The sequence below is a fragment of the Nocardia australiensis genome, assembly GCF_020733705.1.
In the GTDB taxonomy this organism is placed as follows: Bacteria; Actinomycetota; Actinomycetes; order Mycobacteriales; family Mycobacteriaceae; genus Nocardia; species Nocardia australiensis.
On the sequence record NZ_JAJFZM010000001.1, the window covers coordinates 228,052 to 458,737 of the forward strand.

General features: G+C 65.8%; 208 protein-coding genes and 2 pseudogenes (2 of these 210 running past the window's edge). 119 read left to right on the plus strand and 91 right to left on the minus strand.

Translation table 11 applies throughout. The features are described 5' to 3' along the window. The 4 genes in view from LKE06_RS01115 to LKE06_RS01130 are tightly spaced (at most 57 nt apart) and all read left to right on the plus strand, a layout consistent with a single transcriptional unit that may run on beyond the window. Positions 1 to 2,499, plus strand: partial view of a DUF5691 domain-containing protein gene (locus LKE06_RS01115; protein WP_227996378.1) — the 3' portion only. 399 nt of this gene lie to the left of the window's left edge; the window shows 2,499 of its 2,898 coding nt (coding positions 400–2,898); its start codon lies beyond the left edge, outside the window; it ends in the stop codon at positions 2,497 to 2,499. Beyond that, positions 2,496 to 3,605 (plus strand): ATP-binding protein, encoded by a 1,110-nt coding sequence (locus LKE06_RS01120; protein ID WP_372477269.1) that lies wholly within the window; start codon positions 2,496 to 2,498, stop codon positions 3,603 to 3,605. The genes LKE06_RS01115 and LKE06_RS01120 overlap by 4 nt, the downstream gene beginning before the upstream one ends. A 35-nt stretch (positions 3,606 to 3,640) precedes the next feature. Continuing rightward, positions 3,641 to 5,935, plus strand: coding sequence for a DUF5682 family protein (locus LKE06_RS01125; RefSeq protein WP_227999227.1), 2,295 nt, complete (start codon positions 3,641 to 3,643; stop codon positions 5,933 to 5,935). Between the two features lie 57 nt (positions 5,936 to 5,992). Continuing rightward, positions 5,993 to 7,156 (plus strand): VWA domain-containing protein, encoded by a 1,164-nt coding sequence (locus LKE06_RS01130; protein ID WP_227996381.1) that lies wholly within the window; start codon positions 5,993 to 5,995, stop codon positions 7,154 to 7,156. Between the two features lie 76 nt (positions 7,157 to 7,232). Here the strand turns inward: LKE06_RS01130 and LKE06_RS01135 are convergent, their stop codons facing one another. From LKE06_RS01135 to LKE06_RS01150, 4 genes are all read right to left on the minus strand, one after another. Continuing rightward, on the minus strand, positions 7,233 to 8,123 hold the full coding sequence (locus LKE06_RS01135) for an endonuclease/exonuclease/phosphatase family protein (RefSeq protein WP_227996384.1): 891 nt from the start codon (positions 8,121 to 8,123) through the stop codon (positions 7,233 to 7,235). A gap of 305 nt (positions 8,124 to 8,428) precedes the next feature. Continuing rightward, positions 8,429 to 10,966 carry an ABC transporter permease gene (locus tag LKE06_RS01140; protein WP_227996386.1) on the minus strand — a complete coding sequence of 846 codons (2,538 nt, stop codon included), beginning with the start codon at positions 10,964 to 10,966 and terminating at the stop codon, positions 8,429 to 8,431. Beyond that, positions 10,966 to 11,742 carry an ABC transporter ATP-binding protein gene (locus tag LKE06_RS01145; RefSeq protein ID WP_227996389.1) on the minus strand — a complete coding sequence of 259 codons (777 nt, stop codon included), beginning with the start codon at positions 11,740 to 11,742 and terminating at the stop codon, positions 10,966 to 10,968. The genes LKE06_RS01140 and LKE06_RS01145 overlap by 1 nt, the downstream gene beginning before the upstream one ends. Before the next feature lie 164 nt (positions 11,743 to 11,906). Further along, entirely contained in the window at positions 11,907 to 13,373 is a 1,467-nt protein-coding gene (locus LKE06_RS01150; RefSeq protein ID WP_227996391.1) for an FAD-dependent oxidoreductase, read from the minus strand. A gap of 92 nt (positions 13,374 to 13,465) precedes the next feature. Between LKE06_RS01150 and LKE06_RS01155 the strand changes: the two genes are divergently transcribed. Beyond that, positions 13,466 to 13,615, plus strand: a complete 150-nt coding sequence (locus LKE06_RS01155; protein WP_227996394.1) for a hypothetical protein — start codon at positions 13,466 to 13,468, stop codon at positions 13,613 to 13,615. Beyond that, positions 13,612 to 14,097 carry a glutathione peroxidase gene (locus LKE06_RS01160; RefSeq protein WP_227996397.1) on the plus strand — a complete coding sequence of 162 codons (486 nt, stop codon included), beginning with the start codon at positions 13,612 to 13,614 and terminating at the stop codon, positions 14,095 to 14,097. Before LKE06_RS01155 ends, LKE06_RS01160 begins: the two co-directional genes overlap by 4 nt. Before the next feature lie 57 nt (positions 14,098 to 14,154). Here LKE06_RS01160 and LKE06_RS01165 read toward each other — a convergent pair whose 3' ends face one another. The 4 genes from LKE06_RS01165 to LKE06_RS01180 form a co-directional block, all read right to left on the minus strand. After that, the gene (locus LKE06_RS01165) at positions 14,155 to 14,736 is read right to left on the minus strand and encodes a TerD family protein (protein WP_227996399.1); all 582 of its coding nucleotides are present in this window, start codon (positions 14,734 to 14,736) and stop codon (positions 14,155 to 14,157) included. A gap of 134 nt (positions 14,737 to 14,870) precedes the next feature. Next, positions 14,871 to 15,791 (minus strand): hydroxymethylglutaryl-CoA lyase, encoded by a 921-nt coding sequence (locus LKE06_RS01170; RefSeq protein WP_227996402.1) that lies wholly within the window; start codon positions 15,789 to 15,791, stop codon positions 14,871 to 14,873. A 288-nt stretch (positions 15,792 to 16,079) separates the two neighbouring features. Continuing rightward, a complete protein-coding gene (locus LKE06_RS01175) occupies positions 16,080 to 17,291 on the minus strand; it encodes a CaiB/BaiF CoA transferase family protein (RefSeq protein ID WP_227996404.1) in 1,212 nt (403 codons plus the stop codon). Positions 17,292 to 17,560: 269 nt separating this feature from the next. Next, the gene (locus LKE06_RS01180) at positions 17,561 to 18,331 is read right to left on the minus strand and encodes a deoxyribonuclease IV (RefSeq protein ID WP_227996407.1); all 771 of its coding nucleotides are present in this window, start codon (positions 18,329 to 18,331) and stop codon (positions 17,561 to 17,563) included. Between the two features lie 118 nt (positions 18,332 to 18,449). Here LKE06_RS01180 and LKE06_RS01185 point away from each other — a divergent pair, with 118 nt between their 5' ends. Together LKE06_RS01185 and LKE06_RS01190 are read left to right on the plus strand one after the other, a co-directional pair. Continuing rightward, complete coding sequence (locus LKE06_RS01185; RefSeq protein WP_227996409.1) at positions 18,450 to 19,883, plus strand: serine/threonine-protein kinase; 1,434 nt, start codon at positions 18,450 to 18,452, stop codon at positions 19,881 to 19,883. A gap of 119 nt (positions 19,884 to 20,002) precedes the next feature. Further along, positions 20,003 to 21,775, plus strand: a complete 1,773-nt coding sequence (locus tag LKE06_RS01190; RefSeq protein ID WP_227996412.1) for a serine/threonine-protein kinase — start codon at positions 20,003 to 20,005, stop codon at positions 21,773 to 21,775. Positions 21,776 to 21,848: 73 nt separating this feature from the next. On the opposite strand, the gene LKE06_RS01195 is transcribed toward LKE06_RS01190, so the two are convergent. Together LKE06_RS01195 and LKE06_RS01200 are read right to left on the minus strand one after the other, a co-directional pair. After that, positions 21,849 to 22,679: a GNAT family N-acetyltransferase gene (locus tag LKE06_RS01195; RefSeq protein WP_227996416.1), complete on the minus strand. Its 831-nt coding sequence runs from the start codon at positions 22,677 to 22,679 to the stop codon at positions 21,849 to 21,851. A gap of 85 nt (positions 22,680 to 22,764) precedes the next feature. Next, positions 22,765 to 23,046: a hypothetical protein gene (locus LKE06_RS01200; protein ID WP_227996418.1), complete on the minus strand. Its 282-nt coding sequence runs from the start codon at positions 23,044 to 23,046 to the stop codon at positions 22,765 to 22,767. Between the two features lie 292 nt (positions 23,047 to 23,338). Between LKE06_RS01200 and LKE06_RS01205 the strand changes: the two genes are divergently transcribed. After that, positions 23,339 to 23,806, plus strand: coding sequence for a hypothetical protein (locus LKE06_RS01205; RefSeq protein ID WP_227996419.1), 468 nt, complete (start codon positions 23,339 to 23,341; stop codon positions 23,804 to 23,806). A 50-nt stretch (positions 23,807 to 23,856) separates the two neighbouring features. On the opposite strand, the gene LKE06_RS01210 is transcribed toward LKE06_RS01205, so the two are convergent. Together LKE06_RS01210 and LKE06_RS01215 are read right to left on the minus strand one after the other, a co-directional pair. Next, complete coding sequence (locus LKE06_RS01210; protein ID WP_227996421.1) at positions 23,857 to 24,984, minus strand: acyl-CoA dehydrogenase family protein; 1,128 nt, start codon at positions 24,982 to 24,984, stop codon at positions 23,857 to 23,859. A 9-nt stretch (positions 24,985 to 24,993) separates the two neighbouring features. Continuing rightward, complete coding sequence (locus LKE06_RS01215; protein WP_227996423.1) at positions 24,994 to 26,166, minus strand: acyl-CoA dehydrogenase family protein; 1,173 nt, start codon at positions 26,164 to 26,166, stop codon at positions 24,994 to 24,996. Between the two features lie 197 nt (positions 26,167 to 26,363). Here LKE06_RS01215 and LKE06_RS01220 point away from each other — a divergent pair, with 197 nt between their 5' ends. Beyond that, positions 26,364 to 27,149, plus strand: coding sequence for a hypothetical protein (locus LKE06_RS01220; RefSeq protein ID WP_227996425.1), 786 nt, complete (start codon positions 26,364 to 26,366; stop codon positions 27,147 to 27,149). A 59-nt stretch (positions 27,150 to 27,208) separates the two neighbouring features. On the opposite strand, the gene LKE06_RS01225 is transcribed toward LKE06_RS01220, so the two are convergent. Beyond that, on the minus strand, positions 27,209 to 28,357 hold the full coding sequence (locus LKE06_RS01225; RefSeq protein ID WP_227996427.1) for an epoxide hydrolase family protein: 1,149 nt from the start codon (positions 28,355 to 28,357) through the stop codon (positions 27,209 to 27,211). 96 nt (positions 28,358 to 28,453) lie between these two features. Between LKE06_RS01225 and LKE06_RS01230 the strand changes: the two genes are divergently transcribed. Next, positions 28,454 to 29,419, plus strand: a complete 966-nt coding sequence (locus tag LKE06_RS01230; protein ID WP_227996428.1) for a helix-turn-helix transcriptional regulator — start codon at positions 28,454 to 28,456, stop codon at positions 29,417 to 29,419. 28 nt (positions 29,420 to 29,447) lie between these two features. Here LKE06_RS01230 and LKE06_RS01235 read toward each other — a convergent pair whose 3' ends face one another. Beyond that, positions 29,448 to 30,353 carry an SMP-30/gluconolactonase/LRE family protein gene (locus LKE06_RS01235; protein WP_227996430.1) on the minus strand — a complete coding sequence of 302 codons (906 nt, stop codon included), beginning with the start codon at positions 30,351 to 30,353 and terminating at the stop codon, positions 29,448 to 29,450. 105 nt (positions 30,354 to 30,458) lie between these two features. Here LKE06_RS01235 and LKE06_RS01240 point away from each other — a divergent pair, with 105 nt between their 5' ends. From LKE06_RS01240 to LKE06_RS01260, 5 genes are read left to right on the plus strand one after another with little or no spacing between them, the layout of a single operon-like run. Further along, positions 30,459 to 31,175, plus strand: a complete 717-nt coding sequence (locus LKE06_RS01240) for an alpha/beta hydrolase (RefSeq protein ID WP_227996432.1) — start codon at positions 30,459 to 30,461, stop codon at positions 31,173 to 31,175. Positions 31,176 to 31,210: 35 nt separating this feature from the next. Continuing rightward, positions 31,211 to 31,591, plus strand: a complete 381-nt coding sequence (locus LKE06_RS01245; protein ID WP_227996434.1) for a hypothetical protein — start codon at positions 31,211 to 31,213, stop codon at positions 31,589 to 31,591. Further along, the gene (locus LKE06_RS01250) at positions 31,584 to 32,861 is read left to right on the plus strand and encodes a PPE domain-containing protein (RefSeq protein ID WP_227996436.1); all 1,278 of its coding nucleotides are present in this window, start codon (positions 31,584 to 31,586) and stop codon (positions 32,859 to 32,861) included. The genes LKE06_RS01245 and LKE06_RS01250 overlap by 8 nt, the downstream gene beginning before the upstream one ends. Continuing rightward, complete coding sequence (locus tag LKE06_RS01255) at positions 32,858 to 33,616, plus strand: ESX secretion-associated protein EspG (RefSeq protein WP_227996438.1); 759 nt, start codon at positions 32,858 to 32,860, stop codon at positions 33,614 to 33,616. Before LKE06_RS01250 ends, LKE06_RS01255 begins: the two co-directional genes overlap by 4 nt. Positions 33,617 to 33,655: 39 nt before the next feature. Then, a complete protein-coding gene (locus LKE06_RS01260; RefSeq protein WP_227996440.1) occupies positions 33,656 to 34,180 on the plus strand; it encodes a gamma carbonic anhydrase family protein in 525 nt (174 codons plus the stop codon). A 26-nt stretch (positions 34,181 to 34,206) separates the two neighbouring features. Here LKE06_RS01260 and LKE06_RS01265 read toward each other — a convergent pair whose 3' ends face one another. Beyond that, positions 34,207 to 34,830, minus strand: a complete 624-nt coding sequence (locus tag LKE06_RS01265; protein WP_227996442.1) for a phosphoribosyltransferase — start codon at positions 34,828 to 34,830, stop codon at positions 34,207 to 34,209. Positions 34,831 to 34,841: 11 nt separating this feature from the next. After that, positions 34,842 to 35,696, minus strand: coding sequence for a carbon-nitrogen hydrolase family protein (locus tag LKE06_RS01270; protein WP_227996444.1), 855 nt, complete (start codon positions 35,694 to 35,696; stop codon positions 34,842 to 34,844). A gap of 62 nt (positions 35,697 to 35,758) precedes the next feature. On the opposite strand from LKE06_RS01270, the gene LKE06_RS01275 reads away from it, so the two are divergent. Together LKE06_RS01275 and LKE06_RS01280 are read left to right on the plus strand one after the other, a co-directional pair. Continuing rightward, the gene (locus LKE06_RS01275; RefSeq protein ID WP_227996446.1) at positions 35,759 to 37,549 is read left to right on the plus strand and encodes a DEAD/DEAH box helicase; all 1,791 of its coding nucleotides are present in this window, start codon (positions 35,759 to 35,761) and stop codon (positions 37,547 to 37,549) included. Between the two features lie 140 nt (positions 37,550 to 37,689). Next, positions 37,690 to 41,085, plus strand: coding sequence for an AAA domain-containing protein (locus tag LKE06_RS01280; protein WP_227999228.1), 3,396 nt, complete (start codon positions 37,690 to 37,692; stop codon positions 41,083 to 41,085). On the opposite strand, the gene LKE06_RS01285 is transcribed toward LKE06_RS01280, so the two are convergent. Together LKE06_RS01285 and LKE06_RS01290 are read right to left on the minus strand one after the other, a co-directional pair. Then, positions 41,082 to 42,260 (minus strand): amino acid deaminase/aldolase, encoded by a 1,179-nt coding sequence (locus LKE06_RS01285; RefSeq protein WP_227996448.1) that lies wholly within the window; start codon positions 42,258 to 42,260, stop codon positions 41,082 to 41,084. The two genes, LKE06_RS01280 and LKE06_RS01285, sit on opposite strands and share 4 nt — an antisense overlap. Before the next feature lie 60 nt (positions 42,261 to 42,320). After that, on the minus strand, positions 42,321 to 42,800 hold the full coding sequence (locus LKE06_RS01290; protein WP_227996450.1) for a TetR family transcriptional regulator: 480 nt from the start codon (positions 42,798 to 42,800) through the stop codon (positions 42,321 to 42,323). Positions 42,801 to 43,225: 425 nt separating this feature from the next. On the opposite strand from LKE06_RS01290, the gene LKE06_RS01295 reads away from it, so the two are divergent. Next, positions 43,226 to 43,972: a tyrosine-protein phosphatase gene (locus tag LKE06_RS01295; protein WP_227996452.1), complete on the plus strand. Its 747-nt coding sequence runs from the start codon at positions 43,226 to 43,228 to the stop codon at positions 43,970 to 43,972. 29 nt (positions 43,973 to 44,001) lie between these two features. Here LKE06_RS01295 and LKE06_RS01300 read toward each other — a convergent pair whose 3' ends face one another. Both LKE06_RS01300 and LKE06_RS01305 read right to left on the minus strand, forming a co-directional pair. Continuing rightward, positions 44,002 to 45,234 (minus strand): class I adenylate-forming enzyme family protein, encoded by a 1,233-nt coding sequence (locus LKE06_RS01300; protein WP_227996454.1) that lies wholly within the window; start codon positions 45,232 to 45,234, stop codon positions 44,002 to 44,004. A 98-nt stretch (positions 45,235 to 45,332) separates the two neighbouring features. Beyond that, entirely contained in the window at positions 45,333 to 46,127 is a 795-nt protein-coding gene (locus tag LKE06_RS01305) for an enoyl-CoA hydratase/isomerase family protein (RefSeq protein WP_227996456.1), read from the minus strand. A 37-nt stretch (positions 46,128 to 46,164) separates the two neighbouring features. Between LKE06_RS01305 and LKE06_RS01310 the strand changes: the two genes are divergently transcribed. The 6 genes from LKE06_RS01310 (at position 46,165) to LKE06_RS01335 (ending at position 57,604) form a co-directional block, all read left to right on the plus strand. Continuing rightward, positions 46,165 to 47,190: a glutathione S-transferase family protein gene (locus LKE06_RS01310; RefSeq protein ID WP_227996458.1), complete on the plus strand. Its 1,026-nt coding sequence runs from the start codon at positions 46,165 to 46,167 to the stop codon at positions 47,188 to 47,190. A 118-nt stretch (positions 47,191 to 47,308) separates the two neighbouring features. Beyond that, entirely contained in the window at positions 47,309 to 48,040 is a 732-nt protein-coding gene (locus LKE06_RS01315; protein ID WP_227996460.1) for a hypothetical protein, read from the plus strand. Beyond that, the gene (locus LKE06_RS01320) at positions 48,037 to 49,011 is read left to right on the plus strand and encodes an ABC transporter ATP-binding protein (RefSeq protein WP_227996462.1); all 975 of its coding nucleotides are present in this window, start codon (positions 48,037 to 48,039) and stop codon (positions 49,009 to 49,011) included. Before LKE06_RS01315 ends, LKE06_RS01320 begins: the two co-directional genes overlap by 4 nt. Beyond that, positions 49,008 to 49,790, plus strand: a complete 783-nt coding sequence (locus LKE06_RS01325; protein ID WP_227996464.1) for an ABC transporter permease — start codon at positions 49,008 to 49,010, stop codon at positions 49,788 to 49,790. The genes LKE06_RS01320 and LKE06_RS01325 overlap by 4 nt, the downstream gene beginning before the upstream one ends. Before the next feature lie 110 nt (positions 49,791 to 49,900). Beyond that, positions 49,901 to 53,701 (plus strand): ABC transporter transmembrane domain-containing protein, encoded by a 3,801-nt coding sequence (locus LKE06_RS01330; protein WP_372477270.1) that lies wholly within the window; start codon positions 49,901 to 49,903, stop codon positions 53,699 to 53,701. A gap of 105 nt (positions 53,702 to 53,806) precedes the next feature. Then, the gene (locus LKE06_RS01335; protein WP_227996466.1) at positions 53,807 to 57,604 is read left to right on the plus strand and encodes a multifunctional oxoglutarate decarboxylase/oxoglutarate dehydrogenase thiamine pyrophosphate-binding subunit/dihydrolipoyllysine-residue succinyltransferase subunit; all 3,798 of its coding nucleotides are present in this window, start codon (positions 53,807 to 53,809) and stop codon (positions 57,602 to 57,604) included. A gap of 99 nt (positions 57,605 to 57,703) precedes the next feature. Here LKE06_RS01335 and LKE06_RS01340 read toward each other — a convergent pair whose 3' ends face one another. Further along, the gene (locus LKE06_RS01340) at positions 57,704 to 58,045 is read right to left on the minus strand and encodes a hypothetical protein (protein WP_227996468.1); all 342 of its coding nucleotides are present in this window, start codon (positions 58,043 to 58,045) and stop codon (positions 57,704 to 57,706) included. Positions 58,046 to 58,154: 109 nt separating this feature from the next. Continuing rightward, entirely contained in the window at positions 58,155 to 58,790 is a 636-nt protein-coding gene (locus LKE06_RS01345) for a TetR/AcrR family transcriptional regulator (RefSeq protein ID WP_227996470.1), read from the minus strand. A 69-nt stretch (positions 58,791 to 58,859) separates the two neighbouring features. On the opposite strand from LKE06_RS01345, the gene LKE06_RS01350 reads away from it, so the two are divergent. The 5 genes from LKE06_RS01350 to LKE06_RS01370 all read left to right on the plus strand — a co-directional run bounded on the left by LKE06_RS01350 (position 58,860) and on the right by LKE06_RS01370 (position 65,329). Continuing rightward, complete coding sequence (locus LKE06_RS01350; RefSeq protein ID WP_227996471.1) at positions 58,860 to 60,398, plus strand: flavin-containing monooxygenase; 1,539 nt, start codon at positions 58,860 to 58,862, stop codon at positions 60,396 to 60,398. Between the two features lie 23 nt (positions 60,399 to 60,421). Next, the gene (locus tag LKE06_RS01355; protein ID WP_227999230.1) at positions 60,422 to 61,279 is read left to right on the plus strand and encodes an SDR family NAD(P)-dependent oxidoreductase; all 858 of its coding nucleotides are present in this window, start codon (positions 60,422 to 60,424) and stop codon (positions 61,277 to 61,279) included. Between the two features lie 18 nt (positions 61,280 to 61,297). After that, on the plus strand, positions 61,298 to 61,666 hold the full coding sequence (locus LKE06_RS01360) for an alpha/beta hydrolase (protein ID WP_227996473.1): 369 nt from the start codon (positions 61,298 to 61,300) through the stop codon (positions 61,664 to 61,666). Positions 61,667 to 61,847: 181 nt separating this feature from the next. Next, positions 61,848 to 63,641, plus strand: a complete 1,794-nt coding sequence (locus LKE06_RS01365; protein ID WP_227996474.1) for an AMP-dependent synthetase/ligase — start codon at positions 61,848 to 61,850, stop codon at positions 63,639 to 63,641. Between the two features lie 74 nt (positions 63,642 to 63,715). Further along, complete coding sequence (locus LKE06_RS01370; RefSeq protein ID WP_227996476.1) at positions 63,716 to 65,329, plus strand: molybdopterin-dependent oxidoreductase; 1,614 nt, start codon at positions 63,716 to 63,718, stop codon at positions 65,327 to 65,329. A gap of 59 nt (positions 65,330 to 65,388) precedes the next feature. Here the strand turns inward: LKE06_RS01370 and LKE06_RS01375 are convergent, their stop codons facing one another. The 3 genes from LKE06_RS01375 to LKE06_RS01385 form a co-directional block, all read right to left on the minus strand. Beyond that, positions 65,389 to 66,864 carry a DHA2 family efflux MFS transporter permease subunit gene (locus LKE06_RS01375; protein WP_227996477.1) on the minus strand — a complete coding sequence of 492 codons (1,476 nt, stop codon included), beginning with the start codon at positions 66,862 to 66,864 and terminating at the stop codon, positions 65,389 to 65,391. A gap of 12 nt (positions 66,865 to 66,876) precedes the next feature. Beyond that, positions 66,877 to 67,536, minus strand: a complete 660-nt coding sequence (locus tag LKE06_RS01380; protein ID WP_227996479.1) for a PadR family transcriptional regulator — start codon at positions 67,534 to 67,536, stop codon at positions 66,877 to 66,879. A 189-nt stretch (positions 67,537 to 67,725) separates the two neighbouring features. Further along, positions 67,726 to 68,658 carry a glycine betaine ABC transporter substrate-binding protein gene (locus LKE06_RS01385; protein ID WP_227996481.1) on the minus strand — a complete coding sequence of 311 codons (933 nt, stop codon included), beginning with the start codon at positions 68,656 to 68,658 and terminating at the stop codon, positions 67,726 to 67,728. Positions 68,659 to 68,841: 183 nt separating this feature from the next. On the opposite strand from LKE06_RS01385, the gene LKE06_RS01390 reads away from it, so the two are divergent. The 4 genes from LKE06_RS01390 to LKE06_RS01405 all read left to right on the plus strand — a co-directional run bounded on the left by LKE06_RS01390 (position 68,842) and on the right by LKE06_RS01405 (position 72,380). Continuing rightward, a complete protein-coding gene (locus tag LKE06_RS01390) occupies positions 68,842 to 69,777 on the plus strand; it encodes an ABC transporter substrate-binding protein (RefSeq protein ID WP_305082800.1) in 936 nt (311 codons plus the stop codon). Positions 69,778 to 69,788: 11 nt separating this feature from the next. Beyond that, positions 69,789 to 70,937 carry an ABC transporter ATP-binding protein gene (locus LKE06_RS01395; RefSeq protein WP_227996483.1) on the plus strand — a complete coding sequence of 383 codons (1,149 nt, stop codon included), beginning with the start codon at positions 69,789 to 69,791 and terminating at the stop codon, positions 70,935 to 70,937. A gap of 64 nt (positions 70,938 to 71,001) precedes the next feature. Next, positions 71,002 to 71,670 carry an ABC transporter permease gene (locus LKE06_RS01400; protein WP_308188276.1) on the plus strand — a complete coding sequence of 223 codons (669 nt, stop codon included), beginning with the start codon at positions 71,002 to 71,004 and terminating at the stop codon, positions 71,668 to 71,670. Next, positions 71,667 to 72,380: an ABC transporter permease gene (locus LKE06_RS01405; RefSeq protein ID WP_227996485.1), complete on the plus strand. Its 714-nt coding sequence runs from the start codon at positions 71,667 to 71,669 to the stop codon at positions 72,378 to 72,380. Before LKE06_RS01400 ends, LKE06_RS01405 begins: the two co-directional genes overlap by 4 nt. 69 nt (positions 72,381 to 72,449) lie before the next feature. Here LKE06_RS01405 and LKE06_RS01410 read toward each other — a convergent pair whose 3' ends face one another. The 4 genes from LKE06_RS01410 to LKE06_RS01425 form a co-directional block, all read right to left on the minus strand. Then, positions 72,450 to 73,646, minus strand: a complete 1,197-nt coding sequence (locus LKE06_RS01410; RefSeq protein ID WP_372477271.1) for an NAD(P)-dependent malic enzyme — start codon at positions 73,644 to 73,646, stop codon at positions 72,450 to 72,452. Positions 73,647 to 74,106: 460 nt separating this feature from the next. Continuing rightward, entirely contained in the window at positions 74,107 to 75,720 is a 1,614-nt protein-coding gene (locus LKE06_RS01415) for an FAD-dependent oxidoreductase (RefSeq protein WP_227996488.1), read from the minus strand. A gap of 51 nt (positions 75,721 to 75,771) precedes the next feature. Continuing rightward, positions 75,772 to 75,984: a hypothetical protein gene (locus LKE06_RS01420; protein ID WP_227996490.1), complete on the minus strand. Its 213-nt coding sequence runs from the start codon at positions 75,982 to 75,984 to the stop codon at positions 75,772 to 75,774. A 50-nt stretch (positions 75,985 to 76,034) separates the two neighbouring features. Further along, positions 76,035 to 76,889 carry a PHP domain-containing protein gene (locus tag LKE06_RS01425; RefSeq protein WP_227996491.1) on the minus strand — a complete coding sequence of 285 codons (855 nt, stop codon included), beginning with the start codon at positions 76,887 to 76,889 and terminating at the stop codon, positions 76,035 to 76,037. 57 nt (positions 76,890 to 76,946) lie between these two features. Between LKE06_RS01425 and LKE06_RS01430 the strand changes: the two genes are divergently transcribed. Continuing rightward, positions 76,947 to 78,023 (plus strand): magnesium and cobalt transport protein CorA, encoded by a 1,077-nt coding sequence (locus LKE06_RS01430; RefSeq protein WP_227996492.1) that lies wholly within the window; start codon positions 76,947 to 76,949, stop codon positions 78,021 to 78,023. Between the two features lie 23 nt (positions 78,024 to 78,046). Here LKE06_RS01430 and LKE06_RS01435 read toward each other — a convergent pair whose 3' ends face one another. Genes LKE06_RS01435 through LKE06_RS01445 form a run of 3 tightly spaced genes read right to left on the minus strand, consistent with a single transcriptional unit; the run spans position 78,047 to position 80,093 of the window. Next, on the minus strand, positions 78,047 to 78,628 hold the full coding sequence (locus LKE06_RS01435; RefSeq protein WP_227996493.1) for a suppressor of fused domain protein: 582 nt from the start codon (positions 78,626 to 78,628) through the stop codon (positions 78,047 to 78,049). Positions 78,629 to 78,632: 4 nt separating this feature from the next. Beyond that, positions 78,633 to 79,124 (minus strand): YflT domain-containing protein, encoded by a 492-nt coding sequence (locus tag LKE06_RS01440; protein WP_227996494.1) that lies wholly within the window; start codon positions 79,122 to 79,124, stop codon positions 78,633 to 78,635. 12 nt (positions 79,125 to 79,136) lie between these two features. Then, positions 79,137 to 80,093, minus strand: coding sequence for an HpcH/HpaI aldolase/citrate lyase family protein (locus tag LKE06_RS01445; RefSeq protein WP_227996495.1), 957 nt, complete (start codon positions 80,091 to 80,093; stop codon positions 79,137 to 79,139). A 108-nt stretch (positions 80,094 to 80,201) separates the two neighbouring features. Between LKE06_RS01445 and LKE06_RS01450 the strand changes: the two genes are divergently transcribed. The 9 genes from LKE06_RS01450 (at position 80,202) to LKE06_RS01490 (ending at position 88,105) form a co-directional block, all read left to right on the plus strand. After that, positions 80,202 to 81,488: a magnesium transporter MgtE N-terminal domain-containing protein gene (locus LKE06_RS01450; protein ID WP_227996497.1), complete on the plus strand. Its 1,287-nt coding sequence runs from the start codon at positions 80,202 to 80,204 to the stop codon at positions 81,486 to 81,488. Then, the gene (locus LKE06_RS01455; protein ID WP_227996499.1) at positions 81,481 to 82,098 is read left to right on the plus strand and encodes a DUF1003 domain-containing protein; all 618 of its coding nucleotides are present in this window, start codon (positions 81,481 to 81,483) and stop codon (positions 82,096 to 82,098) included. Before LKE06_RS01450 ends, LKE06_RS01455 begins: the two co-directional genes overlap by 8 nt. 360 nt (positions 82,099 to 82,458) lie before the next feature. Continuing rightward, on the plus strand, positions 82,459 to 83,655 hold the full coding sequence (locus LKE06_RS01460; protein ID WP_227996501.1) for a lytic transglycosylase domain-containing protein: 1,197 nt from the start codon (positions 82,459 to 82,461) through the stop codon (positions 83,653 to 83,655). Positions 83,656 to 83,774: 119 nt separating this feature from the next. After that, the gene (locus LKE06_RS01465) at positions 83,775 to 84,653 is read left to right on the plus strand and encodes a lytic transglycosylase domain-containing protein (protein WP_227996503.1); all 879 of its coding nucleotides are present in this window, start codon (positions 83,775 to 83,777) and stop codon (positions 84,651 to 84,653) included. Positions 84,654 to 84,673: 20 nt separating this feature from the next. Beyond that, positions 84,674 to 85,810 carry an Mrp/NBP35 family ATP-binding protein gene (locus LKE06_RS01470; protein WP_227996505.1) on the plus strand — a complete coding sequence of 379 codons (1,137 nt, stop codon included), beginning with the start codon at positions 84,674 to 84,676 and terminating at the stop codon, positions 85,808 to 85,810. Between the two features lie 148 nt (positions 85,811 to 85,958). Beyond that, a complete protein-coding gene (locus LKE06_RS01475) occupies positions 85,959 to 86,279 on the plus strand; it encodes a DivIVA domain-containing protein (RefSeq protein ID WP_227996507.1) in 321 nt (106 codons plus the stop codon). Continuing rightward, positions 86,276 to 86,842, plus strand: a complete 567-nt coding sequence (locus LKE06_RS01480; RefSeq protein WP_227996509.1) for a DNA-3-methyladenine glycosylase I — start codon at positions 86,276 to 86,278, stop codon at positions 86,840 to 86,842. The genes LKE06_RS01475 and LKE06_RS01480 overlap by 4 nt, the downstream gene beginning before the upstream one ends. Positions 86,843 to 87,022: 180 nt before the next feature. Then, positions 87,023 to 87,190, plus strand: a complete 168-nt coding sequence (locus LKE06_RS01485) for a DUF3117 domain-containing protein (RefSeq protein ID WP_011211259.1) — start codon at positions 87,023 to 87,025, stop codon at positions 87,188 to 87,190. A 72-nt stretch (positions 87,191 to 87,262) separates the two neighbouring features. Beyond that, the gene (locus tag LKE06_RS01490) at positions 87,263 to 88,105 is read left to right on the plus strand and encodes a putative RNA methyltransferase (protein ID WP_227996511.1); all 843 of its coding nucleotides are present in this window, start codon (positions 87,263 to 87,265) and stop codon (positions 88,103 to 88,105) included. A gap of 1 nt (position 88,106) precedes the next feature. Here the strand turns inward: LKE06_RS01490 and glgA are convergent, their stop codons facing one another. Beyond that, positions 88,107 to 89,276 carry a glycogen synthase gene (gene glgA / locus LKE06_RS01495; protein ID WP_227999233.1) on the minus strand — a complete coding sequence of 390 codons (1,170 nt, stop codon included), beginning with the start codon at positions 89,274 to 89,276 and terminating at the stop codon, positions 88,107 to 88,109. Between the two features lie 82 nt (positions 89,277 to 89,358). Here glgA and glgC point away from each other — a divergent pair, with 82 nt between their 5' ends. Continuing rightward, the gene (gene glgC, locus LKE06_RS01500) at positions 89,359 to 90,573 is read left to right on the plus strand and encodes a glucose-1-phosphate adenylyltransferase (protein ID WP_227996513.1); all 1,215 of its coding nucleotides are present in this window, start codon (positions 89,359 to 89,361) and stop codon (positions 90,571 to 90,573) included. Here glgC and LKE06_RS01505 read toward each other — a convergent pair. Continuing rightward, entirely contained in the window at positions 90,570 to 91,214 is a 645-nt protein-coding gene (locus tag LKE06_RS01505; RefSeq protein WP_227996515.1) for an O-methyltransferase, read from the minus strand. The two genes, glgC and LKE06_RS01505, sit on opposite strands and share 4 nt — an antisense overlap. Before the next feature lie 294 nt (positions 91,215 to 91,508). On the opposite strand from LKE06_RS01505, the gene sigE reads away from it, so the two are divergent. The 7 genes from sigE to LKE06_RS01540 all read left to right on the plus strand — a co-directional run bounded on the left by sigE (position 91,509) and on the right by LKE06_RS01540 (position 97,473). Beyond that, positions 91,509 to 92,171 (plus strand): RNA polymerase sigma factor SigE, encoded by a 663-nt coding sequence (sigE, locus tag LKE06_RS01510; protein ID WP_227996516.1) that lies wholly within the window; start codon positions 91,509 to 91,511, stop codon positions 92,169 to 92,171. Positions 92,172 to 92,233: 62 nt separating this feature from the next. Continuing rightward, positions 92,234 to 92,659, plus strand: coding sequence for a zf-HC2 domain-containing protein (locus tag LKE06_RS01515; protein ID WP_227996518.1), 426 nt, complete (start codon positions 92,234 to 92,236; stop codon positions 92,657 to 92,659). 10 nt (positions 92,660 to 92,669) lie between these two features. Then, complete coding sequence (locus LKE06_RS01520; RefSeq protein WP_308188277.1) at positions 92,670 to 94,202, plus strand: S1C family serine protease; 1,533 nt, start codon at positions 92,670 to 92,672, stop codon at positions 94,200 to 94,202. A gap of 33 nt (positions 94,203 to 94,235) precedes the next feature. After that, positions 94,236 to 94,652: a Sec-independent protein translocase protein TatB gene (gene tatB / locus LKE06_RS01525; protein WP_227996520.1), complete on the plus strand. Its 417-nt coding sequence runs from the start codon at positions 94,236 to 94,238 to the stop codon at positions 94,650 to 94,652. Positions 94,653 to 94,726: 74 nt separating this feature from the next. Beyond that, a complete protein-coding gene (locus LKE06_RS01530) occupies positions 94,727 to 95,584 on the plus strand; it encodes a hypothetical protein (RefSeq protein ID WP_227996522.1) in 858 nt (285 codons plus the stop codon). A gap of 124 nt (positions 95,585 to 95,708) precedes the next feature. Further along, a complete protein-coding gene (locus LKE06_RS01535; protein ID WP_227996523.1) occupies positions 95,709 to 96,266 on the plus strand; it encodes a hypothetical protein in 558 nt (185 codons plus the stop codon). Positions 96,267 to 96,399: 133 nt separating this feature from the next. Beyond that, on the plus strand, positions 96,400 to 97,473 hold the full coding sequence (locus LKE06_RS01540) for an XdhC family protein (RefSeq protein ID WP_227996525.1): 1,074 nt from the start codon (positions 96,400 to 96,402) through the stop codon (positions 97,471 to 97,473). A gap of 64 nt (positions 97,474 to 97,537) precedes the next feature. Here the strand turns inward: LKE06_RS01540 and LKE06_RS01545 are convergent, their stop codons facing one another. The 6 genes from LKE06_RS01545 to dapE all read right to left on the minus strand — a co-directional run bounded on the left by LKE06_RS01545 (position 97,538) and on the right by dapE (position 103,734). Further along, the gene (locus tag LKE06_RS01545; protein WP_227996526.1) at positions 97,538 to 98,476 is read right to left on the minus strand and encodes a glucosyl-3-phosphoglycerate synthase; all 939 of its coding nucleotides are present in this window, start codon (positions 98,474 to 98,476) and stop codon (positions 97,538 to 97,540) included. Then, positions 98,473 to 99,357, minus strand: coding sequence for a dihydropteroate synthase (gene folP / locus LKE06_RS01550; RefSeq protein ID WP_227996528.1), 885 nt, complete (start codon positions 99,355 to 99,357; stop codon positions 98,473 to 98,475). The genes LKE06_RS01545 and folP overlap by 4 nt, the downstream gene beginning before the upstream one ends. A gap of 98 nt (positions 99,358 to 99,455) precedes the next feature. Continuing rightward, positions 99,456 to 101,258, minus strand: coding sequence for a long-chain-acyl-CoA synthetase (locus LKE06_RS01555; RefSeq protein WP_227996530.1), 1,803 nt, complete (start codon positions 101,256 to 101,258; stop codon positions 99,456 to 99,458). Continuing rightward, the gene (locus LKE06_RS01560; protein ID WP_227996532.1) at positions 101,227 to 101,805 is read right to left on the minus strand and encodes an LOG family protein; all 579 of its coding nucleotides are present in this window, start codon (positions 101,803 to 101,805) and stop codon (positions 101,227 to 101,229) included. The genes LKE06_RS01555 and LKE06_RS01560 overlap by 32 nt, the downstream gene beginning before the upstream one ends. Next, complete coding sequence (locus tag LKE06_RS01565) at positions 101,799 to 102,605, minus strand: LOG family protein (RefSeq protein ID WP_227996534.1); 807 nt, start codon at positions 102,603 to 102,605, stop codon at positions 101,799 to 101,801. The genes LKE06_RS01560 and LKE06_RS01565 overlap by 7 nt, the downstream gene beginning before the upstream one ends. Positions 102,606 to 102,615: 10 nt before the next feature. Continuing rightward, positions 102,616 to 103,734, minus strand: a complete 1,119-nt coding sequence (gene dapE / locus LKE06_RS01570) for a succinyl-diaminopimelate desuccinylase (RefSeq protein ID WP_227999235.1) — start codon at positions 103,732 to 103,734, stop codon at positions 102,616 to 102,618. A gap of 152 nt (positions 103,735 to 103,886) precedes the next feature. Between dapE and dapD the strand changes: the two genes are divergently transcribed. Continuing rightward, positions 103,887 to 104,834: a 2,3,4,5-tetrahydropyridine-2,6-dicarboxylate N-succinyltransferase gene (gene dapD / locus LKE06_RS01575; protein WP_227996536.1), complete on the plus strand. Its 948-nt coding sequence runs from the start codon at positions 103,887 to 103,889 to the stop codon at positions 104,832 to 104,834. Positions 104,835 to 104,923: 89 nt separating this feature from the next. On the opposite strand, the gene LKE06_RS01580 is transcribed toward dapD, so the two are convergent. Next, positions 104,924 to 106,351: an acyl-CoA synthetase gene (locus tag LKE06_RS01580; protein ID WP_227996538.1), complete on the minus strand. Its 1,428-nt coding sequence runs from the start codon at positions 106,349 to 106,351 to the stop codon at positions 104,924 to 104,926. Positions 106,352 to 106,456: 105 nt separating this feature from the next. After that, positions 106,457 to 107,089, minus strand: a complete 633-nt coding sequence (locus LKE06_RS01585) for a TetR/AcrR family transcriptional regulator (RefSeq protein ID WP_227996540.1) — start codon at positions 107,087 to 107,089, stop codon at positions 106,457 to 106,459. A gap of 202 nt (positions 107,090 to 107,291) precedes the next feature. On the opposite strand from LKE06_RS01585, the gene LKE06_RS01590 reads away from it, so the two are divergent. Continuing rightward, positions 107,292 to 108,161, plus strand: coding sequence for an oxygenase MpaB family protein (locus LKE06_RS01590; protein ID WP_227996541.1), 870 nt, complete (start codon positions 107,292 to 107,294; stop codon positions 108,159 to 108,161). A gap of 46 nt (positions 108,162 to 108,207) precedes the next feature. Here LKE06_RS01590 and pruA read toward each other — a convergent pair whose 3' ends face one another. From pruA to LKE06_RS01610, 4 genes are all read right to left on the minus strand, one after another. Then, the gene (gene pruA / locus LKE06_RS01595; protein ID WP_227996542.1) at positions 108,208 to 109,845 is read right to left on the minus strand and encodes an L-glutamate gamma-semialdehyde dehydrogenase; all 1,638 of its coding nucleotides are present in this window, start codon (positions 109,843 to 109,845) and stop codon (positions 108,208 to 108,210) included. 93 nt (positions 109,846 to 109,938) lie between these two features. After that, the gene (dapC, locus tag LKE06_RS01600) at positions 109,939 to 111,060 is read right to left on the minus strand and encodes a succinyldiaminopimelate transaminase (RefSeq protein WP_227996543.1); all 1,122 of its coding nucleotides are present in this window, start codon (positions 111,058 to 111,060) and stop codon (positions 109,939 to 109,941) included. Further along, positions 111,057 to 111,380 (minus strand): ferredoxin, encoded by a 324-nt coding sequence (gene fdxA / locus LKE06_RS01605; protein WP_227996544.1) that lies wholly within the window; start codon positions 111,378 to 111,380, stop codon positions 111,057 to 111,059. Before fdxA ends, dapC begins: the two co-directional genes overlap by 4 nt. A gap of 177 nt (positions 111,381 to 111,557) precedes the next feature. Continuing rightward, positions 111,558 to 114,158 carry a bifunctional FO biosynthesis protein CofGH gene (locus tag LKE06_RS01610; protein ID WP_227996545.1) on the minus strand — a complete coding sequence of 867 codons (2,601 nt, stop codon included), beginning with the start codon at positions 114,156 to 114,158 and terminating at the stop codon, positions 111,558 to 111,560. 379 nt (positions 114,159 to 114,537) lie between these two features. Here LKE06_RS01610 and LKE06_RS01615 point away from each other — a divergent pair, with 379 nt between their 5' ends. Both LKE06_RS01615 and LKE06_RS01620 read left to right on the plus strand, forming a co-directional pair. Further along, the gene (locus LKE06_RS01615; RefSeq protein ID WP_227996547.1) at positions 114,538 to 115,035 is read left to right on the plus strand and encodes a PH domain-containing protein; all 498 of its coding nucleotides are present in this window, start codon (positions 114,538 to 114,540) and stop codon (positions 115,033 to 115,035) included. Then, complete coding sequence (locus LKE06_RS01620) at positions 115,032 to 116,696, plus strand: PH domain-containing protein (protein WP_227996549.1); 1,665 nt, start codon at positions 115,032 to 115,034, stop codon at positions 116,694 to 116,696. Before LKE06_RS01615 ends, LKE06_RS01620 begins: the two co-directional genes overlap by 4 nt. Positions 116,697 to 116,705: 9 nt before the next feature. Here the strand turns inward: LKE06_RS01620 and LKE06_RS01625 are convergent, their stop codons facing one another. From LKE06_RS01625 to typA, 6 genes are all read right to left on the minus strand, one after another. Beyond that, on the minus strand, positions 116,706 to 117,149 hold the full coding sequence (locus tag LKE06_RS01625) for a hypothetical protein (RefSeq protein ID WP_227996551.1): 444 nt from the start codon (positions 117,147 to 117,149) through the stop codon (positions 116,706 to 116,708). Next, positions 117,146 to 117,310 (minus strand): hypothetical protein, encoded by a 165-nt coding sequence (locus LKE06_RS01630; RefSeq protein ID WP_227999447.1) that lies wholly within the window; start codon positions 117,308 to 117,310, stop codon positions 117,146 to 117,148. The genes LKE06_RS01625 and LKE06_RS01630 overlap by 4 nt, the downstream gene beginning before the upstream one ends. A gap of 46 nt (positions 117,311 to 117,356) precedes the next feature. Then, complete coding sequence (locus tag LKE06_RS01635; RefSeq protein ID WP_227996553.1) at positions 117,357 to 118,823, minus strand: amino acid permease; 1,467 nt, start codon at positions 118,821 to 118,823, stop codon at positions 117,357 to 117,359. A gap of 78 nt (positions 118,824 to 118,901) precedes the next feature. Further along, positions 118,902 to 119,792: an N-acetyl-1-D-myo-inositol-2-amino-2-deoxy-alpha-D-glucopyranoside deacetylase gene (mshB, locus tag LKE06_RS01640; RefSeq protein ID WP_227996555.1), complete on the minus strand. Its 891-nt coding sequence runs from the start codon at positions 119,790 to 119,792 to the stop codon at positions 118,902 to 118,904. Then, positions 119,774 to 121,546, minus strand: coding sequence for an ABC transporter family substrate-binding protein (locus LKE06_RS01645; protein ID WP_372477272.1), 1,773 nt, complete (start codon positions 121,544 to 121,546; stop codon positions 119,774 to 119,776). Before LKE06_RS01645 ends, mshB begins: the two co-directional genes overlap by 19 nt. Positions 121,547 to 121,567: 21 nt before the next feature. Beyond that, a complete protein-coding gene (gene typA / locus LKE06_RS01650) occupies positions 121,568 to 123,466 on the minus strand; it encodes a translational GTPase TypA (RefSeq protein WP_227996558.1) in 1,899 nt (632 codons plus the stop codon). Positions 123,467 to 123,618: 152 nt separating this feature from the next. Between typA and LKE06_RS01655 the strand changes: the two genes are divergently transcribed. Together LKE06_RS01655 and LKE06_RS01660 are read left to right on the plus strand one after the other, a co-directional pair. Continuing rightward, positions 123,619 to 123,795, plus strand: coding sequence for a hypothetical protein (locus tag LKE06_RS01655; RefSeq protein ID WP_227996560.1), 177 nt, complete (start codon positions 123,619 to 123,621; stop codon positions 123,793 to 123,795). Positions 123,796 to 123,815: 20 nt separating this feature from the next. After that, positions 123,816 to 124,106, plus strand: coding sequence for a 4a-hydroxytetrahydrobiopterin dehydratase (locus tag LKE06_RS01660; protein WP_227996562.1), 291 nt, complete (start codon positions 123,816 to 123,818; stop codon positions 124,104 to 124,106). 11 nt (positions 124,107 to 124,117) lie between these two features. Here LKE06_RS01660 and LKE06_RS01665 read toward each other — a convergent pair whose 3' ends face one another. After that, positions 124,118 to 125,446: a mannosyltransferase gene (locus LKE06_RS01665; protein ID WP_372477340.1), complete on the minus strand. Its 1,329-nt coding sequence runs from the start codon at positions 125,444 to 125,446 to the stop codon at positions 124,118 to 124,120. 274 nt (positions 125,447 to 125,720) lie between these two features. Between LKE06_RS01665 and LKE06_RS01670 the strand changes: the two genes are divergently transcribed. Together LKE06_RS01670 and LKE06_RS01675 are read left to right on the plus strand one after the other, a co-directional pair. Next, positions 125,721 to 126,524, plus strand: a complete 804-nt coding sequence (locus LKE06_RS01670; RefSeq protein ID WP_227996566.1) for an Rv1157c family protein — start codon at positions 125,721 to 125,723, stop codon at positions 126,522 to 126,524. A 118-nt stretch (positions 126,525 to 126,642) separates the two neighbouring features. Continuing rightward, positions 126,643 to 127,038, plus strand: a complete 396-nt coding sequence (locus LKE06_RS01675; RefSeq protein WP_227996568.1) for a hypothetical protein — start codon at positions 126,643 to 126,645, stop codon at positions 127,036 to 127,038. Between the two features lie 19 nt (positions 127,039 to 127,057). Here the strand turns inward: LKE06_RS01675 and LKE06_RS01680 are convergent, their stop codons facing one another. Both LKE06_RS01680 and LKE06_RS01685 read right to left on the minus strand, forming a co-directional pair. Further along, positions 127,058 to 127,771, minus strand: coding sequence for a DUF1906 domain-containing protein (locus LKE06_RS01680; protein WP_227996570.1), 714 nt, complete (start codon positions 127,769 to 127,771; stop codon positions 127,058 to 127,060). A 171-nt stretch (positions 127,772 to 127,942) separates the two neighbouring features. Continuing rightward, positions 127,943 to 129,070, minus strand: coding sequence for a hypothetical protein (locus tag LKE06_RS01685; protein WP_227996572.1), 1,128 nt, complete (start codon positions 129,068 to 129,070; stop codon positions 127,943 to 127,945). Positions 129,071 to 129,590: 520 nt separating this feature from the next. Between LKE06_RS01685 and LKE06_RS01690 the strand changes: the two genes are divergently transcribed. The 4 genes from LKE06_RS01690 to LKE06_RS01705 are packed head-to-tail and all read left to right on the plus strand — an operon-like array spanning position 129,591 to position 133,210. Then, the gene (locus tag LKE06_RS01690; RefSeq protein WP_227999236.1) at positions 129,591 to 130,241 is read left to right on the plus strand and encodes an ABC transporter permease; all 651 of its coding nucleotides are present in this window, start codon (positions 129,591 to 129,593) and stop codon (positions 130,239 to 130,241) included. Beyond that, positions 130,234 to 131,433 (plus strand): ABC transporter ATP-binding protein, encoded by a 1,200-nt coding sequence (locus LKE06_RS01695; RefSeq protein ID WP_227996573.1) that lies wholly within the window; start codon positions 130,234 to 130,236, stop codon positions 131,431 to 131,433. The genes LKE06_RS01690 and LKE06_RS01695 overlap by 8 nt, the downstream gene beginning before the upstream one ends. Further along, on the plus strand, positions 131,430 to 132,227 hold the full coding sequence (locus LKE06_RS01700) for an ABC transporter permease (RefSeq protein WP_227996575.1): 798 nt from the start codon (positions 131,430 to 131,432) through the stop codon (positions 132,225 to 132,227). Before LKE06_RS01695 ends, LKE06_RS01700 begins: the two co-directional genes overlap by 4 nt. Before the next feature lie 50 nt (positions 132,228 to 132,277). Further along, positions 132,278 to 133,210: a glycine betaine ABC transporter substrate-binding protein gene (locus tag LKE06_RS01705; protein ID WP_372477341.1), complete on the plus strand. Its 933-nt coding sequence runs from the start codon at positions 132,278 to 132,280 to the stop codon at positions 133,208 to 133,210. 125 nt (positions 133,211 to 133,335) lie between these two features. Here LKE06_RS01705 and LKE06_RS01710 read toward each other — a convergent pair whose 3' ends face one another. Then, on the minus strand, positions 133,336 to 134,778 hold the full coding sequence (locus LKE06_RS01710; RefSeq protein WP_227996578.1) for an MFS transporter: 1,443 nt from the start codon (positions 134,776 to 134,778) through the stop codon (positions 133,336 to 133,338). Between the two features lie 72 nt (positions 134,779 to 134,850). Between LKE06_RS01710 and LKE06_RS01715 the strand changes: the two genes are divergently transcribed. After that, positions 134,851 to 135,333 carry a MarR family winged helix-turn-helix transcriptional regulator gene (locus tag LKE06_RS01715; RefSeq protein WP_227996580.1) on the plus strand — a complete coding sequence of 161 codons (483 nt, stop codon included), beginning with the start codon at positions 134,851 to 134,853 and terminating at the stop codon, positions 135,331 to 135,333. 43 nt (positions 135,334 to 135,376) lie between these two features. Here the strand turns inward: LKE06_RS01715 and LKE06_RS01720 are convergent, their stop codons facing one another. Then, the gene (locus LKE06_RS01720; protein WP_255648692.1) at positions 135,377 to 136,105 is read right to left on the minus strand and encodes an ABC transporter permease; all 729 of its coding nucleotides are present in this window, start codon (positions 136,103 to 136,105) and stop codon (positions 135,377 to 135,379) included. Positions 136,106 to 136,134: 29 nt separating this feature from the next. After that, the gene (locus LKE06_RS01725; RefSeq protein ID WP_227996584.1) at positions 136,135 to 137,412 is read right to left on the minus strand and encodes a glycosyltransferase; all 1,278 of its coding nucleotides are present in this window, start codon (positions 137,410 to 137,412) and stop codon (positions 136,135 to 136,137) included. A 115-nt stretch (positions 137,413 to 137,527) separates the two neighbouring features. Here LKE06_RS01725 and LKE06_RS01730 point away from each other — a divergent pair, with 115 nt between their 5' ends. Beyond that, a complete protein-coding gene (locus LKE06_RS01730) occupies positions 137,528 to 140,086 on the plus strand; it encodes a cytochrome P450 (protein WP_227996585.1) in 2,559 nt (852 codons plus the stop codon). A gap of 167 nt (positions 140,087 to 140,253) precedes the next feature. Here LKE06_RS01730 and ychF read toward each other — a convergent pair whose 3' ends face one another. After that, complete coding sequence (gene ychF, locus LKE06_RS01735; RefSeq protein WP_227996587.1) at positions 140,254 to 141,333, minus strand: redox-regulated ATPase YchF; 1,080 nt, start codon at positions 141,331 to 141,333, stop codon at positions 140,254 to 140,256. A 60-nt stretch (positions 141,334 to 141,393) separates the two neighbouring features. Next, positions 141,394 to 142,317, minus strand: a complete 924-nt coding sequence (locus LKE06_RS01740; protein WP_227996589.1) for a quinone oxidoreductase family protein — start codon at positions 142,315 to 142,317, stop codon at positions 141,394 to 141,396. A 173-nt stretch (positions 142,318 to 142,490) separates the two neighbouring features. Here LKE06_RS01740 and LKE06_RS01745 point away from each other — a divergent pair, with 173 nt between their 5' ends. Continuing rightward, positions 142,491 to 143,327, plus strand: coding sequence for a helix-turn-helix domain-containing protein (locus LKE06_RS01745; protein WP_227996591.1), 837 nt, complete (start codon positions 142,491 to 142,493; stop codon positions 143,325 to 143,327). A gap of 10 nt (positions 143,328 to 143,337) precedes the next feature. Then, a complete protein-coding gene (locus LKE06_RS01750) occupies positions 143,338 to 143,763 on the plus strand; it encodes a VOC family protein (RefSeq protein WP_227996593.1) in 426 nt (141 codons plus the stop codon). A 33-nt stretch (positions 143,764 to 143,796) separates the two neighbouring features. On the opposite strand, the gene LKE06_RS01755 is transcribed toward LKE06_RS01750, so the two are convergent. The 3 genes from LKE06_RS01755 to LKE06_RS01765 form a co-directional block, all read right to left on the minus strand. Then, a complete protein-coding gene (locus LKE06_RS01755; RefSeq protein WP_227999237.1) occupies positions 143,797 to 144,597 on the minus strand; it encodes a carbohydrate ABC transporter permease in 801 nt (266 codons plus the stop codon). Positions 144,598 to 144,716: 119 nt separating this feature from the next. Continuing rightward, positions 144,717 to 145,595: a carbohydrate ABC transporter permease gene (locus tag LKE06_RS01760; protein ID WP_255648695.1), complete on the minus strand. Its 879-nt coding sequence runs from the start codon at positions 145,593 to 145,595 to the stop codon at positions 144,717 to 144,719. A 95-nt stretch (positions 145,596 to 145,690) separates the two neighbouring features. Beyond that, positions 145,691 to 146,953 carry an ABC transporter substrate-binding protein gene (locus LKE06_RS01765; RefSeq protein WP_227999238.1) on the minus strand — a complete coding sequence of 421 codons (1,263 nt, stop codon included), beginning with the start codon at positions 146,951 to 146,953 and terminating at the stop codon, positions 145,691 to 145,693. A 293-nt stretch (positions 146,954 to 147,246) separates the two neighbouring features. Here LKE06_RS01765 and LKE06_RS01770 point away from each other — a divergent pair, with 293 nt between their 5' ends. The 4 genes from LKE06_RS01770 to LKE06_RS01785 all read left to right on the plus strand — a co-directional run bounded on the left by LKE06_RS01770 (position 147,247) and on the right by LKE06_RS01785 (position 152,101). Continuing rightward, the gene (locus LKE06_RS01770) at positions 147,247 to 149,580 is read left to right on the plus strand and encodes a carbon starvation CstA family protein (protein ID WP_227996597.1); all 2,334 of its coding nucleotides are present in this window, start codon (positions 147,247 to 147,249) and stop codon (positions 149,578 to 149,580) included. Positions 149,581 to 149,666: 86 nt separating this feature from the next. Then, positions 149,667 to 149,837, plus strand: a complete 171-nt coding sequence (locus LKE06_RS01775; RefSeq protein ID WP_227999239.1) for a YbdD/YjiX family protein — start codon at positions 149,667 to 149,669, stop codon at positions 149,835 to 149,837. Positions 149,838 to 149,909: 72 nt separating this feature from the next. Then, on the plus strand, positions 149,910 to 151,586 hold the full coding sequence (locus LKE06_RS01780) for a DNA-3-methyladenine glycosylase 2 family protein (protein WP_372477273.1): 1,677 nt from the start codon (positions 149,910 to 149,912) through the stop codon (positions 151,584 to 151,586). Beyond that, positions 151,583 to 152,101 carry a methylated-DNA--[protein]-cysteine S-methyltransferase gene (locus LKE06_RS01785; RefSeq protein WP_227996599.1) on the plus strand — a complete coding sequence of 173 codons (519 nt, stop codon included), beginning with the start codon at positions 151,583 to 151,585 and terminating at the stop codon, positions 152,099 to 152,101. Before LKE06_RS01780 ends, LKE06_RS01785 begins: the two co-directional genes overlap by 4 nt. A gap of 173 nt (positions 152,102 to 152,274) precedes the next feature. Here the strand turns inward: LKE06_RS01785 and LKE06_RS01790 are convergent, their stop codons facing one another. Next, positions 152,275 to 155,436, minus strand: coding sequence for an AAA family ATPase (locus LKE06_RS01790; RefSeq protein WP_227996601.1), 3,162 nt, complete (start codon positions 155,434 to 155,436; stop codon positions 152,275 to 152,277). Then, positions 155,433 to 156,608 (minus strand): exonuclease SbcCD subunit D, encoded by a 1,176-nt coding sequence (locus tag LKE06_RS01795; protein ID WP_227996607.1) that lies wholly within the window; start codon positions 156,606 to 156,608, stop codon positions 155,433 to 155,435. The genes LKE06_RS01790 and LKE06_RS01795 overlap by 4 nt, the downstream gene beginning before the upstream one ends. A gap of 403 nt (positions 156,609 to 157,011) precedes the next feature. Here LKE06_RS01795 and LKE06_RS01800 point away from each other — a divergent pair, with 403 nt between their 5' ends. Together LKE06_RS01800 and LKE06_RS01805 are read left to right on the plus strand one after the other, a co-directional pair. Next, positions 157,012 to 158,169, plus strand: coding sequence for a DNA recombination protein RmuC (locus LKE06_RS01800; RefSeq protein WP_227996608.1), 1,158 nt, complete (start codon positions 157,012 to 157,014; stop codon positions 158,167 to 158,169). 58 nt (positions 158,170 to 158,227) lie between these two features. After that, positions 158,228 to 159,130, plus strand: coding sequence for a DUF6542 domain-containing protein (locus tag LKE06_RS01805; protein WP_227996609.1), 903 nt, complete (start codon positions 158,228 to 158,230; stop codon positions 159,128 to 159,130). Positions 159,131 to 159,143: 13 nt separating this feature from the next. On the opposite strand, the gene LKE06_RS01810 is transcribed toward LKE06_RS01805, so the two are convergent. Continuing rightward, a complete protein-coding gene (locus LKE06_RS01810) occupies positions 159,144 to 160,154 on the minus strand; it encodes a 4-hydroxy-3-methylbut-2-enyl diphosphate reductase (protein ID WP_227996610.1) in 1,011 nt (336 codons plus the stop codon). A gap of 112 nt (positions 160,155 to 160,266) precedes the next feature. Between LKE06_RS01810 and LKE06_RS01815 the strand changes: the two genes are divergently transcribed. Genes LKE06_RS01815 through LKE06_RS01825 form a run of 3 tightly spaced genes read left to right on the plus strand, consistent with a single transcriptional unit; the run spans position 160,267 to position 162,501 of the window. Further along, positions 160,267 to 160,911, plus strand: a complete 645-nt coding sequence (locus tag LKE06_RS01815; RefSeq protein ID WP_227996611.1) for a lipid droplet-associated protein — start codon at positions 160,267 to 160,269, stop codon at positions 160,909 to 160,911. 49 nt (positions 160,912 to 160,960) lie between these two features. After that, positions 160,961 to 162,253 carry an exodeoxyribonuclease VII large subunit gene (gene xseA, locus LKE06_RS01820; protein WP_227996612.1) on the plus strand — a complete coding sequence of 431 codons (1,293 nt, stop codon included), beginning with the start codon at positions 160,961 to 160,963 and terminating at the stop codon, positions 162,251 to 162,253. Between the two features lie 2 nt (positions 162,254 to 162,255). Then, positions 162,256 to 162,501: an exodeoxyribonuclease VII small subunit gene (locus tag LKE06_RS01825; protein WP_227996614.1), complete on the plus strand. Its 246-nt coding sequence runs from the start codon at positions 162,256 to 162,258 to the stop codon at positions 162,499 to 162,501. Between the two features lie 69 nt (positions 162,502 to 162,570). Here the strand turns inward: LKE06_RS01825 and LKE06_RS01830 are convergent, their stop codons facing one another. After that, positions 162,571 to 163,137 carry a DUF4245 domain-containing protein gene (locus LKE06_RS01830; protein ID WP_227996616.1) on the minus strand — a complete coding sequence of 189 codons (567 nt, stop codon included), beginning with the start codon at positions 163,135 to 163,137 and terminating at the stop codon, positions 162,571 to 162,573. A gap of 151 nt (positions 163,138 to 163,288) precedes the next feature. Between LKE06_RS01830 and glpX the strand changes: the two genes are divergently transcribed. Both glpX and LKE06_RS01840 read left to right on the plus strand, forming a co-directional pair. Then, positions 163,289 to 164,332, plus strand: coding sequence for a class II fructose-bisphosphatase (glpX, locus tag LKE06_RS01835; RefSeq protein WP_227996617.1), 1,044 nt, complete (start codon positions 163,289 to 163,291; stop codon positions 164,330 to 164,332). A gap of 224 nt (positions 164,333 to 164,556) precedes the next feature. Next, positions 164,557 to 165,966 (plus strand): class II fumarate hydratase, encoded by a 1,410-nt coding sequence (locus LKE06_RS01840; protein WP_227996619.1) that lies wholly within the window; start codon positions 164,557 to 164,559, stop codon positions 165,964 to 165,966. Positions 165,967 to 166,084: 118 nt separating this feature from the next. On the opposite strand, the gene LKE06_RS01845 is transcribed toward LKE06_RS01840, so the two are convergent. The 3 genes from LKE06_RS01845 to phoH2 form a co-directional block, all read right to left on the minus strand. After that, positions 166,085 to 166,942: an acyl-ACP desaturase gene (locus LKE06_RS01845; protein ID WP_227996621.1), complete on the minus strand. Its 858-nt coding sequence runs from the start codon at positions 166,940 to 166,942 to the stop codon at positions 166,085 to 166,087. Positions 166,943 to 167,053: 111 nt separating this feature from the next. Next, a complete protein-coding gene (locus tag LKE06_RS01850; protein ID WP_227996623.1) occupies positions 167,054 to 167,611 on the minus strand; it encodes an LGFP repeat-containing protein in 558 nt (185 codons plus the stop codon). Between the two features lie 196 nt (positions 167,612 to 167,807). Further along, the gene (phoH2, locus tag LKE06_RS01855; RefSeq protein ID WP_227996625.1) at positions 167,808 to 169,220 is read right to left on the minus strand and encodes an RNA 5'-3' helicase PhoH2; all 1,413 of its coding nucleotides are present in this window, start codon (positions 169,218 to 169,220) and stop codon (positions 167,808 to 167,810) included. 310 nt (positions 169,221 to 169,530) lie between these two features. On the opposite strand from phoH2, the gene LKE06_RS01860 reads away from it, so the two are divergent. Then, positions 169,531 to 169,803, plus strand: a complete 273-nt coding sequence (locus LKE06_RS01860; RefSeq protein WP_227996626.1) for a hypothetical protein — start codon at positions 169,531 to 169,533, stop codon at positions 169,801 to 169,803. Between the two features lie 13 nt (positions 169,804 to 169,816). Here the strand turns inward: LKE06_RS01860 and LKE06_RS01865 are convergent, their stop codons facing one another. Both LKE06_RS01865 and LKE06_RS01870 read right to left on the minus strand, forming a co-directional pair. Continuing rightward, the gene (locus LKE06_RS01865; protein ID WP_227996628.1) at positions 169,817 to 170,239 is read right to left on the minus strand and encodes a limonene-1,2-epoxide hydrolase family protein; all 423 of its coding nucleotides are present in this window, start codon (positions 170,237 to 170,239) and stop codon (positions 169,817 to 169,819) included. A 19-nt stretch (positions 170,240 to 170,258) separates the two neighbouring features. Beyond that, a complete protein-coding gene (locus LKE06_RS01870; RefSeq protein WP_227996630.1) occupies positions 170,259 to 170,999 on the minus strand; it encodes a TetR/AcrR family transcriptional regulator in 741 nt (246 codons plus the stop codon). A gap of 108 nt (positions 171,000 to 171,107) precedes the next feature. Between LKE06_RS01870 and LKE06_RS01875 the strand changes: the two genes are divergently transcribed. From LKE06_RS01875 to LKE06_RS01890, 4 genes are all read left to right on the plus strand, one after another. Continuing rightward, positions 171,108 to 172,298 (plus strand): FAD-dependent monooxygenase, encoded by a 1,191-nt coding sequence (locus tag LKE06_RS01875; protein ID WP_227996632.1) that lies wholly within the window; start codon positions 171,108 to 171,110, stop codon positions 172,296 to 172,298. A gap of 113 nt (positions 172,299 to 172,411) precedes the next feature. Beyond that, positions 172,412 to 174,127: a PPE domain-containing protein gene (locus LKE06_RS01880; RefSeq protein ID WP_227996634.1), complete on the plus strand. Its 1,716-nt coding sequence runs from the start codon at positions 172,412 to 172,414 to the stop codon at positions 174,125 to 174,127. Beyond that, on the plus strand, positions 174,124 to 174,864 hold the full coding sequence (locus tag LKE06_RS01885; RefSeq protein WP_227996636.1) for an ESX secretion-associated protein EspG: 741 nt from the start codon (positions 174,124 to 174,126) through the stop codon (positions 174,862 to 174,864). The genes LKE06_RS01880 and LKE06_RS01885 overlap by 4 nt, the downstream gene beginning before the upstream one ends. Before the next feature lie 38 nt (positions 174,865 to 174,902). Then, positions 174,903 to 175,598, plus strand: a complete 696-nt coding sequence (locus LKE06_RS01890) for an HNH endonuclease family protein (protein ID WP_227996638.1) — start codon at positions 174,903 to 174,905, stop codon at positions 175,596 to 175,598. A 128-nt stretch (positions 175,599 to 175,726) separates the two neighbouring features. Here the strand turns inward: LKE06_RS01890 and glyA are convergent, their stop codons facing one another. Further along, the gene (gene glyA / locus LKE06_RS01895; RefSeq protein ID WP_227996640.1) at positions 175,727 to 177,022 is read right to left on the minus strand and encodes a serine hydroxymethyltransferase; all 1,296 of its coding nucleotides are present in this window, start codon (positions 177,020 to 177,022) and stop codon (positions 175,727 to 175,729) included. Positions 177,023 to 177,491: 469 nt separating this feature from the next. Here glyA and coaA point away from each other — a divergent pair, with 469 nt between their 5' ends. Next, complete coding sequence (gene coaA, locus LKE06_RS01900; protein WP_227996642.1) at positions 177,492 to 178,424, plus strand: type I pantothenate kinase; 933 nt, start codon at positions 177,492 to 177,494, stop codon at positions 178,422 to 178,424. 141 nt (positions 178,425 to 178,565) lie between these two features. Here the strand turns inward: coaA and LKE06_RS01905 are convergent, their stop codons facing one another. Beyond that, positions 178,566 to 179,354 (minus strand): isoprenyl transferase, encoded by a 789-nt coding sequence (locus LKE06_RS01905; protein ID WP_255648372.1) that lies wholly within the window; start codon positions 179,352 to 179,354, stop codon positions 178,566 to 178,568. A gap of 173 nt (positions 179,355 to 179,527) precedes the next feature. Here LKE06_RS01905 and trhA point away from each other — a divergent pair, with 173 nt between their 5' ends. From trhA to LKE06_RS01920, 3 genes are all read left to right on the plus strand, one after another. After that, positions 179,528 to 180,181 (plus strand): PAQR family membrane homeostasis protein TrhA, encoded by a 654-nt coding sequence (gene trhA / locus LKE06_RS01910; protein ID WP_227999241.1) that lies wholly within the window; start codon positions 179,528 to 179,530, stop codon positions 180,179 to 180,181. 75 nt (positions 180,182 to 180,256) lie between these two features. Then, on the plus strand, positions 180,257 to 180,430 hold the full coding sequence (locus LKE06_RS01915) for a hypothetical protein (RefSeq protein ID WP_227996646.1): 174 nt from the start codon (positions 180,257 to 180,259) through the stop codon (positions 180,428 to 180,430). Next, positions 180,427 to 182,040 carry an adenylate/guanylate cyclase domain-containing protein gene (locus LKE06_RS01920; RefSeq protein WP_227996648.1) on the plus strand — a complete coding sequence of 538 codons (1,614 nt, stop codon included), beginning with the start codon at positions 180,427 to 180,429 and terminating at the stop codon, positions 182,038 to 182,040. Before LKE06_RS01915 ends, LKE06_RS01920 begins: the two co-directional genes overlap by 4 nt. A gap of 41 nt (positions 182,041 to 182,081) precedes the next feature. On the opposite strand, the gene LKE06_RS01925 is transcribed toward LKE06_RS01920, so the two are convergent. Beyond that, positions 182,082 to 184,184: a thioredoxin domain-containing protein gene (locus LKE06_RS01925; protein WP_227996650.1), complete on the minus strand. Its 2,103-nt coding sequence runs from the start codon at positions 184,182 to 184,184 to the stop codon at positions 182,082 to 182,084. Between the two features lie 85 nt (positions 184,185 to 184,269). On the opposite strand from LKE06_RS01925, the gene LKE06_RS01930 reads away from it, so the two are divergent. From LKE06_RS01930 to LKE06_RS01940, 3 genes are read left to right on the plus strand one after another with little or no spacing between them, the layout of a single operon-like run. Beyond that, positions 184,270 to 185,142, plus strand: coding sequence for a helix-turn-helix domain-containing protein (locus LKE06_RS01930; protein ID WP_227996652.1), 873 nt, complete (start codon positions 184,270 to 184,272; stop codon positions 185,140 to 185,142). Between the two features lie 7 nt (positions 185,143 to 185,149). After that, positions 185,150 to 186,124 carry a serine hydrolase domain-containing protein gene (locus LKE06_RS01935; RefSeq protein ID WP_227996653.1) on the plus strand — a complete coding sequence of 325 codons (975 nt, stop codon included), beginning with the start codon at positions 185,150 to 185,152 and terminating at the stop codon, positions 186,122 to 186,124. Continuing rightward, positions 186,115 to 186,264 carry a hypothetical protein gene (locus tag LKE06_RS01940; RefSeq protein WP_227996655.1) on the plus strand — a complete coding sequence of 50 codons (150 nt, stop codon included), beginning with the start codon at positions 186,115 to 186,117 and terminating at the stop codon, positions 186,262 to 186,264. The genes LKE06_RS01935 and LKE06_RS01940 overlap by 10 nt, the downstream gene beginning before the upstream one ends. A 299-nt stretch (positions 186,265 to 186,563) precedes the next feature. Here LKE06_RS01940 and LKE06_RS01945 read toward each other — a convergent pair whose 3' ends face one another. From LKE06_RS01945 to LKE06_RS33060, 3 genes and pseudogenes are all read right to left on the minus strand, one after another. Further along, a complete protein-coding gene (locus LKE06_RS01945; protein ID WP_227996657.1) occupies positions 186,564 to 186,980 on the minus strand; it encodes a PIN domain-containing protein in 417 nt (138 codons plus the stop codon). Continuing rightward, complete coding sequence (locus LKE06_RS01950; protein ID WP_227996658.1) at positions 186,956 to 187,267, minus strand: hypothetical protein; 312 nt, start codon at positions 187,265 to 187,267, stop codon at positions 186,956 to 186,958. Before LKE06_RS01950 ends, LKE06_RS01945 begins: the two co-directional genes overlap by 25 nt. A 47-nt stretch (positions 187,268 to 187,314) precedes the next feature. Next, a pseudogene (locus LKE06_RS33060) lies at positions 187,315 to 187,398 on the minus strand (DUF255 domain-containing protein); the annotation flags it as partial. A gap of 517 nt (positions 187,399 to 187,915) precedes the next feature. Here LKE06_RS33060 and LKE06_RS01960 point away from each other — a divergent pair. Further along, complete coding sequence (locus LKE06_RS01960; protein ID WP_227996662.1) at positions 187,916 to 188,794, plus strand: hypothetical protein; 879 nt, start codon at positions 187,916 to 187,918, stop codon at positions 188,792 to 188,794. Between the two features lie 198 nt (positions 188,795 to 188,992). Here the strand turns inward: LKE06_RS01960 and LKE06_RS01965 are convergent, their stop codons facing one another. Further along, positions 188,993 to 189,268: a hypothetical protein gene (locus tag LKE06_RS01965; RefSeq protein WP_227996664.1), complete on the minus strand. Its 276-nt coding sequence runs from the start codon at positions 189,266 to 189,268 to the stop codon at positions 188,993 to 188,995. Next, the gene (mca, locus tag LKE06_RS01970) at positions 189,268 to 190,152 is read right to left on the minus strand and encodes a mycothiol conjugate amidase Mca (protein ID WP_227996666.1); all 885 of its coding nucleotides are present in this window, start codon (positions 190,150 to 190,152) and stop codon (positions 189,268 to 189,270) included. Before mca ends, LKE06_RS01965 begins: the two co-directional genes overlap by 1 nt. 105 nt (positions 190,153 to 190,257) lie before the next feature. Here mca and LKE06_RS01975 point away from each other — a divergent pair, with 105 nt between their 5' ends. Further along, positions 190,258 to 190,713 carry a DUF4307 domain-containing protein gene (locus LKE06_RS01975; protein WP_227996668.1) on the plus strand — a complete coding sequence of 152 codons (456 nt, stop codon included), beginning with the start codon at positions 190,258 to 190,260 and terminating at the stop codon, positions 190,711 to 190,713. Between the two features lie 317 nt (positions 190,714 to 191,030). Next, positions 191,031 to 191,525, plus strand: a complete 495-nt coding sequence (greA, locus tag LKE06_RS01980; protein WP_227996670.1) for a transcription elongation factor GreA — start codon at positions 191,031 to 191,033, stop codon at positions 191,523 to 191,525. A gap of 111 nt (positions 191,526 to 191,636) precedes the next feature. On the opposite strand, the gene LKE06_RS01985 is transcribed toward greA, so the two are convergent. Then, entirely contained in the window at positions 191,637 to 192,782 is a 1,146-nt protein-coding gene (locus tag LKE06_RS01985; RefSeq protein ID WP_227996672.1) for a cystathionine gamma-synthase, read from the minus strand. A 98-nt stretch (positions 192,783 to 192,880) separates the two neighbouring features. On the opposite strand from LKE06_RS01985, the gene LKE06_RS01990 reads away from it, so the two are divergent. Beyond that, positions 192,881 to 194,056: an acyl-CoA dehydrogenase family protein gene (locus tag LKE06_RS01990; RefSeq protein WP_227996674.1), complete on the plus strand. Its 1,176-nt coding sequence runs from the start codon at positions 192,881 to 192,883 to the stop codon at positions 194,054 to 194,056. A gap of 119 nt (positions 194,057 to 194,175) precedes the next feature. On the opposite strand, the gene LKE06_RS01995 is transcribed toward LKE06_RS01990, so the two are convergent. Continuing rightward, complete coding sequence (locus LKE06_RS01995) at positions 194,176 to 195,567, minus strand: cystathionine beta-synthase (RefSeq protein ID WP_227996676.1); 1,392 nt, start codon at positions 195,565 to 195,567, stop codon at positions 194,176 to 194,178. A 103-nt stretch (positions 195,568 to 195,670) separates the two neighbouring features. Between LKE06_RS01995 and LKE06_RS02000 the strand changes: the two genes are divergently transcribed. The 3 genes from LKE06_RS02000 to LKE06_RS02010 are packed head-to-tail and all read left to right on the plus strand — an operon-like array spanning position 195,671 to position 198,419. Then, positions 195,671 to 196,132 carry a hypothetical protein gene (locus LKE06_RS02000; RefSeq protein ID WP_227996678.1) on the plus strand — a complete coding sequence of 154 codons (462 nt, stop codon included), beginning with the start codon at positions 195,671 to 195,673 and terminating at the stop codon, positions 196,130 to 196,132. A gap of 39 nt (positions 196,133 to 196,171) precedes the next feature. Beyond that, positions 196,172 to 197,176 (plus strand): SGNH/GDSL hydrolase family protein, encoded by a 1,005-nt coding sequence (locus tag LKE06_RS02005; RefSeq protein ID WP_227996680.1) that lies wholly within the window; start codon positions 196,172 to 196,174, stop codon positions 197,174 to 197,176. Between the two features lie 22 nt (positions 197,177 to 197,198). After that, entirely contained in the window at positions 197,199 to 198,419 is a 1,221-nt protein-coding gene (locus LKE06_RS02010; protein WP_227996682.1) for an acetyl-CoA C-acetyltransferase, read from the plus strand. 148 nt (positions 198,420 to 198,567) lie between these two features. Here LKE06_RS02010 and LKE06_RS02015 read toward each other — a convergent pair whose 3' ends face one another. Further along, positions 198,568 to 199,449: a Bax inhibitor-1/YccA family protein gene (locus LKE06_RS02015; protein WP_227996684.1), complete on the minus strand. Its 882-nt coding sequence runs from the start codon at positions 199,447 to 199,449 to the stop codon at positions 198,568 to 198,570. Between the two features lie 144 nt (positions 199,450 to 199,593). Beyond that, positions 199,594 to 200,742, minus strand: a complete 1,149-nt coding sequence (locus LKE06_RS02020; protein WP_227996686.1) for a class I SAM-dependent methyltransferase — start codon at positions 200,740 to 200,742, stop codon at positions 199,594 to 199,596. Positions 200,743 to 200,828: 86 nt separating this feature from the next. Here LKE06_RS02020 and LKE06_RS02025 point away from each other — a divergent pair, with 86 nt between their 5' ends. From LKE06_RS02025 to LKE06_RS02045, 5 genes are all read left to right on the plus strand, one after another. After that, positions 200,829 to 201,407: an AMIN-like domain-containing (lipo)protein gene (locus tag LKE06_RS02025; RefSeq protein WP_227996688.1), complete on the plus strand. Its 579-nt coding sequence runs from the start codon at positions 200,829 to 200,831 to the stop codon at positions 201,405 to 201,407. A 53-nt stretch (positions 201,408 to 201,460) separates the two neighbouring features. After that, on the plus strand, positions 201,461 to 201,865 hold the full coding sequence (locus tag LKE06_RS02030) for a DUF6153 family protein (RefSeq protein WP_227996690.1): 405 nt from the start codon (positions 201,461 to 201,463) through the stop codon (positions 201,863 to 201,865). 87 nt (positions 201,866 to 201,952) lie between these two features. Next, complete coding sequence (locus LKE06_RS02035; protein ID WP_227996692.1) at positions 201,953 to 202,591, plus strand: DUF305 domain-containing protein; 639 nt, start codon at positions 201,953 to 201,955, stop codon at positions 202,589 to 202,591. 223 nt (positions 202,592 to 202,814) lie between these two features. Then, positions 202,815 to 203,333 carry an Rv2240c family protein gene (locus LKE06_RS02040; protein WP_227996694.1) on the plus strand — a complete coding sequence of 173 codons (519 nt, stop codon included), beginning with the start codon at positions 202,815 to 202,817 and terminating at the stop codon, positions 203,331 to 203,333. A 113-nt stretch (positions 203,334 to 203,446) separates the two neighbouring features. After that, a complete protein-coding gene (locus LKE06_RS02045) occupies positions 203,447 to 204,049 on the plus strand; it encodes a helix-turn-helix domain-containing protein (protein ID WP_227996696.1) in 603 nt (200 codons plus the stop codon). Between the two features lie 31 nt (positions 204,050 to 204,080). Here the strand turns inward: LKE06_RS02045 and LKE06_RS02050 are convergent, their stop codons facing one another. Together LKE06_RS02050 and LKE06_RS02055 are read right to left on the minus strand one after the other, a co-directional pair. Then, positions 204,081 to 205,457 (minus strand): MFS transporter, encoded by a 1,377-nt coding sequence (locus tag LKE06_RS02050; RefSeq protein WP_227999242.1) that lies wholly within the window; start codon positions 205,455 to 205,457, stop codon positions 204,081 to 204,083. A 170-nt stretch (positions 205,458 to 205,627) separates the two neighbouring features. Continuing rightward, positions 205,628 to 206,557 carry a LysR family transcriptional regulator gene (locus tag LKE06_RS02055; RefSeq protein ID WP_227996702.1) on the minus strand — a complete coding sequence of 310 codons (930 nt, stop codon included), beginning with the start codon at positions 206,555 to 206,557 and terminating at the stop codon, positions 205,628 to 205,630. 106 nt (positions 206,558 to 206,663) lie between these two features. Between LKE06_RS02055 and mmsB the strand changes: the two are divergent. The 13 genes and pseudogenes from mmsB to LKE06_RS02120 form a co-directional block, all read left to right on the plus strand. Further along, a pseudogene (gene mmsB, locus LKE06_RS02060) lies at positions 206,664 to 207,581 on the plus strand (3-hydroxyisobutyrate dehydrogenase); the annotation flags it as partial. A 22-nt stretch (positions 207,582 to 207,603) separates the two neighbouring features. Next, the gene (locus tag LKE06_RS02065; RefSeq protein ID WP_227996706.1) at positions 207,604 to 209,088 is read left to right on the plus strand and encodes a CoA-acylating methylmalonate-semialdehyde dehydrogenase; all 1,485 of its coding nucleotides are present in this window, start codon (positions 207,604 to 207,606) and stop codon (positions 209,086 to 209,088) included. A 274-nt stretch (positions 209,089 to 209,362) separates the two neighbouring features. Continuing rightward, a complete protein-coding gene (locus LKE06_RS02070; protein WP_227996708.1) occupies positions 209,363 to 211,066 on the plus strand; it encodes a hydrogenase maturation protein in 1,704 nt (567 codons plus the stop codon). 118 nt (positions 211,067 to 211,184) lie between these two features. Continuing rightward, positions 211,185 to 212,153: an MHYT domain-containing protein gene (locus LKE06_RS02075; RefSeq protein ID WP_308188280.1), complete on the plus strand. Its 969-nt coding sequence runs from the start codon at positions 211,185 to 211,187 to the stop codon at positions 212,151 to 212,153. Between the two features lie 590 nt (positions 212,154 to 212,743). Next, a complete protein-coding gene (locus tag LKE06_RS02080) occupies positions 212,744 to 213,367 on the plus strand; it encodes a TetR/AcrR family transcriptional regulator (protein ID WP_227996710.1) in 624 nt (207 codons plus the stop codon). Between the two features lie 25 nt (positions 213,368 to 213,392). Next, on the plus strand, positions 213,393 to 215,132 hold the full coding sequence (locus LKE06_RS02085) for an AMP-binding protein (protein WP_227996712.1): 1,740 nt from the start codon (positions 213,393 to 213,395) through the stop codon (positions 215,130 to 215,132). Next, complete coding sequence (locus LKE06_RS02090; RefSeq protein ID WP_227996713.1) at positions 215,129 to 218,368, plus strand: acetyl-CoA carboxylase family protein; 3,240 nt, start codon at positions 215,129 to 215,131, stop codon at positions 218,366 to 218,368. The genes LKE06_RS02085 and LKE06_RS02090 overlap by 4 nt, the downstream gene beginning before the upstream one ends. A gap of 189 nt (positions 218,369 to 218,557) precedes the next feature. Continuing rightward, the gene (locus tag LKE06_RS02095) at positions 218,558 to 219,379 is read left to right on the plus strand and encodes an SDR family oxidoreductase (RefSeq protein ID WP_227996715.1); all 822 of its coding nucleotides are present in this window, start codon (positions 218,558 to 218,560) and stop codon (positions 219,377 to 219,379) included. 27 nt (positions 219,380 to 219,406) lie between these two features. Continuing rightward, positions 219,407 to 220,627: an acyl-CoA dehydrogenase family protein gene (locus LKE06_RS02100; protein ID WP_227996716.1), complete on the plus strand. Its 1,221-nt coding sequence runs from the start codon at positions 219,407 to 219,409 to the stop codon at positions 220,625 to 220,627. A gap of 1 nt (position 220,628) precedes the next feature. Continuing rightward, complete coding sequence (locus tag LKE06_RS02105; RefSeq protein ID WP_227996718.1) at positions 220,629 to 221,411, plus strand: SDR family oxidoreductase; 783 nt, start codon at positions 220,629 to 220,631, stop codon at positions 221,409 to 221,411. Then, entirely contained in the window at positions 221,404 to 222,441 is a 1,038-nt protein-coding gene (locus LKE06_RS02110; protein ID WP_227996720.1) for a phosphotransferase family protein, read from the plus strand. Before LKE06_RS02105 ends, LKE06_RS02110 begins: the two co-directional genes overlap by 8 nt. A 12-nt stretch (positions 222,442 to 222,453) precedes the next feature. After that, the gene (locus LKE06_RS02115; RefSeq protein WP_227996721.1) at positions 222,454 to 223,206 is read left to right on the plus strand and encodes an SDR family oxidoreductase; all 753 of its coding nucleotides are present in this window, start codon (positions 222,454 to 222,456) and stop codon (positions 223,204 to 223,206) included. A gap of 56 nt (positions 223,207 to 223,262) precedes the next feature. Next, a complete protein-coding gene (locus LKE06_RS02120; RefSeq protein ID WP_227996723.1) occupies positions 223,263 to 223,952 on the plus strand; it encodes a TetR/AcrR family transcriptional regulator in 690 nt (229 codons plus the stop codon). A 94-nt stretch (positions 223,953 to 224,046) separates the two neighbouring features. Here the strand turns inward: LKE06_RS02120 and LKE06_RS02125 are convergent, their stop codons facing one another. Next, positions 224,047 to 224,427: a winged helix-turn-helix transcriptional regulator gene (locus LKE06_RS02125; RefSeq protein WP_227996725.1), complete on the minus strand. Its 381-nt coding sequence runs from the start codon at positions 224,425 to 224,427 to the stop codon at positions 224,047 to 224,049. 97 nt (positions 224,428 to 224,524) lie between these two features. Here LKE06_RS02125 and LKE06_RS02130 point away from each other — a divergent pair, with 97 nt between their 5' ends. Beyond that, positions 224,525 to 224,932 carry a RidA family protein gene (locus tag LKE06_RS02130; RefSeq protein WP_227996727.1) on the plus strand — a complete coding sequence of 136 codons (408 nt, stop codon included), beginning with the start codon at positions 224,525 to 224,527 and terminating at the stop codon, positions 224,930 to 224,932. 104 nt (positions 224,933 to 225,036) lie between these two features. Here LKE06_RS02130 and LKE06_RS02135 read toward each other — a convergent pair whose 3' ends face one another. Then, entirely contained in the window at positions 225,037 to 226,419 is a 1,383-nt protein-coding gene (locus LKE06_RS02135) for a phenylacetate--CoA ligase family protein (RefSeq protein ID WP_227996728.1), read from the minus strand. A gap of 134 nt (positions 226,420 to 226,553) precedes the next feature. On the opposite strand from LKE06_RS02135, the gene LKE06_RS02140 reads away from it, so the two are divergent. Beyond that, positions 226,554 to 226,742 carry a ferredoxin gene (locus LKE06_RS02140; protein ID WP_227996730.1) on the plus strand — a complete coding sequence of 63 codons (189 nt, stop codon included), beginning with the start codon at positions 226,554 to 226,556 and terminating at the stop codon, positions 226,740 to 226,742. A gap of 8 nt (positions 226,743 to 226,750) precedes the next feature. Continuing rightward, positions 226,751 to 227,929, plus strand: coding sequence for an NAD(P)/FAD-dependent oxidoreductase (locus LKE06_RS02145; RefSeq protein ID WP_227996737.1), 1,179 nt, complete (start codon positions 226,751 to 226,753; stop codon positions 227,927 to 227,929). 10 nt (positions 227,930 to 227,939) lie between these two features. Here the strand turns inward: LKE06_RS02145 and LKE06_RS02150 are convergent, their stop codons facing one another. From LKE06_RS02150 to LKE06_RS02160, 3 genes are all read right to left on the minus strand, one after another. Beyond that, positions 227,940 to 228,647, minus strand: a complete 708-nt coding sequence (locus LKE06_RS02150; protein ID WP_227996739.1) for a TetR/AcrR family transcriptional regulator — start codon at positions 228,645 to 228,647, stop codon at positions 227,940 to 227,942. Positions 228,648 to 229,021: 374 nt separating this feature from the next. After that, positions 229,022 to 230,227, minus strand: a complete 1,206-nt coding sequence (locus LKE06_RS02155; RefSeq protein WP_227996740.1) for a cytochrome P450 — start codon at positions 230,225 to 230,227, stop codon at positions 229,022 to 229,024. Between the two features lie 7 nt (positions 230,228 to 230,234). After that, positions 230,235 to 230,686 carry the final stretch of a thiolase family protein gene (locus tag LKE06_RS02160; protein WP_227996741.1) on the minus strand. 670 nt of this gene lie beyond the right edge of the window, so 452 of the gene's 1,122 nt are visible here — the last part of the coding sequence; the start codon falls outside the window, past its right edge; it ends in the stop codon at positions 230,235 to 230,237.

Below are 230,686 nucleotides of genomic sequence, written 5' to 3' on the forward strand. Positions count from 1 at the left end.
GTGACCGCGGGGTTGGAGGAACTCGACGTCTGGCTCGGCGATCAGGTTCGCACCGGCCTCGCGCAGAGCGATCGGTCGTTCGGGGCATTCGAGGCGATCGCCGCGCGAATGGTCGACGCGCAAGCGCCCGGTATCGCATCCGCATTGCGACAGTTGCCCATTGCGGTAGCGGCAAGCACGGACTGGCCCGCGCTGGTTCTGGGTGAATACGCCCGGTTGCATCTGCTCGTCGCCGCGCACCGCCGACTCGACGACATGACACCCGCGCTCGCGGCAAGTGTCCGCGCCCACATCGGCTACCCCGCACCGGCCGAGTCGGTGCGGACCGAGCCAGCCGTGCGCGACCGCTGGATGGTGCTCGGCATGCGGACCAGCGAGGAAGACCGGCTGTATACGAGGCGAACCTGGTTGCACGGGCGCGAAAGCAGGCGCTGGGCCATGCTGGTCGAGCATTCGTTCGGTTCACCGAGCTTCTCCGGCGAGGTGCCCGCGCCCGGCATGATGGCCGACGCGCAACTGCACTACTACCCAGGCGCGGCGCCGCTGCGGGCGCTGTGGGGTGAGCGGCACGGCGCACCGGAGCCGTTCACCACGTTGCCGGTCGCCGATGGAACCATCGCAGCCGCGATCGATGCACACGCGCATGCCGTCGGCGCCGACCCGTGGCTGCGCTCGTGGCCGGTGCTGCTAGCCGATGCAACGCCGGTATTGACCAAAAAGGGTTGGTACATAGCTGAATCCGACGGATCGGCACTACCGCTTGCCCGGGTAGAAGAGCCATGGCGGTTACTCGGCGTCTCCGGCGGGCATTCGGTGACGCTGGCCGCCGAGTGGACGGCAGGTGGCCTGGTGCCGATCTCGGCGTTCGTAGCGGGCGAGGTGGTCGACGTCAGCAATAACTGGCCCGCTGTCGGACGAATACTGAATTCTGTTGCCGCATCGGCAACTGACGCCGCCGACCTCGCCTCGGTCGCACTGCTCGGCACCGCGCGGCGCGCGGCGGACCCCGCCCGCCTCGATGCGCCGGTCGCGGCCGCCGCCACCAGACTTCGCACGGACCCGGCGCTGCTACTCCTCGAGTCGGCGGCGCTGCGTGACGCTTTCGCACGCGGCGGTGTGGTCACCGATACCGCGACTATATCGGCACCGGCCGAGGACGATCCCCGGCCAGAGCTGCCACGCGCCGCCGCGGCCAAGCTGGCAAGGATGCTGCAGGACCGATCGGCCTTCCTACCCGAATGGTTCGCGGCGGCACAACCACACGGCTACCGCGCGCCGGACGGATTGTGCGGACTGTTACTCGAACAGGCCCGGACGAATTCCGAACTGCGCGAGCCGCTGTTGCGGCTGGCCGGCACGCGGGGACGCTGGCTGGCCACCCTGCATCCGGCGTGGCGAAAACTCGTGCGGCACGGCAGCGAAACGCCTGCCGCGCAGGTCTGGCAGTTCGGCAAGCCGCCCGAACGCCGGGAGTGGCTCACCGAACTGCGCGGCCGGGATGCCACCGCGGCCCGCGAGGCGCTGTCGGCGACGTGGCCGAAGGAATCGGGTCCGCTCAAAGCGGAACTGCTCGCCGTGCTGTCGGCCGGGATTTCCCCGGCCGACGAGCCGCTACTGGAAACCGCACTCGACGATCGACGTGCCGATGTCCGGCGGACCGCAGCCGGATTGCTCACCCTGCTACCGGATTCGGCGTTCACCGATCGGATGCGGCGGCGTGCCACCCAGTGGATCACGACCGCATGGGATTGCGCCGATCCGAACGAGCCGCGTGCGCAGCTCTACGTCGAAATACCCGAATCCCTCGAAGCAACAGACCGCAGGGACGGAATTTCGGATCGCACCGCCGAATTCAGCTATCGCTGGGGTGGCGCACCCGACGCGACCGCAGGCAGGCTGCGGCAATTGGTAGCCGCGACACCGCTGGCCCACTGGACAACCGCGCTGGGTACCCCCGGTGAACCGAGTACCCCGCAGCAGGCGGCCAAGGCTGCCATCGACGATCGGTTCCGGCAGCCACTGTTCGACGGGTGGGTGGATGCCGCACTCGCACAACGGAATCCGGTATGGGCGCGAGCACTCTTCGATGCCGGCGTGCCGTCCGACCTCGCCATGCTGCGGCGGCGCGAACTGTTCGCCCTACTGCCGCTGGCCGATCGGACCGAGCACCTGGTACACCTGGACGGCTCCTGGCTCTCGGAGATCGAGGCGCTGCTGCCCGCGATGGGGCATCCGTGGCCGCAATCGCTGGCGGCGCACCTGATTCTGCTGTTGTTCGAACGTGCGCGCGCCGCGCAACAGCGTCCTGGGGCGCACGGCGCCACACCGAGCGCGCATCGTTCCCTGCTGGCAGCGGCGTCCGCACATCTCCCGCTCAGCGCTGCCGATGCGGTCGACGCCGTGATCCTCCGCTGTACGGAACCCAGCTGGGAGCAGGCATTCAATCGACTCGCCCATGACCTCAACCACCGCTCGATAATGCTTCAGGAGCTGCAGTGACCACAGTGACCACCGAAGAAACGACGCCGGAGCTGTTGCGGCCGCATGCCGAACAGGCATACGCGGACGAACTGCGGGCACTTGCCGCGATCGACGACCGGCCTCGCCCGCCCTCCTGGCAGCTGTCGCCGTGGGCGGTGGTGACGTATCTGCTCGGTGGCGCGCTGGCGGACGGCACCGTGATCACGCCGAAGTATGTCGGGCCGCGCCGGCTCATGGAAGTGGCGGTGGCAACGCTGGCCACGGATCGGGCGCTGCTGCTGCTAGGCGTCCCGGGAACCGCGAAAACCTGGGTGTCCGAACATCTTTCGGCTGCGATCTGCGGCGGGTCGACGCTGCTCGTACAGGGCACCTCCGGCACGGCCGAAGAGGCGATCCGCTACGGCTGGAATTACGCGCGACTACTCGCCGAGGGCCCGAGTGAGGGCGCGCTGGTGGCTTCGCCGGTGATGACCGCGATGCGCCGCGGTGCGATCGCCCGCATCGAGGAACTCACCCGCATTCCGTCGGACGTGCAGGACGCGCTGATCACCGTGCTGTCCGAAAAGACCCTGCCGGTACCGGAACTCGGCATGGAGGTACAGGCCACCAAGGGCTTCAATGTGATCGCGACGGCCAACGATCGCGATCGCGGCGTGAACGACCTGTCCTCGGCGCTGCGCCGCCGCTTCAACACCGTGGTGCTGCCGCTGCCCGCCAGCGAGGACGACGAGGTCGCCATCGTCACGCGCCGGGTGGAACAGCTCGGCTCGGCGCTCGAACTGCCGACCGTTCCCGCCGCCGCCGAAGAGGTACGTCGCGTGGTCCGGATCTTCCGCGAACTGCGCACCGGTATCACCGCCGACGGGCGCACCAAACTCAAGTCGCCGTCGGGAACCCTGTCCACCGCCGAAGCGATCTCGGTGATCACCAATGGCATCGCACTCTCCGCCCACTTCGGCGATGGTGTCCTACGCGCCTCCGATATCGCGGGCGCGGTGCTCGGCTCGGTCATCAAGGACCCGGTCGCCGACGCCGTCATCTGGACCGAGTATCTGGAAGCCGTTGTCCGCGAACGCACCGATTGGTCGGACTTCTACCGTGCGTGTCGTGAGGTGAGCGGGTGAGCGCGAGCGCTGCGGCGACAGAGCGAGCCACCGGGATGACAGGGGCTGAACCGGCGACGCGAGTATTCGGCATTCGCCATCACGGCCCGGGTTCCGCCAGATCGCTGCGTTCGGCGCTGGAGGCGTTTCGACCGGACGCGATCCTGATCGAGGGACCGGCGGATGCCGATCCGCTGGTCGGGTATGTCGCTGCCGAGGGGATGGCGCCGCCCGTCGCGCTGCTGGCCTACGTACCGGACGCACCGGCGAAGGCGGCATTCTGGCCGTATGCGGTGTTCTCACCGGAGTGGCAGGCGCTGCGCTATGCGACTGAACACGATGTGCCCGTTCGATTTTGCGATCTCCCTGCCACCACGGTGCTCGCCGCCGCCGATGAGCCGGGCGATCGTATCGATCCGCTCGGCGAGCTCGCCGCCGCCGCCGGCTATGACGACGCGGAGCGCTGGTGGGACGCCGTGGTCGAATCCGCTGCGGACGCAGACGCTTTCGACGCCATCACCGAAGCCATGGGGGCGCTGCGCGAGGCCGCCGAACGTGGCGAGTTCGGTATCGCGATCACCGAGTCCGAATCCGAAAATGAGGTAGCCGAGGCTGATTCGGCTGACGCGCGGATTCTTCGCCGCACGCCGACGGGGATCGACGCACACACCCTGCGTCGCGAGGCATACATGCGCCAAACCATGCGCAAGGCACTCAAGGAGGGTGCGCAACGGCTCGCGGTGGTGTGTGGGGCGTGGCACGCGCCCGCCTTGACCGGCAAGCTCGGGCCCGCGGCCGCCGACACCAGGTTGCTGAAGGGGCTGCCGAGGGTGAAGGCGACGGTGACGTGGGTGCCGTGGACACATTCCCGGCTGGCATCGGCATCCGGTTACGGCGCGGGGATCGCCTCGCCGGGCTGGTATCACCATCTGTTCACCGAGACCGAGCAGCCCATCGCCCGGTGGCTCACCCGCGTGGCCGGTGTCCTGCGGGCGAATGATCTGCCGGTGTCGAGCGCCCACATCATCGAGGCCGTGCGGCTTGCCGACACGCTCGCGGTATTGCGCGAGCGTCCGCTGGCCGGGCTATCGGAGGTTACCGAGGCGGTGCGTTCGGTGATGTGCGCGGGCGACGAGACCATGGTCGGCTTGATCGCCAACGAGCTCGTGGTCGGCGAGGCGCTGGGCGCGGTGCCCGAGGGGACGCCAACCGTACCGCTCGATGCCGATCTACGAGCGCGGATCCGGACCTTGCGTATGAAGCAGGACGCGCTTTCGCGCACGCTCGATCTGGATCTGCGCAAGGAACGTGAGGTCGAACGGTCCCGGCTGCTGCACCGACTGCGACTGCTCGGCATCGACTGGGGCACGCGCACTGTCGGCGAGGTCCGCAGCACCGGCACCTTCCGCGAAACCTGGACGCTGGAATGGCGACCGGAATTCGCGGTCTCGATTATCGAGGCGTCGCGCTGGGGCACCACCATCCGCACCGCCGCCGAGGCGAAAATTCTCGATACCGCGAATCGCGAAGGCAGCACGGTCGGTGATCTCACCACCGCATTGGAGACAGCGTTACTCGCCGACCTCGGCGACGCCACCGATGGACTGATCGCGCGACTGGAATCGGTTGCTGCCCTTGATCACGACGTGAGTCACCTGCTCGCCGCACTGCCCGGGCTGGTCCGCTCGCTGCGTTACGGCGATGTTCGCGGCACCGACACCGGGGCGCTCGCGCACGTGGCCGACGGCTTGATCGTTCGCATCTGCGCCGGCCTGCCCAGCGCGGTCACCGGCTTGGATGCCGACGCCGCTGGACAACTCCGCGATCTGATCGACAACGCCCACACCGCCATCCACACCAGGGATGACGAGTGGGCGACCAAGGAATGGCTGACCGCGCTCGGCCGGATCGCCGACCGCGACGACGTGCACGGCAGCATCGTCGGCCGCGCGGTCCGGCTGCTCTGCGATGCGGGCATCATCGACGAAACCGATTCCGCACGCAGGCTTTCCGCCGCGCTGTCGATCGGCAATACCGCTGCGGCCAAAGCCGCGTGGATCGACGGGTTCGTCGGCGAACGCGGTCTGCTGCTCGTACACGATCGAGAGTTGTTGCGCCTCATCGACGATTGGCTCCGCTCGCTACACGATGACCAGTTCGTGGAGATCCTCCCGCTGCTGCGCCGCACCTTCGGCGCCTTCGAATCGGGCGAACGCCGCGCCATCGGCCAGGCGGTCCGCGACGGCGGTGTCGCCCCTCGCGGCGACACGGCAGGCGGCACCGCCATCGACGTGGAGCTCGGCCTGACCGCGATGCGCGCTGTCGTCGAAATCCTGTGTGTAACAGGATGATGCCGCCACTTCGCGGCACACGATATCTCCGTCCATCGACTACTCGGGAGCAGCGCAATGACCGCCACCGATGAGACCCATTCCAGACGTTGGCGGTTGGTGCTCGGTACCGCCGCCGAGCCGAGTCTCGGCGGGCTCGGTACCGCGGACGACCAGGCCATGGACGCGGCACTGTCGGCCCTGTACAACACCGAGGAGAACACGGCGTCGGGTAAACGCGCGGGCGGCCTCGGCGCTTCAGCGCCCAAGATGGCGCGCTGGCTCGGCGACATCCGCAACTACTTCCCGTCGACCGTCGTCGAGGTGATGCAGCGCGACGCGGTCGACCGGCTGAACCTGACACAGTTGCTGCTGGAGCCGGAATTACTCGAGGCGGTGGAACCCGACGTGCACCTGGTCGGCACCCTGCTGAGCCTCAACGGGGTGATGCCGGAAACCACCAAGGCGACCGCGCGCATGGTCGTGGAAAAGGTGGTGCGAGAGATCGAACAGCGCATCGCCGCACAGACTCTCGCGGCCGTTACCGGTGCCTTGAACCGCGCCACCCGGGTCAACCGGCCCCGCCTGCGCGACATCGACTGGGACCGCACCATCCGCAAGAATCTCGCCAACTATCTGCCCGAGCATCGCACCGTGGTACCGGAACGCCTGGTCGGCTACGGCCGCAAAGCCCAGGCGGTCCGCAGAGACGTCGTACTCGCCATCGACCAGTCCGGCTCGATGGCGTCGAGTGTGGTCTATGCGTCGGTGTTCGGTGCCGTCCTCGCCTCGATGCGCGCTCTGAAAACGTCCCTGGTCGTCTTCGACACCGAGGTAGTCGACCTCACCGAGCACCTCACCGACCCCGTCGAGGTCCTCTTCGGCACCCAACTCGGCGGCGGCACCGACATCAATCGCGCCATCGCCTACTCGCAATCACTCGTCACCCGGCCCGCCGACACCCTTTTCGTCCTTATCTCCGACCTCTACGAGGGCGGGATCAGGGCAGAAATGCTGCGCCGCGTCAACGCCATGAAGGAGTCCGGCGTCCAGGTGGTGGTCCTGCTGGCCCTATCCGACGACGGCGCCCCCGCCTTCGACCACGAAAACGCCGCCGCACTCGCCGCACTCGGCGTCCCAGCCTTCGCGTGCACCCCCGACAAATTCCCCGACCTGCTCGCCCTGGCCCTCGACCGCGGCGACATCCAGACCTGGGCCAACAACAACGCCGGGAAACCGTGACCCGAACCCGCCGTCGACGTATCCGCATGGCCCACAGCAGCATTACCCGCACCGGCACCAACGATTCCCCGGCTATTCATTTCCGCTGACGATCCAGATCCAGCCGCGCCACCAGCGCGCGGTGATCCGCGCCCGTTAGGCCGACAGTGTCCGCCGCGCGGGCGTGCCCTCCGGCGATGAGTATGTGGTCGATGCCGACGAGCGGCGGCCAAGGCTTGTCGGTCGGATAGGTGACCAGGTGTCCGGCACCCGCCTGTTCGACAGCGTCGCCGAAACGCCCCGACAGCATCGTACGGAACTGCGCATGGTCGTAGGTCGCGTTGAAGTCGCCGCCGACGATCGCCGGTCGGCTCGCGGGCGACCGCTCGAGAATCTCACGCAGACGGGACAATTCGTCGGCCCAAACCCGCGTGCCATATACCGGCGGCACCGGATGGAAGGCATACACCGTGACCGGTCCGATATCCGGGATGGTTGCCGTCGCCGAAAGCTGGTTCAGCACGAACCCGTCGTACTCGACGGTTTCCGACAGTGGGTAACTGCTCCAGATTCCCGTTCCGGTCGCGGTCCTGCCTGGTGACAGATGCCGGTACGGCAATACCTGGTCCAGACCCGCCCGGCGGAGCCCCTCGACCGCGACAGGTGTGAGTTCATTGACGGTGAGCACCGCGACCTTCCGCACGCGAACCTCATCGACCAGCACCTGGGGATCGGCCCCGTCGAACAGCAGATTGGCCTGCATCACCATCACCTCGTGGCCGCCGTCGTCGCCCGAGCGACCGACATACAGCGGAGCCTGCGCCCACACTGCGGCGGCAACGACAACGATCGCCACTCCCGCCCCGATCCAGCGCCGCATGGCGGCAAACGCCACCGCCCCAACGAGCGCACAGCACATCAGGTACGGCGCACCCGAAGCCGCCAATACCAACACCCGAGCCGACGACCGACTGAAATACAATGCCACCCCAGCCGCTCCCACCAGCGTCGCAGCCCACGCGAGCACATTGACACCGGCCCGAACCGACTTCCGCATCACACCGGACAGCAAAGCACGAACTGCGAGGTGCGCCCAGCCCGCGGTGCGACGATCCCGAACTGTCGCGCTAACCGCATGACGTCGGCCCGATGACCGAGCGACACCTCGGATCATGGTGTGGAGCAGCCCGCCTAGCACAGCGATCAACGCAAACGCACAGCCACAGCAGCACATAACCCGGCCACCCCAGGCCGGTGCCTCTTACAAATGGCACCGGCCTCGAAACGAGGAACCTACAGATCCGCGATGGCCGCCAACGGTGGCGTCCGCGCGGCGCGAATACCTGGCCACAATGCCGCGAGAACACCGACGATCGCCGAGGACACCAGCATCAGCACCAACTGATTCCACGGCACCGTGATCTGCTCCAACCCCAGGTCACGCAGGGTTCGCAGGAAGCCGACGCCGAGGCCGAGGCCCAATGCCATGCCGACGATCGCACCGAACACCGCGATCAACATCGACTCCAGATAGATGGTCCGCCGGACCTGTGGGCGTTGCATGCCGACCGCGCGCAGCATGCCGATCTCACGTCGGCGCTCCACCACCGACAGGGCCAGGGTATTGACTATGCCGAGTATCGCGATCACCACGGCGAGCGCGAGCAGACCGTACAGGATCGCCAGCAGGGTATTGATCTGCTTGCCCTGTGCGCCCTTGAATTCCTCCCGGTCCTGTATCTGGACCACCGCGAAGTCCTTATCGTCGGTGATCTGTTCCAGATTCGCGCGCATCTCGGTGAGATCGGCACCGGACTGGGCCTTGATCAGCATCAGGTAGTTGGTGCGGAACTTGACGGGAGTGACCTCGTCGTACATCTTCGGCGACACTACGATCGAGCCCAGCATTGGTGTCTTCTTGTAGATGCCCGTTATGGTGACCGGAATCTTCTTGAAATCCACGCTGGTCACGGTGGTCGACTGGCCGACCTTCCAGCCGTGCTTGTCTGCCTCCTCGTCGGAGACGAGCACTTCATGGTCGCCGATTGTGCTGCTGCCGCTGCGGAGGTCGTAGTTCAGTACGGCGTCGAGCGACCCGTCCGGCGAAATGCCGCCAATATCGGTGCCATCGACCTTGAAGGCGACAGGTCGGATACCGACCGCATCCGATACCTGCGGCACCGTCTTGCGCACCGCGTCACCGGCACCGAGCGGGACCCCGATCATCGGCGGCCCAGCGAGCACATAGTCCGCCTTCACCCCCTTGTCGACGAAGACACCCACGCTCGCCTTCGCCGACGCACCGAGCATGGCGATCGCGGTCACCAGCATCAAACCGAGGGTTAACGCGAAAGCCGTTGCGGCAGTGCGGCGCGGGTTGCGTCCGGCATTGTTGCGCGCCATCCGACCGATCGGGCCGAACGGCCGAATCAGCACGCCCAGTGCCGCCACCACCGGCCGCGATACCGCTGGGGCGGCCAGCAGGACGGCCAAGATCAGCGCCAGCGCACCGATCCCCACCGTCAGGGCCGCATTGCCGCCGGTGGACTGCGCACCGATCACCACGAGCAGCACGCCGATCACGGCGAGTACCGCACCGACCACAGTACGTAGGCGCAATGACTCACCGGCAGAAGCGAATTCCTCGCGCATCGCCTCAACAGGCGGAATCTTCGCGGCTCGCCGGGCGGGCGCGTATGCGCTGACCATGGTGACAAGCAGACCGACGAGCAGACCGACCGCCACCGTGCGCGGCAGCACCGTCATCGTGCCGGTGGGCAGCCCGAGATCGAATGCGTTGAGCACCGCGGAGAGCCCGAACGCGAGTCCGACGCCGCCCGCCAATCCCAGTGCGCTGCCGATCAATCCGATGATGAACGCCTCCGCCACCACCGACCGCCCCACCTGTTGTCTGCTGGCGCCGACGGCGCGCAGCAGCGCCAATTCGCGCAAGCGCTGGGCGACGATCATCGAGAAGGTGTTGTAGATGATGAACGTGCCGACGATCAACGCGATCGCGCCGAAGGCGAGCAGGAAGTAGTTGATGAAGTTCAGCGCGTTGGAGACTTCCTTCTTCAGATCGGCACGAACCTGATCGCCGTTCTGAACCTTGTAGTCCTTCAACGTCTCCGACAACTCGTCACGCAGTTGATCGCCGGGGATACCTGCGGTGGCGATATCGACGTAGGCGACGTGAGCGTCGTCGGTGAACAGCTGACGGGCCTGGGTGTCGTCGAAGACCAGTCCGATGAATCCACCGGTATCGGAAGGCGCCTGATAGATGCCGGTAACCGTGACGTCGATCGGTGGGCCGTGCTGTGACGGGATGAGTACCTTGGTCTTATCGCCGACCTTCAACCCGGCCCGCTCGGCGCCACTGGTATTGATGGCCATCTCACCCTCATGCGCGGGTGGGGCGCCTTGCACGAACTTGTCCGGTTCGGCGACCGACTTGTCCGGCGGCAGATACGACTGGCCGAAGGTGGGTGCGCCCCCGGTCTGCACGGCCTTCTTGCCATCCGGATACAGCAGCACCACCGGGCCGTTGACGCTCGGCGCGACGGTACGGACCCCATCCATCTTCGAGATCTGATCCACCACACTGAGCGGGACGCCGAGCGACTGCTGCGACTTGGGGCTCACCCTTACATCGACACCCTTGGCCTGATTGCCGAAAATGCCGTCGAAGGTGCGCTGCAGGGTATCGGTGAACACGAACGAGCCCGCGATGAACGCAGTGCCGAGGACGACCGACAGCAGCGTCAGCGCGAGGCGCACCTTGTGCGCGGCGAGGTTGCGCAAGGCCACCTTGCGCATGGGATTGCCGCTCATCATGCCTGCTCCAGTGCCTTCATCCGGTCGAGCACCGATTCTGAGGTGGGGTCGCGCAGTTCGTTCACAATGCGGCCGTCGGCGAGGAAAATCACCCGGTCGGCATATCCGGCGGCGTGCGGCTCATGCGTGACGATCACAACCGTCTGACCGAATTCGTCCACTGCGGCGCGCAGAATATTCAGCACCTCCTCGGAGGCACGCGAATCGAGATTGCCGGTCGGCTCGTCACCGAAGATGATTTCCGGCTTGCCCGCCAGCGCCCGCGCGCACGCCACTCGCTGCTGCTGACCGCCGGAAAGTTCACTCGGCCGGTGGGTGAGCCGATCGGTCAGGCCGAGTCGCTTCAGCACGGTGTCGAGCCAGTCCTGGTCGGGTTTGCGTCCGGCGATGTCCAGCGGCAGCGTGATGTTTTCCAGTGCCGTCAGCGTCGGTACCAGGTTGAACGCCTGGAATACGAACCCGATCCGGTCGCGCCGCAGTCGCGTCATCTGCTTATCCGAGAGCGCCGACAAATCGGTCTCCCCGATCCGCACACTTCCCGAACTGGCGCTGTCGAGTCCGGCTAGGCAATGCATCAGCGTCGATTTACCCGAACCCGACGGCCCCATGATCGCTGTGAACTCGCCCTTGGCGAACTCGACAGACACCCCATCTAGCGCCTTGACCTGCGTATCCCCCGACCCATAGACCTTCGTTAGGTCGATAGCACGGGCCGCGACATCGGTCGGAGCCGTCGATTCGGCGGTGTCGGTATCCAAAGCGTGCGATGTCATGCGTACCAGTCTGTATGTCATCACACCCCGGCGCCATCCGGGGTTCCCCCGATGCCCTGGGTATCGATACAGGTCATCCGCGAGGCTGGTCCCGGGTAGGCCGGCTCATACAGTTCGGGTCGCCTCCAGGATGATGGACTCACCTTCGGACATGTGTCTAGAAGCTACTTCGCTGCCGCGAGACCGGCGCGACGGCCATAGAAGCTGCCGTCGCCGAGCGATGCGCCACTGACATAACCGCCCGCGCACAGCCCTGAGGTGCATCGCCCCGCCGCGAACAGGCCGGGGATCGGCTCCCCCGACACGTGCAGTACCCGGGAGTCGAGGTCGGTGCGCAGGCCACCGAGGGTGAATCCCGCGGTGAAACCACGCATATCGAACGCGGCGAGCGGCGTCCCGATCGGCTTGACCCACTCGGGTTTCTTGCCGAGCAGCGGATCCACGCCGTCGGCGGCGTGCAGGTTGTACGCGTCCACCGTGCCCTGTAGCGCCAGTGTCGGCAGACCCATATCCGCTTCCAGTTCGGCAACCGTTTCGGCCACCCAGGTCGGCGGTTGTCGGAAGAACGGAGTGGAGGTCTCGGTGGCCAGCGCGACCTCCAGGGACGCTTCATCGATGATCAGATAAGCCTGATTCTCCTGCTGAATCAGCGTCGCCTGGCCGATGCGCCCCGGATAGGTGTCCTCGGGTATGTACCGCTGCCCACGACCGTTGACGAGGATGCCACGCGACATCATCTGCGGATCACCGAAGAACGCGACCTCGGTGGCGTCCATATGCGCGAGCTCGGCCCCGAGTGCCTGTGCGACCAGGATGCCGATGCCGTCGTGCTCCTCGATCGCGGCGGCGGGGCGGCCGATCAATCGCGGCGCGTAGCCTTCGATCATCTTCTGGTGGTAGGCGAAACTGCCCGTGGCCAATATGACCCCGCGTTCGGCGCGGATCGCGACCGGCTTACCGAATTGGGTGGCGAGCACGCCGACAACGCGGTCGGTCTCATCGACGATGAGACGCCGAATCCTGGTGTCGAATTCGACGCCGACACCGAGACTTTCGGCGGTTTCCGCGAGTGGCTTCATGAGCATGTAGCCGCCGCTGCGCTGACCGGTCCGCTTATCGGCCATCTGCGGAACATGGCCGCGCGGAGCGGGTTTCGCGATCGCGTTGAACGGTGCGGCATTCTCGCCGCCGGAATACATCAGTCCCTCGTCGTGCGGCGGCTCCCATCCGGGCTGACCCCAGAATGTCTCCCGGAACTGAACGCCACACGAGACGAGCCAGTTGTAGTGCTCGACGCTGCCCTGGCAGTAATCGGTGATCTTCGCCTTGTCGACACCCGGACCGAGCGCGGCCAGCAGAAACGTCTCCATATTCTCCGGCGTGTCCTCGAAACCGAGTGCCTGCTGAAGCGGCGTGCCACCACCGAGATAGATGAACCCGCCCGCCATCGCGGCCGCGCCACCCCAACCACCGGTGCGCTCCAGGATCAGCACCTGTGCGCCTGCCCGTGCGGACTCGATGGCGGCACATACTCCCGCGATGCCGTAACCGGCGACGACGACGTCGGCCTCCTTATCCCACGCCGAGATTTCGCTGGCGCGCAGCGGCCGAATTGTCGCGGCTTCAGTCATGTTTCGTATTCCTTACTGCTCTGCTGGATCGGACTGTTGCCAGTTTTCCGGCTGCGCCGCGATTATCGCTGCGCTTTCGAGCTAATGGTCCGGTGTCGGCGAACCTGGCACGGCTCGAGATCGACCTGATGCTCAACGCCATCGCCGATCCGACGGGCGAACATCAGCGAGGTGTCAGATCCGGTACGGTTGCCTTCCGGTCGATCAATGGATTCAAGAACTGGCAGGTGCGATACGAATGAACATTCGCGACATTCCCCTCCGTACTCTTTCCGGTGACGCGGCCACCCTGGGTGAGCTCGTCGGCGACAAAGCGGTACTGCTGGTCAATGTGGCCTCGAAATGCGGTCTGACCCCGCAGTACACCGGGCTGGTCGAACTGCAGAAGAGTTTCGGGCCACGCGGTTTCACTGTGGTCGGGGTGCCGTGTAACCAGTTCATGGGCCAGGAACCCGGGACGGCCGAAGAGATCCAGGAGTTCTGCTCCACCACCTACGGGGTGGACTTTCCGCTGTTGGAGAAGACCGATGTCAACGGCGAGGACCGACACCCGCTTTACGGCGCGCTGGTCGAGACACCGGATGCCGAGGGTGCCGCCGACGACATCCAGTGGAACTTCGAGAAGTTCCTGATCGCGCGCGACGGCGCCGTAGTCGGCCGGTTCCGTCCGAGGACCGCCCCCGACGACGCGGCAGTCGTCGCCGCCATCGAATCCGTTCTGTAACAACAACAGTCTCCCGCCAAGACACGATGGCGGGAGACTCTGCGGTTCGATACGTCCTTACCCGATGGCGAAATGCAGCAGCGCCTGCTTGTCACCCTGCTTGATCTTGCCCTTCCGGTTGATGACCTCGAGCTGCCAGTTCGGGCCGGTGCGGAAGGTCCTCGCGACGGCGACGGCGTTGTCCGCACCGAGCAGCGACGGCCAGATATCGGCGACCTGCTCGGAGGTGCCGCCAGTAGCGTCATAGACCTTGAACGAGACGTTATTGGCCTTGTCGAACGAACTGCCCTTCTTGAAGGCAGTCGCCACGAACACAATGGCGTCGATACCATCGGGCACATTGGCGAAGGTGACGTGCACCGACTCGTCATCGCCGGTGGCGGCGCCGGTCTGCTCATCACCGGTGTGCTGAACCGAGCCGTTACCCAGCGGGTCGAGCGAGTCGAGTCCGGCGAAACGAACCGGCTCCGGGCCTTGCATGAGAATGGCGATCAAATCCAAATCCACACCGCGCTTGCGGCGCGCCCACCCGAGTGCACCGCCGCTGGTGCCCGACGACGGGTCCCAGCTGACCCCGACGGTCAGTTTGGTGATGCCGTTGAGATCCGCGGCGCCATCTTCCTTTTTGAGCGTGATCATGCCATCGACAGTACAAGCGATTCGGGATCACTGTGCGATGCAAGTGTCTCTACTCACGCCTGCCGAACAGATATTTGTTCACTGGGCATTTCGCCGCCTGCGGTAGTGCACCGTGCACGGCCGCGGTAGTAGCGTCAGATGACCCATTCGAAGGCGTTCGCCTTCGAACGGGCACCTTCGACGGTGCGGGAACGGTTCGGTTCGCCGAGATCGATCAGGAGTTCTTCGGACAGCTCCACCATGGCCGCCAAGACCGCCGGGGTGAACCATGCGGCGCGGGTAGCGAAAAGGATGTCCTCGGTGGAGGTGTTGCCGCTGGCGCCGGGGGCGAAGGGGCAGCCACCGAGGCCACCGAGGGAGCCGTCGATCATGGTCGCACCCGCCTCGATCGCGGCCAGCGTGTTGGCAACCCCCATGCCCCACGTGTCGTGACCATGAAAAACGATGCGGCGGTGCGGGGTTCGGTCACGCACGGCCGAGATGAGACCGGCCACCTGAGCGGGGTCGGCTTGACCGAGGGTATCGGCGATGACGATATCGCTCGCGCCCGCCGTGCGCGGATCGTTGGCGATATCGAGCACCCGCCGCGGGTCCACCGGACCGTCGAAGGGACAGGTGAAGCTGGTGGCCAGACACAACTGGATCTCGCCGTCCGCCTCGCGCGCCAGACGCACGGCCTCGGGCATGGCGGCGACACTGGCCTCGGTGCTGCGCCCGATATTGGCCTGATTGTGGGCGTCCGAGACGGAGAAGCAGTACTGGAAGTTGCGCACACCGGCCGCGGCGGCCTTCTCGATATGCCGTGGTGTGGCGACCCACACCCAACAGCGTTGCAGCTCTTCGGAACTCAACTCCGCGATGAGCTCCATGGTGTTGGCCATCGGCGGCACCAAGTCGGGACGGGCCATGGAGCCGATCTCCAGCGCGGGCACACCGAGGGCGAGCAGGCGGCGAACGATATCCACCTTGCGCTGCACCGGGAGGACCTTCCCGCTCAGCTGGAGTCCGTCGCGCAGGGTCACATCGCGTAACACCGACTCGGTCAGCACGGTCATTTCTTGTCCCGCGCCTCTTGCGGCACGCACATCACACCGCCGTACGGCTTCCCGTTGCCGACAGCCGGATTGGGGTGCAGCGTAGGTCGGCGCGGACTCGGCGACCGGAGTTCATAGGCACTCCGCCCCGGTGGTCGCCTGCGGCCATAAACTCGCCGAGTCATAAAACCTCCAGCATTTCGCGGGAGTTCCCGCACCCCATCGGCGACATGAACGGTCTCATGGCGCCCAGTAATTCGCGGGAATTCCCGCACCCCACCGGCGACATGAACGCTGCGCGATTGTGTCTCATGGCGCCTCCAGGGCATCAATATCTTTGTCGCTCATCCCGAGTAGCCCCGACAGCACCTCGTGTGTGTGCTCCCCCAGATCGGGACCGATGTTGCGGATGGGCAGCGACCGGTCGCCGATCACCGGGACAATGCCAGGAAAACCGACCGTCTTCGGTTGCGGCTCACCGACATCCACCGGGAACGGCTGGATCATATTGCGCGCCTTGTACTGTTCGTCGTCGACGATGTCTGCGGCAGTATAGATCGGACCGCACGGGATGGCGGCGCGCTCGAGAATCTTCAATGCCTCGTCGCGGGAGTATTGGATCGTCCACTCACCGATCGCCGCGTCGAGACGCTCACGATTGCGCCAGCGACCCGCATTGTCCCGCAGCTCGGGGTCGGCGGCCAGGTCTTGGCGACCGATCACCTCCATATAGCGCTGGAAAATGGCGTCGCCATTGCCACCGATGATGATGCTGGCGCCATCGCCGCACGGGTAGGCGTTGCTCGGTGCTATGCCCTCCATCCGGCCGCCGACGCGTTCGCGGTTGATGCCGTAGGCGAGGTAGTCCGGTACCAGTGATTCCATGACCGACAGGATCGCCTCGTTGAGCGCGACATCGATGATCCGCTCCCCCAAGGGAATCGACTCGGTCTGCTGTGTCCGCTGGAACAGCGCCATCACAGTGCCGAATGCGGCGTAGATACCCGCGATGGAGTCCCCGATCGACACCCCGACTCGCACCGGCGGCCGATCCGGATCGCCGACGAGCGCACGCAATCCGCCGACCGCCTCCGCGACCGCGGCGAACCCGGGCCGCGATGCCAGCGGCCCCGTCTGCCCGTATGCGGAAATACGGGTGATGACCAGCTGCGGATTGACCCCGTTCAATACCTCGGGGCCCAGGCCCCACTTCTCCAGCATGCCGGGCCGGAAGTTCTCCAACAGCACGTCACACCGCCGGATCAGGTCGAGCACGATGCCCCGACCCGCTTCCGTGCGCAAATCCAGGGTGATCGACTTCTTATTGCGATTGACGGTGCGATATAGCATCGAGGTGTCGCCGCCGTAGAGCCGCCAATTGCGCAGCTCATCACCTGCTTTGGGACGCTCCACCTTGATCACCTCGGCGCCGAAATCACCGAGAATACGTCCTGCGGTCGGTGCGGCGATGTAATTGCCGAGTTCCAGGACGCGCACCCCGTCCAGCGGCCTAATACTCATAGCCACCAGTGTGGACTATGCCCATCGCTCCCGGCCCACGCACCCGGTGCGGTCCGCGTGCCGCCCGCGCGACACCGGGCCGGTGCGAGCGTCGAGTGACCCCCTGTATAGCTGTGCCGCTCGACGCTGCGCCATAGACCTTGGAGGCGAGGCGAACCGGCTCGTCGAGGACTGAGTAGTGCTCGGCGTTCAGCACATCACCCGCACTGCCCGGTCAACCAGTGTTCCCCTCGCTGTGATCACCACCGCGATCGCCACGCGAAGCGGTTTCAGCCCACGTGTTCGCGCAGGTACACGAGGTCCTCGGCCACGCCATCGGCGGGGGTTTCGAGAATCACCGGAGCGTCCGCGGTACGGCATACCTCCGCGAGCAGCTGGGGATCGATGGTGCCGTCGGCGAAGTTGGCATGCCGATCGGCGCCCGAATCGAACTCGTCGCGTGAGGAATTCAGATGCACCAGATCGATTCGACCCGTGATCGCCTTGATTCGTTCGACAACACCGACGAGCTCCTCGCCGCCCGCCCAGGCATGACAGGTGTCGAGGCAGAAACCCGCGCCGTAGTCGCCGACCGCATCCCACAGCCGCGCGATCGAATCGAAATGCCGTGCCATGGCATGGTTTCCGCCTGCGGTGTTCTCGATCAGGACAGGCACCGCGAAACCGCCTTTGTCCTGCTGGCGTTCGAACAGCTTGCGCCAGTTATCGATTCCGGTGTCGATCTCCGCGTCGGATCGCACGTGCCCGCCGTGTACAACAAGACCGAACGCACCGAGATCGGCGGCGGCCTTCGCCTGCTGTGCCACCGCATTGCGCGAGGGCATGCGCAGCCGGTTGTTCAGGCTGGCCACATTGATCTGATACGACGAGTGCACCACCACATCGATCGGACTGGCGAGTATCTCCTCGGTCCGTGGATGCGGCGCCGGTTTGTCCCAGCTCTGCGGGTCGACGACGAATAGCTGGATGACATCGGCGCCGAGGTTCTCACCGAATCCGATGGGATCGCTGTCGAGCCGGACGTGTGCTCCAATGCGCATGGGTCTCATGCTAGTGGGGGCCACCGACAGGCTACGAGTCTGTTGCATCCGAGAGGCCGGTTGAGATACATCGGTAGGATCCAGGTGCTCGACCCGATGTGAGGGGGGTGAATTCACCATGCTGAAAAAAGGCGATGTCTTCGCGGGCTATGCCATCCAACGGGTTCTCGGCCACGGCGGTATGGGCACCGTCTACCTGGCCAGGCATCCGCGCCTGCCACGGCTGACCGCGCTGAAACTGCTCAACCCGCAGCTGTACTCCGATGACGAGATCCGGGGCCGCTTCGAACGCGAGGCCGATCTGGTCGCCCAGCTCGACCATCCCAATATCGTCACCGTGTACGACCGTGGCACCGAGGACCAACAGCTGTGGATCTCCATGCAATTCGTCCCGGGCGCTGATGCCTCCAGCGCGGATGTCAATGTGCTCGCGCCGGGACGCGCCGTGCAGATCATCGGCGAAACCGCGGCGGCACTGGATTTCGCGCACGCCAACAGCGTGCTGCACCGTGACGTGAAACCGGCGAACATCCTGCTGGCCAAGGCACCGATCGGACAGCCGGAACGGGTGCTGCTCACCGATTTCGGCATCGCCGGCGTACGCGACAGCGACACCACGCTCGGCTCGGCGGGCTCGATCACCGCGACCCTCGCCTACGCGGCACCTGAACAACTGCTCGGCCTGACACTGGATGACCGCGCCGACCAGTATTCGCTGGCGTGCACGCTGTTCTGGATGCTCACCGGAATGAGTCCCTACCCTGGCACCAACCCGATGGCTGTCATCAATGGCCACCTGCACAGACAGGTGCCCGCACTGAGCCGGACCCACCCCGGCCTGCCGCCCGCGTTGGACGGGGTACTCGCCCGCGCGATGGCCAAGCGGCCCACGGACCGATTCGATAGCTGCGCGGCATTCGCGGCCGCGGCACGCCGGGCACTGACGATGAGCGGGCCACCGCGCACCGATCACCCGAACACACCGACGCGATTCGGCCACCTCGCTCCCGGCCGGCCGGCCGCGACGCCGACCGGCAACGTTCCTACCTACAACGGCACGGCGTACAACGGACCCGCGCGCAACATGCCGCCGACGAACTGGTCGCCGCAGGCGGCGCCACCGAGCAGACCGCCGTACTCACCACCCGCGCGACCGGCACGCTTCACGCCCAACGAGGACCTGCCGACACACGCGGGTCCGCCGCCGCACCCCGCCCCTCCTGACACCGGCATACCGCATCGGCCATCGCCCGAAACCAGAGTGGCACACGGCAATTTGTCGCCCACCGAGGCTTCGAGACCGTCAGGAAGACCGGTGCCACCGGCACCGCCGCGTCGTGGTCTCACCCCGCCCGAGACATCGATGCGACCCGAGACGCGCGATGCGGGAAACCCCAGCAGGCCCGCCGGAACACCCGAGAACGACACCACCCCCCGCCCGCCAACGCCGCCGCGCCGGACGCCTCGACGTGGCACCATCGCATTGCCCGATATGCCGGTGCGACGCCCGCGCCCAGCTGTGCCGAACCCCGAACAACGCCCACCGCCCTAGCCCCCTGATGCTGCTAAGGTTCGATGATTTCCGCGCGCGGGTTGGGCTGGATCGCGCATTCTTATGCTGTACGTCTGTTCGCCGGTGGGTCCCGGTGAGCGACGGGAAGTGGAGCAGACATGCTGGCCAGCGGTGACGTTTTCGCCGGTTATGTCATCGATCGACAATTGGGTCGCGGTGGCATGGGTTCGGTCTACCTGGCGAAACATCCTCGGCTGCCGCGGATGACGGCGCTCAAGTTGTTGAACAGAGAGATGTTCTTCGATAAGGAGGTGCGGGCGCGATTCGAACGGGAGGCGGATCTGGTCGCCCAGCTCGATCACCCCAGTATCGTCACGGTGTACGACCGCGGCCTCGACGACGAGCAGCTGTGGATATCGATGCAGTACATCGACGGCGTGGACGCCGCGTCGGTCGATCCCGAGTCGCTGCCGCCGGAGCGGGCAGTGCAGATCATCAAGGAAACCGCGGACGCACTCGATTACGCGCACGGAATGGGTGTATTGCACCGCGATGTCAAACCGGCGAATATCCTGCTGGCCCGGTCCGGCAGCGGCCGGGGCGAACGGGTCTACCTGACCGATTTCGGCATCGCCCGGCTGCGTGACGACACCGGCCATCTCACCCAGACCGGCACCTTCACCGCGACACTCGCGTATGCCTCGCCGGAACAGCTCACCGGCGCGACGCTCGATAATCGGTCGGACCAATATTCGCTGGCATGTTCACTGTTCTGGCTGTTCACCGGCACCGGGCCGTTCGCGGCGACCAACCCGGCTGCGGTCATCCAGAGCCACCTACAGTCGGCGCCGCCCGCGCTCAGCTCCGCGCGACCGGGCATGCCCTACATCCTCGACGGCGTGCTCGCCCGCGCGATGGCGAAGCGACCCGAAGACAGGTACCCCACCTGTTCGGATTTCGCCGCCGCCGCGCGCCAGGCGCTGCTCAATCCGAGTACGCCATCCATGCCGGTGGTCGGCGTGCCGCGCCCACAGACCGGACCACCGATCCCGGTGACCGGCTCGCCCTATTGGGTGGCCAATCGGCCCGCACCGCAGACGAGCGGGGCAGCGCCGCTTACCGGGCCGCCGATGACGAACCCGCCCTCGCTCACCTCGATGCCGCAGCAGCCGGTGCAGCAACCGCAGAGGCAGACCGGCCCGCCCCAGCAACAGCAGCCGATCGCGAATCATCCGTACAACCCACAGCAGGGATACGGATTCAACGCACCGCCACCACATCTCGGTGGTGGTCAGCGGCCGGGGCAACCGCCACGCCCCAAGTCGAACACCGGACTCATCATCGGTATCTGTGTCGGTGCGGTGGTGCTGATCCTGGTGGTGCTCTTGGTAATCGGCATCGTCGCGGGCAGCGATTCGACATCGAACAGCGGCGCGGCCAGCACCTCGACCTCCGGCAGCGCCGGATCGATCACCCCCAACGGCGATGCCATCAGCGCCGCCTTCCCGCGCATGGTGCCCGCCTCCGAGTCCGCCGACACCGGCTACAACGGCTCACACTGCATCGCGGCCGATTCGACCTCCCCGTCGCCGCCGACCACCGGCTCACCGGATTTCGGCAAGTGGGTGTTCGAATGGGATTGCTACGGCGGCGGGGAATCCTCGAAGCCGGACCCGTTCTACACGATCTTCGTGTTCGACTCGGCCGCGGACATCCAGGCGGTGATCAACGCCCTGCCGACCAATACCAAGTCGACAGACACCAATGGCGGAAAGACGTATACGAACTACAAATACGACAATGACGGTCCCAAGATCCTCACGGTCTTCACCGGCGACCCGAGCCGCGCCCAGTTCCTGATGTACACCGACGGGCTCGCGGGCAGTATCGACAAGGCCATGCGCTGGTGGCGCAGCGCGCCGTTGAACTGACCTCCTCCGCACGCCTCGCTCGGCCGTACGCGCCCATCGACAAACCGGGTCACACCAACTTCGACGTCGCCCGTCACCCGAATTCGTAATGCACGAATTCGCGGACAGCCTCGAAGCCGATGGCACGGTAGATCTTATTCGACGTGGGGTTGGCGGTTTCGGCGAACAGGCACGCATCGATGCCATCGGCGCGCAGGGTGCGGGCCACATGAGCGGTGAGCATGCTGGCGTAGCCATGGCCGCGCTCTGCGGGCGGCGTGTAGACGGGACCGATTCTGGCCCAGCCGAGGGCGGGGACGTGATGGGCGGCAACACATACCGGCCTGCCGTCGCGTTCCCAGAGCCACCACCGCCCGGCCGCAACGCGTTTGGCGACAACCTCGCGCGTCCAGCCCTGCGGCCGCATCCCCGATTCGGCGCGCATGGCGTCCGACCATCGCGCACACAGTTCGACATCGGATCCGGCTGCGCGGCGCGGTGATCCGGCCGCATCGGGCGTCCGTAACGTGCCGAGGCGATACAGACGAGTGGCATAGGTCGGGTGAAAGCCACCGCCACGTAGCGCGCACCAGCGCTCGCCGAACCCGAGGACATCATCGATTGCACCCTCGACCCCACCGGCATCCGGTATCAGCTCGGCCAGCGCCTCGGCAACGAGACCCACACTGCCGCCGGCGAGTTCGCCAAGATACATGTCCCGGCCACCACCGCGCATGGCGACACCGACCACGGCGTCGCCATCGTGCACGGACAGGAAATGCGTCGGTTCGTCTCCGCTGTCGAAGTCGCCGAGCGTGTTGGCGATACCGGTGGTGATCACGGTGTGCCGCAAGGGGTCACGCCCCAGGAAGGCATCGGTACGTGATCGGAACTCCGCGGCGTCCGTGGTGGTCTCGACCTTCATGACGATCACGCTATTCCCCGAAGGTGCTGCGCGCTCACATTTTTCGCCGATACCACCGTGCGCCACGGCGCAAATATCGGTCGGGTCAGTCGCTTTCGCCGCCAGTGGTTCGTAGCCGGAGCAGAACCAGACCTGCCGTACAGGCGAGAATCAGTCCGGCAACGGCGATTAAGACACGCAGGTCCGCGATGCCGAGGATGGCCCCGGCGACGCCGCCGAGGAATATCAGCCATGCCAGCGCCCGCGACAGAATCGCGGACAGGGAACGGACGGGTGGTTTGGACTCCATGCGCTGCGATGTTGCCGTAGCCGCCGCTGTGGCGTCCGAGGCGGTGTCTCGCAGTCTGGTTGTCGAGTAAGCTGCCATCATTCACTCCTCGATGACGCCGATTAGAGAATTGCCATCGCGCAAGCTGCTCAGCGCGTCTCTCATCTGGGTACAGGCGTCTCACACGTAACTTTGCCCACACGCTACGACTCCGAGACGCACCAGGGCTGCGACACGTGCCGACGACACGCCGAAGAGATCAATTCGATATCTGAATTACCGATGTTTTACATGTATCGTGTCGGCACATCCCCAGCGACTTCCCACCTGGCCTCGGCGACCCGTCTCGGTTAATGTGAGCCAACTCGAAAGACAACGAGGAGTGTCACCGATGGAGAGCAGCAGGGCCAAGATCGCCGGTCCGGCCATTGCCGTAGGCGCGGTCTCCCTCGGGCTCGTTCTGATCGGCGCCTGCGGAATCGGCAAGCACGACACCTATGTGGCACCCCCGCCGATCAAATCCGTATCCGACGCCGCCCCCGAACCGGTCCGGGAAGACACCACAACCAAATCCGTTGTGAAGGTACCCATCCCACCCTCTCCATCATGGCGCGTCGCCCCGGACGGGCCGCGCGTGCAGGTCGGATTCACCGTCCCCGAGACAGCCACCGCGACCGCGGAGTCCACCTCGAGCGAAACCACGACCCGGCCGAGCCGGACGACAACGCCGCACAGCACCTATTCGCCGTCGCGCCCGCACGCGACCACCACCGAATCCGACGACGAAGCGCTCGACGAAACGCCGACCACAACGCTGCACGCCGACGAACCGGCGGATCTGCAGAACGACGGCGAGTAATACCGTCGGCGGCGGTGCGCGAGCCGGGACTCACGCACCGCCGTCGAGGTTTACAGCTCGGCCAGGTCGTACCCGCCAACACGGTCGCTGAGCACCCGCAGATGCTCGAAACCACCGCCGAGGGTGCGCTCGATCGCGGTGAGCCGGGCGACGTAGTGGCCGACCGGATATTCCGCGGTGACGCCGATACCGCCGTGCATCTGAATCGCTTCCTGCCCAACGTGCCTGGCAGCGCGACCGACCTGTAGGCGGGCCCGCGACGCGACGACGGGATCCTCGGCACCGTCGGCCAGTGACGCGGTCGCGTACAGGCTCATGCTGCGCGCGAGTTCCAGCGAGACATACATATTCGCGGCCCGCTGGGTCAGCGTCTGGAACTTCGACAGGGTGACACCGAACTGCTTGCGCGTCCGCAGATACTCGGCGGTCAGCCGCAGCGCTTCGTCCATCGCCCCGATGGACTCCGCACAGAGCCCCGCCTGGGCGTGGCCGATCGTCGAGGCGATCGCGGTGCTCGCATCGAGGGTGTCGCCCAGCAATTCGGCCTCGGCCTTGTCGAATTCGATCTGCGCGCCGCGCTGTCCGTCGACGGTCCGATACGACTTGCGGACCACGCCCGCACCGTCCAGACCTACCAGGAACAGCCCGACCCCGCCGCCCGGCAGCACCGCGCTGACCACCAGCTCCTCGGCGCAGTCACCGTGTGGAACGGGGTTCTTCACTCCGGTCAGCACGTACGAATCACCGTGCGCCACAGCGAGTGTGGTGAGCTCGGTGGACGGCCAGCGCACGCCCGGCTCGTTATGGGCGAAGGCGAGCAGCTTATTGCCCTCGACAACCTCGGGCAGGATTCGTTGCCGTTGTTGCGGGCTGCCGACCCGGGCGACCAGCCCACCGGGCACCAGCACCGCGTCCAGGATCGGTTCCGGCGCGAGCCTGCGGCCGACCTCCTCCAGCACGAGGTTCGTCTCTACCGGCCCGGCACCCACGCCGCCGTCCTCCTCGGTGAAGCTCAGGCCGAGCACGCCGAGTTCGGCCAGCTGACGCCATACGTCACGGCTCCAGCCGAGTTCGGTGTCGGTCACTTTCAGCCGGGACTCGGGGTCGTAATTGCGGGCCAGCAGCTCGCGAACGGTGTCGCGGAGCATGATCTGTTCATCGGTGAGCTCGAAATCCATGGTGGCGCCTCACAATCCGAGGATCGTGGAGGCGATGATGGTGCGCTGCACCTCGCTCGAGCCTCCGTAGATGGTTGTCTTGCGATAGTTCAGGTAGCCGGGGCCGCTGCGCTGCGCCCAGCCGGGCGAGGTGATGTCGCCGGAATCGACGGGCAACGCGTCCGCACCGGCGATATCGAGCAACAGCTCGGTTGCCGCCTGCTGCAACTCCGACCCTCGCAGCTTCAGCACCGAGGACGCCGGATTCGGCTTGCCCTCGACGGAATTCGAGACCACCCGCAACTGGGTGATCTCCAGCGCCAGCAGTTCGTTCTCCAGTTCGGCCACCCTGGCCGCGAAGACCGGGTCCTCGAGCAGGGTGCCGGAACCCGACCTGACCTGGCGCGCATAATCTTTCGCGACACCGATCTTGACCTTGGTGCGACCGACAGCGGTGATACCGGTGCGCTCATTGCCGAGTAGGAATTTGGCGTAGGTCCAGCCCATGTTCTCGGCGCCGACCAGTTGATCGGCGGGCACCCGGACGTTTTCGAAGAAGACCTCGTTCACCTCGTAACCGCCGTCGATCAGCTTGATCGGGCGAATGGTGACACCGGGCGACTTCACATCGAACAGCAAGAAGGAAATGCCCGCCTGCTTCTTCGGCGCGTTCGGATCGGTGCGTACAAGACAGAAGATCCAGTCGGCATACTGCGCCAGCGTGGTCCAGATCTTCTGGCCGTTGACGATGTAGGAGTCGCCGTCACGCACCGCGGTGGTGCGCAGCGAGGCCAGATCCGACCCGGCATCGGGTTCCGAAAAGCCCTGGCACCACCAGATATCCAGCGCGGCGGTCGGCGGGAGGAACCGCTCCTTGATTTCCTGCGAGCCGAAGTGCGCGATCACGGGGCCGACCATCTGCGCATTGAACGTCAGCGGCTCGGGTACCGAAGCGAGCTGCATCTCGTCCTGCCAGATGTGGCGCTGCATCGGCGTCCAGTCCTTGCCACCCCACTCCACCGGCCAGTTGGGCACGGCGAGACCGTGATCATTCAGGATCTTGTGTGTGGTGACGACATCGTCGCGAGACAGCTCGCGGCCATATTTCGCGCGCTCGCGGATGGCCTCGGGGATCTCGGTCCGATAGAACTTTCGCAGCTCGTCGCGGAAGGCGACTTCGTCGGGGGAAAGGGATATTTTCATACGCAACTCCCGTTGTGTCTCGTACGTCCGAGTCGAACCTACCCTTCGGTAATCTCTCACTGCCGATGGGATCACGACAGTGGGACACGCGTAGCCACTCGTCCGCGCCGATCTCCGTCGGCGTCACCGCCGACGGGCTGGTACCTTGCTGGCGTGGGTTAGGGAACCCTGCGGATCGGTATCTAGGAGTAGAACGAGTGAACGGCAGATCTATCGCACGCGCCGCGGCGGCAGTCACCTCCCTCGGCATCGGTGCGGTTCTGACCTTCGCCACGACGGCGGTTGCCGATCCCGTCGCACCAGCGCCGGTAGATACCGGGCCGGTAGCCGCCGGCCTGGCCGGACTCACCGATACCGCCGGATCCGACCCGACCGCGCAGGCAGGCGTCGCCGCGCTACGGCAATACAGCGACCTCGTCAATACGCCCGAGTTGCGCCATAAGGCCGGCACTTTCATCCCGTTCGCGTATGCCGCACCGACCTTCGGCTGCGGCAGCAATGGCCCGATCACCACCATCATCGCCGCGGCCACCACCAATGGCCCCACCCGGGATGAGGGCGCCAACCCCGACCCAGGCACGCTGCGATTCAGCGCCAGCCCCGCGCATTCCGGCGCCCCCCTGGCCTCCGGGTTGACGGTCGCCTGGATCAACATCAACACCGGGGCCAGCGGCTTCGACCAGCTCGACGACCGGACCGAAGTCGGCCTGCCGACGCTGTCGAAGACCGTCAAGAGCGGCCCCGGCCTGGTTCTGGCCTCGATGTGGGGAATCATCGACTACCCGTTCGCGCACTGCGTGATGACGCCGACCGTAGGCACCTTCTCGGTCCCGAACGCACCGACACCGACACCGACTCCCGACGCGCCCGCATCCGCGCCACCCGCCCCGACGGAAACCCCCGGCGGCCCGCAACAGGCTCCCGGCGGCTCCCCCGCCCCCGAGGCGACTGCGGCCCCGGCTACTCCGGCGCCACCCGCCTGATGAGCGCGGTCGCCGGGTCAGTAGCGGCCCGGATTCGACTGCACTGAAAGTGCTTGTGGTCAGAGCAGTTTCGTAAAGAAGGCACGAATGTCGGCGACGTGCATATCCGGCAATTCCATGGCGATGAAATGATTACCGGTATTACCGTCTGGCCAGTGGGCGATGATGTTGTCCCGCTCGGCCAGGCGTCGCATGAGGCCGGAGCCACCCGCGTAAACACCGGTGGGAACCAGCTTTTGACCGTTGGGCCAAGCGAATCCACTGTCGCCGAGTCCGTCGTACATCGGCCAGGATGAGGTGGCGGCGGTGTTGGTGAACCAGTAAAGGGTGATATTGGTCAGCAGGTGGTCGCGGTCTATCACGTCCTCGGCGAGGCCGGCGAGCGGAGTGAAATCGTTGAACTTCTGCATCAGCCAGGCCAGTAGTCCGACCGGCGAATCGGTCCAGGCGTGCGCGAAGGTTTGCGGAGCCGCGCGCAGTAGGATGTGGTGGTTCACGCCGCCGGTCATCCACTGCTGCATGAGATCCCATTCGGCGCGCTCATCCGGACTCATCGTGGGAACGTCGGCCGCGGTCGGCATGCCGATACCACCGTCGATGTGCACGCCGATCACTCGGTCGGGCGCAATGATCGCCATTTCGGGCGCAACGTAGGCACCGAGATCGCCACCCTGGGCGCCGTAGCGGTCGTAGCCGAGCCGTTGCATCAGGGCCACCCACATCTCGGCCACCCGGCGCACGGTCATACCGGTTTCGCCGGGAGCCTCGGAGAACGCGAAGCCGGGCACCGAGGGGATCACCACATGGAACGCTTGCTTCGGATCGAGGCCATGGGCGCGCGGATCGGTCAGTAACCCAATGGTTTTGGTGAACTCGACGAACGAATTCGGCCAGCCGTGCGTGAGGATCAGCGCCACGGCATCCGGTTCGGGCGAGCGCACATGCACGAAATGCACGTCTAGGCCGTCGATTTCGGTAATGAATTGGGCAAACGTGTTCAACGCCGCTTCCTGTGCCCGCCAGTCATAACCCGTGCGCCAGTATTCGGCCAGGTCCTTCAGATATTCGACCGGAACGCCGCGATCCCAGCCCGTGCCGGGCAGTTGCGCCGACCAGCGGGCGCGGGCCAGCCGATCGGTCAGATCGTCGAGGTCCGATTGCGGAATATCGATGTGGAAGGGGCGAATGGCGTTGTGATCGGCGCTCATCGGTACGGCTCCTTGACTGTCGGTCATTGGTTCGTCATCGACGCTAGACGCCATCTAGGACTGAATACGTCCTAGATGTGTGGAATTCTGGCATCCATGAACGACACCCCCGCCCGACTGCTGCGACTGCTGTCGCTGTTGCAGACACCGCGCGAATGGCCGGGCAGCGAACTCGCCGATCGGCTCGGCGTCACCGATCGCACGGTGCGCCGCGATGTCGACCGGCTGCGCGAACTCGGATACCCGGTGGAGGCGACGATGGGCGCGCTGGGCGGCTATCGATTGGTCGCGGGGTCGGCAATGCCACCGCTGCTGGTGGATGATGACGAGGCGGTCGCCATCGCGGTTGGATTGCGTGCCGCCGCCGGGGCGGCCGTCGCGGGTATCGAAGAGGCGTCGGTGCGCGCACTGGCAAAGGTGGAGCAGGTGCTGCCCGCCAAACTGCGCAGGCGCGTGCGCGTGCTCGGCGCGGCCCTGGTGACGCCCACCGAGACCGGCCCTACCGTAGATCCAGAAACGCTCGCGGCCCTGGCGACGGCCGTAACCAACAGGGAGCGAGTACGTTTCGCCTATCGCAGCGGCGACGGCGGCGAAACCGCGCGGCATGTCGAGCCCGCCGGGCTCGTCACCTCCCGCCGCCGCTGGTATCTCGTCGGCTACGACATCGAACGTGACAGCTGGCGCGTCTTCCGGCTCGACCGTGTCGAGCATCCACGCGCCACCGGCGCCCGCAGCACGCCGCGCGACCTTCCCGCCGCAGATCCCGCCGCCTATGTCGCAGGACGCCGAACCAACTGGGGCACACCAACTTTTCACGCGAAGGTGTCGATTCAGGCACCCGCCGCGCGGATCATCGGCCGCTTGGGCGACGACCCCGGTGAGGTGATAGCGACAGGCGACACTTCGTGTCGCCTCGACTCCACCCGTGACGATTCACCGGAGTGGTTGGCACACCGCCTGATCGGGCTCGGCGTCGACTTCCGCGTACATGAGCCACCCGCATTGATCGCTGAGCTCCGCACCCTCACCGCACGGCTCGATCGTGCGATCGGCACGCCGTGAACCGCACAGTCGGCCGCATGGCAAAACATCAGTCGGACAAGCGGATACGAAGTACTGTGCCGCTCTCGGTTCCGGCGAGGAGTTCGCCGCCGTTATCTGGGTCCGCGACGACCGAGGTCATCGGCTGGTCGTTCAGCACGGCACAGGCGGTGCCGCCGGCCGGGTCGATGCGGACCAGCCGGCCGGAGAGGGTGGCTACGTAGAGGATGCCGTCGTGGTCGATCAGGTCGTCCGCGAAATCGGGGATGCCAGGCAGCGTCGAGGACAGCTCGGCGACGACCGATCGCACCGCGGGGTCGTCGATCGACATGCGCAGCACCCGGCCGAGCGAGCTGCCATTCGCGGTCAGATAGATCGAACGATCACGCACGACAATGCCATTGGCCCCGGGCACGGCCGCTCGCGCGGTCCAGTCCCGGTCGACGGCGCCGTCCGGGAGTATCCGCATCACACCGGCCAGCGATGCGACGTAGAGATTGCCCGCCGCATCGAAGGCAGCACCATTGGGCATGGCGCTGAAGCCGGAGGCGAACGGCTGAGACTGCGGGGCGGCGGCTGTCGGATCGAAACGGACGATCCCACCCGGGCTGATCGCGCTGGTCGGCGAGTTACCGTAGACGGTGTAGAGCATTCCGTCGGGCCCGAGGCGGATGGCGCCGGGGAAGTCGACATGCACTCGCGCGGTAAGCGTTCCCGCGCTGTCATAACGCTGCACCTCGTTGCGATAGACGCGCGAAACCCACAGGTTTCCCTGTTTGTCGTAGGTGACGTTCTCCGACCAGTCGAGCACCGGAATTCCCGCCGGTACGGCGGTGGCAGCCCGCGCGGGCGCACATCCGGTGACCGGGTCGGCGATGGCGGACGGTGCGCCGACCCCGCCGCAGGCCAGGGCGACCAGCGCGATAACCAGCCAGGAAAGATGGAGTTTGCTCAACTGGCACCTCGGCTCCGGAACGAACTGGTTGTCCGGCAGTCTAGCCGTTTTGCCGATTCGGTCACGAAGTCGACTGATACGCGGAAGTTTTGACACTATCGACGAATGCCATTTTTCGACGGCGCTCGCGGCCGTATGCATTATCGGCGCTGGCCGACCGATGGGATGGGCGTGATCGTCCTGCTGCCGGGGATCGGGCAGCACAGCGGGCACTATCACCGCTTCGCCCGGACACCGCGCGCCATGGGGATCGAGGTGTGGGCGCTGGACACCTCCGGACACGGGTTGAGCGAGGGCGATGCGAACAATCCTGGCACCCTCACCGAGTTGGTGGCGGACGCGACGATGCTGGTCGAGCTGGTGCGGTCGGAGCTGCCCGAAGTGCCGTTGATCCTGATGGGCCATTCCCTTGGGGCGGTTACGGCCCTGGGCACGCTCGGCGCCGCGATACCGGATCCCGGCTCGACCACTGAGGGGGCGGTGGCGGCGGATTACCCACGCGCCCAGAGTCTTTCACCGGGCACACTGGCCGGGATGGTGCTGTCCGGGGTGCCGAAGCGAGCACTCGGGGGCGGTACGCCGGGCGCCGCGGGTTCACCACTGCCCGAGACGCTTCCGGTGCTGGCACTGCACGGCGTCGACGACCGTCGCGCGCCCATAGACGCGATGAGGGTCTGGACTGGACGCCACGAATCGGTAGATTTACGGGAGTACTCAGGCGCCGGGCACGATCTGCTCCATGAACCGGTGCATGCGCGGGTCGCCGCCGACATCGTGGAATGGGTGCGGGGTGTGGTCGTGGGGTTGGCACGGCATCGGTAACCGAATGCAGCATGATGAGGAAGGGGGACTGCGATATGTCATCGGATGTGACAGCCTTGAATACCGCGGTCGACGAGGGGCAACTGTGGATCGACGGCCTGCTGGTCGCCGAGGGCGCGCCCGAACGATGCGCCCGCCACTACGAACAACTCGCCGATCGAGTCGAAGCGCAGATCCAGGTGCTCAGTGCGGCGGCCTCGCTCCCCGGGTTCGGTGGGTTCGGCTCCGGTGAGTCGCTGCGCCGTGGGTTCGAGAACAAGGCAGGCAGTGCCATGACCGAGCTACAGAGCTACGCCGCCTCCGCCAGAGAACTCGCGCAAACCTTCCGCGCCGCCGCGGCGGCGTATGCGCAGGCCGACATCGACTCGGCGGCAGCGGTCGGTCGGATCGAGACGGCGGGGGTCACGCATGCGTAAGATGCCGCGCGGCTACGAACGGGGTGCCCACCGGACCGATCCGGACTACGCACCGAGCGTGGAAATCTTCGACAACCTGACCCATCAGGAAATCCACACCGGCGTACAGCAACTCGATCCGGCGGCGCTCTCGACGGGCAGGCAGGCCTGGCAGGGATCGGCCACCGGGGTTGCCGAAGCCGTCGAGCAGGCGCATTCGGAGATCCGGTCCGCTATCGCGGATGGCTGGCGTGGTGGCGCGGCGCAACAGGCGGCCGATGCGGTGCGTTCGTTCGAGCAAACCGGGCAGCAGCTCGCGGACGTGATGGCGACCGTCGCACAGCGGCTCGGTCAGGCAGGCGACGCCGCGGAGGCATTGCGCGCCGCCGTCGCCGAACCCTCCAGCACCACACCGGATCTCGCGGCGGCGCTACTGGACCCGAGCCAAGCCACCAACAACGCCACCATGCAGAAGGCCACCGAGCACTCGCGCCAGGATGTGGTGGCGGCGATGGACAGCATCTACACAAATGCGTTTATCCCCAGCGGATCCGGCATTCCAGCCTTCCCCGGCTCCGAGGTGTCCACCGCCCCCGAGCCGACAGACAGCACACCAGCCGCGATCGTCGCGCCGGTGCCGATCAGCGCGGACAGTGCGGGAATCTTTGTCGCACAGCCGGTTTCCGCATCGATGTCGGTGACCGGTCCGGTCGTGACGCCGGACCAGCAGACCACACCCGCCACGACCGCCACCGAACCGGCACCGGCGGCGACACCGACGACGAGTCCGCTCGCCACCCCCGCCGCCACCGGCCCGGCACCCGTCGCGCCCCCGACGGTTCCGGCCGCCGCGCAGGCTCCGACGCCGGTCGCGGCAGCAATCGCAGCACAGGACACCGCGCGTATCGGCCCAGGCACACCTGTTACCGCCGCCTCGGCGTCCCCTCAGGTCACCGTCCCGACCATGCCGGGCACCGCCACCGGCCCAGCGCACGACGAGCGCAAACGTGAAGAACGCAAAAGCGATTCCAACGGCGACGCGGTCACCGGCGTCGGCGCGGGCGCGATGGGTGGTCTCATGGGCGGCGCGCTGGCCGCGACCGAGACCCCGAGGCAGGGCGGTTCGAGCACGGTGGCTCGGCCCACGCCCCCGGAAGACGAGGACGACGACCTGCATTTCATCGATGACGAGCTGACCTTCCTCGAACCGGCCGACGAGTCGGGTGAGCTGATCGGCGCGATGGACCCGACAACACCGGCGGTACTCGGCGAGTGGAGCGAACTGGAGTGAGCTGGACGCTCACGCCGGACCAGTTCGCGCTGGCCTGGGCGCGCACGGATGGTGATCGAATCCCCTATCCCCTCGCGGTGCGTCTATCGGCGCGCGACAGCGTGGAACGGGCCGCGCAGCTGCCCACCCTGGAGCAGTGGTGCGACCGGACGCTCGATGCCGACCTCGAGGCGGCGCTGCGGCTGCTTGGCAGTTCGACGGTGCTGATCGAAATCTTCGGACGGGCGCCCGACGCCAGCGCCGTTCGCCTGGTGCGGGTGCTCGGCGCGAGTTCGGGGAACATATCGGTCGTCGCCGCACAGCGGGCAGGCGCGACGCCCGAGCGTGGCGGCGATATCCGATTGTTCGTCGGAGGCGCGAAAAGCCTGTCCGCCAGGATGGTTTCGATGTTGCCGGAGAACACTCCCGGCACCACGCCGCGCCTGACCGCGCCGCAGGACCGAGTCAAGGAAGACAGCCGTGACCTGGTGACCGTGCCGGTCTCCGGCCCGACGGTATCGGCACGTATCCGCAGAATGCTGAGCCGGCCGCGTGCGGGCATCGGCCAGATCGTGGTCTCGGTACGGCGCGCCAACGGCGAACTACGCCCGTTCGGGGTGCTGTGCTGGATCGACGTAGCGGGCGACGGCCGGTACGTGGTGCGCACCGGTGCTGATGTCGACATCGTGCCGGTCACCGCGGAACTCTTTGCCGCCCAGCTCAGTCCGATGGTGACCGCGGCCGAACGCGCCGTCGCCCACGCCGAACGCTGGTGAGGCGCAACCACTGTGCGCGGCGACGTTTACGGTGTGGGAGTGCCCCTCTACGAATTCGAAGGCAAGCGGCCACAGGTCGATCCGACCGCGTTTGTCGCGGCCACTGCCACACTGATCGGTGACGTGCGGGTGGAGGCAGGTGCCTCCATCTGGTACGGCGCGGTACTGCGTGCGGATCTCGCGCCGATCACCATCCGGGAACGCGCCAATGTGCAGGACAACGCGGTGCTGCACGTTCCGCCGGACGTGCCGATGGAGATCGGCCCCGGCGCGACGATCGCGCACAGTGTGGTTTTCCACGGCGCCTCGGTCGGCGCGGAATCCATCGTCGGCAACAGCAGTACGGTGCTCGACATGGCCGAGATCGGCGCGGGCACCATGATCGCCGCGCACTCGCTGGTCGCGCCGTACGCGAAAATCCCTGACGGCGTACTGGCCGCGGGCGCACCCGCCGAAATCAAGAAGCCGATCGCGGGCACCCAGGCCGAAGGCTGGGTGAAACTCAATCCGGGCTTCTACGCGGAGCTTGCGCAACGCCACCGCAACGGCATCACCGAGGTCTGACCGGGACAACGCCTCGGCGCGGCGATTCACCGCAACAGCGCGGTGACTTCGGCGTCCCCGAGTTGATGGAAATCCCGATACGCGGCGCCGACACCGCCGAGGATGCGCGGCACCAGCGGACAGATCACCTCGTCGGCCTCCGCTTCGACGCGGTCCAGTGCCTCGGCGGAGGACACCGGCACCGCGACCACAATGCGCGCGGGCTGCTGTCGTCGCACCACGCGGCAGGCGACCATGACGGTCGCTCCGGTGGCCATACCGTCGTCGACGATCACGACGGTGCGCCCGCTCGGCGTAATGGGTTTCGCGTCACCGCGCAATACGAGCCTGCGGCGCTCCAACTCGATGCGCTCCGCTTCCTCGACCTCTGCGCACTGATGCGGCGTGATTCCGGTGTGCGCCAGCACATCCGGATTCAGGACCCGAACGCCGCCCTCACCGATAGCGCCCATCGCCAGCTCCGGCTGCCACGGCACACCGAGCTTGCGGACCAGCAGAATATCGAGATCACCGCCGATAACCTCACGCACCGCGGCCGCCACCGGAATGCCGCCCCGAGGCAACCCGAGCACCAGCGGTTGCGACGCACGCAAGTACTCCAGTTCGATACCCAGCGCGCGACCGGCCGATGCCCGATCGGTGTAGACCATCCAGGCCGACGCTACTCCGCTACGCGCTCGCTAATCGCGAATCGCCGCAATGCCAGGCTGGGGTTGGTGGTGCGTACCGCGGCCAGGTACTCCAGGTCGATTCCGGCGGTCAGTACGCCTGGCTCGTCACCGAGTTCGGCGAGCACACCGCCTGCCGGATCGATGATCATCGACGCGCCCGCGCCACGCGGCGCGCACTGATCGGCGGCGGCGACGTACACGGTGTTCTCGATCGCGCGGGCGCGCAATAGCGTCGTCCACTGATCTACCTTCGCCGGACCCGGAATCCACTGCGCGGGCAGCACCAATACCTGGGCGCCCGCCGCGGCGAGGCGACGGAAGCCCTCGGGGAACCGTAGGTCGAAACAGGTCTGCATGCCGAAGCTCACACTGTCGATCGTGAATGTGGCGGGTGTCTCGATTTCACCCGCCTCGACGACATCGGATTCGAGATGCCCGAACGCGTCGTAGAGGTGCACCTTCCGGTAGCGCGTGATCAGCGCGCCGCCGGGGTCGAGCGCGACGAGGGTGTTGCGAATCCGGTGCGCTTCCGGTGCCACCCGCTCGACTATTCCGGCGATCAGATACACCCCGAATTCACGCGCGATGGCGCCGAGACCGGCGACGAATGGGCCGGTCAGCGGTTCGGCGACGGCCACGACGCGCTCGTCGAGCCGGGACACGGCAAACATCGAGTATTCGGGTGCGACGACCACTTTCGCACCGCGCTGCGCGGCCACCCGGACATGCTCGCGCAAGGTCGTCAGATTGGCCGACGGGTCTTTCGCCGGCGCGAACTGAACCACCGCCACATCCAGCGCGGACGTCGCGGGGGCCTGATGTGTGGAGGCGCTATCGGGTCGCATACGTCTCACGGTATTGGCCCGGTGGCTGGGAGGGCCACCATGAGGCAGTAAACTCCTGGTCAATGAGTACCAATCAGGTCGACAGCGTTCCTGGCGACAACGACAGGGACAATGACGGCCCGACTTTCGCCGATCTCGGGATCAATGACCGCATCCTCGCGGCGATCTCCGATGTCGGCTACGAGTCGCCGTCGCCGATTCAGGCCGCGACGATTCCGCCGTTGCTGTCCGGCGCCGATGTGGTCGGCCTCGCCCAGACCGGCACCGGTAAGACCGCGGCGTTCGCGATCCCGATCCTGATGGGTCTCGAAACCTCCGGCAAACTGCCCCGCGCCCTGGTGCTCGCGCCGACCCGCGAACTCGCGATCCAGGTGGCGGAGGCATTCGGTCGCTACGCCACCCACATACCCGGGTTGCACGTGCTGCCGATCTACGGCGGCCAGGCATACGGCGTCCAGCTGTCGGGGCTGCGCCGTGGCGCGCATGTGGTCGTCGGTACGCCCGGCCGCGTGATCGACCATCTGGAAAAGGGCACCCTCGACCTGTCCGAGCTTCAGTATCTGGTGCTGGACGAGGCCGACGAGATGCTCAAGATGGGCTTCCAGGAGGACGTCGAGCGGATTCTCGCCGACACCCCGGCCGAGAAACAGGTCGCGCTGTTCTCCGCGACGATGCCCTCGGCCATCCGCAGCATCTCCAAGAAGTACCTGCGCGACCCGGTCGAGATCACGGTGAAGTCGAAGTCCTCGACCAACACCAACATCACCCAGCGCTGGGTACAGGTATCGCATCAGCGCAAGCTGGACGCGCTCACCCGGATTCTCGAGGTCGAGTCGTTCGAGGCGATGATCATCTTCGTCCGCACCAAGCAGGCCACCGAGGAGCTCGCCGAAAAACTGCGCTCCCGTGGCTTTTCCGCGGCGGCGATCAACGGCGATATCGCACAGAACCAGCGCGAACGCACCATCGGCCAGCTCAAGTCGGGTGCGCTGGACATTCTGGTCGCCACCGATGTGGCCGCCCGTGGTCTGGATGTGGACCGCATCTCGCACGTGGTCAACTACGACATCCCGCACGACACCGAGTCCTATGTGCACCGCATCGGCCGCACCGGGCGTGCCGGGCGCAGCGGTGAGGCACTGCTTTTCGTCGCGCCGCGCGAACGGCACCTGCTCAAGTCGATCGAGCGGGCCACCAGGCATCCACTGACCGAGATGCAGCTGCCGAGCGTGGACGACGTCAACGCACAGCGCGTCGCCAAGTTCGGTGACGACATCACCGAAAACCTGACCTCCTCGAACGTCGCGCTGTTCCGTCGGCTCATCGAGGATTACGAACGCGAGCACGACATTCCGCTCGTCGATATCGCGGCGGCACTCGCGGTGCTCTCCCGCGACGGCGACAACTTCCTGATGCAGCCCGAACCGCCGGAGCCGGAACGTCCGCGCCGGGAACCCCGCGAGCGCGCACCGCGTCGATTCGACGACGAGGACGGCCCGCGCGGCGGTTCCCATCATCGGGCTACGGGCGCAGAGTTGGTTACCTACCGGATCAGCGTCGGCAAGCGCCATCGGGTCGTGCCCGGCGCGATCGTCGGCGCGATCGCCAACGAGGGCGGGCTGCGGCGCAGCGACTTCGGGCATATCAGTATCCGCCCGGATCACAGCCTGGTCGAGCTGCCAGCCAACCTGCCCGCCGAAACGCTGGAAGCCTTGCGGCGCACCAGGATCAGTGGCCAGCTCATTCAGCTGACGCCCGATTACGGCCCGCCGGGACAGCGCCCGTTCAACCGTGGACCGCGCCGCGAGAGCGCCACCGGAAAGCGACCGGAACGGCGCAAGCCACGCTCCTGAACCGGGGAGGGTTCATCGAGGTCAGGCGCGCTAGCTACAGTGTTGCCGTCCGGCGTGTATTGCAGCGCTAGTCGGTAGCGGGCGTCCCGCGAAGACCGGGGGCGGGTGTCCCGCAAAGACACAGGAGGGCCGCGTTGTTCGTGTTCGGTGATCGTGTCGTCTGCACCGCCGTCGACCTCGTGCGCGCGGCGCGTTGTGAGTTTGCGTTGCTGCGTGCCCTCGATACCGAACTGGGCATGATCGCGCCAATGGCGGACGCGCGATCCGGGCCGGTGTCGCGACCGGGCGTGAGACACGATGATTCCCGCGAACGCAGGCTCGCGGACCTGCGGGCCCGCTTCGGCGCCGCGATGGTGGAAATCCATTGCGACGCGCGCGAGTCCGACGAGCCCTCGACCCGTATCGCCGCATTGCACGCCGCGCACGCCGAAACCGTCGCCGCGTTACGATCCGGCGTGCAGGTGGTCGGCGGGGCCACTTTCTTCGACGGACGATTCGCCTGCTCCGCCGATTTTCTGGTGCGGGCGGGTCATCGGGTCCGCTACACCGTGCACGGCACCGCGTCGGGCCCGGATGATCACGTGGGTGCGGCGCTGGAATTGGCCGCGTGCGCCGAGGCGTTGGACGCCGACGGCGCCTTGACAGCACCGACCGTCCGGCTACATCACGGTGCGCGAGGCACCGCGCACGCGCTCACAAATCTGCTGCCGGTCTATCTCGCGCGCCGTAGCCGGGTGGAAAGCATGCTGGACGACAAGTTGAGCGAGCTGCTGCCGGTGCAGTGGGGCGATCCGCGTTATCTCGCCTGCGGGCATTGCGCCACCTGCACCGATGCGATCGCGACGGCACGCGATCTGCTGCTGGTCGCCGGGATGCCTCGCACCGCCCGAGCACGGTTGCGCGAGGCGGGTGTCGCCACTATCGACCGGCTGGCGACCACCGCGTCCACGGTGCCCGGCCTACCGCCGCGAACCTTCGACGTGCTTCGGAAACAGGCCGAAATCCAGCTGCGCCGCGAGGATTCCGGGCAACCGGCACATCATCTCGTCGACGCGATCGCGCTCGGCGCGCTACCACCACCCTCTCCTGGCGACCTCTCGCTCACCTTCGACGCGGGTCAGGCTGGCAGGCCAGTCGGCATCGAGATCGGCGGGCCCGGCACCGTGCACTTGTCCCTACGACTGGAACCCGGTGACGATGCCGGTCAGCGGCACGCGCTCGAGCAGGTGCTCGGCTATTTCCAGCAGCGCCGCCGGATGTATCCGGAGATGCACATCTACCACTATTCGTCCGGGGTCCGGTCGGCATTGCTGCGCTGGACCGGCGCGCACGGTATCGGTGAGGAGGCCGCCGACGCGCTGCTACACGCGGGCGTGCTGGTCGACCTGTATCCGACCGTGCGTAACGCGCTGCTCATCGGGGAGCAGTCCTACCGGCTCGACATGCTGGCACGGTTGCTACCCGGTGCGGCGCATTCGTCGACAACCGAACGTGATTGTGTCACGGTGCTGCGGCTGCGGGACTGGCTGGTGGACCGGGCCGCCGAACAACGGATCGACCCGCAGGCCGTAACGCTGGAGCGAGCCAGCTCGTGGTGCCTGGTGACCGGCCCCGGCGAACTGGACGCGGGTCCGCAGGCCCGGCCCTCCTCGATCGAAGCGGCGCTCGCGGAATACGCGGCGGCACACGATGAACCGCATCATCCGGCCGCCCTGATGGCCGCGGCGCTCGGCTACCACCGGCGCGAACGCCAGCCGCTGTGGTGGGCGCACGCCGACCGGCTCAGTCATCCGGTCGACGAATGGCCCGACGCCCCCGGTGTGCTCGTCGCCGACTGGGGCACGGTGGACACCAAATGGCATCGCAGCCCGGACCGGGCGACGATGCGCCGGTATCTCACGTTGACCGGCCGGATCGGTGTCGGCTGGGGCACCGAGGCAGGTGTGCGAACGGCTGGTGGGGCGGGCCCGAATACGGCGGGCGCGGTGGCGGCGAAAACCGTACTCGCGCCGGGCACCACTGTGTACACCTTTTACGACCGCCCGGTCGCCGCGGGCATGGTGACCGCGGTCGGCAGGCGGGCCACCGCCGTCGCCACCGTGCTCGGTTGTTCGGTCGATGCCGATTTCGACGACGCCGTGCGACTGGAAGAACTGCTGTCGGATGGCTGCGAACCCTATGACGAGTTACCGACCGCGATCGCGCCCGGTCTCCCTGCCTGGGACGAAACCACCGAGACCGCAGTCGAATTCGTCGCCCAAGAGCTGCTGATGGCGCTACCGGAGATTCCCTCCGGCGCCGCGTTCGACATCCTGGCCCGCCGCAGGCCACGGCTGCTGCGATCGGGCACGCTCCCCGAGGTGCACGGCGATCACGCGGCGGCCATCACCAAGGCCGTGCGCGAGCTGGATCACTCCTACCTCGCGGTGCAGGGCCCGTCGGGCACCGGAAAGCTCTCCACCGCCGCACGCGCGATCGAGCGGCTGGTCACCCGACACAAATGGCGCATAGGCATTGTCGCGCAGGCACATTCGACCGTAGAGAACCTGCTCGACCTGATCGTCGAGATCGGGGTTCTACCGGAGTTGGTGGCGAAGAAGGACGTCGCGGCCGTGGCGCCCGAGTGGGCCGTCATCGACGGCTCCCGGTATGCGCGGTTCCTGGACAATGCCGTCAACGGGTGTGTAATCGGTGGCGCCCCGGCGGATTTCGCAAATGACGAGCTGATATCGCACGAGCGGCTCGACCTGCTGGTCATTGCCGACGCGGGTTCTTTTCCGCTGGCCGAGACCGTCGCGGTCGCGGTCAGTGCGCGAAACCTGTTGCTGTTGGGCGATCCAGCGCCGCCGACCACGCGCAGCGCCCATCCGGAACCGGTCGGTGAATCGGTGCTCGGCTGGCTCACCGAGGGGCGCAATACCCTGCCCACGGAGCGCGGCTACTTCCTGGACCGAACTTGGCGGATGCATCCACGGGTCTGCGAACCGATTTCCCGCCTGTACTACGACAGCAGGCTGCGGGCCAACGAAACCGTCACACTCGCACGACAACTCGACGGCGTGCCGCCGGGGGTGGACACCGTCCTGGTGAGCCACACCGGTAACTCGCTCGAGTCGCCGGCCGAGGCGCGCGAGGTGGTCCGCCGGGTACGCGCACTACTCGGCCTGCCCTGGACCATCGGCGCGCTCACGCGGCGGCTGCATCCGCACGATATCTTCGTCGTCGCGCCCTACAGCGCCCAGGTCGGTTTGATCCGAACCCTGTTGGCACGCGCGAAGATCGAGGATGTGCTGGTCGGCACGGCCGACCGTTTCCGGGGCCGCGAGGCCGCCGTGGTGTTGCTCTCGATGACCACGTCCAGCCCGGCCGACGCACCATATGGGATGCCGTTCCTGCTGTCGCGCAGCCTGATTCAGGCCACCCTGTGCCGGGCGATGTGGAAGGCGATCATCATTCGCTCGCCGCTGCTCACCGAATATCTGCCCGCCGCGCCGGAGGATCTACCAGACCTGGCGCGCTTCCTGCGTCTGGGTTAGCCGAAGCAGTTGCCCTCGCCCCGATAGGTGGGCACCGTGGTGCGGCCGCCGTCGCCATCGACCAGGTGGATACGGTCGAAACGCTCACAGAGTTCGCCCGCCTTCGCGTGCCGGAACCACACCCGGTCACCGATCTCCACTTCCCCAGCGCCGGACAGCGGGGTCTGCACCTCTCCGGCGCCTTCGGTGCCGATCAGCCGTAAGCCCGTTGGCCACACCGGTTTCGGCACCCGCGCCGGACCGGCTGGTCCCGAGGCGATGTAGCCGCCCGCGAAAACCGTGGCAATCGACGGCGTGGGTTTGCGCAACACGGACGTCGCGAAGAACAGCGCGGGGCGCGGAGTGAAGGAACGGTAGTGATCGAACAGCGTTGGAACATAGAGCCCGGAGCCTGCGGTCACCTCGGTGACATCGGGATCGCCGATGCTCACCTCGATCGACCCGGTGCCGCCGCTATTGACGATCTCCAACTTGCCGACTACCGATCGGACGGCCTCCAGCACTCGCCCACGGCGCTTGGCGATTTCGGCCGCTGATGCCTTCTTCACAAGTCGCACAGCAATATTCGAGTCTGGCAGCCCGGCGATCTGCGCCTCATAGGTCATAACGCCGACGACCTCGAAGCCGCGCCGCACCGCCGCACGAGCCAGCGTGGCGGCCTGCTCCGGGCTGCGCACCGGCGAGCGACGCACACCCAGGTGCACCGGCCCGATACGCAGCGACGCATCCACGTCCAGGCACACCCGAGGGCGCACCAGGTCGCTGCCGAGCGCGGTGCGCATGAGTTCCAGCTGCGCCTGGTCGTCGATCATGAGCGTGATGGACTCGCGCAGGGTGTCGTCACCGGCGAGTTCGGCCAGCGCGGCACGGTCCACGGTCGGATAGCCGAGCAGGACATCGCGCGCGCCGTGGCGAACCAGCCAGATGGCTTCGGCGAGTGAATAGGACATGATGCCCGCGAATCCGCCGTCCGCGGTCAAGTCGGTGCCGAGCACCTGCTCGAGTACAGCACGGCAGCGGACCGACTTACTGGCCACGCGGACCGGCACACCGCCCGCGCGGCGCACCATGTCGGCGGCGTTCGCGCGCAACGCGGTCAGGTCGAGGGCGGCCAGCGGCGGGTCGAGCTCAACCGTGGCCGCGTGGAGTGTGGCAATCGGCGACGTTTCGGTCACCAGAACAACTCAACCATCAAACTGGTCATTCGTCCAGTATTGACGGGGTGGTCCCTCCGATCACACTTCGACGGCCCGGGTCGCCAGGCTGCTGACCAGATCGTCGAGTACCACCAACGTGGTCTCGTCATCGCAATCGGAGAGCCAACGCAATACCGTCCCCTGCAGTACCGACACCGCGTACGCGGCTATGGCGTCCACCGGCTCGAGCCACTGCGCACCCGAACGCGCGGCACAGAGGTCGAGAAATGCCGCGACCTCGGTATCCATCTTCCGCAACACGTCCGCCGCGGACGGATCGGCAACACAGCCCGACTCCTCGTCCCAGCGTTGACGCAGCGACTGCACCGTCTCCTCGTAGGCACGGACCTGCTTGACCGGGGCAGCCTTGACCAGGGGCCAATACGCACTGACCCCGGCGTGCAGCAGCACCCGCAAGGCTCGAACTCCGGCGATATCGAGCGAAGCCGCCGCCTTTTCGACTGCCTCGCAGATGGTCGGCCGCAACTGGCCAACCACTACTTCTCCACGAACGCTCAACGACGACTCCCTCGGCGAAAAACTCGCACCCTGGACGGCGCGACTCGCTGAACATGGCGGGCCGCTTTCGGGAATCCCCAGCTGGGGAACAGCCTGGCGGCCCACGTACAACATTCGTCAATGGTAGAGGCTTTTCGGGGTTTAAGAACGGATTCAGTGGGTATTTCCAGACTGGAAGAATGTTTTGTTACCCAACCGGAATGCCATGATGACTACCGGCGTGCCCTGGAATCGCCGCTCTAGGCGTCGCTTTCGGCCATCCCACCGGAAAACATACCGTTGTCCACTCTACGTTCACCCTCGCCGGATCTTTCGCATCGTGTGGGCGAACACACACCAAATCCTCGCAATTCGGTCACCTCGTCGTTCGCCGTTCGATCCGATAACACATCACGGTGACACCGCCGGGCCGATAGCCTGGATCGGTGACTCTCTCGCCCCCCGCCGATCAGTTCCATATCTCCGGCACGTTCAACTTCCGAGATGTCGGCGGTTTGCGCGCCCTCGACGGCGCGAAGGTCCGCCCCGGCGTGCTGCTGCGCTCGGCTCAACTCAGCGGTCTGGACCCGGCCGGACACATCATCCTGCGCGAACTCGGCATTACCGACGTGCACGACCTGCGCGGCCTGCGCGAGATCGACCACATCGGCCACGACAATCTGCCCGACGGGATACGTCTGAACATCACGCCCTTCGATTTACGGATGGGCGAGGCACCGCCGCACGATGCGCGGACCGGCTCCACGCTGGCGCACATGCTCGAGGTCTATCGGGTGTTTCCCGAACTACCGGAAGCGCACCGCGCGATCGTCGCCATCGCGGAGTCGATCGCGCGCGGCGATGGCGCGGTGCTCGTGCACTGCGCCGCGGGCAAGGACCGTACCGGATGGGCGGTCGCCACGCTGCTGCGCGCTGTCGAGGTCACCGAGGACGACGTACTGGCCGACTTCCTGCTGAGTAACGGCGCGGTGGCGTCGCTGCGCGCCATGTTGTCGACGAAATTGGTTGCGGGCGAAGAACTCTCCGACGACCTACTCGGCGTACGGGAGGAATACCTCGCCGCCGCGCTGACATCGGTGCGCGAGCGGCACGGTGAATTCGACACCTATCTCACCGCGATCGGCCTCACGCCACGGTTGCGCGGGCGACTGCGGGAACGACTTTTGGAGTAAGCGGCCCGCTCGCCTTCGCCGCGCGACTGTCAGTGGCCCGTCCCACGTCGAACCAGGCCATCGGCGGCAATCGTCACCTGATCGCCGGTGTGGAACCAGCTACCGGTGAAACGATCCGCGGTGGATTTCGGGTCGTTCCAATAGCGGTGGGTGACATTCGGTCCGCGACAGAGCAATTCGCCCTGACCGGCCCCGGCCCGAGGGCCCCACAATGCCAATTCCGTACCGCCGAAAGGGAACCCGAGCACGGTATCGGCGGCGGCATAGACATCATCGACGACGAGGCCGATGCCGCTGGTCTCGGTCGCACCCCAGACCGACCACTGCCTGGCCGCCGGGAACGCGTCGCGAAGCGCCGCGGCGAGCTCAGGAGGTGAACACGATCGTTCGGCGCGATGGCCGGCATTGCTGATTCGCGAAATGGATTCGGCGCCAAGACCATCCGTGCGAGAAGCCGCGAGCTTCGGTAGCAGGCGGCCGAAGATGCGCGGCGTCGCCGACACCATGTCGATCCGCTCGGCCACCAGCATCTGCGCGAGCCCACGGGAATCGGGCGCGAGCACCACCGTCCCGCCCACCGCAAACGTCGGCAGCAACTGGTCCACGCATCCGCTGGCGTGCGCCAGCGGCAAAAGCACGAGATTGCGCAGACCATCGGTCGGCAGATCCAGCGCCGCGACCACCGAACGGATCGCGGACAACAGATTCTCGTTGGTCAATTCGACACCCATCGGCACCCGGCCACCGCTGGTGTAACACAGCAGCGCCAGATCACCCAGTGCCGCACCGTCATCGATGAACGCGGCGCCGTCGGGTAGCACCGGCTCGCCTCCACCGGCACCCGAGCCGAGTACGAAATCGGTGTTGCTGTCGGCGATCACACGCTCGGCGACCTCGGTGGGCAGCCCATCGTGCACCAGCACCGGCACCGCGCCGCTGAGCAGCGCGCCGAGGAACGCCTGCACCCACCGCACGCCCGCGGGCATGTGGATCGCGACCCGATCACCGAATCCGATGCCGTGCTCCTGCAAACCACCCGCGATACGCGAGGCGGAATGCCACAGCTGCCGATAGGTGAGCCGGGGTCCGCCGATCTCGACGACGGCTTCCCGGTTCGCGAACGCGTGCACCCGTAGGTCGAGCAGTTCGGTGAGCGCGGGCGTCAGATTTCCGTAGCGCAGCACCCCGTCGGCACCACGGGCCAGCGGGTTGTCGCAGATAGGTGGACGGGTCAGTGGGTATTCGACCAAGAGCTGTGACATGGGTCCTCCGCACACGCGCCTCGAGCCGGCAGGCTCTTGCGACTATATGACCCGAGTCACATTTTTGGGGTGATTAGGCGGCGAAGATGTCCGACTCGTCATTTACCGGTGTAGGTGGCCTTACCCGGCCCCACATCGAGGAAGCTACGCACCGCGCCGCATAGATCGGCGGTATCGAACAACGCGCCCGACACCTCCGGGGTCACCGAATCGGCATGTGCCACACCGCCGGAACGCCACGCCTCGATGATCTGCTTGGTCGCGGCGTGCGCCTTGGTCGGCCCGTCGGCGAGACGATGGGTGAGTTCGACGGCGGCAGTATCGACGTCGTCGTGCAGAGCGTTCACCACGCCCCAGTCGGCCATTGTCGCCGCGTCGTAGAGTTCGCCCGTCATCACGAATTCCCTGGCCCGTCCCGATCCGGCCCGCTCGGCCAGACGCTGCGGGCCGCCCATCGACGGCGTCAGCCCGACCACCGTTTCCACCAGACCGAACTTCGCTTTCGGCGCGGCCAGGATCAGGTCACAGGCCAGCGCCATTTCGAACGCCGCGGTCAGGGTGAGCCCGTGCGCGGCGAACACCACCGGGCACGGCAGCGCCTCCAGCGGATGGATGATCTGAGCGAAAAGAGTCCGCCATAGTTCGGCGCCCTGTTCGCTGGACAGGCCGTCGAAAACGTGCACATCGACACCGCCGGAGACCAGCTTGCCCTCGGCGCGCAGCAGAAGCGCGCGCGGCGGGTTCGCCGACAACTCGGCGAGGTCGGCGATCAGCGCGTCGAGCATGGCCTGATCGAAGAGGTTCAGCGGCGGGCTCGCCAGTGTCAGGGTGGCCACCTCCGCGCCACTGTCGGTGCTGGTGCGGACCAGGCGGGTTGCCTTCGTTTCACTCATCGGGTCAGCCTAGGCATGCGTCTGCGAGACTGTCAGGGTGACCAAGTCGGCATCCGAGAGTGGTTCCTACGTCGAGCCCGGCGAGTTCAAGCGCGACACCAATTACATCCAGACCCGGATCACCGCCGACGGACGCGACGGCTATCCGGTGGCCGCCGGTCGTTATCGACTGGTCGCGGCGCGGGCCTGTCCATGGGCCAACCGCACGCTGATCGTGCGCAGGCTGCTCGGCCTGGAGGACGCGCTGTCCCTCGGCCTGTGCGGGCCGACGCACGACAAACTCAGCTGGACTTTCGATCTCGATCCCGGCGGGGTCGATCCCGTGCTCGGTATACCCCGGTTGCGCGATGCGTATCTGGCCCGCTTCCCCGACTATCCGCGTGGCATTACCGTGCCCGCCATCGTGGATGTTCCCACTGGTCAGGTGGTCACCAACGACTACGCCCAGATGACCCTCGACTTCTCCGGCGAATGGACCGAATTTCATCGTCCCGGCGCACCCCAGCTCTACCCGGAGGCGTTGCGGGCCGAGATCGATGAGGTGAATCTCGCGGTCTTCCGCGACGTCAACAATGGCGTGTATCGGTGCGGATTCGCAGGCGCCCAGGACGCGTATGACGCGGCCTATGATCGTCTCTTCGCCCGGCTCGACTGGCTCTCAGAGCGCCTGACCAGGCAGCGATATCTGGTGGGTGACACCATCACCGAGGCCGATGTGCGACTGTTCACCACGCTGGTCCGATTCGATCCGGTCTATCACGGGCATTTCAAATGCAACCGCAGCGAGCTGAGCGAGATGCCGGTGCTGTGGGCATACGCGCGCGACCTCTACCAGACCCCTGGCTTCGGCGACACCATCGATTTCGGGCAGATCAAGACCCACTACTACGTCGTACACACCGACATCAACCCGACTCGCATCGTGCCCAAGGGCCCTGATCTGACCAACTGGCTTACCCCGCACGGCCGGGAAGCGCTGGGCGGCAGGCCGTTCGGTGACGGCACCCCACCACCTCCGCCGCCGCTGAGCGAGCGGGTGCCCGCACTGCACTCCCCCGCGTAGCCATCGACGATCGCGGCCTTGGAACCCGAACGATCGGGTACTTCGTTATCAGGAGGAGCTGACGGCCGTCGGTGCCATACAGTTCAACCAGTAGAGGCGGAAAAGGGAGGATGTCGCCGTGTTCAAGGGCACGTTCGAGAAGACGGTGATCCAGCTACTCGATACCGGGTCGCGGTTGCAGGCGCCCGCCGTCGCCAGGTACGTCGACCGGATCAGGCGCTCCCATCCGGACGAGAAGCCGGCGCAGGTCATCGCGCGGCTGGAAAACCAATATCTGCTCGCGGTAACAGGCAGCGGTAGCGCGGTCGGCGCCACGGCCGCGGTGCCCGGGGTCGGTACCGTCGCGGCCGTCGCCGCGGTCAGCGCCGAGACAACTTTTTTCATGGAGGCCTCGGCCGTCTTCACCCTCGCGGTGGCGGCCGTGCACGGCGTCTCCCCCGACGACAAGGCGCAGCGCCGAGCCCTGGTGCTCGCGGTGGTACTCGGCGACACCGGGATGGAGATCGTCGAGAAGACGGTCGGCCATTCGGCGAAGAACTGGGGCACGGTATTCGCCAACCGCATTCCTGGATTGTCGGGCATGAACGATTCGCTGCTCAAACGGTTCATCATCCGTTTCATCACCAAACGCGCTGCGCTGATGGCTGGCAAGGTGGTCCCGGCCGGCATCGGCGCGGTGATCGGCGGTTTCGGTAATCGTGCCCTCGGAAAGGCCACAATCATTAACGCGCGCAAGGCTTTCGGGCCCGCACCGACCATATGGCCACCGGATCGCCATCTCATCGTGGACGCCGATCCGCTGACCGCGCTCGACGCCGTGCGGCCACAACCCCCGGCCACCCAGCGATGAGCACGGCCAAACCGCCCGCCTTCGCCGTCCGTGACCTGAGCAAGCGCTACGACCTCGTCGCGGCTATCGAGAATGTGAGCTTCACCGTCCCGCTCGGTACGGCCGCCGCCCTGGTCGGGCCACCTGGCGCGGGCAAGACGACGATTCTGCGGATCCTGCTCGGTCTGCTCGCGCCGACCACCGGCTCGGTCGAGGTCGGTGGATCGGGCTCGGTCCGGCCCACGGGAGCCGTCGGCGGCATGCTCGACTCGCGTGGACTGCATCCGTTGCGCTCGGCGCGCGATCATCTGCGGGTATACGCGGCGGCGATCGGTGTCACCGACGAACGGGTCGAGCAGGTGATCGATCTGGTCGGTCTCGGCGACGCGGCCGATGTGCGCGCAGCGGCACTGTCGACCGGGCAGCAGACCCAGGCGGCGCTGGCGACCGCGCTGCTCGGCGATCCGCCGCTGCTGGTGCTCGACGAACCCATGGCCGGGCTGGTCGGCGCGGAACGTGTTTGGCTACAAGAGTTCCTGCGCGGACACACCCACCGCGGCGGCACGGTATTGCTGTCGAGCGAGAGCCTCGCCGCGGTGATCCCGATCGCGGACAGCCTGATCGTGGTGAGCGAAGGCTCGATTACCTATCAGGGCACCCCCGCCAAGCTGCGCCGTAGCCACCCCGATCGTCTAGTGGTCGCCGCGTCCACCCCGATCGCGCTCGCAACGACGCTGGCCGCCAATGGCTTCACCGACGCGGTGATCCGCCCGGACGGACGACTCGCGGTGGCCGAGGCGACCGCGGGGCAGATCCACGATGCCGCGAGGGCCGCGGGTGTGCGACTCGACAGCGTCACCCCCGACCCGATCCATCCCGACCGGGTCCTCGCCGCACTGACCAGACCGACACGTCCCCAGCAAACGCTCGCCCCGTATCCAGGGGTGGCCGCCCAACATCCGACGCCGACGCCCTACGGGATTCCACGATGATCGACACCCTGCCCGCGGACCTGGTCCCGACGGTCAACTCCGAGGTCCGCAAGGTCACCACGCTGCGTCCGAGCCAGATCCTCGGTGTCGCGGTGCCCGCCATCGCGATCGTCGCGAGCGCGGTCACAGCCGTCCTCTCCGGACCCGCCGACCCCAAATCGAATCCGGCCACCGGCGCCGCGACCATCGGCCTATACCTGGGCCTCGCGGTGGCGATCCTGGTCGCGGGCGCGTTCGGGGCGGCGGGCAGCGGCGGCGAATACCGCTACGCCACCATGCCGATCACGATGCTCTTCAGTCCGCACCGGGATCGCCTTGTGGCCGCGAAACTCCTGGTCACCGCCGGTTTCGCGCTGGCGGCGGCGCTCGTGGTCGAACTGGTGTCCATGGCCTGTCTGATCGGGTTCGGGCACGACAAATTCGATATCGGCCTGCGGCTGTTCGCGGTGCTCGGCGGTGGACTGCTGGCCACGGTGTGCTGGTCGCTGATCGGCGCGGGCCTGGGACTGCTGCTGCGCACCGCGACGGGCTCGATCGTGGTGCTGCTCGGTTGGCTCATTATCGTCGAACCGCTGGTCTGGCTGGTCGTCAAGGCAATGGGCATAGCCGGATTCGCCACCCTGCTGCCCGGCGCGGCGACCGTGAGCACCGTCGCGGTCGAGTCGTTCCCCGATACGGACCTGCTCGCCCCGACGCCGGCCGCCATCGTGGTGCTGCTGTTGTGGACCATCGGCGTAGCCGGTGCGGGCTGGTGGTCGGTCCGTCAGCGGGAGTTCTGAGGTTCGCCCCAGCAGCGGCCGGTGCCCGCGCACCGGGAACAACAGCGTGTCGGTGTGCGTCGTTACAGTCCACGGGCAACAGCGGGCAGGCGAGACGGGGACATCCTGAGTTGAGTGAGATCGACGTGCATCGACGCGGCTGGATACGCAGGCTGTGGGCCGAAAGCCGGTCATACGGCGGCGTACTCGCCTTGCTCGTTGCCGCGGTGGTGGCAGGTGCCCTGGTGGAGATCGCCGCGCCGCTGCTCACCAAGCGGGCACTCGACGCGGCCGGTGCCGGCGATACCGCGGTTATCGGGACCGTCGCCGGGTTACTCGCGCTGCTGGCGGTGGGGCGATTCTGTGCGGCGTTCGGCCGCCGGGCGCTGGCGGGACGACTGTCGCTGGATGTGCAGCACCGTCTTCGGCTCCAACTGCTCGGCTCGCTGCAGCGGCTGGACGGGGCGGGGCAGGACGCGATACGCACAGGTCAGGTGGTGTCGCGGTCGATCACCGATCTACAACTGGTGCAGGGCCTATTGGCACTCGCGCCGCTGTCGAGCATGGCGCTACTCGAGTTTCTGCTGGCCGCCGGTGTGATGGTGTGGTTGTCCGCGCCGCTGGCGGCCGTCGCATTGCTCGTGGTCCCCGCGATCACGCTGGTGGTGTACCGAATGCGGCCCCGGCTGTACGCGGCGACCTGGTCGGCGCAGCAGCGCGCGGCCGATGTCGCCCAGCATGTCGAGGAGACGGTCACCGGGGTCCGGGTGGTCAAGGGGTTCGGGCAGGAAGCCCGCATGGTGAACGTGCTGGAGCGGCACGGCCGGACGCTGTATGCCGAACGGATGCGCGCGGCCGGGATCAACGCACGGTTCACGCCGTCCGTCTCGGCTATCCCGCAAATCGGGCTGGTCGCGGTGATCGCCTTCGGCGGCACGCTCGCGCTGCACGGCGCGATCGGCATCGGCACCTTCCTCGCCTTCGCCGCCTATGTCGCCACCATGACCTCGACCGCACGCACCATGACCTCGGTGGTGATCATGGCGCAACTGACCCGCGCGGCGGCCGAACGCGTCTACCAGGTGATCGACACCGCGCCGACAATCGCCGACCCGGCCACGCCCAGCACGCTGCCCGACGGTCCGCTCGGCATCGAAATCGACTCGCTCACTTTCGGCTTCGACACCGAACGCCCGGTATTACGTGATCTGGACCTGACGGTACGGCCCGGCGAAACGGTCGCCATCATCGGTCCAGCGGGCTCCGGCAAGACGACCCTCTCGCTGCTGCTGCCACGCTTCTACACACCCGATTCCGGCAGCATTCGATTGTTCGGCACCGAAACCGACACGGCTGCTGCACAATTCGCACACCCGGAGCTATCGGACACGCGACTCTCCCGCGTCGAACACCCCACCGACGGGCTCGCCGCAGCGGCCGAAGAGCGCACCGACGCAGGCCATGCGCAGCCCGCGATCGATATCGCTGACGTCCGCGCCGCCGATCTTCGAAGCGCCATCGGCGTTGTCTTCGACGACCCCTTCCTCTTCTCGGACACTATCGCCGCGAATATCGCCCTCGGCGAACCCGACGCCACCGACGCCGATATCCGCCACGCCGCGAAGTTGGCGGCGGCCGACGAATTCATCACCGAACTATCCGACGGCTACGACACCGTCGTCGGTGAGCGCGGGCTGACGCTCTCTGGTGGCCAGCGCCAGCGAATCGCGCTGGCCAGGGCGTTGCTGGCACGGCCGCGCATTCTGGTGCTCGACGACGCGACTTCCGCGGTGGACGCCGTCACCGAGGCCGCGATCTTCGGCACCCTGTCCGACCAGGGCGGACGCACCACGCTCATCCTCGCCCACCGTGAGTCCACCCTCGCGCACGCCGACCGGGTGATCCGCCTGCCCGCACCGGCCGGACACCATACCGTCGAGCACCTCGACACCGCCGCGCTCCCGACACCTATCGCACGCGGCCCCAGGGCGGGCGGCGGGTCGAGGTCGATGATGGGCGCGGTGGCCGACCTCAGCGAGACACCGGAACTGCGCCGCGATATCGAGCGCCTGCCACCAGCCACCGAGCAGCCTGGCCTTGACGACGAGCGGTTGCGCCGACCTGATCCCGGGTTCCGGCTTGCTCGGCTGCTGCGGCCGGTCCGCTGGCTGGTGCTCGGCGTGATCAGCCTGCTGGCCATGGACGCGGTGCTCGGCATCGCGTTCCCGCCGCTGGTGCGATACGCGATCGATACCGGTATCGGCCATGACAATTCCGGTGCGCTCGCCACCGCGGCGATAGTCGGCCTCGCACTGGTGGCGGCGGGCTGGGTGGTCGGCGCCGCAGCGACCGTGTTCACCGCACGCACCGGTGAACGCGTGCTGTACGGCCTGCGCGTGCGCAGCTACGCCCACCTGCAGCGGTTGGGCCTGGACTACTACGAGCGGGAACTGTCCGGGCGCATCATGACCCGGATGACCACCGACGTCGACGCCCTGTCGACATTCCTGCAAACCGGCGTCGCGACCGCGCTGATCGGCGGCCTGACGCTCATCGGAATCGCGGTCGCACTGCTGGTCATCGATGCCGCCCTCGCGACCACCGTGCTCGTGGCGTTGCCCCCGCTGCTGGTGGCGACCATGCTGTTTCGCCGCGTCTCGTCCACCGCGTATACCGTGTCGCGTGAACACATTTCGGTAGTGAACGCCGACTTCCAGGAAAATGTCAGCGGACTACGAGCGGTCCAGGCCAACCGGCACGAGCCGCGCGCCGCGCACCGATTCGCCCAGTACTCGCAGCGCTATCGCAACAGCCGAATGCGAGCCCAACGCGCCATCGCCCTGTATTTCGCGTTCGTCATCGCCTGGGCCGATCTGGCACTGGCCGCAGTGGTGTTCGTCGGCGCCCGCGACGTCGCGAACGGCACGACGAGCCCGGGTACCCTGATCGCCTTCGTGCTGTATCTGGAACTGCTGTTCGGGCCGATCTTGCAACTCTCGCAGGTGTTCGACGGATATCAGCAGGCGCGGGTCGGGCTGCGCCGCATAGGCGAGCTCCTGCGCACGCCGTCATCGATCGCCGCCGACCCGCCCGACGCCGTCGCGATCACGGACGGACTGCGCGGCGAGGTCGGCGTCGATGACATTCGATTCCACTATCCGGGCACCACGACTCCGGCCCTTGACGATGTGACACTCCGCATTCCCGCAGGCTCCACCCTCGCACTTGTCGGCCCGACCGGCGCAGGCAAATCCACGATCGTCAAACTCCTCGCCCGCCTCTACGATCTCCCCGCCGACGATGACGTGACGACCGGCGCGATCCGAGTCGACGGCGTCGACCTTCGCGACTACCGCCTCGCCGACTATCGGTCCAGGCTCGGCATCGTCCCGCAGGAAGCTCACCTGTTCACCGGTGACGTCGCGAGCAACATCGCATTCGGGAAACCATCGGCGACCGTGTCGGAGATCACTGCCGCCGCGAGATCGGTTGGTGCCGCCGACATGATCGCCGCGCTGCCGCTCGGCATGCGTCAGCCGATCGGCGAACGCGGTCGCGGACTGTCGGCGGGACAACGTCAGCTCGTCGCGCTGGCACGGGCCGAGCTGGTCGATCCGGATCTGCTACTGCTGGACGAGGCCACCGCGACGCTCGACCCGGATGCCGAGGCCGCGGTGCTGGTAGCGAGCCGATCGCTGGCTCGCGGCCGGACCACCGTGGTCGTCGCGCACCGGCTCGGCACCGCCGCGCGGGCGGACCGGATCGCTGTCGTCGATCATGGAAAGATCGCGGAAATCGGCACGCACGACGAACTGCTGGCCGCCGCCGGACCGTATTCCCGGCTATGGGCGGCGGCCCGGGGAACGGAGGGAATATCCTCGGTCACGGACGAGTCGTCATCTAAGGGATGGGGTCCGTCGGGTGGTCAGTAGATCCGCCGGTTTGCTGCTGGGCCTATCCTCAGATAGGGCGCATCGGCGCGCATCAGCTGATCCCCGTGCCGGGCACGTCACAAACGTCGCAGCGCGAAGAACGAAATGAGGCGAACACCTGCTGTGAGCAGCTCAACTTCCCAGTTCGGACAGAACCAGTGGCTAGTCGATGAGATGTATCAGAAGTTCAAACAGGATCCATCTTCGGTAGATGAGAGTTGGCATGAGTTCCTCGCTGATTACACGCCCGAAGTCACTGGTGATTCCGGTAACAGCCAGCCCGCCGCAGCCGCGCCGGTCGTCGCGGCACCCAGCCCCGCGCCGGCTCCCGCCGCAGTAGCTCCCGCCGCACCGGCTCCCACCCCGGCCCCGGCTCCCACCCCGGCCCCGGCTCCTACTCCGGCTCCAGCCGTAGCGCGGCCCACCGTCGCGGCCAAGGCCACCACGCGCACCCCACAGACCACCCCGGCGCCCATCTCGAACGCGGCGCCCACCTCCGGCGGCCCCAAGCCCGCCGGACCCGCCTCAGACGAGACGAAGGTGCTGCGCGGCGCGGCCGCCGCGATCGTGAAGAACATGTCCGCCTCGCTGACCATCCCCACCGCGACGAGCGTGCGTGCCATCCCGGCGAAGCTGATGATCGACAACCGGCTGGTTATCAACAACCACCTCGCCCGCACCCGGGGCGGCAAGATCTCCTTCACCCACCTGCTCGGCTACGCGATCGTGCAGGGGGTCAAGGCATTCCCCAATATGAACCGGCACTTCACCGAGGTCGACGGCAAGCCGAACGCGGTCACTCCCGCGCACACCAACCTCGGCCTGGCCATCGACCTGCGGGGCAAGGACGGCAGCCGCACGCTGGCCGTGGCCGCCATCAAGGGCTGCGAAGAGATGTCGTTCGGGCAGTTCCACACTGCCTACGAGGACATCGTGCGCCGGGCTCGTGACGGCAAGCTGACCACCGAGGACTTCACCGGCGTCACCGTCTCGCTGACCAACCCGGGCACCATCGGCACCGTGCACTCGGTGCCCAGGCTGATGCCGGGTCAGGGTGCGATCGTCGGCGCGGGGGCCATGGAGTACCCGGCCGAGTTCCAGGGCATGAGTGAGGAGCGCATCGCCGATATCGGTATCGGCAAGCTGATGACGCTGACCTCCACCTACGATCACCGCATCATCCAGGGCGCGGAGTCCGGCGACTTCCTGCGCACCATCCACCAGCTGCTGATCAGCGACGAGTTCTACGACGAGATCTTCCACGGTCTCGGGGTGCCCTACGAACCGGTCCGCTGGCGCAAGGACATCCGCGAGCGCGGCGTCGACAAGAGCTCCCGGGTGCTGGAAATGATTGCGGCCTACCGTAATCGCGGTCACCTGATGGCCGACACCGATCCGCTGCGGCTGGTGAAGGACAAGTTCCGCAGCCACCCCGACCTCGATGTCACCCAGCACGGCCTGACCCTGTGGGATCTGGACCGCGAGTTCAACGTCGGCGGCTTCCACGGACAGGAGCGGATGAAGCTGCGCGACGTGCTCTCGGTGCTGCGCGACGCGTACTGCCGCCACGTCGGCGTGGAGTACACCCACATCCTCGAGACCGAGCAGCTGCAGTGGATCCAGGAGCGGGTCGAGCAGAAGCACGCGAAACCGACTGTCGCGCAACAGAAGTACATCCTGAACCGGTTGAACGCGGCGGAGGCGTTCGAGACCTTCCTGCAGACCAAGTACGTCGGCCAGAAGCGCTTCTCGCTCGAGGGCGCCGAGACCGTCATCCCGATGATGGACGCGGTCATCGACCAGTGCGCCGAGCACTCGCTCGACGAGGTCATCATCGGTATGCCGCACCGCGGTCGCCTCAATGTGCTGGCCAATATCGTCGGCAAGCCGTACTCGAAGATCTTCACCGAGTTCGAGGGCAACATGAACCCGGCGGGCGCGCACGGCTCGGGCGACGTGAAGTACCACCTCGGCGCACACGGCACCTACCTGCAGATGTTCGGCGACAACGAGATCGACGTCTCGCTGACCGCCAACCCGTCGCACCTCGAGGCGGTCGACCCGGTGCTAGAGGGTCTGGCCCGCGCCAAGCAGGACATCCTCGACAAGGGCGACGGCCCCGAGGGCTACTCCGTTGTCCCGTTGATGCTCCACGGTGACGCGGCGTTCGCCGGTCAGGGCGTGGTCGCCGAAACGCTGAACCTGTCGGGTCTGCGCGGCTACCGCGTCGGCGGCACCATCCACATCGTGGTGAACAACCAGATCGGTTTCACCACGGCACCGGAGAACAGCCGTACCACCGAATACTCGACGGACATCGCGAAGTTCATCGGTGCGCCGATCTTCCACGTCAACGGCGACGACCCGGAATCGTGTGACTGGGTGGCACGCCTCGCGGTGGACTTCAAGCAGAAGTTCCGCAAGGACGTCGTGATCGACATGATCTGCTACCGGCGCCGTGGCCACAACGAGGGCGACGACCCGTCGATGACCCAGCCGTACATGTACGACGTCATCGATACCAAGCGTTCGGTCCGCAAGGCGTACACCGAGAGCCTGATCGGCCGTGGCGACATCTCCATGAAAGAGGCCGAGGACGCCCTGCGCGACTACCAGGGTCAGCTGGAGCGGGTCTTCAACGAGGTCCGTGAGCTGGAGAAGTACACCCCGGAGCCGAGCGAATCCGTCGAGGGCGACCAGCAGGTGCCGACCACCGTCGTGACGGCCGTCGATAAGACGGTGCTGCAGCGCATCGGCGACGCGTTCCTCAATGTGCCCGACGGGTTCAGTGTGCACCCGCGCGTCAAGCCGGTGCTCGAGAAACGTCGCGAGATGGCCTACGAGGGCAAGGTCGACTGGGCCTTCGCCGAACTCATGGCCTTCGGCACGCTGATCGATGAGGGCACGGCCGTGCGGCTCACCGGCCAGGACTCGCGTCGTGGCACGTTCACTCAGCGGCATTCGGTGATCATCGACCGCAAGACCGCCGAGGAGTACACCCCGCTGCACAACATCGGCAGCTCCAACCCCGGTTGGTTCGCGGTGCACGACTCGGCGCTGAGTGAATACGCGGCGGTCGGCTTCGAGTACGGCTACTCACTCGGTAACCCCGGCGCACTCGTGTTGTGGGAGGCGCAGTTCGGTGACTTCGTCAACGGCGCGCAGTCGATCATCGACGAGTTCATCTCCTCCGGTGAGGCCAAGTGGGGCCAGCTCTCGAATGTCGCGCTGCTGCTGCCGCACGGCCACGAAGGCCAGGGTCCCGACCACACCTCCGGTCGTATCGAGCGATTCCTGCAGCTGTGCGCCGAGGGCTCGATGACCGTCGCGGTGCCGTCCACGCCGGCGAACTACTTCCACCTGCTGCGGCGTCACGCGCTCGATGGCATCCGTCGCCCGCTGATCGTCTTCACCCCGAAGTCGATGCTGCGCAACAAGGCCGTGGTGTCGGACCTGAAGGACTTCACCGAATCGAAGTTCCACTCGGTGTTCAACGAGCCCACCTACGAGCAGGGCATCGGTGACGGCAGCAAGGTCAAGCGGGTCCTGATGACCAGCGGCAAGCTCTACTACGAGTTGGTCGCGGCGAAGGCCAAGGACAACCGCGAGGACGTCGCGATCGTGCGGATCGAGCAGCTCTACCCGCTGCCCAAGTTCCGCCTCAACGAGGCCCTTGCCAGCTACCCCAAGGCCACCGACATCGCCTGGGTCCAGGAGGAACCGGCCAACCAGGGCGCCTGGCCGTTCTTCGGCCTCAACCTCCCCGAGATCCTCCCGGAGCGCTTCACCAAGCTCCGCCGCATCTCGCGGCGCGCAATGTCGGCCCCCTCTTCGGGCTCCAGCAAGGTGCACGCGGTGGAACAGCAAGAAATCATCGACGAAGCCTTCGAGCCCACCAGCTAGTCGGCTAACCCGTCAACCCAACGCCGGACCGGATCTGCTCCACACCAGAGCAATTCGGCCCGGCGTTGCTGTTTTCACCCGCGGGGCGCGGGGTATCGATCAGCCGCCGTTGAGGCCGGTGGAGAATTTGACGACCACCTTCTCATCGGTGACATCCTGGACCGTGATGGCGATGCCCTCGGCGGATTGGCTGTGGCCGACGGGGACGGTGACCTCCTGGCCACCCACCTTAAGAGTGGTCTGATTACCGTCCACGGCGACGAGTTCCGCGTCCACACCGAGGACGCTCACCTTCGCGTTCACACCACGATTGAAGGTGACCGTGCAGCCGCTGGTATCGCATTCGGACTTCGCGCCCGAGCCTTCGATGGTGCAGGCGGCCACCGCGAACGGGGCGAGCAGGGTGAGCAGACACAGGACGATCAGCCGTCGAACAGACATGCCGCCGAGTGTAGGGCGAATCCTCGCGATCGCATCCGGACGGCGATCCCCACCAGCGGGCTCCGGCGAGAATGATTGTGGCGGGTTCGAACCGCCGCAGGCACCGAGCCTATTCACGCAAGGCGGCAGCGAGCGTGGGGCTGAGCGAAAGAGCGAGTGCCAGTAGGGATTCCACGAGTAGGTCGACCAATTGTTCGCGGGTGATCGGTTCGTCGCGCAGCCAGCTCAGCGTGGTTTCCTCGACGAACGCGATCCAGCCTCGGACGGCGAGGGTGAGGCGGGGGCGGTCGGTGTCATCCATCGGAATGGGGGCTTCGGTGAGAATGATCGCGACAATGGCGTCGCGGGTTTGGTCGACCAGCGGGACCACATCGGGGCTGGCGCTGGTAGGACCGCGCAGCAGCGACTGATACGACGTGCGGTTCTCGCTGACGTAGCCGATGTAGCGCTCGATGCAATCGCGCAGCATATCGAAGACGCCGAGATTGCGGTCGGGGGTGACGGTTTCCAGCAGTTCGGCGTTGGCGTGGCGGACGATCGCGAGCTGGAAGTCCTGTTTGGTCGGGAAGTAGTGGAACAGCAGGCCACGGGAGATGCCCGCCTGTTCGGCGATCTCGGTGATGGAGATGTCTTCGACGGCACGTTCGCCGAGCATCTCGGCGCCCAGGGTGATCAACTGCGTGCGGCGCTCGCCCGGGCTGAGCCGGGTGCGCTTTACGGTTTCGCCGATGCCTTTGGTACTCACGCCGACTATCTTACTGAACGCGAGTCAATACCGTTGACTCGCACTCAATAAGCCCGTAGGGTTTCTTACATGAGTCGCAAGGTTACAGACAAAGCTGTCGCCAACCTCCCCGTCCGCCATGTGAAGACCGTCATCATCGGCAGCGGGTTCGCCGGGCTCGGCCTGGCCATCAGGTTGACCCAGCAGGGCCGCAACGATTTCCTGGTCCTGGAGCGCGGCAGCGATGTCGGTGGCACCTGGCGCGACAACACTTACCCCGGCGCGGCCTGCGACGTGCCCTCACACCTGTACTCGTACTCCTTCGCACTGAACCCGGACTGGTCGCGCTCGTTCTCCAAGCAGGGCGAAATCCAGCAGTACATCCAGGGCGTCGCCAAGAAGTACAACGTGCTCGACAAGCACATTTTCGACTGCGACGTGACCAGCGCCCGCTGGAACAGCGACACTTCCCAGTGGGAGGTCGAGTCGACCAAGGGCAGCTTCACCGCCGACACCGTGGTCTCGGCGGTCGGCGCGCTGTGCGAGCCCGCACTACCGGATATCAAGGGCATCACCGGTTTCGAGGGTGCGGTCTTCCACTCGGCCCGCTGGAACCACGACGCCGACCTGACCGGCAAGCGCGTCGCCGTAATCGGCACCGGCGCCTCGGCCATCCAGATCGTGCCGTCCATCGCACCGATGGTCGCCCATCTCGACGTGTACCAGCGCACCGCGCCGTGGCTGCTGCCCCGTATGGACCGGCCGTACACGCGACCCGAGCGCCTGGCCTTCAAACACATCCCCGGCTTCCAGCGCCTTTCGCGCGCCGCCATCTACGCCGCACGCGAAACCCAGGTCGTCGGTCTGGCCAAGGTTCCCGCGCTCATGCAGGCATTCGAGCTGATCGCCAAGGCCAAACTGCGCTACGAGGTCCGCGATCGCGAACTGCGCGCCAAGGTGACCCCGAATTTCCGGATCGGCTGCAAGCGCATGCTGATCTCCAACGATTACTACCCGGCGCTGAGCCGCGACAACGTGGACGTGGTCACCGACGGCGTCGCCGAGGTGCGCAAGAACTCGATCGTCACCAGGGACGGCACCGAGCGCGAGATCGACGCACTGGTCGTGGCCACCGGCTTCCACGTCACCGACTCCCCCGCGTACAACACCATCACCGGCAAGGACGGCCGCACGCTATCGGAGGTTTTCGACGATCTCGGGCAGCAGGGCTACAAGGGCTCGTCCATCGCCAACTTCCCCAATATGTTCTTCCTACTCGGACCGAACGTCGGCCTCGGCCACACCTCGATGGTGTACATGATCGAATCGCAGATCAACTACATCGCCGACGCGCTGGCCACCGTGGACCGGCTCGGCCTGAACACCGTCGAGGTGCGCCGCGACATCCAGGACGCCTACAACGCGAGCCTGCGGAGCAAACTGGAAGGTAGCGTCTGGAACAACGGCGGCTGCGCCAGTTGGTACCTCGATAAGCACGGCAACAACACCACGCTGTGGCCGGACTTCACCTTCGAATTCCGCCGGTTGACCAAGTCATTCGATGTGGCCGCCTACGAGACCAGTAGCGACAACTCCCGAAACAACCTGAAAGTGGTGACAGCACAGTGAATGCAGCATCGCGTAGCGATTCCATGAGGGGCGGCGGTCGGGAGAAGGGTGGGCGCGATGATGCTTACTTTACGGACAAGGTCTGTGTGATTACGGGTGCGGGCTCCGGCATCGGCCGAGCGCTCGCCGAGAATCTGGCCAAGCGCGGCGCCAAGCTCGCGCTATCGGATATCGACGCCGAGGGGCTGGCCGAGACCGCGCGCCGCTGTGCGGCGCTCGGCGCCGAGGTCAAGTCCGATCCGCTCAATGTGGCCGAGCGCAAAGCGGTTCTGCTGTACGCCGAGGCCGTGCAGGCGCATTTCGGCACGGTGCACCAGATCTACAACAACGCAGGTATCGCATACCACGGCGAAGTGATCAAGTGCGAGTTCAAGGACATCGAGCGGATCATGGACGTCGACTTCTGGGGCGTCGTCAACGGCACCAAGGCGTTCCTGCCGCTGCTCATGGAGTCCGGCGCCGGTCACGTCGTCAATATCTCCAGCCTGTTCGGCCTGATCGCCGTGCCCGGCCAAAGTGCTTACAACTCCGCCAAGTTCGCGGTGCGCGGATTCACCGAGTCGCTGCGTCAGGAAATGCTGGTCGGCAGGCATCCGGTGAAGGTGACCTGTGTGCATCCCGGCGGCATCAAGACCGCTGTCGCCCGCAACGCCACCTACGCCGATGGCATCGACGGCAAGAACGCGGCGTCGATGTTCGACGCGAAGCTGGCCATCCACACCCCGGAAATGGCCGCGCAGACCATCACCGAGGGCGTCCGCAAAGGTCACGGGCGGGTGCTGATCGGCTGGGAGGCGAAGCTGCTCGACGTGTTCGTCCGCGTCACCGCTTCCGGCTACCAGCGAATCGCGTCCGTCGTGAACCGCCGGTTCCTACCCTGAGCACTGTCGAGGGATCCCATGCGTACGTTGAATATTCCGCGCGATCTGGTGGTCAGCAAGCCGTGGTCGCGTGCCTGCGCCGCCGCCTACCTCGGTGACGGTGACGGGCAGGATACCGGCTACGCGCCGCTGCACGGCACACTGACCGGGCTCCCGCCGACCTACGTCCAGGTCGACGTCAGCGAGCTGCTGCACACGCAATGCGTGGATTTGGTTGCCGCGTTGCGGGCAGCGGGCGTGCACGCCAGATTCACCGAGAGTCGTGGGCTATGGCACGTTTCGCAATTGCAGGCGGCGCTCATCGCACCGGCCGCGGCGGTGCTGACGGAAATGTCCGGTTTCCTGCGCGAAGCCATCCAACCGGTCTCCGTTCGCGATTTAGGATAAAGCGGCAGCCGTGCCTTCGCTCGGCCGGACGCAGGACTATCGACGGACTGTGTCCGACCGCGCGGGTGCGGCGGCAACTCGGCGGAGATATTCGATTCGAACCGGTTTCCGGCGGTCGAACAGACGCAATGGTCGCAGGTGTCGTAGATTACTGGCGATTAACCCACGTGGAAGGGCACTGATGCAAGAGTTCGAAGTTCCGGCTTCCTATACCATTCCCGAAGACGCGAACAACTCCGATAACGTCTTTCGGTATGCCGAGCAGTCGCCCAGCACGGTGCTGTTCAACATTCCAGACGGCAGCGGCAGCCTCGCCGATGTGACGGCCGCGGAATTCGCGAAGACGGTCACCGGGGTGGCCAAGGGAATCATCGCCTCGGGCATCGCACTCGGCGACCGCGTCGCCATCATGGCCCCGACCCGCTACGAGTGGGTCGTGCTCGACTTCGCCGTCTGGGCCGCCGGTGGCTGCACCGTCGCCATCTACGACAGCTCCGCCGCCGAGCAGGCCAAGTGGATCCTGCAGGACTCCGCGACCAAGCTACTGGTGGTCGACAGCGACAAACACCGGAAGATCATCGGGGAGATCGACGCGGGCGCACTGACCGAGCTGAAGGAAACCCTCCAGTTCGACAAGGGTGCTATCGATGAGCTCATCGCTCGCGGTGCCGAACTCGACGACGAGGCCGTGCATACGCGCCGCGCGCAGGTCAACGCGGCCTCACCCGCGACCCTGATCTACACCTCCGGCACCACCGGCCGCCCCAAGGGCGTCATGCTTTCGCACTCGAACCTCTACGCCGAGTCGAAGTCCGATCGCATCGCGCTGGGCAAATACGTCACCGCGGGCAAGAAGACACTGATGTTCCTGCCGCTCGCGCACGTGTTCGCGCGCGCGGTGTCGCTGGCCGCCTTCGACGCCAAGGTGGTTCTCGCGTTCAGCTCCGATTGGTCCACGCTCGTCGACCAATTCGGAAGCTACCGCCCGCATTTCATCCTCGCGGTGCCGCGCGTCTTCGAGAAGGTCTTCAACGGCGCCAAACAGAAGGCGCACGACGGCGGCAAGGGCAAGATCTTCGACGCCGCCGCCGACACCGCCATCGCCTGGAGTGAGTCGCTCGACAACGGTGGGCCCGGCCTGGTGCTCAAGCTCAAGCACACGCTGTTCGACAAGCTCGTCTTCAGCAAGCTGCGCGAAGCGCTCGGCGGGCAGTGCGAGGCGGCGGTGTCCGGTGGCGGACCGCTCGGCGCACGGCTCGGCCACTTCTTCCGTGGCGTCGGCGTCACCATCTTCGAGGGCTACGGGCTCACCGAGACCACTGCGGCCGTCATCGCGAACACCCCGGAGAACATCCGGGTCGGCACCGTCGGCCGCCCGATCGAGGGTCACGGGGTCAAGATCGCCGAGGATGGCGAGTTGCTGCTGCGCGGATCGGTCGTGTTCCATGGCTACTGGGGCAATGCCGAAGCCACCGAGGACGCCTTCACGGACGGCTGGTTCAAAACCGGCGACCTCGGTGCCATCGACGCCGAAGGGTACGTCACCATCACCGGCCGCAAGAAGGAAATCATCGTTACCGCGGGCGGTAAGAACGTCTCCCCCGCGCTGATGGAGGATTCACTGCGGGCCCATCCGCTGATCAGCCAGGTGATGGTCGTCGGCGACGGCCAGCCGTTCGTCGGTGCGTTGATCACCCTCGATCCCGAGGCGCTGCCGGGCTGGAAGGAACGCCACAACCTGCCCGCCGATACCCCGATCGAGAAGCTGATCGAGAACGCGGGGCTGGTAGCCGAGATCGACGCGGCCGTAGCCGACACCAACAAGAAGGTCTCGCGCGCCGAGGCGATCAAGAAGATCCGCATCCTGCCTGTCGATTGGACCCAGGAAACCGGCGAGCTGACCCCGAAGATGTCGCTGAAGCGTGCGGTGGTCATGAAGCAGTACGCCTCCGAGGTCGAGAAGATCTACAGCTGAACCCGATCCACCGAAGGCGCCGTCCGCGAACGAATCGCGGGCGGCGTCTTTGTGGACGGCAGTAGGCTCGGTTCATGGCCGATCTGCGTGGGCTACGCGTGCTGGCGGGGATCGTTTCGGTCGGGCTTGCGCTCGGTGTCGCCGAAGTGATCGCCGCCTTCGCGGGATCCGATAGTGCCCCGCTGGCCGCTATCGGCAACACCGTCGTCGACCACACACCTGACGGAGTGCGCGAATGGGTCATCTCCACCTTCGGCACCAATGACAAGTCCGTGCTGTACGTCGGCATGGCGGTGGTCGCGATCGTGGTCGCGGGACTGGTGGGTGTCATCGAACGCACGACTCGTCCCGCCGGCTCGGTGCTACTAGCGCTGTTCGGTGTCATCGCGGCAGTTATCGCCGCCAACCGGACCGGTGTCGCGGGCGCGCTACCCACCGTAATCGGTGTGGCCGCAGGCATTTTCGCGCTCCGAGTGCTGACCCACCGCATCGACGCGGCCGTCGGATCTACCGAATCCGCCGACGCGCGCGATATGAGCGCACGGGCGGCGCCGACACAATCGGAGGCGACAGCCGACCGCGCCGACGACAGCCGTGACGGCGTCGTCGCGGCGGCTACACCACAGCGACGGCTAGTACTGCGCGGGCTCGCGATCACCGGCGGGCTGGCGGTAATCGCGGGAGCCGGCGGGCGGCTGATCGGAGCGCAGCGGCACAACGTTTCGGGCGAGCGGGCGGCCGTACGGTTGCCCGAGCCGGTCGCACCGCCGACACCGCTCGCACCCGACGTGGATCTGCGATTGCCGGGTCTGACACCGTATTTGACGTCGAACTCCGACTTCTACCGAATCGACACCGCGCTGGTCGTGCCGCAGGTGTCCATCGATGACTGGTCGCTGCGCATCCACGGCATGGTCGATCGCGAAATCACCATCAGCTGGGCCGATCTCGCGAATCGCACCGCCGTCGAAAGCCTGGTGACCCTGGCTTGCGTGTCGAATCCGGTGGGCGGCGATCTGATCGGTAATGCCCGCTGGCGCGGCTACCGCCTCGACGCCCTGCTCGCTGAGGCGGGCCCGCACCCGGACGCCGATATGGTGCTCTCGCACAGCATCGACGGATTCACCGCGGGCAGCCCGCTCGCCATTCTGACCGACGGACGCGACGCCATGCTTGCGGTAGGTATGAACGGCGAACCGCTACCTGTCGCGCACGGTTATCCGGCCCGGCTCGTGGTGCCCGGCCTCTACGGCTATGTCTCGGCCACCAAATGGGTGACCGAACTCGAGGTCACCCGGTTCGACCGCGCCACCGCCTACTGGACCCGCCGCGGCTGGTCCGCCGAAGGTCCCATCAAAACCGAGGCCCGCATCGACACACCGCGCGCCCGGGCCCGGATCGCGGCCGGCCCTACCTCCATCGCAGGCATCGCCTGGGCCCAGCACCGTGGTATCAAATCGGTCGAGGTCCAGATCGACAACGGCGACTGGCAACCGGCCCGGCTGTCCACCGAACAATCCATCGACACCTGGCGCCAATGGGTCTATGACTGGAACGCCACCCCCGGCCCGCACACCATCCGCGCCCGCGCCACCGACAACACCGGCGAAACCCAAACTTCCGACCGCCGCGACGTAGTCCCCGACGGCGCCACCGGCTACCCGTCGGCCACAGTCCAGGTGAGCTGAGCGCGGGACCCGATCAGACCAGGTAATCAGCGCAGCCCGCGTGGCCTGGGTGTGCCGGCTCACGCGGCGACGGTGTCGGCCTTCGTCGGTTCGCCCTGGAGGCCTGCCACCTTGGACTGGCCGTGGCGGACGAACAGGGCCGAGGCTATGACGCCGATGAGCAGGATGCCCGCGGGCAGCAGGATGGCTTGGCTCAGGGCGGTACTGAAGGCGTCCTCGAGGAATTCGGGAACGGGTCCGGCGCCGCCTTCGGAAACCTTGCCACCGGACAGTCCGTTAGCGGTCATGCGGGCCGCGATCAAGGCGCTGATAGCGGCGCTGCCGAGCACCGAACCCACCTGGCGGGTGGTGTTGTAGACGCCCGCGCCCGCGCCCGCGAGCTGTACCGGCAGGTTATGCGTGGCGGTCGAGGCCAGCGGCGCCCAGATGCAGGCGTTCGCGACACCGGCCAGCGCGGCCGAAAGCAGGAACCACACGATCGACGAATCCGGTGTCATCAACGCCGCGAACCAGAAAACCGAAGCCGCGAAGCCGGTGAAGCCGATGGTCGGCACGAGGCGCGGGTGCAACCGGTCGGCGAACTTGCCGATGACCGGCGCGAAGATGCCCGTGACGATCGCCATCGGCGCGAAGACCAACGCGGACCTGGTCGGTGACATCTCGCGCACGGCCTGCAGATAGAAGTACGACGGCAACATCATCGACGTGGCCGCCGCGCCCATCGACGCGATGGCCACGTTCGACAATCCGAAGTTGCGGTCTCGGAACAGGCTCAGGGGCAGCAAGGGTTCGCCGGTATTGCGGGCCTGATTCACCACGAATACCACAAGCATGAGCGCACCCGCACCGATCATCAGCCAGATGCGCGGCGACCAGTCGTAGGAATTGCCCTCCTGGATACCGAACACCAGCAGGAACAGACCGACTCCGCTCAACACGACGCCCGGGATGTCGAACTTGTGCTCATGGGTCGGCAGCGATGGAACCAGCCAGACCGCGAGCGCGAAGGCGACAATGCCGACCGGGACGTTGACGATGAAGATCCACTCCCAGCCGAGCCCGTCGACCAGCACACCACCGAGAATCGGGCCGACCAGGGTGGCGAGACCGGCCACGCCGCCCCACAGACCCATGGCCGCGCCACGCTTGTCCGGTGGGAAGGTCCTGGTGATAACGGCCATGGTCTGCGGCGTCATCAACGCGGCACCGAGGCCCTGCGCCGCGCGCGCGGCGATCAGCATGGTGATCGATCCCGACAGTCCGCACCACAGCGACGCGGCAGTGAAGATGGCCAGACCGACGAGGTAGACGTTCTTGGGGCCGTACCTATCACCGAGCCTGCCGGTAACCAGCAGCGGTACCGCGTAGGTGAGCAGGTAGGCGCTGGTCACCCAGATCACCCGGGAGATATCGGCGCCGAGGTCGCGCATGATCGCCGGGTTGGCGACCGCGACGATCGTCATGTCCAGCAGGATCATGAAGAAGCCGACGACAAGCGCGAATAGCGCTAGCCACGGGTTACGTTGGGAGGACATGGGGTTTCGTTCCTATCTCGGATTCAGCTCCGATGACGAAAAGTCGGCGGACCGGGCGTGCTTGCGCTCGGAGATCCGGGCACCGGTCTCCGCATCGAACTCGTCCCACTCCATCTCGCCGCTATCGATTTCGGTAATGAGGTCGCCGACCCACGTGACTTCGGTGCTCAGGGTGGCGCGCAGGTACGGCAGCACAACCCAGTAGCGTCGCGGCACCGCGTTCGCACCGGCCAGTGTCACCATCGTTTCCACGTCGGCGAGGTCGCGTTGTAGGTGTTCGAGGCGCTCCCGCAGCAGGGCGAGCACGTCGGGCTTGGGCAGGTTGTGCGCTTCGGCGAGCCCGACAGGGAAGACCGGATACTCCGGCGCGGGTTTGCGCAGGACTTCGGCGACCCTGGCTCGCAATGCCGCCCGGCCGCTCTCCGAAATCCGGTAGGTCGTTCGCTCGGGCCTGTTTCCCTCGCGGCCGATGCCTTCGGCAGACACCAATTCTTGACCGGCCAGCCGCGCGACCGTGTGATATAGCGAGCCCGGTCGCACCTTCACCAGCACATCTTCGTGCCGGGCAATAAGTAGTTGATACATCTCATAGGGGTGCATGGGCCGCTCTTCGAGCAGCGCGAGCACGGCGATCGCCAATGGCGTCACTGTGGTTCGCCCCTGCTGACCCATAACGGTTACCTCCAGAGTCCCGAGACCACCCACGGTAGTCGCGTCGCCCGACATATTCGGCGACTAAATATTCCACATGGAATATACGGCCCGGAATAAACGGATAGCAAGACGTTTCGACCGGTCAGAAATGTGAGAGGTGACATAGAAAACGACGCGAAAGCGCGCGTCGTATGGGAACGGATGGAGCTACAGGGCGTGCGTATCCAGCCAGTCACGTGCCACGTCCGCAGCCGCCGCACCGTCGCGAATCCGGCGGATCATGTCGGCCAGGTCATCGGTCGTCAACTCGCCCGCGACGTAGTTCAACTTCCGGATCTGACGATCATCGAGCTGGCCCTTGCGGTATACCGACAGAACGTTTTCGGCGCGCACCGCGTAGTCGTTGTCGGACAGGATGGTCAGTCCGTCGGTCGCGCCGGGGACAAGGGCCGGTGGACCGGTCAGGATCCCGGCCTGGATTTCACCGTCCAGCAGGGCTTTTCGCAGTGCCCCCGCATCGGGGTATGGCCTCGTCACCGCGAAGGCACAACCGGCCACCGGTTCGGGCGTAGCAGGCGCGCGCAGTACGCCGGGTACCGGCGCGACTCCTGCCTCGAGTCCGCCGCAGCGTGGTGCGAGATCGCCGATCGATCGAACCCCGTCGCGCTGTGCGGTGACCTCGTCGAGGAGCAGCCGCGGGCGCAGATCGGTGCCATCGGCGGGGTCGGAGACCGCCAGCCCCTCGGGCAGCGACCGGTTTACCGCATCGGTTACCGACAGCTGCGCGAGTGCCGATGAATTCACGACCTCGGCGGCCACCTCAGACTTGCGCGCCGACGAATTGGCGTCCAGGAATTCGAGCAATTCACCGGTGTGTTCACCGACCACCGTGACGGTGCCCGCATCCAACGCGGCCAGATAGTTGCCACGATCACCGAGATTCGCGGTGACGGACGTGCGGGCACCGGTGTGAGACAGCGCACCCGAATAGATGTGCGCCAGCAGATTCGATTCCACCGAATCCCCCGCGCCGACGGAGATAATCGGACCGGAATCGTCGTTTCCACAGGACACGGCCAGGCCGACGGCCGCGACGACCATGGTCCGAGCCAATATCCGCCTCGACGCGGCCAGCAACATCCGGCGACACCATCTCTCCGTAGCTCACGCGAACACCACGCAACGGGCAGTATGAACAACCAGAATGTACCGGTGGCCGTGCAGGCACCGCCCGTCGCACCGCTCGCCCTTGCCGGAAGGACCCCAGTGAAAACCACGATTTCCCCTGATGCCGCGCGGCACAGGCGGTTGGCGCTGCGTGTAATGCTGCGCGCGAGCCGGTTCCTTGTCGCCGCCGCGGCCCTGGCCGCTGCCATGATCCTGTCCGCCTGTGGGAATTCCGACCCGCTCGCGGCCTCGGGCAGCTGCGAGGGTGACACGCTGACAGTCGGCTCGGCAAACTTCCCGGAATCCGAGACCGTTGCCAATGTGTACGCGGAAGTGTTGCGCGTCAATGGGCTCGAGGTCGACACCCGCTTCAATATCGGTAGCCGCGAAGCCTATGTCCCCGCATTGCGCCAATGCGCAATCTCGGTGATTCCGGAATACACCGGCAACCTGCTGCAGTACCTGGACAAGAACGCGACCGCGACGAGTTCCACCGACATCGACACCGCGCTCCCCGCCGCACTCGGCTCCGACCTTGTCATCGGCACGCCCGCGCCCGGCCAGAATTCCGACGCGGTAGTTGTCACCAAGGAAACCGCCGATCGCTGGAACCTGCACTCGATCGCGGATCTGGCCGCGCATTCGGCCGAGGTCAAGTTCGGTGCGCCCGCCGAATTCCAGGAACGCGCAGGCGGGCTGCCCGGTCTGAAGAAGACCTACAACCTCGATATCGCCGCGGAAAATTTCGTCCCGATCGCCGACGGCGGCGGCCCCGCCACCGTCCGCGCACTTGTCGAAGGTCAGGTGACCGCAGCCGATATCTTCACCACCTCGCCCGCCATCGCGCAGAACAACCTTGTAGTACTGGAGGATCCGAAGCACAACTTCGCGGCCCAGAATGTGGTGCCGCTATTCAACGCCGCCAAGCAGTCGGACAGGGCACTCGCCGCGCTGAACGCCGTTTCCGCGAAGCTGACCACCGACGAGCTGATCAAGCTCAACGACGCGGTCTCCGGCAGCAGCAAGACCGAGCCCAAGGCCGCGGCCGTGGCCTGGGTTGCCGCCCAAGGGCTGAACACGCCCGCCGGATAAGGGAGCCCAGCGTGTCCGATATCGAATTCCGCGATATCAGCAAGACCTATCCCGACGGCACCCACGCCGTCACCGATCTCGACCTACGTATCGAATCGGGATCGTTCACCGTATTCGTCGGCCCATCCGGCTGCGGCAAGACCACCTCGATGCGGATGATCAACCGGATGACCCTCCCGACGTCGGGCACGATCACCATTGCCGAACAAGATATTTCGGCGATCGATCCGGTCAAGCTTCGCCTCGGTATCGGATACGTGATCCAGAGCGGCGGACTGCTGCCGCACCGCACCGTCGTCGACAATGTCGCGACGGTGCCGGTGCTACGGGGAGATTCGCGGCGGGCCGCGCGTACCGCGGCACTCGACGTACTGGATCGCGTCGGCCTGGATCGTTCGCTCGCCGGGCGTTATCCCGCGCAATTGTCGGGCGGTCAGCAGCAACGCGTCGGCGTCGCGAGGGCTTTGGCGGCCGATCCGCCGGTGCTGCTGATGGACGAACCGTTCAGCGCCGTCGATCCGGTGGTGCGAGCCGAACTACAGATCGAAATGCAAAGGCTGCAGGCGGAATTGCACAAGACCATCGTTTTCGTCACCCACGACATCGACGAAGCGATCACCCTCGGCGACCGGCTCGCGGTGTTCGGGCGTGGCGGCGTACTGCAGCAGTTCGATCCGCCGCAGCGCGTACTGTCGCAACCCGCAACAGATTTCGTCGCCGATTTCGTCGGCCGCGATCGCGGCTATCGTGGCCTGTCGTTCCGCAGCGCGAATAACATTCCGCTGCACGACATTCAGACCGCCGTCGCCGACGATGTGTCCGGGCTGCGATTGGATCGCGGGGATTGGGTACTGGTGGTCGACGCGGCCGCACGACCGACCGGCTGGGTCGATGTCACCGGCGTCGAGGCGGTCCGAGCCGGACAGCCGTTGCGCGACAGTATGTCCGCGGGTGGCTCACTGTTCACACCAACAGGTGATCTGCGGCAGGCGCTGGATGCCGCGATCTCCTCTCCTTCGGGAATCGGTGTGGCCGTGGATGACTCGGGCGCGGTGCGCGGCGGCGTGCTGGCCACCGAAATCCTCGCCCAGCTCGCCGAGCAACGCGCCACCGAGGATGCCGAACGCAACCGGCATTACTTCGAGCAGGAAGTCCGATGAGCTGCCCCCGCCGTCCGGCCGACCGGCGCCGGGCGAACCGCGTTTACATGGCACGGTGCGGCGCGTGAAGTACCTGATCGACAACTTCTCCGAGATCATGGGCTTCTCCAGAACCCACCTCTACCTGGCGCTGACGCCGCTGGCGCTCGGGCTGATCATCGCAATTCCGTTGGGGGCGTTGGTCCGTCGCGTGTCCTGGCTGCGGCGGGTCACGGTGACGGTGTCCAGCCTCGCCTACACGGTGCCTTCGCTCGCACTGTTCGTGATCATTCCGCCACTGGTCGGAATCTCGGCCATCGATCCGCTGAATGTGATCATCGCGCTCACCATGTACTCGACCGCGCTGCTGGTCATCGCGGTGCCGACGGCTCTGGATTCGGTGCCCGCCGACGTGATCGACGCCGCGGACGCGGTCGGCTTCGGCCCGCTGCGGCGCACACTCACCGTCGACATGCCCCTTGCCGTACCGGTTTTCGTGTCCAGCCTGCGGGTGGTGGTCGTCACCAATATCGCGATGGTTTCGGTCGGTGCGCTGATCGGTGTCGGCGGCCTCGGCAAACTGTTCACCCAGGGCTATCAGCGCGACTATCCGGACGAGATCGTCGCTGGCATCATCGTGACGCTGGCGCTGGCGCTGATATTCGACCGGTTGGTGTATGCCATCGGCCGCTGGTCGACGCCGTGGGCACGCGCCGACGGTACCGCCGTGAAGGCGAAAGGTGCTGCAACGTGAACCTTTTCATCGATGCATGGCACTATCTCACCGACGGCGCGAATTGGAATGGGCCTGCGGGCATCGAACACCGTATCGCCGAGCACCTCTACTACAGCTTCCTGACCATCGTGGTGTCCGCCGCCATCGCCGTTCCGCTCGGTCTGGTGATCGGCCACACGCGGCGCGGCGCGGCGGTGCTCGTCGGTTTCGCCAATGCCATGCGCGCGCTGCCCACCCTCGGCCTGCTCACCTTCCTCGTACTGCTGCTCGGTCTCGGCCTGATTCCGCCGCTGCTCGCCCTGGTGACGGTGGGCATTCCGCCTCTGCTCGCGGGCGCCTACGCCGGAATCGCCAACGTCGCGGCCGATGTCGTCGACGCGTCGCGTGCCATGGGCATGACCGAAACCCAGATCCTGTTCCGCGTCGAAATCCCCAACGCCCTGCCGATCATGCTCACCGGCCTGCGCGCGGCCACCCTTCAGGTCATCGCCACCGCGACCATCGCCGCGTTCGTCAACGTGGGTGGCCTCGGTCGCTACATCTTCGACGGCATCGCCGTCTACCGCTACGACCGAGTTCTCGTCGGCGCCATCCTGGTGGCCCTTCTCGCGATGATCCTCGACGGGCTACTCGCGTTCACGGTCTGGGCCAGCGCACCGGGCTCGGGCCGACTTCGTCGTTCGAACCCGACGGCCACGCCTGCCGCCATCGTGCGGACCGCCGACTGACCATTCCGGATACAGCGAAGGGCGTCTCGTTCGTCGAACGAGACGCCCTTCGCTGTAGAAAACCCGTGGTTACGCGACACCCTCGGCGCGCGCGGCAGCGGCGACCGCCTCGGCGACCGCCGGGGCGACGCGCGGGTCGAGCGGGCTCGGGACGATCTTCTCCGGACCGAGTTCGTCGGCGACCACACCGAGGATGGCGTTGGCGGCGGCGATCTTCATGCCCTCGGTAATACGGCGTGCGCCCGCGTCGAGAGCACCCTTGAACACGCCGGGGAAGGCCAGCACATTGTTGATCTGGTTCGGGAAGTCGCTACGGCCGGTGGCCACGATCGCGGCGTACTTGCCAGCCACCTCGGGGTGAATCTCCGGGTCCGGGTTGGACATGGCGAACACGATCGCCTCGGGCGCCATCGAGGCGATGAGCTCCTCGGCGATGAGACCGGCGGACAGGCCGAGGAACACGTCGGCTCCGGCCAGCGCCTCGGCGGCGCTGCCGGTCAGCCCGCGCGGGTTGGTGCGCTGCGCCAGATCGGCCTTCACCTCATTGAGGTCGGTGCGCTCGCGGTTGACGACGCCCTTGGAGTCGAGCACCGTCACATCCTGAACACCTGCGGCGAGCAGGATGTTCGTGCAGGCCACACCGGCGGCACCGGCACCGGAGACCACAACCTTCAGTCCATTGATGTCACGGCCCTGCACCTTCGCCGCGCCGTTGAGAGCGGCGAGCACCACGATGGCGGTGCCGTGCTGGTCGTCGTGCATGACCGGGCAGTCCAGCGCCTCGATGAGTCGCTTCTCGATCTCGAAGCAACGCGGGGCGGAGATGTCTTCCAGGTTCACCGCGCCGAAGCTCGGACGCAGCCGGATGATCGTCTCGACGATTTCGTCGGAATCCTTGGTGTCCAGCACAATCGGGATCGAGTTCAGGCCGGCGAACTTCTTGAACAGCGCCGCCTTGCCCTCCATCACCGGCAGCGAAGCGCGCGCGCCGATGTCACCGAGCCCGAGCACCGCGGTGCCGTCGCTGACCACGACCACTAGCCGGTCGGTCCAGGTGTAGCGCTTGCTCAGCGCCTCGTCGGTGGCGATGGCGCGGCTGACCTGGGCGACGCCAGGGGTGTACGCGATGGACAGATCGCGCTGGGTTTCCAACGGTGCGGCAAGTTCGACCGAGAGCTTGCCACCGAGATGGCCAGCGAAAATCTCGTCATGGGTGATCTCGGAGAGACTAGCAGTGGCATTCGGTGCTTCAGTCACAGGTGACACGATTTCACTCCTGCTCGGGTCGGGCACAACCGGGGAACGGTTACCGCCGGGTATCTAGGTATCGGGTGACTCATACCGCTCATCGAGTGCGCTGACGGGTACGTATCGAGGCAATTTTGCGGTCGGAACGACGTAGGAGATTTCTCGAACACGCGGCGCGGCACTGATCCGCAGAGCGGGAGCCGGACAGGTGGGTCCGGACGGAACATGCGGAGAGACCTTCGGGTCGCGACGGTGCGTCGGGAGGCGGCGATCTCGATAGTTCCCGAACCCGGCGGTAGCGAGGGCGGGGAATCCGGAACATTCTGCCAGCCGGGCGACGACTTGCCAAACCGGCGTGCCGGATCCCGGTCGCCGGTGTGCCGGATCCCGGGTCATGCACCATTCTCCGAGCGTAAATCGCAGGAATTACCCACAGGTAAGCGGAAACTCGCACCTCGCGGCGGTGGCAGGCGAACTGTCACAACGGCAGTGGATCGGCCGCGGTGAGGTCGGCCGCGGCGGGGGCACGCTGTACCGTTGCCGGCTCTTCGACCTCGGGCCGTCGCACGTCCGGCCGGACCCACACCGTCTCCAGCCCGCCCGACATCAGCCGCACCCGCCAATCGGCAGCGGCGGCCGGATGATCGGTCCGCCGGTGCATGCCGCGACTCTCGGTACGCGCCAGCGCGCTGTATTTAGTCCACCGCGCCACCGCCAACAGTGCGGCGGCCTGCCTGGCCCGCAGTCGATCCGGCCCGCTCCCGCCGAGACCGAATTCGGCGCCAGGCCACATGCTGTCGAGTTCACCGATGCTGTCGCGCAGGCTTCCGGCGCTGCGCCAGTAGCTGCGCCGCAGCGGCAGCGTGTGTTCCTGGACCAATCCGACCACCGCACGCGGATCTATGCGCGCGTCCGGATTGAGGCCCGCGCCGGGCACCGCACCGACCGGACCGCGTCTGCCCCTGCGGCACGCGAAACCGGCGGCGCCCGCGCCGGCCCATACCCCCGAGGCGATGGCCCACGAGCCACCGTGTCCACCGAATCCGCTGACTGCTCCGGTGATCGCCTCCCGGGTGGTGACGTCGCCCGCGCCGTAGAGTCCGGCCACCGTTGTCGCGCAGTCCGACCCAGATACCGACAGACCGCCGGTGCCGCGCACTGTGCCCTCCAGCACCGCCCGTACCGGCACCCGCCCGATCTGATCGGGCACGCCTCGGCCGGCCAACCAGCACCGCATGGCATAGGGGAGGTCCTCCAGTGCCGCATACACCCGGCGCCCATCGGCGATCGCGGCGAAGGCCGCCGAGCGATGGCCGATGATGACGGCGCCGGATTCGTCGTAAAGAGTCGCGGCGCGCAGGGCGAAGCCTGGAATCATCCTCGAATTCAGCATCGGCTCCAGCCCATAGGCGTTGGAGAATTCCATGCCCGACAGCTCAGCGCCCGCCTCGGCGGCCAGCAGTAGCCCGTCGCCGGTGTCCACGTTGGTGCCCGCGCCACCGGACAGGAACGCGCAACCGCCGGTTGCCACCACAACGGCGCCGGCACGCACGGTCCAGCTTCGAAACCTGTTGTGCTGCTGCACTCCCGTGGCGCCGGCGACCACACCATCACGGTCGACGAGCAGTTGCAACGCGGGGTGATGATCAAGAACGCGCACGCCGGCGTCGAGCACACTGCGGCGCATCCGCCGCAGATAACTCGCGCCGTCGAGGCGCACGCACGGTGTCGTTCGACCGGCCGCCGAGGGCTTCGCCGACCCGGCGCCACGACGGCCTGTGCCAGGAAACCGGAATCCCCAGCGCACCAACTGTTCGACACGCAGGTGCGTTTCCTCGAGCACTCGCAGCATCCGATCGGGATCGCCGAGGCCGCCGCCGTGCGCATAGGCGTGCCGCACCGCGTCGTCCCTGGCCGGTCCTGGCGAGATATTCCACAGCGAGGTGGTCCCGAAGGCCGTCGGCCCGCTGCTGCCACAACGTCCCTTGTCGACCAAGACCACCGCGGCTCCCGAGGCGGCGGCGGAGACGGCGGCCCAGGCCCCGGCAGGGCCGCCACCCAGGACCAGTACATCCGTCTCTATTTCGGTCACAAAGAGAAATGTTCGACCACAATTCACCCGCCCGCAACCATTACCGGAATATCAGCTCCACCACTGCGTCCAGAGCAATAATCCGGCAGTCAAGAAAACAACCACGGATCCAGAAATGGCCGCAAAACCCCGATGCCTATCCGAAAAAATCTGTACCGTAATGGCAATCGCGGCGGCAGCCACATGCCATGTCACCGAGGTCGCGCCCGGCCCGGGAAAATCCCGTCTATCAGCAATGATAGCGGCGCCGACAACAACGAGCATGAGCACGAACACCCCGGCGGCAACGATCCCACTCAGCCCACGCGCCACTCTCACGAGGCGATCACCGGCACTCCCGAGGATTTGCCGACAAGTTCCTCGAATTGCGCGGGGTCGGTAGTGAATTCACCGAGCCGGATAGTTTTGTTCGCGCCGTGATAATCCGACGAACCGGTGGTGAGCAGACCCAGCTCGGCCGCCAGCTCGCCCAGCACCGCGCGATCGGACGCGGAATGGTCAGGATGGTCGATCTCGAGCCCAACGAGGCCGAGCGCGGCCAGATCGCGAATATCGTCCACCGCGAGTAGGCGGCCCCTCTTACGTGCCCTGGTGTGCGCGAGCACGCTGACACCGCCCGCGGCGGCGATCATTTCGACGGCCTTACGCAGCGGGGTATCTGCTTTCTCGGCGTAGTACGGCCCGTGCGGCGCCAATAATTCGGCGAAAGCCGCGTCCACGCTCGGCACCACGCCCGCCTGCACGAGTGCACGCGCCAGGTGCGGGCGACCTGCCGACGGCCCCGCCGACGCGAGTACCGCGTCGGGATCGATCGGCAGCCCGTCGGCGCGCATCCGTCCTGCCATCGCCCGCAGCCGTTCGACCCGTTCGGCCAGTAGTCGCTCGCGTTCGTCGGCGAAGCACTGATCGGAAGGATCGAACAGATACGCGAGCAGATGCACCGGAACCGGCCAGCCGTCCTCACCCAACCCGATACAGGACATCTCCATCCCGCGCACCAGCGTGAGTCCCTTCGGCAGTGCGTCGACCGCCTCCGACCAGCCCGCAGTGGTGTCGTGATCGGTGATCGCGACGACGTCCAAGCCCGCGGCGGCCGCGTTACGAACCAGCTCGGACGGGCTGTCGGTACCGTCGGACGCGGTGGAGTGAGTATGCAGATCAATGCGCACGTCTTCCAGTCTTACAGTGCGTGATCACGGGGCCGCAGGCGACGTAGCATCGACCGGGTGCCATCCATTCCGCCGCTACCATCGTTTCGCGGCCAAACCCGCGCGGCGACGCCACTGCCGCACATCCCGGTTCCGACCGCACGCGCGGTGATCGATTGCGCGGTCTATGTCGACGGTAGGCGGTTGCCCGGCCGGTTCAGCCATTCGGACGCGCTGGCCGATGTCAACAATCGCGGAAACGGATTCGTGTGGGTCGGGTTGCATCAACCCGACGAATACCAGATGGCCGATGTCGCCAAGGTATTCGATCTGCACCCACTCGCCGTCGAAGACGCGGTCAAGGCGCATCAGCGGCCGAAATTGGAACGCTACGACGACACCCTGTTTCTCGTGCTGCGCACCGTCAGCTATGTCGAACACGAAATGCACAGCGTCAGTGAGATCGTCGAGACCGGCGACATCATGGTTTTCACCGGACCCGAATTCGTCGTCACCGTGCGACACGGCGAGCACACCGGACTCGCCGGTGTCCGTAAGGAATTGGAGAACCATCCCGAGCAGCTCATGCTCGGTCCCGGTGCGGTACTACACGCCGTCGCCGACCATGTCGTGGATTCCTACATCGACGTCGTCCAGGCGGTGGAGAACGATATCGATGAGATGGAGGAGGAGGTCTTCACCCCACGCAACACCGTCACCATCGAGTCGATCTACCAGCTCAAGCGTGAGGTCGTCGAATTGCGGCGCGCGGTCAATCCGCTACAGGTTCCGCTGCAACTACTCGGCCACAAACCGGATCTGCCACTGCCGAAGGAGATTCGGCGCTATCTGCGTGACGTCGCCGATCATCACACTGCGGTGGCCGAGCGCATCACCGACTTCGACGAGTCGCTGAGCGAGCTGGTGAGCGCCGCGCTCGCCAAGATCAGCGTGCAACAGAACACCGATATGCGAAAGATCTCGGCCTGGGTCGCGATCGCGGCGGTACCGACGATGGTCGCGGGCATCTACGGTATGAATTTCACGCATATGCCCGCGCTCGAGGCGAACTGGGGATTCTGGGTGGTACTCGTGGTCACCCTCGGTATTTGCGTCGGACTGTTCGTCAACTTCCATCGCAACGACTGGCTCTGAGCAACCCCTGCGGCGACCCGAACCTACAGCGACGCGGCGCCTCTCGCCGGATCTCGCACATCGATCCCCGCTTCCGACCAAGCGTCGCGCAATGCCTTTGCGCCACGCACCCGCACCCACGCCGCCTCGGTCGCGGTCACCGGAACAACGGTCAGATATCGCACCGGCTCGGCAGGCTCGGGCAGCACCACCTCGGGAATATCGCTCGCACCCAACAGTACTGCGGTGAACGGCGCGTCCCGCCACATCGGCTCACCCAGGTCCAGCAGCGCGTCCGCTTGCAGCACAACACCTTCCACGGCAGGCGCGGCCACGAGCACACCGAGCGTCTTGGCCAGGCCCGCACTCGGGCCGACCCCGGTCCGCATCGCGAGCACCAACTCGGCGCGCGGCCCGCGCAGCGGATCGGCGTGCAGGTCACCGGGATCACCCATCGGATGACGCGACCCGCCCAGCGTCACGTAATGCACCAGCTCCTCGCCGGGGATGCGAAGTATTTCGATGGGCTCCAGCCCGAGGAACGTCACCGACGCCGAATCGACACCTTTCGAATCCACACCGAAATGGTCCAGCACCACGGTGCGAACCTTGTCTACAACCTCCATGCGCTCAGATCGCCAACCGCGCCAGCATGTCACGCGCCTGTTCGGCCGACTTCGGATCACACAACACGTCGTAGCGACCCGCCACCAACTGCATGGTGGAGGCGAAGTCGCGCTGTCCCTTGGTCGCCGCGTACGGGATCGTGGTGGAGATGACGCCGAAGATAATGCCGCCGACCAAGCCGACCAACAGCGGTCCGAGTGCTCCGCTGGTGGTGAACAGACCGAGCAGCAGGCCGAGGAACAGGCCGAGCCAAGCACCCGACGCCACACCACCGCCGATTACCTTTCCCCAGGTCAACCGGTAGAGGACGCGCTCGACCTGCATCAGGTCGACACCGACGATGGTCACGTCCTGCACCGGGAACTGGCCGTCTGCGAGAAAGTCGACCGCCTTCTGGGCCTCTGCGTAGGTGGGGTAGGAGCCCACCGGCCAGCCCGACGGCGGTGTCGGCAGACCCTGCCGGGCGCGGTTCGCGTTCCCCATGGGATTCGTCATATCTCTATTCTGCTATTCCGAGCGAGCGTTCGGTGGTGTGAAACGCGTGGTCCGCGTCATTCCGGCGGCCCGACCCTTATCGGCGATCACCTGGGCCATTTTCGCGCTCGCCTCGTCGATCATCTCATCGCCCAGCATCACCGCCCCGCGCGCGCCACCGTGCTCGGAGGTGTGGAAGGCGTAGGCGTCCAGAATCAGTTCGGCCCGGTCGTAATCGGCCTGACGCGGACTGAAAATCTCGTTGGCGGCATCGATCTGGCCGGGATGCAGCACCCACTTGCCGTCAAAGCCGAGCGCGGCGGTGCGCGCGGCCGCCCGCCGGAAACCGTCGACATCACGAATCTGCAGGTAGGGGCCGTCGATTGCCTGCAGGCCGTGGGCACGGGCGGTGAGCAGGATGGTCATCAGAATGTGGTGGTAGGCGTCTCCGGTGTCGTAGCCTTCCGGCTGTTCGCCGACCACAAGGGTGCGCATATTGATGCTGGCCATGAAGTCGGCGGGCCCGAAGACCAGCGCCTGCACGCGCGGGCTCGCCGTGGCGATCTCGTCGATATTGCGCAACCCGAGCGCATTTTCGAGCTGCGGTTCGATGCCGATCCGCCCGACCTCGAGTCCATGCGCCTTCTCCAGCTGGGTAAGCAGCAGGTCCAGCGCCCGCACCTGACCGGCGTCGGTGACCTTCGGTAGCAGGATCGCATCCAGCGCCACGCCCGCGCCCTCGACCACCGTGATGACATCGGCGTAGGTCCATTCGGTGGTCCAGTCATTGACGCGCACCACCCGCAGCTGGTTACCCCAGCCGGAATCATTCAGCGCTGCAACGATATTCGCGCGCGCCTGCACTTTGGCGGCGGGCGCCACCGCGTCCTCGAGATCGAGGAAGACCTCGTCGACGGGTAAGCCCTTGGCCTTCTCGATCATCTTCGGGTTGCTGCCCGGACAGGCGAGCACCGAACGGCGCGGCTTCATGGTCACTCCTTCGCACTCGGCGAGTGCCGCGGGATTCGTGTCTCACCGCACCCGCACCGATCGGGGCGTAGTGCCTGCACCCGCCCGCTAACCTCTAGCCTGGCAGCCATGGCAGCAACCAGGGTTTACGTCGCCAGGCTGGCCGGCCTGGCGGTACTTGGACCGGACGGTGAGTCTATCGGCCGTGTCCGCGACGTTGTTGTGGCCATCCGCTACAACGGCCAACAGCCCCGCATCCACGGTCTGGTCGTGGAGCTACCCACCAGGCGGCGGATTTTCGTGCCGATGCTGCGGGTGACTGCCGTCGAGCCCGGTGTGGTGACGCTGAATACCGGCACGGTGAGCCTGCGCCGTTTCGCGCAACGGCCCGGCGAACTTCTCGCACTCGCGCAGATCGTCGATTCCTCGGTACGCGTGCACGATCCGGATCTGCCCGACCTCGCCGACGTCGATGTGTTCGTGGTCGATCTCGGTATCGAGAAGGCCAGGACCAGAGACTGGGTGGTGACCAGGGTCGCGGTGCGCGGGCACCGGCGCATCGGCCGCCGCCGCACCGTGCACGTCGTGGACTGGACACAGGTCAGCGGGCTGACACCGTACGAGGTCGGCCGGCCCGGCCAGGACGTCACCCAGCTGTTGTCGCAGTTCGAGGGCCTGCGCGCGCCCGACGTCGCGCATCTGTTGCGCGAGCTGCCGGAGAAGCGGCGCATGGAGGTCGCCGAGGCACTCGACGATGAACGGCTGGCCGACGTCGTCCAGGAGTTGCCCGACGACGATCAGGTCGAGCTGCTCGGACACCTGGAGGTGCGCCGCGCCGCCGACGTCCTCGAGGCCATGGACCCCGACGACGCCGCCGACCTGCTCGGCGAACTATCCAAGGGCGAGCGGGAATCGCTGCTCGCGCTGATGGATCCGCAGGAGTCCGAACCGGTCCGCAGGCTGCTGGAGCACTCCCCCGATACCGCGGGCGGCCTGATGACCCCGAAGCCGGTGATCCTCACCCCGGCGACCACGATCGCCGAAGCATTGGCGCGGGTTCGCAATCCGGATCTCACGCCCGCACTGGCGTCCATGGTGTTCGTGGTGCGCCCACCGACGGCCACCCCGACCGGTCGATACCTGGGCTGCGTACATATTCAGCAGCTGCTACGCGAACCGCCTGCCCACCTGGTCGGCGGTGTGATCGATAGCGACCTGAGTCCACTGCGCGCCGATGCCCCGCTCGCCGCGGTCACCCGCTACTTCGCCACCTACAACCTGGTCTGCGGGCCAGTGGTGGACGAGCAGAACCATTTGCTCGGCGCCGTGAGTGTCGATGACGTTCTCGACCATCTGCTGCCGGAGGATTGGCGTGAGCAGGAAGAGCTACACGAGGGGCTGGCGGTACATGAATGACAAACCAGCAAGCACCAAATCCGGATTGAGCACGGCGCGCCAACGTCTGGAGACGCCGGTCGAAACGCGCTTTCGGATCGATTGGGACGCCGAGGCTGTCGCGCGTTCCAGCGAGAGGGTCGCCCGGTTCCTCGGCACCGGACGATATCTGGCGATCCAGACCATCATCGTCATCGTCTGGATCATCCTGAACGTGACCGTAGTCGCGCTGCGCTGGGATCCCTACCCGTTCATTCTGCTCAATCTGGCCTTCTCGACGCAGGCCGCCTATGCGGCACCGCTGATCCTGCTGGCCCAGAACCGCCAGGACAACCGCGACCGAGTGTCGTTGGAGGAGGATCGGACTCGCGCGGCGCAGACCAAAGCGGACACCGAATTCCTCGCCCGCGAACTCGCGGCATTGCGTATCGCGGTCGGCGATGTGGCCACTCGAGACTATCTGCGCCGCGAGTTGGACGAGATGCGGACGGTGCTCGACCGTATCGAAGCGGCGGCCGGGCCTTCGGAAGAACGGCCTCGCTCCGAGAAACCCACCAAGGCGAATCGCAAGAAGAGCTCCGGTCAAAAGCAGGCCACAGGACCGGAATGGCCGCCATTAGCTCATGATTGACCGGAAATGCGCATCGACTCACCTGACTGATGGGTAACCTGGAGCACGTTGTCCAGAGCGGCCGGGCAGGGGATGTCCCGGACACCCGCTCCCACGACGATCGAGGATTGGTGTGGCCGAATGCGAATATCTGCTCCGATAACCGTGTCGGCCCTTGTCGTCGTGGGTCTTGTCGCTGCCGGATCGGCTACCCATACCGCGCGAACAGGCACTCCACCGAAGGCGCCGGAGGCGTTGCTCGCGGCGTCGAGCGGTCTCGGCGGGACCGATGGCGCGGCGAGCAACGACACGGACGCACCATTGTCCCGGACAGTTGGTCTCCTTCCGGTCACGCCGGAAGCGCCCCGCAAACTCCGGGCAATGACACCACCCTCCGACGGCGCGCCGATGTTCGCGGGTTCGGTGCCGCTGCACGACATCGTGCTGCCGGTGGGCAGTAGCGCGCTCGGGATTCCGGAGGTCGTGCTGGCCGCCTATCGCAATGCCGAACTGGCGCTCGACTCTTCGATGCCCGGCTGCGGATTGCCCTGGAGCCTGCTCGCCGGCATCGGCAAGATCGAATCCGGCCACGCGAGCAGTGGCCGCACCGATGCCGCGGGCACCACCATCAACCCGATCTTCGGTCCCGCGCTCGACGGCACCCTGCCGGGTAACGAGATCATCAAAGCCGCGGACGGCGGCGCCGTGCGCGCCGTCGGTCCGATGCAGTTCCTGCCGAGCACCTGGAGCAAGTACGCCGCGGACGGCAATGGCGACGGAATCTCTGACCCGCACAACGTGTTCGACGCTTCGCTCGCTGCGGGCAAGTACCTCTGCTCGGGCAACCTCGACCTGCGCGATCCGGCGCAGGAATTGCGCGCGGTATTGCGTTACAACAACTCGATGGCCTACGCGGCGAACGTGCTGAGTTGGTCGGCGGCCTACCGCACCGGCGGCACGCCCCGGCAGGTCAGCATCTCGCCCGATCTCATCCCGCCGGGCGCGGCCCCCATTCAGGCGGGCCCGGATATGACCACCGCCAACACGATCGCGCCCACGATGACCACCGAGTTGCCGCCGAACACCACGACGACCACCGACCCGACGACCACCGACCCGACGACGCCGACCCAGATGATGATCAACATCCCGGGTCTGCCGCCGATTCCGTGTGGCATCTTCTGCCCGCGGCCCGCACCGAAACCCGCGGATCCCTGTGAACCACTGGCGGTTCCGGCCATCATGCCGCGGCCGGGCGAACCGGTGAAGCCGGTCTCGCCCGGGCAGACCTACGGCGCGGGCGAGGAACCGAATGCCCCCGACCAGCACCCCGACGAGCAGCAACAGTCGCGCCCCGTGGAGTGCACGCAGCCGCACCCCGGGGCCGAGCCCGCCCAACAGCCCGGTCAACAACCAGCGGAGCAGACTCCCGAGCCGCAGGCCCAGACGCCGTCCATGACACCGGAACCGGGCCCTGACGAAGCGGGCGAGCCCGCGCCGCCTGTCGCCCCGGCACCGACTCCGGCGCCCGGCATCACGCTGCCGTTCGGAATCGTGATCCCGCTTCCGCCGCAATAGGTCTCGCCACAGTCACAGCAGGTCACGAAGGGGTAACAAAAAGGTCTCGAATGCGGTAACCTCTACTTCGTCCATCACGAAGGGCTCGTTGTCCGAGTCAATTGAAGGGTCACCGCACAGTGGGGCGTCACCGAAAACCACCGACTGCGACCGTAAGGCGCAGCTCCGTTATCGCATTGACAGGGTTGGTTCCCGCTGGACTCGTGGCAGTCGGCGCCACGGCCGATATGGGCGATACCAATCTGGTAGCAGCTTCAGTCCTGCAACATCTTTCGGGGAACGAACCGGACGATCAGGCACCCAGAACCGAGGCCGTCGCGGAACCGGAACCGGAACCGACGGTTGAATACGTCGCCAACGCCATGGCCCAGCAGGGCCACACCGCGCCGCCGATCGTGAAAACCGTTGCGCTGCCGGACGGTAGAGAACCCGCCGCCCTGCCACCGGGGCCGCTGGGTATGCCGGGCGTCGCGTTCGCGGCATACCAGTCCGCCGAGCACACCCTGGCCGCCGAGAATCCCGATTGCGGGATGCCGTGGTACATGCTGGCGGGCATCGGCCGCGTCGAATCGACACATGCCTTCGGTGGCAAGGCCGACGCGGACGGCAATCCGCTGACGCCCGTCTACGGCCCGGTGCTCGACGGCAGCCTGGCCGGTAACCACGTCGTCAACGATTCCGACGGTGGCGAGCTGGATGGGCTGGCCGGTTACGACCGCGCCATCGGTCCGATGCAGTTTCTGCCGGAGACCTGGAAGCAATACGGCGCCGACGGTAACGGCGACGGCATCGCCGACCCACAGAACCTCTTCGACGCGGCACTGACCGCCGGCAAGTATCTGTGCCACGGCGGATTGAACATGCACGATCTCGCTCAGCAGACCAAGGCGATCCTGCGCTACAACAACTCGATGGCCTACGTCGCGAACGTCATGGCATGGGCAACCTCCTACAGCAGCGGGATCGCACCACAGCCCGGCCAGCTGCCACGAATCTGACGCAACGTAAAATTCCTGCCATGTCAGTGGTTACGGAAGTGGATGTCCGGGGTGCCCTCGCGAAGGTCGACGACCCAGAGATCCGTAAACCGATCACCGAATTGGGCATGGTGAAGAGCATCGCGATCGGTGCCGACAGCAATGTCCACATCGAGGTCTACCTGACCACCGCGGGCTGCCCGCTGCGCACCGAGATCACACAGCGGGTCACTAAGGCGGTGGCCGATGTGGCTGGTGTCGGCGCCGTCACGGTCGAACTCGATGTGATGGACGACGAGCAGCGCACCGCCCTGCGCAAGCAGCTGCGCGGCGACTCGGCCGATCCGGTGATCCCCTTCGCCCAGCCCGGTTCACTCACCCGGGTGTACGCGGTGGCCTCCGGTAAGGGTGGCGTCGGAAAGTCCAGCGTCACCGTCAATCTCGCCGCCGCCATGGCCGCGCGCGGCCTCTCGGTCGGCGTGCTGGATGCCGATATCTACGGCCACTCGATTCCACGCATGCTCGGCACCGACGCACGGCCCACGCAGGTCGAGCGGATGATCATGCCGCCGCAATCGCACAACGTAAAGCTGATCTCGATCGCACAGTTCACCAAGGGCAATACCCCGGTGGTATGGCGGGGGCCGATGCTGCACCGGGCGCTGCAACAGTTCCTCGCCGACGTGTTCTGGGGTGATCTGGATGTCCTGCTGCTTGATCTGCCGCCCGGTACCGGCGACGTCGCGATCTCCATCGCGCAGCTGATCCCGAACGCCGAGATCCTGGTCGTCACGACACCACAGCCCGCCGCCGCCGAGGTCGCCGAGCGCGCTGGTGCGATCGCACTGCAGACCAGGCAGCGCATCGCGGGGGTCATCGAGAACATGTCATGGCTGGACCTACCGGACGGAAGCCGGATGGACCTCTACGGTTCCGGTGGCGGGCAGTCGGTCGCCGAGCGCTTGACCCAGGCCGTCGGCGCGAACGTTCCCCTGCTCGGCCAGATCCCCATCGAGCAGTCGCTGCGCGAGGCGGGCGACGAGGGCACCCCGATCGTGCTGAGCGATCCGGAGAACCCGGCCGCCAAGGCTCTGCTCGAGGTCGCCGACAAACTCGCCGTACGCCGCCGCGGGCTAGCGGGCATGTCGCTGGGCATCGACACCACCCGGCATTTATAAGAGGTTGTCCTCCGGTGACGACTGATCTCGCGCGTACATGGGTAACTCGCCGGGTACGGGCTAACGAATCGACCCCTCGCAGACGGCCGCCGACGCCACTGTCGCGGCACCTGAGTCTGGCTTGGATACGCGGAGAGGCGGGCAGTCCATGCTCACGCTGCTTTTGTACGTGCTGATCGTCGGTCTGGTGGCCACGGTCCTATTTCTCGTCGCCAGCGCGATATTCGGGCGGTCGGAGGAGCTTGGACCACTTCCGGAGGCGACCACGGCCACCGTGCTACCCACCGAGGGCATCAGCGGCGCGGATGTGCGAGCGCTGCGGTTCCAGCAGGTTGTCCGCGGATATAAGGCGGGCGAGGTGGACTGGGCACTGACCAGGCTGGCGGCCAGGATCGACGAGCTGCAGTCGCAGCTGGCCGAGGCGCGCGACCTCGCGCGACAGGTCCCCGCCGCGCCCGAATCGAAATGACCGCCGCACAAGCCATCGCGGCAACCGACGGCCGGGTCCGCTGCCCATGGTCGGAGTCCTCGCAGCTCTACCGCGACTACCACGACCTGGAGTGGGGCAAGCCGCTGCACGGCGACGATGCGATGTTCGAACGACTGTGCCTCGAGGCATTCCAATCGGGACTGTCCTGGATCACCATCCTGCGCAAGCGCCCGGCCTTCCGTACTGCGTTCTCCGGCTTCGAGATCGCCCGGGTTGCCGAGTTCGGCGCCGAGGACGTTGCCAGGCTGCTCGCCGACCCCGGCATCGTGCGTAATCGATCCAAGATCGACGCCACCATCGCCAACGCACGGGTTGCTCTCGACCTCGACATCGGCCTCGACGAACTGATCTGGTCGTTCGCGCCGCCGCCGCGACCGCGCCCTACGGCAATCGCCGACGTACCCGCGACTACCGCCGAATCCATAGCTCTGGCAAAAGAATTGAAGCGTCGCGGATTTCGATTCGTCGGCCCGACAACCGCCTACGCACTGATGCAGGCGACCGGAATGGTCGACGATCACCTGACCGATTGCTGGGTCTGAATCGGCCTGCCGCACACCGACCCAGCGATCACATTTCGAACTCAGGTATCCGTCCGCTCCGGCCATAGGGAAGAATAGGACCGGTGTAGCTCGCCAAATACCGGCGAGCTCACCTGTTGGTGACAACTGGAGTTCCAAGAAAGTGCGCAGGATACCGCGCAGATCTGGAGGGAGCAGAGGATGGCGGCCATGAAGCCCCGCACCGGGGACGGTCCCCTCGAGGCAACCAAGGAAGGGCGTGGAATCGTCATGCGGGTTCCACTCGAGGGTGGCGGGCGTTTGGTCGTTGAGCTCACGCCGGATGAGGCAGCAGCGCTCGGTGACGAACTGAAGAGTGTCACCAGCTAGTGCGCCGCAGGCCGGGCGTCGGGCCTGGTGGCGGCAGTTCACGTGACCACACCAGGCACGGGAGCACCGCAAATGCGTACGGCACTTGCTGATGTGGCCGGTCTTTTGGCCTGCCCGGAATGTGGTCTCGGATTCGAGTCACATGATCGGGTGCTGAGCTGCGCGACCGGGCACAGCTTCGACATTGCCCGGCAGGGTTACGTCAGCCTGTTGACCGGCGCGTCAACCAAGATGACCGGTGACACCGCGGCCATGCTCGACGCGCGTGCCGCGTTTCAGGGTAGGGATCACTTCGCGCCCGTGGCGACCGCGGTCGCCACGGCCGTGACGTCGGGCGACGACCCGCCCAGCACTGCGCTGGAGGTTGGCGCGGGCACCGGCTACTACCTCGCGGGAGTGCTCGACGCCGCGCCCCGGGCCCGTGGGATCGCGCTTGACGTGGCCAAACCCGCGGCCCGGCGCGGCGCCCGCGCACATCCCCGCGCAGCATCGATTCTCGCTGACGCGTGGCGCGGCCTACCGGTCCGGGACGGCGCGCTGAACCGGGTGCTCTCGGTATTCGCCCCGCGCAATCCGAGTGAGGTCGCGCGGGTCCTCGCGACCGGCGGCCGGTTCGTCGTCGCGACACCCACCGAACGTCATCTGGCCGAGTTGGTCGGACCGTTGAGCATGGTGACCGTGGACCCGGACAAGGATCGACGGCTGGCAGAAGCGATGTCCGGCATCTTCGAGATCGTCGATCGCACCGTCGTCGAATACTCGATGAAGCTCGGTCACGACGATGTGCGAAATGTCGTGGCGATGGGCCCGTCCGCACACCATGCGGAGGAATCGGCGGATCCGCGAATCTCCGCTATGCCGGAGACTGTCGAGGTCACCGCCTCGGTACTGGTGTCGAGCTACCGGCCGTGGTAACTCATAGCTTGCGCACCTGGTCGTAGACCGCGACCGTCTGTGCGGCGATCCGCAGCCAATCGAATTCGGCGATCGCCCGTGCTCGCCCGGCGGCACCCAGTTCCGCGGCGAGCACCGGGTCTCCCGCGATCTCGTTAACGGCAGCGGCCAGTCCCCGCTCGTATTGCTCCGCCGCTCCGGGGTCGTAGTGCACCAGCCGCCCGGTCTCACGATCGGTGACCACCTCCGGGATACCGCCTACATCGGAGGCGACCACCGCGGTAGCGCATGCCATCGCCTCGAGGTTGACGATGCCGAGTGGCTCGTACACCGAGGGACAGATGAACACCATCGCCGCGGCGAGGATCTGCCGTATCTGCTCGGTCGGCAGCATCTCCCGCACCCAGAACACATTGCCGCGACTGCGCCGCAACCGCGCGACGGCCGCGGACACCTCCGCCTCGAGCTCCTTGGTGTCGGCCGCACCGGCACACAGCACCAATTGGATGTCCGGATCGAACTCCGCCGCGGCGGCGAGCAGATGACCGACGCCCTTCTGCCGGGTGATGCGGCCGACGAAGGCGACGATCGGCCGGTCCGTACGCACCCCGAGCTCGTCGAGGATCAGGCGGGAGTCCGGCTCGGGCGGGCTGGGGTGCCACACTGTCGCGTCGATGCCGTTGTGCACCACATGGACCCGATCCGGGTCCACCGTGGGGTAGGCGTCGAGTACGTCGTGGCGCATCCCTTCGCTCACAGCGACGATGGCGTCGGCGTGTTCGACGGCGTTACGTTCCGACCACGACGACAGCCGATAGCCGCCACCGAGTTGTTCGGCCTTCCACGGCCGGCGCGGCTCCAGCGAATGCGCCGTCAGCACATGTGGGATTCCATACAGTGTGGCGGCCAGGTGTCCGGCGAGCCCGGTGTACCACGTGTGCGAATGCACCACGTCCACCTGACCGACCGCATCGGCCATGCGCAGTTCGGCGGACATCATCTGTAGCGCGGCATTGGCGGCATATAACGTCGGATCCGGTTGGTGTACAACGGCATCCGCACGCGGCACACCCATGCAATGGACGGTCACCTCGGACAATTGACGTAACTGCGCAACCAACTGGGTGACATGCACACCCGCCCCGCCATACACCTCGGGTGGGTATTCGCGAGTCAGCATCGCGACACACAGACGCTCAGAGCCCACCGGTTCAAAGTAGACGTTCACCTCGACGCGGGCCACTCGAGCCCGCACTTCACGGTAGTTTGGCTTTGTGAGGAGCCAGCCGCACGTACTCGGGATCGTGCTCGCCGGTGGCGAGGGTAAGCGCCTTTTTCCACTCACCGCGGATCGGGCCAAACCTGCCGTCCCGTTCGGCGGCGCCTATCGGCTTATCGACTTCGTACTGAGCAATCTCGTCAATGCCGGCTTCCTGCGACTATGTGTGCTCACCCAATACAAGTCGCATTCGCTCGATCGGCATATTTCCCAAACCTGGCGACTATCGGGTTTCGGCGGTGAATACATCACGCCGGTGCCCGCCCAACAGCGGCTCGGTCCGCGCTGGTACACCGGCAGCGCCGACGCCATCATGCAATCGCTGAACCTGATCTATGACGAGGACCCCGACTACATCGTGGTTTTCGGTGCCGATCACGTATACCGCATGGACCCCGAGCAGATGCTCGCGGCGCATATCGATTCCGGGGCAGGTGTGACCGTTGCCGGTATCCGGGTGCCGCGTAGCGAGGCGAACGCCTTCGGCTGCATCGATTCCGACGAGTCCGGCCGGATCACCCAATTCCTGGAGAAACCCGCACATCCTCCCGGTACGCCCGACGACCCGAACATGACCTTCGCCTCAATGGGGAACTACGTGTTCACTACGAAGGTCCTGGTGGATTCGATCCGCGCGGATGCCGACAATTCCGACTCCGACCACGATATGGGCGGTGACATAATTCCGTCGCTGGTCGCCGCGGGCAAGGCCGCCGTCTACGACTTCGCCGACAACGATGTTCCAGGCGCCACCGATCGCGATCGTGGCTACTGGCGCGACGTCGGCACCATCGACGCCTTTTACGACGCCCATATGGACCTGGTCTCGGTGCACCCGGTATTCAACCTCTACAACAAGCATTGGCCGATTCGCGGCGCCGCCGAAACCCTGCCACCCGCGAAATTCGCGCAGGGCGGCTTGGCGCAGGAATGCGTGATCGGCTCCGGGTGCATCCTCTCGGCCGCAACCGTTCGCAATTCGGTCCTGAGCTCGAATGTGATGGTGGACGACGGCGCCACCATCGAGGGCAGCGTCCTCATGCCCGGCGTGCGGATCGGGCGCGGCGCCGTGGTCCGCCGCGCCATCCTGGACAAGAACGTGGTGGTCGGCGAGGGCGAAATCATCGGCGTCGACACCGAGCGCGACCGCGAACGCTTCGCCGTGAGTCACGGCGGTGTGGTGACCGTCGGTAAGGGTGTCTGGGTCTAGCCGCGTTCGCCGTCGCGCGAGGCGCACAGCAGTCCGTCGCCGACCGGGATCAGGACACTGGTGAGTTCCGGATCCTCGGCAATCGCCCTGGTGGCGGCCCGCACAGCCTGGGTGGCGGAGTCACGCTGGCTCGGATCGGGGACCCGGCCGCCGAGCAGCGCGTTGTGCAGCAGGATCGCACCACCGTCGCGAAGCAGCCGCACGGCCTGGGTGACGTACTGCGGATGCTCGAGCGGGGCGGCGTCGATGAACACCAGGTCATAGGCGCCGTCGGCGAGTCGAGGCAGGACATCGAGTGCCCTGCCGTTGATCAGCCTGGTTCGCGCGGGCGGAATCTCGGCGGCACGGAACGCCTCCTTGGCGGCCCGCTGGTGTTCCGGCTCGGAATCAATGGTGGTCAGCGTGCCATCTTCGCGCATTCCATCCAGCAGCCACAGCCCGCTTATGCCGGCGCCGGTACCCACCTCGACGACCGTTCGCGCACCGAGGAGCTGGGCGTACATACTCAACAAGGCTCCCACCGACGGCGGCACGGGCGCCGCACCGAGTTCGGTGGCCCGCTCACGGGCGCTGACGAGAACCTCGTCTTCCACCACGGATTCCTCCACGTAGGAGAGATTTCGCTCCAGGTTCGATGCCACCTATGCAGGCTAGCCCGCAAGTCCGCTTCCCCGCGTTTTCCGCACAGGTGAGTGCGGCGAATGTCGGCACCGACACATGGCGCAAAACTCTCAGGTGTCCCTCAGGGTCTCCATATCCGCGCCATATCGGAACAAAGCAGAGTGAGCCCTACGCAAGACCAGTTGACCGCACAGCGCGGACTCGGGAACAACGACATACAGCTTGTCGGTTGTATCCGTCAGTAGCGATTCGCAGATCCGGATCACCGCAGAGTCCGCAAGCCACGGTCCCGAGTAGGAGGTATCACCATCCACATGGTCGATGCGGCGCGCGAGCACGCCACCCTGCCAGAGCAAATTCTGCCGATCGAAGCCGAATCGGCAGCCGAATCCATCGACGAGTTGAGCGGCACCGCCGCCTTCGACGCCACCGGTGACCGATCGGTGATGCCGTCCTGGGACGAACTGGTCCGTGAACACGCCGACCGGGTATACCGGCTGGCCTATCGCCTTTCCGGCGACGCACAGGATGCTGACGATCTGACCCAGGAGACGTTCATCCGGGTATTCCGTTCGCTGTCGAATTACCAGCCGGGCACCTTCGAGGGCTGGTTGCATCGCATCACCACAAACCTCTTCCTGGACATGGTGCGTAGGCGCAATCGGATTCGGATGGAGGCGCTGCCCGAGGATTATGACCGGGTGCCCGCCGACGGCCCGAGCCCGGAGCAGGCCTATCACGACGCCCGACTCGATCCGGATCTACAGTCCGCGCTGGACTCGCTGGCACCGGAATTCCGCGCCGCTGTCGTGCTGTGCGATATCGAGGGGCTCTCTTACGAAGAGATCGGCGCGACCCTCGGTGTCAAACTCGGTACCGTTCGCAGCCGGATCCATCGCGGCCGTCAGGCGCTGCGCGAGCACCTTGCGCATAATGGATCTCAACAGCGGTTGACCGCTGACGCGAACATAGGGTGATCTATCAGGCATCGATGTCATCCGGATCCATGGATGATGCCGGTTGGAAGGATGAGCACCGAATGAGTGGCGACTCCAACACGTCAGGTCGTCGGTTCCACGGCGCGCGGGGCAATGCGAATTCCCGGCAGCCACGTTTTCGTCCAACCGAGCATTTGGCCAGCGAAGCGGTCGCAGCGTACGTCGACGGCGAACTTCGGATGAACGCCTATTTGCGCGCCGCTCAGCACCTTGCCGCCTGCCCGGAATGCGCGGCGGAGGTCGACGCGCAGCAGCAGGCGCGGATCGCGCTGCGCCGGTCCGGCCAGATATCCATTCCTACGAGCCTGCACGACAGCCTGACCCGCATTCCGCTGGCCGAGTTGCCGGGCACCACGACGAGCCCTTCGCCCCCCACTTCGCACGGGACCCCGCGCAACGAGCCGGTTTTCGGCTTTCTGACCGATTCGTTCACCGCGACCCGGTGGACAACATGGTGGCGCAAGTAGAGTCTGGCGAGTGACCACCGAATCGACGAACACCGGATCGGCCGACACCCCCGATTCGGCGGCCAACCGGGGGAACCTCAGGCCGTCGGACGCACCCGTGCTCGGGCCGCGCGCGGTGTATCGACCCAATGTCGACACCCATACCGCACGCGCCTTCGGCCGCCCTTCGGGCCAGACCGGCTCGTTCGCCGAGCATGCCGCACCGCAGAACGGTTCCATCGCACTCGGCCCGCAGTCGCACAATCGCCCGCCGGATACGGTGCTGGCCGAGGCATTCGGTCGTCCCGAAGGTTCCACCGAAATCTTGCAGCGTGATCCGGATGCGGCGGATCCGGCCGCACCAGCGGCCGGTCCGGCCGACCCGTGGCGCGATCCGGAAACCGGCGCACGACTCGGAGCACCGGCCGTGGCGACCCCACAGACCACATCGATGCCGCAGGCCGAGAAGCTGTCGGCCCGCGAGGTGCTCTTCGGCACCCGGGTGGCGCCGAAGGCGCTGACGCTGCTCGCGGTCGTCGCGCTGGCCATCGGTGTACTCGGCGGCCTTGTCGGTCGGCTGACCGCCGAATCCGCCGCTCCCCTGACCTCACGCAAGGTCGCGCTGGACCAGTCGAGCAATTTCGATCAGCCGCACAGCCAGATCGCCAAGGTCGCCAATGCCGTGCTGCCGTCGGTGGTGTCGATCCGGGTCACTGTCGGTGACAACGGCGCGACGGGTTCCGGTGTCGTGATCGACGGCGCTGGCTATATCGCGACGAACAATCACGTGGTTTCGATGGCGGCCCAGGACAAGTCGCATCAGGCCGGCATCCAGGTGACCTTCTCCGATGGCAGCCGGGTGCCCGGGCAAATTGTCGGGCGTGACCCGAAGACCGACCTGGCGGTACTGAAGGTCGATGTGAAGAATCTCACAGTGGCTAATCTGGGCAAGTCCAAGGATGTCCAGGTCGGCGACGAGGTGCTGGCGATCGGCTCGCCACTCGGCCTGAGCAAAACCGTCACCTCCGGCATCGTCAGCGCGCTGCACCGCCCGGTCGCGCTGTCCGGCGAGGGCAGCGACACCAAGGCCGTGATCGACGCGGTGCAGACCGATGCGGCGATCAACCCTGGCAACTCCGGTGGTGCGCTGGTCGACATGGAGGGCCGGGTCATCGGCATCAACACCGCGATCCGCAGTGAGAGCGGCGGTTCGGTCGGCCTCGGGTTCGCCATTCCGGTGGACATGGTGGCCGAGGTGGCGCAGACGCTCATTCACAACGGCGAGATGCACCATCCGATAATCGGACTCAGCGCGCGCAGCAAACAAGTAGCTAATGATGTGATGAGCGGCGCGGCCGTCGCCGACGTCGCACCGAACGGTCCGGCGGCGAAGGCCGGGATCGTGGAGAACGACGTCATCGTGAAGATCGGCGATCGTGAGGTGACCGGTCCGGACGAGATGGTCGTCGCGGTGCAGTCGAGCAAGATCGGCCAGACAGTGAACGTGCAGTTGATCCGCGACGGCAGGCAGGTAGACGTGCCGGTCACACTGGAATCCGACTGAACCATGGTGGGCCAACCCAGGTAGCCTGGATCCGTGTTCAGCAACATCGGCTGGGGCGAGATGGTCATCCTGCTCGTCGCCGCCCTCGTGATCCTCGGCCCGGAGCGACTGCCGGGCGCGGTTCGCTGGACCACGCGCAGCTTGCGTCAGGCACGTGACTACGCCAGCGGCGCCACCCAACAGCTACAGCAGGAACTCGGGCCCGAATTCGAGGACTTGCGCAAGCCGTTGGCCGATCTGAACGAGCTGCGGCAAATGTCGCCCCGTTCGATGATGACCAAACACCTTCTCAATGGCGATGATTCACTGTTCCGTGATGTCGACAACGCGCTACCGGATAAGAAGGACCTGATCGGCGCCTCAGGCGCGATGCCCGATTACCCGATGCCCAAGTTGGATAAGCCGTTGGAGCGCAACGAACGTCCGCCGATCGACACCGACGCCACCTGAGCGATCCCGCCATCAATTGGCATCCGTCAAGCGGGATAGACACCCGATCGTGTCGAGATGTCTAGACTTCGCACATGTCGGCCGATGACGTGGCGCGCATATTCGCGATCGAAGACAAGGTCGAGCGACTAAAGGCCGCCACCGATGGGGTGGCGGCGGCCCAGCAGACGATCAACGAACTCACCCGGATCCGCCGCGCGGTCATCAGGGAACTCCATGCCGACGGTTGGACCTTCGCCAGAATCGGTGCGGCGGCAGGGCTTTCCCGCGCTCGGATCCATCAGGTCAGCACCCAGGGACCGGCACCGGAGGGGCTTTTCTTCGGGCACGGCGCGCTCACCGTGCTCGCACCGGAGGTCCGTAGCGGCCGGGTGCTCGGGGCACCCGACCCGACCGCGGCGCAACGCCTCGCCGACCTGCTTCGCGAACTCGGCTTCACCGTCGCGGTCGAGCGTTTCCCGCCCGGCAGGCCGGTCGACCTGAATCGGGACGGACTGATCGTGCTCGGCGGTCCCGAGTTGTCACCCAGTGTGCGCCAACTGGTCACGGCCGATCCCCGGCTGCGGCGCACAGTGGCCAGGGCGGGCGACACGCGACGCGGCATCGAGGACCGCGCGGCCCGGCGGGTGTATCGACCCGGTGGGCCCGAACCGCACGACATCGCGTACCTGGCCCGGCTACCCCGCCTCGATGGCCGCGGCACCATTCTGATCATCGACGGCCTCCATCCGCCCGGTTCGCTCGGCGCCATTCGTTTGCTCGCGACCCGGCTGGCCACCCTGCACGAGCGGGCGGCCGCCCATCGGTTCTCGGTACTCGTCGCGGTTCGATACGACCGGGTCACGGGCGAACCGCAGGAGGCCGAGCTCCTTACGCCGGTCTACCGACATGATCAGGAGTCCAGGTCGCCGATATCGGGCATCAGACGCTGAGCGGCGATCAGACATGCCATGCCGCACAAAGTTGTGATATATATCACAGCTCAGCGGGGTTCGGAAATTACTACACCAATGATTCAATTGCTGGAAGGTAACTATTGCTGGTAGGCGGACCCTGATGAATGTTCAATCTTCAATGACGGCGCGCACCCCACCGCACGCCCAGGCGTCCATTTCAGGCCTGGTGGAGACCCGCCCGCTCGCCCAGGCGGAACCGATCGTCACTACCCACCGCGTCACCTACAGCAACCGATTGAAGGTGTTCATCGGGCCGGACGAGACCGTCGGCAATTTCCTGCGCCCGCTGTGCAGGCTGGATGGCTACCACCGATTCTCGGTGAACATGACCCGCCTGTCGGCGCCGGTCGCCGCCACCGACATCACCTCGGCCATCAGCTCCGCCCCCGGCCCCAGCTCGGTGCAATGCACCGGATCCGCCGAAGCCCTGGTCATCGAGGTTCAGACTGCGGTGGAAGGCCTGGCGCGCCGCTTCACCGCGGGCCTGCCCGGCAGCCGGAGCGGCGAGCCCAATGTCTGCATCCCGGACGGGACCGATTTCTTGCGGGTGTACCCGGATGAGGTCTTCACCGCCGAGCAAGCCGCGGAGATCTTCGCGACCTACTTCGAGACCGACGATATCCCCGCCGGTCTCCAGCTCCGCGAGATCGCCGAGTAGCCGCACTCGACGAACACCGCCCTTTGCCCGACGAATCACTCCGATCGTTGCGGGTGGTTAGGCTTGGTTGACGACGACGAAACCGCAGTTCCAGGCGGCAACGGAACCGTCGCACCGAGAAGGGACCGGTGGCGTGCGCGAGATACTGGAGCAATTGATCACACTGGCGCGGCATGGACCGGTGGCGTTGGCGCGGGTGGTCGATGCGACGGGAGCCGGGCCTCGCCAGGCCGGGGCGGCGATGGTGGTGACAGCGGGCGGTGAGGTTGTCGGATCGTTGTCCGGTGGGTGCGTGGAAGCGGCCGTTGTCGAGTCGGCGTGCGCGGTGCTGGCAACCGGGCAGCCAGTGTCGGATCGATTCGGTTATGCCGAGGGCGACGGGTTCGAGATCGGTTTGACCTGCGGCGGTGAGATCGAGATATTCGTCGAGCGGGTGGACGCAGCGCACTTAGCGATGCTGGCGGCGGTGCGGCGCGAGATCGGCGCGGGCAAACCGGTTGCGTTGCTGACCACGCTGGATGAGGCCGGGGTGTGGAAGCTGTTGGCTGCCGACGATTTCGAGCCGTGGCGTGGTGTCGATCGAGACGCGCGGGCCCTGCTCGACGCCGGCCGCAGTGGCGTGGTCGGCGCGCAGGAGTGCGAGCCGCAATCCGCTGCGCGGCCCAGGGTTTTCGTGCAGACGTTCGGGACCGCGGCGCGAATGATTCTGGCGGGCACGAACGATTTCGCCCGGGCGCTGAGCCGTACGGGCCGGCAGTTGGGCTATCGGGTAACTGTGGTCGATGCCCGCGAAACATTCACCACCGCAGCAAGATTCCCCGCCGCGCACGAGGTCGTCGTCGATTGGCCACACCGGTATCTGATCGCGCAGCAGGCCGCCGGGCGGATCGACGACCGCACCGTCGTGTGCGTGCTGACCCACGACAACAAGTTCGACGTCCCGATGCTTGCGGCCGCGTTGAGTATGGACATCGGTTTCGTCGGCGCATTGGGCTCGCGACGCACGCATACCGAACGGATCGAACGATTACTCGCCGCAGGGGTGACCGACAGCCGGTTGGCGCGATTGAAAAGCCCACTCGGCCTTGACCTCAACGCCTATACACCCGACGAGACCGCGATCTCGATCGCCGCGCAAATCCTTGCCGAACGTGGTGGCGGCTCCGCCCGGCCGCTGGACCGAACCAACGGACCCATCCACCGTTGAACGATGACTCGGGCAGCTCGCTCGATGCGGCTGCCGCGCGCGGGACGAGGCGCCCGATGAGTAGTCAGGCGGCCGCGCGAGCAGGGCGAAGCGTATTCATCGGCGGACGGTCTGCCAGGGAGACTTCGGTGCTGTGCGCGGTGAAAGCATCACCGACCAGTGGAAATTGGGTGAGCGCCGCGCCGGAGTCCGGTACGCCGCTGCGACCGAGCACGGTGCCGAGAATCTGTCGGCTCATGACGCCGAGATCGGCCAGTGGGCGGTTGCGATGGGCGCGCACCCCAAGGTTCACCTGGCCGATCGCGGACAGTCCGAGGCGATCGTAGGTATCCAGCAATAGCCCGATCTCGACGCCGTAGCCGGGAGCGAAAGGGACCGAGGTGAGCAGTTCGCGGGTCCCGGCGTATTCGCCGCCCAGCGGCTGCAGCACTTCGGACAGTTCCGGCCGCAGCGCGGCCAGCAATGGACGGGCGACGAGTTCGGTGACCCGGCCACCGCCGTGCGCGTCGATCGAGGCGCCCTGGCGCAGTGGCCTGCGGTAATACGCCTTCACCAGGTGCATGTCCTCGACCGTCAGCAGCGGTCCGAGCAGCTTCGGTACGAAGGCCGGATCCGGGTCGATCAGATCGGAGTCGACGAAGGCGATGAGATCACCGCTGGTCACGGCCAGCGACCGCCAGAGCACCTCTCCCTTGCCCGGCAGCGGGTCGAGTTCGGGAACGGCCTCCTCGCGGCTGATGACCTCGGCGCCGGCGGCACGGGCACGCTGCGCGGTGGCGTCGGTCGAGCCGGAATCGAGCACAACCAATTCGTCGATGAGTGCGCCGAGCAGCGGCCTGATACTGGCGACCACGTCGGCGACGGTGCGTTCTTCGTTCAGCGCGGGCAGCACCACCGAAACGGTGCGGCCGTCCTTGGCGGCGACGAGTTCGTCCACCATCCAATCGGGGGTGTCCCAGGTATTGGTCGTCGCCCAGGCGGGCTCGCGGTGTTGGAATTTCATACCAGACCTCGCAAGGTTCGCGCGGGGGGCCGGATGCCCTGAATCGCGGCGATCATGTCCACGACGCGCCGAGTTTCGGCGACCTCGTGGACTCGGAAGACTCGGGCGCCGGCCGCGGCCGACCATGCCGTTGCTGCCAATGTGCCCTCCAACCGTTCGGAAAGACCGACGCCTAGAGTCTCCCCGATAAAATCCTTGTTGCTCAGCGCCATCAAGACGGGCCATCCGGTATTTACAAGAACGTTGATTCCCCGCAACAACTCGAGCCCGTGGTAGGTGTTTTTGCCGAAGTCATGCGTCGGATCGATCAGAATCGAGTCCTCGCGCACCCCCGCCGCGACGGCTTTTTCGGCAGCGACGACCACGGTACCGGTCACTTCGGCCACCACATCGGCATAGCGCACCCGATGCGGCCGGGTCCGTGGGACGGCACCGCCGGTGTGGCTGCACACAATGCCCGCACCCGACTCCGCGGCTACCCACACCAGATCCGGATCGGCGCCCGCCCAGGTGTCGTTGATCAGATCGGCGCCGACGGCCACCGCGGCCGACGCCACCTCCGCGCGCCAGGTGTCGATGCTGACGAGTAGCTCGGGATATTTCGACCGTATCGCGGCGACGAACGGGACCACTCGGCGTGCCTCCTCGACCGCGTCGACCCGGCTGCCCGGCCCCGCTTTGACCCCGCCTATGTCGACCAGGTCGGCGCCTTCGTCGACGGCCCGCGCGACCGCGTCCATGGCGGCCGCGTCGGTAAAGGTCGCGCCCTTGTCGTAGAACGAGTCGGGAGTGCGATTGACGATCGCCATCACCAGCGCGCGATCGATCGCCACCGGCTTGCCGCACAAGGTGGGGAGCGGCACTGCCGTCTGGCTGAACATGGCTCCGACTGTATCTAGTGCGCCGCTGCGCGTCTTCAGGCCGTACAGGTTAGATGCCACAAGAGTTTCGCTCGGATCCTGTGGTGGGACACGGGCGCTTACCGGGGGCACGTGCCGGCGGCGACGTCGGCGGCGTAGCCGTCATAGGCGGGGACATAGCCGTCGGCGCGGCCGGCCAGCACGTACATGGTGCTTTCGCCGTCGGGCTGGTAGCCCTGTTTGCGTAGTTCCACCTTGCGACTCTTGAAGGTCGAGGTCTGCTCGAGTTCGGGTACCACCCGGATGAACAGCGGGACCGCGTACCCGGGCAACCGCGCATAGACCTGATCGGCGAGCGCGTGTCCGTCGAATTCGACACCGGGATACAGCGTGACCGCCGCCATCCCCGCCTTACCGTCGGTGCCCGGAACATCCACGCCGTAGACAACTGCCTGGGCGATCGTGTCCGCCTGCGCCAGTGCCGCCTCGACCTCGGTGCTGGCGACGTTCTCTCCTTTCCACCGGAAGGTGTCACCGATGCGGTCCACGAAGGCGATGTGGTGCCAGCCCTGATCGCGGACCAGATCGCCGGTATCGAACCAGACGTCGCCGTCGCTGAAGCCGTCGCGGACCAGCTTCGCCTCCGAGGCGGCCTTGTCTGTGTACCCGTCCGCCGGCGAGCGACTGGTGACCTTCGCCAGCAGCAGCCCGACCCCACCTGACGGCGCGCGCCGCAGCCGCCCGTCCGAGCCGCGCTTGGCCTTACCGGTGGCGTCGTCGTATTCGACGATCGCGTATGGCAGCGGCCCGAATCCGGCGGTGCGGTCCACTCCGAACGCATTGACGAAGGCGATGTTCACCTCGCTGGCGCCGTAGAACTCGACGATCCGGTCGATGCCGAAACGGTTCTTGAACTCGTCCCACAGCTCCGGACGCAGCCCGTTGCCGACAACGAGCCGGACCCGGTGCTGCCGATCGACCGGCTTGGCGGGCTGGTTGAGCAGGTACCGGCACACCTCGCCGATGTAGATGAAGGCGGTGGACTTCTCCCTGATGATCTCGTCCCAGAACCCCGACGCCGAGAACTTCCGTCCCAACGCGAAGGTGGCGCCCGCCGACAGCACCGACGACAGCGCGACGGTAAGCGCGTTGTTGTGATAGAGCGGCAGGCAGCAGTACAGGGTGTCGGTGCCGCGCAAGCGAATTCCGAGTCCACCGAGCCCCGCCATGCTCTTGGTCCAGCGCAGGTGGGTCATCACGCTGGCCTTCGGCAGTCCGGTGGTGCCGGAGGTGAAGATCAGGAAGGCCCGCTCCTGTGCGGTGATCTCCGCACACACCGGCGGATCGGTGGCGTCAGCGTCGCGGGCGGCCTTGTCGAGATCCTGTGCGTAGAGGACGTTGGCGAGCGGCTCGGCGAGCGTGTCCAATGCCTCCTGGCATTCCGCACCGACCACATTCAGCACGCTGTCGAGCAGTCCGAAGCTGTGCGCCAGCACGGTGTCTCGTTGATGGTGATTGAGTAGACCGACCGTCGCGCCGAGCTTGACCGTGGCCAGCACGACGAATATCGTCTCGGGACGATTCGTCATGAGCACGCCGACCACATCGCCGCGATGCACACCCCGATCGACGAGCACGCCCGCGTAGCGGTTCACCTCCGCGTTCGCCTCGGCATAGCTGAAGGTCTTGCCCTCGAACCGAAGGAACGGCCGGTCCGGGTGCTGGTGGGCGTTGCGCTGGAAATAGAGCCCGACCGAGGACTTGCCACCTGGCCTGACCAGCATGCCGAGGGCACTACGCAGCATGGACGGGACATCGACGGCCATACTCGGCAGTCGTCGTGCGATATCGGACAACGTGACTGTCGAGCGGGCGTCGGTGCTCACGCTGTCAAATCTCCTCGCGCGTTGTGGCGGTGTCATCGGGTTGCAGTGCCACGAAGGCCGACCGCAGATCGGTGGTGACGGAGATTCGGTCTCTGGCGAACTGGGACACGAACTTTCGGTCGTAGAGCTCGTCCAGCCAGCGAAACAGGCCGTCGTAGAAGCCGTCGGAGTCCAGCACCACCACCGGTTTGTCATGCTGGCCGAGGTAGCCGCCGGTCCAACTCTCGAAGAACTCTTCGAGAGTGCCGATGCCGCCCGGCAGGGTCAGGAACGCGTCGGCGCGATCCTCCATGACCTGTTTGCGCTGGCGCATGGTGTCGGTGACGACGAGTTCATCGGCGTCGACATCCGCGACTTCCTTGTGCACCAAGTGTTTCGGGATCACGCCGATCGTTTGCGCACCGCCGGCCCGCGCCGCGGTGGCGACCGCACCCATCATCGAGACGTGTCCGCCGCCGGACACCAATTGCCAACCGCGCCTGGCGATCTCGGTGCCGACGCGCGCAGCCAAGGCGATGTGGGCGGGGTCGGCGGTGCTGGCCGAGCAGTACACACAGACGACATAGGCTCGCCCGCTCACCACTGGTCCTCCGTCCCGATCGCGTCCAGATCGCCGCCGTTTTCCGCCGCACCGAGCACTATGTCGCAGACCTCGTCCACACTGTCGGTTACCCGCAACAGGCCGAGATCGCCGGAGGCGATCTTGCCCGAGCCGGCGAGTGAGTCACGCAGCCAATCCACCAGTCCCGCCCAATATTTGGTGCCGAACAGAATGATCGGGAAGCGGGTGATCTTGCGGGTCTGCACCAGGGTGAGCGCCTCGAACAGCTCGTCGAGAGTGCCGAAACCGCCGGGCAGGCAGACGAATGCCTGGGAGTACTTCACGAACATCGTCTTACGGGCGAAGAAGTAGCGGAAGTTGATTCCCAGATCGACCCATTCGTTGAGGCTCTGCTCGAACGGCAACTCGATGCCGAGCCCGATCGAATACCCGCCCGCCTCCGAGGCGCCACGGTTGGCGGCCTCCATGGCGCCGGGGCCGCCACCGGTGATCACCGCGAATCCCGCGCGGGCGAGCGCGCCGCCGAGCGCGTGGCCCGCCTCGTACTCCGGATGGCCGGGCGGGGTGCGCGCGGAACCGAAAACGGTGACCGCACGCGGTACTTCGGCGAGCGCACCGAAGCCCTCGACGAACTCGGCCTGAATGCGTAGCACCCGCCACGGGTCGGTATGCACCCAGTCGCTCGGTCCGTGCCTGTCCAACAGATTCTGGTCGGCGGTGCCACCGGGCTTGCGGTCGCGGCGGAACATGATCGGCCCGCGAAATTTGGGGGTCGACTTGCGGACGCTGGCGCCACTGTCATCTGCGGTTTCGGTGGACATGCGTGCCACGCTACCGGGTCAGATAGCCGCGCAGCATGGCGGTGACGGCGGTGATCTGCGCGGTCGGTACATGCTCGTCGCGCTTATGCGCCAGGTTCGGGTCACCGGGACCGAAGTTCACGGCGGGGATGCCGCGGGCAGCGAAGCGCGAGACGTCGGTCCAGCCGTACTTGGCGCGCACACCGCCGCCGCCGTGGCTGTTCACCGAGCCGATGAGACCCGCCGCCGCCGGCGCGGTCAGGCCGGGCAGGGCGCCCGCAGCGGAGTCGGTTACCTCGAAGGTCACGTCGAGGCCGTCGAATACCGCACGGACGTGCGCGATGGCCTGCTCGACCGTGCGATCCGGAGCGAATCGGAAGTTCACCGAGACCTCGGCGATATCGGGGACCACATTTCCCGCGACTCCGCCCGATACGCCGACCGCCGAGAGTCCCTCGCGGTAGACGCAGCCGTCGATGTCGACCTCGCGAGCCCGGTAGTCGGCAAGACGCCGCAGGACCGGGGCGAGCTTGTGAATGGCATTGTCGCCCAACCAGGCCCGCGCCGAATGGGCCCGCACGCCGGCGGTGGACAGCCGGACCCGCAGGGTCCCCTGGCAACCCGCCTCGATCCAGCCCGCCGAGGGTTCACCGAGAATCGCCAGGTCACCGTCGAGCCACTCCGGCAACTCCCGTTCGATCGCGCCGAGCCCATTGAATTCGGCGGCGATTTCCTCGCAGTCGTAGAAGATCAGGGTCAGATCGTGCGCCGGATCGGCAATCGTCGCGGCCAGGTGGAGGAACACCGCGTCACCGGATTTCATGTCGACCGTGCCGCACCCATAGAGCACGTCCGCGCCGTCGTCGCCGATATCGAACCTGCTCGGCACATTGTCGGCTATCGGCACGGTGTCCAGGTGTCCGGCCAGGATCACTCGCGTCGGGAGACCCCGATTCGTCCGCGCGAGCACGACATTCCCGTGCCGCAGCACTTCGAATCCGTCGGTCTGCTCGCGCAGTGCCCGCTCGACGATATCGGCGATCCGCGCCTCGTCGCGGGACACGCTCTCGATGTCGACCAGAGCGGCGGTCAGCGTGATGGGGTCGGCGCGCAAGTCGATGATCACGCCCGACAGCCTACGGCCGGACATATCGATCCGGACTTCGGTCACGGCTCTCGACGTACACCGCTACGGTGTCGCGGGTGTACCGGCACCGCAGACGCGATCGACTCAGCACAACCGCCCCTCATCGCCGATGCGGCCGCACCGCTGCCGGTCACGGATCGGTAGGCTCTCATGACGTGAGCATTCAGGGAGCAACAGCAGTCGGTATCGCCAATGTGACAGCGGACGGGACCGTCCTGGACACCTGGTATCCGAGTCCGCGACTCGGCGAGTTCACCGAGACCGCCACTGTGCGCCTCGAGCAGGCTCCCGAGGAGTTCGCCGCGCTTGTCGGCTTCGACGAGGCACGCGGTGTGGACGTGATCGCCGTGCGGACCACCATCGCCGACCTCAGCGCGGCACCGGTCGACGCGCATGAGGTCTACCTGCGGTTGCACCTACTCTCGCATCGTCTGGTTCGCCCGCACGGACTGAGCCTCGAAGGCCAGTTCGGGCTGCTCAGCAATGTGGTGTGGACCAATCACGGCCCCGCCGCCGTGGAGGGCTTCGAGCTGACCCGCGCCAAGCTGCGCGCCCGTGGACCGGTCACCGTGTACAGCATCGACAAGTTCCCGCGCATGGTCGATTATGTGGTGCCCTCGGGCGTCCGCATCGGCGACGCCGACCGCGTCCGGCTCGGCGCGCACCTGGCCTCGGGCACCACCGTCATGCATGAGGGCTTCGTGAACTTCAATGCGGGGACGCTCGGCAACTCCATGGTCGAGGGCCGTATTTCGGCGGGCGTGGTGGTCGGCGACGGCTCGGATGTCGGCGGCGGCGCCTCCATCATGGGCACGCTGTCCGGCGGTGGCACCACCATCGTCTCGGTCGGTGAACGCTCACTGCTGGGCGCCAACGCCGGCCTCGGTATCCCGCTCGGCGACGACTGCGTTCTCGAGGCCGGCCTCTACCTGACCGCGGGCACCAAGGTCGCCACGCCCGACGGCACGGTCGTCAAAGCGGCCGAATTGGCCGGACGGAACAACCTGCTGTTCCGCCGCAATTCGCTCACCGGAGCGGTAGAAGTGGTGCCCCGCAAGGGAACCGGTATCGAGCTGAACGCCGCACTGCACGCCAACGACTGACAGCCCGACCGCAGCCACCCGATCCGATCACAGGCCGAAGGCGATGATCCGGGTCGGGTGGATGCGGATCAGCGGTCGATCATCCTGCGTCAGCTCAGCAGCTTCTTCTGGACCTTGCCCATGGCATTGCGCGGCAGCGCATCGACGATGCGGACTTCGCGCGGGCGTTTGTGCACCGAAAGCTGCTCGGCCACCTGCTCGATCAGGGCCTTCTCGATGGAATCGGTTGCCGCGCCGCGCAGTACGACAAAGGCAACGATGCGCTGACCGAGATCGGCATCCGGCAGCCCGACCACCGCGACCTCCGCGACATCGGGGTGGCCGAGCAATGCGTTCTCCACTTCGCCCGCGCCGATGCGGTATCCGCCGGATTTGATGAGGTCGACCGACTCACGGCCGACGATGCGATGGAAGCCGTCGGGACCGATCGCCGCCACATCGCCGGTCTTGAACCAGCCGTCATCGGTCCAGCACTCGGCCGTTGCCTCGGCGCGATCGAGGTAGCCATCGAACACCATCGGCCCCCGCACCTGCAGGCCGCCGATGCTCTCACCATCGTGCGCGACCGGCTCGCCCGACTCATCACAGATCCGGGTCCGCACACCCGCCACCGGCACGCCGACCCAGCCCGGCCTGCGCTCACCGTCGGCACGTGTGGACAGCGTGATCATTGTTTCGCTCATGCCGTAGCGCTCGATCGGAGCGTGACCGGTGAGCTCGCGCAGTCGCTCGAACACCGGTACGGGCAGTGGCGCACTGCCCGACACCAGCAGTCGCGCATCAGCCAATTGCCGTGCCGCGCCGGCATCTTCGGCAATGCGCGACCATACTGTCGGCACACCGAAGTAGAGCGTCCCCGCCGCGTCCGCGTATGCCTGCGGGGTCGGCTTGCCGGTGTGGATCAACGGACTTCCCACCCGCAACGGACCGAGCACACCGAGGATCAGGCCGTGCACATGGAACAGCGGAAGTCCGTGCACCAGAACGTCGTTCGCGGTCCAAGTCCAGGCGTCCGCGAGCGCGTCCAGACCCGCGGCAATGGCGCCACGGCTGAGCACTACGCCCTTGGGCGGCCCGGTCGTTCCGGAGGTATACAGCACGAAAGCCGGTGCGCCGGGCTCGGGTTCGGGGTAGGTATGCCAGGAGCGGGCGTGCACGCGAACCGGGACGACCGGCAGGTTCGTCCGCGCGGGCGCCTCCCCGAGCCATGCCTGTGCGCCGGAATCACCGAGGATGTACTCCAGTTCAGCGCTTCCCGAGTCCGGCGGCACCGGAACCACGGTGACCCCGGCTATGAGACAACCGACCACGGCAAGCACCGTGGTGACGCTCGGGCGGGCCAGTACCGCAACCCGCTCCGCACGGGCAATACGTTCGGCCACCGAGGTCGCGGCGCCGAGTAGATCGCTACGCGACAGCGTCACCCCGTCAATGGTGACCGCGTCGGGGCGGTCCTCCCCCGCGGCGACCGCGAGTGGGTTCAGGGAACGAAGCAGCAGTGGCACACCGATCGACATTCGCTCACGCTACTTCGCCGGCATCCACGGCCATCCGACTGGTTGACACCCCATTGAGGCAGTGAGAGGGTTGATACACATCCTTCTCAGCGGGTGTGTGGGAGGTCACGGAATCCGGAACGAGACGACGACATGGTCACGCGCGAATTGCCGCGCCGCCACGTCGTCATCGAGCGGAATCACCGTTTGCGGTGTGAGAGCCAGCGATAACGCGGTGCGCGCGATCATCTCGGCGAGCGGTTCGGGATCGTAATCGGGCAGCTTGCCTTCGGCCTGCAGTCGAGTGATGAATTCGGCCGTATAGTCGCGGCCCATCTCGATGACCGGAGCTCCCTTGACGGTGAGATATGGCAGCACGATCTCGGGCTCGGTCTTCAACAGCCGGTCGAGTAGCTTATTGCCGCGCAACCCATTCAGGAACGCGACGAACAATTCGACGATCTGATCTTCGGCCCCCGCATCACGATCGACCTGCCGCTGCAGCGTGGCGTCCACCTCGTCGATGAACTGGCGGGCCTGCCGGAGCCCGACCGCCTGGATGAGATCGGACTTGCTCGCGAAACGCCGATAGAGTGTGGCCAGCGACAGCCCACATCGCCTCGCCACCTCGACCATGCTGGTGCGTTTGATGCCGAAATCCAGAAAAGCGAGCAGCGCCGCGTCCAGCACCGGCGCCTGATTGCGATCCTCGGGACTGGTGCTGCGCACCAGCGCCAGCAGTCTGGTCAGCCTCGCCATGACACTCACCCTATCCGCTTCGATGAAACGATGACATCACTAGCTTCGCATGCCATCATCTACGGCGGAAGAATCCCGAAACCGCGTCATTGACAACCCTGCCAGGATAATGAGAAGGTGAGGACATAATATTCTCATTATTCAAATGCCGCAGATCGTCCGAACCCCGTAGTGCGGCCGAATTCGAAAGACGAGGTCGACGATGACCGCGGCCAATCGAGCAACACCGCACGAACCGGCCACAACCTGCCGCTATGGCACGGCCGACGACTTCCAGATGGACGAAATCTTCGACGGCATCGCCGCCGCGCTCGGCGGCATGGCCAATGTCATGGTCCAACTGAGCCTGCGGCCCGTGGCGTACGGCGTAATGGAGAGCAAGGTCGAATCGGGCCGGGTCGACCTGCATCCATGGAAGCGGTTGCGCACCACCCTCACCTACATCTCGGTCGCGCTGCTCGGTTCGGAGAAAGATCGGGAGATCTACCGCGAGGCGGTCAACCAATCGCATCGCCCGGTGCACTCCGAACCGGATGCCCCACTGAAGTACAACGCCTTCGATCCGAAGCTCCAGCTATGGGTAGCAGCCTGCCTGTATTGGGGCATCGTCGATTTGAAAGAGAAGATGCACGGTCCGCTCGACGAGGACACCGCCGACGTGTTCTATCAATACGCGGCCCGGCTCGGCACCACCCTGCAGATGCGCCAGGAGATGTGGCCCGCGGACCGCGCGGCGTTCGAGGACTACTGGAACACCAACCTGGCGACCAAGACCATCGACGCCCGCACGCGTGCCTACTTCGATCACATCATTGATTTGAAGATGCTCGCGCGACCGCTGCGGATCTTCGGGCGGCTGCACCGCTTCATTGTCGGCGGACTGCTGCCGCAACATCTGCGCGACGAGATGGGCATGACCTGGAGTGCGCGCGATCAGCGCCGCTTCGTCGAACTGCTGCGCACCATCGGAACCGTACAGGACCGATTCCCCAAGGCCGCCAGGGTTTTTCCGATGAATGTGCTGCTAGTGGACATGCGCCTCCGACACCGGTTCGGCAGACCGTTGGTATAGCCGGCGGGTCAGGATCTACTGACCGAGGCGCGCAGTAAGAAGTGTCTTATCTCGCCGCCATGTGCGGATACCGGTAGTCCGTTGGCGGGATGAAGGTTTCCTTGATCGCGCGCGGCGCCACCCAGCGCAACAGGTTCAAAGGCGAACCGGCCTTGTCATCGGTACCCGAGGCCCTGGCACCGCCGAAGGGCTGCTGGCCCACTACCGCACCGGTCGGCTTGTCATTGATGTAGAAGTTGCCCGCCGCGAAACGCAATGCGGCGGAGGCCTGTTCGACGGCGTGGCGGTCCTGGGCGAAAACCGCGCCGGTCAGTGCGTAGGGTGCCGTCGACTCGACCTCGGCGAGCACGGCGGAGTAGGCACCGGGTTCGGCGTCGTTGTAGACGTGCACCGACAGGATCGGCCCGAAATACTCGGTGGCAAAGGACTCGTCGTGCGGATCCCCCACCAACAGCACTGTCGGCCGCACGAACCACCCCTCGCTGTCGTCGTATTCGCCGCCCGCCGATATCGCGATGCCCGCAGCCCTGGCCCGCTCGATGGCGGCGACATTCTTTTCGTAGGCGCGCCGATCAATCACGGCGCCACCGAAATTGGACAGATCGGCGATATCGCCGAAGGCCAGTTCCCTGGTCTGGCTCAGGAAATCGTCACTCATCGAGCGCCACACCGATCGGGCGATGTAGGCGCGCGAGGCGGCCGAGCATTTCTGGCCCTGATATTCGTAGGCGCCGCGAATCAGCGCGGTGCGCAACGCATCCGGATCGGCAGAGGAGTGCGCGACGATGAAATCCTTGCCGCCGGTCTCCCCGACCAATCGCGGATATCCGTTGTAGCGCCCGATATTGGCACCGACCTGACCCCACAGGAATTGGAATGTCTTGGTGGAACCGGTGAAATGGATGCCCGCCAACCTGGCATCGCCCAGCGCCACCTCCGATAGCTCGACGCCGTCACCGGTCACCATATTGATGACCCCCGGCGGCAACCCCGCCGCCTCCAATACCCGCATGGTGTAGAACGCCGCCAATGTCTGCGTCGGCGACGGCTTCCACACCACGGTATTGCCCATCAGCGCGGGCGCGGTCGGCAGATTCCCGGCGATAGCGGTGAAGTTGAACGGGGTGATCGCGTAGACGAATCCCTCCAGCGGCCGATAGTCCAGCCTGTTCCATACCCCGGCGCTCGACTCCGGCTGCTGCTCGAGGATCCGGCGCGCGAACGCCACATTGAACCGCCAGAAGTCGACGAGCTCGCACGGCGCGTCGACCTCGGCCTGCTGGGCGGTCTTGGACTGTCCGAGCATGGTCGCGGCGGCCACCGTCTCCCGCCATGGCCCCGCGAGCAGATCCGCCGCACGCAGAAAGATCGCGGCGCGCTCATCGAACGACAGCGCCCGCCAGCCGGGCGCCGCCGCTATCGCCGCGTCGACGGCGCCGCGTGCCTCCGAATGGGTGGTGTTGGTATAGGTTCCGAGCACATGTCTGTGCCGGTGCGGTGTGACAATATCGTGCCGCTCGCCGATGCCTGGCCGATGTTTACCACCGATCACCAACGGTATGTCGACGGATTCGCCTGATATCTCGGCAAGCTTGGCAATAAGTAACTCCCGCTCGCGACTACCCGGTGCGTAGGAATGCACCGGCTCATTGCCGGGGGTGGGGACAACCGTTACAGCGTCCATACAAACAGGCTATCGCCGTTGCGGCGCGCACGAGCGAGAGCCGCGCCAACAGCGGCGTCGATCGCGCACGCGCATCGGTTTCGAACAGACCTGTCAGTTCGCGTTCAGTCGTTGCGCCGCCGCGGCAATGCGCTCATCGGTCGCGGTGAGCGCGATTCGGACGTGCTCGGTGCTCGCCGGGCCGTAGAAATCGCCGGGGGCGGCGAGAATGCCGCGCTCGGCCAGCCAGTCCAGGGTGGCGCGGCCGTTCTCGCCGCGGGTGGACCACAGGTAGAGGCCGGCCTCCGAGTGATCGATCCGGAAACCGGCCGCCAGCAACGCGTTTCGCAGAATCTCGCGGCGTGCGCGGTAGCGTTCGCGCTGCCGCTGTTCATGGGCGTCGTCGCCGAGCGCGGCGGTCATCGCCGCCTGGATCGGGAACGGCACCATCATGCCGGAGTGCTTGCGCACCTCGAGCAGTTCGGCGACCAGGGTCGGATCACCCGCCACGAAACCGGCGCGGTAGCTGGCCAGGTTCGAGGTCTTCGACAGCGAATGGATCGCGAGCAAGCCGGTGTGGTCGCCATCGCATACCTCGGGATCCAGGACGGAGACAGCGCGACCCGACCAGGTCAGGCCCAGATAGCACTCGTCGGAGGCGACGATCGCACCACGCTCGCGAGCGAAGGCGACGACCTTGCGTAAATGATCGACGCCGAGCACGCGTCCGGTCGGATTCGAAGGGGAGTTCACGTAGATCAGCGCGGGCGACCGCGGGCCGAGCTGGGTCAGTCCGTCCGCCCTGGCGACCTGAGCACCGGCGAGCAGCGCACCCACCTCGTAGGTCGGGTACGCGACCTCGGGAATGACCACCAGGTCGGCGCCGCCGAGACCGAGAAATCGCGGCAATCCGGCGATCAACTCCTTGGTGCCGATCGCGGGCAGCACGGCCACCGGGTCCACACCGGTGATCCCGTAGCGGCGCGCGAGCGCCTCGACCGCGGCCACCCGCAACTCGGGCGTGCCATGCGTGGTCGGATACCCGGGCACCTCGGCCACCGAGCTCAGCGCGTCGCGGATCAGCGGATCGACCGGATCGACCGGGGTACCGACCGAGAGATCGACGATCCCGCCGGGATGCGCCGCCGCCTTCGCCTTCGCGGAAGCGATGGTGTCCCAAGGGAAATCGGGCAGCAGACTACTGACCCGGCCGCGCACCGCCACGTCAGGACTCATTCACTCGCCATCGGAGGCAGTTCCTTGATGAGCGGCGGGTCGTAATCCACCTTGCCGACCTTCGTCGCACCGCCGGGCGAACCGAGCTCGTCGAAGAAGTCGACGTTGGCGTTGATGTAGCCAGTCCACTGATCCGGGGTGTCGTCTTCGTAAAAGATCGCCTCAACCGGGCATACCGGCTCACATGCACCACAGTCCACGCACTCGTCGGGATGGATGTACAGCATGCGGCCGCCCTCGTAGATACAGTCCACGGGGCATTCCTCGATGCATGCCTTGTCCTTCACGTCAACGCACGGTTCAGCGATGATGTACGGCACTGCCGTTCTCCTAGTCTGTCCTACTGCGGGGGAGTCCGCCCGGCGTCACATTATCCAAGCAGCCCAGGTTACCGCCGGTCAGCCTGTCCTAACCAACTTTGTTCCGCACACCACTCGACTGGATCGAAGGCGCCTTGCGTCCGCGCCATTGCGGTACGACCCTGGCGATAACCCCGCCTACCCCACCGACAGCGGCAGGACAGACACTGTGCCTTTCGGAACACCATAGGCGGTAGTGCGTTCGCGGACCGGACGCCCGATTCCCTCGGCGATCTCGGTGAGTTCCGCGACGGTCTTGGCGGAGCCGTGCTGGGATCCCGCCATGCGTGAAATGGTCTCCTCCATCAAGGTACCGCCCAGGTCATTGGCACCGCCATTGAGCATCATCCTGGTACCGGCGGTGCCGAGCTTCACCCAGCTGGTCTGGATATTGTCGATGCGGCCGTGCAACATGATCCGGGACAGGGCATGGGCGGCACGATTGTCTCGAATCGTCGGGCCGGGGCGGGACGCACCCGCCAGATACAGCGGCGAGCTCTGATGCACGAAGGGCAACAGCACGAATTCGGTGAAACCGCCTGTCTCGTCCTGGATTGCGCGCAGCACCCGCAGATGTCCGACCCAGTGCTTCGGATTGTCGACGTGGCCGTACATCATCGTGGAGCTCGACCGCAGCCCAACCTGATGGGCGGTGGTGATCACCTCGACCCACGCCGAGGTGGGCAGCTTGCCCTTGGTCAGGACCCAGCGGACCTCGTCGTCGAGGATTTCCGCGGCGGTGCCCGGAATCGTGTCGAGCCCGGCCTCCTTCAGCGCGACCAGCCAGTCACGGATACTCTGCCCACCACGCGAGGCACCGTTCACGATCTCCATCGGGCTGAAGGCGTGCACGTGCATCGACGGCACCCGTTGCTTTATCGCCCGCACCAGATCGGCGTAGCCGGTGACCGGCAGGTCCGGGTCGATACCGCCCTGCATGCAGATCTCGGTGGCACCGTCGACATGCGCCTCCCAGGCCCGGTCCGCTACCTCGTCCATGCTCAGGGTGAACGCGTCCGCGTCACCCTTGCGCTGGGCGAACGCGCAGAAACGGCAACCGGTGTAGCAGATATTTGTGAAGTTGATGTTGCGGTTCACCACATAGGTGACGTCGTCACCGTTGACATCGCGGCGCAGCTGATCGGCCAGCGCCGTTACCGCTTCCAGCGCGGGGCCTTCCGCGGTGGCCAGCGCCAGGTACTCGGCATCGCTGAGTCCGGCGGGGTCGCTTTCGGCCGCGCGTAGTGCCGCGAGTACGTCCGAATCGAGGCGTTGCGCAGGCGCGACCGACAGATCGCGCGCCTGTTCACGAATGGTGTCCCAATCGCCGAAGGCACCGACGATGTCCTGGCCGAGCGCGGAGTCGCTTCGGCTCTCGGTGATGCGGCCCTCGGTATCGATCGTGGTATTGAGGTCGACCCGCCCGGCCGACTCCCACGACTCGTCCGGCTCCTGCCAGGGCAGGCCGACCGGCATCGCGTCCGGATTCGCCAGCCCGGTGGCCGGATCGGTGAGCGCGGCGACATGTCCGCGGATACGCGGATCGACCCACGGATTGCCCGCACGCACGTACTTCGGGTGCGCCGACGTGCGTTCGACAAGCTGGTAACCGGCGGCCTCGGTGATCTCGCGCAGCGTGTCCAGGTTCGGCCACGGCCGTTCCGGATTCACATGGTCCGGGGTTACCGGTGATACACCGCCCCAGTCATCGATGCCCGCGTCGACCAGTGCGCGACATTCCTCGTGCGACACCAGGTTCGGCGGCGCCTGCACCGGAACATCGGGACCGAGCAGTAGCCGGGTGACCGCGATGGTGGCGCGGAATTCTTCCAGTCCGGCGTCGGGCGCATCGCGCATGGCGGTGTCGTCCTTGGCGCGGAAGTTCTGAATGATCACTTCCTGAATATGACCGAAAGCCTTGTGCTGCTTGCGAATCGCCATAATCGATTCGGCTCGCTCGGTCAGCGTCTCTCCGATGCCGACCAGGATGCCGGTGGTGTAGGGCACCGAAAGCCGCCCGGCATCGGTCATCGCGCGCAGCCGGACCGCCGGATCCTTGTCCGGGCTGCCGTAGTGGCATTCGCCCTTATCGGTGAACAGCCGGGTGGAGGTGGTCTCCAACATCATGCCCATGGACTGGGCTACCGGCTTGAGCCGCGAGATTTCCTCCCACGACATGACACCCGGGTTCAGGTGCGGCAGCAGCCCGGTCTCCTCCAGCACCATGATCGACACGGCACGCAGATAGTCCAGGGTCGAGTCGTAACCGCGTTCATCGAGCCACCGCGCGGCCTCCGGCCAACGGTCCTCCGGACGGTCACCGAGAGTGAACAGCGCCTCCTTGCACCCCAGCGCCGCACCCTGCCGTGCGATATCGAGCACCTCGTCGGGCTCCAGGAACATGCCATGCCCCTCGGCGCGCAGCTTGCCGGGGACGGTCACGAAGGTGCAGTAATGGCATTTGTCCCGACACAGCCGGGTCAGCGGAATGAAGACATTGCGCGAAAAACTGATCGTCTTCGGCCTGCCCACCGATTCCAGCCCGGCGTCGCGAACCCGCGCCGCGCTGTGACTCAGGTCGACCAGATCGTCTCCGCGCGCGTGCAGCAGTACGGTGGCTTCGTCCACATTCAAGCTCACGCCATCGCGAGCCCGGCGCAGCGCCCGGCGCATAGCCGACGGAGTGGGCGGTACGGCAGGAATGCTCGGGTTCGGCAGTTCGGTCACGCCCTCGATCATGCGCCACACATCCGGAACTGTCTGCCTGTGGTGCTCATGAGCGAGGACAACCGTGCGCCGGGTCACTCTATTCCGCTGCACACCTGCCAGTTGTGTCGGTGGTGTCTGCCACGATGTTCGTTCTACCCGCTTGACCACCCGATCCGGCCGGGATTGTTGCGCAGGAAGGTTTTTCGTGACCGACCATTGCGCGGAGGGTATCCGTAACGAAGACGCACGGGAACGGGAAAGAGTCGCCGACGAAATCGGCGTTACGAATACGCGCCGCTGCTGGTCGCGCCGCTCGCCGACCCCTGCCGGGCATAAGGGCGCACTGCCGATCTGACCGGGCGCCGACAGGTCGCGGCGGGCAGCGGCAGTTCATGCAACCATGACAGGCATGTCGCAGCCGCGCACGATCCTGGCCGAGCCGGCCTGGCGCCCCAGCCCCAAAGCAAAACTCTTGTGGACCGCGCAGGCGGCGCTGGCCTGGATCATTCCGCTGGTCGTACTGATCGTGTGGGCGGCGGTCGACTCCCAGCATCGCGCGGCACAGTTGATCGCGTTCGTGGTGATTCTGGTTCTCGCGGGATTGGGCATCGGCGTGGTGCCGCTGTGGCGATACGCGGTGCACCGCTGGGAGGTCACCGATGAGGCCGTTTACACCCGGGTCGGCTGGTTGACCCAGGAGAGCCGGGTCGCGCCGATCTCCCGAGTACAGACCGTCGACACCGAACGCGGGCCACTGGAGCGGCTACTCGGCCTGGCGACGGTGACCGTAACGACCGCGTCGTCAGCGGGCGCGGTACAGATCTCGGCACTGGACCTGCCCGTCGCCGAGCAGACCGTCACGCGGCTGACCGAAATCGCGGCACTACACCGCGGGGACGCGACATGACTGAGCCGACCACCCCCGCTCCGCAGACCGAACAGCCGTGGTCGCGGCTCGACAAGCGCATGCTGCTCGTCCATCCCGTCAACGAGGTCGTGAAGTTCATCCCCGCATTGATCGCCGCGATCATCCTCGGTACCAGCAGCGGCAACCACGGATGGAGCATCATCCCACTGGTGCTCATCATCGGGTTCGCGCTCACCCGCTGGTTCACCACCACATACCGGGTCGGCCCTACTCACGTCGAGTTACGCACCGGATTGATTCAGCGCAAAAAGCTTTCGGTCCCGCGCTCGCGCATCCGGTCGGTCGACATCGAGGCCGACCTGCTGCACCGAGCGCTCGGGCTGGCGGTGCTCGCGATCGGCACCGGGCAGCACACCGACAAGCACGAGCAACAATTCAAGCTCGACGCGCTCGATGCCAGGGTCGTGCCCGAACTACGGACGACGCTGCTGGCGCATACCGCGAGCAACGGCGCTCATCAGATTTCGCCCGCACCCGCCTCCGACGCCTCGGCGCCCGCACCGGATTCTCTCCGGAAAGCTTTGCCGCAGAACATATCCGGCTCACCGAGTGAACAGCCGCGCGAGATCGGGCATTGGCAGGCGAGCTGGGTGCGTTACGCGCCACTGTCGCTGACCGGATTCGCTATCATCGCGCCCATCGTGGGTGTGGGGTTCCAGTACGGACTCGGCGAGGTGCTGTTCCGCTCGGACACGGTGCACAATCTCGAAGAAGGCGGCGCGATATTGCTCGCGGTCGCCGGTTCGGTGCTGGTCCTCACCATCGTCGTCCTGGTGAGCCTGGCCGCCTGCACCCGTTATCTGACAACATATTTCGGACTGCGAGTCCTCGACGACGGCCGCACCCTGCACGTACGGAACGGGCTGTTCACCAGGCGGCAGCTCACCCTCGACCGAGCCAGGCTGCGCGGCGCCACCGTCAATGAACCCCTACTGCTGCGCTGGGCGGGCGGCGCGGAACTCGAAGCGATCATGGTCGGGCGCAACCCGCGCCAGAAGATCCTCCCGCAGGCTCCGCGCGCCGCCGTCGAGCGCACTCTGGCCACGCTGATCGCACCGCGCACCCAACACTCGCTCGAGACCACAGGTCAAGTGGGGCAGTGGAATACGGTTACATCGGCGAGCCCATCTGCCCCCGTAGCTCCGCTGTCGGCCTACGTCAGCGCACAGGGCGCCGCTCCCCTGGTCGCACACGGTCGCGCCGCGCGTCGCCGCCGGTACACCCGCGCACTGACACCGATCCTGATGGTCGCCGCCGTGCTGCTGGTGTTATCCCTTGCCGGCGTGGACTATTCGCCGTGGTGGTGGCTATTGCCAGGATTTCCTGCGCTGATCGCGCTGCCGCTGGCCGAAGACCGTTACCGCGGACTCGGCCATACCGTCCTGCCCGCGACCACCACCGGCCCGGCCTGGCTGATCACCCGCGCCGGCTCGCTCGACCGCGACCGCGATTGTCTCGAGGCCCCCGGCATCATCGGCTGGACGGTCCGTCAATCTTTCTGGCAGCGCCGCTCCGGCGTCGCCACTGTGGTTGCCGCGTCCGCCGCGGGCAAGAAGCGGTACCGCGTCATCGACATCCCCTTCGACGAGGCGCTGGCCCTCATCGAAGCGGTGACACCGGGACGGCTCGGCACCCGCTGACCTACCGCCTCACCGCGTGCTGAACGCGCCTGAGTTCGCTTTGATGTACATGTACAGCAGCGGCGGCACCAGGCCGCATACCAGCAGAAGCACTGTCCGCCAATCGCTTCCGAGCATGATGTCGCCGCCGGGACCGCTCGTCGAGCAGATGAGGAAGCCGAATGTCCACGCGGCGAGCGGGAGAATGGCGAAGCCGGTGCGGGTGGTCGCGGCGCGGACCCCCATCACCAGCAGCACATTGACGAACCCTGCCAGCACCGCGGACAACGGGAAGGCGACGGTGCCGATGTAGGTCGGCAGATAGAGCACCTCGAGAGCTAGCGTGATCAGCGCATCGATGATGAGGACGGCAATGATCACCGGCCCCAGGTATGTCGCGCCGAGCCATCGCGTGGCAGCCCCCGATGCCGCCGGAGCCCGATCACCGGCGGCGCCGTCGACGGTTGCCGTCACGCGACCGGTGGGAAGCCGAGAAGCGTCAGCAGATGGCTCTGCATGTCGACGAACGCGTACAGCACCGACATATAGAGGTCGTGCTGTTGCTGCCCGCCGGGGCGCAGGCTGTCCACCAGACCCGCGATCGCGTTTTGCAGATCCCAGTTGTACATAGCCATCGAGTCTATTCCGGCTGTCGGTCGCATGGATCCGGCCCCGATCGGCTCAGTCGCCGTCGACCGGGATATTCGCCACCACCGGGAACGCACCGGTGTACCCGCGCCGCTCCCGCGCGATGGCCAGCACCCGCTTGCGGGCGCCGAACCAGCCGACGATCAGTGCCGGGATGATCAATACCAGCGACGCGACAGTCCAGGTGCCGACCGGATAGTCGAAGCCGGTGAGCACCACGACGAAGAACAGGAAGGCCAGCGTGGCCAGACCGGTATAGGGCGCGCCGAACATCCGGAACTCTGGTCGGCGCAGCTTGCCCTGCGTCGACCAGCGCCACAGCTGCAATTGGGCCAGCACGATGGTGGCCCAGGAGGCGATGATGCCCAGTGAGGCCATATTCAGCACGATCTCGAAGGCTCGGTCGGGCACCACCCCGTTCAACGCGATACCGCACAGCGCGAACAGGCTGGTCAGCAGGATGCCGCCGTAGGGAACGCCATTGCGTCCCATCACACCGGTGAACTTCGGTGCGCTGCCGTTCATCGACATGGACCGCAGAATGCGACCGGTCGAATACAGTCCCGCGTTCAGGCTGGAGAAGGCGGCGGTGAGCACAACAAGGTTCATGACGCTGCCGATGCCGGGCACCCCGAGCATCGTGAAGAAGGTGACGAACGGGCTCTCCTTCGACGTGTAGCTCGTGTAGGGCAGCAACAGACCGAGCAGCACCAGCGAACCCACATAGAAGATCGCGATTCGCGCGATCACCGAATTGATGGCACGCGGCATAATCTTTGCCGGGTTCTCGGTCTCCCCCGCCGCAGTACCGACCAATTCGACTGCGGCATAGGCGAACACGACACCGGAGGTCACCACGACCAACGGCAGGATCCCGGTCGGAAAGAGGCCACCGCTGTCGCTGATCACACTCGGCCCGGTCGGATTGCCCTGCACCGTGAACCGGCCGAGCAGGAAGATCGTGCCGACGATCAGGAAGGCGCTCAGCGCGAACACCTTCACCAACGCGGCCCAGAATTCCATCTCCCCGAACCATTTCACCGACATGAGGTTGACCGCGAGCACGAGCACCAACGCGATCAATGCCAGCACCCACTGCGGAATATGCGAGAACCCGGACCAGTAGTGGAAGTACTGGGCGATCGCGGTGGTATCGGCGATACCGGTCATCGACCAGTTCAGGAAGTACATCCAGCCCGCGACAAACGCGGCCTTCTCGCCGAAGAACTCGCGGGCGTAGGACACGAAAGAACCCGACGAGGGCCGATGCAGCACCAGCTCACCGAGCGCGCGCAGGATGAAGAACACGAAGACGCCGCATACCGCGTAGACCAGGAACAATCCAGGTCCCGCCGTGGCCAGTCGGCCACCGGCGCCCAGGAACAGGCCGGTGCCGATGGCACCACCGATGGCGATCATTTGCAGCTGTCGGGGCTTGAGACTCTTGTGATAGCCCTCGTCCTCGAGATCCAGATGTGCCCTGTCGCCGACCGCTGTCATGAACCGCTTCAACCTCCGCATCGATGTCCGAGACCGCCGAAACGGTACCCGGCCTGCTCGAGCGACACAGCGGCAACCTCAGGTTATACCGGTGAACAGATCATGCTCCCTGCCGTCGGCTCCGACGGCACCACGATGTCCACGCACCAGGATGTAGTGCTCCTCCGGCAGCACCGGCTGCGCAATGTTGTTGGACAGCACGAACTCTCGGCCCGATAGCGCCACCCGCACCTGTGTTGCGTGTGCTCGCAGTGCCGCCCGTTTGGCTGCGAGCGAATCGGACACATCGATCGTCGCGGTCACGGTATGACTCGGCACACTGGCAAGCTCACCACCAACGGGGAGGCGCCAGCCGGTTGGCAACCTGCCAGGCAACCCTTCGGCGGTTCGCCGTGCGAGCGCCTCGGTATGCAGGCGCAGCATGTCGCCATCGGTGACCGTCCAGTAGAACTTCGGAGTGTCCCACCCCTGGTCAGCCGCAGCGTGCACCGCGGCCGTGGTGATCTGATGGGCTCGGATGTGATCGGGATGGCCGTAGCCACCCTGCGGGTCGTAGCCGATCACCACCCGCGGTCGCAGTTCGAGCAGCACCGCGGTCAGCGCGTCCACCGCTGCGGCGCCGGAGTGCGCGAAGGCCCGCGGATGCGCTGCCGCCGGCGTGCCCGCCATGCCGGAGTCGCGCCAATGGCCCGCGCCACCGAGAAACCGCGGCGGCGAAGCATCAAGTGCGCCGAGCGCTCTGGTTAGTTCCAGCACCCGGTAGCCGCCGAGTTGGTCGGCCCGGTCCGCGGTCAGCTGCGCCCACTCGTCGCCGATTACCTCCCCTTCCTCGCCGAGGGTGCAGGTCACCACCGTCACGGGCACACCGCGCTTGCGATAGTGCGCGATCGTGCCCCCAGTGGTGATGGTTTCGTCGTCCGGGTGGGCATGGACGAGTAGCAGCCCACCCGTCACGGGATCCTGCGCCACATCGCCGAGTCGCCGAAGATCCCGACCTGGATGGCACCGCTCAGCGAGGCGCCGTCCACGCGCGGACCGGACGCGGCGACCACGTTGTCCTGCACGATCGGCAGCACGGTAGCCAGCTCCCACAGTTTGGGCTCGGCCTCGGCCAGCACTCGCCCGACCTCGACACCACGCAACGCGTCGTCGATCGCGGGCTGCAGCGTCGGATCGCACACACCCGAGATATTGCTCGGCGCCTTCTTGGCCGCCTCGGCCCGCACCTGCGAATTACCATTGTCCGCAGGGATTTCCACAGGTGGGCAACCATATCGGGAGGCCAGCACGGTGGCCGGGTCCGAGCCGGCGACCTCCCAGCCGACGACCGCATCGACCGCGCTCTCAGTGAGGTCCTTGCCGTACAGCACGTCCGGGGTGACACTGCGCACACTGGCATCGATTCCGGCACTGCGCAATTGATCCGCGGCCGTATTCGCCACCGCGAGCGCGGTTGGGTCGCCGGTGACCGCGCCGATCCGAATCGCCAGTAGCTTACCGTTTTTCGCGATCAGGCGAGGATGCGGCGCGGGCGAGGTCGGCGAGGTGACTGGCGGCGGCTCCGGCGCGCGGCCATAGCCCGCCTCGGCGAGCAGCGCGAAGGCTTCATCGGCGTTCGGCCGCGGCGGCGCGGTAGGCGCGTAGCCGGGATCCGACGGTGTCAGGATCTGCGCGCGCACCGGCTCGACCCAGCCACCGGTCTGCGCGCCGACGGTAGCGAGCAACGCCGGATCCAGCAGCGAAAGCACACCGTGCCTGACCCGAGAATCACCGAGATCGCCACTGCGCCCGTTCAATACGAACTGCAACTCGCGCGACTGCGGCATGATCGCGGTACGCACCGACGGAATCGCCGCCAACTGCGCTCGGGTCGCGACACCACCGTGCACCAGCGACATCTGTGCATCGCCGGCACGCAGCGAATCGGCCAGCTGGGCCGGAGTTCCACCGCGCCGCAACAGGATCTGATCAGGCGCGGCGGGCGTACCCCAGTACCGATCATTGCGTTCGAGCAGAATCTCGTCACGGCCCCGATCGACGGACTTGATATCGAAATTGCCGCCCGACACCGGAATCTTCTCCACCAGACCACTCACGAAGCCGCCGGGCACATCCTTGACCAGATGCGAAGGCAACAAGTTCGAGAACAACTCACGCCACGCCGGATACGGCTGGGTCATGGTGACCGTGACGGTCTTGCCGCCACCGGAGGAACTCACATCGGATATCAGCCGATAGCCAGCCGGATCGACCACCCCGGGCTGGGTGATCATCTGCTGCCACAGGAACCGGAAATCCTCCGCGGCGATCGGCGCGCCATCGGACCAGTTCGCCTGATTGCGCAACTGATAGGTGATCGTGAACGGATCCTGCGCACTGACATCGGCCGACTCGACCAGCGCCGTATCCGGCGCCCACTCGGTGCCACCGGGAATCGCCGGATTCGGCACCGGACGAAACGGGCTCGGCAACACCATCGAACTCACCGCCGCGGTGGCGGGCGACTGATCGGACCGCAGATGCGGATTGAATCCGATACCGATGTCGTCGATGGCAACCACGACGGTGTTCTTGCCCGGTTTCGCCGGCGTCGTCTTCGGACTGTCAGTACTTTCGATCGGCGGAGGCGGGTTCGCGGTACAGCCCGCGACCACCGTGATCGAGGCCGCCAGGATGACCAGCACCCCGCGCACCGTCGCGCGTTTCCTAACCCCCGAGCTCACGTTCGGCACTCTACCCGCGAACTACAGCGCGGCCCTATCCCGTGCCTTCCGTCGCGACAGCTCGCGACCGCGCTCGGTGGCTCCCAGGGTCACCTTACGTACCCGGACCACTTCCGGCGTCACCTCGACGCACTCGTCGTCGGCGCAGAACTCCATCGCCGCTTCGAGATCGAGGTGCAACGGCTTGGCGAGTGTCTCGAACACGTCCGCGGTCGAGCTGCGCATATTGGTCAGCTTCTTCTCGCGGGTGACGTTGATATCGAGATCCTCGGCGCGCGGGTTGATACCGACGACCATGCCCTCGTAGGTGTCCGCGCCCGGCTCGACGAAGAACTGGCCGCGGTCGGCGAGCTGAATCATGGCGAACGGGGTCACCGAACCGGCCCGGTCGGACACCAGCGCGCCGGTGTGCCTGGCACGAATCTCACCGGCCCACGGCGCATAGCCGTGCGAGACGGCGTTGGCGATGCCGGTGCCGCGGGTTTCGGTCAGGAAGTCGGTACGGAAACCGATCAGCCCGCGCGAGGGGACGATGAACTCCATCCGCACCCACCCCGCGCTGTGATTGGTCATCTGAACCATCTTGCCCTTGCGCCCGGCCAGCAACTGGGTGATCGAGCCCAGGTACTCGTCGGGGCAATCAATGGTCAGTTCTTCGTAGGGCTCGTGCACCTTGCCGTCGACCTGCCTGGTGACCACCTGCGGCTTGCCGACGGTCAGCTCGAAGCCTTCGCGGCGCATCTGCTCTACCAGGATGGCCAGCGCCAGCTCGCCACGGCCCTGCACTTCCCAGGCGTCCGGGCGGCCGATATCGAGCACCCGCAGCGACACGTTGCCGACCAGTTCCTGGTCCAGCCGTGACTTGACCATGCGCGCGGTCAGCTTGTGGCCCTGCACCCGGCCGACCAGCGGTGAGGTATTGGTGCCGATAGTGACGGAGATCGCGGGCTCGTCGACGGTGATGCGCGGCAGCGCGATCGGATTGTCGATGTCGGCCAGCGTGTCCCCGATCATGATTTCCGGGATGCCCGCGATGGCGGCGATGTCACCGGCCACGGCGATCTCGCCGGGCTGACGCTCGACGCCGATGGTCTGCAGCAGCTCGGTGATCTTGACCTGCTTGACGCCGTCACCGTGCATCCACGCGACGTTCTGGCCCTTGCGCAGTTCGCCGCTGTAGATGCGAACCAGTGCGAGGCGACCGAGGAAGGCCGAGGCATCGAGGTTGGTGACGTGCGCCTGCAGCGGACCGCTCGGATCCCCCTTGGGTGCCGGAATGTTCTCCATCAGCACGTCGAAGAGCGCGTCGAGATTCGCCGCGTCCGGCGCGTTGCCGTTCTCGGGACGTTCCTTGGACGCCTTACCCTCGCGGCCGGAGGCGTAGAGGACCGGCAGGTCCAGTGCTAGCTCGGCGGCCTCGGCGGCGGCGTCGTCCAGATCGGAGGCCAGGTCGAGCAACAGATCGTGGCTCTCCTCGACAACCTCCGCGATACGCGCGTCGGGACGGTCGGTCTTGTTGACGACAAGGATCACCGGCAACGACGCGGCGAGCGCCTTGCGCAGCACGAACCTGGTCTGCGGCAACGGCCCCTCGGACGCGTCGACCAACAGCACGACACCGTCGACCATGGAAAGGCCGCGCTCAACCTCACCACCGAAGTCGGCGTGGCCTGGTGTATCGATGACGTTGATGACGGTGACCGAGCCATCCGGATGATGCCGGTGGACCGCGGTGTTCTTGGCGAGAATGGTGATGCCCTTCTCGCGTTCCAGATCGCCGGAGTCCATCACCCGATCAACGAGCTCGGCTCGTTCGGCGAAGGCTCCGGACTGGCGCAGCATGGCGTCGACCAGCGTCGTCTTACCGTGGTCGACGTGGGCCACGATGGCGACGTTGCGAAAATCGCGTGCAGACGACACGCCTCAATCCTCCTGCTGTTGATGTTGGTGCCGGCCGACCCCTGCAAACAGGCGGAGAATCGATACTCACCGGGCATTGCGGCCAGCTACACAGTACCGGTAATAGGGTGGGCCGCAGACCACGGATCCCACTAAGGGTATGCTAACTGGTCATGGGCAAGGTCAAGGCTAAGAAGGTTTCGAGCCTGAAACCGAAGAAGAAATGCTGCCGTAAGCAGACGCGCTGCTTGAAATGCCCTGTTGTCATTATGCGGATGAAACGCCTCGAGGCGACCGGCTGCGGTGGCAAGGAATTGAAGAAGGGCCTGAAGAAAGCCCGAGCCGCCTGATCAGTGCGGATACTGGAACTATGGCTACCGAACTACTGTCCGACGCCGATATCACCGACGCGCTGACCGACCTGCCCGATTGGAACCGCTCCGGCGACACCATCACCCGCACCATCGAGGCGCCGAGCTTTCTCGACGGAATCGAATTGGTCGGCAAGGTCGCCGAGGTGGCCGAAGCCGCCGACCATCATCCGGATATCGATATCCGCTGGCGCCGAGTCACTTTCGCACTGTCGACGCACTCTGCGGGCGGACTCACCGGCCGCGACATCGTGCTGGCGCGAGAGATCGACCGGCTCGCGGCCGACTGAGACCAACGCCACTACTCGGCGCCGACACCCGCCGCCCGATCACCAACGGCACGACGGTCGGCCGACCACGGGTTCGGGAGCGCACGCAGCCGCGTTCCCGCGCTCGCGAAATCCTTCCGTAGCACCGCGCGTCCGTGCCAGATCAGCCACGCCAGGAACACCAGCACCCCGAGCGCGTCGACCGCGCCCAGCCAGGACAGCACAGCGGGCCTGGGGATGGTCCAGATCGACGGCTGGAAGAACGACAGCACCCATGGCACGCCGATCAGCATCGTCACCAGCCAGTAGGCCGCGATGACGCGCGCTCCGGCGGCCCGACGAAGCGGCCCATGGACCAGCCACAGCACCGTCGGGAGCAACCACACCCAGTGATGCGACCACGAGATGGGCGAGACCATCAGACCGAACAGCTGCACCAGTATCAACGTGCCCATCCGGTCGTCGGGACCAAGTGTGCGCCAGGCAAGGAACGCCAACACGGCCAATACCAGCGCGCCCACGATCCACCACGGCCCGGATTCGACATCGTGGCCGAGAATGCGGCTCAGCGTGCCACGCAGCGATTGATTCCAGACCGAACCGACCGGCCCGATCCGGCTGGCATCGCCGAGCAGGGTGCCGAAGTAGCGCTGCGCATCCGCGTGTGCGACTAGGAAACTGAGCCCGACCGTCGCGCCGAAGGCCAGCGCCGAACAGAAAACGGTCGCCCAGCGACGGCGAGCCACAAAGTAGAGCCCGGTGATCGCCGGAGTCAGCTTGATACCCGCCACGACCCCGACCAGTAGACCCGACAACCACCACCGCGACGTTCGCACCGCGACCATGGCGCCGAGCACCAGGAACACGTTGACCTGTCCGTAGTCGATCGTGGTCCGTACCGGTTCCAGCCACACGCCAACGGCAGTCCACCCGATGGCCGCGTAGCGCCAGCCCGGCTCACGCATCCGCTGCTGCCCTAGCATGAGTTCGAGACTGATCCACACCACGCCATAGAGGGCCGCGACCGTGGCCAGCAGCCACAGCACCGCGACCGCCGTGAACGGCAGATAGTGCAGCGGGAAGAACACCAGCGCCGCGAACGGCGGGTAGGTGAAGGGCAGCGGGAAGTCCGGTGTCTTCTCGGCGTAGGTGAAGTCGTAAAGCCGATCGGTCAGCAACGCGGCCGATCCGTCGACGTAAACATGCAGGTCGACAAGGTTCATCCCGTTCTTCGCCAGCAGCATCCACAACAGCCTGGCCAACACGGACAGACCCAGCGCTGGCACCGCCAGGTGTAGGCGTCGGTTCAATTCGCAGGCTTTCGCGTCGAAGCGGGGCGTCGGCCTGCGACCCGCGGACATTCGGGCGTTCGGCGACAAGATCTGAAGGCTCCGATTAGATTAACCGCAGCCTGCCGGGGCCCTACCGGGCCCTCGAACCACTGATAACATTTGCATCACCTTTCACTCCTGTAACATCCATTGGCGCTACCGTCTGATAACACTGTTCGTCCACAGCGCCTACCGGGATACTTCGGCTGTACAACACGCCGACCCTGTCCCTAGAGTGACCCCGAAACGATGGCCTTTCAGGCATCGAACTCCAGATGTACCCGAGGTAAGGACGGCTAGACCAGTGCTTCGCACCCGAGGATCGCGGATCGCGTTGTCCGTACTCGCCATCACGGCGACTGCTTCGCTCGCCGCGCCGATGACCGCGGTAGCCGCTCCGGTTCCCGCACCCGCGGCAGTCCCGAATGTCCCGATGGTGCCCGAGGGCGTGCCGGTCGATGCGCTCGCCGCGCTGGCCCCCGCCATCGTCGGCGCTATCGCGGGCCCCGCCAACATCGCTGCGGCCGGTCCGGTCGCGGGTGGCCCGCAGGGCGTCCTGCTCGATCAGGCCCGCAGGCTGCTTGCCACCCTGAACCTGCCACCGCAGATCAAGTCCACCCTGGAAAAGATCATCACCTTCCTGGACGGCAGTGGCGGCGGCGGCCCCGAGCTCCCGGAACAGGGCGGCCCGGCTATCGCTCAGTTCCTCTACCCGACCATCGGCAAGGGCTGCATCGGCCCCGGCGCCGATTCCGTCGGCACCGCACTCGCCGTACCCGGCCCGGCCCAGCTGCCCCCGCCTGGACCGAGTGCCGGCCAGGCCGGATTCGTGTTCACCGCGCTCGGCACCAAGTCGCCGACCCCGGTCCAGAATCCGCCGATGACGGTCCAGTGGATGAATCTGGATACTCGCAAGACCGGCATCCAGCCGCTGACCGACGAAGCGAAGATCAATCCCGATGGTCCGGCCACCCTGTCGGCCATCGCCGACACCGGCGCGGGCCGAGTCGTCGCCGTGGTCTCGGGCTCGCTGACCACTAAGGCCGACGATGCCGATCCGCGTACCTGCTCGTTCCTCCCGACGCTCGGATTCTTCACCGTTGCTTGATGATTGACAGAGCCCGGCGCGTCCCTGCGGACCGCCGGGCTTTCTCGTGCCGAAACCCAGGGATGCGAAAGGCCCGCGATAGCGCCTACCAGTAACACTCCTGTGGTAGACCGAACGCATGGCTACCGTCGAAGTGTCGGTGCGACGCAAGGATTCGGTCGAGAGCAAGCATTCGATTCAGCGCAGGTCCTCGATCAGAAGCAAGCGCTCGCGGCGATCAATCCTGTCTTTCCGTTCCGAGGGATCGATCCTGTCTATCGGCTCGGCGTACTCGATCCTCTCGATCGGCAGCGTCGGATCGGTGTTGTCGATCGGGTCGGTCGGGTCGTTCGGCTCGGTGATTTCATCGGGTTCGCTCGGCAGCGTCGGCTCGGCATTCTCCGGGCTGTCACGCTGGTCGCTGTTCTCCTGGCGCGGCGACCATCAGGCGCCGGAGAGTCGGCCCTCGCTGCGTGTCGTCCCGGACGACGAACCCGAATTGCGCCGGGCTCCGACCTGTCACTGCCAGACCTAGGAGCACCCTGACGGGCAGCTCACCACTGCCCGTACTCGGGCTGCAGGACGTTATTGAGATCGACGCCGACACCGTCGATGGCTCGCTTGTCGACCTCGATCTGATGCAGATGCGCCGCGGGGTGCACGAAGCCCTTCGGGGTGCCCCAATTGTGTTGCCAGAACCAGGATCCGATACCCGCGGCACGGGCTAATTCGATGGTCGGCGCGTTCGCGTACACCCCGGTGTTCTCACTGCCGGCCACCGACTCCCAGCCGAGCAGGTAGGGCGCGATCATGGTGGCGAAATCGGCGGGTGTCGGATTGTCGTCGATCGAGGCGTAAATCGGCCGGTCATCCGGGCCGCCCGCGGCGGCATGCAGCTCCAGCCCGCGCTCGGCGTGCCGCTTGCCCGCTTCCAATCCGCCGCGCCAATCGGCGGTCTGTCCTTTGCCGAACTGGTAATTGGAGACGATGGTCAGACCGGCGGCGTGCAGTTGGTCGACCTCGCTCGCCAGTAGCGGCTTACCCTCCATCCATTCGGCATCAGGACGGCGATCCGACACATACCGGATCACGCCCATGTGGCCGGCATCCTTGATCGCCTCGGCCGACGGGACACCACCGGCGTAGTCGACCAGCGTGCCGAGCGTGCCGCTCGCGGAACTGCGCGGCGCACCGACGGTCATACCGACGGCGGCGGTGGCGGCCGCGTAGACGAACAGCTCACGGCGGGACACATGAATCGAACGCATCGCAGGACTCCTTCGCGCCAACCCCGGTTTGGAAAGCAGCGTGCCCGGCGCACCTTCCCCAGAAGTCACTCGCGCGCCGGTAGCCTCGAACGTGCACTCATTTCACCACATTCACATGTGAACCGCCAGGCCCATCCAGAACACAGATCGCATTCCGTCACATGAGTTCGCTTACGCCACACCATCGATACGCGCGGCGACATCGATGGTCCGGCGGGAACTGTCGGCCAATTCATTCCGCACGACCCCGGCCACCTGCGCGATGACCTGCTTCTTGATCCCCACGAGCGCACCGAGTGTCGCCGCTCGCATGCCCTTCGCCTTGAATTCCAGCCGGATATCGTGCGGCGCGGGCGGTGGCACATCGATGACGACCAACAGCGGGTCCGCGGCGCGCGCGGTCAGCACCAGCGGGATGTCCAGATCGGCCCGATAGCGATTGGCCTGTAATACGTCGACAGTGATATCGAGGCTGACGGGCACGGTCACATCGAAGGACACAACCTCATCGGATCGGTCCACCAACTGCGGCACCCCAACGGCCCCGCGCACGGTGACAGTGACCGAGTTGCGTGGCCCGGTACGCAGCGGGCCGATTTCGATGGGGCGACCGGCCATCCGCTCCACCACGTCGAAGACTCGATCCTTGGTCACGAGGTGGGTGAAGAACCGGTGTCCGAACTCTTCGTACCCGATCCAGTCGAATTCGCTGTCGGCAGCACGGGTCGAGCGCACACCGCTGACCATGGCCTCAATATCGAAGACGCGAGCGCGACGTGCCTTCGGATCAGCGAGCATGGCGTTCACCCGATTCGCGACCTCACGCTGCAGCACTCCGGCGATCGGATCGAGCAACACCTCCCAGGCGGCGTCAACAGCTTGTGCGCGCAGCTTGAAGCTGACATCGCTTGGCGTGATCGGCGGGATGTCGATGACGATGAGCACTGGGGCGGCGGTACGCGCGTGCAGCGTCAGGCCGATTGCGGCGAAGGTCTCCAGCCGCAACTTCTGGCCACCGATCAGCACCTGTACCGATAGCGACAGCGGCACGGTGACCCCGAAGGTGACGTGCGGACCGTTGCGCACCACCACCGGTTCACCGACTTTGCCCTTGGCGACGACCCCGGCCAATCCGGTCGGGCCGATCGAGAAGGGGCCGATCGTCATGCCGCGACCCGCCATCCCGGAGACCGCGGCCACGATCCGGTCTCCGGTCACCGCGTGGGTGACGAAGCGTTCGCCGAAATCGGCGTATTCGATCCAGACTGGATCGGCGTCAATACGGTCGTTCGGCTCCATAAGATGCCCCGAAACCCTCACCTTTCAACGGACACCGAACACCGTACGCGACGGAGTGCACACTACCGGGGAACGACGTGCCCGGCCCGTTAGGTGGTCCCTGTCCTGCTGATGAGGGGGTAGCAGGACAGGGGCCCGACGGCGCTGCCGGGCGCCGTCAGCATTTATTTTAGGTATAACCAAAGGACCCGCCGACCACGCATACCCGGGGGTGTCGAGCGGGGCCGAGATCACGCGGACAAACGGCCCAATCCGACCACGCCCGGCGTCTCGGCCAGTGCGAAGCGATGGATGAATGTCCCCGCCCTCCGTGCTGACGGCGATCGATTCGCCGCCATGATGATCAGACGGATCGCCCCCCGCTCGGTTCCCTACCGACTGTCTGGTTTCAATCTTCGCGCGGTGGGGTACTCCTGTCGAGGCTCCGGCGGAAATACCGGGCGGACGCCGTGTCTCCCGGAATTCGGAGACCAGTTGTCGAGATAGTCTCCGAGGACACCGGGCGACGGAGAGGTGCAAGCTGCACACGTTGTGGACGTTCGTGGTAGACCGACGAGCACAATTGCTCACGGATTCCTATCTGCATGTCTCCGCGGTTATTCAGTCGGTATTGATTGCCGCGATCGTGGCGGTGGTGATCGGCGCGCTGGTCTATCGCAGTTCGCTGGCCTCATCCGCGGCGACAGCGACGGCGAGCGCGATTCTCACAGTTCCGTCATTCGCGTTGCTGGGCTTGCTGATTCCGTTTCTCGGACTCGGTGTCGGGCCGACGGTCACGGCATTGGTGCTGTACGCGTTGCTGCCGATTCTGCGCAATACGATCATCGGACTCGCCTCGGTCGATCCAGCGATCATCGATGCCGCGCGCGGTGTCGGCATGAACCGGTTGCGGGTGCTCGCGCGAATCGAGATGCCGCTGGCCTGGCCGTCGATCCTGACCGGGATCCGCGTCAGCACCCAGATGAGCATGGGCATCCTCGCGATCGCGGCCTACGCGAAGGGGCCTGGCCTCGGCAATCTGATCTTCACCGGACTCTCGCGGGTCGGCAGTCCGAATGCCGTGCCGCAGGCCCTGGTCGGCACGATCCTCATCGTTGTGCTGGCGCTGATCCTCGACGGGATCTTCGTCCTCATCGGCCGTTTCACCACCTCGAGGGGAATTCGTGACTGATATCGAAACCCGTGCCGACACAACCGAATCGGCGGTGTCCGGCGTCGAGATCGTGCTCGACTCCGTTACCAAACAGTATTCGGGCCACCAAGTTCCAGCCGTCGACAAGGTGTCGATGACCATCCCGGCCGGCGAGATCGTGGTGCTGGTCGGACCGTCGGGTTGCGGTAAGACCACCACGATGCGCATGATCAACCGGCTCATCGAGCCGACATCGGGGACGATTACCATCGGTGGCCGCGATGTCACGGCCACCGATCCGGATCGGCTGCGGCGCGGCATCGGGTACTCGATCCAGCAGTCCGGGCTGTTTCCACACATGACGGTCGGCAAGAACATCGCGACGGTTCCCGGCCTGATCGGCTGGGATCGCAAACGGATATCCGCCCGCATCGACGAGATGCTCGACCTGGTCGGCCTCGACCCCGATACCTACCGTCAGCGCTATCCCCGGCAGCTCTCCGGCGGCCAGCAGCAGCGCGTCGGCGTTGCGCGCGCACTCGCGGCCGATCCTCCGGTGCTGCTGATGGACGAACCGTTCGGCGCGGTCGACCCGATCACCCGCGGGTCACTGCAGGACGAGTTGTTGCGGTTGCAGTCCGAATTGGGCAAGACGATCGTGTTCGTCACCCACGACTTCAACGAGGCAGTGAAGCTCGGCGATCGAATCGCGATACTGGGCAACAACTCTCGCATTCTGCAGTATGACACCCCCGCGGCCGTACTCGCCGATCCAGCCGACGACACCGTCGCCGGGTTCATCGGAAGGGATGCCGCACTCAAACAACTCACGCTCACCAGGGTCCGAGATGTCGAGCTCGGTCAGTGCCCGACTGCCGTCGAATCCGATTCGGTGGACGTACTGCGCACCGCCCTCGCGAGCAAGGACTGGCCGTGGGCGCTGGTACTCGATAAGAATCAGCGCCCGTTGCGGTGGGTATCGTCCGAGCACCTCGCACACGCGAACTCGTTGCGCGACATCGGATTACCCGTCGGCGCGCCGCTGTCGCTGCAATCGACACTGCAAGAGGCGCTGGAGTCGCTGCTCGCCGAACAGACGGCCAACGCGGTCGTCACCCGCCGTCGTGGTGAGTACGCCGGGCTGATCACGATCGACACGCTGGTCGGGCACCTGTCGGAACTGCGCGCCAGCCACGCCGACGCACCCGCCGATCCGGGCGAGACACCATGACAGCGGCCACCGAGACCGTGGCACGGGGTGCGGCGGCGCACGCGGTAACCGCGGAGCCGGAACGACGCGCGGAGCACATTCGACTGCTCGTTCAGCCGGTGCTCGTGCTCCTGCTTGCCGCGTCGGTGTTGGTATGGGCGTTTCGACGCGACCTCACCACCACGCAGCAGGCAAGTCTCAGCGTCTCCAATATCGCGACAGTGACCTGGCAGCATGTACTGATCACGGTGACGGTGGTACTGATCGTGGTCGCGGTGGCCGTGCCACTCGGCACGCTGCTCACCCGGCCCGGATATCGCCGCCTCGCACCGTTTTTCGTCGGTATCGCCAATATCGGAGCGGCCGCACCGGCCATCGGCTTGATCGTGCTGTTCTATCTGGCCACCCGCACCACCGGGTTCTGGATCGGTGTCGCGCCGATCGCGTTCTACTCGCTGCTTCCGGTGCTGCGCAATACGATTCTGGGTTATCAGCAGGTGGATCGGACGCTCATCGACGCCGGGCGCGGGCAAGGCATGTCTACGCTGACAGTGTTGCGCCGCATCGAGTTTCCGCTCGCGGTGCCATATATCCTGGCCGGGCTGCGGACCTCGCTGGTGCTCGCCGTCGGTACCGCGACGCTGTCGTTCCTGGTGAGCGCGGGCGGTCTCGGCATTCTCATCGATACCGGCTACAAGCTGCGTGACAACGTCACCCTGGTGGTCGGTGCCGTACTCGCGGTCTCGCTGGCACTGCTGGTCGACTGGCTGGGCGCGATGGCCGAACAGTTCCTCGGGCCACGGGGGCTGAAATGAGGTCCGGATGGCGCAGGCGCGGTGCTACTTTGGCAGTTGCCGCCGTGGTGATGCTGGTATCGGCGTGTGGCCTGGAGTCCGGTAGCGCAGTGCCCTTGCGGGTGGGTCCCGGTAGTATTCAGCCGGTTCCTGAGCTCGACGGAGTGTCGATCACCGTCGGATCGAAGGACTTCACCGAACAGAACATTCTCGGCTACCTCATCGAGTTCGCGCTGTCGGCGGCCGGGGCACAGGTGCGGGATCTGACAAACATCCAGGGCTCCAACAGTGTTCGTGACGCGCAGTTGCATGGCCAGATCGATATTTCCTACGAATACACCGGAACCGGCTGGATGAACTACCTCGGCAACGAGACACCGATCCCCAGTGAGACAGGCCAATTCGATGCCGTCCGCGATGCCGATCTCGCCGCACACGACATTGTATGGACGGATATGGCCCCGATGAACAACACCTACGCGCTGGCGATGAGCAAACAGACCGCGCAAGAGACCGGCGTGACCACGCTGTCGGACTACGCGAAGCTCGTCGATACCGACCCGGACGCTGCCGCGACCTGCGTCGGCACCGAATTCAATGTGCGCCAGGACGGCTACCCGGGAATGGCCCGCAAGTACGGCATCGACACCGGAAAGGTGCACAAACAGATCGTGCAGGACTCGGTGGTCTTTCAGGCGACCGCCGACGGCAAGCAATGCCGCTTCGGATCCGTGGCCGCCACCGACGGGCGGATTCCAGCGCTCGGCCTGGTGCTCTTGGAAGACGATCTCGGCTTCTTCCCGAAATACAATGCGGCGCTGGTGATGCGCAAATCTTTCGCCGACGCCCACCCACAGGTCGCCACCGTCATGGCGCCCATCTCGAACCTCCTGAACAATGAGACAATTACCGAACTGAATCGTCAGGTCGATGTCGACGGTCACGAACCCGCCGAAGTCGCCCGCGATTGGATGGTCGCGCAGGGATTCGTCACCGCTCGCTAGTCGAATTGCCAGCACTGCGATAGAACTGGACTCGGCAACGCCGTGCGGACGTAGCGGCGGTTGCGGCCGACCCGATACTCGCGGAACGCGGGTGGTGCGTCGTGCCTTCGATCGAGTCGTGCCGGTCAGGAGGCCGCTTCGGCCGCTTTCTTCGTCGGGATGCACGCGGTGAAAGCGATGCCTACGACCGCGGCAGCCATGGCGATGAAGAAGGTGGTGTGGAAGCCGTCGCGCGATGGCAGCACGTGTACCCCCAGCGACATCGTCATATGCGCGAGCACCACGCTCATGACCGCGGCCGAGGTGGACGTGCCGATCGAGCGCATCAGCGAATTGAGGCCGTTGGCGGCGGCGGTTTCGGTGACCGGAACCGCGCCCATGATCAGCGCGGGCATCGCGGCATAGGCCAGGCCGACACCGGCGGCGACAATGATCGCGGCGAGCATGATCTCCCAGACGCTGTTCATCAGCACCACCGCGCACAGATAGCCCACCGCGATGACCGCCGAACCGAGCGCGAGGGTGACCTTCGGCCCCTTCTTGGCCGACAGGCGCGCCGACACCGGCGACAGCAGCATCATGACGAAACCTGTCGGCGCGAGCGCCAATCCGGCATTGACCATGGACAGGCCGAATCCGTACCCGGTCTGCTCCGGCGCCATAAGCAGCTGCGGGAAGGTCAATGACATGCCGTAGAGCGAGAAGCCGACGGCGATGGAAGCGATATTGGTGAAAAGCACCCGAGGGCGGGCGGAGACCCGCAGATCGACCAGCGGTGACTTGCGCCGCAATTCGTAGGCGCCCCAGCCCAGGAAGACCACCACCGCGACCGCGAACAGCACCAGGATGCGGGCACTGCCCCAACCCCAATCCGCGCCCTTGGTAATGCCGATCAGCAAGGCCAGCAACGCGATCGACAGTCCGACCGCGCCGCCGAAGTCGAATTTCGCCGGGGTGCGCACCGGCGATTCCGGCACGAACACGAAAATCAGTGCGGCACAGATGATACCGAGCCCCGCCGCAGTCCAGAAAAGCATGTGCCAGTCCGCGTTCTGGGCGATGGCCGCGGCCACCGGCAGGCCGATGGCGCCACCCACGCCGAGCGTCGCGCTCATGATCGCCATCGCCGAACCGACTCGCTCAGTGGGCAATTCGTCACGCATGATGCTGATGCCGAGCGGAATAGCACCCACCGCGGCGCCCTGCAGCGAGCGCCCGATGATCTCTGGAACCAGCGAGGAGGCCATGGCGCATACCACCGAACCCGCGACCAGCAACAGGATGTTCGCGAAGAGTATCCGGCGCTTGCCGAGCATATCGCCGAGCCGCCCGCTGATCGGTGTCGTCACGGCACCGGCCAGCAACGTTGCGGTAATCACCCAGGACGCGTTGGACGCGGAGGTGTTCAGCATGGCGGGCAGCGACGGAATGATCGGAATTACCAGCGTCTGCATCAGCGAAACGACAACACCTACGGTGCCGAGGGTTGCGATGAGCAGCGCCGGTGCGGGGCGGCGCCGGTCGTCTACACCAGAGACGGTCTTGGACGCATCGGCGGCAACATTCACGTATGTACGGTACATACGATGTGTATCGTGCACAATTTGATATCGGCGTGATCCGGGCGACATAGTGGGGCCATGCCCGAACTCAGCCCCCAGGCTCGCACCGCGCTCTCGCGCCTCGCCTTCGAGGTGGCCCTGCTGGCTCGGCACTTCCCCACGACACTGCTTCGACGCCCCGGCTTCCAGCTGGACCGGTCGGCGTACCTCATCCTCACCAGGCTGGAGATCAACTCCCCGCTCAGCCTGCGCGAACTGTCGGAAGCGTTTCAGCTGGACATCTCGACGATCAACCGGCAGGTCGCGGCCATGCTCAAACAGGGATTGGTCGAGCGGGTGCCGGACCCGGGCGGCGGGATCGCCCGCAAAGTCCGGGCCAGCGGCAAGGGCCTCGAGATGGTGGCCGCCGATCACGCGCAGAGCAGCGAGGGCATCGGTGTGGTGTTAGCCGATTGGTCCGAAGCCGATATCGAGACGCTCGGCACGTACATCGCCCGGTTCAACGAATCGATCGAGCACCTCGAGGACAATCCCTGGCCTCGACCACCCCGCGCTCGATAGGCAGCCCCACGAGCCCATGCTGTAGCCAGGGTCGGCATTGCGCTCAGCGATGCGATAGCCGACCGAATACCGCACTCGCACAGGCGAAACCGATCGCGGCGAGCCCCGCGCACCAGAACACCGCGAGGGCGGCGTTGTTTCCGGTGCCGGTGGAGTTGAGCAGTCCGCGCACGGTTTCCACGATGGGCGTCGCCGGTTGGTAGTCGGCGAATCCGCGTAACCACCCGGGCATGGTTGCGGTCGTGACGAACGCGCTACTGATGTAGGGGATGAACATGATCGCGTAGGTGAGCCCGCCGGCCGCCTCCGGATTCTTCGCGACCAGTCCGAGCGCCACAGCGATCCATGAGATCGCCACCACGAACAGCACAATCACCGCCACCGCCGACAACCAGCCGACCAGGCCCGCGTGTGGCCGATAGCCGAGGGCCAGCGCGACGGCGACCGCGATCGCGATGGCCGCGAGATTACGGGCGACCCCTTCGATGACGTGTCCGGCCAGCACCGCTTGTTTGAACATCGGCAGGGTCCGGAACCGGTCGATGCTGCCCTTGGTCATATCCGTCGACACGCTGGTTGCGGTAATCGAGGACCCGAATCCTGTGCACAGCAGCATGATTCCCGGCACCACGTAATCCAGGTAAGGCCCGCCCACATTGATGGCACCGCCGAAGACATAGGTGAACAGCATCATGATCAGCACCGGCATGAGCAGCGAGATGATCAGCGTGTCCCGGCTGCGGAGGGTATGGCGGGCGCAGCGCCGGAACATAATGGCCGAGTCCGAGACGATGTGTGCGATCACCGGGCGGTGGCCTCGATGATGTCGGCGGTGCGGGCGGCGGCGTCGGCGGAGCTCAGGGTCCGTGCGAATTCCGCGGCCCTGGCTTTGCGACGCGAGGTGAGCAACGAGGCCACACCCTCCTCCAGTCGAGCGGCTGTGAGCTGCGTGAACCGCAGATGTGCGCCGACACCGAGGCGCTCCACCTGACCACCCCACATGGGCTGTTCGAATGACACCGAGCACACGAGGGTCGGCAGTCCGGCACGCAGACTCTCGAACAGTGTTCCGATACCGCCGTGATGCACGGCGGCGGCACAGTGCGGAAAGACGATGTCGTGGGCGAACGCGCCGACGACCTTCACATTCGCGCCCGCCTGCGCGTTGGCGACGTCCAGATCGCTCCAGCCCGCGCTCACCAGCGCGCGCACACCAAGCCGAGCGGACACCTCGGAGACCATGGCCAATACGGCGGCGGTGTCGCGAATTGGCATGCTGCCGAAACCGAAGAACACCGGCGCCTGACCTTCGGCGATCCAGGATAGGATGCCCGCATGATCGCCCGACAGGTCGCCGACGGCCGCGCGGGCGGCCTGATCGAGGGTCAGGAAACCGGTGAACGACCTGCGCCCGTCCCACTGCGCGGGCAGGCCGGGCACTAGCGCGGGGTCGTAGATCTGCACTTCAGGGACATTCGCGCGTTCCAGCACCGCGGCGGTACTCGACCAGGATTTCGGCAGCCCCAGTGTCGCGCGCAAATTATTGAGGTAGCGCATGAACACCACGCGGCGCAGGTTTTCGGCGAGCACCCAGGTCGCTCGATTGACCGGGACGGGCGGATTCCAGTGCGCGGGCAGCGCACCAGGGAAGGGATAGGCCCCGTTCTTCCTGCACGGGTAGTAATGCAGGCTGACCAGCGGCACCCCCATCGCTTCGGAAACCGAACTCGCTCGATCCTCGGTCACTGTGCTCGCGACGATCAGATCGGCCTTCGCGCATACGTCGATGACCTCGCGGTTCATCTGCTCCGCGTAACCCGCCATCTGCCGCGCGACCAGTTGCATCAGCCGCAGGGTATTTCCGGCGGCCAGCGCCTCCTGCCCTTCCGGCGAGCTGTAGAGCTGCTGGATATCGGGGCCGCAGACGCGGGCGGTGAGGCCGGTCGCGGTTACGAAATCGACCAGGTTGGGCGGAGCGCCCAGCAAGACGTCGTGACCACGTCGCCGCAGCTCGAGACCGAGAGCCACGACCGGCTGGACGTCACCACGGGTTCCGGTTAGCGGAATCGCTATTCTCACGGCGCTTCTTTCGGTGCTGTTGTTGTCCGGTCGATACATGCTGGCGCCGACGAGCGCGTGGTGTCGCCAGAACTATGGGCTCTTGCGCAGGCATCCGCGTCGGTACAGTGACATTGTGCACATCGCGATGTTCATGGATTATCACCCGACCTCACTCGGTGGGGTCCAGACCGCGGTCGACGCACTGCGACGTGGACTCGAACGCGCAGGTCACCGCGTCACGCTGTTCGTCGCGCCCGTGCCTGGCGCCGGCGGCGACACACCGGCGAATGTGGTGGAACTCAATGCCATCGAGGCATTCGGCGTGAACGGTTTCGCGGTCGTCGCGCCCACCAAGCGCAACGCCGAGTTGATCGACTCCGTTTTTGCCGCGCGCGGGCCGATCGACCTGGTGCACACGCACACCACCTACGGTGTCGCGATCGCTGGAATGAAAGCGGCTCGGCGACACCGGCTTCCGCTCGTGCACACCGCTCAGAGCCGCGACGACGCGTTCATCGAAAACACCTCGCCCGCACCGTATCCGGCGGCACTCGCGATGCGCGCACTGCACGGCCGGTTCGTCCCGCACCACCATCACATGCCGCACCGCCCCGAAAGCCGTGCGGCACGCCATGCTTGGTGGACCATTGTCGGCCAGGCGCAGGCCGCCGACCAGGTAATCGCGCCGACACGCCATTTTGCCGAACTGATGCTCGCACACGGACTGACCAAGCCGATTCGCGTCGTTTCCAACGGTGTTGACGATGAGTTGTTCGAAAACCACTCCGGCAGAGTTATTTCCGATGAGCCGAGCGGACCGCTGCGGCTTATTTGGTGTGGGCGGCTTTCCAAGGAGAAGCGGCTACTCGAATCTATCGACGCGGTGCGGCGCGTCGACAACTGCACCCTCGATATCTATGGCGACGGCGATCTACGAGACGATGCTGCCGCGATCGCGGGCAGTGATAAGCGAATACGGTTGCACGGCAGGGTAACCCAGGCCGAATGCGTCGAGGCCATGCACGACGGCGATGCACTGCTTTTCCCGTCCCATGGTTTCGACACCCAGGGCATGGTGTTACTCGAGGCGGTGGCCGCGGGTCTGCCGATCATCTACTGCGATCCCGATCTCGACGAGTCGGTGCCCACCGGTAGCGGCGTGCGCGCCGCGGATCCGTCGACCGCCGCGATCGCGGAGTCCATCGCCAAACTTGCCGCCGACCGCGCCGCGCTTGCCGAGATGCGTGAGGTGCTGAGCAAGCACAGCGAGTCCGTACTGCAATCGCATCACACGGATGCAGTCCTCGATATCTACCGCACCGCCCTCGATGAGTCCGCAAGCAGCCCGGAACCGGTTATGCCACAAAGTCTTTCGGAGGTGCCGACCGCGCCGGGACGACTACCACTGGTCGGGCACGGCCTGCGGGCGCTTCGCGACGCTCCCGGGTTCGTGATGGCGCTGCCCGAACTCGGGCCGATAGTGCGGATATTCTTCGGCCAGCAAACGGGATACCTGCTCACCACACCGGATTTGGTTCGCGAGGTCGGTCTGGGCGACGGCGAATTGAATCGTGAAGACCTGCGCGAGGCGATCAAGGATGTAGCGGGCGGATCGGTCAACGTCCTGCGCGGCGGCGAGCACAAACTGCGGCGCAGGATGATCGCGCCCGCATTGCGCCAGGGTCGCCTCGCCGAATACACCAAGGCCGCGGCGGATATCGCCGAACGCTGGTCAGCAGGGCTCCCGCCGGGTGGGCGCGTGAATCTGATGGACGAGGCACACGGCCTGGTGCTCGACACCGTGTCGTCCACGCTGTTCACCGCCGACTTCAGCGACGACGCACGCCGCGAGATCCGGGACAACGTGCCGTGGCTGCTCAGCCAGGTCATTCTGCGGACCGCGCTACCTGCGCAACTGCGTAGGCTCCGTCTCATCGCGAATTGGCGGTGGCGCGCGAAAGCACGCCACCTGCGCGGCGCCATCGGCGATGTGATCGCCGAATACCGTCGCCGCGACGAGGATTTCAACGATGTGGTGTCCGCGCTGATCCGCCACACCGATGACGAAACCGGCGCGAAACTGTCCGACGAGCACATCATCGATGAAGCGATCCTCATGCTGGCCGGGGGTGTCGGATCGATGGCGTCGCTGGCGGGCTGGCTGTGGCACGAGGTCATGCTCCGCCCGGAAATCGCCGAACAGCTCTATGCCGAACTCGACGCCGTCGTCGGCACCGGTCCCGTTCGCCCCGAACATCTCGGCGCACTTCCCTATCTGAAACAGGTTGTGGCCGAAACGCTTCGCTTCTGGGGCCCATGGATCAGCGCGGGCACCGCGGATGGCGACATCACCATCGGCGGCGTCACCATTCCCGACGGCGCGGCAATCATGTTCAGCCCATATATGGTTCAGCACGACAAGCGCTATTTCGCCAACCCGGAGGCATTCGACCCATCCCGCTGGTCCCCCGACCGCGCCGCGGAGATCGACAAAAAGGCCAGCCTCTCGTTCGGCGTCGGCCGCCGCCGCTGCCTCGGCGACCATTTCGCCCTGCTGGAAATCACCCTGGCATCAGCCGCGCTACTATCCCGATGGCGGCCGGTCCCCGACCCGGATTACGTTGTGCGCGCATCGAATAAAGACTTCGTCCTGTCACCGTCGGCTATACCGGTCACCCTGCACGCACGATAAGTCGATAACACCCGTCACGGAATGTGGCCGCGACTGTCAGCCATCGCTTACTCGCCCGCACTTCGAATACCCATAGCTCGACAACCGGTCAATGCGCCGGCGCTCACCAGTGAGCCCAGGGACAAATCGCCACCGGGTTTCACACCAGGGCCTGATCTTGTGAATACCTATACGTTGAAACGGAATTCGACGACATCGCCATCATGCATGACGTAGTCCTTGCCTTCCATCCGCACCTTGCCCGCGGCCTTGGCTGCTGACATGGAGCCGTTTTCGACGAGGTCGGCGAAGGAGACTACTTCGGCTTTGATGAAGCCGCGTTCGAAGTCGGTGTGGATTACACCTGCGGCTTTGGGGGCGGTGTCGCCCTGGTGGATTGTCCAGGCGCGGGCCTCTTTCGGGCCTGCGGTGAGGTAGGTCTGCAGGCCGAGGGTGTGGAAGCCGGCGCGGGCCAGCGCGTGCAGGCCGGGTTCGGTCTGGCCGATGGACTCGAGTAGTTCCAGGGCGGATTCGGCGTCGAGTTCGAGGAGTTCGGCTTCGACCTTGGCGTCGAGGAAAACCGAATCAGCCGGGGCCACTGCGGCTTTCAGCTCGGCGACTTTGGCATCGTCAGTGAGGACGGATTCGTCGGCGTTGAAGACGTACAGGAATGGCTTGGTGGTGAGTAGTGAAAGTTCTTTCAGCAGTTCGCCATCCAGCGAAGCACGCGCGGAGAAGAGAGTTTTCCCCTCATCGAGCACCGCCTGCGCGGCCTTGGCCGCGTCGAGCACCGGTTTGCGGTCCTTTTTGACCTTGGCTTCCTTCTCGAGGCGCGGGATCGCCTTCTCGAGGGTTTGCATATCGGCGATGATCAGCTCGGTCTCGATCACCTCGATGTCGGCGGACGGGTCGACCCGCCCGTCGACGTGGATTACGTCGTCGTCGGCGAACACCCGCACCACCTGGCAGATGGCGTCGGCCTCACGAATGTTGGCGAGGAACTTATTGCCGAGCCCCGCACCCTCGGACGCGCCTTTGACAATGCCCGCGATGTCGACGAACGACACCACGGCGGGCACGATGCGCTCGGAACCGAAGATCTCGGCGAGCTGGTCGAGCCGCGGATCCGGCAGCGGCACCACCCCGACGTTCGGCTCGATGGTAGCGAACGGATAGTTCGCGGCCAGCACGTCGTTCTTGGTCAGCGCATTGAACAGCGTCGACTTTCCGACGTTGGGCAGGCCGACGATTCCGAGGGTGAGACTCACGAGGACGAGAGTCTACGCGTCGTGACACTGTCCGATCGCAGTGGCCGAGCGGGCGGGCGTTCAGGGAATCAACACGACCTTGCCGAGGTTGCCGCGTTCCTCGATGACCGCGTGTGCCTCGGCGGCATCCTCCAGTGCGAATTCCGCGTGGACGGCGAGACGGAGTTGGCCGGAGGCGAAGTACTGCCAGAGTTCCTGGCGCCAATGCTCGTACAGGTCCGGAGAGTTCCGTGCGATCCGGGCCATTTGGAATCCGATCACCGACTTGGCACCGACAAGCAGGTCATACGCCTCGATGGTGCCGCCGCCGGAGCTGTAGGCGACGAGCCTGCCGTCGGGGGCGAGGGCCGCGATGGCGGGCGTGAGCAGCTCGCCACCGACGGCATCGAGCACGTAGTCGACAGGTTCACCCCAGGACCGCTGCTCGTAGGCGACCACCTCGTCGGCGCCGAGGTCGCGGACGAACTCGGCCTTGCTCAGATCGGAGACCGCGCCGACGACACGCGAGGCCCCGCGCACCCGCGCCAACTGAACGGCAAGATGTCCCACTCCGCTCGCGGCACCGGTGATCAGCGCCGCCTCGCCCTCTTTCGGGTTCGCCGCGGCGAGCGCTCCCAGCGCGACCAGTCCGCTGCGCACCAGTGCGACCGCGTCGATCGCGGACGCGCCATCCGGAATCGGCGAAGCCATCGCCGAGGAAAGCAGCGCGTATTCGGCATAGCCGTGCCCGAACACCAGTCCGGTCACGCGGTAGCCGGGGGTGAATCCGGTGACGCCCTCACCGACCGCGACAACTTCACCCGCGATCTCCCCGCCCAACGGAATCGGCTCGCGCGTCTCACGCACCTTGCGGACCACCGGCAGTGTCACTCCGATTGCCTCGACCCGGACAAGCAGTTCGCCGGGGCCGGGCGTGGGCGCTTCCACCGTCGCGATCTCGAGTACCTCGGGACCACCGCTGCGCTCGTAGTGAACCCGCCGCATGACACCTCCAAAAATCGTTAGAAAGGCGTACATTAACCCGGGCCTCATGCATCTCACAGCACATCATCGGCCCGAGTGCCGCATCTCACCGCACCCGGTGCGCAGCGGGCCGACGCGGACGGTGCCCGCACGAGCGGGGTTGCGTGCGGCGCGACCTGACGTAGCGTTGCATCATGGAGCCGACCACCGAAGTGGTGATGGCACGACCGGCACCCGCGCTCGCGGCATTCATCGACGGCTATGTCGGTTACCGCCTGACCGGGTTCGCGCCGGGACTGCACCGGGGACTGCCGTCGCGGAATATGACGTTCATCGTGTCGATCGGACCGACAATAGATGTGGTCGGACAGACAGATCCGCGTCAGGCACCCGACGACTATCGGTTCGTGGTCGGCGGATTGCAGGCAAGTGCGGCTTCCATTGCGCATAATGGCCACCAGGAGGGGATCTCGGTCGCGCTGACGCCGCTGGGTTCCCGGGCTCTGTTCGGGATGCCCGCGAGCGCGCTGTGGGACACCTCGGTGGAGTGTGCGGAGGTGACGGGCCCGGCGGGAGGTGAACTGTGGGAGGAACTTCAGGGCCGGGCCGGTTGGCCGGAACGCTTCGCTGCCTGTGATCGAGTGCTGACCCGGCTGGCCCGCCACGACCGGCTGGTGACGCCCGAATTGACTTGGGCTTGGCGCACTTTGGTCGGTACTCATGGCACCACCGCTATCGGTCCGTTGGCCGAGGACATCGGCTGGAGCCGCCAGCATCTGGCGCGCCGCTTCAATGCCGAATTCGGCCTCGCGCCCAAACTCGCCGCCCGGATCGCCCGCTTCGAGCGCGCCAGGCGGATGATCGAACGCACCCCGTCATTCGTCACGATCGCCCAGGTCGCGGCGACCTGTGGTTACTACGACCAGGCCCATTTGAATCGCGACTTCGCCGATCTGGCCGGCTGTAGCCCGACCACCTGGCTGGCCGAGGAGATTCCATCTGTCCAAGACGAAACGGGCCGGCCCGGGTGAGGCTGGACCCATGACGAATTCAACGACACAGAACACCACGCGCACCGCCACGGCGGTCTGGCCCTGCCTGACCTTCCGCGACGCCCGGGCGAGTTCCGCCTTCCTCGTCGAAGCCTTCGGCTTCGAGGAGACGGCGAGTTACGCCCGCGAAGACGATCCCTCGATCATCGAACACGGCGTACTGCGCTGGCCGCTCGGCGGCGGCATCATGTTCGGCTCGGCAAGCAAGGACGACACCGCGTTCGGCAGACGCAATCCCGGCAACGACTCGATCTACATCGTCTGCGACAACCCCGACGAACTGTTCGCCCGTGCCACGGCCGCGGGCGCTGAGCTGGTCCGCGGCCTGCGCGACGAGGACTACGGCTCACGTGGCTTCACCGTCCGCGACCCCGAAGGCAATATCTGGAGCTTCGGCACCTACTGGGGCAGCTGAACCGCCCGGCACGGGCCGAGGGTTACCGCGCCCTCAGCGCCCGCCCATCCCGGACTGCGCGATACCGCTGACAAAGGACTTCTGCGCGATCGCGTACACCACCAGAAGTGGCGCGAGAATCACCATCGCGGCAGCCATCAGAATCGGCCACTGGGTTTGGTACTGGCCTTGCAGGCGCACCAAACCCAGTGTCGCGGTGGCGATATCGTTGCGCTGAATCATGATCAAGGGCCACAGGAAGTCGTTCCAGACGGTGATCCAGGTGAGCACGGCCAGTACCATCAGCGCGGGACGGGTGTGCGGCAGTAGAACTCGCCAAAAGACCTGCCAGGTGGTGGCGCCGTCGATGATGGCCGCTTCCTCGAGCTCAGCGGGCAAGGCCCGGAAGAACTGACGCATCAGGTAGGTGCCGAATGCGCTGCCGAACAGGCCGGGCACGATCATCGCCCACGGCGTGTCCACCCAGCCGAGGGCGCGCATCAACAAGAACTGCGGGATCACCGTCACGGTGAGCGGCACCATGAGGGTGCCGAGGTAGGCGAGGAATAGGACATCTCGACCCCGAAATCGTAAGCGGGCGAAGGCATATCCGGCCAGCGAGCAGAAGAACACCTGTCCGGCGGTGACACACAACGCGTACCCGGCGGTATTGAGCAGCATCCGCCCCAGCGGCATCATGTCGAATACCTCGCCATAATTGGACCACTGCGGTTGCGCGGGAAGGAAAGTCGGCTCGGTGATCTCGCCGTCGCGTTTCAGCGATCCCGACATCGCCCATAGAATCGGCGCCAGCGCACACCAGGCGATCGCGATAAGCGCCACATAGATCACCATGCCGTGCAGCGTGCGGCGCACGATCGCCCGCTGGACTCGGCTTCCTGACTTCCCTCGCGTAACCGGCTTGTTCGCGATGGCGGTGCGCGGACGCGAGCGGTGAACCACGTTGTTGGCGTTCATAGTTCGACCGCGTCGCGCCGGGCGAATCGAAGCTGCAGCAGGGTCGCCACGAAGAGGATCGCGAAGATCACCCAGGCCAGCGCCGCCGCGTAACCGACCTCGTAGAAGCCGAAGGCGTTCTGGAACAGCATGATTCCGAGCAGATAGGTTCCGGTCTCGGGTCCCCCGTTGCCGCCGGTCAAGGCGTATGCCTGATCGAACGCCTGCACGGTGCTGATGATGGTGATCACGAAGACGAACGACAGCGGACCGCGAATCAGTGGCACGGTGATCGACCGGAATCGCCGCAGCGCACCGGCGCCATCGATCTTGGCCGCCTCGTACAAGGTCTCCGGAACTCCCTGCATGGCGGCGAGCAGGATGACCGTCACGAACGGCACACTCTTCCATACGGTCACGACGCTGAGCGATACCAGCGCCCAGTCCGGATCCGTCAGCCATGGCACCGGATCAATGCCGACCCAGCCGAGCATGATGTTGAGCAGCCCGTCGTCGGTGGTGAAGATGAACCGCCACACCACGGCCATGGCAACCGTCGAAGCCACCAGCGGCAGGAACGCGATCGTTCGAAAGATCCCTATACCGGCCAGCTTTCGATTCAGAACCGCCGCGACCGCCAGCCCGATCAGCACCGTCGGCACCAGCGTCAGCACAGTGAACACCGCGGTATTGCGCACCGCGATCGCGAACAACGGATCCGCCCCGAACAGCCGCCGATAGTTCGCCAGCCCCACAAACCGCGGCGGACTGAACAGATCCCACGCGTGAAAACTCAAATACAAAGAAAACCCCAGCGGAAAAAGCAAAAACACCCCCACTGCCACCAAATTGGGCGCCACGAACAACCACCCATCCCGCTCCCGCCGACGCGCCAACCGCCCCCGCCCCGTGAGTGCCACAGCACGGAGAGTCCTTCTCGGCGTTTGCCACGGCCATGTGCCACTCGACGAACGATCGCGTGGGGTGGTGGTCATGTGGGCTCCAGGAGGGCGTTGATATCGGCGGCGAAGGGGCCGTTCAGGGAGGTGGCGGGGGCGGCGCCGCGCAGGACCCTGTTGGCGCCGCGTTCCAGGAGAGCGGAGACCTTGCCCCAGGCGGGGGTGATGGGGAGCGGGCGGGAATGGGCGGGGCCATCGGTGAGTACTTCGAGATTGCGGATTTCGCGGTGCGCGTCGGCGAAACCCGTTGAGCCCATGGCGGATTTCAGAGCGGGCGCGAATAGGCCGGAGGCGGCGGTGATGGCCTGGCCCACGGGTCCGGTCGCGAATTTCACGAATTCCCAAGCCTGTTCGATGCGCGGGCTGTCCGCGGCGATCGCCAGACCGGTACACCCCACATCGGTCACCGCGCCGGGACCACCACGTGGACCGACGGGCAGCACCGTGAGGTCGACCTCGAGATCGTCTTTCCCGGTGATCTCGGAATAGAGCCAGTGCCCACCCATCATCAGACCGGCCTTCCCACGCAGGAACAGGTCCTGCGCCGAAACCGATTGCTGGTCGGCGACTCTCGGCGCCACATGATGACGAACCGCGAGATCGGCATAGAACTGGAAGCCCTCGGCGAAGCGGGGATCGCCGAGATTTGTCCGGGTCGGCCCCACCGACGGGGTGAACCACTCCATGCCGTTGTTCATGCCGAAGCAGGCCGCCGAGTAGTACGGCACCCATGCGTCGGTGAAGCCCCACCGGCTCGTCCGGCCCGAGGGTTCGCGGCGAGTGAGCGCCCTGGTGGCATCCAAGAATTCGGCGAAGGTCCACGGCCGCGACCAATCGGCGGGCGGCGTCAGGCCGGCATCGGCGAACAGGTGCCGGTTGTAGTAGAGGAAAACCCCCGACCATTGTTCGGGTAACGCGTATTGCCCGCCGCCGTAGCTGAAGGTGTCATACAGCGTCGGGTAACTGTCGCGGCGCAACGCGACGGCGTATTCGGGGTCGCGGTCGAGCAGCGAGTTCAAGTCCAGCAGGACGCCGCGCTCGGCGAGGCTGGCATACAGCAGCTCCCATGCCATGAGGATGTCGGGACATTTGCCACCAGCACAGTAGGTCAGCATCTGCTGTAGCGAGTCGGGGCCGGAAACAATGGTGCGAATCTTGATGTCCGGGTGGGTCTTCTGGAACTCCCGAATGATCCGCAGCCGCACCCGCGCCTCCTGCGGTCTGGCACCGAAGAAGAAGGTCAGCGCGTCGTCATCGGCGCCGCAACCACCGGCGAGCATGGGTGCGGCGAGCATCGAAGCGAGCACGGTACGGCGGCGCACCGAAGCGACCGCCGGTGTCGGCGAGGCGGCCGCAACAGCGGGCGAACCAGGGGTGGATTCCAGTACAGCCCTCCTCGGGGCGGATGTGGAGGATCGCGAACCGCATGGCAGCATACGTCCGGCAACACCGAGGAGACGGCCGACACACGAACATTATTTAACGGGCGGTCGAGGTGTCGGGAAACGTCCCCGATCGCCGCCACAGATCGGATACGTTGTCACGTGTTTCAGTAGAATCCTGCGCGTTTTACAGGAGAGTAGGGCGGATGTCGACAATCGAATACCTGCGGACAGATCCAGATCTGCCACCCGTTGGTGTGGACGATCGGTCCCCGATCACTCCGGCCAAAAAGGCCGTGTTCGCCGCTATCGCGGTTGTCGGCGCAGTCGCGTGGGCCGTATTGGCCTTTGCGCGCGGTGAGAACATCAACGCGGTATGGATCGTGATCGCGGCGGTATGTTCCTACGTGATCGCCTACCAGTTCTATGCCAGGCTGATCGAATACAAGATCATCAAGCCGCGCGACGATGTCGCCACCCCGGCCGAAGAGCTGGAAAACGGCAAGGACTACATGCCGATGGACCGGCGGGTGCTCTTCGGGCACCACTTCGCCGCCATCGCCGGCGCGGGTCCGCTGGTCGGACCGGTACTCGCCGCGCAAATGGGCTACCTGCCCGGCACCATCTGGATCATCGTCGGCGTCGTTTTCGCCGGCGCGGTGCAGGACTATCTGGTGTTGTGGGCATCGACAAAGCGCCGCGGCCGCAGCCTCGGACAGATGGCCCGCGACGAGCTCGGCCCGATCGGTGGCGTAGCCGCGATCATCGCCGTGCTCGTGATCATGATGATCCTGCTCGCGGTACTCGGCGTCGTCGTCGTACAGGCGCTGGCCGCGGTTAAGGGACCCGACGGACAACTGCACGGCGGCAGCCCATGGGGTGTGTTCTCCATCGGCATGACCATCCCGATCGCCCTTTTCATGGGTCTCTACCTGCGGTTCGTTCGGCCGGGCCGGGTCGGTGAGGTGTCCATCGTCGGGTTCGTGATGTTGCTGTTCGTCATTGCCGCCGGTCGCTGGGTTTCCGAATCCGGCTGGGGCCGTGACCTGTTCACGCTATCGGGTACCACCATCGCGTGGCTGCTGATCGGCTACGGTTTCGTGGCCTCGGTGCTGCCGGTATGGTTGCTGCTCGCACCGCGTGACTACCTGTCGACGTTCATGAAGATCGGCACCATCGGCCTGCTGGCTATCGGCATCATGATCACTATGCCGGTGCTCGAGGCGCCCGCAGTCTCGGAGTTCGCGCACACCGGCGCCGGTCCGTCGTTCGCGGGCAGTCTGTTCCCGTTCCTGTTCATCACGATCGCGTGTGGCGCGCTTTCCGGATTCCATGCCCTCGTCTCCTCCGGCACCACGCCGAAGCTGCTGGAAAAGCAGTCGCAGGCCAGGATGATCGGCTACGGCGGCATGCTGATGGAGTCGTTCGTCGCGGTGATGGCGCTGATCACCGCGAGCATTATCGACCAGCACCTGTATTTCGCGATGAACGCGGGCGCCTCCCTCACCGGTGGCACCGCCGAGAAGGCCGCCACCTACACCAACTCCCTCGGGCTGGCCGGTGATCCGATCACCGCCGCGGACCTCGACAACGCGGCAAAGGACGTCGGCGAGGGCACGATCATCTCCCGCACCGGTGGCGCGCCGACGCTCGCGATCGGCATGTCACAGGTGATGTCGCAGTTCCTCGGTGGCTCCGGGCTGAAGTCGTTCTGGTATCACTTCGCGATCATGTTCGAGGCGCTGTTCATCCTCACCACGATCGACGCGGGCACCCGTGTCGCGCGCTTCATGCTGTCGGATTCGCTCGGCAATCTCGGTGGCGCGGCCAAGAAGTTCAAGGACCCGTCGTGGCGGCCCGGTGCCTGGATCTGCTCGGCGATCGTGGTTGCGGCGTGGGGTTCGGTGCTGCTGATGGGTGTCACCGATCCGCTCGGCGGCATCTACACGCTGTATCCGTTGTTCGGCATCTCCAACCAGTTGCTCGCGGCGATCGCGCTGACCGTGGTGCTCACCATCGTGATCAAGAAGGGGCTGATCAAGTGGGCATGGATTCCCGCGCTGCCGTTGGTCTGGGATCTGGCGGTGACGATGACGGCGTCCTGGCAGAAGATCTTCTCCGCGGACCCGAAGCTCGGATACTGGAAGTTGCACAGCAATACCGCCGCGGCGCGGGACAACTTCATCGCGGCGCGCGACTCCGGCAAGGTCTTGGCGCCCGCCAAGAACATGGCCGATATGGACAAGCAGATCGCCGACATGGGCAAGATCGTCCGCAACACGTTCATCCAGGGCAGTCTGTCGATCATCTTCGCGGTGCTGGTTTTGATCGTCGCGGCGGTCGGAATCATGGTCTGTGTGCGCGCCTGGCGGGCCGGCGGCGGGCCGAGTAGCGAATCGCCCGAGGAACCGTCGAAGATCTTCGCACCGCGCGGGTTCATCGCCACATCGGAGGAAAAGCAAGTGCAGAAGGAATGGGACGCCTTGATCGAAACGGGGCAGGTACGCGCGCCGGGCGCCGCACACGCCCGAGGACATTGACCGTCTCCGGCTCGCCGCGTGCCGACCGGTCCGATCGACCGGTCGGCACGCGGCTGCGCGCTGTCGGGACTGCCTGCACCACAACGATTCACGCGATCGGATGGTGGTTCGATTCGGTGCTCGGCGGGCAGGACTACCAACGCTATGTGGCGCATCTGCGCCGCGCCCATCCCGGCTGCGAGATTCCGACCGAACGTGAGTACTGGCGCAACCGGCATGCGGATGCCGACAGCAACCCGACCACCCGCTGCTGCTAGCCGACATCCACCGGGCCGTACATGGCAGATTTCCGCTAGCGCACCGTGCGGCTTGCTGCCATTGTGGTTGGGGTGACGATTACGGCATTGGACTTCGAGCGCTGCTATCGAGCGGTGTCGACACGAGACTCCCGGTTCGACGGGCAGTTCTTCACTGCGGTTCGAACCACCGGAATCTACTGCCGCCCTTCATGTCCGGCGATCACGCCGAAACCGGCGAACGTGACGTTCCTACCGACAGCCGCGGCGGCGCAGCACGCGGGATACCGCGCGTGCCGCCGGTGCCTGCCCGATGCGGCACCGGGATCGCCGCTGTGGAACATCCGCGCGGATCTGGCCGCGCGCGCGATGCGATTGATCGGTGACGGTGTCATCGAGCGTGGTGGCGTGCCCGCACTGGCCGCGACGCTGGGCTATTCCCAGCGTCAGCTCACCCGGGTACTCACCGCCGAATTGGGTGCCGGGCCACTGGCACTGGCCCGCGCGCATCGCGCGCACACGGCGCGGCTGCTGATCCAGACGACGAACATGCCGATGTCGGATATCGCGTTCGCGGCCGGGTTTGCCAGCATTCGCCAGTACAACGACACGGTGCGTGAGGTGTTCGCGGTCAGCCCGACCACCATGCGCGCCGAGGCCCAGCGATTGCCCCGCTCCGGCAACGGCCAGGTCATACCGCCGGCCAATGGCAGTCTGACGCTGCGCCTGCCATATCGGGAACCCTTGGATCGGGGTTGGCTGGAGTGGTTCCTCTCGTCGCACGTCGCCCCCGGCATGGAACTGTGGGAAGACCGCGCCTACACGCGCAACCTGCGAACCCCGCACGGACACGCGACCACCCGGCTGAGCTTTCAGCGCGATCACGTCCGGGCCGAATTGACGCTGCACGATATGCGCGACCTCGCGCCGACCGTCGCACGGCTACGCCACCTACTGGATTTGGACGCCGACCCGGTCGGCATCGACGAGGCATTGGGCGTTCATACCGCCGAGGAACTTCGGCAGTCCGATGCGGCCCCCGCGCTGGCGGCGGCCGGTCATATCAATACGGCCCCCACCGCATTCGCTCAGCCCACCGCGTTCGGTCACCCCGATACCGACAGGGCACCCGCACAACATCCGTTCAACGTTGGTGCGCGCACGCACGCCGATCATCAGCACCGGCTGCCGTTCACACCAGGGATCCGGGTCCCCGGCTGCCTCGACGGGCCGGAGTTGTTGTTGCGCACCATGATCGGACAACAGATCTCGGTGTCCGCCGCCGCCACCCACACTGCCCGTCTGGTCGAGGCGCTCGGTGAGCGAGTCGACGGCCCGGTGCCGCTGCTGTTCCCAACACCGACGACCATCGCCGAGCGCGGCGCGGAGGTGCTGACCGGACCGGCACGGCGCATCCGCTCGATCATCGGCGCCGCCGAAGCCGTTGCGTCCGGTGATCTGGTCCTGCATCAGGGCCGCACGGCCGCGGACCTACGCCGCGACCTACTCGCCCTCGATGGCATCGGACCGTGGACAGCTGACTATGTGACCATGCGCCTGCTCGCCGATCCCGATGTCCTGCTCGACACCGATCTCGTTGTCCGGCAGGGCGCCACCCAACTCGGCCTCGACCTCACCGACTCCGCTCGGTATGGGCCGTGGCGCTCATATCTGTCCATGCAGCTGTGGAAGGCCGCGCTGGCCGGGCGCGCCGCAACCAAGTCAGCCTCGGCGAAGTCGGCCGTATCGACGGCGCGGGACGAATCATGAATTGCGCGAACATCATCGCCACCACAGCCGATTTCGCCACCGTCGACACCCCGATCGGCCCATTCACCGCGCTCGTCGACACCGGCGGTGCGGTACTCGCTTCCGGCTGGACCGTCGACGCCGAGAACCTGCGCGGCCTCATCCACCCGAGCCTGCGTCCCAGCGAACTGCGCAGGCGTGAGTCGCTCGGCCCCGTAACCCAGGCGGTCACGCGCTACCACGACGGCGACCTCACCGCGATCGACGACATCGCCGTCCGGCAGCAATCCGGCGGGTTTCTCGTACACGCCTGGGAAGTGCTGCGCACCGTCCCCGCCGGTAGCCCCATCACCTACACCGAATACGCTGCCCGCGCCGGACGCCCCGACGCCACCCGCGCCGCCGCCAACGCCTGCGCCCGCAACGCCGCCGCTCTCTTCGTCCCCTGCCACCGCATCTACCGCATCGGCGGTGCCCTCGGCGGCTTCCGCTGGGGCCTGCCTATCAAACGGTGGCTACTCGACCACGAGGCGTAACAACGAATACCCTTGCCGCGTTCGGGCGACGCGACCGTCGTAGCGATTGATTGCCGCTCTTTACCGTCCACATGGACGACTTTCACGGTTCGAGCGATCTCATCACAGTGCGCGCGGTAACCCACCCCGACGCGCGCTGAACGTTTACGCAGGCAGTTGAATTGCGGTGTGTGTCAACCGACGGTGGTCCGGAGATGGGAGCCGGTGCGGCCGCGGCGGACGTGCAACCGGCTCGGTATGCGCTGGCGCATTTCGTCTACGTGGCTGACCAGGCCGACTACGCGACCTCCCGCGCGGAGTTCGTCGAGAACGCCCATCACCGCGTCGAGGGTATCGGCGTCGAGGCCGCCGAAGCCTTCGTCGATGAAGAGCGTGTCGAGGATGAGACCGCCGGATTCGGCGGCCACAGTGTCGGCCAGCCCGAGGGCGAGAGACAGTGCGGCCATGAAAGTTTCGCCACCCGAAAGGGTTTTGGCCGGGCGGATGGCACCGGTGTAGTCGTCGCGAATGTCGAGACCGAGGCCGCCGCGCCGACCGCGTGGGCCCGCTTTGTCGGAGTGGACGAATTCGTAACGGCCGCCCGACATTCGGCGCAGCCGGACCGATCCGGCCAGCGCGACCTCCTCGAGACGGGCGGCAAGAACATAGGAGCGCAATGACATTCGGCGATTGTTCTCGCCACGGCCGGCGACCACGTCGGCGAGCGCGGCGAGTTCCTCGTGGGCGCGCTGGAAGGGCGCGATTCGTTCTACCGCGGCCCACAGCTGACCGCCCAATTGCTCGAGCCTACTCACCCGCCTCGTGGCCTCGGCCCGCGTGGCGATCGCGGCGTTCATCTGCGATTGCGCGGCGGCGGCCGACGCCTCCAATTCGGCTATATCGCCGAGTTCGGCGAGCGCCGCCGCCTGGATATCGGGTTCGGCGAGAACGGCTCGCGCGTGTGCGCGCGTTCCATCCGCAGCCGCCAATTCGGCCGTTATATCGGCTTGCCGCCGCGCGGTGCGCGCGGCCCCGGTGACCACACGGGCGTAGGCGGTCAGCATGGCCACATCGTCACGCTGGGCCGCACCCGGATTCGATGTGCCCGCGCTGTCGGCATCAGCTCCCGGCACGCCACCAGTGGACTCGCGACCACCCGCCCATAGCTCGCGTTCTTCGTCGGTGACTACGAAACCCGCGGCCAGCGCAAGGTTTTCGACCCGATCGGCGACCACCGTTACCTGTGCGCGGGCGGACTCGGTTTCATTGCGTGCCTCCCGCAGGGCGATCGCGTCGGCGATCAGTTTGTTCAGCCTGACACGGCGACGGTCGATCGTTTCGTCGGCACCCGCGGCAACGCGCAACCGGCCGGTGAGTTCGGCCAGGCGGGTGGTGGTAGCCGCGATATGAGCGGTGACGGTACTACGGCGCGAATCGGATTCGCGGAGTTCGTCGTGCAAGCGAAGCTCGTCGGAGCGCAGGCCCGACAACTCGGCGGTGAGTCCCTCGGCCAGCGCGGCCAACTCGGCGGCGTCCTCGTAACGGTCGGTGGCGGCACGCAAGGCGGCGGCCAGTTCGACACGGTCGACATCCCCGCCGACCGCGATCAGCGCCTCGATATCGCGTTCCAGGGCAGCGATCCGGGACAGGACGCGGTCACGGGCGTCTTCGGCGGCGCGCTCCGCGACGGCCGCCGCGTCCTCGGCGTCCTTGGATACCGCGCCGGAAGCCGGCAGCGCCGGGGCAGGATGGTCGACGGATCCGCACACCGCGCACGGATCACCATCGGACAATCGACCGGCGAGTTCGGCGGCCATGCCCGCCAGCCTGCGCTCACGCAGGTCGAGTACCCGTTCCTTGGCGTCGTTGTGCGCGGTACGCGCGGACTCGAGTTCGATCCGCACACGATCGAGAGTTGTTCGGTGCCTGGCGAGTTCGACCGCGGCGGTGGCGGCGGTCCGCAGCCGCTCGCATTCGGCGGACAGCCCGGGCAATGTGGCGGCGGCCTCGGTGGCCTCGCGCAGCCTTGCGTCGGTGGTACGGATCGAGCCAGGGAGTTGCTCACGCAACCTGGTCAACTCCACCGCTCGACGGGTCAGTGTGGTGTCTTCGGCACGCAGCGAGGACACCTCGGCGGTGAGCTCGATGGCGGCGGTCGCGTCCGAACTCACCTCGTCGAGCGCTCCGATCTGGGCGCTCCAACGCTGAATGGCGGCATCGAGATCGGCCTGCGGGTCGACGACAGGCATCGCGTCGGAACCGGTTTCGATAGGAACAAGTTCGATTCCCGCAATATCGCTGCCTGTCGGCTCGCCGAGCAGCATGGCCAACTCCCCTGCGATCCGGCGGGTTTCGTCACCCTTCCGCCGCGCGTGCATAACGGCGGCACGCGCCTCGTCGATCGCCTCGGCAACCGGCGCGGCCCGGCCGGCCAGCTCGAGTTCGGCTTCCAGACCCGCGCGGTGCCCCGCCCCCGCGGTGTATTCGTCCAGCTGTTGCTGTGCCGTGCTCATGCGGCGACACAACTCACGCAGGCGGCGTTGCTGTTCCGCTAGCCCACGTGCTCGTGTCGACTCCTGTTGTCTACCTTCGGCTTCTGCGACAGCCGTGGCGAGCTCCGCCCGCGCGCTGGCTAGCAGATCCTGCGACCAGGACACCGCCTCCAACATCTCTACCGTCTCGGCGCGGCCCAGCCCCACCGCACCCCGGATCTCCGCGATCAGCTGATTGATGCCGTCCTTGTTCTCCTCGACCTCGGCGGCCGAGACCCGCCGCTTATCGGCGAGCCAGTGCTCGGCCGTGCCGAAACGTTCGGTGTCGAAGAGCTTTTCGAGCAACTTCTCGCGATCCTCGTTATCCGCCCGCAAAAATCGCGCGAAATCGCCCTGCGGGAGCAGGACGACTTGGAAGAACTGATCGGCGCTCATCCCGAGCAACCGCAGGATCTCATCGCCGATATCCGGTATGCGCGAAAGGTTTTCACCGCGACCGTCCAGCCACTCCAACGTCGCCTTGGCCTTATCGGTGTACATTCCGGGGCCGCCACGCAACTTGGGGCGCTCGAACTCGGGAATGCGCGTCAACCGCACCCGCCGCCCGCCCAGCGTCGCCTCCAGCACCACCCGCGGCGGTGTCTGCTCCGGCGCATGATCGGAATGCAGCCGCTTACTCTCGCCACGAGCGCCGGGAACCTTGCCATACAGTGCGAACGCGATCGCATCCAGCACCGTCGTTTTCCCCGCGCCGGTCTGCCCGTGCAGCAGGAACAGCCCGTCGGCACCGAGCGCGTCGAAATCGACAACCGTCGGCTCGGCGAACGGTCCGAATGCGGTCATCTCCAGCAGGTGCAGTCTCATGCGGACAGCTCCCGGGCCGGATCAGCGGGCGCAACTGAATCCGGTTCGGTAACCGCAGCCGCCAGAGCCCGCTCCAGCCAAGCCATTTCGCCCGCACTCGGGACGCCTCGGACGTCGGTCAAGAAACTCTGCGCCACCTCGGTGTCGCGACGGCCGTGCACGCGTTCACGGTAATGCAACTCCGGATTGCCGCCCGGGCGTGACCATTCCACGTGCACGGCATGCGGGAAACGCGCACGCAACTTGCGCATGGCGTCCACCGGGCGGGTGTGATCGGTGAGGGTGGCCGAAACATAGTCCTGCTCGGCCCCCGCGTGCGCGGCGTCGGTGAGTAACTCGTCGAGTGTGCCGGTGAGCCTGCTCAATCCACGAATCGACGGCAGATCATGACGCCGTACCGCATGCAACCCGGCGGCATCCAGATCGATGATCCAGACCGCCTTACGATGCGAATTCTCGGCGAACGAATACGGCAACGGCGAACCCGAATAACGGACCGACTCCGACAGGGTCTGCGGCGAATGCAGGTGCCCGAGGGCGACATAGTCGACGCCGTCGAACGCCGAGCGCGGCACCGTCTCAACACCACCGACCGAAATCGACCGCTCCGAACCGGTCGCCTCCGCACCGACAACGAAGGCATGCGCCAACACCACCGTGCGCACACCTGGTCGCCCGGCGATATCGGACCGAATCCGGCCCATCGCCGCATCGAGAATCTCCGCATGCGAACGTGCCTGCGGCACACCGAGTTCGACGCGTGTGATATCCGGCTCCAGATATGGAATGCCGTAAAACGCCACCTCTCCATGCGCGTCGGACAGCAAAACCGGCCGATGCGCGTCGGCGACCGTGGTCCGCAAATACAACCCGCCCGCCGCCGCGAAGCTCGCCCCCGCTCCCAACCGCACCGGCGAATCATGATTACCCGCCGTAGCCACGATCAGCGCGCCCGCCGCACGAATCGCCTCGAACCCCCGGTTACACACCGCGATCGCGTCGGCACTCGGAATCGACCTGTCGTACACATCCCCCGACACCACAACGACATCGACCGACTCCGCCGCAACCACCTCGGCGATGGCGGCCAACGACCGAGCCTGATCGCCGAGCAGATCGACGCCATGGAAGGTGCGCCCGATGTGCCAATCCGAGGTATGCAACATCCGCATGCCGCGAAACTGTAAACGACCCTACCGACAGTGTTTATTTTGCAGCGCCTGCGGCGCTGCGTGTTCGCGGCCCCTATGGCTCGCGTCCGAGGGGCAAATACTGGCTCCTGCGTCGCATCGTATTTGCCCCTCGGACGCGAGCCGACCGCGAACTTTAGGGCTCGGTCTCGCTACGCTCGAAACCTGGTGTCGTGCCTACTAGGTGCGTAAGTGGGCTCGTGCGGCACCGACTGTTTCTGTACGGAGTTGGGGGCCGTGGTTTTGCGGGTGATGGGGGTGATCTTGCTGCGTTCGGAAACTGTTGTCGTGGCGAGTGGCTGCGGGTTACGTTCTTTGTCGACACGTGCTGGGGGTTAGCTGACGGGTTCGGTTCTTGTCGGTGGGGTGCGGCACTATCTGCGCTATGACCGCACCGATGCTCGTCGCCCTGATGCTGGTGTTCGCCGCTGGGGTCGGTCTGGGCTGGTTGGGGCATGCGGCGCGGGCGGGGCATCGGGCTACGGCGGCGGAGGCGAGACTGGCGGCGGTGACGGACAATGAGCGGTTGCTGCGGCAGTCGCTGACGGCGGCAAATGAGGATGCGGCACGCAGGCATTCGCATGCGATCGGCGCCATGGTCGATCCGCTGCGGGAAGCGGTCGGCACCTTGAATCAGCACATCCAGCAGGTCGAGCACCATCGCATCAACGCGTATTCCAGCCTGCGCGAACAGGTTGCGGGTATGCAGCGCACCTCGTATCAGCTCACCAGTCAGACCAGTCAATTGGTCGCGGCGTTGCGGGCGCCGCAGGTACGCGGCCGGTGGGGGGAGATCCAGCTCGAGCGCGTCGTCGAACTGGCCGGTATGAGCAGGCACTGTGATTTCGACACTCAGGTGACCCGAGCGGCTCGTCGCGACGGGGTCTCCGAGCACACCGCGAAGGTCCGGCCCGACCTGATCGTTCACCTGGCCGGGAACAGGCAGATCGTGGTGGACGCCAAGGTGCCCTTCAGCGCCTACCTCGACGCCACCATGGCCGAGGACCCCGACGCGCGCGCTGAACTGCTCGGCAAGCACGCCAAACACCTGCGCTCCCACGTCGATCAACTGGCCGACAAGGCCTATTGGACAGCCTTCGATCCGGCACCCGAGTTCGTGGTGTTGTTCGTGCCGGGCGATCCGTTCCTCGATGCCGCGCTCACCACCGATTCCGGTCTGCTGGAGTACGCGTTCGGGCGCAACGTGATCCTCGCGACGCCGACCACTCTGATCGCGCTGCTGCGCACCATTGCGTTCGGGTGGCGGCAGGAGGCGCTGTCCCGCGACATGGCAACCGTTCAGCAATTGGGCAGGGAGCTGTACGCGAGACTGGGCACGACCGGTAAGCATCTGGACACCCTCGGAGCACAACTCGGCAAGGCCGTCGAGGCTTTCAATCGCTCGGTTGCCTCGGTGGAGACGCGGGTGATGGTCACCGCGCGCAAACTGCACGACCTGCAAATAGCTGAGCAAGCGGTTCCAGCAATCCATCGGGTGGATTCGTGGCCGCGTGCGGTGGGGTTCGCCGACGCCGACGATTAGCCGAACGAACCGCCGTGCCGTAACACCACCGAGCGCGAAGGCAGTTAGTGTTCATGGTGTGGCTGCTTCCCAACGTGTGCGATCCCGGGTGCCCGCGCCGCATGGTTCGACGCTGCCGTCTGTCCGGGGTATCCCGGCCGGCGCGGCGGTTCTGATCGCGGTTGCCTGCACGTTTCTGGGGTTTCTTATTGATGCCAATAGCGGTGGAGGCGAGCTGACCGGCACGTTCGCCACCCTGTATGTCATCGGCTGTGTAATCGCGGTGCTTGCCGTGCGTTATCGCGGATTGTTCACCACGATGGTGTTGCCGCCGTTACTGCTGTTCGTATCGGTGCCGCTGGCCTACCAGCAGCTGACCGGGCGCAGTTCCACCTCGATCAAAGACGTCCTGTTGAATCTGGCGATCCCGCTGGTGAACCGGTTCCCGACAATGGCACTGGCCACAGTTGTGGTGCTGGCGATCGGCGCGGGCCGGATCGCGATGCAGCGGCGGGCAACCTCCGCCGACCACACCGATGAGGCCCGGCGTGGCACCAGCTGGGGGCGCGCCGCGCCGAAACGCCCGCGCTCCGAGCGCGCCAGCGGCGCCACGCTCACCGAATCCACCCGGCGCCGCGTACGCCGTGCGCAGCCCGATTCGGGCGAGTTCGACGCCGAACCGGCGCCACGCCCACGCAAGCGCGCCGCGGCTCGGGTCGCGGACCTACCGCCGCGCGTCGCCACCGGTGCGGACGCACCGGACACCGACGACCATCCCAACAGGAAGTACCCGCGTGGCGAGGGTCGCTCCGGCCGAGGTATGGCCCGGTCGGCTGCGGCGGTGCCGCGTTCCGGCGCCGAGCCGTCCCGCAGGTCAGCCGCACGCGGGCGTGCCGAGATGCCGCCACACCCGCAGCCCAATGTCCGCTACCGCGAACGGGATTCGAGCCGTACCGAACGGCGCAAGCCGGGGAATCTGTAAGTCTCTGGAGTGATCAGGCCCGAGTGGCGCGTAATTCGCGGGGCAGTGCGAAGACGAGAGTCTCGTTGGCGGTTGTGACCGGCTTTACGTCGGCGAAACCGTGCTCCGCGAGCATGTCCAGCACACCGCGAACAAGGATCTCGGGCACCGAGGCACCGGAGGTGATGCCGATCGTGCGGGCCCCTGCCAGCCAGGCCGAATCCACCTCGCGAGCGAAGTCCACCAGGTGTGCGGCCTTCGCACCCGCGTTGAGGGCGACCTCGACCAGCCGCACCGAGTTCGAGGAATTGCGCGAGCCGACCACGATCACCAGATCGCATTCCGGTGCCATCGCCTTCACCGCGACCTGACGGTTCTGGGTGGCGTAGCAGATGTCGTCACTGGGCGGATCCTGCAGGGAGGGGAACCGCTCCCGCAGCCGCTTGACCGTCTCCATCGTCTCGTCGACGCTCAGCGTGGTCTGCGAAAGCCAGATCACCTTGGACTCGTCGCGCACCGTGACCTTGCCGACCGAATCGGGCCCGTCCACCAGCTGCACATGCTCGGGCGCCTCCCCCGCGGTGCCCTCGACTTCCTCATGGCCTTCGTGGCCGATCAACAGGATGTCGAAATCGTCGCGGGCGAAGCGCTTGGCCTCCTGGTGGACCTTGGTCACCAAGGGGCAGGTCGCGTCGATGGTGTGCAGGTTGCGAGCTGCGGCGGATTCGTGCACGGCCGGCGAGACACCGTGTGCGGAGAATACAACGACCGCACCCTCTGGCACCTCGTCTGTTTCGTCGACGAAGATGACGCCGCGCTCACGCAGCGTCTCCACCACGTGGCGGTTGTGCACGATCTCCTTGCGCACGTAGATCGGCGCGCCGTGCCTCTCGAGGCTCTTCTCCACTGTCTCCACGGCGCGGTCGACGCCGGCGCAGTACCCCCGCGGCTCAGCGAGCAGCACCCGCTTTCCGGTATCGGCGTCAGCGGGTCCGGAAGCCGCGGAGCGGGCGATTCCGACGTTCAAAGGTATGGCCGAGGACATGCCCACAGAATACGTGCGCGCGGCGTCCAGCATCCGGGCGGATCCAACCGGAAGAATGCGACGAGTGACATTCGTTCTTTGCATAACACACCGTTTCGGGCAGGCTAGGACCATGTTTCGACCACCATTCCTGGCCCGAGTCGCGGCGGGGGCCGCCGCCTACGCCATCGAAGAAACCCGTCGGCTACCCACGGTGGCCATTAATCTGCCGATTACCGCCATCAGCCAGATGTTGCAGACCACGATGCACATCCAGCAGTTCGTGACCAGCCTCGCACTCAAGGGCGACTCGGTTTTCGAGCAGTTGACCAATAGCCCCGTGGAACAGCCGGAGTGGGCCACTTTCGACGAGGATGCGGCGCCCGAGCAAACCTCCCGCACCGAAGCGTCGGCGACCACGCGTGACAGCCTTTTCGACCTCTACACCACCGACGAACCCGCCGAATTCCACACCAACGGCCACAGCACCACCAACGGCACCTCCATGCAAATCATCACCAAACCGGAGACCACCGAGCAGGAAACCCCCGCTTCGGAAGCCGCCGAACCCGAAACCAGCGAGCAGACTGCTGTCGAGCCGGAAGTCGCCATCCACTACGACTACGCCAATATGACCCTCGCCCAGTTGCGCGCTCGCCTGCGCATGCTGACCGTCGAAGACCTCACAGCGCTGCTGAACTACGAGCAGCAGACCCGCGCGCGGGCGGCATTCGTGACCATGCTGACGAACCGAATCGCCACCGTGCAGGCCCAGTGAATTCGACGTCGCGTAGCGATTCGCCGGGGGTGGCGGCCCGGAGACGGGTGTGACCGAACCGACGGCGTCGTCGGTTGGCCGGTCCGCGACCTCGGCCCCGGCCAACTCCGCCGAGCAGCCGTGGCCGGTGCGTTCGGTGGCCATCAAGGTCGCGCAATGGATCGATCGGCTCGGCAGCATTTGGGTCGAGGGCCAGATCACCCAGATCAATCTGCGTCCGGGCACCCGCACGGCTTTCCTGGTGCTGCGCGACCCCTCCGCCGATATGTCGCTGTCGGTCACCTGCGACCCGGACCTCATCCGCAAATCGCCCGTTCCGCTGCAAGAGGGCAGCCGGGTGGTGGTTTACGGCAAACTTTCGTTCTTCACCGGTCGTGGCACGGTGTCGTTGCGGGTCATCGAAATTCGACCGGTCGGCATCGGCGAACTGCTGGCCCGCATCGAGCGCCTGAAAGCGCTGCTGGCTGCGGAGGGCCTGTTCGATCCTCGACTCAAGCGGTCGATCCCGTTCCTGCCCGAGACGGTCGGGCTCATCACCGGCCGCGCGAGCGCCGCCGAACGCGATGTCCTCAGCGTTGCCCATAGCCGTTGGCCCGCAGTACATTTCGAGGTTCGAAACACCGCCGTGCAGGGCCCGACCGCCGTTGCGCAGATGCTGGAGGCACTGACCGAACTCGACCATGACCCGCGCGTGGAGGTAATCGTGCTCGCCCGTGGCGGCGGTAGCGTCGAGGACTTACTCGCGTTCTCCGATGAGGCGCTGTGCCGCGCGATCGTGGCCGCGACCACTCCGATCGTCAGCGCGATCGGCCACGAACCCGATAACCCGCTCTGCGATCTCGTCGCCGATCTGCGCGCCGCGACTCCTACCGATGCCGCCAAACGGATCGTGCCCGACGCGGCCGCCGAACTGGCCGGAGTGCGCGATATGCGTGCCAGGTCCACCGCGGCACTGCGCGGCTGGGTCGAGCGCGAGACCCGCGCGCTCATGGCGCTGCGCTCGCGGCCGGTACTCGCCGCTCCGTTGCACGAAATCGACCGCCGCTACGAAGAGGTCGAACGACTTCGCGCGGCCACCCGACGCACGGCCGAAAACCTGATTCGCACCGAGTCCACGGCCACCCGCCACCTGCGCGAAAAGCTGACGGCCGTCGGACCGGCCGCCACCCTGGCCCGTGGCTACGCTGTGGTGCAGCGCGTCAACGGCACCGAGCGGCACGTAGTTCGCTCAATCGAGGACGCTCCCATGGGCAGTCAGCTGCGCATCCGCGTCGCCGACGGCGCCGTGACCGCCGCCACGCTCGGCACCAAAGAACTCGGCTCCCGGCAAGAGAGGACATAACCTTGGCCGACTCCGGCAAGGACGCGGACACGACCGATGAACTGGCCGAAATCGCCACCCTCGGCTACGAACGCGCCCGCGACGAACTGGTCAACGTCGTGAAAATGCTCGAACAGGGCGGCCTGGACCTCGACGACTCCCTCGCGCTGTGGGAGCGCGGCGAGGCGCTGGCCAACCGCTGCGAAGAACACCTCGCGGGTGCCCGCAAGCGCGTCGAGGACGCGATATCGAGATCCGAAGGCGAGTAGCCATGACGATTCGTCGCGCCACTCCCGATATCCGTACCGACGATATTGATATGGAAGTACCGCTGAGGATTACGGCGTGAGGGGCTGTGCCCGACTGATAGCCTGCGCGAGCACGGTGAATACGTCATTGTTGCCCGCGCCGGTAATCAGGACCCGGGACTGGCCGAGGTCGGCGATCCACGCGGATTCCTCGCCGGGTTCGGAATAGACGATCCACTTCTGATCGCCGACCTGCTCGGTGCCGCTGGCATAACGCGAGCCGAGCACGAAACGCGCGAGCGATTCCTCGGTGGCGTTGCTCTGGGCCAACCGCATGTAGGTGCCCTGCGGGCTGACGAAGCCGACCGTGCTGACCGGTCCCCCGCCCGCGCTGGTAATGGTGTCGCGACTGCCGGAGTTGGGCGTCCACCCGTCGGGCAGGCTCGGGTTACGGATCGGGAAGGGCATGTTGCGGGCATCGGAGGTGAAGGCCGCGGCGGCGTCGAAATGCGGTATCTGCCCCTGTGTCGGGCCCTTGGCGGCAAAGCTGCACTGGCTGGCGAGTCCGGCGAAGACCACGACGATCAGTATCAACGGGACCAGCGACCAGAGCAGGTCCCGGTAGTCGTTGAGGATGCGTGGCTTTTGGTACGACACGCTCTCAGTATCCACGTTCGCGAATACGCATCGAGTCGAGGCATGACCCGACCACTGTGACGCAAGCAGCGGCTACGGGCACTACCTGATCCGCAACGGTCACGCTTCTGCGAGAATCAGCGGTAGCAACGACCGTAGGAGGCACACCTAAATGACGGCATCTTCGCCTGGAGCCAGCCGCCGCGAGGCACCGGACCGTAACCTCGCGCTCGAACTGGTCCGGGTCACCGAGGCCGGGGCGATGGCCGCGGGCCGATGGGTCGGCCGCGGCGACAAAGAAGGTGGCGACGGCGCCGCCGTCGACGCTATGCGACAGCTGGTCAGCTCCGTATCCATGCGCGGCGTCGTGGTGATCGGCGAGGGCGAGAAAGACGAAGCGCCCATGCTGTACAACGGCGAGGAAGTCGGCAACGGCGATGGGCCCGAGGTCGACTTCGCGGTCGACCCGATCGACGGCACCACCCTGATGTCAAAGGGCTCCCCCGGCGCCATCGCGGTACTCGCGGTCGCCGAACGCGGCGCAATGTTCGACCCGTCGGCGGTGTTCTACATGCACAAGATCGCCGTCGGCCCCGACGCCGCCGACGTGATCGATATCTCCGCTCCGATCGGCGAAAACATCCGCCGCGTCGCGAAGGCCAAGCACCTGTCCAAGTCCGACCTGACCGTGTGCATCCTCGACCGGCCACGCCACGCCGAGCTCATCCAACAGGTGCGCGACGCGGGCGCTCGCATCCGACTGATCAGCGACGGCGACGTCGCGGGCGCGATCGCCGCCGCCCGCCCCGACTCCGGCACTGACATCCTGGTCGGCATCGGCGGCACCCCCGAGGGCATCATCGCCGCCGCCGCGATGCGCTGTATGGGCGGCGAACTCCAAGGCATGCTCGCGCCCAAGGACGCCGCGGAACGCCAGAAGGCGCTCGACGCCGGGCACGACCTGGACCGGGTCCTCAGCACCCAGGACCTGGTCGCGGGTGACAACGTGTTCTTCTGCGCTACGGGTGTCACCGATGGGGACCTGTTGCGCGGGGTTCGGTATTACGGCGGAGGCGCGTCTACCCAGTCGATCGTCATGCGATCGAAGTCCGGGACGGTGCGAATGATCGACGCTTATCACCGGCTGACCAAGTTGCGTGAGTATTCGTCGGTTGATTTCATCGGGGATGAGGACGCTAATCCGCCGCTGCCGTGATTTGGGAGTGATGGGCTGGGCTTGAAACCTGGTGATTGGTCACGTCGGGGTGATGACGCGGTGGCCGCGTTCGGCATCTGAATGGTTCTGGGGTGTGGGTGTGTCGTGCCGTGCGGGGTCGCTGGGGTGGGTGTCGTATTCCCGGCGTGGCCGACAGGTTCGTGTGCGAATGACCTCAGGCGTGGCAGCCCCATGCGGGGGCGGTGCGGCATAGGGTCGGAATTATGACGACCGAGCAGACGCAGCAGTACCGCATCGAGCACGACACTATGGGCGAAGTTCGGGTGCCCGTGGATGCGCTGTGGCGGGCGCAGACTCAACGGGCCGTCGAGAACTTTCCGATCAGCGGACGCGGGCTAGAGCGGGCGCAAATACGCGCGCTCGGGCTGCTGAAGGCCGCGTGTGCCAAGGTGAACCGCGATTTGGGGTTGCTCGACGCCGAGAAGGCGGACGCCATCATCGCCGCGGCCACCGAGATCGCCGCGGGCAACCACGACGACCAGTTCCCCATCGATGTCTTCCAGACCGGCTCGGGCACCAGCTCGAATATGAACGCCAACGAGGTGATCGCCTCGATCGCGAAGGCGAACGGCGTCACCGTGCACCCCAACGACGATGTGAACATGTCGCAGTCGTCCAACGACACTTTCCCCACCGCAACGCATGTCGCCGCCACCGAGGCCGCCATCAAGGACCTGCTGCCCGCGCTCGATCACCTGCGACTTGCGCTGCTGGACAAGTCGGCCGAATGGCGCACCGTGGTGAAATCCGGGCGCACCCATCTGATGGACGCCGTGCCGGTGACCCTTGGCCAGGAGTTCGGCGGTTACACCCGTCAGATCGCGGCGGGTATCGAGCGCGTCATCTCGGTGCTGCCCCGCCTGGGCGAGCTGCCGATCGGTGGCACCGCCGTTGGTACCGGACTCAACGCGCCGAGCGGTTTCGGCGCGAAAGTTGTTGCGGAACTGGTGAAGTCGACCGGAATCGACGCACTGTCGGAGGCTCGTGACCATTTCGAAGCGCAGGCCGCACGGGATGGGCTGGTCGAGGCGTCCGGCGCAGTGCGCACCGTCGCGGTCAGCCTCACCAAGATCGCCAATGACATTCGCTGGATGGGCTCGGGCCCGCTGACCGGTCTCGCCGAGATCCAGCTGCCGGATCTGCAACCGGGCAGCTCGATCATGCCCGGCAAGGTGAATCCGGTACTGCCGGAGGCGGTTACGCAGGTCGCCGCGCAGGTGATCGGCAATGACGCGGCCGTCGCGTTCTCCGGTGCGAGCGGCGCGTTCGAGCTGAACGTCTACATTCCGGTGATGGCACGCAACCTGCTGGAGTCGATTCGCTTGCTGGCCAACGTCTCCCGGCTCTTCGCCGATAAATGCGTGCGCGGCCTCATCGCGAACGAGGAACACCTTCGCAACCTCGCCGAATCTTCGCCGTCCATCGTGACCCCACTGAATTCCGCGATCGGCTACGAGGAGGCCGCGGCCGTCGCCAAGGAGGCGGTGAAGCGGAAGAAGACGATTCGTCAGACGGTGATCGATCGCGGTCTGCTCGATGAGAAGCTGACCGAGGCGGAACTCGACCGCCGCCTCGATGTGCTGTCGATGACCAAGGTGGACAACGACCACTGACCAACCCGGGCTGGTTGAGCAGAATGGCCATTTCCGGTCGCGACCGGAAATGGCCATTTCAAATTGCCCGTCGAGAACGGACCGTGCGCACACGTGGCGCACGCCGTCCCGCCATCGATCAGCCGCGCAAATACGCGAGCTCGGCGCGAGCCTTTTCGCCTTCCTCGCCGAGATCGGTGCGAGTGAAGACATTCCAGCGCGCCAGCAGCGGGGCGAACACCAGCTCGCCCTCCTTGGCCCGGTCGTAGATGCCCGCCTCCGCCAGCACATCGTCGCTGTTGCGGCCGTCCGGCAGTTCGACCGAAGGGACCGTGAAATCGGCGACTCGATCCGCGACGGCCCGCATCGTCTGATCCGGCGCCAGCTCGAAGGCCGCGGCGACCAGGCCGGCGAAGAAGATCGACTGCAGTTCGTCGTCGGCGGCGATGCGTTCGGCAATCGCGGTGACCATCGGATTCTCGTCGAGTGCCGCGATATTGCGATGCCGGATCACGGCAGCGGCTTCCTCGAACGAACAGGTGGCCAGCACATCGAGCAGGTGCATCGCGGGCCTGCGGAAGCCCTTCGTCATTTGGGCCATACGCAACCGCTCCAACCCGATCGGATCGACCGACCGGGTGACCATGAGGTAGTTGCGGACCAAGATTTCGTGCCGGTTCTCCTCGGCCGTCCACCGGCCGACCCAGCGCCACCAGGAACCGGTGCGCAGGTACTTGCCGACCTCACGGTGATACGACGGCAGGTTATCGGCGACCAGGACGCTGACCGTCAATGCCAGCTTGGCGGTCTCACTGAGCTCGGATTGATCCGGCTCCCAGTCGATTCCGCCGAGGAAGCCGAAGTTGCGCCCGTCGTCCCACGGCACGAAGTCGTGCGGCTGCCAGCCGTCCGCGGTCTCGATGTGACGACGCAGATTCAGTTCCACTTCGTCCGCAAGCGACGCCAAGAGCTCACGGTCGGTCAAGAGATTTTGCACTCACACAACCTAACTGCTCGGCCCGTCAAGCGGGAATCTACGGATGAGAAAATACTCGCAAGAGAAGCGATCGGCGTCCGGAATCACGCTGCCCCGGACGCCTTCCATGAATCAGGATGTCGGCGTGACAGTGGTCTGGTTATCTACCCAGGTGATCTTGCCGCCGGTGAATTCGCTCTCCTTGCCGCCGGTGATGTCCTTCTCATCGCTGGTCGGGTAACCGAGCTTGCCGTTGGCGCCGCCGTTGTCCTCCCATGTCTTGCGGATCTCACCCCACACGATGTACGGGTCACCGCCGTCCTTGGCCCAGTAGATGGTTCCGCCGGTGAAGTCCTGGTACTTGCCGTCGTTCGGGCCGGTCTCCTCGGCCTCCAGCGGGGCGCCGAGCGGACCGGTCAGGCCGCCTGCCTTGTTGTACTTTTCGAGGATGACGCCGGAGACGGTGACTTCCTCGCCGCCGGGGGTGGCGATCTTCGTCTCCTCCATGGCACCGGTGGCGTTGCTCCCGCCGTGATCCATGGCCATCGAAGAGCTCATGGCCGAGGCGGAGCTGTTCGAATCGTTGTTGCTGTTGTCATCGCTGCTGCAACCTGCGGCAAGCAGCAGGGCCGCCGCCGCGAGCACCGCGGAGTATCCAGCCGTTCGTCGAGCGAAGTGGTACATATCCATCCTCTCGAAAGTGACTACCGACGACACCGCGGGCGCGGTGACGTCGCGCGTAGCCTAGGCCGATATCCGGCAACGGCCCGGCGAATCGTCGACGACTCGCCGGGCCGCTGCTGAACACTTGTCGTGCGGTTATCACCCGTCCTTTAGTGAGGCAAAACACACCCTGAATAGTTGCTGACTATTCAGGGTGCCGACTTCAGGCGTTCGGGCCGTACTCCTCCAGCATCTCGGTGACCAGCGCGGCGATCGGCGAGCGCTCGCTACGCGTGAGTGTGATATGCGCGAAAAGCGGGTGCCCCTTGAGCTTTTCGATCACTGCGGCGACGCCGTCGTGCCTACCGACCCGCAGGTTGTCGCGCTGGGCCACATCATGGGTGAGCACCACCCGTGAACCGGTGCCGAGCCTGCTGAGCACCGTCAGGAGCACGTTGCGTTCCAGCGACTGCGCCTCGTCAACGATGACGAACGAATCATGCAGCGAGCGTCCACGAATGTGGGTGAGCGGCAACACTTCCAGCATGCCCCGGGCGAGTACCTCCTCCATCACCTCGCGACTGGCCAGTCCGTCCAGCGTGTCGAAGACCGCCTGCGCCCATGGGCCCATCTTCTCGCTCTCCGAGCCGGGCAGATAGCCCAGATCCTGGCCGCCAACGGCGTACAGCGGCCGGAACACCACCACCTTGCGCTGCGTCCTGCGCTCGAGCACCGCCTCCAAACCGGCGGTCAGCGCCAGCGCCGACTTGCCGGTGCCCGCCCGTCCGCCGAGCGAGACGATGCCGACGCTCTCGTCGAGCAGCAAATCCAGGGCGATGCGCTGTTCGGCCGAACGACCGTGCAACCCGAACGCCTCACGCTCGCGCACCAACTGCACACGCTTGTCGGGAGTCACCCGGCCCAACGCACTGGAACTGGAGCCGAGCAGCCGGATTCCGGTGTGGCAGGGCAGTTCCCTCGCCTCATCCAGGTCGATCACGTTCTCGGAGTAGATCTGATCAATCTGCCCCGAGGACACGTCCAGCTCCACCATCCCCGACCAACCGGAGGTGACCACGTCCTGCGCGTGGTACTCGTCGGCCCGCAATCCCACCGCGCTCGCCTTGACGCGCAACGGAATGTCCTTGGACACCAGCACCACCGTGCGGCCCTCGGCCGCGAGATTGAGGGCACAGGCCAGGATTCGGGAATCGTTGGTGTCGGTGCGGAACCCGACCGGAAGCACCGCCGGATCGGTGTGGTTCAGTTCCACCCGCAGTGTTGCGCCTTCGGTGCCGATCGGCACCTGCTCATCCAGCCTGCCATGCTGTAGACGCAGGTCATCGAGCATGCGCAGGGCCTCGCGGGCGAACCAGCCCAATTCGTGGTGGTGGCGTTTGCCTTCGAGCTCGCTGATCACGACAAGCGGTAGCACCACATCGTTTTCGCCGAACCTCGTGACGGCCCAGGGGTCCGACAGTAGTACCGAGGTGTCGATCACGAAGGTCTCGAGACCGGATGCGAGGGAATGCGAGGGGCGAGCCCCCGTGCTTTCCGAAACAACAGCGGCGGCATTTCCTTTCGTCGCGGAGCGGGATCGCGCCGAGGAAGCGGAAACGGAGCGTGCAGCAGTCACGGTGGGCTCCTTTGTCGTTCGCGCGGCACCCGCGGCGAACAATCTCGCTGGACCGGTCCGTCCCTGATGGATCCGACGTGAGTCAGATGCCACGAGGGCCGGGTGCCGGCCCCCTCGTACTGATTAGCTCAGCCACGGTTCAGGACCTCCCGTACGAGCCACACCGACGCGGCCCGCACAAACGACGCTACAGCCGACTCCGGTTCCCCGCTCCCGGACTGTCGTGCGAGTTGGTGAAAAGCTGGTTAACGCACGTCTCGTCCGTTCCGCCCGGCACCCCCCTCCGACCACAGGGGATAGAGTCGCAGACATGGCTGGTAACGAGGATCTGGAGAAGCTGTCGTCCAAGGAGTTGCACGATCGGGCGGTGAAGCTGGCGGTGCGCCACGGTGATGTGAAGTACCTGTGGAAACTGCTGACCTCGATCCCGGCCGCCGAGGCCGCCGCGGGCAATCTCGGCGAGAGCGAAGCCGACATCAAGTACGTGGTCCCGATGATCGACGACTACGTCCACGCGGGTGACGGCGAAATCGCCGAGGTGCTACGACCCTACTATCTCCAGTACCTGATCGAACACACCTGAACGATCGCGGGCATCAGGCGCGGGAGAAGATCGCGCGCCACACACCGACTGCTGTGCCGCGCAGGAAGTTCTCCCAGCTGAAGTGGTCGTGCCACAGAATGATCCGGCCGTCGCGTAGTTCGAAGGTTCCCGCGACCCAGAACGCCACCCGCAGCGGACCGACCCGAAGAATGTCGGTCCGATCGGTGAGCACGACATTGTCATCTTCGGCCGCGATGTGATGCATCCGCGCGGCGAAGCCGATCCGGTCACGGTTGAGGCCGCGCAGGATGCGACGCGCCAAACCGCCACCCACATCCGGCAACGAGGTGTTCTTCCAGACCAGATCGGGATGCAGGAGTTCCAGCGCCTCCTCCACCGCACCCAATTCCAGCGCGGTGAAGAACTCGCGCACCGTGACGATCGCGTCCTCGGTCAACTCGGTCTGTTCGGACATGATTCGAGGGTATGCCGCCTCAGCCGCGGCGCGCGATAAGCACGGCGAGGCCGTCGAGAACGCGATCGATGCCGAAGTCGAGGGCGTTGCCGGGGCCGCCGGCGTCGGTCGGTCGGCCGGCCGGGAACGCCTCCTCGGCGAAGGCGGCCCGGATGGCGGGATATCGGTCGCCCGCTGCCGTCATCGTTTCGGCGAACTGTGCGGTGAACTGCCCTGCCGCCTCGCCCCCGCCGGTCGCGGAAACCTGTTGCACCAGGCTGCGGACGTGGCCATTGAGCAGGACGATGGTGTCGAGTCGTTCGGGGCCGGTGAGCCCGGTCCCTTCGGTCGCTACGAGCGCGGCCTCCATCCACCCCATTTCATTGGGGCCGATCGGGCGCAATCCGGTCGTGAGTTCGATCGCCCAAGGATGCGCGCTGTAGCGCTGGAAAATCGTTTCCCCCCACCGGCGTAGCCCGGCCCGCCACGCTTCCTCGGTCGAATCATCTTCTACCGCAGCCGTATCCGGCGGTTCACCCAAGGCGCTGTCCAGCATCAGCGCGATGAGCTCGGCCTTGCCCGGTACGTATCGGTACAGCGACATCTTGGTGAAGCCGAGTCGCTCGGCCAGTCGCTGCATGGACAGGTTCGCCATCCCCTCGGCATCGACCAGGTCGATCGCCTCGGCGACAATCCCCGTCAGAGTCAGGGCGGGCTTCGGTCCGCGTTTGGGCCGCTGCTTGGTGCCCCACAGCAGCTCGACGGCGGTCGGTGTCGACATGACCCACATCCTCTCGCAGAAATAGCTTGACCAGAAACTGTGTCTACCATACTCTATTTCGTGTCCACCGGAAACAGATTCCATTGGACACAGAACTTAGGAGTCGCCTTGCGTAACCAGACCGTCCTCATCTCCGGCGCGAGCGTTGCGGGCCCGGCGCTGGCCTACTGGCTGAACCGATACGGATTCGACGTCACCGTGGTCGAGCGCGCACCGTCGCTCCGGGCCGGCGGCCAGGCCATCGACTTCAAGGGCAAGACCCACTTCACGGTGCTCGAGCGGATGGGCATCATCGATGACATCGAGCAGGAGCGAACCGGCACCACCGACATGATTTTCGTCGACGCGGCGGGCAAGAAACTCGGCGTGCTGGCCGGGGAATTCACCGGCGGCGACGTCGAGATCCTGCGCGGCGACCTGTCCATGATCATGTACAAGAAGACGGCCGAGGCATGTGAGTACCTCTTCGGCGATTCGATCAGCGCGCTCACCGAGACTGCCGACGGCGTGTATGTGGAGTTCGAGCGCGGCCCGGCACGCACCTTCGATCTCGTCTTCGGCGCAGACGGAATCCATTCGCGGGTAAGGCAATTGGCATTCGGCCCGGAACCGGGCTTCGTCAAGCATTTGGGCCGCTACTACTGCGTGGCGGGCGCGAGCCCCTGGAGCGCGGATTCCGCCGGACCGCGCGAACGTGCGACCGCCTACGCGCACAACGCGCCCGGCAAGCTCGCGATTTCCGGCGGCTCGAAGGCACAGCAGCTCTACATGTTCGCGGCCGACGAGCTCGACTACGACCGCAACGACACCGACGACCAGCGACGCGTCATCAAGCAGGCCTACGCCGATATGGGCTGGGAGGTGCCGCGCATGCTCGCCGAAATCGACGAATTCGACGACGTCTACCTCGACTCGATCAGCCAGGTGAACATGAAGAAGGTCAGCTACGCCAGCGGCCGGGTGGTGCTGGTCGGCGACTCGGCCTACGGGAATGCCCTGGGCGGCTTCGGAACCGGACTCGCGGTCGTCGGCGCGTACGTCATCGCGGGCGAGCTCGCCGTCAACCAGGGTGATCACGCCGTCGCCTTCGTAAACTACGACGAGATCATGCACCGCTACGCCAAAATAGCGGGCAACAGCAACGCCGGGCGGTTCCTCGCACCGAAAACCGCGCGCGGCATAAAGGTTCGCAACTGGTTCATTCACTCGTGGATGTTCGACCTCATGCTGAAGTACGCGGACAAGGCCGTCAACGACATCGACCTGAAGGACTATCCGGCGATGGTCGGCGGGAACTGACACGGTGCGAGCTGCCCCGGTACCGACATCGCGTGATATCGATGGAACCGATGCGGGGCAGGGCGCGTCTATTAGGTCAAGACAGCACTGACGGCAACGGCGGAGGGGCGGCCATGAGACCAACCGACGGCAGCGCGATCACCAATCCCGAGAACGCGCACAGCTTTTCGCACGCGGAGATCAAACAGGCAGCCGATCGGATGGACCCGGCTGGAATAGCGGGCGCGTTGACCGCCTGGTCATCCATCGCGGCCGCGGTGACCACGGCCGGCGAGCAATTCGAAACGGCGATCCGGCAGGCGGTGGACCGGGACTGGGAGGGGGCCGCCGCGAACAAGGCCGTCGCGGCCATTCGCGACTATGCGACCCGGATGGGAGAGCTGGGACAGGCACTGAATCAGCAGTCGCAGCCGTTATCGGCGGCATCGAGCGCGGCCGCACGTTTCAAGGCCGCCATTGCGGCGGTTCCGGAAAGCACTAGCACACAGAGCGATACAGCGGCACGCAATTCCGCGGAAGAACAGGCTCGCGACGATATGAACACCCTGTACATCCAGCCGTACGGGGTGGCCGCCACCGAGATTCCGACATTGCCGCCCCCGGTCGGGCCGATTACCGCAGCGCTGGTCGGCGTCGGGGGCATGAACACAATTACCGGATCCGCCTCCGCCGCTATGCCGACCAACACTGAATCGGGTGAACCGAACCGGCCGGGCGAGCATCGCGAACCTTCCGATCCCGGCACACCCATATCCGTCAACGAGTCGAGCCAGCACCGACCAGCGGGGCCCGCGATCCCAACACCCACCAGCGAAGCGAGCGAACACGGACCATCGGTTTCCAGCAACCTCATATCCACCGGCGAATCGAGTGAGCCGGGCGAACACGGGCCAACCAGTCCACGTACCCCCATATCCACGGGCGAATCGAACGACCCGGGCGAGCACGAACCGACCGGCCCTCGCACCCCCGCATCTACGGGCGAGCAGTTCGGGCCCACGGGCGTTATGCAACCGGAAGAGACTGCCACACCGAGGGTTTCGCCTAAGCCCGACCCAGACACCGACACCTCGGCCGCGGCGGCTGATACGACATCGCACGCCACTTCGCCGCCGTCTGAAACGGCACCCGCATCGGGATCGCGATCGGCCCCCGTATCGGCATCGGGTTCCACGACGGCACCACCGGCCAACACTCCCAATGGGTGGACTCCGTCAACACCCGCACCGGCAGCCGGAAATCCGAGCGGGTGGACATCCCTGATACCGCTGGGGTCGACGAACACTGCGGCACCGTCGACGCCCTTCGCGGCGGTCCCCCAGTCAGCGGCACCAACCGCGCCCAGCCCGATCACCATCGACACTACGGCGGCCCAGCCGGGAACGCCGGGCGCATCCGGCCACGGCGCCGAACCACGACCAGGCATCGCACCCCTCGCACAACCCGGAGCCACAACCACACCCGGCCCGGCACCAGCTCACGGCACCGAACCCAGGGTCGGTACCACGCCGCCCGGAGCCACAACCGGAACGCCGACCGCGCCCGGGCCCGCAGCGGGTCATGGCAACGAACCACGACCGGGTGCCACACTTTCCGCGCAGCCTAAGGCGACGGCGGAAACGTCTGCGACACAATCCGTCTCCGGCTCAGCTGCCCGGAACGGGGCCGTGCATGTCGCGGGCTATTCGAGCGGAATACCACGGGTCCACACCGGAAGGTCCGATGAAGGCGAGCACGATTCACCGGATTATCTGCGCACCGAGGAACATGGTGCCGAGCTCATCGGCACGGTCGAGCCGACCGTGCCGCCGGTCTTGGGGGACGAGTGACGGCGCACTGGCTGCTCTCGGCCGAACAATTCGCGGCCGCGTGGTTCGAAACCGGTATGGACCGCTTGCCGTTTCCATTTCGGTTCACCAGCCGATTCCCCGGCAGCAACGAATACCAGGCGTATCAACGGCAGTTCCGGACCGAGCTCGCGCACGAAGACCATCTACCGCTGCGGAGCGCGTTGCAAGCGATCGCCCAACCCGATTGGCGCATAGAGCTATTCGGTATCGATAACACTCGGGGCGCTGTCGAGATGCGGGCGATCGGTTGCGCGGTGCGCGGCGGTCCCGGTGTCATCGCCGTGCAGGTACCCGCCCCGGACGGCGGCAAGGTTCGATTGCGTCGCTGTCGTGTCGACCAGTTGGCCACTGATATGGTCCGGCTCCTGCCCAATCCGACGGCTGGCCCGGCGGCCGAAAAGCGCTATCTACTGGACGATCTCAACGATGACCGTCCCGATCCCTTCGGCACCGCGCCCTCGCGAGCGGTGCGGGAACACTACCGCCGATTCTGGCGGCAACGTTGCGACACCCGTGGCACCGCTACCGTGCTGCTCGGCCCACGCAATGCCGCTCCGTCGCGCACCGGCGTATTGCGGTGGATCGACACCCCGCAGGGACGCTACAGCGAGACCCCGGCCAACCGTGCACTGATGATTCGCCCGTCGACCAGCGCGGATATCACCCGCTACCTGGACGAGGCCATCATTCGCGGCAGGACGAAGCTGGACCGATAGGCGATGCCATGCGGCCGGTACGCGGATTGCGACGGCGGATGAAGGCGAAGTCGGTGCCGCTGCTGTGTGTCGCCGCCCTGGTGGTGGCGCTGTGGGTCCGCGACGACACGCACTCGTCAATCGTCGCGTCCGATGTTCGACTGCCGTTGGCCGCCTTTCCGCCAGCATCAGCATCGGCGCGCACGATGCTGCACGAACTGTCGGTCGCATGGAACGAACACGGGGAGACTTACGCCCGCAACGCCTTCGGCCCCGGCTGGTCGGGCCACGGCGGTGAACCGCTGCGGGCCGACGGCTGCACCGCCCGCGACGTGGTGCTGCGCCGCGACCTGCACGACCTACGAATGGCCGATCGCAATCCCTGCGTCGTCCTGTCCGGCAGCCTCGACGACCCCTACACCGGCGCGCTCCTGCTTTACGACCGTTTCCAGGCATCCGAGCTGGAGATCGACCACCTCGTACCGCTCGGCAACGCATGGCGGTCCGGTGCCTGGGACTGGCCCACGGATCGGCGCGAGCAAATGGCCAACGACGTCGACAATCTTGTCGCCGTCGCGCGGCGCGCGAATCGGGACAAGGGCAGCCGGAGTCCTGACCGATGGCGGCCACGGCCCGAGTATCGGTGCGAGTACGCCCGGCGCTGGATCGCCCTGAAAACCCGCTACGCACTGCATGTCACTCCCCCGGAAAGGGACGCGCTCGACGAGATGCTCGATGCGTGCTCAGGGCAATAGTCCTCGAGTCCGAACGTGTTCACCGGGGGCGCGATTGCGTTGGCACCACGACAGCCCTGGATGCGCGCCGAGCGCCATCGTCAGCGCCCGGTTCGTCAGGTCCTAGCTACCGCGCGCGGTCCGCACGCTCAGCCGAGCAGGTTCCAGTCCTCGAGCCCCTGGTAGAGCGGGAGGTCGCGGGCCAGCTTGGTAACGCGGGCGCGTAGCGACTCGACATCGGAGCCGCCGGCCAGTGCGGTGCCGATGATGTCGGCGACCTCGGTGAACTCGGCATCGCCGAAGCCTCGGGTGGCCAGTGCGGCGGTGCCGATGCGCAGGCCGGAGGTGACCATCGGCGGACGCGGGTCGAACGGAACGGCGTTGCGGTTCACTGTGATTCCGATTTCGTGCAGCAGATCCTCGCCCTGCTGACCGTCGAGTTCGGAGTTGCGCAGGTCGACGAGCACCAGGTGCACATCGGTACCGCCGGTGAGGACGCTGATGCCCTTGCCCTTGACGTCGGCGCCACCGAGACGCTCGGCCAGGATCTTCGCGCCCGACAGGGTGCGCTCCTGACGGTCCTTGAATTCCGCGCCGCCCGCAATCTTGAACGCGACGGCCTTCGCGGCGATCACGTGCATGAGCGGACCGCCCTGTTGACCGGGGAACACCGCACTGTTGAGCTTCTTCGCGTACTCCTTCTTCGCCAGGATCAGGCCGGAACGCGGGCCGCCGAGGGTCTTGTGCACAGTGGAGGACACCACGTCGGCGTAGGGCACCGGCGAGGGGTGTAGTCCGGCGGCGACCAGACCGGCGAAGTGCGCCATATCCACCCACAGGTAGGCGCCCACCTCGTCGGCGATCTCACGGAACGCGGCGAAATCCTGGTGCCGCGGGTAAGCCGACCAGCCCGCGACGATAACCTTCGGACGTGCCTCGCGTGCGGTCTTGCGCAGCTCGTCCATGTCGATGCGGTGGTCTTCCTTGCTCACCCCGTACGAGTGCACCTCGTAGAGTTTGCCGGAGAAGTTCAGCCGCATGCCGTGGGTCAGGTGACCGCCGTGCGCGAGGTCGAGACCGAGCAGCTTGTCGCCCGGATCCATCAGCGCCATCAATACCGCGGCGTTCGCTTGCGCGCCGGAATGTGGCTGCACATTGGCGAATTCGGCGCCGAACAGTTCCTTGGCGCGATCGCGAGCGAGCGTCTCGACGACATCGACGTGCTCGCAGCCGCCATAGTAGCGACGCCCCGGGTAGCCCTCGGCGTACTTGTTGGTGAGCACACTGCCCTGCGCCTGCAGCACCGCGCGCGGCACGAAGTTCTCGGAGGCGATCATCTCGAGGGTGTCGCGTTCGCGGGCGAGTTCGCCTGCCATCGCGGCAGCGAGCTCCGGATCGAGCTCACCGAGAGACTGAGTATTGACAGAGGCCGTCGTCTGCGTCACCGCATCAGTCTATTGGCCGCCGGTAGCCGCATCGGCATGGGGTTCGTCCGCACTCGAAACGTCCGTCAGTGGCACACCCTGGTGCGGCCTACTCGACGTTTGCCGCACCACCGCCACACTGAAGGCCGCGTCGTCGACGAGCGGGCACGCCTGTCATGCTCCGCTGATGCCCGTCCGGGCGCCCGAGTAACGATCGGGCGCCGGCGTACTCGGCGACCAGCCTTTCCGCTCCCTATAGAAAGCCAGCCCGAGCCGCAGACACTCGGTAACAAGCGCAGGCGCTTCCATGCTCGCCGACATTAGTGGCTACTCGCCGCAGCATCGACTCGGTTACCAGTGGGTAACGCCGACTAAGGTACCCCGCGCTTCGCACGATGTTGACGCAGAGCACAATTCGGCTATGCGGCAAGAGTTTGACCGAATCGCACGGCGCACGCACGAGTGTTTGCCTGCGTGGAGCGTCGGGTAAATGGCACGAATGAGCGAGCCGAGCCCGTATGTGGAATTCGACCGGAAACAGTGGCGAACGCTGCGTAAGTCGACTCCGCTGGTGCTCACCGAGGATGAACTGATCGGTCTTCGGGGGCTCGGCGAACAGATCGACCTGGAAGAGGTCGCCGAGGTTTATCTGCCGCTCGCTCGACTCATACACCTGCAGGTCGCGGCACGTCAGCGACTGTTCGCCGCGACCGCGACATTCCTCGGCGAGAAGCACCCCGACCAGCAGGTCCCCTTCGTCATCGGCGTCGCGGGCAGTGTCGCGGTCGGAAAGTCCACGACGGCGCGCGTACTTCAGGCCTTGCTCGCGCGCTGGAATCATCATCCGCGTGTGGATTTGGTCACAACCGATGGATTCCTCTATCCCACAGCGGAACTGACCCGGCGCGGCATCATGCATCGCAAGGGCTTTCCGGAAAGCTACGATCGCCGTAAACTTCTACGTTTCGTCACCGAGGTGAAATCCGGTGCTCCCGAAGTATGCGCGCCGATGTATTCGCATATCTCCTACGATATTGTGCCCGGCAAGTTCCACTGCGTGACCCAGCCCGACATTCTCATTGTGGAAGGGCTGAACGTTCTACAGACCGGTCCGCGCCTGATGGTGTCGGATCTGTTCGACTTCTCTATCTATGTCGACGCCCGCATCGAAGACATCGAGAAGTGGTATGTGCAAAGGTTTCTCACCCTGCGTGAAACCGCATTCGCAAACCCCGAGGCGCATTTCCACCACTACTCCGGATTCACCGACGAGCAGGCGACCACCACCGCGCAGGAGATCTGGAACTCCACCAACCGCCCCAACCTGGTCGACAATATTCTGCCCACCCGGCCTCGCGCGACGCTCGTACTGCGCAAGGACGCCGACCACAGCATCAACCGGCTGCGGCTGCGCAAGCTGTAGCCTTCGTCGCGCCGCACGGCCGACTCCGCACGCACGGCGCAACACCGCCGACCCGACCCCGTGGCATAGGCCCCGATGAGACCGTACGGTACGCGAAAAATGGCACGTCCGAACCAGTTTCGCGAACCGGCCTGCGCGAGCTCAGATCCCGAAGCGGCGGTGCCTGGCGGCGAAGTCGCGTAGCGCGCGCAAGAAATCCACGCGACGGAACTCCGGCCAATAAGCCTCGGTGAACCATATCTCCGAGTATGCGCTCTGCCACAGCAGAAAGCCTGAAAGCCGCTGCTCACCGGAGGTGCGAATGACCAGATCCGGGTCGGGCTGGCCGGATGTGTAGAGGTGCTGGCCGATCGCGTTGACCGTGATCGACTGCACCAGATCCTCGCCCTGCTCGCCCGCGGCCATCTCCTGACGAACCAGCTTGCGAACCGCGTCGGCGATCTCTTGCCTGCCGCCATAGCCGACGGCCACGTTCACGTGCACCCCGTCACGACCGCTCGTGCGTTCCTCGGCAACGCGCAGCCGCTTGGCGATCAGCTCCGGGAATCCCTCGAGCGAGCCGACGATGCGCACGCTCCAGTTCTGCTCCGGCGCGGACAGTTCCTCGACGACATCGGTGATCACTTCGAACAGCGTCTCCAGCTCGTCCGGATCGCGCTGCAGGTTCTCGGTAGAGAGCAGATAGACCGTGACCATTTCGATGCCCTGATCGGCGCACCAGCCGACCAGTTCGGCGATCTTCAGCGCACCGACGCGGTGGCCATGGCTGACATCGGCGAAACCGTTCTCCCGCGCCCAGCGGCGATTACCATCGCACATCACTGCCACATGCCGGGGATGCTGTTTGCCGACCAGCTGCTTGGACAGCCGCGTCTCGTAGATGCGATAGGGCAAACCACGCACGTGACTCGGAAACTCCACGGCGACCAACAGTACGCCTCAGTGGCGCGATCCCGGCAGCGGCCGGGTTTCCCGTACAGTTACGGAGAGCCAACAACTTACGGTTGCGTAGGTTACGGAGTGGTAACTCTAGGAGGTGGGTTGTGCCCGATCCAGTCCCCGCCAGTGCGGCTCCCGCGACGGCCCCGGGCACGGCGGCGGAGATGCCGACAGCCGCGCTCGTCAAACCGCGTTTGCGCGGCTGGATTCACACCTGGGCCGTCGGCATCGGCGCGGTCGCCGTGATCGCACTGGTCATCAAGGCTGCCACCATCTCGGCGACCGCGGGTTGGTCGACGCTGGTCTACGGACTGACCGTGTGTGGACTGTTCGGCATCAGCGCCGTCTACCACCGCATCACCTGGCCGACCGTGCGCGCCCGGATTCATATGAAGCGCGCCGACCATTCGATGATCTTCCTGTTCATCGCGGGCAGCTACACCCCATTCGCGCTGCTCGGATTGCCGGGCGGCACCGGCCGGACACTGCTGATCGTAGTGTGGATGGGTGCGCTCGCCGGAGTCGCGTTGAAACTGCTGTGGCCGACCGCGCCGCGCTGGGTCGGCGTACCGCTGTATCTATTGCTCGGCTGGGCGATCGTGCCGGTAGTCGGCCGGCTGACCACCAACGTCGGTCTCGCGCCGCTGATTCTGTTGCTGATCGGCGGGCTCGTCTACAGCGGCGGCGCGATCCTCTACGCCACCAAATGGCCCAATCCATGGCCGACGGTCTTCGGCCATCACGAGTTCTTTCACGCCGCGACGGTGCTCGCGGCGGTATGCCACTATGCCGCGATCTGGTTGGTGGTGCTGCGCTGATACGTGTACCGCTCCCGTTTTCCGGTGACAGCAAATAAAGTCGCAGCGGGACGACAATCACTGGGGCGGCAAACGATGACACAGCAGACGATCGATACCGGAACCTACGCGGCGCGGCGGCGGCCGGAACTTGTGAGCACGGGCAAGTTTCCGCTGTTGGTCGCGCTGATTCTATGCTGCTCGTTCGTGTTCCTCATCGCCCCGATCATTACGGCGCTGCCGCCCCGAGCCGGTGTGCGCGCACCGTGATCAATCGGCTTGTCGTCTGGGCGCTGAAGGCGCGGTGGGGGTTGGCCGCGGTAGTGATAACCGCCAACCTCAGCGGCTTCGCGGTTATCGTCACCGAGCTGTGGCTCAGCGGGTTCCTCGGCAGGCTCGGCGACACTTGGATGCACACTCTCGCGCTGGTGGGGATCTACCCCGTGGTGGGATTCCTGGTCGGTGTCGGCCTGGCCATCCGAGACCGGACGGTGTACTTCGATTGGCTCGACAACGCGCGCAAACCGACCCCCGAGGAGGCGCGCAAGCTGCTGCGGCTGCCCGTCGCCATCACGACCCGCGCGTTGGCGCTGTGGATCCCCGGCGTGATCGTGGCCGCCGCGATGTTCTCCCATTTGACCGCGCACAACAGCGCGGCGGTGACGGCGGCGCTATTCATTCTCGGCGCGTTCGAGTCGGCGGGTTTCACCTTCCTGATCGTGGACCGTGTGATCCGCCCGACCATCCCGGTGGTGGCCGGCGTGCTCGGCGGCACCATGCACTGGAGTTCCTCGGTCATGGTTCGGATCGTGATGACCTGGGCGGTGGCGGCCGCCATGCCGCTGCTGATGCTCATCGTGGTGCTGGCCGATCCGGCCTCCGGCGCGCCCGACCGCATTCGCACCGCCATCTATCTCTCCGGGGTCGGGATCGGGGTCGGCGCGCTCGCCACAGCCTTCCTGGCCCGCTCTGTGGCCACGCCGATGCGCACGCTGCGGCGGGCGCTCGATCGGGTTACCAAGGGCGAGTTGGACATCCAGGTTACGGTCGGTAGCGCCAGTGAAATCGGCCGACTGGAGAACTCGGTGAACGAGTTGGCCACAAATCTGCGTGAGCGCGAACGGATGCGCGATGTCTTCGGCCGCCATGTCGGCACCGAGGTGGCCGAACGGGCACTGGCCGGCGGGGTGGACCTTACCGGTGATGTGCGCGTGGTTTCGGCGCTGTTCGTCGATGTGACCGGCTCGGTCGAACTGTCCACCGGGCTGGCGCCACAGGAATTCGTCGCCAAGCTCAACAGGTTGCTGTCGATCGTGGTCGCGGCCACCGAGGAGAACAACGGCCTGGTGAACAAGTTCGAGGGCGACGCGGCACTGTGTATCTTCGGTGCCCCGATCGCCTTGCGGGACAACGCGACTCCCGCCCTGCGCGCGGCACGCCGAATCCGGGACGAGGTGATCGCGGGCGGCGAACTCGATATCGGCATCGGCGTTGCTCGCGGCCGGGTCTTCGCCGGAGACGTCGGCACCGATACTCGCCTCGAGTACACCGTCATCGGCGACGCGGTCAACGAGGCCGCCCGCCTCACGACCGAGGCCAAGAAAGTCCCGTGCCGAATCCTGGTGAGCGGCGCGGCGGTCGAGTCCTCGGCACCATACGAGCGCGAGAAATGGACGCTCTACGAGAACATCCTGCTACGGGGCATCACGGAGCCAACACCCTGCTGGACCGACGTCGACGAATCCGAGGTCACCGTCGCGCCACTGTCGGATGGCAATGGCTCGGATGCCACGCTCACGCCACCCTCCGGAAGCACCGACCTGATGACCGAAAGCAGTCCCATCTCCAAAATCCGGACGGCCGCAACCGAAACCGAATAGCACTACGTTCCGTCCACCGGTGTCAGCGCGACGACTCGGATTCAGTGCCGGTTCAGGGCGGTTCGCAATTCCGCGACGGTCGAGACCGGGAGGTCGCAGACCGATCCCCGGCACACGTAGGCGGCGGCCATCCCGTTCACGAGGGGGCGTTCGGCCAGTGATGGCACCGAATCAGGCTCGCCCGCAATGACTATCGAGCCACCCGGTGCGGACTTGCGTGCGAGTGTCAGCAGTGACCGTGTCTGCGTTCCGACATCGGTCACCGACATTTCGGCCGCACCGGGGGACGCACCGGCCGGGCGTGCGATCGCGACCTGAATCGGTCCGCGCAGCGCGGCCTCCGCGACAGCCAGCCACTGGCCCGCCGATCTCGAGGCCCGTGCCAGCACAACCGCACCGCGAGTCAGCGTCTGGTCGGCCAACTCGCGGTATCGCACCGCACGGGCGGGATCGCTTGCGACGCTCGCGGTCAGCAGCGCCTCGGCGAGTGCGGAAGCGCCCGCCGGGGTGGCGCCGTCGATCGGGTCACGCGGGCGGGTGACGAGGGTTTCCGCGTCGTCGGCGGTATCGAACCAGCTGCCCGCGGAATCAGGATCGGCGAAGTGTTCGATTGCCTTGTCCAGCAAGCGTTGTGCATCATGCAGCCAGCTCGGCTCGCCGGTGGCCTGATGCAGGGCGAGCAGTCCGGTCGCCAGCCACGCATAGTCCTCGAGCACACCGGGGGCCGCGCCCGCGACACCGCCGAGCGACGCCCGCAGCACCCGATCTTCGACCACATGCTCGGCGAGCAGGAACCGCGCGCAGCGAGCCGCCGCCACTACCCACTCCGAGTATGCGTGCGCCGCACCGGCTTCGGCGAGCGCGGTGATCGCCATCCCGTTCCACGCGGTCACCACCTTGTCGTCGCGATCCGGCTGCGGGCGACGGTCGCGGACCGCGCGCAATATGGTTCGGATTCGTTCGAAACGAGCGGGGACGTCGGGATCCGAGGCAGCGATCGCGTCCGGGTCGGTACGGCGGGTCAGGATGGAGGTGCCCTGTTCGAAATTGCCCGCCGTCGTGACGCCGAAAACCTCTGCGGCCCAGGCACCATCGATCGATCCGAGCTCCGCGACCAGCTCCGCCGGTGTCCACACATAGGTCGCGCCCTCGACACCGGGGCCGCCCGCCTCCAGGTGGGTATCCGCGTCCAATGCCGAGGCGAAGCCACCCTGTTCGGTCCCCAGATCGTCGAGCAGGAACTGCGCGACTTCCTCGGTGACGCGCAGCGCGAACGGCCACGCGAGACCGGTCCGGCGAGCCAAATGCGCATAGGCGCGCAACAATTGGGCGTTGTCGTAGAGCATCTTCTCGAAATGCGGTACCAGCCAGGCATTGTCGACGGAGTATCGCGCGAAGCCACCGCGCAACTGGTCATAGATGCCGCCGCGTGCCATCGATTCGGCGGTCCGAATCACCGCGTCGAATACCGCGGCATCATCGGTGCGTTCCCAACTACGCAGCAGCCCCTCCAGCAGCGCGGACGGCGGGAACTTCGGAGCACCACCGAAACCACCATGCTTGTCGTCCACATCGCGCAGCACAGCGGCCACCCCGTGATCGAGCAACTCGACGCCAATGGTGAAATCACCGCCGGGCAGACCCGCGGCCTGCGCACGCAACGCCTCGGTCACCTGCGCCGATGCCTTGTTCACTTCATCGCGTCGCTGCTGCCAGGTGTCGATGATGGCGGTCAGCAACTGGGTAAACGACGGCATTCCGCCGCGCGGCACCTTCGGGTAATAGGTGCCGCAATAGAACGGTTCACCGTCGGCAGTGAGGAAACAGGTCATCGGCCAGCCCCCCTGACCGGTCATCGCGACGGTGGCATTCATGTACACCGCGTCCAGATCGGGCCGCTCCTCCCGATCCACCTTCACACACACGAAGTTCGCGTTCATCAATGCCGCCGTCGCCTCGTCCTCGAACGACTCATGCGCCATCACATGACACCAGTGGCAGCTTGCGTATCCGATCGACAGCAGAATCGGCACGTCCCGCGCCGCCGCCTCTGCCAACGCCTCGGCATCCCACTCCCACCAATCAACGGGATTCCCGGCATGCTGACGCAGATAGGGCGAGGTCGCACTGGCCAATCGGTTCACGTCTCCAGCCTCCCACAACCTTGCGAGCACACCGCGCGATTCAGATCCGGACGTTCGGTGTCCTCACCTTCCGTAGCCTGGACGGGTGGGAACTGTGGACTTGGGCCGCGAGTCCGAGGTTGGGTGGGATTTCTCGGGTTCGGCCGCCGCCGGGCCGTTGGGTACCGCGATCATCGGTTACCGCGATGTGGTTGGCGGCGGGTTGGATCTTCGGGTGGCCGGGACGGCGGCGATCACCGTGCTGATCGAATTCGGGGAGCGCGGGCTGATCGTCGACGATGCTGTCGGGCGGCGAACCCTCGGCGGGTTCGTTGTCGGGCTTCCCGTGGAGGCCATGCGTGTTCGTGGCGAGCGGGCGGAGTGCGTCGAGGTTCGCTTGTCGCCGATACAGGCGTATTCGCTGTTGGGTATTTCCCCAACGGATTTGGGCCGGGGTGTGGTCGCTTTGGAGGATCTCTGGGGCCGCTCGGCTCGGCGGCTGCGTGAGCAGCTCGCGTCCACCCGGACCTGGGACGAACGTTTCGCAGTAACGAAATCGTTTCTGGCGCAGTGCGAAAGGCCGATGCGGACACCCGACCCGGAGGTGCTCGCCGGCTGGAATCGCATACTCACCTCCGGTGGCCAGGTGAAGATCGGCGAGCTCGCCGAATCCCTCGGATGGAGCCACAAGCGGCTGTGGGCGCGGTTCGAGTCCCAGATCGGCCTGACACCCAAGCGGGCGGCGATGCTGGTCCGGTTCCGGTCCGCGGTCGACGGTTTACTGGCGGGCCGGCCCGCCGCCGACGTCGCGTTGGACTGCGGGTACACCGATCAGGCCCATCTGTGCCGAGACGTGTCGACATTCGCCGACCGCACGCCGGGAGCACTAACGGCGCACTATTTGCCCACCATCGCCCGGCACCGGTACCGGGCCTGGGGAAGATTTTTCCAATACGGTGCGGGACCGCTCGCTCGATAGTGGTGCCATGACCCACACATTCGATCCCGAGAAGCTACAGACCGCCCTGGAGACCGTCCATCACGCGGGCATGCCCGGAGTTTTCGCCGAGGTTCGCGACGACGACCAAATCTGGTGCGGCGCAGCCGGAGTCGCCGATCTAGCCACCGGCCGCCCCGTCACGGCCGATATGCGACACCGCGTCGGCAGCATCACCAAGACGTTCACCGCCGCCGTGCTGCAGCTGGTCGACGATGGCGAAATAGAGCTCGACACGCCCATCGGCCACTACCTGCCGCGGCTGGTTCCCGGCGCACGCGGTGTGGCGATCACGGTCCGGATGTTGATCAACCACACCAGCGGCCTCGCCGAATACCTCCCGCATGCCTACCCCTCCCTCGCGGCCTTTCCAGCCTTGGCGAAAACGACACCGGCCAGCCTGGATGGCAACCGGTTCACCAGGTTTCACGCGACCGAGCTGATCGAGATGGGGGTCGCAGCGCCTGCTGCCGGAGCCGCGGGTGGCACACCGGGTGTGTACTCGAACACCAATTACCTGCTCATGTGCCAACTCCTGGAATCGATTACAGGTACCTCGGCAGAGAAATGCATCACCCGCAACGTGATCGAGCGCGCCGGGCTGCGGGACACCGAGCTCCCAGCCGGACCGTATGTCCACGGGCCGCATTCACTGCACTATGAGGCGTGGTTCGGCATGATCGACCCGCCGCACGACTACAGCGTCTATGACATGTCGTGGGTGGGGCCGGCGGCTTCGCTGATATCGACCGTCGCAGACCTGAACCGCTTCTTCGGCCTGCTGCTGGCCGGCGATATCATCAGCCGAGCGTCGCTGGCGCAGATGCAACGCACCGTTCCGGTCATCTCCTTCGAGGGAAAGACACTCGACTACGGTCTGGGCCTGCAGAAGATGACGGTGCCCGGTCACGGGACTTACTGGGCCATGAGGGTTCGGTCTGGGGCGGCGGCGCGATGTCCATGACCAGCGCCGACGGCAAGCGACAAATGTCCATCGCGGTGAACCTGCAGCGATGGAACCGACTCGACTCCTCGGGTAAGCCGCAGCCCCATCCTATCGACGACGCACTTCGTGCCCTCACCCAGGTGACGCTGTGCGGTTGATACACGCAGCCACCGAACAAGCACGGATGCAACACGATCCGCAACGCTCGGTCAGCCGGCGGTGCTCGATGGCCAGGCCAGGCGCCCTCCGGGTCGACCCAGCAGTCGTCCCGCACGTTCGGATCGAGACCCTCGACTGCGGTCACACACCCATGATCGAAGAGCCCGAGCTTCGGCGCCTGGAGCGAACGCGCCCGCCTGGAACTCCCCAAACTCGGCGTGAGCGCGCGCCGGCCTTGCGGAACTGCTTCCGGTGGAAGAAGACGCGACCGCGTGACGCCCGACCAACACCCTGCTACCTATAAGTCCACGACACGAATTCGCTTGCCGCACAGCTTGGTCATATCATCCACATCCGAGGTCAGGATCACCGTGGGCGCGACGGCACGCAAGGCGGTCGCGGCTACCACAGCATCGATGGCGTACTTGTGACCATGCAGACCGGCCGCACGCAGCAATTCGATTGCGTCGAAAGCGATCTCGTCGGTGACAGGTTCGACTCGAAGCCGGGATAAGTACCAGCGGAACCGGTCGTTCTTGATCCTGATGTCGTATGCCTCGATGGGAGTGAGAGCGCTGACGATTACCCGGAAATCACTATCCTGCGCTTCCCGGATGTACGCGGTGACACGGTGGTCCGCCGCGCAAAACCTCGACAGGCCCTCACTGTCCAGCACCAGCGTCCCGGCACTCAGCCGGCTTCGTGTTCGTGCCACCCGTGATCCCCTTGCAACTCGGGCGAGGACTTCACCTCACGAAACAACGCAGCCGCTTCATCCCTGAACTCCTGCGGAATCACCCCAACTTGATCCTCATTCGCAACCAGCGCCTCCTCGAGCAGATCTCGCTCGATCTGCCGCTCAACGGCGGCATCGACATACGCGGAGAATCCGCGCGCCCCGACGCGTGCCCTGATCGCCCGAATATTGCCCGCCCGCAGCGACACGCTGACCTTCGCGGCCGGCCCATCGCCCGGAGGATACTCCGCGGGTAGTGCAGTCATGCGACGAGTTTACTACCCGAAGTAGCAATATGACTAGTACCCTGAACCATCACATGGCACCAGTGGCACGACGAATATCCCACCGAGAGCAAGATCGGCACATCCCACGCCGTCGCTTCTGCTAACGCCTGGACATGGCTATCATTTACTTCTCGAAACACGCCGTTCCGTGTCCGCAACTGAGGCCGGTAGACCGAAATCTACTGGCAGGTAGCATGTTTGATGAGCCGCTCGGGCGTTCGGCCGCTGTGACCTACGTCCCTGGCCACGGTGTAGATCACGTCACAACCGATGAGCCGCAACAGCGTTCGGGCCCACCCCGCCGACCCGACAGGATTGACCACCTCCGACCCGGATAACCGCTTCAGAGAACAGGATTCGGTGAGTGTTGACCCGAATACGCCGCATCTGAGGATGCAACCCTTCGAAGAAATACTGTGACCTGGCTCTCCGCCTGGGATCGGCATCACAGTTGACCGGCGATATGAGGAGTCATAGCGTTGCCGTAGCGAATGGTCAGAGCTGCCCATTACGAACTCCATTCATGCAGAACGTTATTCGGCCGGAGAAATGGTTCACCCAACCCCTTGGCAAGTCAATGAAGCTCGATTCCGTCGTTCCGAAAGCGGCGTCAACTCGACCCGCGACGTGAGCGCGAACCATCCGGATTTCCGCTTGAATTGGGGTTATCTGTGCGCCGCCGGCCTCAGTATCCTCACCCTGGTCCTCCTATTTCAGCCGTGGCTTTCTGCGTCCGGACCGACCGGCAATGCGAGTTCCAATGCTTTCGGCCGGATCGATGGCATCGGAGGCGGGGGCGGCGGTCCGAAAGCAGAAAACTGGGATGCGCACGGCTTCCGTGAGGTAGGCATCAGCGGGGTCTGGGCAATTCTGGCCAGCGCAGCAGCGATCATAACGGTATTGGCCGGGGTAATGTGCTTCCGAGTACGCAGCGAGACACTGGCCTGTGTTGTGATCGGTTCCAGCTTTGCCGCAGCCATTTTCGTATTCATCGCCGTGCTATATCTCAACAGCAAGGCACCCGCACTCCTCAGCCTGACCGAATCCCCCGGCGATAGCGGCCTCCGCGGCGTTGTCGACATGCTCCTCGGCAATGACAAAAAACCTGATTCCGGCGCCGGTCAGGAACACATCGCCAGTGCCAGTCTCGATCACGGGGCGATGCTCGGTGCGGTGACGGCACTCGGTGCCGCGTTCGCGGCCGCTGTCAGCGGACTACGCGGGCCGATCGGTGACTCGATGCGCCTGGACGTGGCGGCGGAAGTATCTGAACCCAATGCACCTGCGGCAGATGACCTTTCCCGACCCATCGAACCGATCCACTCCCCCCGGGCCGAAGCGCCGCCGGCTATCGCGGACAACAACGCCCTGTTGTGGGAAAGACTGCTATCCGACAACGAGCCGATTGTGCGGAACACACAGGATCGCAGTCGTAACGCCGCCTCGGTCGAGGGTACTTCCAACCCCGAGATGACCGCACTTTTCGACAAAATGCTCGTCGGCTGACACTCCATGGCCGCGGCGGCGCGGACCGATATCCGAACCGCCACCGCGTCTCGATCGAAACCGATCTACCACGGCTGAATTCGAGCACAAACCGTCGTCGGTGACGAGGCGGGTTCCCTACCGCGTATTCGATGCCGACCGCAGAAACGACAATGGCCGCCCGCGATGCGCGGGCGGCCATTGTCACGACGGTCGAGGTCAGGGTTTGTCGGCCCGATCGTCGGGTTCGACAACCTCCACCTCGGTCTCCCGGCGAATGATGCCCGGCTCGGTGCCCTCGTCGGCCGCCTGATCCGGTTCCGGATGTTCCGGCTCGAAGGTCGGCGGCAGCTTCTTGAGATGGCGGTTCATCGAACGCACCAGCAGCACGGTGCCCACGAGCAGAACCAGAATGATCACCAGCCCCAGCGGCGACGCCTTACCGAATTCCGGGCCCGTCGGAGTACCGGGTGTCTGAGCGAGTAGAGCCAGCATCACTGCTCGTCACCCACGATACCGGCGAAGAGATCGGTCTCGGGGATGGCCGTGCGCACCCGGGTCTTCGCCAATTCGAATTCCTCGGTTGGCCACAGCCGCTGCTGCATTTCCATCGGGATCGCGAAGAAGGCGCCGTTCGGATCAATCTGGGTGGCGTGCGCGCGCAGGGCGTCATCACGCTGCGGAAAGTACTTTGAGCACTCGATCTGCGTGGTGACTCGCGCCATCGTGTCGCCGCGGCTGCCCGAGTACTGACGCATCCGGTCCAGCCATTCCTGCAGCGGGAAGGGCTCCCCAAGCTTCGCGTACTCGTCGGCGAATGCCTCGAGGCGCTTGTGGCTGAAACCGTGGTCGTAATACAGCTTCAGCGGCGTCCACGGCTCACCAGCGTCCGGGAACCGCTCCCGGTCCCCCGCCGCCTCGAACGCGGCTATCGACACCTCATGGCATCGGATGTGGTCGGGGTGCGGGTAGCCGCCATTCTCGTCGTAGGTGGTCAGCACATGCGGCCTGAACTCACGCACCACGCGGACCAGCGCCTCGGTTGCCTCCTCCAGCGGAACGAGCGCGAAGCTGCCCTCCGGCAACGACGGCAGCGGGTCCCCCTCGGGCAGACCCGAATCGACGAAGCCGAGCCAGGTCTGACGCACCCCGAGCGCGGCGGCGGCAGCCGCCATCTCTTCGCGGCGGATCTCTTCGATCCGGTCGAGCACCCCGGGTGTGTCCATCGCGGGATTGAGAATGCTGCCGCGTTCGCCGCCGGTCAGCGTGACGACGAGGACTTCGTTCCCCTCGTCCGCGTACCGGGCGGTCGTCGCGGCACCCTTACTGGATTCGTCGTCGGGGTGGGCATGAACCGCCATGAGGCGAAGGCCGCTCATATTTCGTTCACCTCATCGCTCTCGCTCGCGGGTGCTGGGATTTCGTTCCCTATAGTTCCATTCGACAGACTTTTGTTCCGACGTACCCCCCGGGAGCGACCACTGATGAGCGAGCCTGCGCCGGAATCAGCCGGTAGCGATGAAGCCACGGCGCGCCGCGCCGATCGGTACGGCACCGAACCACGCCGGCGAAAGCGCTGGATTCCGGTGGTTCTCGGCGTCGTTGTCGTGCTGCTCGGGCTGGGGGTCGCCTATCTCGGCTGGCAGAAATACGGGCCCGACGACATCACTGCCGAACAACTCGGATACACCGTCGTCGACGATTCCACGATGACCGTTCAGCTCAAGGTCACCCGCAAGGATCCGCAGCGGCCGGTGGTGTGTTTCGTGCGCGCCATGGCACGCGACGGTTCCGAACTCGGGCGCCGTGAAGTGCTGATCGAACCGTCCATCAGCGGCACTATCAAAATGTCGACCACGGTTCGCTCGTCGGCACGTCCTTCGGCGAGCAGTATCTACGCCTGTAGCGATCAGGTGCCCGCCTACCTGCGAGCCGAGTGAATCGTCGCCGGACGGGCCGAATTCGGTCATAACGGCACCCAGAGCACGACAAAACAAACTCCGACCTGCATGTTTGTTATTCATGCTAAAATGGCCTGATACACGGTTCCGGGGCTCGGAGCCGTGTTTGCTGCATTGGCGGCCAGCGCTGTTGGTTTCGGGTTCGATTCTGCCCGAAACCAAAGCCTGTCGGGGTTCGAAGAACTTCCCCAGGATGGCACTAGCCGTCGGTTGGTGCGTGCCCGCCCCCTGTGGGCACTGCAGCGGTTATCAGGGAATCCCGGCCCGCCGGGAACAACTACTAGGGAGTGATCGAGATGACTGAGACGCAAGTGACCTGGCTGACCCCGGAGTCGCACGACAGGCTCAAGGGCGAACTCGACGCGCTTATCGCCAATCGTCCCGTCATCGCTGCCGAGATCAACGAACGCCGTGAAGAGGGCGACCTCAAGGAGAACGGTGGCTACCACGCCGCGCGTGAGGAGCAGGGCCAGCAGGAGGCGCGAATCCGCCAACTGCAGGAACTGCTGAACAATGCCAAGGTCGGCGTCGCCCCCACCAAGGCGGGCGTCGCGCTCCCGGGTTCGGTCGTCAAGGTCTACTACGACGGCGACGAGTCCGATACCGAGACCTTCCTCATCGCGACCCGCGAAGAGGGGCTCAACGACTCCAAGCTGGAGACGTATTCGCCCGCCTCCCCGCTCGGTGGCGCGCTGCTCGAGGCCAAGGTCGGCGAGACCCGCGAGTACACGCTGCCCAACGGCAACACGATGAAGGTCACCCTGGTCAGCGCCGAGCCCTACCACAGCTGACCACGCGGCCGAGTCGCTGCGCCGCACCGAGCAGCGCTTGGCCCTACTCCCCCGAATACCCGAGCGGCCGCACCTGATATCCGGATGCGGCCGCTTCGTCATGTGTTGTTCCTAGCCCACCAGCGCCTGTTCGACATCGGTGATCAGGTCGCCGATGTCCTCGATGCCGACCGAAAGCCGGACCAGATCCGCGGGCACCTCGAGCTCGGATCCCTCGGTGGACGCGTGCGTCATCGCGGCCGGGTGCTCGATCAGCGACTCGATACCCCCGAGAGACTCAGCGAGCGTGAAAATCTTTGTCCGCGAGCAGAAGTTACGGGCTGCTTCCTGGCCGCCGCGCAGCCGCACCGAGATCATGCCGCCGAAGCGCTTCATCTGCTTATCCGCGACAGCGTGGCCAGGGTGCTCGGCGAGGCCCGGGTAGATCACCTGCGAGATCGCCGGGTGTCGGGTCAGGAACTCGGCGACGGTCTCCGCGTTGTCGCAGTGCCGTTCCATCCGCAGCGCGAGGGTTTTGATGCCACGCATAGTGAGGTAGGCGTCGAACGGACCCGGTACCGCGCCCGCGCCGTTCTGCAGGAAGGCGAATGCCGCGTCGAGTTCAGGGTCGTTGGTGATGAGCGCACCGCCGACGACATCGGAGTGCCCGCCCAAGTATTTGGTGGTCGAATAGGTGACGATATCGGCACCGAGCAGCAATGGCTGCTGCAGGTAGGGGGTGGCGAAGGTGTTGTCCACGACCAGTTTTGCGCCGACGCCGTGCGCGACGTCCGCCAGGGCGGGGATGTCACCGATGCTCAAAAGGGGGTTGGTCGGGGTCTCGATCCACACCAGTTTGGTGTTCGGGCGAATCGCGGCGCGCATCTCGTCGACATTGAAGACGTGCGCGGGCGAGTGCTCGATGCCCCACTGGCTGAACACCTTGTCGATCAGGCGGAAGGTGCCACCGTAGGCGTCGTCCGGGATCACGATGTGATCGCCGGGACGCAGCGTCGCGCGCAACGCACAGTCGGTTGCGGCCATACCGGAGGCGAATGCCCGTCCGAAGCGGCCCGATTCGAGCGCGGCGAGGTTGGCTTCCAGCGCCGTGCGGGTCGGGTTGCCGGTTCGCGCGTACTCGTAACCGTCGCGCAGACCGCCCACTCCGTCCTGGGCGAATGTCGAACTCGCATAGATGGGCACGTTCACCGCACCGGTCCGCGGATCGGGATCGTATCCGGCGTGCACGGCCCTGGTCGAGAATCCCAGCTCACTCATGCGGTAAGGGTAATCCGAGCGATCTGCGAGCTATCTGCCGGTAGGTGTGTTGCGCGGAGGCTCGTTTTACTCATGCCGATCCGAATTACGCTGAGTGCATGCAGACCGTCGAAGAACTGTTCGCGATCGATTCCTTGCTGACCGATGACGAGCGCGAGATTCGCGGTGCCGTCGCGGCGTTCGCGGCCGCGCGGCTGCGACCGCATATCGCGGATTGGTTCGAGGCGGGCACCTTCCCAGCCCGCGAGATCGCGCCGGAACTCGGCGAACTAGGGCTGCTCGGCATGCATCTGAAGGGCTACGGGTGCGCGGGGATGTCGGCGACTACCTACGGCCTGGCCTGCCAGGAACTCGAAGCGGTCGATTCCGGGGTGCGCAGCATGGTGTCCGTGCAGGGCTCGCTGGCCATGACCGCGATCCACCTGTACGGCTCGGAGGAGCACAAACAGCAGTGGTTGCCTGAGATGGCCTCGGGTCGCGCGCTGGGCTGTTTCGGGCTCACCGAACCGGACTTCGGCTCCAATCCCGGCAGCATGCGAACCCGAGCCAAGCGTGACGGCACGGACTGGGTGCTGAACGGTTCGAAGATGTGGATCACCAACGGATCGGTGGCCGATGTCGCGGTGGTGTGGGCGCAAACCGAGGGCGAGGGCAGGCAGGTGGTTCGCGGATTCCTGGTTCCCGCGGGCACACCCGGATTCACCGCCCCCGAAATGCACCGCAAATTGTCGCTGCGCGCCTCGGTGACCGCCGAGTTGAATTTCGACGATGTCCGGCTGCCCGCCGACGCGCTGTTGCCGCATTCGCGCGGACTGAGTTCGCCGCTGGCCTGCCTGAGCGAGGCACGCTTCGGCATTGTCTTCGGTGCGCTCGGCGCGGCCCGCGACTGCCTGATCGCAACCATCGAATACGCCAGGACCCGCGAGGTTTTCGACAAACCACTGGCCGCGTACCAGCTCACCCAGGCAAAGCTCGCCGATATGGCGCTCGAACTCGGCAAAGGCCAGCTACTGGCCCTGCATCTGGGCAGGCTGAAGGATCGCGGCGAGGTCCGCCCCGAGCAGATCAGCGCAGGCAAACTGAACAGCACCCGAGAAGCCATCGCGATAGCCCGCGAATGCCGCACCATCCTCGGCGCCAACGGCATCACCCTCGACTACCCCGTGCTGCGGCACGCGAACAACCTCGAATCGGTGCTCACGTATGAAGGCACCGCGGAGGTCCACCAATTGGTACTCGGCAGGGCCCTCACCGACGCCAACGCGTTTCGGTAACAGCATCTTCCGGTGAGGCGCCGCGATAGGAAAGCCGAACGCCGAGAGGCGGCGCGGCTGAACTTCGAGCCCTGATCGAACCCAGCCGGGCGGACACTGTCAGCCCGGCTGTCACGACGTCAGTGGCCGACGCTGCCGGTGCTCAGGAAGCCGAGCAGGTCGTGGCGGGTGATGACGCCGACGGGTTTGCCGTCTTCGACGACCATGAGGGCGTCGGTGTCCGAGAGCGCCTTGGTCGCCACCGAGATCGGTTCGCCGGATCCGATGAGTGGGAACGACGGGCTCATATGCTCGGCGACGGAATCGGTCAGGTTCGCGCGGCCTTCGAATACCGCCGAGAGCAGAGCACGTTCGGAGACGCTGCCCGCGACTTCACCTGCCATCACCGGCGGCTCGGCGCCGACGACCGGCATCTGCGAAACACCGTATTCGCGCAGAATCTCGATGGCGTCGCGCAGCGTTTCCGACGGATGGGTGTGCACGAGGTCGGGCAGCTCGCCCGACTTGTCGCGCAGCACGTCGCCGACGAGCGGCTCGGTGGCGCTGCCGTCCAGGCGCTCGCGCAGGAAACCGTAGGAGCTCATCCACTGGTCGTTGAAGATCTTGGACAGGTAGCCGCGGCCTCCGTCGGGCAGCAGCACGACCACCAGTGCGTCCGGGTCGCGGCGCGCGATCTCGATAGCCGCGACCACCGCCATACCGCAGGATCCGCCGACGAGCAGGCCCTCCTCGCGGGCCAGCCTGCGGGTCATATCGAAGGAGTCGGCATCGGATACCGCGATGATCTCGTCCGGAATGGCCGCGTCATAGGCGGACGGCCAGAAGTCCTCGCCGACCCCTTCGACGAGGTACGGCCGGCCGGTGCCGCCGGAATATACCGACCCCTCCGGGTCGGCACCGATGATCTGCACCTTGCCGCCGGAGACCTCCTTCAGGTAGCGCCCGGTGCCGGAGATGGTGCCACCCGTGCCGACGCCCGCCACGAAATGGGTGACCTTACCGTCGGTGTCGCGCCAGATCTCCGGGCCGGTGGTCTCGTAGTGGCTTTCCGGTCCGCCCGGGTTGGAGTACTGGTCGGGCTTCCAGGCCCCATCAATCTCACGGACCAGGCGGTCGGAGACATTGTAGTAACTGTCCGGATGATCCGGCGGTACCGCGGTCGGGCAGACCACGACCTCGGCACCGTAGGCGCGCAGCACGTTGCGTTTGTCCTCACTGACCTTGTCCGGGCAGACGAACACGCATTTGTAGCCGCGCTGCTGGGCGACGAGAGCGAGGCCGACACCGGTGTTGCCGGAGGTGGGCTCGACGATGGTGCCACCGGGCTTCAGCTGACCGGATTTCTCGGCCGCTTCGATCATCTTCACCGCGATCCGGTCCTTGGAACTGCCGCCCGGATTCAGGTATTCGATCTTGGCCGCCACGGTCCCCGCGTTCGGTCCCACCACAGAGTTCAATCGGACCAAGGGCGTATTACCGATGAGATCCACGACATGATCCGCGATGCGCATAGCTACATCGTTGCAGAAGCCCTCGATGTGATCGCGCGCACGCCACACACGCGCGCCTTCGAGGTGCCGCCAAAGCAGCGGACGCGCGCTTAGGATCTCCCCCATGAGGCAGCCGAACATCGCACGTGCCGCCACCCTGCTGGCTGCGGCGGCGGGCGCCGTGCTCGTCGGATCCGGTGCACAGGCGAACGCGACGACCGTCGAATTCCCGCAAGTCCCGACCCTCGCCACCGGCGGTTTGTGCTGGACGAGCATTCGCACCTGGGCCGATACCAGCCCCGATTACCCAGGGCGCGCGATTCTCAATATCCGCTCGCTACCGGTCACCGGCATCGGCGACGGCATTTACCCGCTGGCGCCGCTGTGTGAGGTGCACACCACCGTCGCCTGGCGCAACACCACCACCGGTGCGACCGGCGCCTACGACAACACCGTGGTAACCGGCATCTACGGCAGCATCCAGTACTCGTTGTATCAGGACACCGGGCCCGGCCACATCGAGGTCGACGTCACCACCAATAACGCGAGCGTGCCCGCGCACGGCTCGTTCGACGTTCCGGCCTGACCGAATCCGGCGGGCCCACGAACCCGTACCATTTCTTTCGTGGGCGCACCTCGAATCAGCTGGCGAACGGCTGCGGTGACCGGCGTAGCAACCGTGCTGGCCGGGTCCAGTGCGGGCACCGCGTCGTGGGCCGCGTATCGGCTTCTCATGGCGCAGGCGGGCATCGCCCGCGGTGTCATCGGACGTGACACGTCCAAACCTCCGGAGGCAGACGGCATCTACACCGCCGCCTTTCGTGCACCGCAGCCGTGGCGTGCGGGCAAACCGGTCGACGTGCACCTGATGGTCTTCGGCGATTCCACCGCCGCAGGCGTTGGCTGCCTGAGCGCCGACGAAGTGCCCGGTGTCCGCGTAGCTCGCGGCCTCGCCGAGGCCACAGGTCTGCGAATTCGGTTGAGCACCAAGGCAATTTCCGGCGCGACCTCCAAGGGGTTGGCCGGTCAGGTCGACGCCATGTTTGTCGCGGGTCCGCCACCGGACGTCGCGGTGATCTTTATCGGCGCCAATGACATCACCAAAAAGCACTCGATCACCGCGTCCGCGCGCCGGCTCGGCGCGGCGGTGGCGCGATTGCAGCTGGCGGGCAGCGTCGTAGTGGTCGGCACCTGCCCCGATCTGGGTACGGTTTCCGCCATTCCGCAGCCATTGCGGACCATCGTGCACAACTGGAGTGCGCGGCTTGCGAAGGCACAATTCGCGGTGACAGCGGCGGCGAGCGGTCATCCGGTACCGCTGGGCGATCTGGGACCGGAATTCTTGACCGCACCCGATCGCATGTTCGCCGCTGACGGCTTCCACCCTTCGGCCGACGGCTATGCCTTGGCAGCGGCCAAGATCCTGCCGGTCCTGGTGACCGCGATCGCCGACCGAAGTCCGGAGATATCGCAAGCACTGGCCTTTTCCAGCGACCGTCGAGCAGTCGCCGGCGATACGGCCGAGCGTCGCGGCATCGCCGCCCGGCTGCGCGGGCTTATCGAATCACCGGGGTGGCGACCGCGCCGTGCTATGGGTTCTGTACACATAGAAATGCCAGTACAAAACTGAGCAGTGAGTAAAAGGAGCCTTCATGCCAGAGGCAGTTATCGTTTCGACCGCCCGGTCCCCCATCGGCAGGGCCGCCAAGGGATCGCTGGTCGACATGCGGCCCGACGATCTGACCACCCAGATTGTGCGTGCGGCGCTCGACAAGGTGCCCTCGCTCGATCCCGCCCAGATCGATGACCTGATCCTCGGCTGCGGTTCCCCCGGCGGCGAGCAGGGCTTCAATATCGCCCGCAATGTCGCGGTGCAGCTGGGCTATGACTTCGTGCCAGGCACCACCGTGCACCGTTACTGCGCGTCCTCGCTGCAGTCCACCCGGATGGCGTTCCACGCGATCAAGGCCGGCGAGGGCAATGTGTTCATCTCCGCAGGCGTGGAGACGGTCTCGCGCTACAAGTTCGGCTCGGCCGACAGCTGGCCCAACACCCACAACCCGATCTTCGCCGATGCACAGGCGCGCACCGCGAAGGCGGCCGAGGGCGGCGCGGGCATCTGGCACGACCCCCGCGAGGACGGCTTGCTGCCCGACGCGTACATCGCCATGGGCCAGACCGCGGAGAATGTCGCATCGCTCACCGGCATCACCCGCGAGGACCAGGACCGCTGGGGTGTCCGCTCCCAGAACCGCGCGGAAGAGGCCATCAAGAACGGCTTCTTCGAGCGCGAGATCACACCGATCACGTTGCCCGACGGCAGCGTCGTCTCCAAGGACGACGGCCCGCGCGCCGGTGTCACCTACGAGGCGGTTAGCAAGCTCAAGCCGGTCTTCCGCCCGGATGGCACCATCACCGCGGGTAACTGCTGCCCGCTCAACGACGGTGCCGCCGCGCTGGTCATCATGAGCGACACCAAGGCCAAGGAACTCGGCCTGACACCGCTGGCGCGCATTGTGTCCACCGGCGTCTCCGGCCTGTCTCCCGAGATCATGGGCCTCGGCCCGATCGAGGCCATCAAACGTGCGCTGGCGCTGGCAGGCAAATCGGTCGACGATATCGACCTGTTCGAGATCAACGAAGCGTTCGCGGTGCAGGTGCTCGGTTCGGCTCGCGAGCTGAAGATCGACGAGGACAAGCTGAACGTCTCCGGCGGCGCGATCGCACTCGGCCACCCGTTCGGTATGACCGGCGCCCGCATCACCACCACACTGCTGAACAATCTGCAGACCTACGACAAGCAGTTCGGTGTGGAGTCGATGTGTGTCGGCGGCGGCCAGGGCATGGCACTGGTCATCGAGCGCCTGAGCTGAGGTTCCCGATAACCACGGGGCGGTCACCGGGATTCCGGTGGCCGCCTTCGCCGTATCCCGAGGATTGCGGCGACGGACGTGCCAGCACGGAGCTGACAAAACGGCTCCCCACCCGATTCGAGTGGGGAGCCGTGTCGTCGTGTGATGACTAGTCGTTGTTGAAGTAGCTCAGCAGCCGCAGGATCTCGACGTACAGCCAGACCAGGGTGACGGCGAGGCCGAGTGCCACGCCCCAGGCCGCCTTCTCCGGCGCCTGCGCCCGGATCAACTGATCGGCGGCGTCGAAGTCGAGCAGGAAGCTGAACGCGGCGATCCCGATGCACACCAGGCTGAAGATGATGGCGATCGGGCCGCCGTCACGCAGGCCGAGGCCACCGGAGATGAAGAAGCTGGCGACGAGGTTGCCGAGCGCGAGCACGAGCACACCGATCAAGGCGCCGACGATCATCCGAGTGAAGCGCGGGGTAACGCGGATCGCGCCGGTCTTGTAGACGACGAGCATGCCCGCGAACACACCGAACGTGCCGAGCACAGCCTGTGCGATCAGCGTACCGCCACCGGCCCCGCCGAACTCGATGCTGGTGAACATGAACGACAGCGCACCGATGAACAGGCCCTCGAACACCGCGTACGACAGCACGATGACGGGATTGTCCATCTTCCGGGCGAAGGTCGCGACCAGCACCAGGACCAGACCGACCAGGCCACCGCCTATGACGAATAGCGGCGCGAGCGAGTTGTTCGCATTGGTCAGGCTGTAGGAGATGATCGCCGACAGCGCCAGCACACCGAGGGTGGTGGCGGTCTTGGTCACCACATCGTCGATGGTCATCGCGCGCGTGGCCGGCGCCTGCTGGTACGGCTGCTGGTACGGCGCCTGCTGGTATGGCTGCTGCTGGTACTGCCCGTATTGGTTCCCGAACTGTTGGCCCATCTGGCCCGCGCCCGTCACCCCCGACCCAAAGTTGGCATAGCCGCCCCCCTCCTGCCGAGGGAGATTTCTGAAAACCGGATTGCTCGTGGTGCGCACCGCGGATGCCTTTCTGGAGTCGTTGGCCCACGTCGCCGTGGCCGTCTGGACCGATATCCAACTGCCTGGACAACGCGTGTCGGCCGGGCCGAGTTCCCGGAGCTGGACTCCAGGAACTCATTGAGACAGACAATTCGGACTCTACTACCGTTGCGCGTCGCGCAGCCCACGCACCGACCGCGTCACTGTGAACTTTCGATTGCGGCCGATCACCTCGGTTCGCCCGACCATCCGCTCGACCACGCCCCGATAGTTCAGGTGAGTGTTGTATACGGTCCACAACTCGCCTCCGGGCCGCAGTACCCGGCCGGTCTCGGCGAACATCTTTATCGCGGAGCCGGTGTGCACCGCCGCGCCGACATGGAAGGGCGGGTTGCACAGCACCAGATCGGCACTGTTGTCGGCGGCCGAGGACATCGCGTCGTCGCGAATCACCGTCAACCGGTCGGCGACCCCGTTGACCTCGGCGGTTGCCCGCGCGGAGGCCACTGCGGCGGCCGATTGATCGGTGCCGACCACAGTTATCCCTGGTCGCGCCTTGGCCAGCGCGACCGCGAGTATGCCGGTGCCGCATCCGAGATCGATGGCGTCGCGGGCGTCCGGCTTCATCGACGTGAGGTGCTGTAAGAGAAATCGAGTCCCGATATCGAGCCGGGCACCGGCGAAGGCAGCACCGTGCGCGATGACCTGGATGTCGAGATCGTCCAGTCGCTCACGCACCGGAAACAGCGGCGCGCCAACCGGTTTCGGCCCGGTCGCCAGCAGGGTCCGCGACTTTTGCCTGCCCCGGCTGGCACGTACCTCCGAAAAGAACTGGGCGAGCAGGTCGTTCATCGACTTGGTCAGATACTTATCGCGGCCACCCGCGAACACCTCGACATCCGGGGCGGCGTAGCGCGCGATCGCGTCGGCGACCTCGGTCAATCCGGCCAGCACTCGCGGCAGGCGAAGCAGCACCACGCGAGCATCCGACAGCAACTCCTCGGCCAGTGGGTGCCTGGTATAGCGGTCGGCAAGCCCCAGCGCGCGGGCATTGTTCGCGAGGGCGAGTTCGCCGGTGAGCGAATCCTGGTGGACCCGGACATCACGCAGTTCGTGCCGGGCTATCGCACCGAGGGTAAGCGCACCGTAGCTATCGCCGATGACCGCGACCTTTCCACTCCCGGCCGCTACGATCGCCTCATCGGCAACATCGAGGATCAGTCGATCGGCGGCATCCACGGCGCAGAGGTTCGCCGCCTCCACATCCGGATGCCGCCGCAGTCGGCCAAATACGTCCTCGACATCTCCCACCCCTCAAGTGTGCTAGATCGTTGCCGAAACGACGCGCCCACCCCAGCAAATCCGCATCAGCCGCGTGGCTGCGTAACATCTGCCACATGCGTAACAGGATGGTGCTACTTGTCGCCGTGACGGCGGCGCTGGTCGCCGGTTGCGGCGACAGCGAATCCGGCTCGAATGCCACCAACGCCGCGACCGCGCCCAGTACATTCACCGATTCCTCGGCCACACCGCCGACCGACGCGCTGACGAAACGCGGCGCGCCATCGTCAGACGCGGGCGTCACGGTGAGCGGCATTCGGATCGGTCACCAACCCGGTTTCGATCGCGTGGTCTACGAACTCGGCGGCGCGGGCACGCCGGGCTGGATCGTGCAGTACGCCGACCAGGCCGTTCAAGACGCCAGCGGCAAGCTGATCGACGTAGCGGGCAACTCGATACTCGAGGTTCAGATCACAGGCTCGGCATATCCATTCGACAACGGTGTCACCCCCTACTCGGGCCCCGACCCGGCCACCGATCCCAGCGCCCCTGGAGTCGCCGGCGTCTATCGGTCCGCCGTGTACGAGGGCACCACTCAGTCGTTCATCGGTGTGCACGCGGACCGGCCCGCCTTCTCGGTCAGCACACTCACCGGCCCGACCCGGCTGGTCATCGATATCGCTACCCCCGAGTGATACACCGAGGGGGTATATCGGGTTTAGCACGCGGCCCTCATTAGACTGGCTGCGTGGTCGAATCGCACGCACCGCCACGAGCAACCGGGCTCACCCGGCTACTCGGTGTGCCTGCGCTACTCGCGGGTGTCGTCGCGATGCACGCGGGGGTATTCACGATCGCTCCCGAACATCATGCCGCGGCGACGCACAGCGCGATGGCCGTCGACGAGCACGTCCGCGCGCCGGCCGGAATGGATTGCGGCGGCGACGGTTGCGATGGACACACCGGCCTGCACGGATGCGTGTTCATCCTGACCGCTGTCGCACTCGCGCTGATGCTGGTACTGCTCTATCGCATCGCGAACGATCGGCCGCGCGGCGGCGTTTCGACACCGCGTGGTCACCGACACCAGCGCGAACGCGCACCACCATGGACGGTCCCGTCACTGGCCGAATTGTCGATTCTGCGGATCTGACAGGTCCACCACGCCCGTGGTTCACCCACAGTCGTGGCTTTGCCCTGTCGTTCACCCGATCGTTCACAATTCCTCAGGAGCACAGACATGTTCATCACCCGTACCCGCATGACCGCAGTCGCCACGGCGACCCTCGCCGCCGGGGCACTGTTCGCAGCGGGCTGTGGCAGCGACGACTCCGGCTCCATGCCGGGCATGGATCACGGATCGTCATCGATCGCGGCGGCCACCACGAGTGCACCCGCTACCCGGACCGACTTCAACGACGCCGACCTGATGTTCCTGCAAATGATGTATCCGCATCACGCGCAAGCCGTCGAGATGGCGAAGCTGGTCCCCGGTCGCACGCAGAATCAGCAGCTACTGTCGCTGGCCGCCGATGTCGAGAAGGCGCAGGCGCCGGAAATGGAGCAGTTCACCATATTGCTGCAGAGCTTCGGCAAGCCCGCGCCGTCGGCCTCGGGCGGGCACACCATGCCTGGTACCTCCGCTATGCCGGGCATGATGACCGCCGAGCAGATGGCCGCGCTCGAGGCCGCGTCCGGCGCCGACTTCGACCGCCAGTGGATGCAGATGATGATCGACCATCACAATGGCGCCATCGCCATGGCCGATACCGAGCTCGCGAGCGGCGTCAACCCCGACGCGAAGGCATTGGCCACCGCCATCAACACCGCCCAGCAGGCGGAAATCGCCACCATGCGCGGCATGCTCGGTCAGGGCTGACGCCGGCCGACTCGGGCCGGAACCAGCGGCGATTGCGCTGGTCCCGGCCCGATTCGCCGGGGTCGACATGCTGCGCTACGGATATCGCTCGGCCCAGTATCGGTTCGTCATCAATATCGGCGCGGCCAGCTGACTGGCCCACGCACCAGGAAGTACGGTCGGAAGAACCGGCCTTCTGCACGCCTCCAGTGGCCGGATCCAGAGGGGAGAGAGGGATCCGATTATGCGCCGACTAGAACGTACGGGTGTGGCCATGGCCATGGCCGCCGCCGTGGGTGTCATAACGATCGGCGCCTGCTCGAAGCAGGTTTCCGGCACCGCGGAGGTCAATCAGACCGACCTCGCCGCCTACTCCACCGAGATCTCGGCGTCGCGCGCCGCGGCGGCGCAACGGGCCGTCGGCGGCGCCTGCACCGCGTTGCGCACCGCCAATACCAGTTCGGTACGTGCCTTCAACGACTACATCAACGCGAGCAACGACCGCGGCCGCAACGATCCCGATGCCAACGCCAAGGCCGACGTCGCGGTCACCACGCTGCACGACAACGCACACAACGTCGAGGTGACGGTGACCAACGAGGTGTCAACCGATATCGCGACCCCGCTGCGCGCCTACCGCGACGACACCAACGGCTTGGCCGACACACTCGCTCAGCGCGCGCCCACCGATACCCTCAACACCGCCATCGATAAATTCAACGCAACAAAAGACGTCGCACTCGCCGCCTGCCAAGGTCACTGACACGGCATTCGTTTCCTACTGCTCGGTCACCATGACCACCTCCGCTGGGGACAACCGGACGAGACGATCAGTCGTATGCGCAAGCATATTTGCCGATATGACAAACTGGCGGGATGGACAGCGACCTCGACCAAGCACTCGACGCGGTCGGTCCTCGGCTGCGGGCACTGCGCAAACAACGCGAAACCACCCTCGCCGACCTCTCGGCCGCGACCGGAATCTCGGTGAGCACCCTGTCCCGCTTGGAATCCGGAGCCCGCCGTCCGACCCTCGAACAACTACTGCCCCTTGCCAGGGCACACGGCGTCACGCTCGACGAACTCGTCGACGCCCCACCGACCGGGGACCCGCGCATCCACCTGCGCCCGGTCACCCAGCACGGCATGACCATGCTGCCCCTGACTCGCCGCGCCGGCGGCATCCAGGCATACAAGCTCATCATCGCGCCCGACAGTCGCCGCGGGGAGCCCGACCCGCGGACCCACGAGGGCTACGAGTGGCTCTACGTCCTCAATGGCCGACTGCGCCTGGTCCTCGGTGAACACGATGTGGTGCTCACACCCGGCGAAGCAGCCGAGTTCGATACCCGGGTACCCCACTGGTTCGGCGCCGCCGACGCCGAACCGGTCGAGTTCCTCAGCCTTTTCGGCAAGCAGGGCGAGCGCGCACACCTGCGCGCTCGCCCCGAGCCGAAGCAGTCATCCGATCAGTCGTGACTACGTTCGTACACAACACCTTTCGGTTGCACTAGGCCGATACCCGCGCGGCGTCCGCGCGGAGTCGATCGGCGTCGGCCGCATCGATCGCTTCGAGCGACGCCCCCTTGGTTTCTCGTGTGTACAGCACCGCGACGATGGTGACCGCCGCGGCGGCCAGCAGGTAGAACGCGATGGGCAGCGAGGAATCGAAGCGGTTCAACAGGGTGGTCGCGATGATCGGCGCCATCGAACCCGCCACGATCGAGGTCACCTGATAGCCGAGTGACACACCCGAGTACCGCATGCGAGTCGGGAACATCTCCGCCATGATCGCCGGTTGACCGGCATACATCAGCGCGTGGAACACCAATCCGATGATGATGGCCGACATGATGATCACGCCGTGTCCGCTGCTCATCATCGGGAACGCGAAGAAGCCCCAGGTACCGCTCAATATGGCGCCGAGCAGGTACACCGGCCTGCGGCCGAAAATGTCGGTCGCGCGCCCGGCCAGCGGCACGGCGCCGAGGTGCACCGCGTGCGCGACCAGCATCCACCACAGGATCGAGCTCGTATCGGCGTTCGCGACGAACTTGAGATACGTAATCGAGAACGTGACCACCAGGTAGTACATGATGTTCTCGCCGAAGCGCAGTCCCATGGCGGTGAACACGCCGCGCGGGTAGCGCCGGAACACCTCCAGCACACCGTAGGAATCGGACTCGGTCCGTTCGGCCTTTTCCTGCGCGGCGATGAAGATCGGCGCGTCCGACACCATGGTCCGGATGTAATAGCCGACCAGCACGATCACCGCCGACAGCCAGAACGCGATCCGCCAGCCCCAGCTCAGGAAGGCGGCGTCGGGCAGTGTGGTGGTCAGCACCAGCAGCACCACCGTTGCCATCAGGTTGCCCGCGGGCACGCCCGCTTGCGGCCAACTGGCCCAGAACCCACGCCGGGACGCCGGGCTGTGCTCGGCGACCAACAGCACCGCGCCACCCCATTCGCCGCCGACCGCGAAGCCCTGTACGAAGCGCAGCACCACGAGTAGCGCCGGAGCGAGATAGCCGACCTGCGGATACGTTGGCAGACAGCCCATCAGGAAGGTCGACGCGCCGACGAGCAGCAGGGAGAACTGCAGGAGCGTCTTGCGGCCGTATTTGTCGCCGAAGTGCCCAAATACGAGCCCGCCCAGCGGACGGGCCACGAATCCGACCGCATAGGTGAGGAACGCCGCGATCACTCCGTCGAGCGGGTCACCACTGTTCGGGAAGAACAACTTGCTGAAAACCAGCGTCGCCGCGGTGCCATAGAGAAAGAACTCGTACCATTCGACAACCGTCCCGGCCATCGATGCCGCGACCACCTTTTTCAGGCCGGTCGGTGCACTATCCCCGGGGCCGGTCTCCGGCACATTGTCGATCATCGCCTGCTCCTCGAACCTCATCGTTCCCAGCATGCTGTGAGGCACACCACACCGTTTACTGCACTTGGAGTATTGGTTGCCGATCGTTCGCGGTGCAACAGCGAAATCCGCAAGTGCCGTCTGCACAAATGCAGTTCGCCGCGCGGTCGCGGCCCGGACGCGGGCGAGAATCAGGCGGTCACACCCTGCAATTCCGCAGCACGGTCGGCGACTTCGGTACGCAGTGCGGTTAGCACGGCCCGAACCGCGTTGCTGCGCAACGACTCCTCGCGAGCCACGGTCCAATACGAGATCTGATAGTCGAATCGCTCCCGCAGCACGCGGCGCAATTCCGGGCGCGGATCGGCCAGGTAGGCGGGCAGAATCCCGACACCTGCCCCGGCGACGGTGGCCTCGACATGCGCGAAGACGCTGGTCGAACGCATGCTCGGCATCGGCTCCGGCAGCTTTTTCGCAGCCCGGTCCAGCTCGTCTACCTGCAGTGACGATTCGATGTAGAAGATCTGTCGGTGCTGCGACAGGTCGGCCAAGCGCTCCGGAGTGCCGTGTCGGGCCAGGTAAGCCTCGCTGGCGTACAGACCGATCCGGTAGTCGGTCAGGTGCCTCGCGATGGCGCGATGCACGTCGGGCTGGCCGACCACGACCTCGAGATCCACACCGGAACGGTTCTGCCGGACACGCTGCGTCGCGCTGATGAGTTCGACCCCCAACCGCGGGTGGTCTTCCTGTAGCCGCGCGAGCGCGGGTACCGCGAACCGCGCGACGAACGCGTCCGACGCCGCGATGCGGACCAGACCACCGATGCCGTGAGTGCGCATCTGCCGCGGTGTCGCCAGTTGTTGCATGGACTTCTCGATTTCCTCGGCGACCACCAGCACGCCACGGCCGAGTTCGGTCAGCTCCCAGCCGCGCGGGCTGCGCACCAGTAACCGACCACCAACCGCCTTCTCCAGCGCGGTGATTCGCCGCGCGGCGGTCGTCGAATTCACGCCCAACGCCCCGGCCGCAGCGGAAAACCGGCCCAGCCGGGCCACGGCGAGCAGGACGAGCAGGTCGTCCGGATTCGGCCGGATGCTGAGTGGGGCGCCGCTGTCGGTCATCCGTCGATTCCACCACGAAACTGCAAATTTGCAGTGCATTCCTGCGAAATCGGGTTCCAAACTGCATTGATAACAGTCGGAACGGTTCGTAGCGTGGTCCGCATCACACGCACACGGAACGGAGCTCGCAGTGGCAACCATCGGATGGATCGGCTTGGGGCACATGGGAAGCCGCATGACCGCAAACCTCGTCAAGGACGGGCACACCGTGCTCGGATTCGATCTCGACCCGGCGGCCGTTGACGCCGCCGCGGCAGGTGGCGTGCAGCCCGCGCCGTCGCTGGCCGAGGCGGTGCGCGAGGCCGACGCGGTGGTCACGATGCTGCCCAAGGGCGAGCACGCGCGCGCGGTGTACCTCGGCGAGAACGGGGTCCTGGCCAACGCGGCACCGTCCACATTGCTCGTGGACAGTTCGACCATCGATATCGACTCCGCGCGTACCCTGCACGACACCGCACGCGAGCGTGGCTTTCGATTCGTCGACGCACCGGTTTCCGGCGGTATCAGCGGCGCCGCCGCGGGCACCCTGACGTTCATGCTCGGGGGTGAATCCGACGCCGTGGAGGCGGCCGCGACGCTGATCGAGCCGATGAGCGGCAACATCATTCGCACCGGTGCGGCCACCAGCGGTCAGGCCGCCAAGATCTGCAACAACATGATGTTGCTGATCAACCTGGCCGGCTGTGCCGAGGGAGCGGTGCTTGCCCAGCGACTCGGCCTCGATCCGCAGGTCTTCTGGAACGTAGCCGCGGTGTCGTCCGCGGATTCGTGGGCGCTGCGCACCTGGTATCCGGTGCCCGGCATCGTCGAAACCTCCGCGGCCAATAACGGATTCGACGCCACCTTCACCGCCGACCTCGCCAACAAGGACATCGGCCTGGCACTGGCCGCCGCAGAATCGACCGAAACCGTGCTGCCCGCAGCACAACTCGTGCAGGCACAGCTACAGGAGCTGGTCGATTCCGGCCGTGGCGGCAAGGACTGCTCGCTGATCATCTCCCACATCGATCCGGCCATCGGCTGACCGACCCGAAAGGTATCGACCCATGAACCGCATCCCGCACTACATCGATGGCAAACGCATCGACGCCGCGTCAGCTACCGCGCCGGTCTTCGACCCGGCCACCGGACTCCAGCAGGCCGAGGTCGTGCTCGCCGGCCCCGCCGACGTGGCCGAGGCGGTACGCGCCGCCCGTGCCGCGCTCCCCGAGTGGCGAGCCACCAGCCTCTCGCGACGCGCCGACATCTTCTTCCGGCTGCGCCACCTGCTGACCGAACGGCGCGACGATCTGGCCCGGCTCATCACCGCCGAGCACGGTAAGGTGCTCGACGATGCGGCCGGCGAGATCGCCCGTGGCCTGGAGACCGTCGAGTTCGCGGCGGGGCTGATTCATTTGCTCAAAGGTGAGTTCGCAGAACAGATTTCGCGTGGTGTCGATGTGCACCAGGTGAAACAGCCTGTCGGCGTAGTCGGCTGCGTCACGCCGTTCAACTTCCCGGCGATGGTGCCGCTGTGGATGGTGTCCTCGGCCATCGCCTGCGGGAACACCGTCGTGCTCAAGCCGAGCGAGAAGGATCCCTCCGCCGCGGTGCTGCTAGCCGAAATCTTCAGTGAGGCAGGACTTCCCGCCGGTGTTCTCAATGTAGTGCACGGTGAGAAAGAGACCGTCGAAGCCATCATCGACCACGACGATGTTGCGGCGATCAGCTTCGTCGGCTCCACGCCGATCGCCGAGTCCGTCTATCGCAGGGCCGCCGACCACGGCAAGCGGGTACAGGCGCTCGGTGGGGCGAAAAACCACATGGTGGTCATGCCCGACGCCGACCTCGACGCCGCCGCCGACGCGGCGGTGTCGGCCGCCTACGGATCGGCCGGTGAACGCTGCATGGCGGTGTCGGTACTGGTCGCGGTCGGCGATATCGCCGATCAGCTGGTCGGCAAAGTGGCCCAGCGTATTTCGTCGCTGCGCATCGGCGCGGGCACCGACCCGGATTCGGAGATGGGTCCGCTGATCACCGCGCAGGCCCGCGACCGGGTGGCAGGTTATGTCGCGGGTGCCGCGGGCGAGGGCGCCACGGTGGTGGTCGACGGTCGCGAAACCCCGTTCGACTCCGACGGTTACTTCATCGGCGTCAGCTTGATCGACCATGTGCGGCCGGGGATGAAAGTCTACGACGACGAGATCTTCGGACCGGTGCTGTCGGTGGTCCGGGTCGACAGCTACGCCGATGCCGTCCGCCTGGTCAACGCCAACCAGTACGGCAATGGTGTCGCGATCTTCACCCGCGACGGCAAATCGGCCCGTGAGTTCGAATTCGACATCGAGGTCGGCATGGTCGGCGTGAATGTGCCGATCCCGGTTCCGGTCGGTTCCTTCTCCTTCGGCGGCTGGAAAAAGTCACTCTTCGGCGACTCGCACATGTACGGCCCCGAGAGCATCCACTTCTACACCCGCAGCAAAGTGGTGACCACCCGGTGGCCGGATGCCTCCGAAAGCCAAATCAACCTCGGCTTCCCGAGTAACCGATAGCCACGAACCGCCGTACCCGGGCTGCCGCGCCCGGGTACGGCAGTCGGAGTCGCCGCCCCCAACGGGGGATCCATCCAGCAGCACACTAGGATTCATCCCGGCCGACAACTCCGCCAAATTCTGCGAAATAGCTTGCTGCCCAATGCAAGTCACTTGACCAGTAGGTGTTTGTTACAGCCGGGAAAACAATGCGTGAAGATGTACCCGGCGGCCGGAGGACTAACTTCGACTCGAAAGAGCGCCCAGTTCGAGGAAGGTTTTGCGGTACCACCTGATGGAAACATTGCGAATTCTGTTGGTCGCCAGCGCGTTCAACAGTCTGACACAGCGCGTCCACGTCGAGTTGAGCGAGCGTGGACACCGGGTCGGTGTGGAACTGGCTCTCGGTGACGACCTGCTACGGGCACGGGTAGCGCATTTCCAGCCGGACCTGATCCTCGCGCCGATGCTCACGAGGGCGATCCCGGAGGATATCTGGTCCGAGCACACGGTCCTGATCGTGCATCCCGGGCCGAAGGGTGATCGTGGACCCTCCTCACTCGACTGGGCGATTCATGAGGACGCCGACGAGTGGGGCGTCACGGTATTGCAGGCAGTCGCCGAGATGGACGCCGGACCGATCTGGGCCTCCGAAGCCTTCCCCGTCGCGCCATGTGGGAAAAGCGAGCTGTACCGCAACGAGGTCGCCGATGCCGCGGTGCGCGCGGCGCTGCGGGCGGTCGAACGCTTCGCGGGCGGCCGGTTCGAACCGGAGCCGCTGGACTACGGCCGCCCGGATGTGCGAGGACAGTTGCGGCCCTACCACACTCAGCAATTCCGCCGGATCGATTGGTTCACCGACACCACCGCCACGGTGCTGCGCAAACTGCGCGCGGGCGACTCCCAACCCGGTGTGCTCGACGAGCTGTACGGGCGGGAATTCTTCCTGCACGGCGGATACAACGAGGACCGCTTGACCGGCATCCCCGGCACCGTGATCGCCTCCCGCGACGGCGCGATCTGCCGGGCGACTGTGGATGGCGCGGTGTGGCTGCCGCAACTACGCGAGCGCCGCAGACCGGACGGGCCGAAGACTTTCAAACAACCCGCTACCGACGCGCTCGGCGCCGAGTTGCCCGCGCATGTTCCGGAAGTGCCGGTCACACCCGCCGAGGCGGCCACCCGTGACACCTGGTCGGAACTGCGGTACCGCGAGCAGGGCTCGGTCGGCTACCTCGAATTCGCCTTTCCGTCCGGCGCGATGAGCACCCGCCAGTGCCGTCGCCTACTCGAGGCGTACGTGGATGCGTGCGCCCGCCCAGTGGACGTGCTCGTACTCGGCCCGACAAGAGACTTCTTCTCCAACGGAATTCACCTGAACGTGATCGAAGCGGCCGCAGATCCGGCCGAGGAGTCGTGGCTCAACATCAACGCCATGGACGATCTGGTCGAGGCGATCCTCACCACCACCGACAAGTTCGTGGTCTCGGTACTGACCGGCAACGCGGCGGCGGGCGGGGTGATGCTCGCGCTGGCGGCCGACGAGATCTGGTGCCGTGAGTCGGTGGTGCTGAACCCGCACTACCGGTTGATGGGCCTGCACGGTTCGGAGTACTGGACCTACACGCTGCCACGACGGGTCGGCACGACCGAGGCAGTGGACCTGACCAGGAAAACCATGCCGGTCGGCGCACGGGCCGCCGCCGCGATGGGATTGGTGGACCGGGTGGCACCCGGCGACGCGAACGGATTCTGGAGCTGGGTCCGGCAGGAAGCCGCCGCGCTCGCCGAGACACCGGAGCTCGCGAACCTCCTGGTGCGCAAGAAGCAGCGCAGGGCCGCAGACGAGGCGGCCAAGCCACTTGCCGCCTATCGAACCGAGGAATTGACGCAGATGCGTCGCAACTTCTTCGAACCCGGCGAGCCATACCACCAGCTGCGACGCAACTTCGTGCACAAGGTCTGCCCGCCCGCGACGCCGGCGCACCTGCTCCAGTGATCGGTGATGCCGAGCTGAAAGTGCTTCCCTGCGTTGCGAAATTTTCATCTTGCGAATTGCATATTCGACAAGTTGGGCTATCGTCAGGGCGCACATCACGGAAAGGTAACGAAAGACCGTGTTAGAGCTCGACCACTTCAGCTACGGATGGGTGACCCCCTTCCTGTCCTACGTCATGTCTGTCATCGGATCCATGCTCGGTCTCCGATGCGTGACCCATGCCCGCTCGTCGGAATGGCCGGCGGGCTGGCTGATCGCCGCCGCCGTCTCGCTCGGCGGCGCGGGCATCTGGGTCATGCACTTCACCGCGATGCTCGGCTTCTCCATCCCCGGCGTGAGCATCCGGTACAACGTCCCGATGACGCTGCTCAGCGCGGCAATAGCCATGGCGGTCGTGTGGATCGGACTATCGATCGTCGTGCGTTGGCAACGGGAACTCGTCGCGCTCCCGATTGGTGGCGCCGTTACCGGGCTGGGTGTCGCGGCCATGCACTACCTGGGAATGTTTGCGATGGAGACCGGCGCGTCTGTCGAATACAGCAGCGGGTACGTCGCGTTGTCGCTGGTTATCGCGGTGGTCGCCGCGACCGCCGCATTGTGGTTCATGCTGCATGTGCGCGGCCTGTTCGCAACCATCGGCGCGGCCCTGATCATGGGACTCGCTGTGTGCGGAATGCATTACACCGGAATGGCTTCCATGCACGCCCACCACGCGAACCACCAGATGACACCGGACGGCGCGCAACCCGTTCAGCTACTCAGCCCACTGATCGTGGTGGTCACCCTGGTCACCATGGGACTGATCATACTGGTCGGACTTGCCGAAATCGGTGACCGCGGCACCCGCGAGCGACTGCCGAAACCCGAAGCCCCCCTGACAACTTCGACCTGGCCGACCACCGACCAGGTCCGACAGCGGGAATCCAGTGGCGACCGGCAGGACTGGGCACTGGGCAATACCTCCGCCACTCTCCCCCCGACCCCCGGGCGCAGCAGCGCACTGACCGCCTCCACCGGCCGCCCATGGCCGTCCGCGCTGCGCGACCGGTCATCGGCTGTCCCACAGCCGAGCCAGGACCCCAGCTGATCGCCAGCCCGCAATACCGTTCGAAACCGGTGTGCGACAGGCGGTTTAGGATCGTAATGCGGCGCGGCGCGGCCGCTGCTCGCGTGTGGACATTCGAACACCACGCGCCTGGCACTGCACCAGTCCCGAGGGCAGCATGCCGAACCGCGCCGCGCGACGTCCGCTGGGTGAGCCCGATCCACACCCGGCCCACCACGCCGCGGCGTCGGCACCGGTACGTTGACACTCCCCCGTCGACGTCTACTGGCCGGCCATGGACCCACTGTGAGTCGCGGCAGCCGCGGGCGAGGTGACCGAATTGCCGCGGGGCGCGGTGTACGAATCGCTCGACGATGACGGCACCGAGTGGGTCTATCAGGACCCAACGACAGGCTTCCGGTCGCTCGCGACCGAATGAATTCATTGCCCGAACCACGACAACGTCAGAGACATTTCGCCCCGGTCGAACCGACATCTCCGGCTGAATCGTCCGCGTAGCTCGGTCGAAAATCCCTCTGGCGCACCGAATACCGAACACATCGTGCCACGTGCCGTATCGTCCTCATCGCCGCCTTATTGACATTGACGTCAACATCAATAACACTGCGACGGTGACCATAAGTGAGGCTCAGGAGCGTGCGCGCTCGGCGCGGAAAGACAGTGCTGGTCCGCGCCGGACCGAACTGCTCGACGCGGCAGCGCGCTGCTTCGCCGAGCATGGCTATGACCACACCTCGGTGGAGACGATCACGACGAGGGCACAGGTCTCCCGGGCTACGTTCTACGCGTACTTCTCCTCGAAGGACGAGGTGTTCCGCGCGATCACCGAGCAGGTGTGCACGCAGTTCCTCGACGCCCAGCTCGTCGTGAATGTCGAGGCCACGGAGCCGATCGAGGTCATCGGGGCCACGACAAGAGCCTTCGCCGACGCGGTGTTCGCCAACGGCGCCCTGGTAGCGCTGATCGAACACCGGGCAGGCGTCGATCCCACGATCGGCGCGCTGTGGTCGCAGGTGCGGATCCGGCTGCGCAGGCGGTTCACCGCTTTTCTCGAAGGTGTCGAGGACCGCGGTGAGATCGACCCGTGCGCCCCGCTGTGGCGGATCGTCGAGACGCTCTCCGACGCGCTGCTGATCGGCGCGTCCCGGCTCGCCGACGCAGACCACGACGCGCGCGAACAGTTCGTCGCCGACCACATCGCCATCGCCGAACGACTGATCGGCTTCACCCGATAAACCCTGTACCGGAACGGATGCGCCCATGACCGTCGAACCCACCGCCGTCGCCCCGTCTTCCCTCGACGCGGCGCTCGAGGAGATCAAGGCGCGCCAGGCTGCGGCCTGGCCCGCGCAGGTTCCGCGCACGGTGGAGTATCCGATCGAGGCCATGGGCGTGGTCGACTACCTGCGCCACTGGGCGGCGGTCCGGCCCGAGGTGACCGCGATCGCGTTCTACGGCCGCGATATCAGCTACGCCGAATACGACGGGCTCGCCGACCGGTTCGCCGGCTGGCTGCTCGCGAACGGCGCGCAACCGGGCGACCGGATCGGGGTGTTCCTGGGCAACTGCCCACAGTTCCTTGTCGCCATGCTCGGCATCCTGAAGATCGGTGCGGTGCACGTGCCGATCAACCCTCTGTTTCGCGCCCACGAACTGCGCCACGAGCTCGTCGACGCCGGCGTGACGATCCTGCTGGCCCAGGACAGCCTGGCCACGCTGATCGACGAGGTGCGCGCCGAAACGCCCTTGCGGCTGGTCGCGGTCACCGCGCTCGGCGACATGCTCACCGCGCAGCCTGCCGTGCCGGTGCCGTTCGCGACGACAGAACCGACGAGCACCGACTGGCACTGGATCATCGAAAGCCCCCGCGCACCAACGATTTCCACCGATCCCGACGTCCTGGCCGCGCTGAACTACACCGGCGGAACGACCGGCATGCCGAAGGGCTGCGAGCACACCCAGCGGCACATGGTCTACACCGCGGCGACCGCCACCGTGGCGAACGGATACCGGGTGGGCGAGCGTCCGATTGTCGCGTTGAATTTCCTGCCGGTGTTCTGGATCGCGGGTGAGGATTTCGGCATCCTGTTGCCCCTGATCAACGGCGGCACCGCCGTGCTGATGAATCGATGGGACGCCGGTGCGGGGCTGAGCCTACTGCGACATTATCGGGTCACGTCCATGATCGGCATGATCGATAGCTATGTGGAGATGATGGACCACCCGGCGTTCGATCCCGGTGGACTCACCGCACTGGAGAACACGACCGGTGTCTCGTTCGTCCTCAAACTGAATGCGGCGATCCGCGCGCGGTGGCGCGAGGCCACCGGACTCACCTTGCGCGAGGCCAGCTACGGGATGACCGAGACGCACACGGCGGACACCTTCACCCTCGGTTTCTCCGACGACGACTACGACCTGCACAGCGAACCGGTGTTCTGCGGACTGCCGGTCCCCGGCACCGAGGTCCTCATAGTCGACGAGTCGGGAGAGCCGGTGCCGGTGGGCCAGGAGGGCCAGATCATCGTGCGCAGCCCGTCGATCCTCACGCGGTACTACGGCAATCCCGAGTCCACCGCGCGAACGTTGCGCGAGGGCTGGTTGCAGACCGGGGACATCGGCAAGCTGAACGACCGTGGCGCGCTGCACTATCTGGCCAGGAACAAGGAGATGATCAAGGTCAACGGGATGAGTGTCTTCCCGTCCGAGGTCGAGGCCCTGTTGATGCTGCACCCGCAGGTGCAGACGGTCGGGGTGGTGCCCAAGCCTGATCCGCGGCGTGGGCAGGTGCCGCTGGCCTACGTGCAACTGGTTCCCGAATCGGATGTCGAGGCAGGCGAATTGCGGACCTGGGCTACACGGAACATGGCGACCTACAAGGTCCCCGAGATCAGGATCCTCGACGCGTTGCCCATGACCGCCACCGGCAAGGTCCGCAAGGGCGAGCTTTTCACCATGACCGAGCACATCACTGCCGCAGAATCCGAGGAACTCGAGTGAAGCTGCTGATCGCCAATCGCGGCGAGATCTCGCTCCGAATCATCCGCACCGCAACCGAACTCGGTGTCGACACGGTCGCGGTATACGCCGAGGACGACGCGGACAATCCGAACGTGCACGCGGCAGGCGAGGCGATCGGGCTCACGGGCACCGGAGCCGCACCCTACCTCGACCACTCCGCGATACTGACCGCCGCCAAGGAGTCGGGTGCCGAGCTGATCCACCCCGGCTACGGATTCCTCAGTGAGAGCGCCGAATTCGCGCGAGCCTGTGCGGCCGCCGGAACCACGTTCGTCGGCCCCGATCCCACGGTGCTCGAGCTGTTCGGGGACAAGTCCTCGGCCCGCCGGACCGCCATCGCCGGGGGCGTGCCGGTGCTGCCGGCGACCGAGGGCGCGAGCACCGTCGAGGAGGTCCGCCTGTTCTTCGACGCGCAGCCCGGCGGGATCATGATCAAGGCGCTGGCCGGTGGCGGCGGCCGCGGCATGCGCGTGGTGCGGGCGGCCGACCAGGTCGAGGACGCCTACCAGCAGTGCGCTGCCGAGGCGCGCCTCGGCTTCGGCAATCCGGCGGTCTTCGCCGAGGCGCTCTTGGAGAACGCGCGACACATCGAAGTGCAGATTGTCGCCGCGCCCGATGCGGCGGGCACCCGGGCACTCGCGCTCGGCGATCGCGATTGCAGCGTGCAGCGCAGACACCAGAAACTGATCGAAATCGCTCCTGCCCAAGGTCTCTCGGACGCGCTGCGCCTGCGACTGCACGAAGCGGCAGCCCGGTTGTGCGCACACGTCGGCTACCGCGGGCTGGCCACCGTCGAATTCCTGGTCTCCGACGCGGAGTTCGTCTTCCTCGAGGTGAATCCACGAATCCAGGTGGAGCACACTGTCACCGAGGAGGTCACCGGGATCGATCTGGTCGCCCTACAGCTCGCGATCGCGGGCGGGGCATCCTTCGACGAGCTGGGACTGCCGAGCGGAATCGTCTCCGACGGAACGGAAACCACCGGCGTGCCCGCAGCCGTGGACGGTATCGCGATCCAGGCCAGGGTGAATATGGAGATCATGGCGGCCGACGGATCCGCGGTGCCGACGGCGGGCACACTGACTGCGTTCGCGCCGCCCACCGGGCCCGGCGTGCGTGTCGACACCTTCGGCCGCCCCGGGCTGACCCCGAGTCCGCGCTACGACTCGCTACTGGCCAAGGTCATCACGCGAACGCGCGGGCACTCCTTCGCCGTCGCCGCCCGCAAGTCAGCGACCGCCCTGGCCGAATTCACCGTCGACGGCATCGGCACGAACATCGGATTCCTGCGAGAGCTGCTCTCCGACAACCAGTTCCAGTCCGGCATCGTGACAACCGGTTTCCTCGGCGAGAAGTTGCCCGCGCTGGTCGAGGCCGCACAGACTAAGCAGCCTGAGGTCACCGCGGCGGCGGTCGAACTGTATCCGGGTCAGGAGGTCGTGCGCGCGCAGCTGGCGGGCACGGTGGTCGAGGTGGCAGGCGAGGGCATCGACGTCGGCGCGGGTGGGCAACTGGTCGTGCTGGAAGCGATGAAGATGCAGCACGTGCTCGCCGCGCCGGATGCCGCACGGACCGTCCGTGTACTGGTACGTCCCGGGCAGGTCGTCGCCCCCGGCGACCCGCTGGTGATCATCACCCGGAGTGAGGCCGACGAGACCAGCCAGGCGCAGACCGAGCTGGATCCCGATCGCGGCCGCGCCGACGTCGACGAGATCCGCATGCGTCACCTCGTCACCGTGGACGAATCCCGGCCTGAGGCAGTTGCCAAGCGGCACAAGCTCGGTCGCCGCACGGCCAGAGCGAACATCGCCGACCTGGTCGACGAGGGCAGCTTCGTCGAGTACGGCGCGCTTGCGCTCGCCGCGCAACGCAGCAGGCGCTCGGAGGCCGACCTGATCGCCAATACGCCCGCCGACGGCCTCGTCGTCGGCCTCGCGACCATCAGTGCCGACCGGTTCGGCATCGCCACGGCCGAAGCCGTTGTGGTCTCCTACGACTACACCGTGCTCGCGGGCACCCAGGGCAAGAACAACCACGCCAAGACCGACCGTGCCTTCGAGCTGGCCGCCCGCAAACAGGTACCGGTGGTGTTGTTCGCCGAAGGAGGCGGCGGCAGGCCGGGCGATACCGACTGGGGCGGTATGGGATTGGACGTACCGACCTTCCGTGCGCTCGGGGCGCTGCGCGGAAAGGTCCCGCTGGTGACGATCGTGTCGGGGCGCTGCTTCGCGGGAAACGCCGCCCTGGCCGGAGTATGCGATGTCATCATCGCGACCCCGGACGCCAACATCGGCATGGGTGGGCCCGCGATGATCGAGGGCGGCGGACTCGGGGCATACCGCCCGGAGGACATCGGGCCGATCGACGTCCAGCGGCGCAATGGCGTCGTCGATCTGGTCGCCCGCGACGAGGAGCACGCGGTGGCCCTGGCCAAGCAGTACCTGGGCTATTTCCAGGGCCGGGTCGCGGACTATGTGGCACCGGATCCGCGACTGGCCAGGCACGTGGTGCCGGAGAATCGGTTACGCGCCTATGACATCCATCGCGCCATCGAGGCGATCGTGGACGTGGGCTCGGTGCTCGAGCTGCGGCCGGACTACGGGGTCGGTATCGTCACCGCGCTGGTCCGGGTCGAGGGAGCTCCATACGGCCTGGTGGCCAACAGCAGCCATCATCTCGGCGGCGCCATCGATGCCGAAGCCGCCGACAAGATGGCCGAGTTCCTCACACTGTGCGAGTCCTTCGGGCTGCCGGTCGTCTCGCTGTGCGACACACCGGGATTCATGGTGGGCCCGGACGCGGAGAAGACGGCCACGGTCCGCCGGTTCAGCAGGCTGTTCGTGCTCGGCGCACGACTGAGCGTCCCGTTCGGAATGATCATCCTACGCAAGGGATATGGGCTCGGTGCGATGGCGATGGCCGCAGGCCACTTCCACGCACCGAACTTCACCGTCGCGTGGCCGACCGGGGAGATCGGGCCGATGGGCCTGGAGGGAGCGGTGCGGCTCGGCTTCAGCAAAGAGCTTGCCGCCGTATCGGATCCGGTCGAACGCGAGGCACTGTTCCAGCAGTACCTCGCGCTGGCCTACGAGCAGGGCAAGGCGCTGACCGCGGCCGCCGGCTTCGAACTCGATGACGTGATCGACCCCACCGACACTCGCACGTGGATCGCCACGCTGGTCAATAACCCGGTGCCCGCAAGATCCGCAACATGAGTCTCGTTCGCATGCTTGACGCGGGGTTACAAACTTGAAGTTGACGTCAAATTCTAATACGTTCAATAGTGGATCCACCGAGGAGGCCGCGGAGGTCCATCTGCACCAGTAGCAAGCCGGTGAGGAACGCCACTCGTCGACCGTTGCTCGCGCTGCCTCCACCGGCAGTCCGGGCGGAAGGATTTCACCGTGAAAGTTGCACAGAAGGTGGCCATCGTGACCGGCGGCGGCGCGGGCATCGGGGCCGCGCTGGCCGCTGCGCTCGCTGCCGCGGGCGCGCGGGTCGTGGTGGCGGATCTCGATGAGACGGCCGCTATGGCCGTATCGGACCGGATCAATGCCGACTATCCCGCAGCCACGGTGGGCGCCGGTGCCGACGCCGCCGACACCGTGGCGATCCAAGGCCTGATCGCGCTGGCGGAGCGGAAGTTCGGACTGGTCGATCTGTACTTCGCCAACGCGGGCGTCCTCGGCGCATCGGGGCTGGACGCCGCCGAGCGCGACTGGGACCAGTCGCTCGAGGTGAACCTGCGCGCGCACATCCGCGCTGCGCAGCTGCTGGTACCGCAGTGGCTCGAGCGCGGCGGCGGCTACTTCGTCAGTACCGCATCGGCCGCGGGCCTGCTCACCCAGATCGGTTCGGCCACCTATTCGGTGAGCAAGCACGCCGCCGTCGGTTTCGCCGAATGGCTCAATATCACCTACGGCGACAAAGGTATTCGCGTTAGCTGCCTATGCCCGATGGGGGTGAACACCAAGCTCCTCTACGCCGGGCAGGATTCGGGTGAGCAACTCGGCGCCGCCGCCACCCGCGCTGTCACCTCGGCAGGCGACATCCTCGAACCCGCCCAGGTAGCCGACATCGTGCTCGACGCCATGGCGACCGAAGAGTTCCTGATCCTGCCGCATCCGCAGGTACTGGACATGTACCGCCACAAAGGTTCCGACTACGACCGCTGGCTGCGCGGAATGCGCCGCTACCAGTCGTCCCTGCTGGCCGAAAATCCCTGAACTCCCAAACCACTCACAGGAGCACTCATGTCACTGTTCGAGCTGACCGACCGCGCCAATAAGTATCAGGAAGACCTGCTCGATTTCATGGACTCGCACGTCTACCCGGCCGAGGCCGTCTACGACGAACAGATGCGCGAATCCGGCGACCCGCACTTCCAGCCGCCGATCCTCGAAGAACTCAAAACCGAGGCCAAGCGGCGAGGACTGTGGAACCTCTTCCACCCGCATCCCGGTCGCGGCCCCGGCCTGACCAATCTCGAATACGCGCCACTCGCGGAGATCATGGGCCGTAGCCATCTCGCGTCGGAGGCATGCAACTGCAACGCCCCCGACACCGGAAACATGGAGGTGCTGGAACTGTTCGGCACCGACGAGCACAAAGAGAAGTACCTGAAGCCGCTGTTGGAGGGCACCATGGCGTCGGCCTTCGCGATGACCGAACCGCGCGTGGCCAGCTCCGATGCCACCAACATCGAGCTTTCGATGGTGCGCGACGGCGACGAGTACGTGCTCAATGGCCGAAAGTGGTTCGCCACCAACGCCTTGCACAAGAACTGCCGGGTGATGATCGTGATGGGCAAAACCGATCCGGAGGCCGCGCCGCACCGGCAGCAGACGATGATGGTGGTCCCCATCGACGCGCCGGGTGTCACGATCATGCGTGGCCTGCCGGTGTTCGGATACCAGGAACGCGAGGGTCACGCCGAGATCGACTTCGCCGATGTCCGGGTACCGGTGACGGATGTCCTCAAAGGCGAGGGCGAGGGCTTCGCGATCAGCCAGGCCCGGCTCGGGCCCGGCCGCATCCACCACTGCATGCGCAGCATCGGCATGGCCGAGCGGGCGCTGGAGATGATGTGCCAGCGCGCGCAGTCACGCGTCACCTTCGGCAAGCCGGTCGCCGAGAACGCGAACATCCAGGACTGGATCGCCGAGTCGCGCATCGAGATCGAGATGATCCGGCTGCTCACGCTGAAGGCCGCCTACCTGATGGACACGGTCGGTAACAAGGCAGCGCGCACCGAGATCGCCGCTATCAAGGTCGCCGCGCCGAGCATCGCGCTCAAGGTCCTCGACCGCGCCATCCAGGTACACGGCGCAGGCGGTGTGACCGACGACTACCCGCTCGCGATGGCCTGGGCACATCTGCGCACGCTGCGCCTGGCCGACGGCCCGGACGAGGTACACAAGCGCGCCATCGCGCGGCAAGAACTGCGCAAGTACCGCAACAAGGAGGCGAACTGACATGAGCGGACCGGATCTGACCGGCCGCACCGCCATAGTCACCGGCGCGTCACGCGGCATCGGGCTGGCGATCGCGCAGGCCATCGCTGCGGCGGGCGGCAATGTCGTCTTGACCGCGCGCACACAGGAATCCGCCGAGGCCGCGGCGGCGCAGGTAGGTGGCAATGCGCTGGGAGTCGGCGCGCACGTGGTGGACGAAGAGGCCGCGCGACGCTGCGTCGAGCTGACCCTCGAGCGGTTCGGCAGCATCGACATCCTGGTCAACAACGCGGGCACCAACCCCGCATTCGGGCCGGTGATCAACCAGGACCATGCTCGATTCGCGAAGACATTCGATGTGAACCTGTGGGCGCCGATCCTGTGGACGTCACTGGTCACCCGAGCGTGGATGGGCGAGCACGGCGGCGCGGTCGTCAACACCGCCTCCATCGGCGGGCTGGGACTCGAGGCGCATATCGGCCTGTACAACGCCTCCAAGGCCGCCCTCATCCATCTGACCAAGCAGCTGGCGCTGGAACTTTCACCGAAGGTGCGCGTCAATGCCGTCGCCCCCGGCGTGGTACGCACCAAACTGGCCGAGGCGCTGTGGAAGGAGCAGGAGTCGTCGGTCGCCGGGGCCACCGCGCTGGACCGGATCGGCGAGCCCGAGGACATCGGCGCTGCCGTCGCGTTTCTCGTGTCCGACGCGGCGAGCTGGGTCACCGGTGAAACCATGGTGATCGACGGCGGGCAGCGACTCGGCGACGCACCTCTGTTCCGTGGCGGAGGGTCGGTCGATGTCTGATACACGCGAGATCGTCGGGATCGACCCGGCTGCGGTGACCAGGTGGTTCACCGCGCTCGGTATCGAGTACGCGACACCGTTGCGCTTCGACCGCATCGGACTCGGCCAATCGAATCTGACCTATCTGGTGTGCGACGAAGCCGGGCGCCGGTGGGTACTGCGCAGGCCGCCGCTCGGTCAGCTGCTTGCCTCCGCGCACGACGTGGTGCGTGAGGCACGGATCATGTCCGCGCTCGAATCCACCGACGTGCCCGCGCCGCGAATCCTCGGCGTCCTCGACGATCCGGCGGTGGCCGAGGCTCCGCTGGTGCTGATGGAGTACGTGGACGGGCAGGTGGTCGACACCATGACGATCGCCGAATCCCTGACCCCACACCGGCGCCGGGCGATTGCGGAATCGCTGCCACACACGTTGGCCAAGATCCACGCGGTGGATCTGGCCGCGGTCGGCCTGTCGGATCTGGCGAGCCACAAGCCCTACGCGCAGCGCCAAATCAAACGCTGGAGCGGCCAATGGGAGAAGTCGAAGACCCGGGAACTGCCCGAATTGGACGAGCTCACCGGCAGACTGACCGCGGCGATGCCGCAGCAGCGGGAGGTGACGCTGGTGCACGGCGACTTCCACCTGCGCAACGTCATCACCTCGCACGCCACCGGCGCGGTGACGGCCGCGCTGGACTGGGAGCTCTCCACGCTCGGCGATCCGCTGGCGGATATGGGCAGTCTGCTCGCCTACTGGGTGGAGCCCGGGGAAAACACCGGCGGCGACTTCCCGGCATCCACCCTCGACGGGTTCCCGAACCGCGCCGAGATGGCGCGGATCTACCTAGACCGGACTGGTCGAGACCCGGCGGCACTGCGGTACTGGCATTCCCTCGGTCTGTGGAAGTTTGCGATTATCGCCGAGGGCGTGGTCCGGCGGGCCATTGACACACCACAGAACAAGGCCGCCGCGGGCACCCCGACCATCGAACGTATCGACGCGGTGATAAGCAAGGCACTCGAGATCGCCGATAGCGCGGGATTCTAGCTAGGAGACACCATGACTCGTACAACAGCCATCGTGACCGGCGCGGCCCGCGGCATCGGTGCCGCGGTCGCCGCGCAGCTCGCGGCCGACGGTATGGCCGTCGCCGTGCTCGATTTGGACGAATCGGCCTGCAAGACAACGGTCGACGCCATCATTGCGGCGGGCGGCACGGCGCTCGCGGTGGGCGCCGACGTATCCGACGAGGCCGCGGTGGCCGCGGCCGTCGAGCGCGTCGCCGCCGAGCTGGGCGCACCCACCGTGCTGGTGAACAACGCGGGCATCATCCGCGACAACCTGCTGTTCAAGATGACCACCGAAGACTGGGACGCGGTGATGAACGTCCACCTGCGTGGCGCCTTCCTGATGACCCGCGCGGTGCAGCAGCACATGGTCGGTGCCGGTTTCGGCCGCATCGTCAACCTGTCGAGCACCTCAGCGCTCGGCAATCGCGGCCAGGCCAACTACGCCGCCGCCAAGGCGGGCATGCAGGGTTTCACGAAGACCCTGGCGATCGAGCTCGGAAGGTTCGGTGTCACCGCCAACGCGATCGCTCCCGGATTCATCGAAACCGAGATGACCGCCGCGACGGCCGCGCGGATGGGCATGGACTTCGAGGAGTTCAAAAGGGTTACCGCCGAACAGATTCCGGTGAATCGCACCGGAACGCCGCAGGACATCGCCAACACGGCGTCCTTCCTGGTCAGCGCGGGCGCCGGGTTCGTCTCCGGCCAGATCATCTATGTCGCGGGCGGACCGAAGGACTGAGGGCACCACGATGCAGTCCTGGCAGGCAGATGAACCCTCTCGCGTATAAATACAGCATGGATCGACCTGCGGATACCGACAGCGAGGACGCTGCGCCCTCGATGGCGCGCACCTCGCTGTTGCGCGAGCTGCCTGCCACCCAACGCGGCCAGCGGACCCGCTCGGCATTGATTGCCGCGGGCCGGAAAGTGTTCGAGCGGATGGGTTATCTCGACACCAGGCTCATCGACATCACCCAGGAAGCCAACTGTTCGTCGGGCACGTTCTACACCTACTTCGCAGGCAAAGACGAGATCTTCGCCGCGATCCTCGAGCATGCCCAGGAAGACATGATGCATCCCGGAATGCAGCATGTGGCCGGCGACGACGATCCCGCGTCGATCATCGAGGCCAGTAACCTGGCCTACTTCGAGGCCTACAAGCGCAATGCGAAGCTGATGGGACTACTCGAACAGGTCGCCAATATCGACCCCGAGTTCAGCAAGCTCCGACAGGACCGTGCCGATGCCTTCATCCGCCGCAACGCGCGCAGCATCGCGGATCTCCAGCAGCGCGGACTCGCCGACCCCGAGCTGGACCCCATGCTCACCTCACGAGCACTGTCGGGCATGGTCAGCCGTCTCGCCTTCAACTACTTCGTCACCGGGGACGGTCACCTCGACGATAAGCCGATGACAATCGACGATCTCGTCTACACGGTGACCCGGCTGTGGGTGAACGCGCTGCGGATGCCGATCAAGCGCTGAACATTCACTGCTGACGTTGGGGGTTCGCGGTCGCCGGGCCGCGCATCTCGAAGAAAGGGAAATTTCTCGAAATCGCACCGAAGACCTCGACGAGTCACCCGTCGAAGCGGCGCCGGGACGCCTCGATATCGCCGAGGTACCGCTGCGTCCAGTCACACATCCCGTCCACCGTCTTGCGCAGCGCCCGTCCCGGGTCGGTGAGGCGGTACTCGACGCGCGGCGGAACCGTGGGATACACCGTCCGCTCGACCAGGCCGTTGCGTTCCATCATCCGCAGGTTCTGGGTGAGCATCTTGTGGCTGATTCCGTCGATCCCCTGACGCAACGCGCTGAATCGCATGGTGTTGTCGCCGATTGTCTCGATGATCAGCAACGCCCATTTATTCGCGATGTCGGAGAAGATCTCCCTGGCCAGCGAGTCGGCCCGCGTCAGGTCCGCATTCGGGGGCAGGCTGCTGTGCTTCGTGGTAACCATCAGGTTCCTCCGTCACCGAAAAGTGCGTTCTTCCATGTCGCAGCCCACTCTCCTACGGTAACTGAGTAACCACAAGCGACTCAGAAGGGCGGCTGACATGTCCATCACCCTGGTGAACCCAACCGAACTACCGAAGATCGACGCCTACGCTCAGATGGCCGTCGCGACCGGCTCCCGGCTGGTTTACATTGCCGGGCAGGTCTCCTGGGATGCCGACGGGACCACGATCGGCGCGCGCGACCTCGCCGCCCAAGTCGAACAGAGCTACCTCAACGTCGGCGCAGCACTGGCCGAGGTCGGCGCTACCTTCGCCGACGTGGCGAAGCTGACCGTCTACGTCGTCAACTGGACGCCGGACAAGATGACGCAGTTCGTGGACGGAGTCGCGAGGGCGGCCGCGAAGCTCGGCGTGACACCGGTGGCGCCGGGCACACTGATCGGTGTCGCCGCGTTGGCTTCGCCCGATCATCTCGTCGAGGTCGAGGCCACAGCCGTCCTCGACTGAGGCGGGCTGAGGAACCCCGCTAGGGCGGAGGGCATCACGCCCCGCGCCGGTTGGTCAACGATTCAGTTGCATGAGTGTGCGCGGACGGCGACCAGTCGTGCACCTCAAACCTTCGGTCGATTGTCGACGACCCTGCGTGATTTGAAGGTCTGCTGTTCATGCGTTCCCGGAGCGACTACCTTCACAGGCACTCTGATCTGGATCGACAGCTTGATCGCAGCCTCGAGCGACAGTCGCAGCTGCTCGACGTCTTCGGTGCCCATGCCTGGTTCATGCTCGACCTCGACGCGGAGTTCGTCGAGTGCGTTCTCACGGTCGACGAAGATGCGAAACTCGGAGCCAGTGCCGTCGACACCGCGGACGGCGGCCTCGATGGCACTTGGGTAGACATTGGCACCTCGAATGATGAGCATGTCATCGACACGACCGAACACACCGCGCGGGAGACGAGGGTAGGTGCGCCCGCACGGGCAAGGGGTGTCGTCGATGTAGCCTTCGTCGCCCATCCAGAACCGGATCATCGGCTGGGATTCTCGCCAGAGATGGGTTGCCACCGTGGCTCCCGACGTTCCTGACGGAACCGCGACGTTCGGGTCATTCGGATCGACGATCTCGGTGTAGTTCTCGTCCTGGAACAGATGCACTCCACCATCCGACTCAGTACATCCGATGTTGGACAGGAACGGGTACATCTCGGATGTCGAGCCGGCTGATGCGTCAACGAGCAGGGGGTTCCCCCACAGTTGGGTCAGCAGTTCTCGCACGGATGCGATGCTGGCACCAGGTTCGCCTCCGGCGATCAGCAAAGAGACCTTGCTATCGCGGACGTCGAGGCCGAGCTCGCGTGAGCGCTGGGCCAGATGTACCAGGTAGGACGGTGTTCCTACGACGACATCGCAATCCAGGGCGTGCATGAGTTCGATCTGCTTATCGGTCGGGACGACCGAGCCGGTGGGGAAGGTCGTCGCGCCGATCTGCTCAGTGGCCTGCAGTATCCCCCATCCGCCGAAGAAGAGCGCGAAGGGGAAGGTGATCTGGACGACGTCGTCGGGCCTGACGCCGGCACTCCACAGAGCCATGGCAGACGCCTCGCGGGCCCGGTCCCAGTCACGCTGGGAGACGCCGTACATCGTCGGCTTTCCCGTCGTTCCCGAAGAACCGTGGATGCGGGCCAGCTGATTACGCGCAACACCGAGGTAGTCGCCGAACGGCGGGTGCTGCTGCTGATTTTCGACCAGCATCTTTTTGGTGATCACCGGCACCTTTGCGGTGAAGTCCACCAAGGACTGGACGTCGGAGGGCTTGAATCCGTGGCTGTCGTAGTGCCGTCGATACAACGGCAGGTTCTCGTACACGTAGTGAAGCTGGTGCTGGATCCGGTCGAGGATCAGTTTGTCGCGTTCGTGACGCGGCATGGTCTCGCGGGCCTCGTCCCGGAATCGTGTAGAGCGCGCGCGGCGCTGAGCTTCGTCTCGCCTGTCGGTCATAACGTACCCTCCCAGGGAATTTTTTCTACCAAACCGTAGGTGGAAATATGGCCGCACATGATGTGTGCTGTCAAGCACTATGGTATTTTTTCTACCAAACGGTAGGTGGATTACCTGGAATCGAAAGAGGAATCATGCGAGTCAACGTCGACATGGGGTCGTGCCAGCACTACGGGCAGTGTGTCTTCGCCGCACCGGAAGTATTCGATCTCGACGGCGACGGCAAGCTGCAGTATCGAGTCGACGCAGCTGAGGATCAGCGCGCAGCGGTGGAGGCGGCTGCGGACGCGTGCCCCATGCAAGCAATCACGATTGTCGATTGAGGCCGCGTATGCGCACCGTGGCAGTTGTAGGTGGATCACTCGGAGGCCTCCGCACCGCGGAGACTCTTCGCAGTGCGGGGTGGACAGAATCCGTCGTCGTGATCGGATCCGAGGCGGATATGCCGTATACGCGGCCACCGTTGTCGAAGAAGATCTTGTCGGATGGTGGCACCTTCGACAATGTGCGACTACGTCCTCGGCTAGCGGACGACGACGTCGATTGGCGGCTCGGCGTTTCAGTCGCCAAGGCAGATCTGGCCGAGCGGCGGCTGTACCTGTCGGACGGGCAGGTCGTCGAGTTCGACGCGCTCGTCGCGGCGACCGGGGTGGCTCCCCGGACATTGCCGGTCTCGGGACCAGACGCTGGACGGCACACCTTACGGACACTCGACGACGCACGCGCGGTGCACCGAGAATTGGGGCCCGATCGGCGTGTGGTCGTCATCGGTGCCGGATTCATCGGATGTGAGGTCGCCGCCGCTGCCCGCGCGAAGGGGTGTGAGGTCGACGTTGTCTGCGCTGACGAGGTCGCCATGCTCCGTCCGCTCGGCCGCGAGGTAGGGCAGGCGATTCAGCGGAGCCACGCGGCGGCAGGGATACGTTTCCACTCGCGCAGAACGGTCCAGCGCTATGTGGGCACCGACCGAGCGTCCGGGGTCGTCCTCGACGACGGGTTGCATTTGACGGCGGATGTGGTCGTCGAAGCAGTGGGTTCGGCGCCGAATGTGAAGTGGCTCGAGGGAAACGGGCTCGATACCACCGACGGAGTGATCTGTGATTCGTGGCTTCGCATGGGAGGCGTTGCGGCGACCGCGGCGGTAGGGGATGTCGCGCGGTTCCCCAACACATTGTTCGACGCAGTGCCGCGTCGATTCGAGCACTGGCAGATGGCGGTCGACACCGCTCGTCAGGCGGCCCGCACGATCATGCACGATCTGTCAGAGGCGCCGGCGCCATTGTCGGCTTTCGAACCACTGCCCTCCTTTTGGTCGGACCAAGGGACGGTGCGAGTGGACTCGTTCGGGTCACCCGGGATTGCTGACAGTTTCGCGGTGCTCGAAGGTGACCTGAGCGGAGGATGTGCGGTCGGCTACTACCGTGCGGGTCGTCCGGTCGGGGTCGTGTTGATCTGCATGCCCCGCCGTAGCGGGCACTACCGTACGTGGATCGCCGAGCAGCTCTACTAGTTGTCAGCCTCTAGTTGTCGGCCTCGGTCTCGGTCTGACTCGGGAGCCGATTCCGTGGGCTCCGGCGTAGCGCTTCGGGTCCGCCCGTGGCCAGCGTCGCCGCGTCGGAGCCCAGTGACGTCAGGACCATACCGGCGAGCTGGTAGGCGAGTTCGCGCGGTGCGTATCTCCCACCGACGGAGTACCACTCGGTCATGCTGTTCAGCATTCCGAGGATGGCGACCGAGGACAGCCTGAGATCGATCGCGGGGTCGATGTCACCGGAGTCGACGCCGTCACGCAAGATCCCCATGAGCACGGCGTAATAGTCGTCCTCACTCCTGCTCAGTTGCTTCTGGCGCTGTGGCGACAACTGACTGAATTCACGTAGCCGGATCCGGAAGGTCCGCAGGTTGGCGGCCACGAAGAGCACATGTGAGTGGACGAAATCTGTCAGACGGTCGAGCGGAGCGCGGGGATCCTCGGACAACGATGCCACCGCATCCAGAGCTGTAACGTAAGCGGGCTCGATGATCTGAAAGAGAAAGTCTTCCTTCGAAGCGACGTAGTAGTACAGGCTGCCCTTCATAAGTCCGACCGCGTCGGCAATGCCCTGCATGCTGGTGGCGTCGTAGCCATTCTCCAGAAAAGCATCGGCCGCGGCATCGAGTACTTCCCGAACTCGTTCGGCGTCCGGCCCGCGGCGCGGCCGACCCCGCTTGGCCGCATTTTGGACCATCCTGCTCCCTCTCCATCGACGACCGTGGCCGAACTACTGGCTATTCGCCCGTCGGAGTCCGCACGAACCGCTCACCTGGTGAACGCGCTGAACAGATACCGCACAAAACGAGGTCTCGGAACCCCTTGGGCCCGACTGGATTCACGGTACAACCGCGGAGTGCGTCGCCTCCACTCCGGGTTCCTCAACCCAGATCGAATAACCCAGCAATCCGCGTGCATTGACCGACCCCGCTACTTGCGGCGATACGGCCAATCGCTGTGACAGCACCGTGACGAAACGGTGGGGGTGTCGAGTCTCGACACCCCCACCTGTACGTGCTGGACGGATGCGGCGACTGTCAACGGCACCCGCCGTCGACAGCTACTGGCGTCTCAGCGATTGATGACCGGGAACGACGTCATGCCGCGGCTGATCAGAGTCGGATGCCAGTGCTGCGCCGAGTCTGCGATTTCGAGGTCGGGGCACTTTTTTGCCAGAGCCTCGAAAGCGAGGTGGCCTTCGAGTCGGGCCAGGAAGTTACCCAGGCAATGATGTAGACCGAAACCGAATCCTACGTGTCGGTTCGGGGCGCGGGTGATGTCGAACGTGTCGGGATTGTCGAACACCGCCGGGTCACGGTTCGCGGACGCTTGTACCAGGTAGACGGTGTCGCCGGCGCGCATCTGGCTGCCGCGCAGTTCGACATCCTGCACAAGTCTGCGCATGGCCATTTTGGCCGGCCCGTCGAAACGGAGAACTTCCTCGACCGCCGATCTCGCCATACCCGGGTCGTTCTTCAGCAACTCCCACTGGCTCGGGTTCCGCAGGAAGGCGCGCATCCCGTTTGCGATCATGTTGGTCGTTGTCTCGTGCCCGCCGAAGATGAGCAACGCACAGGTGGAGATCACTTCGTCGTCGGTCAGTGGCGGATCCTGCTCGCGGGATTCGAGAATGCGGCTGATCAAGTTGTCGTCGGGCTGCTTTCGGAGCCGCGAGATATGCGACCGGAGGTATTCGGTCAGCTCCGTAAGCGCGCGCTGGGCACGTTCGTGCCGGTCCGAGGTCGACTTCGCGCCGAAAATGAGCACGACGATCTCGTCGGACCACTGCTTGAACAGCTCACGATCCTGGGCCGGAACCCCCATCAGTTCGGCGATCACGACTGCCGGAATCGGATAGGCAAGATCATGCACAAGATCGAAATCACCCGGCTGGGCGATCGCGCCCACAGCATCTGCGACCACCTTTTCCACCTGCGGTCGCATCGCCGCGACCGCTTTGGGTGTGAAGGCGGGCATCACCAACTTCCGGATCCGAGTGTGATCAGGCTGGTCGAGGAAGACCATCCAATGCTGGATAACGTCATAGGTGGCCTTCCTTGCCTGTCGCTGCTCGTCGGACAGGCGCTCGTTATACACCGGCCGCACGCGATCGGACGAGAAGACGGGATCGCGCAATGCCGTCACCACATCGTCGTACCGGTACACGAACCAGGCCCGATACTGCTCGTTCCAGTGCACCGGGCAGTTTGCTCGCATCTCGGCGAAGTACGGACTAGGGTCCGCAAGCCGTTCCGCGCTGAGAATATCGTGATCCATAAGCTCCTCATCCTCCCAAAATGGTTACAACACAACCATTTCCATCGATTCCCGCGGCACCGCCACCCATCGTCTCCACTGCGGCGATTCGGGCGTTGTCGACCTGACGCGCTCCGGCCTCCCCACGGAGTTGCCACACGGCTTCCGCGATCTGCGCTAGTCCTGTTGCGCCGAGTGCGTGCCCTCTGCTCAAAAGCCCCCCTGATGGGTTCACTGGCTGGTGGCCGCCAAGCCTTGTGTGGCCGGCCTTGACGAGTTCGAGGCCCTGACCAGCTGGAGCGAGTCCGAGCGCTTCGGTGGCGGTTACCTCACCGATCGTGAAGGCATCGTGGACTTCGAACAGACTCATGTCCTCGGGGCCGAGTCCAGCTTTCTCCCACGCCTCCCCCGCGACGGACTGCATGAGTTCGAACCCCCACGGGTGGATCGAACGGTGATCCCACAGCCGTCCGGATTGCA

Coding starts and splice junctions, on each gene's coding strand:
- LKE06_RS01375 (WP_227996477.1), bottom strand. CDS start 66,864: ATGTCCTCCCAACGTAACCCGTGGCTAGCGCTATTCGCGCTTGTCGTC.
- LKE06_RS01915 (WP_227996646.1), top strand. CDS start 180,257: ATGACACAGCAGACGATCGATACCGGAACCTACGCGGCGCGGCGGCGG.
- LKE06_RS01165 (WP_227996399.1), bottom strand. CDS start 14,736: ATGATCACGCTCAAAAAGGAAGATGGCGCCGCGGATCTCAACGGCATC.
- LKE06_RS01335 (WP_227996466.1), top strand. CDS start 53,807: ATGAGGCGAACACCTGCTGTGAGCAGCTCAACTTCCCAGTTCGGACAG.
- LKE06_RS01485 (WP_011211259.1), top strand. CDS start 87,023: ATGGCGGCCATGAAGCCCCGCACCGGGGACGGTCCCCTCGAGGCAACC.
- LKE06_RS01580 (WP_227996538.1), bottom strand. CDS start 106,351: ATGTCGATCGGTGTGCCACTGCTGCTTCGTTCCCTGAACCCACTCGCG.
- LKE06_RS01860 (WP_227996626.1), top strand. CDS start 169,531: ATGGCTGGTAACGAGGATCTGGAGAAGCTGTCGTCCAAGGAGTTGCAC.
- LKE06_RS02050 (WP_227999242.1), bottom strand. CDS start 205,457: ATGATCGACAATGTGCCGGAGACCGGCCCCGGGGATAGTGCACCGACC.
- LKE06_RS01715 (WP_227996580.1), top strand. CDS start 134,851: ATGCCCGAACTCAGCCCCCAGGCTCGCACCGCGCTCTCGCGCCTCGCC.
- LKE06_RS02105 (WP_227996718.1), top strand. CDS start 220,629: ATGAGCGGACCGGATCTGACCGGCCGCACCGCCATAGTCACCGGCGCG.
- LKE06_RS01270 (WP_227996444.1), bottom strand. CDS start 35,696: ATGCGACCCGATAGCGCCTCCACACATCAGGCCCCCGCGACGTCCGCG.
- LKE06_RS01610 (WP_227996545.1), bottom strand. CDS start 114,158: ATGATCGAGGGCGTGACCGAACTGCCGAACCCGAGCATTCCTGCCGTA.
- LKE06_RS01810 (WP_227996610.1), bottom strand. CDS start 160,154: ATGTCCTCGGCCATACCTTTGAACGTCGGAATCGCCCGCTCCGCGGCT.
- LKE06_RS01790 (WP_227996601.1), bottom strand. CDS start 155,436: ATGAGACTGCACCTGCTGGAGATGACCGCATTCGGACCGTTCGCCGAG.
- LKE06_RS01865 (WP_227996628.1), bottom strand. CDS start 170,239: ATGTCCGAACAGACCGAGTTGACCGAGGACGCGATCGTCACGGTGCGC.
- LKE06_RS01975 (WP_227996668.1), top strand. CDS start 190,258: ATGAGCGAGCCTGCGCCGGAATCAGCCGGTAGCGATGAAGCCACGGCG.
- LKE06_RS02150 (WP_227996739.1), bottom strand. CDS start 228,647: ATGGTCCAAAATGCGGCCAAGCGGGGTCGGCCGCGCCGCGGGCCGGAC.
- LKE06_RS02055 (WP_227996702.1), bottom strand. CDS start 206,557: ATGACCGACAGCGGCGCCCCACTCAGCATCCGGCCGAATCCGGACGAC.
- LKE06_RS02130 (WP_227996727.1), top strand. CDS start 224,525: ATGTCCATCACCCTGGTGAACCCAACCGAACTACCGAAGATCGACGCC.
- LKE06_RS01150 (WP_227996391.1), bottom strand. CDS start 13,373: ATGACTGAAGCCGCGACAATTCGGCCGCTGCGCGCCAGCGAAATCTCG.
- LKE06_RS01320 (WP_227996462.1), top strand. CDS start 48,037: ATGAGCACGGCCAAACCGCCCGCCTTCGCCGTCCGTGACCTGAGCAAG.
- LKE06_RS01685 (WP_227996572.1), bottom strand. CDS start 129,070: ATGGAGCCGAACGACCGTATTGACGCCGATCCAGTCTGGATCGAATAC.
- LKE06_RS01185 (WP_227996409.1), top strand. CDS start 18,450: ATGCTGAAAAAAGGCGATGTCTTCGCGGGCTATGCCATCCAACGGGTT.
- LKE06_RS02045 (WP_227996696.1), top strand. CDS start 203,447: ATGGACAGCGACCTCGACCAAGCACTCGACGCGGTCGGTCCTCGGCTG.
- LKE06_RS01950 (WP_227996658.1), bottom strand. CDS start 187,267: ATGACTGCACTACCCGCGGAGTATCCTCCGGGCGATGGGCCGGCCGCG.
- LKE06_RS01995 (WP_227996676.1), bottom strand. CDS start 195,567: ATGCGCATCGCGGATCATGTCGTGGATCTCATCGGTAATACGCCCTTG.
- LKE06_RS02125 (WP_227996725.1), bottom strand. CDS start 224,427: ATGGTTACCACGAAGCACAGCAGCCTGCCCCCGAATGCGGACCTGACG.
- LKE06_RS01750 (WP_227996593.1), top strand. CDS start 143,338: ATGACGAATTCAACGACACAGAACACCACGCGCACCGCCACGGCGGTC.
- LKE06_RS01880 (WP_227996634.1), top strand. CDS start 172,412: ATGAGACCAACCGACGGCAGCGCGATCACCAATCCCGAGAACGCGCAC.
- LKE06_RS01470 (WP_227996505.1), top strand. CDS start 84,674: ATGTCAGTGGTTACGGAAGTGGATGTCCGGGGTGCCCTCGCGAAGGTC.
- LKE06_RS01795 (WP_227996607.1), bottom strand. CDS start 156,608: ATGCGGATGTTGCATACCTCGGATTGGCACATCGGGCGCACCTTCCAT.
- LKE06_RS01160 (WP_227996397.1), top strand. CDS start 13,612: ATGAACATTCGCGACATTCCCCTCCGTACTCTTTCCGGTGACGCGGCC.
- LKE06_RS01850 (WP_227996623.1), bottom strand. CDS start 167,611: ATGGATATGTACCACTTCGCTCGACGAACGGCTGGATACTCCGCGGTG.
- LKE06_RS01130 (WP_227996381.1), top strand. CDS start 5,993: ATGACCGCCACCGATGAGACCCATTCCAGACGTTGGCGGTTGGTGCTC.
- LKE06_RS01590 (WP_227996541.1), top strand. CDS start 107,292: ATGACCGCGGCCAATCGAGCAACACCGCACGAACCGGCCACAACCTGC.
- LKE06_RS01940 (WP_227996655.1), top strand. CDS start 186,115: ATGTCCATGACCAGCGCCGACGGCAAGCGACAAATGTCCATCGCGGTG.
- LKE06_RS01705 (WP_372477341.1), top strand. CDS start 132,278: ATGCTGGTATCGGCGTGTGGCCTGGAGTCCGGTAGCGCAGTGCCCTTG.
- LKE06_RS02000 (WP_227996678.1), top strand. CDS start 195,671: ATGAGGCAGCCGAACATCGCACGTGCCGCCACCCTGCTGGCTGCGGCG.
- LKE06_RS02085 (WP_227996712.1), top strand. CDS start 213,393: ATGACCGTCGAACCCACCGCCGTCGCCCCGTCTTCCCTCGACGCGGCG.
- LKE06_RS01370 (WP_227996476.1), top strand. CDS start 63,716: ATGGCCGATCTGCGTGGGCTACGCGTGCTGGCGGGGATCGTTTCGGTC.
- LKE06_RS01620 (WP_227996549.1), top strand. CDS start 115,032: ATGACTGAGCCGACCACCCCCGCTCCGCAGACCGAACAGCCGTGGTCG.
- LKE06_RS01630 (WP_227999447.1), bottom strand. CDS start 117,310: ATGGCTATGTACAACTGGGATCTGCAAAACGCGATCGCGGGTCTGGTG.
- LKE06_RS01355 (WP_227999230.1), top strand. CDS start 60,422: ATGAGGGGCGGCGGTCGGGAGAAGGGTGGGCGCGATGATGCTTACTTT.
- LKE06_RS01985 (WP_227996672.1), bottom strand. CDS start 192,782: ATGAGTGAGCTGGGATTCTCGACCAGGGCCGTGCACGCCGGATACGAT.
- LKE06_RS01665 (WP_372477340.1), bottom strand. CDS start 125,446: ATGTCCGCGGGTCGCAGGCCGACGCCCCGCTTCGACGCGAAAGCCTGC.
- LKE06_RS01770 (WP_227996597.1), top strand. CDS start 147,247: ATGTCGACAATCGAATACCTGCGGACAGATCCAGATCTGCCACCCGTT.
- LKE06_RS01840 (WP_227996619.1), top strand. CDS start 164,557: ATGACGACCGAGCAGACGCAGCAGTACCGCATCGAGCACGACACTATG.
- LKE06_RS01325 (WP_227996464.1), top strand. CDS start 49,008: ATGATCGACACCCTGCCCGCGGACCTGGTCCCGACGGTCAACTCCGAG.
- pruA (WP_227996542.1), bottom strand. CDS start 109,845: ATGGACGCTGTAACGGTTGTCCCCACCCCCGGCAATGAGCCGGTGCAT.
- LKE06_RS01305 (WP_227996456.1), bottom strand. CDS start 46,127: ATGAGTGAAACGAAGGCAACCCGCCTGGTCCGCACCAGCACCGACAGT.
- LKE06_RS01440 (WP_227996494.1), bottom strand. CDS start 79,124: ATGACGAATCCCATGGGGAACGCGAACCGCGCCCGGCAGGGTCTGCCG.
- LKE06_RS01240 (WP_227996432.1), top strand. CDS start 30,459: ATGCCATTTTTCGACGGCGCTCGCGGCCGTATGCATTATCGGCGCTGG.
- LKE06_RS01720 (WP_255648692.1), bottom strand. CDS start 136,105: ATGTTCCGGCGCTGCGCCCGCCATACCCTCCGCAGCCGGGACACGCTG.
- LKE06_RS01170 (WP_227996402.1), bottom strand. CDS start 15,791: ATGACCGTGCTGACCGAGTCGGTGTTACGCGATGTGACCCTGCGCGAC.
- LKE06_RS01565 (WP_227996534.1), bottom strand. CDS start 102,605: ATGTCCACCGAAACCGCAGATGACAGTGGCGCCAGCGTCCGCAAGTCG.
- LKE06_RS01675 (WP_227996568.1), top strand. CDS start 126,643: ATGGCTACCGTCGAAGTGTCGGTGCGACGCAAGGATTCGGTCGAGAGC.
- LKE06_RS01265 (WP_227996442.1), bottom strand. CDS start 34,830: ATGGTCTACACCGATCGGGCATCGGCCGGTCGCGCGCTGGGTATCGAA.
- LKE06_RS01585 (WP_227996540.1), bottom strand. CDS start 107,089: ATGGCGAGGCTGACCAGACTGCTGGCGCTGGTGCGCAGCACCAGTCCC.
- greA (WP_227996670.1), top strand. CDS start 191,031: ATGACTGAGACGCAAGTGACCTGGCTGACCCCGGAGTCGCACGACAGG.
- LKE06_RS01225 (WP_227996427.1), bottom strand. CDS start 28,357: ATGAGCGCCGATCACAACGCCATTCGCCCCTTCCACATCGATATTCCG.
- LKE06_RS01800 (WP_227996608.1), top strand. CDS start 157,012: ATGACCGCACCGATGCTCGTCGCCCTGATGCTGGTGTTCGCCGCTGGG.
- LKE06_RS01480 (WP_227996509.1), top strand. CDS start 86,276: ATGACCGCCGCACAAGCCATCGCGGCAACCGACGGCCGGGTCCGCTGC.
- mca (WP_227996666.1), bottom strand. CDS start 190,152: ATGAGCGGCCTTCGCCTCATGGCGGTTCATGCCCACCCCGACGACGAA.
- dapE (WP_227999235.1), bottom strand. CDS start 103,734: ATGTCCGGCCGTAGGCTGTCGGGCGTGATCATCGACTTGCGCGCCGAC.
- folP (WP_227996528.1), bottom strand. CDS start 99,357: ATGTTCAGCCAGACGGCAGTGCCGCTCCCCACCTTGTGCGGCAAGCCG.
- LKE06_RS02135 (WP_227996728.1), bottom strand. CDS start 226,419: ATGACCGACAGGCGAGACGAAGCTCAGCGCCGCGCGCGCTCTACACGA.
- coaA (WP_227996642.1), top strand. CDS start 177,492: ATGGCACGAATGAGCGAGCCGAGCCCGTATGTGGAATTCGACCGGAAA.
- LKE06_RS02065 (WP_227996706.1), top strand. CDS start 207,604: ATGAACCGCATCCCGCACTACATCGATGGCAAACGCATCGACGCCGCG.
- LKE06_RS01615 (WP_227996547.1), top strand. CDS start 114,538: ATGTCGCAGCCGCGCACGATCCTGGCCGAGCCGGCCTGGCGCCCCAGC.
- LKE06_RS01680 (WP_227996570.1), bottom strand. CDS start 127,771: ATGCGTTCGATTCATGTGTCCCGCCGTGAGCTGTTCGTCTACGCGGCC.
- LKE06_RS02120 (WP_227996723.1), top strand. CDS start 223,263: ATGGATCGACCTGCGGATACCGACAGCGAGGACGCTGCGCCCTCGATG.
- sigE (WP_227996516.1), top strand. CDS start 91,509: ATGGTCGATGCGGCGCGCGAGCACGCCACCCTGCCAGAGCAAATTCTG.
- LKE06_RS01350 (WP_227996471.1), top strand. CDS start 58,860: ATGAGTCGCAAGGTTACAGACAAAGCTGTCGCCAACCTCCCCGTCCGC.
- LKE06_RS01515 (WP_227996518.1), top strand. CDS start 92,234: ATGAGTGGCGACTCCAACACGTCAGGTCGTCGGTTCCACGGCGCGCGG.
- LKE06_RS01455 (WP_227996499.1), top strand. CDS start 81,481: ATGAATGACAAACCAGCAAGCACCAAATCCGGATTGAGCACGGCGCGC.
- LKE06_RS01460 (WP_227996501.1), top strand. CDS start 82,459: ATGACACCACCCTCCGACGGCGCGCCGATGTTCGCGGGTTCGGTGCCG.
- LKE06_RS02070 (WP_227996708.1), top strand. CDS start 209,363: ATGGAAACATTGCGAATTCTGTTGGTCGCCAGCGCGTTCAACAGTCTG.
- LKE06_RS01190 (WP_227996412.1), top strand. CDS start 20,003: ATGCTGGCCAGCGGTGACGTTTTCGCCGGTTATGTCATCGATCGACAA.
- LKE06_RS02145 (WP_227996737.1), top strand. CDS start 226,751: ATGCGCACCGTGGCAGTTGTAGGTGGATCACTCGGAGGCCTCCGCACC.
- LKE06_RS02115 (WP_227996721.1), top strand. CDS start 222,454: ATGACTCGTACAACAGCCATCGTGACCGGCGCGGCCCGCGGCATCGGT.
- LKE06_RS01755 (WP_227999237.1), bottom strand. CDS start 144,597: ATGGTGATCTATGTGGCGCTTATCGCGATCGCCTGGTGTGCGCTGGCG.
- LKE06_RS01365 (WP_227996474.1), top strand. CDS start 61,848: ATGCAAGAGTTCGAAGTTCCGGCTTCCTATACCATTCCCGAAGACGCG.
- LKE06_RS01250 (WP_227996436.1), top strand. CDS start 31,584: ATGCGTAAGATGCCGCGCGGCTACGAACGGGGTGCCCACCGGACCGAT.
- glpX (WP_227996617.1), top strand. CDS start 163,289: ATGACGGCATCTTCGCCTGGAGCCAGCCGCCGCGAGGCACCGGACCGT.
- LKE06_RS01990 (WP_227996674.1), top strand. CDS start 192,881: ATGCAGACCGTCGAAGAACTGTTCGCGATCGATTCCTTGCTGACCGAT.
- LKE06_RS01740 (WP_227996589.1), bottom strand. CDS start 142,317: ATGCGGCGGGTTCACTACGAGCGCAGCGGTGGTCCCGAGGTACTCGAG.
- LKE06_RS01175 (WP_227996404.1), bottom strand. CDS start 17,291: ATGAGTATTAGGCCGCTGGACGGGGTGCGCGTCCTGGAACTCGGCAAT.
- LKE06_RS01935 (WP_227996653.1), top strand. CDS start 185,150: ATGACCCACACATTCGATCCCGAGAAGCTACAGACCGCCCTGGAGACC.
- LKE06_RS01200 (WP_227996418.1), bottom strand. CDS start 23,046: ATGGCAGCTTACTCGACAACCAGACTGCGAGACACCGCCTCGGACGCC.
- LKE06_RS02155 (WP_227996740.1), bottom strand. CDS start 230,227: ATGGATCACGATATTCTCAGCGCGGAACGGCTTGCGGACCCTAGTCCG.
- LKE06_RS01215 (WP_227996423.1), bottom strand. CDS start 26,166: ATGAAAATATCCCTTTCCCCCGACGAAGTCGCCTTCCGCGACGAGCTG.
- LKE06_RS01870 (WP_227996630.1), bottom strand. CDS start 170,999: ATGTCGACACCGACCGCCGTCGAGCTGCTGTGGGGCACCAAGCAGCGG.
- LKE06_RS02100 (WP_227996716.1), top strand. CDS start 219,407: ATGTCACTGTTCGAGCTGACCGACCGCGCCAATAAGTATCAGGAAGAC.
- LKE06_RS01210 (WP_227996421.1), bottom strand. CDS start 24,984: ATGGATTTCGAGCTCACCGATGAACAGATCATGCTCCGCGACACCGTT.
- LKE06_RS01275 (WP_227996446.1), top strand. CDS start 35,759: ATGAGTACCAATCAGGTCGACAGCGTTCCTGGCGACAACGACAGGGAC.
- LKE06_RS01125 (WP_227999227.1), top strand. CDS start 3,641: ATGACAGGGGCTGAACCGGCGACGCGAGTATTCGGCATTCGCCATCAC.
- LKE06_RS01230 (WP_227996428.1), top strand. CDS start 28,454: ATGAACGACACCCCCGCCCGACTGCTGCGACTGCTGTCGCTGTTGCAG.
- LKE06_RS02035 (WP_227996692.1), top strand. CDS start 201,953: ATGTTCATCACCCGTACCCGCATGACCGCAGTCGCCACGGCGACCCTC.
- LKE06_RS01140 (WP_227996386.1), bottom strand. CDS start 10,966: ATGAGCGGCAATCCCATGCGCAAGGTGGCCTTGCGCAACCTCGCCGCG.
- LKE06_RS01450 (WP_227996497.1), top strand. CDS start 80,202: ATGGCAGCAACCAGGGTTTACGTCGCCAGGCTGGCCGGCCTGGCGGTA.
- LKE06_RS01475 (WP_227996507.1), top strand. CDS start 85,959: ATGCTCACGCTGCTTTTGTACGTGCTGATCGTCGGTCTGGTGGCCACG.
- LKE06_RS01815 (WP_227996611.1), top strand. CDS start 160,267: ATGTTTCGACCACCATTCCTGGCCCGAGTCGCGGCGGGGGCCGCCGCC.
- LKE06_RS01145 (WP_227996389.1), bottom strand. CDS start 11,742: ATGACATCGCACGCTTTGGATACCGACACCGCCGAATCGACGGCTCCG.
- LKE06_RS01390 (WP_305082800.1), top strand. CDS start 68,842: ATGCTGCGCGCGAGCCGGTTCCTTGTCGCCGCCGCGGCCCTGGCCGCT.
- LKE06_RS01385 (WP_227996481.1), bottom strand. CDS start 68,658: ATGTTGCTGGCCGCGTCGAGGCGGATATTGGCTCGGACCATGGTCGTC.
- LKE06_RS02110 (WP_227996720.1), top strand. CDS start 221,404: ATGTCTGATACACGCGAGATCGTCGGGATCGACCCGGCTGCGGTGACC.
- LKE06_RS01785 (WP_227996599.1), top strand. CDS start 151,583: ATGAATTGCGCGAACATCATCGCCACCACAGCCGATTTCGCCACCGTC.
- LKE06_RS01195 (WP_227996416.1), bottom strand. CDS start 22,679: ATGAAGGTCGAGACCACCACGGACGCCGCGGAGTTCCGATCACGTACC.
- LKE06_RS01655 (WP_227996560.1), top strand. CDS start 123,619: ATGGGCAAGGTCAAGGCTAAGAAGGTTTCGAGCCTGAAACCGAAGAAG.
- LKE06_RS02140 (WP_227996730.1), top strand. CDS start 226,554: ATGCGAGTCAACGTCGACATGGGGTCGTGCCAGCACTACGGGCAGTGT.
- LKE06_RS02010 (WP_227996682.1), top strand. CDS start 197,199: ATGCCAGAGGCAGTTATCGTTTCGACCGCCCGGTCCCCCATCGGCAGG.
- LKE06_RS01445 (WP_227996495.1), bottom strand. CDS start 80,093: ATGAAGCCGCGCCGTTCGGTGCTCGCCTGTCCGGGCAGCAACCCGAAG.
- LKE06_RS02025 (WP_227996688.1), top strand. CDS start 200,829: ATGCGTAACAGGATGGTGCTACTTGTCGCCGTGACGGCGGCGCTGGTC.
- LKE06_RS01555 (WP_227996530.1), bottom strand. CDS start 101,258: ATGACACCGCCACAACGCGCGAGGAGATTTGACAGCGTGAGCACCGAC.
- LKE06_RS01360 (WP_227996473.1), top strand. CDS start 61,298: ATGCGTACGTTGAATATTCCGCGCGATCTGGTGGTCAGCAAGCCGTGG.
- dapC (WP_227996543.1), bottom strand. CDS start 111,060: ATGAGTCCTGACGTGGCGGTGCGCGGCCGGGTCAGTAGTCTGCTGCCC.
- LKE06_RS01205 (WP_227996419.1), top strand. CDS start 23,339: ATGGAGAGCAGCAGGGCCAAGATCGCCGGTCCGGCCATTGCCGTAGGC.
- LKE06_RS01745 (WP_227996591.1), top strand. CDS start 142,491: ATGGAGCCGACCACCGAAGTGGTGATGGCACGACCGGCACCCGCGCTC.
- LKE06_RS01700 (WP_227996575.1), top strand. CDS start 131,430: ATGACAGCGGCCACCGAGACCGTGGCACGGGGTGCGGCGGCGCACGCG.
- LKE06_RS01245 (WP_227996434.1), top strand. CDS start 31,211: ATGTCATCGGATGTGACAGCCTTGAATACCGCGGTCGACGAGGGGCAA.
- LKE06_RS01490 (WP_227996511.1), top strand. CDS start 87,263: ATGCGTACGGCACTTGCTGATGTGGCCGGTCTTTTGGCCTGCCCGGAA.
- LKE06_RS01660 (WP_227996562.1), top strand. CDS start 123,816: ATGGCTACCGAACTACTGTCCGACGCCGATATCACCGACGCGCTGACC.
- LKE06_RS01535 (WP_227996523.1), top strand. CDS start 95,709: ATGAATGTTCAATCTTCAATGACGGCGCGCACCCCACCGCACGCCCAG.
- LKE06_RS01530 (WP_227996522.1), top strand. CDS start 94,727: ATGTCGGCCGATGACGTGGCGCGCATATTCGCGATCGAAGACAAGGTC.
- trhA (WP_227999241.1), top strand. CDS start 179,528: ATGCCGACAGCCGCGCTCGTCAAACCGCGTTTGCGCGGCTGGATTCAC.
- LKE06_RS01435 (WP_227996493.1), bottom strand. CDS start 78,628: ATGGAGGTTGTAGACAAGGTTCGCACCGTGGTGCTGGACCATTTCGGT.
- LKE06_RS01635 (WP_227996553.1), bottom strand. CDS start 118,823: ATGACAGCGGTCGGCGACAGGGCACATCTGGATCTCGAGGACGAGGGC.
- LKE06_RS01890 (WP_227996638.1), top strand. CDS start 174,903: ATGAAGGCGAAGTCGGTGCCGCTGCTGTGTGTCGCCGCCCTGGTGGTG.
- LKE06_RS01180 (WP_227996407.1), bottom strand. CDS start 18,331: ATGCGCATTGGAGCACACGTCCGGCTCGACAGCGATCCCATCGGATTC.
- LKE06_RS01965 (WP_227996664.1), bottom strand. CDS start 189,268: ATGCTGGCTCTACTCGCTCAGACACCCGGTACTCCGACGGGCCCGGAA.
- LKE06_RS01340 (WP_227996468.1), bottom strand. CDS start 58,045: ATGTCTGTTCGACGGCTGATCGTCCTGTGTCTGCTCACCCTGCTCGCC.
- LKE06_RS01545 (WP_227996526.1), bottom strand. CDS start 98,476: ATGAAATTCCAACACCGCGAGCCCGCCTGGGCGACGACCAATACCTGG.
- LKE06_RS01380 (WP_227996479.1), bottom strand. CDS start 67,536: ATGGGTCAGCAGGGGCGAACCACAGTGACGCCATTGGCGATCGCCGTG.
- LKE06_RS02040 (WP_227996694.1), top strand. CDS start 202,815: ATGCGCCGACTAGAACGTACGGGTGTGGCCATGGCCATGGCCGCCGCC.
- LKE06_RS01420 (WP_227996490.1), bottom strand. CDS start 75,984: ATGCTCGTTGTTGTCGGCGCCGCTATCATTGCTGATAGACGGGATTTT.
- LKE06_RS01300 (WP_227996454.1), bottom strand. CDS start 45,234: ATGTCACAGCTCTTGGTCGAATACCCACTGACCCGTCCACCTATCTGC.
- LKE06_RS01765 (WP_227999238.1), bottom strand. CDS start 146,953: ATGCTCGCCGCACCCATGCTCGCCGGTGGTTGCGGCGCCGATGACGAC.